This window comes from Hoyosella subflava DQS3-9A1 (assembly GCF_000214175.1).
GTDB lineage: Bacteria > Actinomycetota > Actinomycetes > Mycobacteriales > Mycobacteriaceae > Hoyosella > Hoyosella subflava.
Genome location: NC_015564.1, coordinates 3,667,528 through 3,897,743, shown reverse-complemented (window position 1 = coordinate 3,897,743; position 230,216 = coordinate 3,667,528). Strand labels below are relative to the sequence as shown.

Annotated in this window: 221 protein-coding genes, 3 tRNA genes, 1 other RNA gene and 3 pseudogenes (2 of these 228 only partly in view); 144 read left to right on the top strand and 84 right to left on the bottom strand. The window is 62.4% G+C overall.

Translation table 11 applies throughout. From position 1 onward, the window contains the following. The 8 genes from AS9A_RS18325 to AS9A_RS18290 all read left to right on the top strand — a co-directional run. Positions 1-1,106: the 3' portion of a 5-(carboxyamino)imidazole ribonucleotide synthase gene (locus tag AS9A_RS18325; protein WP_049793952.1), read on the top strand. The gene continues 139 nt to the left of window position 1, outside the view; the window shows 1,106 of its 1,245 coding nt (coding positions 140-1,245); its start codon lies beyond the left edge, outside the window; its stop codon occupies positions 1,104-1,106. 2 nt (positions 1,107-1,108) lie between these two features. Continuing rightward, complete coding sequence (gene purE, locus AS9A_RS18320) at positions 1,109-1,627, top strand: 5-(carboxyamino)imidazole ribonucleotide mutase (RefSeq protein WP_013808612.1); 519 nt, start codon at positions 1,109-1,111, stop codon at positions 1,625-1,627. A gap of 49 nt (positions 1,628-1,676) precedes the next feature. Then, positions 1,677-2,837: an acyl-CoA dehydrogenase gene (locus AS9A_RS18315; protein ID WP_013808611.1), complete on the top strand. Its 1,161-nt coding sequence runs from the start codon at positions 1,677-1,679 to the stop codon at positions 2,835-2,837. Positions 2,838-2,848: 11 nt separating this feature from the next. After that, complete coding sequence (locus AS9A_RS18310) at positions 2,849-4,066, top strand: sensor histidine kinase (protein WP_013808610.1); 1,218 nt, start codon at positions 2,849-2,851, stop codon at positions 4,064-4,066. Between the two features lie 13 nt (positions 4,067-4,079). Further along, positions 4,080-4,781: a response regulator gene (locus AS9A_RS18305; protein ID WP_013808609.1), complete on the top strand. Its 702-nt coding sequence runs from the start codon at positions 4,080-4,082 to the stop codon at positions 4,779-4,781. Positions 4,782-4,875: 94 nt separating this feature from the next. Beyond that, positions 4,876-5,745, top strand: a complete 870-nt coding sequence (gene trhO / locus AS9A_RS18300; protein WP_013808608.1) for an oxygen-dependent tRNA uridine(34) hydroxylase TrhO — start codon at positions 4,876-4,878, stop codon at positions 5,743-5,745. Beyond that, a complete protein-coding gene (locus tag AS9A_RS18295; RefSeq protein WP_041451203.1) occupies positions 5,738-6,640 on the top strand; it encodes a pseudouridine synthase in 903 nt (300 codons plus the stop codon). Before trhO ends, AS9A_RS18295 begins: the two co-directional genes overlap by 8 nt. Positions 6,641-6,650: 10 nt before the next feature. Further along, on the top strand, positions 6,651-7,034 hold the full coding sequence (locus AS9A_RS18290) for a hypothetical protein (RefSeq protein WP_013808606.1): 384 nt from the start codon (positions 6,651-6,653) through the stop codon (positions 7,032-7,034). Between the two features lie 3 nt (positions 7,035-7,037). Here the strand turns inward: AS9A_RS18290 and AS9A_RS18285 are convergent, their stop codons facing one another. Together AS9A_RS18285 and AS9A_RS18280 are read right to left on the bottom strand one after the other, a co-directional pair. Beyond that, entirely contained in the window at positions 7,038-7,754 is a 717-nt protein-coding gene (locus AS9A_RS18285) for a TIGR03089 family protein (protein ID WP_013808605.1), read from the bottom strand. A 15-nt stretch (positions 7,755-7,769) separates the two neighbouring features. Next, positions 7,770-9,248 (bottom strand): LCP family protein, encoded by a 1,479-nt coding sequence (locus AS9A_RS18280; RefSeq protein WP_013808604.1) that lies wholly within the window; start codon positions 9,246-9,248, stop codon positions 7,770-7,772. A 335-nt stretch (positions 9,249-9,583) separates the two neighbouring features. Between AS9A_RS18280 and rfbD the strand changes: the two genes are divergently transcribed. The 3 genes from rfbD to manB all read left to right on the top strand — a co-directional run bounded on the left by rfbD (position 9,584) and on the right by manB (position 12,535). Next, a complete protein-coding gene (gene rfbD / locus AS9A_RS18270) occupies positions 9,584-10,447 on the top strand; it encodes a dTDP-4-dehydrorhamnose reductase (RefSeq protein ID WP_013808602.1) in 864 nt (287 codons plus the stop codon). Between the two features lie 52 nt (positions 10,448-10,499). Continuing rightward, the gene (locus AS9A_RS18265; RefSeq protein ID WP_013808601.1) at positions 10,500-11,387 is read left to right on the top strand and encodes a glycosyltransferase family 2 protein; all 888 of its coding nucleotides are present in this window, start codon (positions 10,500-10,502) and stop codon (positions 11,385-11,387) included. A 68-nt stretch (positions 11,388-11,455) separates the two neighbouring features. Further along, positions 11,456-12,535 (top strand): mannose-1-phosphate guanylyltransferase, encoded by a 1,080-nt coding sequence (gene manB / locus AS9A_RS18260; RefSeq protein WP_041452187.1) that lies wholly within the window; start codon positions 11,456-11,458, stop codon positions 12,533-12,535. A gap of 6 nt (positions 12,536-12,541) precedes the next feature. On the opposite strand, the gene AS9A_RS18255 is transcribed toward manB, so the two are convergent. Genes AS9A_RS18255 through cofD form a run of 3 tightly spaced genes read right to left on the bottom strand, consistent with a single transcriptional unit; the run spans position 12,542 to position 15,440 of the window. Further along, a complete protein-coding gene (locus tag AS9A_RS18255; RefSeq protein WP_013808599.1) occupies positions 12,542-13,096 on the bottom strand; it encodes an NUDIX domain-containing protein in 555 nt (184 codons plus the stop codon). Next, positions 13,096-14,442: a coenzyme F420-0:L-glutamate ligase gene (locus tag AS9A_RS18250; protein ID WP_013808598.1), complete on the bottom strand. Its 1,347-nt coding sequence runs from the start codon at positions 14,440-14,442 to the stop codon at positions 13,096-13,098. Before AS9A_RS18250 ends, AS9A_RS18255 begins: the two co-directional genes overlap by 1 nt. Further along, entirely contained in the window at positions 14,439-15,440 is a 1,002-nt protein-coding gene (gene cofD, locus AS9A_RS18245; RefSeq protein ID WP_013808597.1) for a 2-phospho-L-lactate transferase, read from the bottom strand. Before cofD ends, AS9A_RS18250 begins: the two co-directional genes overlap by 4 nt. Positions 15,441-15,933: 493 nt before the next feature. Here cofD and AS9A_RS18240 point away from each other — a divergent pair, with 493 nt between their 5' ends. Continuing rightward, entirely contained in the window at positions 15,934-16,191 is a 258-nt protein-coding gene (locus AS9A_RS18240; protein WP_013808593.1) for a WhiB family transcriptional regulator, read from the top strand. Between the two features lie 275 nt (positions 16,192-16,466). Here AS9A_RS18240 and AS9A_RS18235 read toward each other — a convergent pair whose 3' ends face one another. Beyond that, on the bottom strand, positions 16,467-16,874 hold the full coding sequence (locus tag AS9A_RS18235) for a metallopeptidase family protein (RefSeq protein WP_013808592.1): 408 nt from the start codon (positions 16,872-16,874) through the stop codon (positions 16,467-16,469). A 235-nt stretch (positions 16,875-17,109) separates the two neighbouring features. On the opposite strand from AS9A_RS18235, the gene AS9A_RS23435 reads away from it, so the two are divergent. The 17 genes and pseudogenes from AS9A_RS23435 to secA form a co-directional block, all read left to right on the top strand. Then, on the top strand, positions 17,110-17,478 hold the full coding sequence (locus AS9A_RS23435; RefSeq protein WP_085930624.1) for a DUF3499 family protein: 369 nt from the start codon (positions 17,110-17,112) through the stop codon (positions 17,476-17,478). A gap of 84 nt (positions 17,479-17,562) precedes the next feature. Next, positions 17,563-18,930: a phosphomannomutase/phosphoglucomutase gene (locus tag AS9A_RS18225; protein WP_013808589.1), complete on the top strand. Its 1,368-nt coding sequence runs from the start codon at positions 17,563-17,565 to the stop codon at positions 18,928-18,930. Between the two features lie 102 nt (positions 18,931-19,032). Then, complete coding sequence (locus AS9A_RS18220) at positions 19,033-20,193, top strand: hypothetical protein (protein WP_041451201.1); 1,161 nt, start codon at positions 19,033-19,035, stop codon at positions 20,191-20,193. Continuing rightward, positions 20,193-21,437, top strand: coding sequence for a mannose-6-phosphate isomerase, class I (manA, locus tag AS9A_RS18215; protein ID WP_041451200.1), 1,245 nt, complete (start codon positions 20,193-20,195; stop codon positions 21,435-21,437). Before AS9A_RS18220 ends, manA begins: the two co-directional genes overlap by 1 nt. Positions 21,438-21,649: 212 nt before the next feature. Beyond that, positions 21,650-22,900 (top strand): alkane 1-monooxygenase, encoded by a 1,251-nt coding sequence (locus AS9A_RS18210; RefSeq protein WP_013808586.1) that lies wholly within the window; start codon positions 21,650-21,652, stop codon positions 22,898-22,900. 12 nt (positions 22,901-22,912) lie between these two features. Further along, entirely contained in the window at positions 22,913-23,083 is a 171-nt protein-coding gene (locus tag AS9A_RS18205) for a rubredoxin (RefSeq protein WP_013808585.1), read from the top strand. Between the two features lie 38 nt (positions 23,084-23,121). Further along, positions 23,122-23,307, top strand: a complete 186-nt coding sequence (locus AS9A_RS18200; protein WP_013808584.1) for a rubredoxin — start codon at positions 23,122-23,124, stop codon at positions 23,305-23,307. Continuing rightward, the gene (locus tag AS9A_RS18195; protein ID WP_013808583.1) at positions 23,304-24,584 is read left to right on the top strand and encodes an NAD(P)/FAD-dependent oxidoreductase; all 1,281 of its coding nucleotides are present in this window, start codon (positions 23,304-23,306) and stop codon (positions 24,582-24,584) included. The genes AS9A_RS18200 and AS9A_RS18195 overlap by 4 nt, the downstream gene beginning before the upstream one ends. A gap of 59 nt (positions 24,585-24,643) precedes the next feature. Then, a complete protein-coding gene (locus tag AS9A_RS18190) occupies positions 24,644-25,276 on the top strand; it encodes a TetR family transcriptional regulator (protein WP_013808582.1) in 633 nt (210 codons plus the stop codon). A 111-nt stretch (positions 25,277-25,387) separates the two neighbouring features. Next, on the top strand, positions 25,388-26,860 hold the full coding sequence (ahcY, locus tag AS9A_RS18185) for an adenosylhomocysteinase (protein ID WP_013808581.1): 1,473 nt from the start codon (positions 25,388-25,390) through the stop codon (positions 26,858-26,860). Continuing rightward, positions 26,860-27,495 carry a dTMP kinase gene (locus AS9A_RS18180; RefSeq protein ID WP_013808580.1) on the top strand — a complete coding sequence of 212 codons (636 nt, stop codon included), beginning with the start codon at positions 26,860-26,862 and terminating at the stop codon, positions 27,493-27,495. The genes ahcY and AS9A_RS18180 overlap by 1 nt, the downstream gene beginning before the upstream one ends. A 121-nt stretch (positions 27,496-27,616) precedes the next feature. Continuing rightward, positions 27,617-28,294 (top strand): MtrAB system response regulator MtrA, encoded by a 678-nt coding sequence (mtrA, locus tag AS9A_RS18175; RefSeq protein ID WP_041451199.1) that lies wholly within the window; start codon positions 27,617-27,619, stop codon positions 28,292-28,294. Then, positions 28,291-30,051, top strand: a complete 1,761-nt coding sequence (gene mtrB / locus AS9A_RS18170; protein ID WP_083826593.1) for an MtrAB system histidine kinase MtrB — start codon at positions 28,291-28,293, stop codon at positions 30,049-30,051. Before mtrA ends, mtrB begins: the two co-directional genes overlap by 4 nt. Beyond that, positions 30,048-31,895: an MtrAB system accessory lipoprotein LpqB gene (gene lpqB, locus AS9A_RS18165; RefSeq protein ID WP_013808577.1), complete on the top strand. Its 1,848-nt coding sequence runs from the start codon at positions 30,048-30,050 to the stop codon at positions 31,893-31,895. The genes mtrB and lpqB overlap by 4 nt, the downstream gene beginning before the upstream one ends. 92 nt (positions 31,896-31,987) lie before the next feature. Next, positions 31,988-32,668 (top strand): ComF family protein, encoded by a 681-nt coding sequence (locus tag AS9A_RS18160; protein WP_041451198.1) that lies wholly within the window; start codon positions 31,988-31,990, stop codon positions 32,666-32,668. 310 nt (positions 32,669-32,978) lie between these two features. Next, the gene (gene hpf, locus AS9A_RS18155) at positions 32,979-33,692 is read left to right on the top strand and encodes a ribosome hibernation-promoting factor, HPF/YfiA family (protein WP_041452181.1); all 714 of its coding nucleotides are present in this window, start codon (positions 32,979-32,981) and stop codon (positions 33,690-33,692) included. A gap of 160 nt (positions 33,693-33,852) precedes the next feature. Continuing rightward, a pseudogene (gene secA, locus AS9A_RS18150) lies at positions 33,853-36,553 on the top strand (preprotein translocase subunit SecA); the annotation flags it as partial. A gap of 177 nt (positions 36,554-36,730) precedes the next feature. Here the strand turns inward: secA and AS9A_RS25020 are convergent. Continuing rightward, entirely contained in the window at positions 36,731-37,312 is a 582-nt protein-coding gene (locus tag AS9A_RS25020; protein ID WP_407636552.1) for an Rv3235 family protein, read from the bottom strand. A 353-nt stretch (positions 37,313-37,665) separates the two neighbouring features. On the opposite strand from AS9A_RS25020, the gene AS9A_RS18140 reads away from it, so the two are divergent. From AS9A_RS18140 to AS9A_RS18125, 4 genes are all read left to right on the top strand, one after another. Continuing rightward, on the top strand, positions 37,666-39,057 hold the full coding sequence (locus tag AS9A_RS18140; protein WP_041451196.1) for a WS/DGAT/MGAT family O-acyltransferase: 1,392 nt from the start codon (positions 37,666-37,668) through the stop codon (positions 39,055-39,057). Positions 39,058-39,132: 75 nt separating this feature from the next. Beyond that, a complete protein-coding gene (locus AS9A_RS18135) occupies positions 39,133-39,648 on the top strand; it encodes a DUF6912 family protein (protein WP_013808571.1) in 516 nt (171 codons plus the stop codon). Between the two features lie 114 nt (positions 39,649-39,762). After that, the gene (locus AS9A_RS18130) at positions 39,763-40,884 is read left to right on the top strand and encodes a ferredoxin reductase (RefSeq protein WP_041451195.1); all 1,122 of its coding nucleotides are present in this window, start codon (positions 39,763-39,765) and stop codon (positions 40,882-40,884) included. Between the two features lie 95 nt (positions 40,885-40,979). Continuing rightward, positions 40,980-42,287 carry a fatty acid desaturase family protein gene (locus AS9A_RS18125; RefSeq protein ID WP_013808569.1) on the top strand — a complete coding sequence of 436 codons (1,308 nt, stop codon included), beginning with the start codon at positions 40,980-40,982 and terminating at the stop codon, positions 42,285-42,287. Positions 42,288-42,290: 3 nt separating this feature from the next. Here AS9A_RS18125 and rsgA read toward each other — a convergent pair whose 3' ends face one another. Then, positions 42,291-43,289, bottom strand: coding sequence for a ribosome small subunit-dependent GTPase A (gene rsgA / locus AS9A_RS18120; protein WP_192808199.1), 999 nt, complete (start codon positions 43,287-43,289; stop codon positions 42,291-42,293). After that, positions 43,286-44,572 (bottom strand): 3-phosphoshikimate 1-carboxyvinyltransferase, encoded by a 1,287-nt coding sequence (gene aroA / locus AS9A_RS18115; protein WP_041452178.1) that lies wholly within the window; start codon positions 44,570-44,572, stop codon positions 43,286-43,288. The genes rsgA and aroA overlap by 4 nt, the downstream gene beginning before the upstream one ends. A gap of 80 nt (positions 44,573-44,652) precedes the next feature. Between aroA and AS9A_RS18110 the strand changes: the two genes are divergently transcribed. The 3 genes from AS9A_RS18110 (at position 44,653) to rsrA (ending at position 46,628) form a co-directional block, all read left to right on the top strand. Further along, entirely contained in the window at positions 44,653-45,423 is a 771-nt protein-coding gene (locus AS9A_RS18110; RefSeq protein ID WP_041451194.1) for an SOS response-associated peptidase, read from the top strand. A gap of 240 nt (positions 45,424-45,663) precedes the next feature. After that, positions 45,664-46,320, top strand: a complete 657-nt coding sequence (locus AS9A_RS18105; protein WP_013808564.1) for a sigma-70 family RNA polymerase sigma factor — start codon at positions 45,664-45,666, stop codon at positions 46,318-46,320. Further along, positions 46,317-46,628, top strand: a complete 312-nt coding sequence (gene rsrA / locus AS9A_RS18100; protein ID WP_013808563.1) for a mycothiol system anti-sigma-R factor — start codon at positions 46,317-46,319, stop codon at positions 46,626-46,628. The genes AS9A_RS18105 and rsrA overlap by 4 nt, the downstream gene beginning before the upstream one ends. 49 nt (positions 46,629-46,677) lie before the next feature. Here rsrA and AS9A_RS25015 read toward each other — a convergent pair whose 3' ends face one another. Further along, entirely contained in the window at positions 46,678-46,752 is a 75-nt protein-coding gene (locus AS9A_RS25015; protein ID WP_407636578.1) for a 50S ribosomal protein bL37, read from the bottom strand. A 184-nt stretch (positions 46,753-46,936) separates the two neighbouring features. On the opposite strand from AS9A_RS25015, the gene AS9A_RS18095 reads away from it, so the two are divergent. Beyond that, positions 46,937-47,152 carry a biotin/lipoyl-binding carrier protein gene (locus AS9A_RS18095; protein ID WP_013808562.1) on the top strand — a complete coding sequence of 72 codons (216 nt, stop codon included), beginning with the start codon at positions 46,937-46,939 and terminating at the stop codon, positions 47,150-47,152. 12 nt (positions 47,153-47,164) lie between these two features. After that, entirely contained in the window at positions 47,165-48,721 is a 1,557-nt protein-coding gene (locus tag AS9A_RS18090) for a sensor histidine kinase (RefSeq protein WP_013808561.1), read from the top strand. A 94-nt stretch (positions 48,722-48,815) separates the two neighbouring features. On the opposite strand, the gene AS9A_RS18085 is transcribed toward AS9A_RS18090, so the two are convergent. Further along, positions 48,816-49,070, bottom strand: coding sequence for a WhiB family transcriptional regulator (locus AS9A_RS18085; protein ID WP_013808560.1), 255 nt, complete (start codon positions 49,068-49,070; stop codon positions 48,816-48,818). Between the two features lie 335 nt (positions 49,071-49,405). Beyond that, on the bottom strand, positions 49,406-50,392 hold the full coding sequence (locus tag AS9A_RS18080; protein WP_013808559.1) for a diacylglycerol/lipid kinase family protein: 987 nt from the start codon (positions 50,390-50,392) through the stop codon (positions 49,406-49,408). 65 nt (positions 50,393-50,457) lie between these two features. On the opposite strand from AS9A_RS18080, the gene AS9A_RS18075 reads away from it, so the two are divergent. Both AS9A_RS18075 and AS9A_RS18070 read left to right on the top strand, forming a co-directional pair. Then, complete coding sequence (locus tag AS9A_RS18075; protein WP_049793948.1) at positions 50,458-50,883, top strand: hypothetical protein; 426 nt, start codon at positions 50,458-50,460, stop codon at positions 50,881-50,883. A gap of 93 nt (positions 50,884-50,976) precedes the next feature. Further along, positions 50,977-51,771 carry a ParA family protein gene (locus AS9A_RS18070; protein WP_013808557.1) on the top strand — a complete coding sequence of 265 codons (795 nt, stop codon included), beginning with the start codon at positions 50,977-50,979 and terminating at the stop codon, positions 51,769-51,771. Positions 51,772-51,778: 7 nt separating this feature from the next. Here AS9A_RS18070 and AS9A_RS18065 read toward each other — a convergent pair whose 3' ends face one another. Continuing rightward, entirely contained in the window at positions 51,779-53,065 is a 1,287-nt protein-coding gene (locus tag AS9A_RS18065) for an Rv3212 family protein (RefSeq protein WP_013808556.1), read from the bottom strand. 30 nt (positions 53,066-53,095) lie between these two features. Continuing rightward, positions 53,096-54,700 (bottom strand): DEAD/DEAH box helicase, encoded by a 1,605-nt coding sequence (locus AS9A_RS18060; RefSeq protein ID WP_013808555.1) that lies wholly within the window; start codon positions 54,698-54,700, stop codon positions 53,096-53,098. 324 nt (positions 54,701-55,024) lie between these two features. Between AS9A_RS18060 and AS9A_RS18055 the strand changes: the two genes are divergently transcribed. Both AS9A_RS18055 and AS9A_RS18050 read left to right on the top strand, forming a co-directional pair. Continuing rightward, entirely contained in the window at positions 55,025-55,675 is a 651-nt protein-coding gene (locus tag AS9A_RS18055) for a ferritin-like fold-containing protein (protein ID WP_013808554.1), read from the top strand. A gap of 129 nt (positions 55,676-55,804) precedes the next feature. Then, positions 55,805-56,035 (top strand): DUF3107 domain-containing protein, encoded by a 231-nt coding sequence (locus tag AS9A_RS18050; RefSeq protein ID WP_013808553.1) that lies wholly within the window; start codon positions 55,805-55,807, stop codon positions 56,033-56,035. Positions 56,036-56,097: 62 nt separating this feature from the next. Here AS9A_RS18050 and AS9A_RS18045 read toward each other — a convergent pair whose 3' ends face one another. Then, on the bottom strand, positions 56,098-56,856 hold the full coding sequence (locus AS9A_RS18045; protein WP_013808552.1) for a TetR/AcrR family transcriptional regulator: 759 nt from the start codon (positions 56,854-56,856) through the stop codon (positions 56,098-56,100). Between the two features lie 323 nt (positions 56,857-57,179). Between AS9A_RS18045 and AS9A_RS18040 the strand changes: the two genes are divergently transcribed. The 3 genes from AS9A_RS18040 (at position 57,180) to AS9A_RS18030 (ending at position 60,338) form a co-directional block, all read left to right on the top strand. Next, a complete protein-coding gene (locus AS9A_RS18040) occupies positions 57,180-58,232 on the top strand; it encodes a DUF3152 domain-containing protein (RefSeq protein ID WP_237707837.1) in 1,053 nt (350 codons plus the stop codon). Between the two features lie 12 nt (positions 58,233-58,244). Next, a complete protein-coding gene (gene moeZ, locus AS9A_RS18035) occupies positions 58,245-59,411 on the top strand; it encodes an adenylyltransferase/sulfurtransferase MoeZ (protein WP_013808550.1) in 1,167 nt (388 codons plus the stop codon). Between the two features lie 72 nt (positions 59,412-59,483). Beyond that, positions 59,484-60,338: a TIGR02569 family protein gene (locus tag AS9A_RS18030; protein ID WP_013808549.1), complete on the top strand. Its 855-nt coding sequence runs from the start codon at positions 59,484-59,486 to the stop codon at positions 60,336-60,338. Positions 60,339-60,342: 4 nt separating this feature from the next. Here the strand turns inward: AS9A_RS18030 and AS9A_RS18025 are convergent, their stop codons facing one another. Beyond that, complete coding sequence (locus AS9A_RS18025; protein ID WP_013808548.1) at positions 60,343-61,017, bottom strand: FadR/GntR family transcriptional regulator; 675 nt, start codon at positions 61,015-61,017, stop codon at positions 60,343-60,345. 154 nt (positions 61,018-61,171) lie between these two features. On the opposite strand from AS9A_RS18025, the gene AS9A_RS18020 reads away from it, so the two are divergent. The 6 genes from AS9A_RS18020 (at position 61,172) to AS9A_RS17995 (ending at position 69,203) form a co-directional block, all read left to right on the top strand. Beyond that, positions 61,172-62,410 carry an MFS transporter gene (locus AS9A_RS18020; protein WP_148262626.1) on the top strand — a complete coding sequence of 413 codons (1,239 nt, stop codon included), beginning with the start codon at positions 61,172-61,174 and terminating at the stop codon, positions 62,408-62,410. Between the two features lie 142 nt (positions 62,411-62,552). Then, entirely contained in the window at positions 62,553-64,028 is a 1,476-nt protein-coding gene (locus AS9A_RS18015; protein WP_013808546.1) for an MFS transporter, read from the top strand. A 269-nt stretch (positions 64,029-64,297) separates the two neighbouring features. After that, the gene (nirB, locus tag AS9A_RS18010) at positions 64,298-66,832 is read left to right on the top strand and encodes a nitrite reductase large subunit NirB (RefSeq protein WP_041451193.1); all 2,535 of its coding nucleotides are present in this window, start codon (positions 64,298-64,300) and stop codon (positions 66,830-66,832) included. After that, positions 66,832-67,221, top strand: a complete 390-nt coding sequence (gene nirD / locus AS9A_RS18005; RefSeq protein ID WP_013808544.1) for a nitrite reductase small subunit NirD — start codon at positions 66,832-66,834, stop codon at positions 67,219-67,221. Before nirB ends, nirD begins: the two co-directional genes overlap by 1 nt. Before the next feature lie 96 nt (positions 67,222-67,317). Continuing rightward, positions 67,318-68,505, top strand: coding sequence for a uroporphyrinogen-III synthase (locus AS9A_RS18000; protein WP_049793781.1), 1,188 nt, complete (start codon positions 67,318-67,320; stop codon positions 68,503-68,505). Beyond that, entirely contained in the window at positions 68,505-69,203 is a 699-nt protein-coding gene (locus AS9A_RS17995) for a sirohydrochlorin chelatase (protein ID WP_013808542.1), read from the top strand. Before AS9A_RS18000 ends, AS9A_RS17995 begins: the two co-directional genes overlap by 1 nt. A gap of 14 nt (positions 69,204-69,217) precedes the next feature. Here AS9A_RS17995 and AS9A_RS17990 read toward each other — a convergent pair whose 3' ends face one another. Together AS9A_RS17990 and AS9A_RS17985 are read right to left on the bottom strand one after the other, a co-directional pair. Further along, positions 69,218-69,523, bottom strand: a complete 306-nt coding sequence (locus tag AS9A_RS17990) for an MGMT family protein (protein ID WP_013808541.1) — start codon at positions 69,521-69,523, stop codon at positions 69,218-69,220. Beyond that, positions 69,520-70,377 (bottom strand): alpha/beta fold hydrolase, encoded by an 858-nt coding sequence (locus AS9A_RS17985; protein ID WP_013808540.1) that lies wholly within the window; start codon positions 70,375-70,377, stop codon positions 69,520-69,522. The genes AS9A_RS17990 and AS9A_RS17985 overlap by 4 nt, the downstream gene beginning before the upstream one ends. A gap of 190 nt (positions 70,378-70,567) precedes the next feature. Between AS9A_RS17985 and AS9A_RS17980 the strand changes: the two genes are divergently transcribed. From AS9A_RS17980 to nudC, 7 genes are all read left to right on the top strand, one after another. Further along, on the top strand, positions 70,568-70,825 hold the full coding sequence (locus AS9A_RS17980; RefSeq protein WP_013808539.1) for a hypothetical protein: 258 nt from the start codon (positions 70,568-70,570) through the stop codon (positions 70,823-70,825). Positions 70,826-70,827: 2 nt separating this feature from the next. Then, entirely contained in the window at positions 70,828-72,618 is a 1,791-nt protein-coding gene (locus AS9A_RS17975; protein ID WP_013808538.1) for a condensation domain-containing protein, read from the top strand. A 23-nt stretch (positions 72,619-72,641) separates the two neighbouring features. Continuing rightward, positions 72,642-75,986 carry an ATP-dependent helicase gene (locus AS9A_RS17970; RefSeq protein WP_407636551.1) on the top strand — a complete coding sequence of 1,115 codons (3,345 nt, stop codon included), beginning with the start codon at positions 72,642-72,644 and terminating at the stop codon, positions 75,984-75,986. Between the two features lie 14 nt (positions 75,987-76,000). Continuing rightward, entirely contained in the window at positions 76,001-79,420 is a 3,420-nt protein-coding gene (locus AS9A_RS17965) for an ATP-dependent helicase (RefSeq protein ID WP_237707970.1), read from the top strand. 11 nt (positions 79,421-79,431) lie between these two features. Continuing rightward, complete coding sequence (locus AS9A_RS17960; RefSeq protein ID WP_013808535.1) at positions 79,432-80,577, top strand: saccharopine dehydrogenase family protein; 1,146 nt, start codon at positions 79,432-79,434, stop codon at positions 80,575-80,577. Positions 80,578-80,650: 73 nt separating this feature from the next. After that, positions 80,651-81,742 (top strand): potassium channel family protein, encoded by a 1,092-nt coding sequence (locus AS9A_RS17955; protein ID WP_013808534.1) that lies wholly within the window; start codon positions 80,651-80,653, stop codon positions 81,740-81,742. Then, entirely contained in the window at positions 81,742-82,692 is a 951-nt protein-coding gene (gene nudC / locus AS9A_RS17950; RefSeq protein WP_041452170.1) for an NAD(+) diphosphatase, read from the top strand. Before AS9A_RS17955 ends, nudC begins: the two co-directional genes overlap by 1 nt. Here the strand turns inward: nudC and AS9A_RS17945 are convergent. After that, a complete protein-coding gene (locus AS9A_RS17945) occupies positions 82,689-82,985 on the bottom strand; it encodes a mycoredoxin (RefSeq protein WP_083826590.1) in 297 nt (98 codons plus the stop codon). The genes nudC and AS9A_RS17945 overlap by 4 nt on opposite strands. Positions 82,986-83,047: 62 nt before the next feature. Between AS9A_RS17945 and AS9A_RS17940 the strand changes: the two genes are divergently transcribed. From AS9A_RS17940 to AS9A_RS17930, 3 genes are all read left to right on the top strand, one after another. Then, positions 83,048-85,138, top strand: coding sequence for an ATP-dependent helicase (locus AS9A_RS17940; RefSeq protein WP_013808531.1), 2,091 nt, complete (start codon positions 83,048-83,050; stop codon positions 85,136-85,138). Positions 85,139-85,317: 179 nt separating this feature from the next. After that, complete coding sequence (locus AS9A_RS17935) at positions 85,318-85,533, top strand: hypothetical protein (RefSeq protein WP_013808530.1); 216 nt, start codon at positions 85,318-85,320, stop codon at positions 85,531-85,533. Positions 85,534-85,755: 222 nt separating this feature from the next. Further along, positions 85,756-86,019, top strand: coding sequence for a WhiB family transcriptional regulator (locus AS9A_RS17930; RefSeq protein ID WP_041452167.1), 264 nt, complete (start codon positions 85,756-85,758; stop codon positions 86,017-86,019). Between the two features lie 33 nt (positions 86,020-86,052). Here the strand turns inward: AS9A_RS17930 and AS9A_RS17925 are convergent, their stop codons facing one another. Both AS9A_RS17925 and AS9A_RS17920 read right to left on the bottom strand, forming a co-directional pair. After that, a complete protein-coding gene (locus AS9A_RS17925; protein WP_013808528.1) occupies positions 86,053-87,366 on the bottom strand; it encodes an ABC1 kinase family protein in 1,314 nt (437 codons plus the stop codon). Positions 87,367-87,433: 67 nt separating this feature from the next. Further along, on the bottom strand, positions 87,434-88,375 hold the full coding sequence (locus AS9A_RS17920) for a hypothetical protein (RefSeq protein ID WP_049793780.1): 942 nt from the start codon (positions 88,373-88,375) through the stop codon (positions 87,434-87,436). A 150-nt stretch (positions 88,376-88,525) separates the two neighbouring features. On the opposite strand from AS9A_RS17920, the gene AS9A_RS17915 reads away from it, so the two are divergent. Next, positions 88,526-89,215 carry a M48 metallopeptidase family protein gene (locus AS9A_RS17915; RefSeq protein ID WP_083826712.1) on the top strand — a complete coding sequence of 230 codons (690 nt, stop codon included), beginning with the start codon at positions 88,526-88,528 and terminating at the stop codon, positions 89,213-89,215. 11 nt (positions 89,216-89,226) lie between these two features. Here AS9A_RS17915 and AS9A_RS17910 read toward each other — a convergent pair whose 3' ends face one another. After that, the gene (locus tag AS9A_RS17910; RefSeq protein ID WP_013808525.1) at positions 89,227-90,717 is read right to left on the bottom strand and encodes a zinc-dependent metalloprotease; all 1,491 of its coding nucleotides are present in this window, start codon (positions 90,715-90,717) and stop codon (positions 89,227-89,229) included. A gap of 106 nt (positions 90,718-90,823) precedes the next feature. Between AS9A_RS17910 and AS9A_RS17905 the strand changes: the two genes are divergently transcribed. The 3 genes from AS9A_RS17905 to AS9A_RS17895 all read left to right on the top strand — a co-directional run bounded on the left by AS9A_RS17905 (position 90,824) and on the right by AS9A_RS17895 (position 95,232). Further along, on the top strand, positions 90,824-91,846 hold the full coding sequence (locus tag AS9A_RS17905) for a YlbL family protein (RefSeq protein ID WP_013808524.1): 1,023 nt from the start codon (positions 90,824-90,826) through the stop codon (positions 91,844-91,846). A gap of 136 nt (positions 91,847-91,982) precedes the next feature. Then, the gene (locus AS9A_RS17900; RefSeq protein ID WP_083826589.1) at positions 91,983-94,985 is read left to right on the top strand and encodes a UPF0182 family protein; all 3,003 of its coding nucleotides are present in this window, start codon (positions 91,983-91,985) and stop codon (positions 94,983-94,985) included. Positions 94,986-95,158: 173 nt separating this feature from the next. Beyond that, a tRNA-Met gene (locus AS9A_RS17895) sits at positions 95,159-95,232 on the top strand. Between the two features lie 67 nt (positions 95,233-95,299). Here AS9A_RS17895 and AS9A_RS17890 read toward each other — a convergent pair. Continuing rightward, a complete protein-coding gene (locus AS9A_RS17890) occupies positions 95,300-95,896 on the bottom strand; it encodes a TetR/AcrR family transcriptional regulator (protein ID WP_202798175.1) in 597 nt (198 codons plus the stop codon). A 253-nt stretch (positions 95,897-96,149) separates the two neighbouring features. On the opposite strand from AS9A_RS17890, the gene AS9A_RS17885 reads away from it, so the two are divergent. Together AS9A_RS17885 and AS9A_RS17880 are read left to right on the top strand one after the other, a co-directional pair. Next, positions 96,150-97,028 (top strand): SDR family oxidoreductase, encoded by an 879-nt coding sequence (locus tag AS9A_RS17885; protein WP_013808520.1) that lies wholly within the window; start codon positions 96,150-96,152, stop codon positions 97,026-97,028. 282 nt (positions 97,029-97,310) lie between these two features. Further along, complete coding sequence (locus tag AS9A_RS17880) at positions 97,311-98,159, top strand: M23 family metallopeptidase (RefSeq protein WP_237707836.1); 849 nt, start codon at positions 97,311-97,313, stop codon at positions 98,157-98,159. Positions 98,160-98,341: 182 nt separating this feature from the next. Here AS9A_RS17880 and AS9A_RS17875 read toward each other — a convergent pair whose 3' ends face one another. The 3 genes from AS9A_RS17875 to AS9A_RS17865 all read right to left on the bottom strand — a co-directional run bounded on the left by AS9A_RS17875 (position 98,342) and on the right by AS9A_RS17865 (position 101,856). Next, positions 98,342-99,544, bottom strand: a complete 1,203-nt coding sequence (locus AS9A_RS17875; protein WP_013808517.1) for an acyl-CoA dehydrogenase family protein — start codon at positions 99,542-99,544, stop codon at positions 98,342-98,344. A 28-nt stretch (positions 99,545-99,572) separates the two neighbouring features. Then, a complete protein-coding gene (locus tag AS9A_RS17870) occupies positions 99,573-100,964 on the bottom strand; it encodes an acyl-CoA dehydrogenase family protein (RefSeq protein WP_013808516.1) in 1,392 nt (463 codons plus the stop codon). A gap of 109 nt (positions 100,965-101,073) precedes the next feature. After that, positions 101,074-101,856 carry an inositol monophosphatase family protein gene (locus tag AS9A_RS17865; RefSeq protein WP_013808515.1) on the bottom strand — a complete coding sequence of 261 codons (783 nt, stop codon included), beginning with the start codon at positions 101,854-101,856 and terminating at the stop codon, positions 101,074-101,076. A gap of 71 nt (positions 101,857-101,927) precedes the next feature. On the opposite strand from AS9A_RS17865, the gene AS9A_RS17860 reads away from it, so the two are divergent. The 20 genes and pseudogenes from AS9A_RS17860 to AS9A_RS17780 all read left to right on the top strand — a co-directional run bounded on the left by AS9A_RS17860 (position 101,928) and on the right by AS9A_RS17780 (position 117,892). Further along, the gene (locus AS9A_RS17860) at positions 101,928-103,094 is read left to right on the top strand and encodes a GTP-binding protein (RefSeq protein WP_013808514.1); all 1,167 of its coding nucleotides are present in this window, start codon (positions 101,928-101,930) and stop codon (positions 103,092-103,094) included. Positions 103,095-103,157: 63 nt separating this feature from the next. Further along, the gene (gene prfB, locus AS9A_RS17855; protein ID WP_013808513.1) at positions 103,158-104,270 is read left to right on the top strand and encodes a peptide chain release factor 2; all 1,113 of its coding nucleotides are present in this window, start codon (positions 103,158-103,160) and stop codon (positions 104,268-104,270) included. Between the two features lie 46 nt (positions 104,271-104,316). Further along, positions 104,317-105,006 carry a cell division ATP-binding protein FtsE gene (ftsE, locus tag AS9A_RS17850; RefSeq protein WP_013808512.1) on the top strand — a complete coding sequence of 230 codons (690 nt, stop codon included), beginning with the start codon at positions 104,317-104,319 and terminating at the stop codon, positions 105,004-105,006. Then, positions 105,006-105,908, top strand: coding sequence for a permease-like cell division protein FtsX (gene ftsX / locus AS9A_RS17845; RefSeq protein WP_013808511.1), 903 nt, complete (start codon positions 105,006-105,008; stop codon positions 105,906-105,908). The genes ftsE and ftsX overlap by 1 nt, the downstream gene beginning before the upstream one ends. 67 nt (positions 105,909-105,975) lie before the next feature. After that, entirely contained in the window at positions 105,976-106,452 is a 477-nt protein-coding gene (gene smpB / locus AS9A_RS17840; protein WP_041451192.1) for an SsrA-binding protein SmpB, read from the top strand. Between the two features lie 200 nt (positions 106,453-106,652). Beyond that, on the top strand, positions 106,653-107,261 hold the full coding sequence (locus AS9A_RS17835) for a hypothetical protein (protein ID WP_049793779.1): 609 nt from the start codon (positions 106,653-106,655) through the stop codon (positions 107,259-107,261). Further along, positions 107,242-107,445 carry a hypothetical protein gene (locus AS9A_RS22875; RefSeq protein ID WP_013808508.1) on the top strand — a complete coding sequence of 68 codons (204 nt, stop codon included), beginning with the start codon at positions 107,242-107,244 and terminating at the stop codon, positions 107,443-107,445. The genes AS9A_RS17835 and AS9A_RS22875 overlap by 20 nt, the downstream gene beginning before the upstream one ends. Positions 107,446-107,624: 179 nt before the next feature. Further along, positions 107,625-108,004: a transfer-messenger RNA gene (gene ssrA / locus AS9A_RS23430) on the top strand. Between the two features lie 142 nt (positions 108,005-108,146). Further along, positions 108,147-108,674 (top strand): annotated as a pseudogene (locus tag AS9A_RS25010) (Na+ dependent nucleoside transporter N-terminal domain-containing protein); the annotation flags it as partial. Between the two features lie 136 nt (positions 108,675-108,810). Continuing rightward, positions 108,811-109,353, top strand: a complete 543-nt coding sequence (locus AS9A_RS25005; protein WP_407636577.1) for a nucleoside transporter C-terminal domain-containing protein — start codon at positions 108,811-108,813, stop codon at positions 109,351-109,353. 58 nt (positions 109,354-109,411) lie between these two features. After that, entirely contained in the window at positions 109,412-110,146 is a 735-nt protein-coding gene (locus tag AS9A_RS17825) for a DsbA family protein (RefSeq protein ID WP_013808506.1), read from the top strand. A gap of 75 nt (positions 110,147-110,221) precedes the next feature. Beyond that, a tRNA-Ala gene (locus AS9A_RS17820) sits at positions 110,222-110,294 on the top strand. Positions 110,295-110,581: 287 nt separating this feature from the next. Next, on the top strand, positions 110,582-112,228 hold the full coding sequence (locus AS9A_RS17815; protein WP_237707835.1) for an alkaline phosphatase family protein: 1,647 nt from the start codon (positions 110,582-110,584) through the stop codon (positions 112,226-112,228). 97 nt (positions 112,229-112,325) lie between these two features. Further along, the gene (locus AS9A_RS17810; RefSeq protein ID WP_041452162.1) at positions 112,326-113,321 is read left to right on the top strand and encodes a zinc-dependent alcohol dehydrogenase; all 996 of its coding nucleotides are present in this window, start codon (positions 112,326-112,328) and stop codon (positions 113,319-113,321) included. Continuing rightward, positions 113,309-113,707 carry a 6-pyruvoyl trahydropterin synthase family protein gene (locus AS9A_RS17805; protein ID WP_013808502.1) on the top strand — a complete coding sequence of 133 codons (399 nt, stop codon included), beginning with the start codon at positions 113,309-113,311 and terminating at the stop codon, positions 113,705-113,707. The genes AS9A_RS17810 and AS9A_RS17805 overlap by 13 nt, the downstream gene beginning before the upstream one ends. Further along, positions 113,704-114,717, top strand: a complete 1,014-nt coding sequence (locus tag AS9A_RS17800; protein WP_041451191.1) for a glycosyltransferase family 4 protein — start codon at positions 113,704-113,706, stop codon at positions 114,715-114,717. Before AS9A_RS17805 ends, AS9A_RS17800 begins: the two co-directional genes overlap by 4 nt. Then, a complete protein-coding gene (locus AS9A_RS17795) occupies positions 114,714-115,583 on the top strand; it encodes a lysylphosphatidylglycerol synthase domain-containing protein (RefSeq protein ID WP_013808500.1) in 870 nt (289 codons plus the stop codon). The genes AS9A_RS17800 and AS9A_RS17795 overlap by 4 nt, the downstream gene beginning before the upstream one ends. Beyond that, a complete protein-coding gene (locus tag AS9A_RS17790; RefSeq protein ID WP_013808499.1) occupies positions 115,576-116,265 on the top strand; it encodes a RibD family protein in 690 nt (229 codons plus the stop codon). Before AS9A_RS17795 ends, AS9A_RS17790 begins: the two co-directional genes overlap by 8 nt. Beyond that, the gene (locus AS9A_RS17785) at positions 116,262-116,993 is read left to right on the top strand and encodes a class I SAM-dependent methyltransferase (protein ID WP_148262503.1); all 732 of its coding nucleotides are present in this window, start codon (positions 116,262-116,264) and stop codon (positions 116,991-116,993) included. The genes AS9A_RS17790 and AS9A_RS17785 overlap by 4 nt, the downstream gene beginning before the upstream one ends. Next, positions 116,990-117,892: a methyltransferase domain-containing protein gene (locus AS9A_RS17780; RefSeq protein WP_013808497.1), complete on the top strand. Its 903-nt coding sequence runs from the start codon at positions 116,990-116,992 to the stop codon at positions 117,890-117,892. The genes AS9A_RS17785 and AS9A_RS17780 overlap by 4 nt, the downstream gene beginning before the upstream one ends. Here the strand turns inward: AS9A_RS17780 and AS9A_RS17775 are convergent. Together AS9A_RS17775 and AS9A_RS17770 are read right to left on the bottom strand one after the other, a co-directional pair. Then, positions 117,847-118,548, bottom strand: coding sequence for a CDP-alcohol phosphatidyltransferase family protein (locus tag AS9A_RS17775; protein WP_041451190.1), 702 nt, complete (start codon positions 118,546-118,548; stop codon positions 117,847-117,849). The two genes, AS9A_RS17780 and AS9A_RS17775, sit on opposite strands and share 46 nt — an antisense overlap. A gap of 201 nt (positions 118,549-118,749) precedes the next feature. Further along, complete coding sequence (locus tag AS9A_RS17770) at positions 118,750-119,175, bottom strand: YdeI/OmpD-associated family protein (RefSeq protein ID WP_013808495.1); 426 nt, start codon at positions 119,173-119,175, stop codon at positions 118,750-118,752. 367 nt (positions 119,176-119,542) lie between these two features. Here AS9A_RS17770 and AS9A_RS17765 point away from each other — a divergent pair, with 367 nt between their 5' ends. From AS9A_RS17765 to AS9A_RS17755, 3 genes are all read left to right on the top strand, one after another. Further along, the gene (locus tag AS9A_RS17765; protein WP_013808494.1) at positions 119,543-120,382 is read left to right on the top strand and encodes a nitrile hydratase subunit beta; all 840 of its coding nucleotides are present in this window, start codon (positions 119,543-119,545) and stop codon (positions 120,380-120,382) included. Positions 120,383-120,436: 54 nt separating this feature from the next. Continuing rightward, the gene (gene scnC / locus AS9A_RS17760) at positions 120,437-121,144 is read left to right on the top strand and encodes a thiocyanate hydrolase subunit gamma (RefSeq protein WP_013808493.1); all 708 of its coding nucleotides are present in this window, start codon (positions 120,437-120,439) and stop codon (positions 121,142-121,144) included. Between the two features lie 104 nt (positions 121,145-121,248). After that, positions 121,249-121,530: a thiocyanate hydrolase gene (locus AS9A_RS17755; protein WP_237707969.1), complete on the top strand. Its 282-nt coding sequence runs from the start codon at positions 121,249-121,251 to the stop codon at positions 121,528-121,530. Positions 121,531-121,542: 12 nt separating this feature from the next. On the opposite strand, the gene AS9A_RS17750 is transcribed toward AS9A_RS17755, so the two are convergent. Continuing rightward, positions 121,543-122,232, bottom strand: coding sequence for a TetR/AcrR family transcriptional regulator (locus AS9A_RS17750; protein ID WP_049793778.1), 690 nt, complete (start codon positions 122,230-122,232; stop codon positions 121,543-121,545). An 80-nt stretch (positions 122,233-122,312) separates the two neighbouring features. On the opposite strand from AS9A_RS17750, the gene AS9A_RS17745 reads away from it, so the two are divergent. From AS9A_RS17745 to AS9A_RS22870, 5 genes are all read left to right on the top strand, one after another. Continuing rightward, positions 122,313-123,233, top strand: coding sequence for an oxygenase MpaB family protein (locus AS9A_RS17745; protein ID WP_013808490.1), 921 nt, complete (start codon positions 122,313-122,315; stop codon positions 123,231-123,233). Continuing rightward, positions 123,220-124,035: a thioesterase family protein gene (locus tag AS9A_RS17740; RefSeq protein WP_013808489.1), complete on the top strand. Its 816-nt coding sequence runs from the start codon at positions 123,220-123,222 to the stop codon at positions 124,033-124,035. Before AS9A_RS17745 ends, AS9A_RS17740 begins: the two co-directional genes overlap by 14 nt. 180 nt (positions 124,036-124,215) lie before the next feature. Continuing rightward, positions 124,216-125,958: a maltose alpha-D-glucosyltransferase gene (gene treS, locus AS9A_RS17735; RefSeq protein WP_202798227.1), complete on the top strand. Its 1,743-nt coding sequence runs from the start codon at positions 124,216-124,218 to the stop codon at positions 125,956-125,958. Further along, on the top strand, positions 125,955-127,322 hold the full coding sequence (locus AS9A_RS17730) for a maltokinase N-terminal cap-like domain-containing protein (RefSeq protein WP_013808487.1): 1,368 nt from the start codon (positions 125,955-125,957) through the stop codon (positions 127,320-127,322). The genes treS and AS9A_RS17730 overlap by 4 nt, the downstream gene beginning before the upstream one ends. 331 nt (positions 127,323-127,653) lie before the next feature. Then, complete coding sequence (locus AS9A_RS22870) at positions 127,654-128,181, top strand: hypothetical protein (protein WP_013808486.1); 528 nt, start codon at positions 127,654-127,656, stop codon at positions 128,179-128,181. Positions 128,182-128,209: 28 nt separating this feature from the next. Here the strand turns inward: AS9A_RS22870 and AS9A_RS17720 are convergent, their stop codons facing one another. Both AS9A_RS17720 and AS9A_RS17715 read right to left on the bottom strand, forming a co-directional pair. Continuing rightward, positions 128,210-128,695, bottom strand: coding sequence for an RDD family protein (locus AS9A_RS17720; protein ID WP_013808485.1), 486 nt, complete (start codon positions 128,693-128,695; stop codon positions 128,210-128,212). Between the two features lie 239 nt (positions 128,696-128,934). Then, on the bottom strand, positions 128,935-130,380 hold the full coding sequence (locus AS9A_RS17715) for a GNAT family N-acetyltransferase (RefSeq protein ID WP_013808484.1): 1,446 nt from the start codon (positions 130,378-130,380) through the stop codon (positions 128,935-128,937). A 213-nt stretch (positions 130,381-130,593) separates the two neighbouring features. Here AS9A_RS17715 and AS9A_RS17710 point away from each other — a divergent pair, with 213 nt between their 5' ends. The 4 genes from AS9A_RS17710 to AS9A_RS17700 all read left to right on the top strand — a co-directional run bounded on the left by AS9A_RS17710 (position 130,594) and on the right by AS9A_RS17700 (position 131,927). Next, positions 130,594-130,815 (top strand): hypothetical protein, encoded by a 222-nt coding sequence (locus AS9A_RS17710; RefSeq protein WP_013808483.1) that lies wholly within the window; start codon positions 130,594-130,596, stop codon positions 130,813-130,815. A gap of 108 nt (positions 130,816-130,923) precedes the next feature. Then, positions 130,924-131,034 (top strand): hypothetical protein, encoded by a 111-nt coding sequence (locus AS9A_RS25000; RefSeq protein WP_148262625.1) that lies wholly within the window; start codon positions 130,924-130,926, stop codon positions 131,032-131,034. Between the two features lie 4 nt (positions 131,035-131,038). Next, positions 131,039-131,470: a nitroreductase family deazaflavin-dependent oxidoreductase gene (locus tag AS9A_RS17705; RefSeq protein ID WP_013808482.1), complete on the top strand. Its 432-nt coding sequence runs from the start codon at positions 131,039-131,041 to the stop codon at positions 131,468-131,470. A 49-nt stretch (positions 131,471-131,519) separates the two neighbouring features. Then, complete coding sequence (locus AS9A_RS17700) at positions 131,520-131,927, top strand: VOC family protein (RefSeq protein ID WP_013808481.1); 408 nt, start codon at positions 131,520-131,522, stop codon at positions 131,925-131,927. On the opposite strand, the gene AS9A_RS17695 is transcribed toward AS9A_RS17700, so the two are convergent. From AS9A_RS17695 to zwf, 6 genes are all read right to left on the bottom strand, one after another. Continuing rightward, positions 131,908-132,588, bottom strand: a complete 681-nt coding sequence (locus AS9A_RS17695) for a helix-turn-helix transcriptional regulator (RefSeq protein WP_013808480.1) — start codon at positions 132,586-132,588, stop codon at positions 131,908-131,910. The two genes, AS9A_RS17700 and AS9A_RS17695, sit on opposite strands and share 20 nt — an antisense overlap. Before the next feature lie 12 nt (positions 132,589-132,600). Next, a complete protein-coding gene (locus AS9A_RS17690; RefSeq protein WP_192808159.1) occupies positions 132,601-133,512 on the bottom strand; it encodes an EamA family transporter in 912 nt (303 codons plus the stop codon). 131 nt (positions 133,513-133,643) lie between these two features. Continuing rightward, the gene (eda, locus tag AS9A_RS17685; RefSeq protein WP_013808478.1) at positions 133,644-134,309 is read right to left on the bottom strand and encodes a bifunctional 4-hydroxy-2-oxoglutarate aldolase/2-dehydro-3-deoxy-phosphogluconate aldolase; all 666 of its coding nucleotides are present in this window, start codon (positions 134,307-134,309) and stop codon (positions 133,644-133,646) included. Then, entirely contained in the window at positions 134,306-135,325 is a 1,020-nt protein-coding gene (gene glk, locus AS9A_RS17680; RefSeq protein WP_013808477.1) for a glucokinase, read from the bottom strand. Before glk ends, eda begins: the two co-directional genes overlap by 4 nt. Next, complete coding sequence (gene edd, locus AS9A_RS17675) at positions 135,322-137,175, bottom strand: phosphogluconate dehydratase (RefSeq protein ID WP_013808476.1); 1,854 nt, start codon at positions 137,173-137,175, stop codon at positions 135,322-135,324. The genes glk and edd overlap by 4 nt, the downstream gene beginning before the upstream one ends. Beyond that, positions 137,172-138,647 carry a glucose-6-phosphate dehydrogenase gene (gene zwf, locus AS9A_RS17670; protein WP_013808475.1) on the bottom strand — a complete coding sequence of 492 codons (1,476 nt, stop codon included), beginning with the start codon at positions 138,645-138,647 and terminating at the stop codon, positions 137,172-137,174. Before zwf ends, edd begins: the two co-directional genes overlap by 4 nt. Positions 138,648-138,877: 230 nt before the next feature. Between zwf and AS9A_RS17665 the strand changes: the two genes are divergently transcribed. Then, positions 138,878-140,059 carry an ROK family transcriptional regulator gene (locus tag AS9A_RS17665; protein WP_013808474.1) on the top strand — a complete coding sequence of 394 codons (1,182 nt, stop codon included), beginning with the start codon at positions 138,878-138,880 and terminating at the stop codon, positions 140,057-140,059. A gap of 77 nt (positions 140,060-140,136) precedes the next feature. On the opposite strand, the gene AS9A_RS17660 is transcribed toward AS9A_RS17665, so the two are convergent. Beyond that, positions 140,137-141,198 carry a LacI family DNA-binding transcriptional regulator gene (locus AS9A_RS17660; protein WP_049793776.1) on the bottom strand — a complete coding sequence of 354 codons (1,062 nt, stop codon included), beginning with the start codon at positions 141,196-141,198 and terminating at the stop codon, positions 140,137-140,139. Positions 141,199-141,331: 133 nt separating this feature from the next. On the opposite strand from AS9A_RS17660, the gene AS9A_RS17655 reads away from it, so the two are divergent. The 4 genes from AS9A_RS17655 to tdh all read left to right on the top strand — a co-directional run bounded on the left by AS9A_RS17655 (position 141,332) and on the right by tdh (position 145,838). Further along, entirely contained in the window at positions 141,332-142,969 is a 1,638-nt protein-coding gene (locus AS9A_RS17655; RefSeq protein ID WP_049793945.1) for a glycoside hydrolase family 13 protein, read from the top strand. Between the two features lie 79 nt (positions 142,970-143,048). After that, on the top strand, positions 143,049-144,128 hold the full coding sequence (locus tag AS9A_RS17650) for a class I SAM-dependent methyltransferase (protein ID WP_013808471.1): 1,080 nt from the start codon (positions 143,049-143,051) through the stop codon (positions 144,126-144,128). 27 nt (positions 144,129-144,155) lie between these two features. Next, positions 144,156-144,746 (top strand): hypothetical protein, encoded by a 591-nt coding sequence (locus AS9A_RS17645; RefSeq protein WP_148262502.1) that lies wholly within the window; start codon positions 144,156-144,158, stop codon positions 144,744-144,746. A 66-nt stretch (positions 144,747-144,812) separates the two neighbouring features. Beyond that, complete coding sequence (tdh, locus tag AS9A_RS17640; protein WP_013808469.1) at positions 144,813-145,838, top strand: L-threonine 3-dehydrogenase; 1,026 nt, start codon at positions 144,813-144,815, stop codon at positions 145,836-145,838. A 4-nt stretch (positions 145,839-145,842) separates the two neighbouring features. Here tdh and AS9A_RS17635 read toward each other — a convergent pair whose 3' ends face one another. The 5 genes from AS9A_RS17635 to AS9A_RS17615 all read right to left on the bottom strand — a co-directional run bounded on the left by AS9A_RS17635 (position 145,843) and on the right by AS9A_RS17615 (position 150,557). After that, complete coding sequence (locus AS9A_RS17635) at positions 145,843-146,904, bottom strand: PQQ-dependent sugar dehydrogenase (RefSeq protein WP_013808468.1); 1,062 nt, start codon at positions 146,902-146,904, stop codon at positions 145,843-145,845. Positions 146,905-146,917: 13 nt separating this feature from the next. Further along, complete coding sequence (locus AS9A_RS17630; RefSeq protein WP_013808467.1) at positions 146,918-147,283, bottom strand: hypothetical protein; 366 nt, start codon at positions 147,281-147,283, stop codon at positions 146,918-146,920. A gap of 38 nt (positions 147,284-147,321) precedes the next feature. Continuing rightward, positions 147,322-147,786 carry a very short patch repair endonuclease gene (locus AS9A_RS17625; RefSeq protein WP_049793775.1) on the bottom strand — a complete coding sequence of 155 codons (465 nt, stop codon included), beginning with the start codon at positions 147,784-147,786 and terminating at the stop codon, positions 147,322-147,324. A 63-nt stretch (positions 147,787-147,849) separates the two neighbouring features. Continuing rightward, positions 147,850-148,788, bottom strand: coding sequence for an alpha/beta fold hydrolase (locus AS9A_RS17620; RefSeq protein WP_237707832.1), 939 nt, complete (start codon positions 148,786-148,788; stop codon positions 147,850-147,852). A gap of 329 nt (positions 148,789-149,117) precedes the next feature. Next, the gene (locus AS9A_RS17615; protein ID WP_013808463.1) at positions 149,118-150,557 is read right to left on the bottom strand and encodes a threonine/serine exporter family protein; all 1,440 of its coding nucleotides are present in this window, start codon (positions 150,555-150,557) and stop codon (positions 149,118-149,120) included. 207 nt (positions 150,558-150,764) lie between these two features. On the opposite strand from AS9A_RS17615, the gene AS9A_RS17610 reads away from it, so the two are divergent. Continuing rightward, entirely contained in the window at positions 150,765-151,832 is a 1,068-nt protein-coding gene (locus AS9A_RS17610; RefSeq protein ID WP_049793774.1) for a DNA cytosine methyltransferase, read from the top strand. Here the strand turns inward: AS9A_RS17610 and AS9A_RS17605 are convergent. Continuing rightward, complete coding sequence (locus AS9A_RS17605; RefSeq protein WP_013808461.1) at positions 151,816-152,913, bottom strand: NaeI family type II restriction endonuclease; 1,098 nt, start codon at positions 152,911-152,913, stop codon at positions 151,816-151,818. The genes AS9A_RS17610 and AS9A_RS17605 overlap by 17 nt on opposite strands. A gap of 86 nt (positions 152,914-152,999) precedes the next feature. On the opposite strand from AS9A_RS17605, the gene AS9A_RS17600 reads away from it, so the two are divergent. After that, positions 153,000-153,752 (top strand): alpha/beta fold hydrolase, encoded by a 753-nt coding sequence (locus tag AS9A_RS17600; RefSeq protein ID WP_049793773.1) that lies wholly within the window; start codon positions 153,000-153,002, stop codon positions 153,750-153,752. Next, positions 153,745-154,209 (top strand): vitamin K epoxide reductase family protein, encoded by a 465-nt coding sequence (locus AS9A_RS17595; RefSeq protein ID WP_049793772.1) that lies wholly within the window; start codon positions 153,745-153,747, stop codon positions 154,207-154,209. Before AS9A_RS17600 ends, AS9A_RS17595 begins: the two co-directional genes overlap by 8 nt. Here the strand turns inward: AS9A_RS17595 and nadE are convergent. The 3 genes from nadE to AS9A_RS17580 all read right to left on the bottom strand — a co-directional run bounded on the left by nadE (position 154,181) and on the right by AS9A_RS17580 (position 156,257). Then, positions 154,181-155,020 (bottom strand): ammonia-dependent NAD(+) synthetase, encoded by an 840-nt coding sequence (nadE, locus tag AS9A_RS17590; RefSeq protein WP_013808458.1) that lies wholly within the window; start codon positions 155,018-155,020, stop codon positions 154,181-154,183. The two genes, AS9A_RS17595 and nadE, sit on opposite strands and share 29 nt — an antisense overlap. 51 nt (positions 155,021-155,071) lie before the next feature. Beyond that, positions 155,072-155,548 (bottom strand): MarR family winged helix-turn-helix transcriptional regulator, encoded by a 477-nt coding sequence (locus tag AS9A_RS17585; RefSeq protein ID WP_013808457.1) that lies wholly within the window; start codon positions 155,546-155,548, stop codon positions 155,072-155,074. Between the two features lie 85 nt (positions 155,549-155,633). After that, a complete protein-coding gene (locus AS9A_RS17580) occupies positions 155,634-156,257 on the bottom strand; it encodes a TetR/AcrR family transcriptional regulator (protein ID WP_041451189.1) in 624 nt (207 codons plus the stop codon). A 142-nt stretch (positions 156,258-156,399) separates the two neighbouring features. On the opposite strand from AS9A_RS17580, the gene AS9A_RS17575 reads away from it, so the two are divergent. The 3 genes from AS9A_RS17575 (at position 156,400) to AS9A_RS17565 (ending at position 157,974) form a co-directional block, all read left to right on the top strand. Beyond that, positions 156,400-156,981 carry an NADPH-dependent FMN reductase gene (locus AS9A_RS17575; protein ID WP_041451188.1) on the top strand — a complete coding sequence of 194 codons (582 nt, stop codon included), beginning with the start codon at positions 156,400-156,402 and terminating at the stop codon, positions 156,979-156,981. Between the two features lie 56 nt (positions 156,982-157,037). Then, the gene (ykgO, locus tag AS9A_RS17570) at positions 157,038-157,160 is read left to right on the top strand and encodes a type B 50S ribosomal protein L36 (protein WP_013808454.1); all 123 of its coding nucleotides are present in this window, start codon (positions 157,038-157,040) and stop codon (positions 157,158-157,160) included. 121 nt (positions 157,161-157,281) lie between these two features. Next, on the top strand, positions 157,282-157,974 hold the full coding sequence (locus AS9A_RS17565) for a hypothetical protein (protein WP_148262500.1): 693 nt from the start codon (positions 157,282-157,284) through the stop codon (positions 157,972-157,974). On the opposite strand, the gene AS9A_RS17560 is transcribed toward AS9A_RS17565, so the two are convergent. The 5 genes from AS9A_RS17560 to AS9A_RS17540 all read right to left on the bottom strand — a co-directional run bounded on the left by AS9A_RS17560 (position 157,971) and on the right by AS9A_RS17540 (position 162,170). Continuing rightward, positions 157,971-158,174, bottom strand: a complete 204-nt coding sequence (locus AS9A_RS17560; protein WP_013808452.1) for a hypothetical protein — start codon at positions 158,172-158,174, stop codon at positions 157,971-157,973. The two genes, AS9A_RS17565 and AS9A_RS17560, sit on opposite strands and share 4 nt — an antisense overlap. An 8-nt stretch (positions 158,175-158,182) precedes the next feature. Further along, on the bottom strand, positions 158,183-159,112 hold the full coding sequence (locus AS9A_RS17555; protein WP_013808451.1) for an SPFH domain-containing protein: 930 nt from the start codon (positions 159,110-159,112) through the stop codon (positions 158,183-158,185). Between the two features lie 67 nt (positions 159,113-159,179). Further along, the gene (locus AS9A_RS17550; RefSeq protein ID WP_013808450.1) at positions 159,180-160,733 is read right to left on the bottom strand and encodes a hypothetical protein; all 1,554 of its coding nucleotides are present in this window, start codon (positions 160,731-160,733) and stop codon (positions 159,180-159,182) included. Then, complete coding sequence (locus AS9A_RS17545; protein WP_013808449.1) at positions 160,718-161,476, bottom strand: ABC transporter ATP-binding protein; 759 nt, start codon at positions 161,474-161,476, stop codon at positions 160,718-160,720. The genes AS9A_RS17550 and AS9A_RS17545 overlap by 16 nt, the downstream gene beginning before the upstream one ends. A gap of 67 nt (positions 161,477-161,543) precedes the next feature. Further along, entirely contained in the window at positions 161,544-162,170 is a 627-nt protein-coding gene (locus tag AS9A_RS17540; protein WP_013808448.1) for a TetR/AcrR family transcriptional regulator, read from the bottom strand. A gap of 103 nt (positions 162,171-162,273) precedes the next feature. On the opposite strand from AS9A_RS17540, the gene AS9A_RS17535 reads away from it, so the two are divergent. The 4 genes from AS9A_RS17535 to nrdE all read left to right on the top strand — a co-directional run bounded on the left by AS9A_RS17535 (position 162,274) and on the right by nrdE (position 166,454). After that, complete coding sequence (locus AS9A_RS17535) at positions 162,274-163,224, top strand: hypothetical protein (protein WP_013808447.1); 951 nt, start codon at positions 162,274-162,276, stop codon at positions 163,222-163,224. Positions 163,225-163,595: 371 nt separating this feature from the next. After that, the gene (gene nrdH / locus AS9A_RS17530) at positions 163,596-163,829 is read left to right on the top strand and encodes a glutaredoxin-like protein NrdH (RefSeq protein ID WP_013808446.1); all 234 of its coding nucleotides are present in this window, start codon (positions 163,596-163,598) and stop codon (positions 163,827-163,829) included. Between the two features lie 64 nt (positions 163,830-163,893). Beyond that, entirely contained in the window at positions 163,894-164,304 is a 411-nt protein-coding gene (gene nrdI, locus AS9A_RS17525) for a class Ib ribonucleoside-diphosphate reductase assembly flavoprotein NrdI (RefSeq protein WP_013808445.1), read from the top strand. Continuing rightward, positions 164,289-166,454: a class 1b ribonucleoside-diphosphate reductase subunit alpha gene (gene nrdE, locus AS9A_RS17520; RefSeq protein ID WP_013808444.1), complete on the top strand. Its 2,166-nt coding sequence runs from the start codon at positions 164,289-164,291 to the stop codon at positions 166,452-166,454. The genes nrdI and nrdE overlap by 16 nt, the downstream gene beginning before the upstream one ends. An 83-nt stretch (positions 166,455-166,537) precedes the next feature. Here nrdE and AS9A_RS17515 read toward each other — a convergent pair whose 3' ends face one another. Both AS9A_RS17515 and AS9A_RS17510 read right to left on the bottom strand, forming a co-directional pair. Next, the gene (locus tag AS9A_RS17515) at positions 166,538-166,924 is read right to left on the bottom strand and encodes an RNA-binding S4 domain-containing protein (protein ID WP_041451187.1); all 387 of its coding nucleotides are present in this window, start codon (positions 166,922-166,924) and stop codon (positions 166,538-166,540) included. A 24-nt stretch (positions 166,925-166,948) separates the two neighbouring features. After that, on the bottom strand, positions 166,949-168,145 hold the full coding sequence (locus tag AS9A_RS17510) for an aminoglycoside phosphotransferase family protein (protein WP_013808442.1): 1,197 nt from the start codon (positions 168,143-168,145) through the stop codon (positions 166,949-166,951). A 60-nt stretch (positions 168,146-168,205) separates the two neighbouring features. Here AS9A_RS17510 and AS9A_RS22865 point away from each other — a divergent pair, with 60 nt between their 5' ends. Together AS9A_RS22865 and AS9A_RS17500 are read left to right on the top strand one after the other, a co-directional pair. Then, positions 168,206-168,673 carry a MarR family winged helix-turn-helix transcriptional regulator gene (locus AS9A_RS22865; RefSeq protein ID WP_049793771.1) on the top strand — a complete coding sequence of 156 codons (468 nt, stop codon included), beginning with the start codon at positions 168,206-168,208 and terminating at the stop codon, positions 168,671-168,673. A 9-nt stretch (positions 168,674-168,682) separates the two neighbouring features. Beyond that, positions 168,683-169,426, top strand: a complete 744-nt coding sequence (locus AS9A_RS17500; RefSeq protein ID WP_013808440.1) for a maleylpyruvate isomerase family mycothiol-dependent enzyme — start codon at positions 168,683-168,685, stop codon at positions 169,424-169,426. 16 nt (positions 169,427-169,442) lie between these two features. On the opposite strand, the gene adhP is transcribed toward AS9A_RS17500, so the two are convergent. Continuing rightward, complete coding sequence (adhP, locus tag AS9A_RS17495; protein ID WP_013808439.1) at positions 169,443-170,456, bottom strand: alcohol dehydrogenase AdhP; 1,014 nt, start codon at positions 170,454-170,456, stop codon at positions 169,443-169,445. A gap of 333 nt (positions 170,457-170,789) precedes the next feature. On the opposite strand from adhP, the gene nrdF reads away from it, so the two are divergent. After that, on the top strand, positions 170,790-171,797 hold the full coding sequence (nrdF, locus tag AS9A_RS17490; protein WP_013808438.1) for a class 1b ribonucleoside-diphosphate reductase subunit beta: 1,008 nt from the start codon (positions 170,790-170,792) through the stop codon (positions 171,795-171,797). 37 nt (positions 171,798-171,834) lie between these two features. Then, positions 171,835-172,629, top strand: coding sequence for a DUF1206 domain-containing protein (locus AS9A_RS17485; RefSeq protein WP_013808437.1), 795 nt, complete (start codon positions 171,835-171,837; stop codon positions 172,627-172,629). On the opposite strand, the gene AS9A_RS17480 is transcribed toward AS9A_RS17485, so the two are convergent. Next, a complete protein-coding gene (locus tag AS9A_RS17480; RefSeq protein ID WP_083826710.1) occupies positions 172,595-173,644 on the bottom strand; it encodes a YeiH family protein in 1,050 nt (349 codons plus the stop codon). The genes AS9A_RS17485 and AS9A_RS17480 overlap by 35 nt on opposite strands. A 128-nt stretch (positions 173,645-173,772) precedes the next feature. On the opposite strand from AS9A_RS17480, the gene AS9A_RS17475 reads away from it, so the two are divergent. Continuing rightward, the gene (locus AS9A_RS17475) at positions 173,773-174,678 is read left to right on the top strand and encodes a LysR substrate-binding domain-containing protein (RefSeq protein WP_013808435.1); all 906 of its coding nucleotides are present in this window, start codon (positions 173,773-173,775) and stop codon (positions 174,676-174,678) included. Positions 174,679-174,762: 84 nt separating this feature from the next. Here the strand turns inward: AS9A_RS17475 and AS9A_RS24205 are convergent, their stop codons facing one another. The 6 genes from AS9A_RS24205 to AS9A_RS17445 all read right to left on the bottom strand — a co-directional run bounded on the left by AS9A_RS24205 (position 174,763) and on the right by AS9A_RS17445 (position 179,518). Then, a complete protein-coding gene (locus AS9A_RS24205) occupies positions 174,763-174,951 on the bottom strand; it encodes a hypothetical protein (protein WP_041451186.1) in 189 nt (62 codons plus the stop codon). A 124-nt stretch (positions 174,952-175,075) separates the two neighbouring features. Then, positions 175,076-175,579, bottom strand: a complete 504-nt coding sequence (locus AS9A_RS17465) for an NUDIX hydrolase (protein WP_013808434.1) — start codon at positions 175,577-175,579, stop codon at positions 175,076-175,078. Positions 175,580-175,588: 9 nt separating this feature from the next. Next, on the bottom strand, positions 175,589-176,659 hold the full coding sequence (locus tag AS9A_RS17460; protein WP_013808433.1) for an AAA family ATPase: 1,071 nt from the start codon (positions 176,657-176,659) through the stop codon (positions 175,589-175,591). Positions 176,660-176,684: 25 nt separating this feature from the next. After that, positions 176,685-177,722: an aliphatic amidase gene (locus tag AS9A_RS17455; protein WP_013808432.1), complete on the bottom strand. Its 1,038-nt coding sequence runs from the start codon at positions 177,720-177,722 to the stop codon at positions 176,685-176,687. Positions 177,723-177,757: 35 nt separating this feature from the next. Next, entirely contained in the window at positions 177,758-178,390 is a 633-nt protein-coding gene (locus tag AS9A_RS17450; protein ID WP_013808431.1) for an AmiS/UreI family transporter, read from the bottom strand. Between the two features lie 102 nt (positions 178,391-178,492). Beyond that, positions 178,493-179,518, bottom strand: coding sequence for a substrate-binding domain-containing protein (locus AS9A_RS17445; RefSeq protein ID WP_041451185.1), 1,026 nt, complete (start codon positions 179,516-179,518; stop codon positions 178,493-178,495). Positions 179,519-179,719: 201 nt separating this feature from the next. Here AS9A_RS17445 and AS9A_RS17440 point away from each other — a divergent pair, with 201 nt between their 5' ends. From AS9A_RS17440 to AS9A_RS17430, 3 genes are read left to right on the top strand one after another with little or no spacing between them, the layout of a single operon-like run. Further along, on the top strand, positions 179,720-180,124 hold the full coding sequence (locus AS9A_RS17440) for a MarR family winged helix-turn-helix transcriptional regulator (protein WP_237707831.1): 405 nt from the start codon (positions 179,720-179,722) through the stop codon (positions 180,122-180,124). Then, the gene (locus tag AS9A_RS17435; RefSeq protein WP_013808428.1) at positions 180,121-180,939 is read left to right on the top strand and encodes a thymidylate synthase; all 819 of its coding nucleotides are present in this window, start codon (positions 180,121-180,123) and stop codon (positions 180,937-180,939) included. The genes AS9A_RS17440 and AS9A_RS17435 overlap by 4 nt, the downstream gene beginning before the upstream one ends. 9 nt (positions 180,940-180,948) lie before the next feature. Further along, entirely contained in the window at positions 180,949-181,437 is a 489-nt protein-coding gene (locus AS9A_RS17430; protein WP_041451183.1) for a dihydrofolate reductase, read from the top strand. Between the two features lie 30 nt (positions 181,438-181,467). Here the strand turns inward: AS9A_RS17430 and AS9A_RS17425 are convergent, their stop codons facing one another. Beyond that, entirely contained in the window at positions 181,468-182,472 is a 1,005-nt protein-coding gene (locus tag AS9A_RS17425) for an ABC transporter substrate-binding protein (protein WP_041451182.1), read from the bottom strand. 388 nt (positions 182,473-182,860) lie between these two features. On the opposite strand from AS9A_RS17425, the gene ctaD reads away from it, so the two are divergent. The 3 genes from ctaD (at position 182,861) to AS9A_RS17410 (ending at position 186,709) form a co-directional block, all read left to right on the top strand. Further along, positions 182,861-184,630 (top strand): aa3-type cytochrome oxidase subunit I, encoded by a 1,770-nt coding sequence (gene ctaD / locus AS9A_RS17420; RefSeq protein WP_013808424.1) that lies wholly within the window; start codon positions 182,861-182,863, stop codon positions 184,628-184,630. Positions 184,631-184,733: 103 nt separating this feature from the next. Further along, a complete protein-coding gene (gene serB / locus AS9A_RS17415) occupies positions 184,734-185,960 on the top strand; it encodes a phosphoserine phosphatase SerB (RefSeq protein WP_013808423.1) in 1,227 nt (408 codons plus the stop codon). A gap of 5 nt (positions 185,961-185,965) precedes the next feature. Beyond that, positions 185,966-186,709, top strand: coding sequence for an aminoacyl-tRNA hydrolase (locus AS9A_RS17410; protein WP_041452143.1), 744 nt, complete (start codon positions 185,966-185,968; stop codon positions 186,707-186,709). A 2-nt stretch (positions 186,710-186,711) separates the two neighbouring features. Here AS9A_RS17410 and AS9A_RS17405 read toward each other — a convergent pair whose 3' ends face one another. Genes AS9A_RS17405 through AS9A_RS17395 form a run of 3 tightly spaced genes read right to left on the bottom strand, consistent with a single transcriptional unit; the run spans position 186,712 to position 190,701 of the window. Then, positions 186,712-188,793, bottom strand: a complete 2,082-nt coding sequence (locus AS9A_RS17405) for an ATP-dependent DNA helicase (RefSeq protein ID WP_272942022.1) — start codon at positions 188,791-188,793, stop codon at positions 186,712-186,714. 9 nt (positions 188,794-188,802) lie between these two features. Next, positions 188,803-189,405 carry an isochorismatase family protein gene (locus AS9A_RS17400; RefSeq protein ID WP_013808420.1) on the bottom strand — a complete coding sequence of 201 codons (603 nt, stop codon included), beginning with the start codon at positions 189,403-189,405 and terminating at the stop codon, positions 188,803-188,805. Positions 189,406-189,441: 36 nt separating this feature from the next. Then, entirely contained in the window at positions 189,442-190,701 is a 1,260-nt protein-coding gene (locus AS9A_RS17395) for a nicotinate phosphoribosyltransferase (protein ID WP_237707967.1), read from the bottom strand. Positions 190,702-190,870: 169 nt separating this feature from the next. Between AS9A_RS17395 and clpS the strand changes: the two genes are divergently transcribed. From clpS to AS9A_RS17355, 8 genes are all read left to right on the top strand, one after another. Continuing rightward, positions 190,871-191,191, top strand: coding sequence for an ATP-dependent Clp protease adapter ClpS (gene clpS, locus AS9A_RS17390; RefSeq protein WP_148262499.1), 321 nt, complete (start codon positions 190,871-190,873; stop codon positions 191,189-191,191). A gap of 82 nt (positions 191,192-191,273) precedes the next feature. Further along, positions 191,274-191,855 carry an oxidative stress transcriptional regulator AosR gene (gene aosR / locus AS9A_RS17385; protein ID WP_041451181.1) on the top strand — a complete coding sequence of 194 codons (582 nt, stop codon included), beginning with the start codon at positions 191,274-191,276 and terminating at the stop codon, positions 191,853-191,855. An 11-nt stretch (positions 191,856-191,866) separates the two neighbouring features. Further along, on the top strand, positions 191,867-192,964 hold the full coding sequence (locus AS9A_RS17380; RefSeq protein ID WP_013808416.1) for a P1 family peptidase: 1,098 nt from the start codon (positions 191,867-191,869) through the stop codon (positions 192,962-192,964). A gap of 61 nt (positions 192,965-193,025) precedes the next feature. Continuing rightward, a complete protein-coding gene (locus AS9A_RS17375; RefSeq protein ID WP_013808415.1) occupies positions 193,026-193,742 on the top strand; it encodes a rhomboid family intramembrane serine protease in 717 nt (238 codons plus the stop codon). Between the two features lie 35 nt (positions 193,743-193,777). Continuing rightward, positions 193,778-194,584 (top strand): glutamate racemase, encoded by an 807-nt coding sequence (gene murI / locus AS9A_RS17370; RefSeq protein WP_013808414.1) that lies wholly within the window; start codon positions 193,778-193,780, stop codon positions 194,582-194,584. 155 nt (positions 194,585-194,739) lie between these two features. After that, positions 194,740-195,525 (top strand): cyclic nucleotide-degrading phosphodiesterase, encoded by a 786-nt coding sequence (locus tag AS9A_RS17365; protein WP_013808413.1) that lies wholly within the window; start codon positions 194,740-194,742, stop codon positions 195,523-195,525. Between the two features lie 67 nt (positions 195,526-195,592). Further along, the gene (rph, locus tag AS9A_RS17360; RefSeq protein ID WP_013808412.1) at positions 195,593-196,384 is read left to right on the top strand and encodes a ribonuclease PH; all 792 of its coding nucleotides are present in this window, start codon (positions 195,593-195,595) and stop codon (positions 196,382-196,384) included. Further along, positions 196,381-197,016 (top strand): non-canonical purine NTP pyrophosphatase, encoded by a 636-nt coding sequence (locus tag AS9A_RS17355; protein ID WP_013808411.1) that lies wholly within the window; start codon positions 196,381-196,383, stop codon positions 197,014-197,016. Before rph ends, AS9A_RS17355 begins: the two co-directional genes overlap by 4 nt. A 5-nt stretch (positions 197,017-197,021) precedes the next feature. Here AS9A_RS17355 and AS9A_RS17350 read toward each other — a convergent pair whose 3' ends face one another. The 4 genes from AS9A_RS17350 to AS9A_RS17335 all read right to left on the bottom strand — a co-directional run bounded on the left by AS9A_RS17350 (position 197,022) and on the right by AS9A_RS17335 (position 198,768). Next, positions 197,022-197,756 (bottom strand): LpqN/LpqT family lipoprotein, encoded by a 735-nt coding sequence (locus tag AS9A_RS17350; protein ID WP_013808410.1) that lies wholly within the window; start codon positions 197,754-197,756, stop codon positions 197,022-197,024. Positions 197,757-197,807: 51 nt separating this feature from the next. Continuing rightward, a complete protein-coding gene (locus tag AS9A_RS17345) occupies positions 197,808-198,191 on the bottom strand; it encodes a DUF3817 domain-containing protein (protein WP_013808409.1) in 384 nt (127 codons plus the stop codon). Continuing rightward, a complete protein-coding gene (locus AS9A_RS17340) occupies positions 198,188-198,565 on the bottom strand; it encodes a hypothetical protein (protein ID WP_013808408.1) in 378 nt (125 codons plus the stop codon). The genes AS9A_RS17345 and AS9A_RS17340 overlap by 4 nt, the downstream gene beginning before the upstream one ends. Before the next feature lie 121 nt (positions 198,566-198,686). Continuing rightward, a tRNA-Leu gene (locus AS9A_RS17335) sits at positions 198,687-198,768 on the bottom strand. A 478-nt stretch (positions 198,769-199,246) separates the two neighbouring features. Between AS9A_RS17335 and AS9A_RS17330 the strand changes: the two genes are divergently transcribed. Together AS9A_RS17330 and acpS are read left to right on the top strand one after the other, a co-directional pair. Further along, positions 199,247-208,411, top strand: a complete 9,165-nt coding sequence (locus tag AS9A_RS17330) for a fatty acid synthase subunit beta domain-containing protein (RefSeq protein ID WP_407636576.1) — start codon at positions 199,247-199,249, stop codon at positions 208,409-208,411. A 19-nt stretch (positions 208,412-208,430) separates the two neighbouring features. Further along, entirely contained in the window at positions 208,431-208,823 is a 393-nt protein-coding gene (acpS, locus tag AS9A_RS17325; RefSeq protein ID WP_041451180.1) for a holo-ACP synthase AcpS, read from the top strand. A gap of 48 nt (positions 208,824-208,871) precedes the next feature. On the opposite strand, the gene AS9A_RS17320 is transcribed toward acpS, so the two are convergent. The 3 genes from AS9A_RS17320 to bcp form a co-directional block, all read right to left on the bottom strand. Further along, entirely contained in the window at positions 208,872-209,549 is a 678-nt protein-coding gene (locus AS9A_RS17320) for a TetR/AcrR family transcriptional regulator (protein ID WP_148262622.1), read from the bottom strand. Between the two features lie 265 nt (positions 209,550-209,814). Beyond that, on the bottom strand, positions 209,815-210,738 hold the full coding sequence (locus AS9A_RS17315; protein WP_013808404.1) for a type IV toxin-antitoxin system AbiEi family antitoxin domain-containing protein: 924 nt from the start codon (positions 210,736-210,738) through the stop codon (positions 209,815-209,817). 133 nt (positions 210,739-210,871) lie between these two features. Next, a complete protein-coding gene (gene bcp / locus AS9A_RS17310; protein WP_013808403.1) occupies positions 210,872-211,345 on the bottom strand; it encodes a thioredoxin-dependent thiol peroxidase in 474 nt (157 codons plus the stop codon). Positions 211,346-211,513: 168 nt separating this feature from the next. Here bcp and AS9A_RS17305 point away from each other — a divergent pair, with 168 nt between their 5' ends. After that, on the top strand, positions 211,514-211,735 hold the full coding sequence (locus tag AS9A_RS17305) for a DUF3618 domain-containing protein (protein WP_013808402.1): 222 nt from the start codon (positions 211,514-211,516) through the stop codon (positions 211,733-211,735). A gap of 4 nt (positions 211,736-211,739) precedes the next feature. On the opposite strand, the gene AS9A_RS17300 is transcribed toward AS9A_RS17305, so the two are convergent. Further along, on the bottom strand, positions 211,740-212,360 hold the full coding sequence (locus tag AS9A_RS17300) for a TetR family transcriptional regulator (protein WP_041452140.1): 621 nt from the start codon (positions 212,358-212,360) through the stop codon (positions 211,740-211,742). A gap of 187 nt (positions 212,361-212,547) precedes the next feature. Here AS9A_RS17300 and AS9A_RS17295 point away from each other — a divergent pair, with 187 nt between their 5' ends. Next, the gene (locus AS9A_RS17295; RefSeq protein ID WP_013808400.1) at positions 212,548-213,741 is read left to right on the top strand and encodes a ferredoxin reductase; all 1,194 of its coding nucleotides are present in this window, start codon (positions 212,548-212,550) and stop codon (positions 213,739-213,741) included. 103 nt (positions 213,742-213,844) lie between these two features. Beyond that, positions 213,845-215,101 carry a fatty acid desaturase family protein gene (locus tag AS9A_RS17290; RefSeq protein WP_083826583.1) on the top strand — a complete coding sequence of 419 codons (1,257 nt, stop codon included), beginning with the start codon at positions 213,845-213,847 and terminating at the stop codon, positions 215,099-215,101. 69 nt (positions 215,102-215,170) lie between these two features. Here AS9A_RS17290 and gdhA read toward each other — a convergent pair whose 3' ends face one another. Together gdhA and AS9A_RS17280 are read right to left on the bottom strand one after the other, a co-directional pair. Then, complete coding sequence (gdhA, locus tag AS9A_RS17285) at positions 215,171-216,508, bottom strand: NADP-specific glutamate dehydrogenase (RefSeq protein WP_013808398.1); 1,338 nt, start codon at positions 216,506-216,508, stop codon at positions 215,171-215,173. Positions 216,509-216,526: 18 nt separating this feature from the next. Further along, positions 216,527-217,456, bottom strand: coding sequence for an ABC transporter substrate-binding protein (locus AS9A_RS17280; protein ID WP_013808397.1), 930 nt, complete (start codon positions 217,454-217,456; stop codon positions 216,527-216,529). Positions 217,457-217,725: 269 nt separating this feature from the next. On the opposite strand from AS9A_RS17280, the gene AS9A_RS17275 reads away from it, so the two are divergent. Together AS9A_RS17275 and AS9A_RS17270 are read left to right on the top strand one after the other, a co-directional pair. Continuing rightward, positions 217,726-218,970: a fatty acid desaturase family protein gene (locus AS9A_RS17275; protein ID WP_013808396.1), complete on the top strand. Its 1,245-nt coding sequence runs from the start codon at positions 217,726-217,728 to the stop codon at positions 218,968-218,970. Positions 218,971-218,978: 8 nt separating this feature from the next. Next, positions 218,979-219,248: a hypothetical protein gene (locus AS9A_RS17270; RefSeq protein ID WP_013808395.1), complete on the top strand. Its 270-nt coding sequence runs from the start codon at positions 218,979-218,981 to the stop codon at positions 219,246-219,248. 5 nt (positions 219,249-219,253) lie between these two features. Here the strand turns inward: AS9A_RS17270 and AS9A_RS17265 are convergent, their stop codons facing one another. Continuing rightward, positions 219,254-220,717, bottom strand: a complete 1,464-nt coding sequence (locus tag AS9A_RS17265; protein ID WP_013808394.1) for an NAD-dependent succinate-semialdehyde dehydrogenase — start codon at positions 220,715-220,717, stop codon at positions 219,254-219,256. Between the two features lie 81 nt (positions 220,718-220,798). Here AS9A_RS17265 and AS9A_RS17260 point away from each other — a divergent pair, with 81 nt between their 5' ends. Then, the gene (locus AS9A_RS17260) at positions 220,799-222,040 is read left to right on the top strand and encodes an aspartate aminotransferase family protein (protein ID WP_013808393.1); all 1,242 of its coding nucleotides are present in this window, start codon (positions 220,799-220,801) and stop codon (positions 222,038-222,040) included. A gap of 38 nt (positions 222,041-222,078) precedes the next feature. Next, positions 222,079-222,251, top strand: a pseudogene (locus tag AS9A_RS23425) (DUF3830 family protein); the annotation flags it as partial. 72 nt (positions 222,252-222,323) lie between these two features. On the opposite strand, the gene AS9A_RS17255 reads toward AS9A_RS23425, so the two are convergent. Genes AS9A_RS17255 through AS9A_RS17240 form a run of 4 tightly spaced genes read right to left on the bottom strand, consistent with a single transcriptional unit; the run spans position 222,324 to position 224,777 of the window. Then, positions 222,324-222,638, bottom strand: coding sequence for a hypothetical protein (locus AS9A_RS17255; protein ID WP_013808392.1), 315 nt, complete (start codon positions 222,636-222,638; stop codon positions 222,324-222,326). A 25-nt stretch (positions 222,639-222,663) separates the two neighbouring features. Continuing rightward, positions 222,664-223,302, bottom strand: a complete 639-nt coding sequence (locus AS9A_RS17250; RefSeq protein ID WP_013808391.1) for a TetR/AcrR family transcriptional regulator — start codon at positions 223,300-223,302, stop codon at positions 222,664-222,666. Between the two features lie 17 nt (positions 223,303-223,319). Next, on the bottom strand, positions 223,320-224,057 hold the full coding sequence (locus AS9A_RS17245) for an ABC transporter permease (RefSeq protein WP_013808390.1): 738 nt from the start codon (positions 224,055-224,057) through the stop codon (positions 223,320-223,322). 9 nt (positions 224,058-224,066) lie between these two features. Next, a complete protein-coding gene (locus tag AS9A_RS17240; protein ID WP_013808389.1) occupies positions 224,067-224,777 on the bottom strand; it encodes an ABC transporter ATP-binding protein in 711 nt (236 codons plus the stop codon). A 208-nt stretch (positions 224,778-224,985) separates the two neighbouring features. Here AS9A_RS17240 and AS9A_RS17235 point away from each other — a divergent pair, with 208 nt between their 5' ends. Then, the gene (locus AS9A_RS17235) at positions 224,986-226,827 is read left to right on the top strand and encodes an acyl-CoA dehydrogenase (protein ID WP_013808388.1); all 1,842 of its coding nucleotides are present in this window, start codon (positions 224,986-224,988) and stop codon (positions 226,825-226,827) included. 20 nt (positions 226,828-226,847) lie between these two features. Here AS9A_RS17235 and AS9A_RS17230 read toward each other — a convergent pair whose 3' ends face one another. From AS9A_RS17230 to AS9A_RS17220, 3 genes are read right to left on the bottom strand one after another with little or no spacing between them, the layout of a single operon-like run. After that, positions 226,848-227,315, bottom strand: a complete 468-nt coding sequence (locus AS9A_RS17230; protein WP_041451179.1) for an FABP family protein — start codon at positions 227,313-227,315, stop codon at positions 226,848-226,850. A gap of 14 nt (positions 227,316-227,329) precedes the next feature. After that, the gene (locus AS9A_RS17225; RefSeq protein ID WP_013808386.1) at positions 227,330-228,709 is read right to left on the bottom strand and encodes an amidase; all 1,380 of its coding nucleotides are present in this window, start codon (positions 228,707-228,709) and stop codon (positions 227,330-227,332) included. Positions 228,710-228,719: 10 nt separating this feature from the next. Continuing rightward, positions 228,720-229,712: a D-2-hydroxyacid dehydrogenase gene (locus AS9A_RS17220; RefSeq protein WP_013808385.1), complete on the bottom strand. Its 993-nt coding sequence runs from the start codon at positions 229,710-229,712 to the stop codon at positions 228,720-228,722. A gap of 65 nt (positions 229,713-229,777) precedes the next feature. Here AS9A_RS17220 and AS9A_RS17215 point away from each other — a divergent pair, with 65 nt between their 5' ends. Continuing rightward, positions 229,778-230,216 carry the 5' portion of a maleate cis-trans isomerase family protein gene (locus tag AS9A_RS17215; protein ID WP_013808384.1) on the top strand. 311 nt of this gene lie beyond the right edge of the window, so 439 of the gene's 750 nt are visible here — the first part of the coding sequence; it begins with the start codon at positions 229,778-229,780; its stop codon lies off the right edge, out of view.

Sequence of the window (230,216 nt, the reverse complement as noted above, 5' to 3'; positions counted from 1 at the left end):
CCGCACTCGTATGCCGTGACGTCGTCCTTGGCCGTCACGACGAGCTCGAAGCTCTGCGTAAAGCTGCAGATGGGGCGACCGTCCTGACGTTTGACCATGAACACGTGCCGCCGGGCCACCTGGTAACACTCATTGGTGAAGGGGTGAACGTCCAGCCCCCGCCATCCGCGCTGATCCACGCCCAGGACAAGCTGGTAATGCGGCAAAGACTAGCGAGTATCGGTGCTCCCGTACCGCCGTTTGCGGCGGTGGATTCGGTTGCGGACGTGACCGCGTTCGGTGCGGAACACGGGTTCCCCGTTGTCATCAAAGCCACACGCGGTGGTTACGACGGCAAGGGCGTCTGGATAGCCGAAACGGCGGAAGAAGCGGGAAAGGTCGTCTCAGATCAGCTCGCCGCCGGCGTGTCTCTGCTAGTCGAGGAAAAAGTGGACATGCGGCGCGAACTCTCCGCGATGGTCGCGCATTCGCCCTTCGGACAGGGCGCTACCTGGCCGGTTGTCGAAACGGTTCAGCGCAACGGTGTGTGCGCGGTGGTGATCGCCCCCGCACCTGAGCTGCCCACAGCCCGCGCGTCGGAAGCGCAGCAACTCGCCCTGAGAATTGCAGAAGAATTGGGTGTCACCGGATGCCTCGCCGTCGAACTTTTCGAGACGCGTGATGGCAGGATCCTCGTGAATGAACTTGCGATGCGCCCACACAATTCGGGCCACTGGACCATGGACGGGGCGCGAACCTCGCAGTTCGAGCAGCACCTCCGCGCTGTGCTCGACTATCCGCTCGGGGACACGAGTCCGACCGCGCCGGTGACCGTGATGGCGAATGTGCTCGGCGCCGCGGCGCCTCCAGCGATCAGCATGGATGAGCGCGTCCACCATCTGTGCGCGCGAATGCCAGACGCGAAGGTGCACCTCTACGGGAAGGGAGAGAGGGCGGGCCGGAAACTGGGCCATGTGAACGTTCTCGGTGCCCCCGGAGGGTCGCCCGACGATACTGAGTACGTCGAAACCGTCCGTAACCGCGCAGAACTCGCCGCGCACTGGCTTTCCCACGGTGTGTGGCACGACGGGTGGAATTCGCACACAGCTATTTTTGAGGAGCAATAACGGTGACGGCACAGCAGACAGTCCCAGGTCCGCAGGTGGGTCTGATCATGGGCAGCGATTCCGACTGGCCGGTGATGGAGGCCGCCGCGGAAACCCTCGCGGAGTTCGGGGTTCCGTTCGAAGTGGGGGTCGTTTCAGCGCACCGCACCCCGCAGCGGATGCTGGATTACGCGAAGACTGCGGCTGCACGTGGCATCAAGGTGATCATCGCGGGCGCGGGCGGGGCGGCACACCTCCCCGGCATGGTTGCGTCGGCAACGCCGCTGCCAGTAATTGGAGTTCCGGTACCTCTGAAGTATCTCGACGGCATGGATTCGCTGCTCTCGATTGTGCAAATGCCGGCGGGCGTTCCGGTCGCGACGGTGTCGATCGGCGGTGCGAAGAACGCGGGGCTGCTTGCCGTGCGAATCCTCGCTGCGGCAGACGCGCACTTGCAGGAAAAAATGACCAGCTTCCAGGATGGACTTGAAAAGATGGTGCTGGATAAGGATGACGCATTGCGGCGGAGGCTGCTGGGCTAGGATTCAGGCCAGACGGCCGTGATGTATCCAACCGCAAGGAGCTGCAGGAATGGCTGGTAACCCGGACTTCGATCTCTTTCAGCTCGCCGACGAGCATAACGAGTTGCGTGCGGCGATCAGAGCGCTGTGCGAAAAGGAGATAGCTCCTCACGCGGCCGATGTCGACGAGAACGAACGCTTTCCAACGGAGGCGCTTGCGGCACTGACAACATCCGGTTTCAACGCGGTTCATGTGCCGGAAGAGTACGACGGGCAGGGGGCTGACTCTGTCGCGACCTGCATCGTCATCGAGGAGGTTGCGCGCGTGTGTGCCTCGTCCTCGTTGATTCCGGCGGTCAACAAACTCGGCACTATGGGCCTGATCCTCAGCGGATCCGATGAACTGAAGCAGCAAGTCTTGCCGTCGCTCGCCTCGGGAGAAGCGATGGCGTCGTATGCGCTTTCTGAGCGCGAAGCAGGCTCTGATGCGGCTGCGATGCGTACGCGCGCAAAAGAAGACGGCGACGACTGGATCATCAACGGCAGCAAGTGCTGGATCACCAACGGGGGCCAGTCCACCTGGTACACCGTGATGGCGGTCACCGATGCGGACCTCGGTTCGAGTGGCATCTCCGCGTTCATGGTGCATAAGGATGATGAAGGCTTTGTTGTCGGTCCCAAGGAAAAGAAGCTGGGGATCAAGGGCAGCCCGACAGCGGAGCTCTACTTCGAGAACTGCCGCGTCCCTGGCGACCGCATCATCGGTGAGCCCGGCACTGGATTCAAAACAGCGTTGCAGACGCTCGATCACACACGACCCACGATCGGCGCGCAAGCGGTAGGGATTGCCCAGGGTGCGCTAGACGCGGCAGTCGCGTACGTCAAGGATCGCAAGCAGTTCGGATCAGCGGTCTCGTCGTTCCAGGGTGTGCAATTTATGCTCGCCGATATGGCGATGAAGCTCGAAGCCGCGCGTCTGATGGTTTACCACGCTGCAGCACGCGCTGAGCGTGGTGAGCACAACCTCGGATTCATCTCGAGCGCATCGAAATGCTTCGCCTCGGATGTGGCAATGGAAGTCACCACCGATGCGGTGCAGTTGTTCGGCGGTGCGGGATACACGCGTGATTTCCCAGTCGAGCGCATGATGCGCGACGCCAAGATCACTCAGATCTACGAGGGCACCAACCAGATTCAGCGCCTCGTTATGGCGCGCTCGCTTCTGCGCTGAGAGGACCACGCATGGCTGGGCCGTCGGTTCCGGCTGCTGAAAAGGCCGTCGACGGTTCTTTCGTGTCGCGCTGGTTCGCGTGGTCGCGGCGGAACGCAATGCGGATTGACATTGGTATCGCGGTCGCGGTGACACTCTTCGGGCTGTTGGGTGTGCTCACCGCCGCAGATTCGCTGCTGGGGCTGGTGCTCGCGCTCGGTATGACTGTGCCTCTCGCCTGGCGGCGCCGCAATCCCGAGCTCTCCGGCTTCACAGTCGCCGTATTTGCGTACGCCAGCCTCGCGCTGATCGGAGAACCGCAGCCCGCAGCTGTTGGCGTTCTTTTCGCAGCGTATGGGCTTGCTGCGTACGGCTCAACGCTGGCCGCCCGGGCTGGAATCGTGGCCGGTGCGTTAGGCATGGGCATCATGGGCGTGCTCAACACCTACGAGGGTGCGCCGTTGCAGGCGAGAATCGTGAACGTCGTATTCGCCGTCATCCTCATCACGGTGGTGTGGACGTTCGGACTGATCCGCCGTTTCCGCATCAATGAAGTAGCTGGACTCACCGAACGAGCGAGACTCCTCGAGCTCGAGCGGGAACAGGAAATGAAACTCGCCGCGGTTGAGGAGCGCACGCGGATTGCCCGAGAAATGCACGACATCGTGGCTCACTCGCTGGCGGTCGTGATCGCGCAAGCAGACGGTGGCCGGTATGCGGGAGCGACGAATCCGGACGCAGCGGTTGACGCTCTCAGCCAAATCTCGTCCACGGGACGACAAGCGTTGACCGACATGCGTGCCCTGCTCACTGTGCTGCGGGACGGAGATTCGCGAGATCTGACGAGCGCGCCAGGGATTGACGATATACCGCCGCTTCTAGAGCATTACCGCCGCAGCGGCGTATCGACGACCCTGCGGGTCACCGGCACTCCTCGGGAAATCTCCACGGGCGCGGCACTCACCGCATACCGAATCGTGCAGGAATCGCTCACAAACGTGCTCAAACACGTGGGCCCCATGGCGACGACTGAGGTGCGGTTGGCGTGGGGGGAGAGCGAACTGACAGTCACAATCACGGACGACGGGCGTGGTCTGGCCGGAATACTTCCGAAGCCGGAGGCGCCTGGGCAGGGTGTGCTCGGGATGAAGGAACGCGCCCAGCTATACGGCGGCTGGGTTTCGGCGGGCCCCGGTGAGGGTGGTGGCTACGAAGTGCGGGCCGCTCTGCCGTACCGCTTGGCCAGCTGAATTCTGTTACGTTATGGCCGTGCCCGGGGACCAGATTCGCGTTGCTCTCATTGACGACCAGCAGCTGGTCCGTGCGGGCTTCCGGATGGTCATCGATTCACAGCCTGACATGAGCGTGGTCATCGAAGCCTCAGATGGTGACCAGGGTGTGCGGGAAATAGCCAGGGTTGGCTGTGACATCGTTCTGATGGATGTTCAGATGCCGCGGCTCAATGGGATAGACGCCACTCGGCGCCTGACGGACATGGGGGACACGCCCAAGGTCGTCGTGCTGACGACCTTCGACAACGACGACTATGTCATGAACGCGATCAGTGCCGGAGCGAGTGGTTTTCTTCTGAAGGACGCAGATCCTGAGCAGCTCCTCGCCGCGATCCGGACCGTGCACCGTGGCGACGCTGTGATGGCGCCGAAGGCCACGCAGAAGCTGCTGCGTCACGTTGGGCCGCTGCTTCGTGACGGATCAGATCCGGGTAAAAAGCGGCCCTCCCTCCCTGCGGAGCTCACGCCTCGGGAGGTCGAAATTCTGACGGCAATGGGCCGGGGCCTTTCCAACAGTGAGATCGCCGAGACGTTCTTCGTGTCTGAAGCCACAGTGAAAACGCACGTGGGTCGCGTGCTTGCGAAGACGCAGTCCCGTGATCGCGTGCAGGCCGTGATCCTCGCTTTCCAGATTGGCCTTGTGCGGCCGGAAGACCTGCTGCGCGGAGTCTGACCTCACCTACGGGTGCCAGGATTTTCCGCCTTGGGCCTGAACCCGGCACAATAGGCGATGCGTTCGTGTCACCCCGCCCTCAAGGAATGTTGTCGTGTCGATCCCAAAAATCGTGCTCTTCTATGTGTTCGCGCCGCTGCCAGATCCGGAAGCGCTCCGGCTGTGGCAGCACACGCTGTGTGAGGCGAACGATCTAAAGGGACGTATCATCATCTCCCCGCACGGCATCAACGTCACGGTTGGCGGTGAACTAGCGCAGGTCAAGCGCTATGTGAGGGCGACGCGCGGCTACGCGCCGTTTCGCGATGCGGATGTCAAATGGTCAGATGGCTCCGGTAAGGACTTCCCTCGGCTCACTGTGAAAGTACGGCAAGAGATCGTGACATTTGGTGTTCCCGGAGAGATCAAAGTGGATACCAGCGGTGTGGTCGGGGGCGGCACTCGCTTGAGTCCGCAAGGGGTGCACGACCTTGTCGCACAGCGCGGGGACGAGGTGGTCTTCTTCGATGGCAGGAACGCGATGGAAGCGGAAGTTGGCCGATTTCGCGATGCGGTGGTGACCCGTGCGGAGTCTACGCGCGACTTCGTGGCAGAGATCGACAGCGGGCGCTATGACCACCTGAAAGACAAGCCAGTCGTGACGTACTGCACGGGCGGTGTTCGCTGCGAGGTACTTTCGGCGCTCATGCGCAACCGTGGTTTCAGCGAGGTCTACCAGCTAGACGGTGGAATCGTTCGGTATGGCGAGCAGTACCGTGATGCTGGCCTGTGGGAGGGCGCACTCTACGTGTTCGACGGGCGGATGACGACGACGTTCTCGCCACAGGCGAAAACACTTGGCCAATGCACGCTGTGCTCGTCACCCACCTCACGTTTCGAGAACTTCCCCGACCCGGAGGGTCGCGATCTCAAGCTGGTGTGCGAACGCTGCTCACCAGCCGGGACTCCGGCTGGTCATGCCTAAGCTTCCGCTGCCAGTCCGAAACGGTTTGGGTCCCGCACGCGTTCGTGTCGCGCCTGGATCACCAGCAGTGACGATGTTCGGCTACCTGGTCGAACGCTTCCCGGGCTCCGATGAATTCTGGACTGCACAATCACATCTTGGACTTGTCGTAGATCAGAACGGACGCACGATCACACCGGACACCGCCTATCAACCGGGACGCCTGATCTATTACTACCGGGAACCGATTCCGGAACGTCCCGTCCCCTTCAGCCTGACAGTGCTTCACCAGGACGAGCGGATCGTCGTAGTCGACAAGCCGCACTTTCTGGCGACAATTCCCCGTGGACAGCACGTGACCGAGACGGCGCTGGTTCGGGCACGCCGACAAACGGGAATCATGGATCTGACTCCGGCGCACCGGCTCGACCGGATGACCGCAGGGGTGCTCATACTTGTGGCGGACCCGCGCTTCCGGCAGCCTTACCAAGACCTTTTCGCGCGCCGGGAAGTCGTCAAAACCTATGAGGCAGTGGCCCGGTATGACGAGACGGTCAGCCTCCCCGCGACGGTGTACAGCCGGATCGTGAAGCAGTCAGGTGTGATGGTGGCCGAGGAATTGCCCGGCGAGCCAAATAGTGAAACCGTGGTGGAACTCGCCGAGATCGTAGGGGAGTACGCGCGATACCGACTGCGTCCGATAACGGGTAAGACACACCAGTTGCGGCTACATATGGCGTCGCTGGGCATCCCGATCTCGGGTGACAACTATTATCCGGAGTACAAGCCAGTTACCCGAGAGGACTTCTCCCGGCCGTTGCGGCTGCTCGCCCGCGAGATCGAATTCACCGACCCGCTCACCAACGAGCCTAGGCATTTCACCAGCCAGCAACACCTATCTATCCCGGCCAGTTAGGCTCACTTTCGTGAGTGACGAGCGGCCACTTTTCTCCGCGCTGCGCGCAGCCGCGCGAAGCAGCTGGCAGTCAACCGTGGTGACGGCGCTCGCGTTGCTCTACGCGCGGATGCTCGGCGCGAAGCCGCGGTTCGAGGGCCGCACCCGGTTGTTCATCGCCTCCGGCATGCGCGGGGGTTTCGCTAGGGCAGGAACGACGGTCGGCGGAGTGTTCCTTACGGGTAAAGATCCCTCAGCGCGCCTGATCCGCCATGAATCGGTGCATGCGGATCAGTGGGCGCGGTACGGGTTCACCTTTCCGGTCCGATACTGGATCGAGGAGTTGCGCAATCCGCGAGGGAAAAACCGGTTCGAGATCGAGGCGGGCCTCGAAGACGGTGGTTATGTGGGCTAGACGCTAGGCCTGGTTATCCAGCGTATGGGTCACCTTCTCGGTCGTTATCCTGCGCTCGAGGGCACGCGGATCCAGGTTTGCCACCTGGACGAGTGAAGCAGGCGCAGCCAGGATTGAGACGAAGCCGGTGATCATGTCTTCTGCGTTGCCCCAGTCGAGTGTCGACAGGATGCGGTCCGTCGCTACCCAGCCCCGTCCCGCCGCACCTGCCTGGGCGCGCGAGAGGACCTCCTGAGCGGTGAGGCCAGCGAGTACGGGGCCACTGGGGGTTTCGTAGGACCGGTACTGGTCGCCATGCACGCGGACTGACGAGGCGTAGTCGGTGGCCCCCGGAGGCAGGTCGGGAACGGGGCGACCGAATGGGTCGAGGGAAAGGACGACAAGTTCCCCGTCAGTGCCAGCAGTGTTAATCGTGTCGCTCGTAGCGAAAGTGAGGTCGGCATCCGCGTCCGGGGCAAGCACAACTTCACAGCCAGCCCACCAGGAACCCAGGAGTACAGCCGCTGTTTGCCAGTGCGCTGGAAGAAGCACCGCGACCTTGTCACCTGTGGAAAGCATGAACTCGTCGCGAAGGAAGTTGGCGGTTTTCGCGGCCCAGTTCGCGAGAGTCACGCCCGACAACTCGATGCGTTCACCGGTCGCATCGTCATAGAAGGTGATACGGGGAGCAGCAGGATCTGCGGTGAGGATCGGGCCGAGTAAATCGTCGGTGAGAGTCATTCCTCATTCCTACACCTAGTCGATGCACGGAGGTCCAGGGTTATCGGCAGTCATTGGCGGGGGCGGAGCGTCCCCTTCCCCCGCGACGAACTGCTCTGCTGCCTCTACGGAATCCGGAGGAGGTTCCGCGCCGGGGCCATCGTAGCGTGTGGTCAGAACCACTTGGATCTGGTTCTTTTCGAGGCTCGTATCCTGCTCGATCGCGAGACCGCCAAGGTGTTCAGCGATCGCCTGCGCGGCCTCGCTTGAGGCATCCGCCGTAATCACTTTGCTCTGCGGGGTGGGACGCCCGAGCCAATTGCCCACCTCACCCTCGCTGAACCCGACTCTATTGAGCTCGTCGGACACGCGCGTTGCGAGACCTTCGATGAAGCTCGCGTTCGCGACGCTGACGGTGACTTCGGACGCGTCGAATCCGAAGTCAGGGACCGCTTCTTCCTCCGGTTCAGGCTCCGTTGCGAGAACCTCAGCGATGCGCTCGCGGACCTGGTCAGGATCGATTTCGACCACACTCTGCATGCCATCTGTGCTCCAGGAATTCATGCTCACTACCGGGATGGTCTCGAATTGAACATCGCCGACCGCGAGACCCTGGAACTGTTTCGCAAAGCCAAGGATGTCCCACTCGGAATCGAGAACCACGGATCGCTGAATTGCCTGAGATAGGCGGTTGAGTGCAGTGGGATTCGTGAGTACCTGCGTGCTGAGCACACGCTGTGCGAGCGACGCCATGAATACCTGTTGGCGGTGAATACGGCCAATATCCATGCCCGGAAGACCTTCGCGCTGGCGGACGAAACTCAGCGCGTCCGCCCCATCGAGGGTTTGCCGCCCTGCCGGGAAGTTTGCGCCGGACTTCGGCTCGTTGACGGCGTTGTTAAGGCACACCTCGACACCGCCTACAGCATCGGTGAGGAGGATGAAGCCCAGCAGCCCGATCTCGGCGTAATGGTCGACGGTGATATCAGTCAGTTCTGCGACGGTGCTGACCAGAGCCTCGCGGCCCGCGGCGGTCGCACGTGGCTCCGCTTCCTCGTGGCTCATGCCTTCCCGCTCAACCAGGCGCACGAGTTCCTGGTGGCGGGTTGAGCCGAACACGCTATTGATCTTGACTTTCCGGTTTGATGGCCAGTCCTTGCCGGGCACGTCGTCGGGGATTTCGACATACGAGTCGCGGGGGATCGAGAAGGCTGCTGCTGAACCACCATCTTCCGGGATCCTTATCAGGATGATCGTGTCGGTGTTTGTCCCGTCTACGTCCCCGGCCCGGAGCTGCTCTAGTTCCTCGTCCGACAACTCATCGCCGTGCGCGTCGGTTCGGCTGTCAATACCCACTAGAAGAATGTCGATCGCCCCGTCCTCACCATTCCCCAGGCTGAGGCCGGCAGCAGTCGCGAGCCGGGATGAGAACGAGTCGAACTGCTTCCACGCGAAGCCCGTGATGAGAAGAACCGACACCGAGAGCAGCGCCACTGTGATCTGCAGATGGCGCACAAATGGTGGCTGCGGCCCTCCGCTTCCGGGAGCCCTGGACTTCGGCGATCGTGTGCCCTTCGGGTCACGAGAGCGCTCGCGTGACCCTAATCTGCCGTCACGTCCGTAAGTGCCATCGCGAGGAGGGTTTCCCCGGTTTGGTGACGGATCCCGTTCCGGCACAGCGAGAGTCCTTTCAGCTGGTGCAGGCCAAGTGAGAGCGTTAGTTGCGCTGGTTAAACGATGCGGAACTTGGGTTCACACACTATCGAGGACACCCCCTGTTTGGGTGGCGGCGCTCCGGGGCGGTGCGTGACGTGTAACACTGACAACGATCTGTGGAGGGAGCCACTCGCGTGCGAATCCTTGTGACCGGAGCCCGTGGCCAGGTAGGGCAGCAAATCGTGCGACGCGGTGCGGCGACCGGCTTGGAAGTCGTCGGGATGTCGTCGACCGAACTCGACATCACCGTTGAATCGTCGGTCCACAGCGCGCTCACCGAGGTGCGGCCGAACGTAGTGATCAACTGCGCCGCTTACACCGCGGTCGATAAGGCAGAGCTGGATTTCCAGCGCGCAGCCGATGTCAACGGCCGCGGAGCTAGGAATATCGCGACTGCGTGTCACACGACAGAGGCGCATCTCATCCACGTGTCGACCGATTACGTGTTTGGCGGAGACGCGTCGGAGCCGTACGAGATCGATGCGCCAAAAAACCCCAAAACTGTGTACGGACGCACCAAGCTGGATGGTGAAGGCGCGGTGCGCGCGGTCGCGCCGTCAGCTCAGATCGTTCGCACTGCCTGGGTTTTCACGGGCACAGGGAGTGACTTTGTCGCGACCATGCACCGGCTCGAGTCAGAACGCCAATTCATCGATGTGGTCGACGATCAGGTTGGCTCACCGACCTATGCTGCTGACCTCGCGGATGGTCTGCTCCGGCTTGCCAGCACGGCCCAGAGCAGAACAGTGACGACGCTGCATGCGGCGAACTCCGGCACAGCCACCTGGTATCAGCTCGCGCGAGCTGTGTTCGAAGAGATAGGAGCGGATCCGGACCGGATTCGGCCGTGCACCACCGAGGAGTTCCCGCGGCCTGCGCCGCGTCCTCGGTATTCGGTTCTGTCGGACCGGGCCTGGCGGGCGGCGGGACTCGAACCCCTGCGGCCGTGGCGTGACGCGCTGCACGCCGCACTCGCAGATCACAGTCCTCAGGCGTGACAGAGTTGCATGGATTACGGCGATCCTGGCCGATGCCCGCTACAGTGACCGCGTGACTTCCCGACTCGCCGTAGTGACCGTGACCTACTCGCCCGGTCCGCACCTCGACGCTTTTCTCTCGACGCTCGCAGTAGCGACGCGGGAAAGGCCTGAGGTCATTCTGGCTGACAATGGCTCCACTGATGGTGCGCCGGAAGCTGCCGCCGAGAAGTATTCGACGACGGTGCGGCTGCTGCGAACCGGTGCGAACATTGGCTATGGAGCTGCAGTCAACCGGGCGGTGGCGGAGGTCGACCCTGCGGTGGAGTTCATCGTTGTCGCCAATCCGGATATCAGATGGAGCATGGGAGCGATCGACGTGCTTCTGGCGGCCGCTGGGCGGTGGCCGCGTGCTGGTTCGCTGGGACCTCTGATCCGGAATACGGACGGGTCGGTATACCCCTCTGCTCGCCAGGTCCCCACCCTCTTCGCTGGCGGTGCGCACGCTGTTCTCGGGTCGGTGTGGCCCAGCAATCCGTGGACGCGCAAATACCGGCAGGAAAATGAGCGGATCACCGAACGTGCGGTGGGATGGCTGTCTGGATCATGCCTGCTCCTGCGTCGTGCCGCCTTTGACTCAGTGGGTGGATTCGATTCTCGCTACTTCATGTACATGGAGGATGTGGACCTTGGCGACCGGTTGGGGAAAGAGGGCTGGCTCAACGTTTACGTGCCCGGCGCTGAGATAACCCACGCAAAAGGGCACGCGGCTGGCCGGCATCCCGAGATAATGCTGCCAGCCCATCATGAAAGCGCGTACCGATTCCAGGCTGATCGGCATCCCCACTGGTGGCAGGCGCCGCTGCGGGCGGCACTGCGTGGCGGGCTGAAGGCGCGGTCCAAGGTTGTCGTCGCTGCCGCGCTGCGGAGCGAACGAGACAGTCGGAAGGAAGTGAGTTGAGAGTGGTCGGCCAGATTTTTCGGTTTGGTGCTGCTTCGACCGCCGCGAGCGAGAATCGGGAAACGGACCTGTCGTTAGCGGACGGTACCGATGCTGTGATCCTCGTTGGCGGCAAAGGCACGCGGCTGCGTCCGCTCACACTCTCGGCCCCGAAGCCGATGCTCCCGACGGCGGGCCTGCCGTTCCTTCAGCATCTGCTATCCCGCATCAAAGCCGCCGGCATCAAGCACGTCGTACTTGGGACGTCGTTCAAAGCTGAGGTGTTCGAGGAGTACTTCGGCGACGGATCCGCACTCGGTCTCGAGATCGATTACGTGATGGAGGATCAACCACTCGGTACCGGCGGAGGCATTCGGAATGTTTTGCCGAAGCTCCGGGGCGATACCGTTCTTGTTTTCAACGGCGACGTGCTCGGTGGCACTGATCCGCTCGCGGTGCTGCGGACGCACCGCGAGAAGAACGCTGACGTGACGATGCATCTCGTGCGAGTCGGGGATCCGCGTGCGTTCGGTTGCGTCCCCACGGACGAGGAGGGCCGTGTCACCGCGTTCCTCGAGAAGACGCAGGATCCGCCTACTGACCAGATTAATGCGGGCTGCTACGTATTCAGCCGTGAGATGGTCGAACAAATCCCGGCTGACCGGCCTGTCTCCGTAGAACGGGAAGTATTTCCGAAACTGCTGACGGATGGGGCGAAGGTCTACGGCCATGTCGACGCGGCTTACTGGCGTGACATGGGAACCCCGGAGGACTTCGTCCGTGGGTCGGCTGACCTGGTTCGGGGCATCGCGCCCTCGCCCGCGCTCAACGGGCAGAGTGGGGAGTTCCTCGTTCACGAGGGCGCAGGTGTCGCGCCGGGTGCGCTGCTGATGGGCGGCACAGTGGTCGGCCGCGGCGCTGAGATAGGCGCTGGTGCGCGCGTAGATGGTGCCGTGGTGTTCGACGGAGCTAAGGTCGACGCGGGTGCAGTTGTCGAACGGTCGATAATTGGGTTTGGCGTCCACGTGGGCCCACGAGCGCTGGTCCGGGACGCCGTTATTGGGGACGGAGCCCAGATCGGTGCTCGCTGCGAACTGGTGGGTGGCGCCCGCGTCTGGCCCGGCGTGATCATTCCCGACGGCGGGCTGCGGTTCTCCACTGACGTCTAGCAGCCGCTAAATGAGGCTCTCGTGTCCTTCGGCGAAGGTGATGAGCTGGTTGATCGTGTCGTGCTCGGCATTCGGTGGCAGCTCCGCGACCGGCCACCAGGCTAGGTCCACGGACTCTTCACTGCGTGTGATTTCCGCGCTGGCCGGCGCCCACACCAGAAAACGAACATCGAGGTGACGGGTGGGGACGCCGAGGGAGCACGTTATCGGGTGAGTATGTAGCCCAAGGACGCGGGGATCAAGCCGCAGCCCAGTAATTCCCGATTCTTCCTCCGCCTCGCGCAGTGCCGCCGCATGAATGGTCGCATCGGTCTCCTCGCAATGTCCGCCGAGTTGAATCCACCGGCCGACCTTCGGATGGAGTGTCAGCAGTACGCGCTTCCGATCCTCCGTCATCACCAGGCTTGACGCAGTGATATGTCCGGGCGCGTGTTTGCGGAGGCAGCCGTCCGGTGCTGAGTCCAGGAACGCGAGCATCGTGTGCCGCACGGAGTCTTGTTCGTTGGTGGGTGCGCGGAAATCGTGGAGAGCGGCACGGGCCGAGGCATGGAGCGAGGACATCACACTTCCCAAACGAGTTCCTCGGTTTCGCGCGGCGGCCGCACGGCCAGCGGGGAACTGGGGTGTCCGAGAGCGATCGCGCCGAGCGGTGTCCAGTCGTTCTGCAGGCCGAGTTCCGACCGTACGACGGTAGGCGCGAATATGGTTGATCCTACCCAGCAACTCCCGATTCCCCGGACCGCGAGAGCAACCAGCAGACCCTGGACCGCGGCACCCACAGCGACAGTAAACATGGTTGTCTCGGCGTATCGGCGTGCGGCGTCAGGATAGTCGTGGGCGCCTTCGGGAACGAGGAAGGGGATGACGACTTCTGGTGCGCGGTAGAGGATTTCACCGCGCGCGAGCCGCCGCTCGATCGCCTCCTCGGAGAGACCGTCCTTCACGAGGTCCTGACGCCACGCCGTGCGCATCGCATCGAGAAGTCGTAGGCGCGTCTCTAGCGTCCGCAGCCAGATGAAGCGAACCGGCCGCGTGTGGTGCGGGGCAGGAGCGGTGAGCGCCTCACCAAAGGCTTCGCGGATAACGTTCGCGTCGACCGGCGCACCGGTGAACTCACGGACAGAGCGGCGCACCAGAAGTGCTTCCCGGCGGCCTCGTTCGAGAGCTTCGCTGGTTCCGAGCCAGAAGAGGTCTTCCTCGCCACTACGGATCAGCTCCCGTGCAGTTGAACCGTCGTCGACGGTCGCGAATCCGCGAATGACTGCGGCCGGTGTCGCGGTGAGCTTTCCTTTGACGAGGTCAGCGGCGGCAGCGAGTTCATCCGCAACGGCGACGCTGGTAACGAGCAGATCGTTGCCGTAGTCGTCGTGCGCACCAGCATACGCATGGAGGACTCGCAGACCGCATGCCCCGATTGCGGCGTCGGTTTGTCCGAGGCGCCACGCGCGGCCCATCGTATCTGTGACGATGACTGCAACGTCTGCGCCGAGTACCTGTTTGATACGCGCGCGAATTTCTGCCGCACTTGCATCCGGATCTTCGGGCAGGAGTGCTAGTTCGTTTGTCGCGACGTTCGAACCGTCTACGCCAGATGCAGCTTGGACGATTCCAAGCTGGTTCTCGGTAATGAGCGTTCTCCCGAACCGGGCAAGAACCCGCACCGCCTCCTGCTCGACAAGGTTGCGGCGCAGCGCATCTCGTTCATCCGGATCGGATGGGGCCTGGACGATTCGGCCTTCGGCCTTCGACACCGCTTTGCTCGTAACGACGATGATGTCACCATCTTCGAGCCACGGTGCCGCGTCTGCGAGGATTTGCCCCAGGTCGGCACCGGACGTTATCTCGGGAATGCCCCGCAGCGGGATGATCCGCAGGTCGTCAGCAGACGCGTGGTCGAGCTGGGTCACGGGCGCACCCCTGCCACTTCCAGCGCCTCGCTGACAATGGCTGCCGTGGCCGCGGTGCTACTCATGAGAATCGGAGTGGTGCGGGACGTGACTCCTGGTACCTCGGCTCTATCACCGGGATGTATTAGCCATCCGTCGAGTATCCCTGTGTCCGTGCGTGCACCGTAGTACTCCGCAACGGCCTGTGCGGTGGGCTGGCTGCCGACCACTCGCAGGCAGGTATCCGCCATGCCCCGCAACGGGGCCCCGCCGATGATGGGGGAGATACCGATGATCGGAGCTGACGCGGTTCGCAGGGCCCCGCGCACGCCTGGAATGGCGAGAATCGAGGCGATGCTGACTACCGGGTTGGAGGGCGCGATCAGGATCACATCAGCTTCCGAGATGGCTTCTAGGACACCGGGAGCCGGGGAGGCCTCTTCGGCTCCGATGTAGACGAAGCTGTGGGTTTCGACCTGTGCTCGGTGGCGTACCCACCATTCCTGAAAATGGATCGCACGCTGGCTAGCGTCTTCTGGGTCGGTGATGACCGCGTAGGTCTCGCAGCGGTCGTCGCTGACCGGAAGCAGGTGCACGCCAGGGTTCCACCGCGTGCACAGGGCCTCGGTGATCGCAGACAGCCGGTAGCCGGCGCGGAGCATCTGGCTGCGTATGAGGTGCGTTGCCGCATCGCGGTCGCCGAGGCCGAACCAGTCCGGCTTCGCTCCGTAGGCTGCGAGCTCAGCTTTGAGATTCCACGTTTCGTGTGCGCGGCCCCAGCCGCGTTCTGCATCAATACCACCGCCGAGGGTGTACATGCAGCTGTCCAGATCGGGGCAGAGGCGCAGGTCGTGCATCCACGCGTCATCGCCGACGTTCACGATCGCAGTGATCTTGTGATCGCCTATTTCTGGTACGCTCGTATCATTCCTGGGGTCGAAACCGGGGCGCAGCACCTCTCGGGCGCCGACGAGGAATCGTGCACCGCCGACTCCACCGGCGAGGACTGTCAGCTTCACGGAGTGACAGCCTACGTGGTTTTCGGGGGTGCCGCCCGCTCTGGCGGCGGTGTACCGGAGGCTGCGGAACGGTATGAATTCGGCATACCTTCATTTGCCGTCCGTGTCGTCATTCGTGATAGGGGTGAGAAGTGGTAGGGAATCTTTTCCGTTTACTTGCGGAGTCCGCCGAAAAAGTGTCTAATCACACATGTGTCATTCACTCCATGACATGGGGCGAACACCGCACAGGGGCCGTGCGGAACTGGGATGGGGCTGTCCATCTGTGCGGCGCCGCGCGATAAGCCGTCCGGCACCGTGAACTTCATTGCTATCAGTGCGCGACAACAGGTTGGGGATACAGACTATGCCGCACTTTCAGGGATTCAGCGAACCATCCACATCGATGTTGACTCATTCATCCAGTGACGGAATTCCGGAAGCCAGGGAGGCTGCCGAATTCGCCGTTGATGCGGCGCGCGGGCGCGGAGAAGGGGGTCGGCCACACCTGAGTTTGGTCGAAGCAGAGTTTGACGATCTCTTTGAAGTCGTACATGAGGAGTGGCAGGATCGCGCCCTCTGTGCGCAGACGGACCCGGAGGCCTTCTTTCCGGAAAAGGGTGGGTCTACCAGGGAAGCTAAGCGCATCTGCCTCGGCTGCGAAGTTCGCGATGAGTGCCTGGAGTATGCGCTGGCGAACGACGAGCGGTTCGGTATCTGGGGCGGCCTGTCAGAGCGCGAGCGTCGTCGTCTCAAGCGCGGGATCGTCTGAGGGCTCGGCTCGATTGCTAGATGCACCGAGCTGGAAGCTGTGAGATTGCTGAGAGAAACGCAGTTTCCCCGAATTCGTTGCGATCGTCCTGTAATAGCCATTGCTACCTATTGCGCAATTGAGTCCTAGGGGTGCAGCGTATCGTCGCGTATCTCTGCTCAATCCGATAGACAAATTCCCGATGTATTTATGTAGGCGAGGTAATTACAAGCATTGTGCCTCGCTTTGCAAGAGGGCTTGAAATCGCCAAGATCGGTTCTGCCCGTAATGCCGGATTACGAATCCACCTCGTCAGGAGATAGTCCGAGGTACGTCGCCACCTGTTCGACGAGGATGTCGTGAACAAGCTGTGTGAGTTCTTCCGCAGTTTCCGCCCTTAGCTCGAGCGCGCGACGAAATAACACAATCCGGGCTCGCGTTGCCTGCCCCCGCTTGTCGATCCCTGCAGGAACAAGGCGAGACAGGGGTACCGGGCCGTCAGCGACGATCTCCGGTGGCCACGTCACAGACTCAGGGTTGAGCGCACGAATCATCGGCACCTCATCGACGGCGATGTCGAGTTCCCCGAGGCGTTTGTGCCATCGGACTTCGATCGGCTCGAACGCAGCGAGTGCAACAGCATCGAACTTTTGGGCGCGTGACTTCCACGTGGGTACGGACTGCTGAACGAGTCGCCCGCGCAATCCGCGGCCACGTCTTTCAATTGCTCGGGTGGACCGTCTGCGTGCCGCCGAGATCGGGGATGCGGCGCCGTGCGGGGTTCGTGCAGAGCTTCGCGGAGTGACGGCGCGCTTTCGGGTCATGGCGGCACTTTACCGCCCGCTGCCAGGACGCTAAGTCTCGACACCTCGACACGAGGTTGAGACTCGCCGCGTCAATCGCATGATTATTGGCTCTGGCGGGTTAGCCTCCAGTCTTGTGAGTATCGTGCGGCGCTGTTGTAAACCAGGGTGCAGAGGCCCCGCAGTGGCAACGCTGACTTATGTGTACGCAGAGTCTCTCGCCGTTGTTGAGCCCCTCACGGACAGCGATGGTCCGCACTCGTGGGATCTGTGTGAAGCTCATGCGCTGCGGATCACTGCGCCGCGCAACTGGGAGCTGATCCGGCATTGGTCACCCGTTGACGCGCTTCCGGCCGAGTCCGTTCCAGGGACAGGGGACTGCACTGTCCCGGGCGAAGTTGACCTAGACTCGCCAGGCGACGAGCCGTTCTACCGCGAAACGCAGTCCCGTCGCTCACATCTGCGGGCGCTTCCAGCGCCAGGCATCGAATCCCCCGTCTTCTGACGGCTCCTTATCGCACGCCTGTAGTTAGCTGCGGCTAGGCTGACTCAAAACCCGGGCTGTTCAGTGCTGACAGGAGTGTTCTAGATGAGTCGTTCGGCCGACGCCGTGAACTCGGTGATCAAGGCATACGACGTTCGTGGTGTCGTCGGAGAACAGATCGACGGAGCCTTTGTCCGCGACGTCGGCGGCGCCTTTTCCCGGCTGGTTCGTGACGAAGGCGCTCAGCGTGTCGTCGTCGGGCATGACATGCGGGAGTCGTCCCCGGGGCTGGTGGAAGCCTTCTCCGAGGGAGTGATGGCGCAGGGGCTCGACGTGGTGCATATCGGCCTCGCCTCTACGGATGCGCTTTACTTTGCATCCGGTCGTCTTGAGTGCCCGGGTGCGATGTTCACGGCTAGCCACAACCCTGCCCGGTACAACGGGATAAAGCTATGTCGTGCAGGGGCTAGGCCTGTAGGCCAGGACACAGGTCTTGCGCAAATCTCCGGCGAGGTCATTGAAGGTGTTCCGCAATTCGACGGCGCTCCTGGTCGCCTCACGAAGCGGGAAGTGCTTGAGGACTACGCTGCGTTCGTTCGCAGTCTCGTTGACTTGGAGCGGCTCCGGACGCTCACTGTCGCGGTCGATGCCGGCAACGGGATGGGCGGTTATACGGTTCCTGCGGTCTTCCGATCGCTCAACGTCGAGTTGAAGCCGCTCTACTTCGAACTTGACGGCTCTTTCCCCAATCACGAAGCGAACCCGCTTGATCCCGCCAATCTCGTCGATCTGCAGAACTACGTCAGGGAGACCGGTGCGGACATCGGGCTAGCGTTTGATGGCGATGCTGATCGGTGCTTCGTAGTCGATGAGCGCGGCGAACCCGTCTCTCCATCGGCAGTGACCGCACTTGTGGCGGATCGTGAGCTCGCGAAGGAGCCAGGCGGAACCATCATTCACAACTTGATCACGTCGCGTTCCGTCCCGGAACTTGTGGCAGAACGAGGCGGGCGGGCGGTGCGAACTCGGGTCGGTCACTCTTTCATCAAGCAAACGATGGCGGAGACCCGCGCGATCTTCGGCGGTGAGCATTCTGCGCACTACTACTTCCGGGACTTCTGGGGTGCTGACTCCGGCATGCTCGCTGCGCTGCACGTGCTGTCAGCGCTAGGCGAGCAGGAGCGTCCTCTCTCCGGCCTGATGGAAGAGTACGAACGGTACGCAGCCTCGGGAGAAATCAACTCGACTGTGCCAGATGCTCGGCAGCGGATGGACGAGGTCGCCAGCGAATTCAAGGATCGCGCGACGCAGGTCGACTGGCTTGATGGACTCACTATTGACCTCGAGAGCGGTGAGTGGTTCAATCTCCGCGCATCAAACACGGAGCCATTGTTGAGGCTCAATGTCGAAGCCCGGGACAGTGAGCGCGTCCGCGAGATCACAAATGAGGTTTTAGCGATCGTCCGCCGGTAATACACCAAGGGAAGAGGCGATAATAAGTAGTGAAGCAGCTCGAGCCCCTAGTTTGACGCTTTGTCCAGCTAGGCCGGAATGCACTGGAGAGGGGTGGCTTCGATGGACACACTACTGCCAGGCGTTGGGCTCGATGATGCGGATGGACTATTGGCAGCTGACCGCGAGGGACTGCTCCGCAGTGCTGCCCTGTCGGGCGCCCAGGTTCGGGCCGCGGCGGTCGCTGCCGATGAGGGCGCGCTGGCCGCGCTTTCCACCGCGCGGCCGCGAAGTCTCGTCCTCGTGGCCCGGCGCGGATCGGCGCTCAGCGCGGTCGAAACCGTATGCGCGGCGTTTTCGCGGCAGTTCGCTATGCCGGTGGTGGCAGCCGATCATGCGCCAACCTGGGTGGGTCCGCTCGACGTGGTCATCCTCGCCGGTGACGATGCGGGGGATCCAGTTCTCGTCGAATCGGTAGACCGGGCCGTACGCCACGGATGCGAAGTTGTCGTGGTGGCACCTGATGGCGGGCCGCTGCAGGCAGCTGGCTCGGGCAGGGCGATCACGCTGCCCCCGCGCGTTATCGTGCCAGATCCGTTCGCGATGGCTGGGTATATCGCGGCTATCGCGACAGTTCTCACGGCCATGGAAGGGGCCCTGCACGATGGCGTTCAGATGGACCTGATGGCGTGCGCCGATGCCCTCGACCATGAGGCGCTGCTGAATCATCCGCAGCGTGAAACCTACGAGAACCCAGCGAAATCGTTGGTCGAGAAGGTAACGAATCACCGTGTCGTGATTGCGGCGGATTCAGCAGCCAGCCGCGCGGTCGCTTCCCACGCGTCGGAGATATTCGTGCGGATCGGGGGTCACCTGGCTCCCGATGCGGATCTCGCGGGTGTGCTGAGTGGTCTGCCGGTGTTGGCGTCAGTTAGTGTTCCGCCAGGTTTCGATCCGCTCTTTCACGATCCGCAGCTCGATGGGCCGCCGCCCATAGCCCCGCTTCGTGTCCTGCTACTCGCGACCAGTCGCGATCGTGCAGAGGCTGAGCGCCGGAGTGCCCTCCTTCGGGGCAACGCGGTGCTAGTCGTGCCCGAGCATACGGCGGACGGAAAGCTGCCGGGCGTGGAACACCAACAGGTCCTGCCCCGGGATGGAAGTCGAGCGTTCAGTGCCGAAGGGCAGTCCGATAGAGGCAAGATGAAGGAACTGTGTGAACTGATGGTCCTTGCGTCGCGGCTCGAAATGGCCGCGGTGTATGTGCAGATGGTGGGGGCTCACTAGTGCGATTGCTCGACTGCCCTATCCGGAATTACGCATGGGGATCGAGGACCTCACTTGCCGAGTTGCGGGGGGTGCCAACGCCCGCCCCCCATCCTGAGGCGGAACTCTGGATGGGGGCACACCCGGCTGACCCAGCCTGGGTGGTCAGCGACGGTGACCGCGTCAGCCTCATCGAAATGATCGGCGCTGATCCGGGTAGCACGCTCGGAAAGCGGGTGGCCACGGACCACGGGGAAAAGCTTCCCTTCCTCCTGAAAGTTCTTGCGGCGGAAGAACCCTTATCGTTGCAGGCGCATCCGAGCCTCCAGCAGGCGAAGGAGGGTTTCGCCCGCGAAAACCGTGCCGGCATAGCCCTCAGCGCGGCACATCGCAACTACAAAGACGACAATCACAAACCGGAACTGATCGTCGCGCTGACGCCTTTTAAAGCGCTAGCCGGATTCCGCGATCCCGTGCGAACCGCCAAACTGCTGACCGAGTTGGCGGGGTCGGCAATGAAGCCGTACTGCGACATGCTTGCTGAACAACCAGACTCGGCGGGACTACGGGCCCTCTTCACGACCTGGATCACCCTGCCTCAACAGCCCCTGAGAACGTTGCTGGACGACCTGACCGATGGTTGTGTGCGGCACCTCAAGGGGGCAAAGAATGGCCGTTTCAGGCGAGAAGCGCAAATGCTACTCGAGTTGGCAGAGCATTACCCGGGTGACGCAGGCGTCCTGACCGCGTCTCTGCTCAACTATGCGGAGTTGGCTCCAGGCGAGGGTCTGTACGTTTCGGCGGGAAGCTTGCACGCCTATCTGCACGGCATGGGGGTGGAAGTGATGGCCACCTCTGACAATGTTCTACGCGGCGGTATGACGCCGAAGCATGTTGATGTAGCAGAACTTCTCCGCGTGCTCGACTTCTCTCCGTCGGATGCGCTTCCGGTGCCGGTTCACAATGCGAGCCCTGGCGGTACCGCTGAATACATCTATGACACGCCTGCGCCCGAATTCCGCCTGTCGCGGATTGAACTTGACGCAACGGGACTGCATCGCAGCGTGTCGCTTGGGCTGATAGACCCGGGCCCGCAGATCCTTGTTTGCACCCGGGGTGGCGTCACAGCGCGTTGCGGAGCTGACGAGATCGATGTCCCGCAAGGGGGCGCGCTCTGGGTTCCAGCGCGAGATCCGGAAGTCATTCTGCATGCCCACGCGGCTCGAACCCAGGTTTTCCGGGCTCTCGTGCCTGCAGTCGGGTAGCAAGCGGCAGCAGGGGCTCGTACGCTATTGCACTGGCGGTTTAGCTGCACACTGCACGCCATTCTGCTAGCTGCAGCTAGCGCCTGTACCGATTCAGTTAGACAAAGTAGGCGTCTGTGTCTAGCTAGCGAACGTTTCGGGGTCTATAGTCAAGAGAACGAGTTGCTACGACATCGGGGTCTAGCACGTAGACATAGTTAGGCATGATGTAAATGTCTGCACCGACCGAAGGCATTGTTGCCGAGTCCGGGGAGCGCGATTCTGCTGCGCTCGAGCGCTGGCGGGACCGGAAGCGCTACCTCTGGCTGCTCTCTCTCATACCCTCAGCCGCCACGTTCATCGCGTGGGGACTTGTTTCCGCGACCGGATGGGGCGGATTCTGGTGGGCCGGAATCGTCATTGTCTTCGTTTTGATCCCGCTGATCGACGTTCTTCTCGGTGACGACGGACAGAACCCGCCGGACGAGTTCATCGAGGAACTCGAGAATGACAAGTTCTACCGGTGGTGCACCTACCTTTATATTCCTCTTCAGTACGCCGGCCTGCTGGCCGCGGTGTACCTCTGGGCTTCGGGCACATTAAGCGTCGTCGAAAGCCTGGGTCTCGCGACCACCGTGGGTGTCACAGCGGGGATCGGAATCAACACCGCGCACGAACTCGGCCATAAGAAGGAAGAGAACGAGCGCTGGCTGTCCCGGATCGTTCTTGCGCAGACCTTTTACGGGCACTTCTTCATCGAGCACAACCGTGGGCACCACGTTCGAGTCGCAACGCCTGAAGACCCAGCGTCATCGCGCTTCGGTGAGTCCTTCTACCGATTCTGGCCACGGACCGTTCGTGGCAGCCTGACGTCAGCATGGGAGATCGAGAAGGCGCGCTTCGGCCGCCTCGGTACCTCACATTGGACGCTCAAGAACGACGTGCTTAACGCATGGCTGATGTCCGTCGCGCTATTTGGTTCGATTCTGATCGGATTGCAGGCACTCAGCTTTGCGGGCGTGCTGGACGGCTACAGCATCTGGAACGTGCTCCCTTACCTGGTTATCCAGGCCGTCTTCGGTTTCACCCTGCTAGAGGCGGTGAACTATCTGGAGCACTACGGCCTGCGCCGGAAGACGCTGCCAAGCGGCCGTTACGAGCGCTGCACGCCTGAGCACAGTTGGAACAGTGACCGCATCTGCACAAACGTGCTTCTTTACCACTTGCAGCGACACAGTGACCACCATGCGAACCCAACGCGCCGCTACCAGACGTTACGCAGCATGGACGGCGCCCCGCAGTTGCCGGCTGGTTACGCCACGATGATCGTCGTCGCCCTGGTTCCCCCGCTGTGGCGCAAGATTATGGACAAGCGAGTCCTTGCCCACTACGACGGGGATATCTCGCAAGCTAACATCGACCCGAGCAAGCGAGAAAAGGTTCTCGCGAAGTTTGCGGAATCAGCGCCAGCTACAAAGGTGTAGGAGGTTATGGCGATGAGCACCTATAAGTGCGAGGTATGTGACTACGAGTACGACGAGGCCAAGGGCGATTCGCGTGAGGGTTTCCCGCCCGGCACTCCCTGGGGTGACGTCCCAGACGACTGGCCTTGCCCCGACTGTGGCGTCCGGGAGAAGGTTGACTTCATTCCCCTCACCAACGCCTGATTGACACAGACAATGTCGTCGAAGATTGCGAGAAAATCATGAGCGTCGAGTACAAAGTCTATCGCTGTCTGCAGTGCGGCTTCGAATATGACGAAGCTGAAGGCTGGCCAGATGAAGGCATCGCTCCGGGGACTCGCTGGGACGATATTCCCGACGACTGGAGCTGCCCCGACTGCGGAGCGGCCAAGGCTGATTTCGAGATGGTTGAGGTTTCGCGCTCGTGAGTGATCAGATCGCCCCAGACGGCACCGTTGTCATTATCGGCAGTGGCGTCGCGGCGGCCACAGCTGCCGAGTCTCTCCGGAAGGAGGGCTTCGGCGGCCGCGTAATGATGATCAGCAACGACGCTGAGTACCCGTACCGTCGGCCACAGCTGTCGAAAGAACTCCTGCAAGGGGCGATCGCGTTCGAGCGGTCGCGTCTTCGCCCCCCGGATTTCTGGGAAGAGCAGAACGTCGAGATCGTCCGAGGCGCCACGGTCACCGATATCGATACCGCTGAGCGTGTGGTCCTCCTCGATAATGGTGAGCAGCAGCGGTACGACGCGCTATTGATCGCGACGGGAGGCCGACCGCGCGCTGTGCCAGGTTTCGCGCCCGAGGAACAGTCGAACGTTCACTATCTTCGCAGCGTCGCTGATGTCGAACCGCTGCGCAAGGCGATCGAAGAGCCTGGTGCGCTGCTCATCATCGGCGCCGGTCTCATCGGTTGTGAGGTCGCGGCAACTGCACGCGGCCTCGGCAGCGAGGTAATCCTGCTCGAAGCCGGAGATCGCCCCTTGGGCCGCGTACTTCCGGAACCGGTCGCTGAGATCTATTCGAAGATGCACCGGGACAACGGTGTGGATCTGTGGACGAACGTTGAACTCGACCAGTTGGACGTCAGGCCAGACGGCGTGACGGCGATCTCCCCTCGGGGTCAGGTCTGGTCTGGTTCGTCCGCGTTGATCTCCGTCGGCATGGCGCCCAACACGGATCTCGCCGACCGTGCGGGCATCTCGATCGACACGTCAGGGCGCGGCGGCATAATCGTCGACAAGTACTGCCGGACTTCTGATCCCCACGTCTACGCTGCCGGCGATGTTGCAATCTTCCCGAACCTGCTGCTTGGCGGCGTTCAGCGTGTCGAGCACTGGAACAATGCCCAGGAACAGGGTGCCCATGCGGCCCGCGCGATCCTCGGCATGCCAACGCCGTTCGCTGATGTGCCGTGGTGCTGGACTAAGCAATACGGCAAGAACCTGCAGATCGCTGGCTGGCCCTCACCTGACGATGAACTCATTGTTCACGGTTCGCTCGAGGACCATGACTTCACGGTGCTATGCCTTCGGAACGAGCGGCTCATCGGTGTTATCTCCATGGGACGCCCGAAGGAATTCCGCAGTGCCCGGGCGCTGATCAACGACGCGCCTTATATCCGTCGCAAGGTTCTCGAGGAGGGGATTCCCACGACCGCGCCGCTCGCGATCCCAGATCTCTCCTCAGCCTCCGCTCGCAAGTAGCAATCGCCCCCGTGTCAAGTTCGTTGACACGGGGGTGCTGTTTCCATAATGTCGACCTCATGCCCGGTGTACGAACTCGTGGGTCCTATCAAGAAGCGGCGCGGCAACTGCTCCGCACCTCCGTCCTCGATGCTGTTCGTTCTCTCCTTGATGAGAAGGAGTGGTCCGACATCACGATGGCCGAGGTCGCGCGCGCTGCCGGAGTCAGCCGTCAGACTCTGTACAACGAGTTCGACTCGCGGCAGGGCGTCGCGCAGCAGTACATCCTGCGCCTTGTCGACCAATTCCTCGACGAGGTGAAAGACGCAGTCGCGGCGCATCCGGACGACGCGCGCGGGACAATTATGAGCGCGTTCGAGCGCTTCATCAGCATTGCGACGAGTGACCCAGCTGTTCGGTGGGCGCTGCTTGGCCGCGCGAAATCCGAGCTGCTCAGCCTCATCACCACTGACGGGTGGCCGGTCCTGGAAAAAGCTGTGAACTCCCTGGCCGAGGTGTTCGAGGGAAGCTGGGTGCAACTCTCGCCGCGCGACGCCCGGATTGCGGCAAACCATGTCGGCCGGATCGCACTGAGTTTCATCGCCATCCCGGCGCGCTCGCCGGACACGATAATTGACGACTTCACCGACTTTGTCGTGCCCTTCTTCGAGCGCGCGTACGAGGATTCACTCGCGCGCCGGCCAGCGTCCTAGTTTGTCCGCACTGAGAACCTTCTGTCCCTGCCGCAAATCTGCGGAGCGTATAGCCTGACGTATCGGGGCGGGGACTTACCCGTGTCCCGCGAAAAGGAGTTGATGAGGAGCATGGCGGCACAGCCATCTGTGGAACAGCGGAACGGTCTCGACTACAAGGTCGCGGATCTCTCCCTCGCTGAGTTCGGACGAAAAGAAATTCGCCTGGCCGAGCATGAGATGCCCGGATTGATGACATTGCGTCGCGAATACGCTGAAGTGCAGCCTCTCAAAGGGGCAAGGATCACGGGATCGCTGCATATGACGGTCCAAACCGCGGTCCTGATTGAAACACTGACCGCGCTGGGTGCGTCTGTCCGGTGGGCGTCGTGCAACATCTTCTCGACCCAGGATCACGCGGCCGCCGCCATTGTCGTCGGCCCATACGGTACTCCGGAGGATCCGCAGGGGGTCCCCGTCTACGCGTGGAAAGGTGAAACCCTCGAGGAGTACTGGTGGTGCACTGAGAAGGCACTGACCTGGCCGGATGAGGCTGGGCCCGCCAACATGATTCTCGACGATGGCGGCGATGCGACGATGCTGGTTCTTCGTGGCGCTCAGTTCGAGGCCGCAGGGACAGTTCCTCCCATCGATCCAGACCAGCATTCAGCCGAATACCAGGTATTTCTGGGCCTGCTCCAGCGTTCACTCGAGGCAGACGGAAAGAAATGGACCCGGATCGCTGATTCGGTCCAGGGCGTCACCGAAGAGACAACGACCGGCGTGCATCGCTTGTACCAGTTCGCGGCGGCCGGTGAGCTCGTCTTTCCCGCGATCAATGTCAACGACTCCGTCACCAAGAGCAAGTTCGACAACAAGTACGGCACCAGGCACTCGCTGCTAGACGGGATCAACCGTGGCACCGATGTCCTGATCGGCGGCAAGTACGCTGTCGTCTGCGGTTACGGCGACGTCGGTAAGGGAAGTGCGGAAGCCCTGCGCGGCCAGGGTGCACGTGTGACGGTGACCGAGGTCGACCCGATCAACGCGCTACAGGCGATGATGGACGGATTCCATGTGGCCACCGTCGATGAGGTGATTTCGGCCGCTGACATCGTGATCACGGCGACGGGCAACATGAACGTAATCACTTTCGAGCATATGCAGCGCATGAAGCATCAGGCGATTCTCGGAAACATCGGACACTTCGACAACGAGATCGATATGGCTGGCCTCGAGAAGGCGCCGAATGTCCGGCGGGACACGATCAAGCCGCAGGTGGATGAATGGATGTTCGATGACGGACACTCGATCATCGTGCTGTCCGAAGGACGACTGCTGAACTTGGGTAACGCTACCGGGCATCCTTCTTTCGTCATGAGTAACAGCTTCTCGAACCAGGTCATCGCGCAGCTGGAACTCTGGACGAAGAAGGACGAGTACGACAACGAGGTTTATCGACTGCCTAAGCACCTCGATGAGAAGGTCGCGCGCATCCATGTCGAAGCTCTGGGGGGATCACTCACAAAGCTGACAAAGGAGCAGGCTGAGTACATCGGGGTCGATGTGGAAGGGCCGTACAAGCCGGATCACTACCGCTACTAATGGGCGAGCTTATCGCGCTGGAGGGTCTCGATGGAGCGGGAAAGAGGACTCTAACAGCGAAGCTTGTCGTTGAGCTCGAGGCGGCAGGTGCGAGGGTCGCGACGTTGGCGTTCCCTCGCTACGGCGAGTCAATTCATGCCGATATCGCGGCCGAGGCGCTCCGTGGCCAGCACGGCGACCTCGCCGCTTCGGTGCACGGAATGGCGATGCTCTTCGCCCTCGACAGGGCGGCGGCGAAGTCGCATCTGTCCAGGCTGTGCAGTGACAACGACGTCGTCATACTCGACCGGTATGTCGCCTCGAATGCGGCGTACGGAGCGGCACGCTTGCGGGAGAATTCCGATGGTCCATTTGTGCAATGGATCGAGAACCTCGAATTCGGAAGGTTCCGGCTTCCGCTTCCTGCCCGGCAAATGTTTCTCGGCGTGCCAGTTGAACTTGCCCAGCGGAGAGCGGCAGGGCGCGAAGGGACTGAGCCAGGGCGCGAGCGCGACATCTTTGAGCGCGATGGCGACCTTCAGCGTCGCACTGCCAACGTGTACTCGGCGCTCGCGGCCGCGGCCTGGGTGTCGCCTTGGCGTGTTCTCACTGCCACTGACCCTGGGGCGGAGTTGGCGCAGTGGATTCTCGGCTAGAACCCATCGGCGGTCGTTTCGGTACTCTCGACAGTGAGGGCATCGGCAATGCCAGACAACGTGCGGCGCGCCGGCCAGGTCAAAGCGCCTCTTCACACTATTGGAATGTCACGATATGAATATGAAGCCGAAGATTCTGGTTGTCGATGACGATGCGGCCCTCGCCGAGATGCTCACGATTGTGCTGCGGGGTGAGGGATTCGAGCCGTACGTGATCGGAGACGGCACTCAGGCTCTGAGCGCGGTCCGTGAGATTCGCCCTGACCTGGTACTGCTCGACCTGATGCTCCCAGGAATGAACGGGATCGATGTGTGCCGGGTTCTTCGTGCTGACTCGGGCGTTCCGATTGTGATGCTCACTGCGAAGACGGACACTGTCGACGTTGTGCTGGGACTCGAGTCAGGTGCAGACGACTATGTCATCAAGCCATTCAAGCCGAAGGAACTCGTGGCTCGTGTGCGCGCTCGGCTGCGCCGCCGCGACGATGAGCCCGCCGAGTTGCTCAGCATCGGCGACATCGAAATCGATGTTCCCGCACACAAAGTAACGCGGGAAGGCGAGCAGATCAGTCTCACGCCGCTGGAGTTCGACTTGCTGGTGGCGCTTGCCCGGAAGCCTCGGCAGGTCTTCACCCGTGAGGTCCTCCTCGAGCAGGTGTGGGGCTACCGCCACGCGGCAGACACCCGCCTGGTGAATGTGCACGTGCAGCGACTGCGTGCGAAGGTCGAGAACGATCCCGAGAAGCCCGAAGTTGTGCTCACTGTGCGAGGAGTTGGATACAAGGCCGGACCGCCGTGATCGGGCGCGCCCGAACGCGGCGCAAGATCAATGGTCGGACGACCAGATGGGTGCGCCGTATTCGCGCCACCGGTGCACTACTCGCACGATGGTGGCGACGCTCCCTGCAGCTTCGAGTTGTTACGTCAACGCTTGCGCTGTCACTGGTGGTTATTCTTGTGCTCGGGTTCACCCTGACGAACCAGCTCACCGAGCGGATGCTGGAAGCCAAGATTGCTGCGGCGGAGCAACAAATTGAATCCGCACGACAGACTGTTGAGCGTGAACTTGCCGGGGCGGGGGATACCACGTCCCGGCAAGGACGTCTTAATAGCGCGCGATCGGCACTGAGCTGGCAGGAAGAGACTGAGCAGACATCGGGCGGCGCGGGTCAGTTCAGCCCTGTTCTGATCGCTGACGCCGATGCTTCATCGCCTTTGATAACGAGCGGTCCAGCTGAACAAATCCCCACCTCTCTGCGTGATTATGTGCGGCAGGGCCAAGTAGCCCGGCAGTACTCGACGGTTCAAAATTCTGCGGGCGCTCAAGTCCCGGCGCTGATCATGGGCAGTCCTACTGCATCGGACATCCCGGCGCTCGAGCTCTACCTGGTGTTCCCACTCGAGAGTGAAGAGCGCAGTCTCGCGCTGATGCGCGGCACCATCGTCACCGGTGGCGCGGTGCTGCTGGTCCTGCTGGCTGCTATCTCCCTGCTTGTTGCGCGCCAGGTCGTGATGCCCGTCCGCTCTGCCGCTCGGGTGGCCGCCAGATTTGCCGAAGGCCGGCTCAAGGAACGGATGCCGGTACGTGGTGAGGATGACATGGCGCGGCTTGCGATGTCGTTCAACGAGATGGCGGAAAGCTTGTCGCGGCAGATCACGCAGCTAGAGGAGTTCGGGAATCTCCAGAAACGATTCACGTCAGACGTCAGCCATGAGCTGCGGACGCCGCTCACGACGGTGCGCATGGCCGCCGATGTCATCTACGACAGCCGGGATGACTTGGACCCCATGCTCCAGCGGTCAGCGGAACTCATGGTGCGCGAACTGGATCGGTTCGAAGGGTTGCTTGCGGATCTCCTAGAGATCAGTCGCCACGACGCGGGTGTCGCGGAACTGGCGGCAGAGCAAATTGACGTGAGGTCGTGCGTGCAGGCCGCGCTGGCGACCGTAAAACACCTCGCTGCGGATGCGCGAACCGAACTGATCGTGGACATGCCTGACCAGTCAGTTGTAGCGGAGGTAGACCCCCGGCGAGTCGAGCGTGTGGTGCGGAATCTCCTCGCGAACGCGATCGATCATGGTGAAGGCAATCCCGTTCTGCTGCGAATGCGGTCAGATGGCGAGGCATTCGCCGTCATGGTGCGTGACTGGGGTGTGGGCCTGAAGTCCGGTGAGGAAAAGCTGGTGTTCAACCGGTTCTGGCGATCGGATCCGTCGCGGGTGCGCCGGTCAGGCGGCACTGGGCTGGGTCTGGCGATCAGCGTCGAAGATGCGAGGCTACACAACGGCAGGCTTGAAGCGTGGGGTGAACCTGGCCATGGCTCATGTTTCCGGTTGACCCTACCCGTCGTGCGAGGGCGGCGGATCACCGGCAGTCCTCTCCCGTTGCGGCCTGAGCCGGGTGATATTGCGCTGCCTGATGTGCCCCGCAGTGAGTCGTCGGTGTCTCCCGCCTCCACGTCGCAGGACAGCGAACCACACAGTCCCGATGGCACGATGGACAGCGAAGCGATGATGAGCGGACCGCGCGGAGCGGGACGGGAGAGCAGTCAGTGAGTGACTCCAGCGCTGCGCACGACGAGCAGCTCAGGGCGTGGAGCCCGGCGGCCGAGTGTGCTGCGCCACGACACTCACGCACGGCTCGCATCATGGCCGCGCTCATCTCGGCCGGAGCTCTGCTGCTGAGTGGATGCACGGCGCTGCCGACACACTCGCAGCCGCAAGCGATCGGCGCTATTCAGCACAATCCTGCGGAGACTGAAGTCCCTGAACCCACACCCGGTATCGACGCGTTTCCGCTCGTCAGGGAATTCATCAAGGCCAGCGCACAACCGGCGGGCCGCCACGCGGCGGCGCGCCAGTTCCTCACTACGGAAGCTGAGAGTCGCTGGAACGACAGCGCAAGTACCACGATCGCGAATCGTGTCGATGTGCTCTCCGAGGGGCTGAGGTCGGACAACACAGCGACTTTCATCGTGCGTGCGGAGAAAGTGGGTCAACTGAGCCCAGACGGCGTGTTTACCGCGGAAGAAGGCACGGTAGAGACAAAGATCTCGGTGGTACGGGTCGAAGACGAGTGGCGGATCGACGACCTGCCCAGCGGAGTGATAATCGAGCGCCCGCATTTCCTGAGTCACTACGAGCGGCAGGCCATCTATTTCCTCGATCCCACCGGACGTCGCCTCGTTCCGGATCTTCGGTGGGTGGCGGTCAACCCCGAACAGATTGTGCCGCAGTTGATGGCGATGCTGATGGATGGGCCGTCCACAAACCTCGCGCCAGGAGTGACGAGCCAGTTCTCGGAAGAGGTGCGGCTTCGTGGACCGATCACTAAAGCTGACGGGCGCACGACGCAGGTAGGCGTGGGGCTCGGCGGAATCAAAATGGACCTTCAGGGGCTCGCCGCGTCGGGTGCTGACGAGCGCCGCAGACTGGCAGCCCAGATTATCTGGACGCTTGATCACGCCGACATACCTGGGCCTTACGTGATCGAGGCAGATGGTGCTCCGCTCGACGAATCGCTGCCGACTGGCTGGACACGGCAGGATGTTGCGTCGATGGATCCGAATGCTGCGGCGTCGGCTGATGTTGGCCTGCACGCGATCTTCAACGGCGCACTCGTATCTGTGACAGATTCTGCGGTCAGTCCTGTGCCTGGGACGGCTGGGGCGCTCGACTCACTGGACTCCGGTTCGATTTCGCACGACGGTAAACAAGTGGCGGTGATCACCCGCAACGAAGATTCTGATGGGAGCGCGTATCAGCTCTTGATCGGCGCTTACGGCGGCGCGCTGACGGTGGCTGCCGAAGGCAGTTCCATTACCAGGCCGAGTTGGTCTGCGAGCGACAACTCGCTGTGGGCGGTCATCGACGGTGACACGGTGATTCGTGTCGTCAGGGAACCGGCCACGGGAGAGCATTCAGCACTCGAGGTCGAATCGGGCGCAATTGCGGGACTGCAGGGCCAGATCACCAGCTTCCGGCTCGCGCCGGACGGTGTGCGTGCGGCTCTGATCGTTGGTGGCAAGGTCTATGTGGCGGCGGTCGCAGAGCCGCGTCAGGGGCTGCATACACTCCTCAATCCGAAGCCAGTAGCGCTGAACCTGACGGACACTGCAGTCGCGCTCGACTGGGGGAGTACTGATTCTCTGCTTGTTGTGCGCAACTCCTCCGAAGCGCCCGTGGCCAGGGTGACAGCGGATGGCTCCCGTGTCGAACAACTTCCACGTGGGAACCTGTCGCCGCCTGTGACCGCGGTCGATGCTTCACCCACGACGGAGTACGTCACAGACAGCAGAGGCGTGTTGCGCCTGGGGCAGGATGAGCCCGATGGGGAGCGTTTCTGGCGGGAAGTCTCTCGACTCATGGGTGTGGATGCGAAACCCATCCTGCCGGGCTGAGTATTTCCACAGGTGCGCCCGCAGACGACGGTTATCCACAGTTACGGAAGTGCCTGTTGTAGCACCCTATCGACAGCCGCGATTCTGGGAGCATGCGTGCATTACTAGACCTAATCCTGCCGACAGAGTGTGGCGGGTGCGGCGCCCCTGGGCTGGTGTGGTGCGGCCGGTGCGCTGCGGGCGCCTTCGGCCAGCCTCGCCTGTGCAACCCCAGATCCGACCCCGGCGTGCCTGTCTGGGCGCTCGGGCGCTATCGCGGGGCCGCGCGTGAACTGATAGTCAACCTAAAGGAGCGTGGCCGCTCGGATCTCGCAGCGGTTGCGGGTGCGGTCGTGGCGTGCGGGATTGAGACTCTGAGGCAGGAAGGCGAGCTTGATCCCGCCCTATTGGCTCGCCTCATTCTGGTGCCGGCGCCGAGCAGGTGGCTCGCCGCGCGCAGGCGCGGCGGCGACCCGGTTGCGTCAATAGCGGATCGAGCCATACGGGCATTGCCTGACGAGGCAGGTTCCGTGGTGAAGGCCCTTCGCTTCACGCGGGGAGTTAAGGACTCGGTCGGCCTCACCGCTTCGCAGCGCCACCTAAACGTGGCGGGACGCGTGCGCGTACGTCAGCTTGCCGTACCCCACATGGTGCCCAGTGGAGGCATTTCCGCGCCTGCGGTTCTGCTTGTCGATGACGTCGTCACGACGGGGTCGCTGTTGACGGAATCGGTGCGGATCCTGCGTCGTGCGGGTGTCCGGGTTAGCGGGGCGCTTACGTTGGCTAGCGCCTGAAGAGCCGTGAAAAGAGGGATCCGTGCGCATGGTGAGGCACTAGATCGGACGGGTCACATAAGTGAAACTGTTTCTAGGCAAATATCCCGTGACATTTCTGATGTAATGGTGGCAGAAAAGGAAACGGCGTACTACCGTCGCGAACACAACCCGTTGCACTGCATGTAGGGGAGGTGAGGAACATCGATCCCTCGTGCCGGGTGCTGATATGGGAGTCTCCCGGCACATTCGCAATGCAGGTCGATGCCGTGTAAGCGCGCATCGGCAGATTCTGGGAGGTACAGTGTCGACCGTTCCACAAGCGGATCTCGTGAGAGCCCGCAATGGCGAAACCGAACGTCTGTCCGAGCAATCTGATTCGCTCCATGCCGATATCGTGGTGAAGGGGCGCAACGTAGAGGTCCCCGACCACTTCCGAATTCACGTGGAGGAGAAGCTTTCTCGACTTGAGCGTTTCCATCCGAGCGTTTACCTCTTCGACGTTGAGCTCCACCACGAGAAGAATCGCCGCCAATCGAAGACATGCCAGCGGCTCGAGATCACAGCGCGCGGGAAAGGCCCGGTGATTCGAGCAGAAGCCTCTGCGGAGAGCTTCTATGCTGCTCTCGAAGTTGCGGTGGACAAGCTTGAGAGCCGCTTCCGGCGCTTCCGCGATCGGCGGAAGGTTCATCATGGCAGCCGCACACCGATCTCGGTTGCTGAGGCCACGGCCGCTCTCACTAACGCGCAGCCGCCGCTGCCGAATTTAACTAGTGAAACCAAAGGTGCTGAATCCGCCAGCGAGGGAGCTGAGGACGCCGCAACCCAAAACGGAGCCGAGTTCGCTGTGGACGAATACCCGGGCCCCGGGCACATAGTTCGTACCAAGGTGCACCCGTCGCAGCCGATGACTGTCGACGACGCGCTCTCCGAAATGGAACTTGTGGGGCACGACTTCTATCTCTTCCACGATGTCGAGACCGACAGTCCGTCGGTGGTCTACCGGCGTCACGCCTTCGACTACGGTTTGATTAGGCTGACGTGACGGGAAGGGACGGATTCGCGTCTGCGTCCTAACATGGAGTCCGGCTGGGTTTCGCCTAGCCGGACTTTCCATGGCGGGGCCAGTCCAGGCCGGGCCCGCCATGCGGGCGCTCCCCGACGAGGGTGGTGCCCGTTACAACGACGATTGAGGGAATCTGTACATGCTCTCGAAGCTGCTGCGAGTCGGCGAAGGCCGCCTGGTCAAGCGACTCAAGGTCATTGCCGACCATATCTCTACGCTCTCACCCGAGGTAGAGAAGCTGACCGATGAGGAGCTGCGCGCAAAGACTGACGAGTTCCGGCGCCGCCACGAGTCCGGCGAGTCGCTCGACGACCTGATGCCGGAAGCGTTCGCAGTCGCGCGCGAGGCGTCCTCGCGGGTGCTTTCGCAGCGGCATTTCGACGTCCAGGTCATGGGCGGCGCCGCACTCCACTTCGGCAACATCGCCGAAATGAAGACTGGTGAAGGCAAAACGCTGACCTGTGTACTTCCCGCCTACCTCAACGCGATATCCGGTAAGGGTGTCCACGTCGTCACGGTCAACGACTACCTCGCGAAACGTGACTCGGAGTGGATGGGCCGCGTTCACCGATTCCTGGGGCTCGAGGTTGGCGCGATCTTGTCGGGTATGACGCCCCAGCAGCGCCGCGATGCCTACCACGCAGACATCACCTACGGCACGAACAACGAGTTCGGCTTCGACTACCTGCGCGACAATATGGCTCATTCGCTGTCGGACCTCGTCCAGCGCGGACACAACTTCGCAGTCGTCGACGAGGTCGACTCGATCCTCATTGATGAGGCTCGGACGCCGCTCATCATCTCGGGCCCGGCGGATGCCTCGTCGAAGTGGTACGCGGAGTTCGCCCGTCTTGCTCCGCTGATGAAGAAGGACGTCCACTACGAGGTGGACATCAAGAAGCGGACGATCGGCGTTCACGAAGCGGGTGTGGAGTTCGTCGAAGATCAGCTGGGTATCGAGAACCTGTATGAGGCAGCGAACTCGCCGTTGGTGAGCTACCTCAACAACGCCATCAAGGCGAAGGAACTGTTTCAGCGCGACAAGGATTACATCGTCCGCGACGGCGACGTCATCATCGTTGACGAATTCACCGGACGTATCCTCACCGGACGCCGCTACAACGAGGGCATGCACCAGGCCATTGAGGCTAAAGAGAAAGTGGAGATCAAGGCAGAGAATCAGACTCTCGCCACGATCACTTTGCAGAACTACTTCCGCCTTTACGACAAGCTCTCCGGCATGACAGGTACGGCACAGACCGAGGCTGCCGAGTTACATCAGATCTACAAGCTCGGCGTGGTGCCGATACCGACGAACAAGCCGATGATCCGTGCGGATCAGCAGGATCTGATCTACAAGTCAGAGCGCGCGAAGTTCGAGGCGGTGGCGGACGATATTGCGGAGCGCCATGCCAAGGGACAGCCTGTCCTCGTCGGCACGACGAGTGTCGAGCGTTCTGAATACCTCTCCGAACAGCTTCGCAAGCGCAAGATCAAGCACAACGTACTCAATGCGAAGTTCCACGAGCAGGAAGCTCAGATCATCGCCGAAGCTGGTCGACTCGGTGCGGTGACTGTGGCAACCAACATGGCCGGCCGCGGAACAGACGTCGTGCTCGGCGGCAACCCGGAGATCATCCTGGACGTCGAACTGCGCAAGTTGGGACTCGACCCTGTCGAGTCACCCGAGGATTATCAGGCCAAGTGGGATGAGCGAATCGAGGAATCGCGGGCTGAAACCGCCGCCGAAGGGGACAAGATCCGTGAGGTAGGCGGGCTGTACGTACTCGGCACGGAACGGCACGAGTCACGTCGGATCGACAACCAGCTGCGCGGCCGTTCGGGCCGGCAGGGCGACCCCGGGGAATCACGTTTCTATCTGTCTCTCGGCGACGAGTTGATGCGCCGCTTCGGGGCGGTGGAAGTGATCATGTCGCGACTGAATCTGCCCGATGATGTTCCGATCGAGTCGAAGATGGTATCGCGGTCGATCAAGTCGGCCCAGACGCAGGTCGAGCAGCAGAACTTCGAGGTGCGCAAGAACGTCCTGAAGTACGACGAGGTCATGAACCAGCAGCGCACTGTCATCTACGAGGAGCGCAATCGCATTCTCCGCGGCGAGAACCTCGAGGGCCAGATCAGTCACATGATCACCGATGTGATCACCGCGTACGTCAACGGTGCGACCTCGGAGGGGTTTGCGGAGGACTGGGACCTCGAGCAGTTGTGGAGCGCACTGAAGACGCTGTACCCGATTTCAGTCAGCTGGCAGGACCTCGCAGGCGAGACGGAGATCGGTGATCGTTCCGACCTGACACGCGAGCAGTTGTTTGACGCCGTCCTCAAAGACGCGCACGCGTCGTACCAGAAGCGTGAGAAGGACATCGACGCGATCGCCGGAGAAGGCGGAATGCGGGAGCTGGAACGGCGCGTTCTCCTCCAGGCGCTGGACCGCAAATGGCGCGAGCACCTCTACGAGATGGACTATTTGAAGGAAGGCATCGGTCTGCGCGCGATGGCGCAGCGTGACCCCCTTGTCGAGTATCAGCGCGAAGGCTATGACATGTTCGCCGGAATGCTCGAAGGTCTCAAGGAAGAAGTTGTGGGCTTCCTGTTCAATGTCGCGATTGAACAGCCCGGCCAGCAACAAGCTGCCACACCGGCGGCAAGTCTGAGCGGCGCTGGCGCGAGTCCTCTCGCCCAGGCTGCTGCCGCTTCGCGCGCTCAAGGGGCGCCCGTGGCTGCCGGGGCGGGTGTGGGAGCGGCGTTGCGGGCTCGGGGGCTCGAGGATCAGCGTTCCCCGCAAGGTCTCACCTTCTCAGGACCGTCAGAACAGGGTGGAACCGAGGTACGGCGCGACGATGGCACAGACGCAGAGAGCGGCAACCGGAAGGACCGGCGCGCATCTCAGAAGGGCCGTAAGAAGGCCGGCCGGCACCGCCGCTAGCGATTGATGTCCGTGCGCGGAGCACGTGCACTCGTGGTGTGCACGTGCTCCGCGCACGTAGATGTGTGTTTCACCGGACTACCCGCAACGAGGTGCAGACCCACCGGGGTGGAACCCCAGGCGTCAATTCAATCTTTGCGGCGATCGCGAACACCCTGTCACCCCGTTCGCAGGTGCAGAACGCCTCCGTCGCCATCGAGCTGACCGGGCGTACATGCACACGGAGTAGTCGCGCGTTGCCGACAGTGCCGCGTGAGTCGCGCGAAATCGCGCCCACCTGATCGACTATTAGCCGTGTCGCGCACTGGGACAAGTGTGTGACTGGCCTCCGCCGGCCGAGGATCTCAAGTGTCATGCGAAACAATGCGCTGGCAGCGGCATGAGCGCCGCCGGGCGGCGATACACGGCGTGCGGGCGACAGGCCAGCGCGTCGCTGCCGCGACTGTGAGGACCCTGCGCATCGCTGGACTTCCTGAGTGGGTACTGCAGGGCTTGAGGCTGGGTTCTGCTCGGCTGAGGGTGGTTCAGCGGGGACGACTCGGCGGACGCTGAGACCTGTCGGGCATGGCCGACTCGATGGCTCCTGGCCTCGTGCGATGCTCGACTCCGCGACACTGGGGGAGTTGGTGTCGAGCGAAACGTGGCGGCTCAAGATAGATTCCTCTCCGTAGAAACATGCGTCTGCCTGCGGTGTCTCCGGGAGAGGACGGAGCGCGCAGCCAGTCTAGCGTGACCAGACCAGCCGTGCCGCTTTTGTACGTATTGAGCTCACTTCGAGTAATATTTCCGCAGGGAAAACAGTTTGCGCGAAACGCGGTAATCTGTGGTGCATCATCTTGACGAGAGCTCATGTGAAGGGGACAACAGCTTGGTGACGGTGTGGGTGCACCGACACGTCGGGGGCGTCACGAGTGAAGTGAGTGTGCTGAAGGCGGGGAGTGCTACGGCGGATGCGCCGCGTAAGTCGAGTATGCGCAGCCAACGTGGGGAGGTGGCGCGGTTGTGATGAAACTGTCCAACCTTGATTCCGCTTTCTACTATCTCGAGGACAGCACAACGCCGATGCATGTCGGTACGCTGGCAATTTTCCGCACTCCGCAGGAGGGGCTTGATTACGACAGCTTGCTGAACCTGGTGGAAGAGCGCATCGGACTGGTGCCTAGATACCGGCGGCGTGTCAAAGAGGTGGCGCGCGGGCTTGGCCGCCCGGTGTGGGTAGATGACTCTGACTTTGACATCACCTATCACGTCCGCCGCTCGGCGCTGCCGAGGCCAGGAGGTGACGATCAGCTCCATGACTTGATCGCGAGGCTCATTTCGCGGCCGCTCGACCGGACTCGCCCGCTGTGGGAGATGTACCTCGTAGAGGGGCTTTCAGAGGGGCGTGCAGCGCTCTTCATCAAGTCGCATGAGGCTCTCGTTGACGGCATCGAAAACATGGAGATCGGGCAGGTCATTTTTGACCGCAAACCACGTCCGCCGGAACTGGCGGATGACCTGTGGATGCCGGAGCGTGAGCCTAGTGATGCCCGTTTGCTCGCGGGTGCGGTGATGGACTTGGTGTCCCGGCCGCGTGAAGCTGCGGACACATTGCGGCTGGCGACGAAGGACGTATCGACGACGGTAGCGAAGGTAGCGCAAGGCGCCGGCAAGCTCGCGTCTATGGCGTGGTCTGCGGCTAGCAATGCTCCCACGAGTCCGCTGAACGTCACGATCTCGAGGAACCGCCGATACGCGGTAGCGGCGGTGATGCTCTCCGACTTCCGGCGGATCCGGGCGCGCTATGGGTGCACCGTCAACGACGTGGTTCTGTCGGTGCTCACCGGTGCCCTTCGGAACTGGCTGGTTTCGCGGGGCGAGCCCGTCTCAGCATCGACCACAGTCCGCGCGCTGGTGCCGATGGCGGTGTACCTCGAAGGTGCACCTGAAGGGCCCGACTCGCGGAAGAAGCTGTCGTCTTTCATGATTGACCTTCCGGTCGGCGAGGCGAATCCGATAGTCCGCTTGTCACAGGTGGCACATGCGACAGAGGTGCATTCCACATCAGGCCGCTCGGTCGACGCGGGAACGCTCGTGCAGCTAAGCGGGTTCGCGCCCGCCACCCTGCATGCGTTGAGCGCTCGTGTTGCCAGTTCTTTCTCACAGCGTGGGTTCAACTTGATCATCACCAACGCCCCAGGGCCGCAATCGCCGCTGTTCTCGGCCGGTGTCCAGATGACAGAAATGTATCCGGTGCCTCCGCTCGTCAAGAACCAGGCGCTGTCCATAGGCGTAACGTCCTACGACGGACGCATCTACTTCGGCTTCAATGCGGATCGTGCCGCTATGCCTGATGTTGATGTGTTCGCTGCGATGCTCGGAGAGTCTCTCGACGAGTTGCGCGAGGCATGTAGCTAGATGTCGAAGGGCCAGGCAGTGACAGAGTGGTTGCCAACTGGCGCACTGTGAGGCTGACACCGAAAAGGGCAGGTTATGCGCATCTATGTCCCAGTCACGCTGCATGGGGTGCAGCAACTAGTCGAGCAACGCGAGCTGTTTCCGCTCGCTGGGCGGGCATTTGCGGTGACACCCGCGCTACGGGAAGCGTATCGCTCTGGCGACGATGACGAACTCGCGGAGGTCGCAATGCGCGACGCCGCGCGGGCTTCTCTGCGACTGCTCGCAGCGGAGGCAGAGAGTGGCGCCCCGGCTGATGTTCGCTACCGACGGGCGGTAATTGCAGCCGACGTCGACGATGAACAGGTGACACTTAGGTCAGACCTTGACGACGCGGTCGTGTCGGTGAGTTCGGCTATCACGCTGGAGCAGGTTGCGTCAGCGCACATCGATCTCGCCGACGCAGAAGAGTCGGTTTCCCGGGCCGCGGCAATTATCGATGAAGCGGACTTTGGAGACAGTGAGGCCGAGTTTGTCCTCGGCGATGCCGAGGACCATGATCTGGCCTGGTACGCCACGCAAGAATTAGGTTTCCTCGTCGAGTTGCTATGACAAAGTGAATTAGGTCTCATCGCTTCGGCAATCTCGCGGCCCGGAACGTAACCTACGTAACCGTAACCTACGAGCGCTGGGGTCCGTAGGGTAGGGGATGGTGAAAGGGTGGCTATGAAGTTCAAGGATCTCGCGCGATGGCTTGAGGAGCCGATCGAGGGCGTTCCCGCTCTCGAAAACCGCAGGCTGAACGCGGTGCGGGGATTCTTTGCGCGCCTTACGACACCACTGATCCCAGATGATTATCTGCACCTGGTCAATCCACTGTGGTCGGCGAGGGAACTCCGCGGCCGAGTTGTCGAGGTACGGCCGGAGACTGCCGATTCGGCAACGCTGGTTATCAAGCCTGGTTGGGGTTTCCGGTTCGACTATCAGCCCGGTCAGTTTGTCGGAATCGGCCTGCATATCAACGGGCGGTGGCACTGGCGCTCGTACTCGCTCATTTCCCCGCCCGCGCGTGATGAGGGCGTGATTTCGATCGCGGTAAAAGCGATGCCGGAAGGCTTTCTGTCCACGCACCTTGTTGGCGGAGTGAAGCCGGGGACGATCGTCCGGCTTGCCGCTCCGCAGGGTGACTTCACGCTTACGGAGCCGCCGCCGGAGAAGATTCTCTTCGTCACCGCGGGCAGTGGCATCACCCCCGTAGTGGGGATGCTGCGAACACTCGCGAGGCGCGATGAGATTGCAGACATTGCCCATATTCACTCTGCTCGCAGGTCGGATGACATCATGTTCCGAGCCGAGTTGAGCGGGTACGAGGAACGTGCGGGTTACCAGCTCCATCTCCAGTTGACCACCGAGGATGGCAAGTTCATGCCGGAAATGCTGGACGAGCATTTCCCCGACTGGCGTGAGCGTGAGGTGTGGGCGTGCGGACCGCAAGCGCTGCTCGACAACCTTGAAGTCTATATGGAGGAGCAGGGACGCGCGGGCCACCTTCATGTCGAGCGCTTTACCATCAACCGCACCGCGAACGCGGGTGAAGGTGGAACGGTGAAATTCCGGCGTTCTGGCAAAGCTGTCGAGGTCGACGGTGCCACAACCGTGCTTGAAGCTGGTGAAAAAGTCGGTGTGCGAATGCCGTTCGGGTGCCGTATGGGCATCTGTCATACCTGTGTGGCGGAATTGAGCGAGGGATTTGTCCGCGACTTGCGCAGCGGCAGGGAATCCAACCCGGGTGAGCGCGTCAAGACGTGCGTGAATACGCCAGCCGGCAACTGTACATTCGAGCTATGAACTGCGCCACAAATACGATACCGTAACTTACGGTTTGGTAACCTACGTGGGCGTAGGTAAGGTTACTACCTCTGATTACGTTAGGACGGGCTCAGATGGCGATCACCGACATCAAAGAATACGCGCATCTCACCACAGAAGACGTCGAGGCGCTAGGGCGCGAGCTCGACCAGATTCGCGCGGAATTCGAGGAGTCGCTCGGTGAGAGTGATGCCCGATACATTCGCAACACCATTCGTTTTCAGCGTTCCCTGGAGTTCGGCAGCCGCGCAGTCCTTTTCGCTAGCTGGTTCCCTCCAGCGTGGGTCCTCGGCACCGTTGGCCTTGGGGTTGCCAAGATTGTCGAGAACATGGAGATCGGGCACAACGTCATCCACGGTCAATGGGACTGGATGAACGACCCCGAAATCCACAGTTCCACCTGGGAGTGGGACATCAGCGACCCTGCGGCCCACTGGAAGCAGACCCACAACCACATGCACCACAAGTACACGAACGTGGTGGGTCTCGACCCTGATGTGGGATACGGTCTGCTGCGCGTTACGCGTGATAACAGGTGGACGCCGTTCAACCTCGGCAACCCGATCTACAACTTTATCCTCGCGGCGCTCTTCGAGTACGGGGTTGCGATTCAGCACCTCGAACTGGGCAAGGTGGCAGCTGGAAAAAAGGATCGCGAAGAGTTCGAAGAGCTTCGCGCAGAGGTTCTCAAGAAGATCGCCAAGCAGATCGGTAAGGACTACGTTCTGTTCCCGGCGCTCACCGGCCCCGCGTTCCTGACGACGCTGGCAGCGAACTTCACTGCGAATGTCATTAGAAACTTCTGGTCGAACGCGATCATCTTCTGCGGGCACTTCCCAGACGGTGCTGAGAAGTTCACGAAAGAGCAGTACCGCAACGAAACTCCAGCCGAATGGTACTTGCGGCAGATGCTCGGTTCGGCGAATTTCAAGGCGGGCCCGATTATGCGTTTCATGAGTGGCAACCTCTGCTACCAGATCGAGCATCACCTCTTCCCCGACATGCCGAGTAACCGGCTCAAGGACATAGCTGCACGGGTGGAGGCCCTGGCCGATAAATACGACCTGCCCTACACCACGGGCTCTTTCCCGAAGATGTACCTGCAGACGTGGCGGACCATCGCGAAGCTTGCGCTTCCAGATCGCTACCTGACAGCCACGCGCGACGACGCGCCGGAAACCAACTCGGAGCTGAAGTTCCGCATTCGCGGCGGGCTCAAGGACACATTCGCAGGTATAGACCCGGTGACAGGTGCGCGTCGTGGTCTCCGCTCCGCGATGAATGCAACAAAGAAGCAGCGCGGGATTGTTCCCGCGATCCGCAAGCTGATCGGCCGGCCCGCCACACCGGCGGAGTCCGTTCGCGCGTTGCAGGCGGCCTGACGGTCACCACATATCGTTCGAACGGAGCGCTTCAAGCATCCGCCGAACGGCCATAGCTCGTGCATGGGATGCGCCTTCGAGAGAATCGAGGGCGCATTCTGGATCTTCAGGTGGCCCGAGATGGTTGCAGCCGCGTGAGCAGTCCTCCGCTGCCTCGGCTAAATCGGCGAAAGCTCCAAGCACATCGTTCACGTCGATGTGTGCGAGGCCGAAAGAGCGGACACCTGGCGTATCCACAACCCAGCTGGGCCCGGGGAGTTGATCCAGCCTCAAGGCCACCGATTGCGACGAGGTGTGTCGGCCTTTGCCGACACCGGTCACTTCGCCAGTTGCGCGGTAAGCATCCGGGACGAGCCTGTTCACCAGTGTCGACTTCCCGACACCCGAATGCCCCAGCAGCGCGGTAACAGAGCCTGCGAGAAGATCCGTCAAGGCTTCGAGCCCGTCATCGATACCGCAGCGCACAATCGGCAGGTCGAGCTTCTCAAAATGCACCGTGAACTCTGCGGGATCAGAGAGATCACCTTTCGTGATCCCCAGAATCGGTGCGATACCGCCGGCGTACGCCGCGATGAGTGCCCGCTCCACAAAACCAGTTCGCGGTGGAGGATCAGTGGCAGCGACGACGATGAGGAGCTTCTCCGCGTTAGCGACGACGATCCGTTCGAACGGGTCCGTATCGTCCGCGGTGCGCCGCAACACACTAGTCCGTGCTTCGAGCCGGACTATCCGCGCTAGCGAGCCAGGGTTTCCTGAAAGGTCTCCGACCAGCGAAACGCGGTCACCAACGACGATTGGGGTTCGGCCAAGCTCGCGGGCACGCATCGCCGTAACCGTGGTGCTATGGTCGCGTTCCAGTACGCAGCCCCAGCGGCCACGATCGACTGAGATCACCATCGCCATCTCGGCGTCGAGGTGCTCAGGCCGGGTCTTGGTGCGCGGGCGCGACCGTTTCCCCGGTCTGATGCGAACATCCGACTCGTCAAACTCGCGTTGTCTCAGAGCGAATTCCCTTCGTTGAGACCCTGATCAAGCATCGTTCCCCAGAGTTGGGCGAACCCGGGAAGTGTCTTCGCGGTCGTGTCGATGTCGTCGACGCTGACACCCTCGACACGTAGTCCAACGATCGCGCCAGCGGTCGCCATTCTGTGGTCGGCGTAGGCGTGCCAGGTGCCGCCGTGCAGCGGTGCAGGTACGATCCGCAAGCCGTCTTCGGTTTCCTCGCACTTTCCGCCGAGACCGTTGATCTCATGGCTCAGCGCGGCCAGCCGGTCAGTCTCGTGGCCGCGCAGGTGTGCGACTCCCCTTATCTGCGTTGGCGTGTCCGCGAAGACGGCAAGTGCAGCGACAGTCGGTGTGAGTTCACCGACGTCCCCAAGATCAACGTCGATCCCGCTGAGGTGGTCAGAACCCGAGACGGTCAGCGCGCCACCGTCGTAGGTGACCTGTGCACCCATTTCAGCGAGGATGCCACGAATGTGGTCGCCAGCTTGCGAAGTCCGGGCCGGCCACCGCGGCACCGTCACGGAACCCCCAGTCACTGCGGCGGCCGCAAGAAACGGTGTTGCGTTCGAGAGGTCCGGTTCGACATTCCAGTCGGTCGCACGGATCGGCCCAGGTTCGACTTTCCATTGTGAGGGCGTCGGCCGTGTGGTCAGGACTCCTGCTGCCGCGAGCATTTCGACCGTCATGTCGATATGGGGGGTTGACGGCACGCGAGCGCCGGTGTGCCGGATCTCGACCCCTCGTTCGAATCGCGCCCCCGACAGGAGCAGACCCGAAACAAACTGCGAGGAACCTGACGCATCGATGTCGACGATGCCCCCGCGCAGCGCACCCGTCCCGTGCACAGTGAAGGGCAGTCCGTCGCCGGTGACCGAGGCGCCGAGCGCGCGCAGAGCGTCGAGGGTGACGCGCTGCGGGCGCTTGCGGGCTTGCGAGTCACCGTCGAAGTGGACGTCTCCGGCTGCGAGCGCTGCAGCGGGCGGAAGGAACCGCATCACCGTTCCCGCGAGACCGCAATCGATCTCAGTGCCGTGCATCGACGCGGGGGAGAGGTGGAGCGTCGTCTCATCCAGGGTGTCCTCGGTGATGTCGATACCGAGCATTCGCAGCCCATCGATCATCAGATTCGTGTCGCGACTGCGAAGTGCACCGCGAATGACTGAGGGGCCGTCCGCGAGAGCAGCCAGAATGAGGGCACGGTTGGTCACCGACTTCGAACCTGGGATTTCCACCTTCGCGTGGATGGGCGACGGGTGGGTCGGTGCGGTCCACATGCTCATGTACCCATCTTCGCGCATAGCGGCAACACCGGGGCAGTGGACCCGTCTCCTTTTTGCGGTTCGTGCTTAGCATGGAACTTATGTGTGGCAGATACGCAACCACCGCCGATCCCGCAACGCTAGCGGCGGAACTCGATGCTCTCGACGAGACGCCCAATGCTGAGGGCGGCGGCTCACCGCGGGTGGGCTACAACATCGCGCCCACGACGACCGTCGCGGCCGTAGTCGACCGGCGTGACGACTCTGCTGATGCGGACTCCCCGCTGCGCCGGCGAATCCGGGCGATGCGGTGGGGACTCGTCCCGCACTGGTCGAAGGAGATCAAGAAGGGGCCTCTGCTGTTCAACGCGCGGGCTGAATCGGCGGCCGATAAGCCCGCGTTCAGAACGTCAATGAAGAGTAAGCGCTGTCTCATCCCGATGGATGGCTGGTACGAGTGGGTGCAGGCCGATGACCCCGTCACCGGGAAGCTCGTGAAGGTGCCATACTTCATGACCCCGCGCGATGGATCTAGGATTTATGTCGCTGGTGTGTGGTCCGCATGGCGGGACCCTTCCGCGCAAGAGGATGCTCCTCCGCTTCTCAGCTGTGCAGTTCTCACAACCGACGCGGTGGGTGTGCTGACCGAGATCCACGACCGCATGCCGCTCGTAGTGAGCCCTGACCGCTGGCAAGCGTGGCTTGCACCAGATCGTCCAGCGGCTGAGGACTTGCTTCAACCGCCCGCGGATTTCGACAGCACAATCGAGGTCCGCCGCGTCAGTACCAAGGTCAACCAGGTGCGTAACGAGGGATCTGACCTCATCGTGCCGGTCGGTGATGCCGACGAGCGCGAGCCGCAACTGTTCTGAGAACGTGCAGAGCGACACAGTTAGTTAGCCGGGAACAACCGTGCCTCTTCAGCTGTTGAATCGATGCGTACGGAATGTTCGTGTGCCAACTTGAAGAGGAGCGTGTACGTAACGATGGCGGCGCTGTGCCTAGACGACCCTCCCACTTCGCAGACGCAATATTTCCGGCGGGCACGCAGGTATCAGGACTTACCTCCTCGGGCGGTAGGCTTGGAACCTGCTATCAGCGAAGGGAAGCCTGTGCCGGAAAGTACTCAATCGGATGCACCGCGTGGCGAACCATCGCAGGGTGAAACGCCCGAGCAGATGATTGCGCGGTTCGAGCGTGATGCGATGCCGCTTATCGACCAGCTCTACGGCGCTGCGCTGCGGATGACGCGCAACCCTGCCGATGCGGAGGATCTGGTCCAGGAGACCTATTTGAAGGCGTACTCCGCTTTCAGTTCCTTCAAGGAAGGGACGAACCTGAAGGCGTGGCTGTACCGCATTCTCACGAACACCTACATCAACGGGTACCGCAAGCGGCAGCGGCAGCCAGCGCAGTATCCGACGGAGGAGATCACCGACTGGCAGATCGCGGCCGCGGCTGAACACAGCTCCACGGGCTTGCGCTCAGCGGAGGTGGAGGCGCTCGAAGCGCTCCCCGACGACGACATCAAGAATGCGCTCCAGTCGCTGCCAGACGAATTCCGCATGGCGGTCTATTACGCAGATGTTGAAGGTTTTCCGTACAAGGACATCGCGGAGATCATGGGGACGCCCATTGGCACTGTGATGTCGCGTTTGCACCGCGGACGCAAGCAGTTGCGTGGCATGCTGGCCGACGTCGCCCGGGATCGTGGATTCAACCGTTCGAACAGCGAGGCTTCCGCTGAAACTCAGGAGAGGGCGCAATGATGACCCCACCGGACAATTACGGCGAGGAGGGGTTCCTCGAAGCGGATAGCCATGTCGACTGCACTGCGGTCATGGCGGATGTATACCTATTGCTCGACCATGAGTGTGACGAGGTTATTCGTGAGCGGCTGCAAGCCCACCTAGACGAATGTGGGCCCTGCCTCGAGGCGTACGGCGTGGAGGAGAAGATCAAACGACTGCTGTCGCGAAAGTGCGGCGGTGAGCGCGCGCCCGAGTATCTCCGCGACCGCCTGACCATCGAGATCCGCAGGCAGGTCACAATTCACCGGATCGTCACCGATGAGTGAGGCCGCCTGAAACGACGAAAGTCCGGGTTAAACCCGGACTTTCGCGGTATCAGGCGTTGGGACGCTTTCCGTGATTCGCCTTGTTCTTACGGCGGGCGCTACGCTTGCGGCCACGCTTGCTCATGGTCACTCCTTATGCGGACGGGCAACCCCGGCCTTCTGCTCTCTTTATTGCCGGTCCAGTGTACTCGCCCTGCGGGGCATGGATTTGCACGCGTGGTTGGCGAATCGCGGTAGCCGCCCTGATGTCGCTACCCGTAATTGCGCTCGATTAGCCTAGAGACGCTAGCGAAACGGCGGAGGTCCCCATGGCGGAAGATGTGCGCGCGGAAATGGTCGCGCAGGTACTCGATGTTGTCGTCAACGTCGGTGACGCGGTCCGCGAAGGCGACACACTTGTGCTGCTCGAATCGATGAAGATGGAAATTCCTGTCCTCGCGGAACTCGACGGCACCGTCAGCGCAGTCAACGTCACAAAAGGTGATGTGATCCAGCAGGGCGACCTCATCGCGGTGATTTCATGATGGTGTTCGCATATGTCAACTCTTAGCGCCCTCCTCGCGGAGCACACCGACCTGCCGGGCGATGCCGTCAACCATCTGCAGCGGCTTGTGGGGGAGTGGCAGTTGGTTGCCGACCTCTCGTTCTCGGACGTCCTCATGTGGGTGGCTACTGGCGATCTGGACGACGCGGAGGGGCAAGATGATCTGGCTGGCGCGAAAGCGGTTTGTGTGGCCCAATGCCGCCCCACCACGTCTCCGACGGTGTACTCGCACGACAGGGTAGGAAGTTCCGTCGATTGGGCCGACCATCCCGAACTCGTCGCAGCGATGCTGCGGGGCGAAATCCTGCGCGAGGACACACCTCGCTGGTACGAGGGCACGCCGCTTGCGCGCGAGGCAATACCTGTCCGCAGCGGCGGGCAGATCATCGCGGTTCTCACCCGCGATACGTCACTTGCTCAGCTTCGGGTTCCGAGTGCGCTCGAGATGGCGTACATCGCGTGTTCGGCGGACTTGTGTCAGATGATTTGCGACGGGAGTTTCCCCTTACGGGAGGATCTGGTCGGCATCCAGTCGAGCCCGAGAGCCGGTGACGGGCTGATCCGCATCGATGTTGAGGGCACTGTTGCGTACGCCAGCCCGAATGCGCTGTCGGCATTCCACCGGATGGGGCTCAGCACCGAGATCGCGGGCCAGAACCTCTCGGCGGTGACACGGCCGCTGATTTCCGACCCATTCGACGCGCAGGAGTTCGGTGTCCGCCTGCAAGCCGTCACGGCCCGTGAGTCGAGCATGCGAATGGAAATAGACGCGCGGGGTGCGACCGTGCTCTTCCGGGCATTGCCGCTGTATCCGCAGCTCGAACCTGCTGGCGCGCTCGTGCTCGTGCGGGACATCACTGAAGTCAAGCGCCGCGACCGGGCATTGCTTTCCAAAGACGCGACGATTCGCGAAATCCACCACCGCGTCAAGAACAACCTGCAAACCGTGGCTGCACTGCTGCGCCTGCAAGTGCGACGAACAACGAATGAAGAAGCACGCCAGGCTCTCGCGGAATCGGTGCGCCGGGTAAGTTCAATCGCCCTTGTGCACGACACCCTGTCGATGTCAGTCGACGAGCAGGTCAACCTTGATGACGTGATCGATCGTCTGGTGCCGATGATGGTTGACGTCGCCACTGTGGGGATGCCGATCGCGGTCCGCAGAGAGGGCAGCCTCGGCGTTATGCCGGCGGATAAGGCGACACCGCTTGTCATGGTCCTGACTGAGCTTGTCCAGAATGCGATCGAGCACGCGTTCAACCTTGGAGTGCCGGAGGACCTCGAGTCAGTTGACTCGAGTGACCGGGATGTACCTGGAGAGATTGTCCTTAGGGCGGAACGTTCGGCGCGATGGCTCGATGTCGTCATTCACGACAATGGCAATGGCCTGCCCGAAGGGTTCAGCCTCGAACGCTCCGACCGTTTGGGCCTGCAGATCGTGCGCACACTCGTCGCCGCGGAGCTGGGAGGCTCGCTCGGACTGCACGAGAGCGAAGCGGGCGGCACTGACGCCGTGCTGCGGGTGCCACTCGGGCGCCGAAGGGCGTGAATTCAATACATTAATTGTGTGCTGTGGCAAAAGACAGAAAAATGGCCTGGATCCCGAAGAATCCAAGCCAAATACTGTTTGCGAATAGCTAACGTCAGACAGTGCTGCGAGCACGGGTCCGAGCTTTGCGCCGCTTCAGTGCGCGACGTTCATCTTCACTCATGCCACCCCACACGCCGGCGTCTTGGCCGGATTCGAGTGCCCACGTGAGGCATTCGGGGGTGACGGGGCATCTGCTGCAGACAAGTTTTGCCTGCGCGATCTGCGCAAGCGCCGGGCCACTGTTTCCAACGGGGAAGAACAGTTCCGGATCCTCATCGCGACAGACCGCCCTGTGGCGCCAGTCCATGATCGGTACTCCTCACTGGGTGTGCTGCGCACGAGGAACCGAAGTGCGTCACACCATTGTTGTCAACAATTAATTCACGCGTAGCCGTTGTGTTTCCACGCCGTTAACTAGAAATGCTGTCACGAACTCACTCGAAGCTCAATACTCCCGAGTAGGTCGTAACGAACATCACTAAGCCGCCGTCCGATGCGGTCTGCACCAGGCGTGCGGGTCTAGACCAAGTGTGTGGATACCCATCTATTTGTACGCTCGGATGTTCCAGTCTGTGTCAAATCGGGCAGAATCTCTAGATGAAATTTGACATTGACGCGTAGATGTGCGTGATCTCACATGCTTTACGGAGTCTGTTGGGTGGGATTTCTTGGTGCAACGACGTCGAGCATGTTAGGTGTGGCACGGAACGTGACGTCCTCACGTAACCCGACAAAATCGCCGTCAAGCTGCAGGCCGATAGGCCGACTGCTGCTAATCCGGATTTCGTTCACGTCATCGGCGCGCAGGAGATCCGGATGACGGGGCCCGCCGCGCCGCGGGAACACCAACTGCCTGGCTATGCGCAGTGTGGAGACCCAGCCCGCAGTTTTGAGCGCGAAGACACCAAGGCCCGAGTCGTAGTCGGCACCGGGGTTCGTGTAGACAGGACGGTCCTCGAGATAGGTCCACGGACTCGCGTTCGACACGAATGCGTAGTACACACCCTCTTCTTTCGCTCCACCCGGAGTCTCAACGGTCAGCGCGGGGGCAAGTTTGCGTTCGCGAATGAACGTGCGGACCGTCGCGCGGACGTATCGCCCCGAGGTTGCAGCTTTACCGCCCGCGCGGCTCGCTTCAACGGACTCGACGACGTGCGCATCAAGACCCATTCCCGCGTTGAACAAGAACCAGCGCCCATCGCAATGTCCAAGACCAATACGGCGATGGTGACGCAACTGTACGAGGCTGATGAGCTGATTGGCGGCGTCGAGTGGATCATTCTTGATGCCAAGCGACCGTGCGAAGACATTCGCCGACCCGCCTGGCACTACCGCAATCGTCGGTAATGCGGTCGCGGCGATCGAAGCCATCGAGCCGCCCTCGCCTCCCAGAACATCGCCCCCGAGCACACCATTCACGACTTCGTTGATGGTGCCGTCACCGCCATGGACGATTATCAGTGGGTAGCCATCGGACGTGGCCTCCGCAGCGAGTTCCGCAGCATGACCGCGATAGGCGGTGTGGGCGACCCTCAGCTTGAGAGCGCTCGATAGTGCGAGCGCAATCAGGTCGCGACCCGCTGGTGTAGTCGAGGTCGCGTGTGGATTCACTATCAGCAGCGCGCGCACGATGAGTGAGCCTAGCCTGTCGATGCGTTGCGACCGTGACCGGCGCGGTGGAATACCCTATCGAGGTGGCCACCCACTCATCGTCTCCGGAAGACTCGCGCAAGCCCGCAGAACCGCCGGTGCCCCCTGGGATCAGGGCGGCAGGAGTGATCGTCTCGCTTCAGGGTCTCGTCCTGCTCGGGCTCGGGGCCTGGCTGCTCGTGCGCGCGGTCACCGGTACCGGGGGCACCGAAGTCAGCGGCTACGCGACAGCTGGGTGGTTCGTCTTCCTGGGTGCGCCGGTGCTCGGCGGAGGCATCGCCCTCGCACTGGGGAAGCGTTGGGGACGTGCCATCGCAGTGGTGATCCAGTTGCTGCTGCTTCCCGTCGTCTTTTCGCTCATTTCAGGTTCGCAGCAGTACCTGTGGGGATTCGCCCTCGGCGGGGTGGTTGTCCTGACGCTTGTGCTCCTGATGAGCGGGCGCTCAAGTGAGTGGATGTCCGCAGACTGACGACCGCCCGTTTGTCAAATCCGCAGCCAAAACACCCGGCAAAACGCCGCGCATGTCCTCGCATCTGCCGAAGTAATCGGGGAGTATGGCGGTGTGACCAGAGTTCTCGCGATAGCGAACCAGAAAGGCGGGGTCGCCAAGACCACGACGGTGGCGTCGCTCGGCGCCGCACTGTCGGCGCTTAGCCAACGGGTGCTCGTGGTTGACCTCGATCCACAAGCGTGCCTGACCTTCTCGCTCGGGCATGATCCGGACAAACTTGAGATGTCGGTGCATGATGTTCTGATCGGCGAGCAGAAGATCGGTAATGTTCTTCTCGATACCGCCGATGGGGTGACGCTGCTTCCAGCGAACATCGACCTTGCTGGGGCGGAGGCGCTCCTGCTGATGCGGCCCGGTCGCGAGTTCACCTTGCGCCGCGCGCTCGATCCGGCGTCGTCTGATTTCGATGTCATTCTCATCGATTGCCCGCCGTCGCTCGGCGTCCTCACGCTCAACGGCCTGACCGCGGCGGACTCGGTGATCGTGCCGCTCCAATGCGAGACGCTCGCCCATCGAGGTGTTGGTCAGTTGCTGCGCACAGTGACCGAAGTGCAGCAGATCACGAATCCGGATCTGGCGCTGCTCGGGGCGTTGCCGACGCTTTACGATGCGAGAACGACGCATAGTCGGGACGTGCTCGCGGATGTGTCCGACCGCTACGGACTGCCCGTGCTGGCGCCGCCGATTCCGCGGACAGTGCGTTTCGCGGAAGCGTCCGCATCGGGTGCGTCGATTCTGGCGGGACGGAAGAACAAAGGCGCAGTCGCTTATCGCGAGCTCGCTGCGAACCTGCTGAAGACCTGGACAGAGGGCGGGGAGCTCAACACTTTCGCGTCCTACGAATAGGGTGCAGTTAGCTGGGGCCTAGTACGACGACAGTCCCAGTGCTGCCGTTTCGTTGCTCGAGAATGAAGTCACCCAGGACTGCAAGGCCCGTCACGTCCTCGCCGTTGCGATCGAGGGCAATGGTGCGCTCCAGTGCTCCCGTGCGCGCATTGTGGACGCTGATTCCGGCAGCGGTGGGAACAAGCAGCTGGCCAGCCATCACGGCCGGGGGCCCCGCGGCGGGGACGCGCCATAACGGACGAAAGTCCCGTCCAGACAGGCTGACCACATCGGTGCCGGTGAACCAGTACGCCAAGTCCGTGGGAGCGCTGACGGTGCCAGTGGACCTTCGCTCCGGAATGAACCCGATTGGGGGGTCATCATCGGAGATGCCAGGAGCGGCGGGTACATCCGCGAGCGACCACCGATGGATCGCTGTGCCCTCCTGGCCATAAACAGCGACCTCGTCTGTGTCTCCCGGGACGAAGATCGCAGTCAGCTGCGCAGAAATCGCGGCCAGTGACGTGCCCTCAGCTCCCGGAATCTCACCCAGGCCGGCATCGTTAGTAGTGATGAGCGCACTTCCGTGCTCTTCGGGCTCGTTGTTCCGCTCGGGAGTGCTGTCCAGCAGGACGAGTCGTTCACCCGCTTCTTCCGGGCACTGCAGAACCGCCGCTACACGGGACCGGGTGATGTGTGCGTCGAGAATGTCGCAGCCACCGCGCTGCTGGCGGTCCGGATTCACGGGCGCGGCAACCCTGCCGAACTCGAGCGTCCGGACCAAGTCGGAGCGCCATACCTCGAGCCGTTGCGGCCCTTGCGACATAATGTGGGGTCCGTCGGCGGTCAGGGTCACGGAAGTATCAGCGTCGCTCGTTCGCTGCTCCCCACGTACACCCGTCGCGCTTTCGAGGGCAGTCACCTGCGTGCAGCCGCGCGGGGTCCTGTACACGGCGACCACCTGGTGCTCTTGTCCTGTCACCGCGCACAGTTCGCGCTGGCGTTCATACCGCCAGCGCAGGGTGCCCGTGGCGACGTCATGACCAGCAACCTCGCCGGCGCGCGTGCTCACGACCGTGCCGCCGGACGTTATGGGAACGGTCGATGCTTCACTGGGCGCGCGCCACACCTCGCGTACGGAGGTGGGTGTTGCTAGTGCCCCGGTGACTGCTTCGATGGGCCGCTCGGCGGGGGCGGATTGTGTTTGCCGGTAGTCGCTGCGCCACCAGATCGTGAACGTCGCAACGACGACAAGCATGATGATCGCAACGGTGGCGACCACATCTGCCCGGCTCCGGCGCTCAGGTGCGATCACGACCGCTCCCCGCACCCTGTGCGCGGTTGCTCATTCTGCTGAGGCGTTTTCCGGGGCGCCCTTCTTCGCATCTGACGGTGCACCGTCAGATGCGCTTTCCATAGCGGGTTTGCGTCCGCGCGTGCGCGTGCGCCGCCGCTTCGGGCCATCAGGGGAGGATGGGGTGCCTGGAGATTCAGGAGAGGTAGAGGCCGCATCTCCCGGCGCGTTCGTCCCACCCTGCGTATCGGTATCGCGCCGCGCTCCCCGTGTACGTCGCCGCCGGGACGTCGTGCGCTTTTTCTCGTCGCTTGCCGTGACGTCTTCGGATTGCGGCGAAGCGTCGCGCGCCGGCACAGAGATACGTCCGCTTGCGTCGTCCGGGATATCAAGGTCCTTGAAGAGATGGTCGGACGTGGAGTAAGTCTCGACCGGCGCATCGATCTTCAGGTCTAGAGTCTGGCTAATGTGCTTCCAGCGCTCGAGATCTTCCCAATCCACAAGGGTGACGGCTATTCCGGTGCGTCCAGCGCGACCGGTACGCCCCACGCGGTGAACGTACGTGTTCTCGTCGTCGGGACAGTGGAAGTTGACCACATGCGTGACGTCGTCGATGTCAATGCCGCGGGCAGCGACATCGGTTGCAACCAGCACATTGGCTTTTCCTGACCGGAACGAGCGCAATGCCTTTTCCCGAGCGCCCTGGCCGAGGTCACCGTGGATGGCGCACACCGCGAAGCCGCGCTGCTCGAGGTCTCGGGAAAGCTGGTCGGCCTGCCGCTTGGTCCGGGTGAAGACCATGGCAGCGCCACGTTCGCGGGCCTGGAGAACCTTGCTGACGAGTTCCAGTTTGTCGAGCGCGTGTGCGCGGTAGACGAACTGGCGAGTGCGGTCATGAACCGCTGATGAGTCGGTTTCCTCTGCGCGGACGTGCGTGGGCTGAGTCAAGAATGTTCGCGCGAGCGTGATGATCGGGCCAGGCATCGTTGCGGAGAACAACATCGTCTGCCGCACATCAGGCACGCGGCTGAGAATCTTTTCGATGTCGGGAAGGAAGCCCAGATCGAGCATCTCGTCGGCCTCGTCGAGCACGACGATCGAAATCCCGTCGAGCTTCAGATACTTCTGATTAGCCAAGTCCAGCAACCGGCCGGGGGTGCCGACAACAACGTCGACCCCAGCGCTGAGCGCCGACGTCTGCTCCTCGTAAGGCCGACCGCCATAAATCGCGGACACGCTGAGCTTGCGGGAACTCCCGTTGGCCCCGGCGCTGAGGTACCGCCCAGCAGCCGTCAGATCCTTGGTCACCTGAATGCACAGCTCGCGCGTTGGGACCACAACGAGGGCACGCGGAGTGCCGTCGAGTGGGGCACTGCCAGTAACGATGCGGTGCAGAAGCGGGACACCGAAACCGAAGGTCTTGCCCATGCCGGTGCGAGCTTGTCCAATCAGATCTTCGCCGGCGAGCGCGAGCGGAAGCGTGAGTTCCTGGATCGCGAACGTCCGCTCGATGCCCTGTTCATTCAGGGCGCGAACGATGTTGTCGTTGACGCCCAACTCCGCGAAGCTCGGTGATTCATGGGGTTCGGTGAGGGCGCGAGCGTCCGCAAGTACGGTCTTCTCCGTAGCGGACGCATTTCCAGGCGGCCCTGCCATACCCGTGTCTTTCGTGAACTTGCTCAGGATGTGCCTTTCTGTTGTTCGCCGCGGCTTCGTAAGCGCGGCGCGAGTTCAAAAGCCGGCGCGGTGTCGTCGAAATCCGCTGCGGACTGACCACCCAAACGAAAGGTGAGCAACCGCTCGTTGCCAAGGGCTTGCAGCCATGGTACCGGCCACCGCGCGTCGAAGAGGAAAATCGCATGTCAGCGGCAGGCATGTCGGCTCGCCTCTGATCGGGGCACGAGAAAACCCGTGTCGGGATAAGCAACTGATTGACGGTAGGCGCGCGGGTGATCCGATCGGTGGAATAGGCTCTCCACTATGGGATCTGTGAGTAGCGATCACCCAGGAATCATCGAACTGTATGGCGCGCTGGCGTGCGGCGAGATCACGGCGTTTTACCGACTAGCTGACGAGGCGAAATTCGCTCCGCATCTGTACGGCCGGGTCGCGATCGCGCGCATGGCCGGTTCCGAGATGCGTCATTACGAACTATTGCATTCAGCCATCAAGGAACAGGGCAGGGATCCGTTCGAAGTGATGGCACCCTTCATCGACGTCCTGGATGCTTATCACCGCTCGACCACACCGAGTACATGGCCGGAAACCTTGGTCAAGGCATACATCGGCGACGGGATCGCGGCGGACTTCTATCTCGAAATCTCGAGCGCATTCCCCCCTGACGTCGCCGCGGTGGTCCAAGGTGTGCTCGCTGAGACACACCATTCCGAGTTCGTGAAGGATGAGGTGCGCTCGATCGTCGACGGCGACACCATCGCTGCGGACCGGCTGCGCCTGTGGGCACGGCGTCTGTTTGGTGAGGCGCTCACGCAAGCACAATTTGTGCTGGGGCAGCGTGACGACCTTGCAGAACTTGTCCTCTCAGCCAGCGGGGACCTCAACCACATCGCCACGCTGTTCGACAGCATGCAGGCAAAACACGACGAGCGGATGAAGCTCCTCGGTCTGTAGGGGGTCTGGGGCCGTTCGCTTACAGCGCAGGGTAACGGCGGCCCCCTGGCCCGCCGTTTCGATAGCCTGACATCAGGATGACTGGATCGTGTTCAGCAGCACGCCATTTTATGTGGATCGGAGGACAGCGTGGAGGTCAAGATCGGGATCGCCGACAGCAGTCGGGAGCTGATCGTTAATAGCACCCAGTCCGTTGAGGAGGTAGAGGAGCAGGCTCGCTCTGCCTTCGAGAAGGGCAATAGTGCGACGTTCACATTGACGGACGAGAAGGGCCGGAAGTATCTGATTCAGTCCAGCAAGATCACTTACGTGGAGATCGGTCCGGCCGATTCACGCAAGGTTGGGTTCGCACCCAGCTGATTGAGCACAAATTTGGGCGCGGCAGCGGAAGGCTGCCGCGCCCAATGTTTGTCTAACTCAGACTATGCGGGGCTCGCGTCCGTGGACGTGGATGCGCGCGTAGACGGCGCCTCGGCCTCTCGCTCATCGGACGACCGCTGGTAAGGGACGTGCGACAACCCACCCCAGGCGAGTGTGACAGTTGTTTCGACAGCGTCACTCTTGCTGATCGGGCGGTTCGCTTCGAGCCAGTAACGCGCGTTCACCTGGCTGACTCCGACAAGGCCCACAGCCAGCATGCGTGCCCGGTACGGATCAAGGCCGGAATCGTGGCTGACCAGATCGAATACGGCGTCGATGCAGTCTTCGCTGGCTTGCTCGACGCGCTCCTGCACAGAGGGGTCGCTCAGCGCGTCGGACTGAAAAATCAGCCGATAACCCTGAGTGTCATTGTCGACAAAATCGAAGAAAGCCATGACAGCGGCGTAGAGACGCTGCTTGTTGTGGGTGGTGGAGCGCAGCGCTTGACGTACGCCTGAGATCAGCTTCTCGACGTGAGCTTGCAGCACCGCGAGGTAAAGATCGAGCTTGCTCGGGAAGTGCTGGTACAACACCGGTTTGCTCACCCCGGCCCGCTCCGCGATCTCATCCATCCCGGCGGCGTGGTACCCCTGGCTGGCGAAGACGTCGCTGGCAGCGTGGAGAAGCTGAGCTCGTCGTGCGCCGCGCGGCAGCCGGGTGTTCTTCCGCGCCGGCGTGCGGGGCTGCTCAGTGCCTCGCACTCCACCGTTGCGTTCCTCAGAGGATGAGTGTGGAGTGCTGATCCGTTCCGTCAATGCCATCACCGTTCGTTTACAGCTGGTGTCGTTGCTGGTTACCAGTGCATTGACACTACCCTGTAGAGGCCTAAATTCCGATCTCGCGCCGGCTGTCGCGGTCGGCGCGACGGCGGCTGGTTCGGGTAGGCTCGCGGTGGAATTGTCCGCCTGCGTGACCGTTGTGCCGCGCGGCGCGGCGTAGTTTGTGCCCGGTCGAATTGTGAGAGTGTGGGAGGGTGACGATTCGCGGAGCACGTCACCAAGAAGATGGTAGGCGGCGGCCTCGGGACGAGGCGCGTAGCGTCCGTGGACGACGGACGCGGGCACCGTCACGCTCACGCTCGTCTGTGCGGCAGAGCCCGCGGAACCAGCCGCTCGAGGCGCAGTGGGATCCGATCGGGCACGCGCATGGCGCGGCAGACTTCCGCGGCGAGCCTGAACCGCCTCCTTATGTGCGTCGTCGGCCGTCGAGGGGCGCCAGACGGGTCCGGAAACGGGCGAAGCGCTCACCACGAGCGAACCGGGTGCTCGTCTTTTTGCGCGCGCACGGGTGGCGCGCGTACGCGGTGCCGACGGTGGCGCTCCTGATTGTGGCAGTCACGGTGTTTTCCGCCAACGGTGCTGACGATCGGTTTTCGTCGGATCAGACCGTGGCAGGCAGCCAGAATCTGCCGATGCTCGATGGCGGCACCAGTCAGAATGAGGAGCTCGCGCCGCCTCCTGCGGACGGTTCTTTCCCCGATCTGCCCACCGGTGAACTTCCTGCGGGCGGGCCGTATACGGAGCACGGTACGGGCGAATGGCGCATTGTTCCGGGCCACACCGGCGAGGTGGGTGCCGGGGAGAACCGCGTGTTCACGTACACGGTCGAGATCGAGGAAGGGATCGACACAACCAGTTACGGCGGCGATGAAGCGGTCACGCGGATGGTTGATGAGACGCTCGCCAACCCGAAGAGCTGGATCGCGGACCCGCAATTCGGTTTCCGGAGGGTCTCGGCGCCGGAAGACGGACCCCCCGACTTCCGGGTTTCGCTCACTTCGGTGATGACAGTCCGCCAATTCTGCGGTTACACGATCCAGCTTGAAGTCTCGTGTTTCTCGCCGCGCAGTGGCCGAGTGATCATCAACGACGCCCGGTGGGTCCGGGGAGCGCTGGCATTCCAGGGTGACATCGGGTCATATCGCCAGTACCTCGTCAATCATGAGGTGGGCCATGCGATTGGCTACCCTGAACACGTGCCGTGCGAATCCGATGGGGGGCTCGCGAACGTCATGATGCAGCAGACGCTGAGTACCTCGAACAATGAGATTGCGCAGCTCGACCCGGGTGGTGTGGTCCCGCCGGATGGGTTCGTGTGTAGCTATAACCCCTGGCCGTACCCGCGAGCTGGGCAGTAGGTCAGTGTCGGCATGAGTCCTTTACCTCCGCTGGTAGCCCCGGCTGGCGAACTCACCCGCGATGACATAGCCCGGTACTCGCGGCATCTTCTCATCCCTGGGATTGGTGTCGAGGGTCAGCGCAGGCTGAAAAACGCGCGCGTACTGGTGATCGGAGCAGGCGGGCTGGGATCACCGGTCCTGATGTATCTAGCAGCTGCGGGCGCGGGCACGATCGGCATCGTTGAGTTCGACTGCGTTGAGATGTCGAATCTGCAGCGCCAGGTTATTCATGGTGAGTCCGATCTGGGGCGGCCGAAGGGGGAGAGCGCCCGCGATTCGATCCGGAATATCAATCCGCACGTCGAGGTGCGCTGGCATAACCTGCGCCTCGAGAACCGCAACGCGGTGAACATCTTCAAGCAGTACGACCTGATCGTCGATGGAACAGACAACTTTGCAACCCGGTACCTGGTGAATGATGCGGCTGCGCTCGCCGGAAAGCCCTACGTATGGGGGTCGATCTTCCGGTTCGAAGGGCAAGTCTCAGTCTTCTGGGAAGACGCTCCGGATGGGCGCGGTGTGACCTACCGCGACCTGTTTCCCGATCCACCCGCACCGGGCACAGTGCCCTCTTGTGCCGAAGGGGGAGTGTTCGGTGCGCTCTGCGCGACGATCGGCTCTTTGATGGCGACAGAGGCGATCAAGCTCATTACCGGGACCGGTGATCCGCTGCTCGGGCGCGTCCTCGTCTATGACGCGCTCGCGATGTCGTTCCGCTCACTCGGACTGCGCCGTGCAGCAGACGCGCCGAGGATAACGGAACTGACGGATTACGAGGAGTTCTGCGGAACTGCGGTCGCGCCTCCAACGGGGGACAGCTCGATCGCTCCCGCTGAGCTCGCGGATTTGCTCTCGTCAGCAGCTCCGCCGGCTCTCATCGATGTCCGGGAGCGCACCGAATGGGAGATCGTCCGCATCGAAGGAGCAACCTTGGTGCCGCACTCTGAGTTCGACTCAGGCGCGGCGCTGAGTCAGCTGCCGCAAGACCGGCAAGTCGTGCTCTATTGCAAGACTGGTGTGAGGTCCGCCGAGGCCCTCGAAGCGCTGCATAGGGCTGGGCTGAAGAATGCGCTACACCTTCGTGGAGGTCTGGCCGCGTGGGTGAAGCAGGTGGATCGTTCGCTGCCGATGTACTGATGTGCGGCAGCGAGAGCCGACACGGCCGTGGTCCTACCGGGTATCCACTGTTCAGAGGAGTAGGTTACGGTCGTGAGTTCCGCCCCGCCTCCAGACCATGTGCGCTCGACTTTCGGCTTGCGAGAAAAAGAACCCGTGTCATTGGGTGCGGACTGGGACGGTGGCTGGCGTTTCGGCGACGTTGTGTTGTCCCCGGTCGGAGATCATGCGCGCGCAGCGTGGTCCGCGAAAGTTCGCGAGACCTTGATGGTCGACGGCGCGCGCGTAGCCAAGCCTGTGCGCGCCACAGATGGGCGATACGTGGTCTCGGGATGGCGCGCGGATACCTTCATCGAAGGTTCTCCCGAACCTCGGCATGACGAAGTGGTGTCGCTCTCAGTTCGGTTGCATGCAGCGACGTCGCGGCTTGAAAAGCCCCGATTCCTGACCCAGCCTCCAGTAGCACCCTTCTCAGATATCGACGTTTTTGTTGCCGCAGACCGTGCTGCGTGGGAGCCGGTGCCGTTACGTGATCCGCGGCGTACGGGCCTGCTCGACATGTCGAAAGAAGGCGTGGAGGGGAGCCTTGCACTGCTGAAGCATTTAGCTGAGCAGCGCAAACCGGTCGAGCTGCCGACTCAGCTGGTTCACGGTGACTTGTTCGGGACGGTGCTGTTCGCTGAGACCGAGGCCCCGGGAATCACGGATATCACCCCGTACTGGCGGCCGATTTCGTGGGCAGCTGCGGTTGTCGTGGTTGACGCCTTGTCCTGGGGTGGTGCGGACGAAGGTCTTGTCGAACGGTGGGATGCGATGCAGGAGTGGCCCCAGATGCTGCTTCGCGCACTGATGTTCCGAGTCGCCGTCCACGCGCTGCACCCGAGGTCGACGCCGCCAGCGCTCGCCGCGATAGAACGGACCGCCGAGCAGATCCTCGGAACCCTCTAGTTCGCTACCCGATGTTCTTCAGCACACTGGCGAGGAACTGCTGAGCCTCCCGGCTCGCCTCTGCCGGATCGCCCGCGATGATTGCCCGGACCAGCCGGACATGTTCCTGGTCGTAATGGGTCTCGGCCAGACCGTGGTACTCGAGGTGATAGTGAATCGACGACTTGATAATCGGGACGAGTGAGTCGTAAAACTCCAGGTAGAGGGCGTTATGGCTGGCGGCCACGATCGCGCGGTGCAGATCGACGTCGACCTCGATCGCGCGATCGAAGTCGCCCGCGGCGTTAAGTCGTGTGCGCTCGTCTAATAACCGCTGCAAAGTAGCGATGTCGTGGTCATCCCGGCGTATCGCGGCGAGGGCCGCGGCGGTCACGTCCAGGGCCTGCCGCAACTCGAGGACGTCGCGTTCCGCCGCGTCCGCTAGGTGTTTCGACAGTGCGCCAGTCATATCGGAAGCGGAGAGAACGTAGGTCCCCGAGCCCTGCCGTCGCTGCAGCATCCCCGCATGGACAAGCGCCTGTACAGCTTCACGAACCGTGTTCCGCCCAGTTCCGGTCAGTTCAGACAGTTCGGGTTCAGTAGGGATGCGCCTGCCGACCGGCCACGCCCCGGAGGTGATCTGCTCGCGGAGCATGTCGGTTACTTGCGAAATCAGGCTTTGTCGCTGCACGTGTCGCACCGGTGCCTCCTGACGGTGTGCTGTGTGGCTCAGAATACGTTGCCGATGTTCGTAGGGTCATCCTATGATTTGATGAACCCATCTTCGTGTCTTGAAGGAGAGATCTGTGCCTCCGTTCGTTCCGGCTGAAGCAGTTGCGAGCGACGCTTCCCGCATTGAGGTTGCCGACGCGGCGATCGTGCGTGGAGTGCGCGAGCATCTGTGGCGTGGACGACTGCTGGTATTCGCTGGTCTCCTACTCGCGGCTTTCACCCTCCGCCTAGCAGTGACGTCACTGACGCCCTTGCTCGCCGATATCGGATCGGCAGTGGGTTTTGGCGCGGTGATGGCCGGGGTGTTCGGAATGATGCCACCCGCCATGTTCGCGGTAGCGGGTCTACTGACCCCAGCGGTGATGGTGCGGATCGGTCTCGAGCGGACAGCCCTGCTTTCAGTGGTGCTCTCCACGCTGGGGCTCGCTGTCCGGCCCCTCGCCGGGCATGTCACCCCGATGCTCTTACTGACAGCGATAGCGCTGATGGGGATGGGTATCGGTAATGTCGTCCTGCCGCCGTTGGTGAAGCGCTACTTCTCCGATCGCATCGCGCTCATGTCCACGCTTTACATCAGTTTTGTGCAACTTGGCACAGTCATTCCGGCGATCATGGCGATCCCAATCGCGGATGCGGTCGGCTGGCGGTTCTCGCTGGGCATGTGGGCTGTGGTGGCCGCGGCTGCAGTTTTTCCCTGGATCGGCCTCACGCGCCGCACGCGGGCTCACCGCGCGGCTGCCACACAGGCCGCGAGCGCGGACGGCCAGGTCTGGCGGTCGCCGCTCGGGTGGGGCCTCGCCGTCATGTTCGGAATGACGGCGCTCATGACGTACACCTTCCTGACCTGGCTTCCGACGATGCTCATGGATTTCGGAATCAGCCGGGGTAACGCGGGAACGCTCTTTGGCATCTTCATCCTCTCCGGACTAGTTGGTGTGTTGGTCATGCCGGGCCTGACGACACGGATGACCAATCCGTATCCATTGGTCGCTGGATGCATGAGCGTCATCGTTGTGGGAATGGCGGGGCTCCACTTCGCGCCACTGCACGGCACAATTGTCTGGATCGTGCTGCTCGGGCTGGGGCCTTCCACGTTCCCCATGTCACTGACGCTGATCAACCTGCGGTCCCGAACAGACGCGGGTGCAGCCAAGCTGTCCGGATTTGCGCAGGGGTTTGGTTACGCGCTGGCGTGCACCGGACCATTCGGTGTCGGAGTTCTGCACGAACTGACCGGGGGATGGGCGGTACCCTTCGCAGTGCTCGCGGGGATTGTTGTGATCACTCTCATAGCTGCGCGTCACGTGTGCCCACCACGCGTGATCGAAGACACATGGAAACGCCCGAACTTCACCCACTGACACAGCGGCGAAACACGGAAGAAACCCTCACGGGGCACGATTTGTCCAGGTGAGGAGATTTTGACGGTGCAGTCATGTAGGGCAGCACAGTCGCAACACCCAATTCCTACATTGAGGTCTCCACACTAGAAAGGGGACCGCGATGACGCTCGTGAGCGAACGACCCGCACCAGAGCCAGGAGCGGAAGACACCGCCGCAGCGGCTCACCGCAAAGGACGCTGGATCGACCACTGGGAGCCGGAGAATCCCGATTTCTGGGAGAAGAAAGGCAAAAAGGTTGCCAAGCGCAACCTGATGTTCTCGGTCTTCGCCGAGCACCTCGGCTTCAACGTGTGGGTGCTGTACAGCATCCTTGTCACGCAGATGGGCAGTGCAGGGTTCGCATTTATGCAGGGCGACGCGGCTGTCAACAATGCCCTCATCCTGATCTCGGTCCCGGTCATTGTTGGCGCGATTCTCCGAATCCCATATACCTTCGCTGTTTCGAGGTTTGGTGGGCGTGGTTTCACGACCTTCAGTGCAGGCATGCTGCTCGTTCCGACGATTGGCCTGGCTATCGCGTTCAGCCAGCCATCGACCCCCATGTGGGTGTTCGTGGTCCTCGCCGCTCTCACCGGTTTCGGTGGCGGCAACTTCTCGTCGTCGATGGCCAACATCTCCTTCTTTTTCCCGGAGAGTAAGAAGGGCGCCGCTCTAGGCATCAATGCCGCCGGTGGCAACCTTGGTGTTGCTGTTACGCAGCTTGCAATGCCGCTTGTGATCGCAGGGGCGCTCCTTTTCACCGCGCAAGACGAGGCCGGCTACCGGTTCGCCCTCACAGTCGCTGCGCTTTTCTGGGTGCCATTCATTCTCATCGCCGCATTTGGTGCGTGGACTCGCATGGACAGCATCAGCGGTGCAAAGCCGGACGGTGACTCATACCCCCGGGCGATGAAGAACAAGCACACCTGGATCATGGCCTTCCTCTACATCGGGACTTTCGGCTCGTTCGTTGGCTTCTCCTTCGCATTCCCAACTCTGCTCCGTGCCTACTTCCCCGAACTGCAGAACGTGGGATGGATGGTCGCACTAGGCAATCTCGCCTTTATCGGTGCGCTGGTCGGGTCATTCGCGCGTCCAGCAGGCGGCTGGTTCGCTGACAAAGTGGGTGGCGCGAAGCTTACCTTCTTCGTTTTCGTGGGACTCTCTGCGAGCATCGCGGCCGTGATGGGATCACTCGCCCTGGAGAGCTTCCCGCTGTACCTCATCTCTTTCATCGGGCTCTTCATCATCACCGGCGTTGGCAACGGTTCGACCTACCGGATGATTCCCATGATCTTCAGCGCAAGCGTGCGGCATCGTGCGGAATCAGAGGGCATCAGCATGGAGAAGGCGCTCGCATCAGCAAAGCGCCAGGCTGGGGCAGCAATCGGCGTCATTGGAGCTGTTGGCGCTTTCGGTGGGTTCGTACTGCAGCAGGCGCTTCGCTTGTCCAATGTGCACCTCGGGACGATGGCTCCGGCCTTCTGGATCTACGCGGTGGTGTTCCTGGTCATGGCCAGCGTGACGTGGTGGTACTACCTGCGCACGTCGTTCGCAATTTCGCGGGCTCCGAGCCTGGCTCACGCCAACGTCTAACTCGGCGTCGCGCAACTCCCTATCGGTATGAGGATCCGGTATCTGGGCGCAGCGTGGGAGTGGCTCCTCGCGCTCTCGTGCACCCAGATGCCGGATTTGGAGGTGCAGCCCATGACGATTCCCGCAACGAGATCAGTTCCCGTGAGACGCCGGCTCCCTGCGGTGTCGTACAGCCCGTGCGGATGGCTTAAAAAGGGCGACCCGGACGCGAAACAGGGAGGTAACGAAGCGTCCATACCGTTAAAACATCAGCACCAAGAAGGAGCGGCATGATGCAGAAGAAGGTCGTTGTTGTCGGCCATGGAATGGTCGGACACCGATTCGTCGAGGCGCTCCGGGCACGTGATGATCGGGGCGAGTGGGCAGTCACGGTTCTCTGTGAAGAGAAGGAAGCGGCGTATGACCGTGTAGCGCTGTCGTCCTATGTGAACACCTGGGATCCGAAGGAACTCGCTCTCGCCGGTAATGACTATCCGGACGATGTGAACGTCGATGTGCGTCTCAGCGCAACTGGCGTCAAGATCGACCGCACCGCACGTACGGTGACCACGAGCACGGGCGAAACCCTCAGCTACGACAAGCTCGTCCTCGCAACCGGGTCCTACGCCTTCGTTCCCCCGGTACCGGGCAAGGACTCGCGAAACTGCTTCGTGTACCGCACGCTCGACGACCTGGACAAGATCAAGGCAGCCGCGGAGACAGCTGCTGCCGGCAATGGTGTTGGTGTCGTCGTCGGTGGTGGCCTGCTCGGTCTCGAAGCGGCGAACGCACTCAAACTGCTCGGACTCACGCCACACGTCGTCGAACTTGCGCCCAGGCTGATGCCGCTTCAGGTCGACGAGGGTGGCGGCGCGCTGCTGAAGAATCTGGTAACGGATCTGGGCCTCACAATTCACACCGGGGTATCCACCGCTGCCATCAACGAGAAAGAAGACGGCTCCCTCACGGTCGAGTTGTCCAACGGTGAAACAATCGACGCAGCACTGCTGGTGTTCTCGGCCGGTGTGCGCCCCCGCGACGAACTGGCCCGCACCGCAGGGCTTGACGTCGGTGAACGCGGCGGCGTGATCACCGGGCTTGAGTGCCAAACATCGGATCCGGATGTGTACGCGATCGGCGAGGTCGCGGCGATTGAGGGCCGCTGCTACGGGCTTGTCGGCCCCGGTTACGCGTCCGCAGAGGTTGTTGCCGACCGATTGCTCGGTGGGGAGGCGGAATTCCCCGGCGCGGACCTCTCGACGAAACTCAAACTGCTGGGCGTCGATGTGGCGAGTTTCGGCGACGCCTTCGCTCAGACGCCGGGTGCTCTCGAGGTTGTTTTCAGCAACCCTGCTGCCGGAACCTACGCGAAAATCGTCGTCTCAGATGACGCGAAAACGCTTCTTGGCGGCATTCTTGTCGGTGACGCGAGCTCCTACGCCACTCTCCGTCCGATGGTCGGCCGCGAACTGCCAGGTGACCCTGCGGCAATGATCGCGCCAGCCGGTGGCAGTGTAGAGATCGGCGCGGGCGCGCTTCCCGATGACGCCCAGATCTGCTCGTGCAACGCCGTCACTAAAGGCGACATCTGCGGTGCCATCGCGGACGGCGCGTGCGACATCGCGGCTGTGAAAGGCTGCACCAACGCGGGCACCTCATGCGGAGGCTGTCTCCCGCTCGTCAAAAAGCTGCTTGCTGACTCCGGAGTGGAGCTGTCGAAGGCGTTGTGTGAGTGTTTCGCGCATTCACGTGCTGAGTTGTTCCAGATCGTGCAGAGCACTGGAATCCGCACGTTCTCGAAGCTCATCGACAAGCACGGCGACGGCAGCAGAGGCTGTGACATCTGCAAGCCGACTGTGGCCTCGATCCTGGCCTCCACCAGCAGCGATCATATCCTTGAGGGGGAGCAAGCCTCACTTCAGGACACCAACGATCACTTCCTCGCGAACCTGCAGAAGAACGGTACGTACTCCGTAGTCCCGCGCATGCCAGGCGGAGAGGTGACGGCAGACCAGCTGATCGTCATCGGGCAGGTAGCGAAGGAATTTGACCTCTATGTCAAGGTCACTGGTGGTCAGCGGATCGATATGTTCGGTGCTCGCGTTGAGCAGTTGCCCGCGATCTGGAAGCGCCTCGTGGAAGCAGGCATGGAATCCGGCCACGCCTACGGGAAGTCGCTGCGCACGGTAAAGAGTTGCGTGGGTTCCTCGTGGTGCCGATATGGTCAGCAGGACTCCGTGAAAATGGCCGTTGACCTCGAGAAGCGCTACCGCGGTCTGCGCTCTCCGCACAAATTGAAGCTAGCGGTCTCCGGCTGCGCGCGTGAGTGCGCCGAAGCCCGCGGCAAGGATGTGGGAGTGATCGCAACGGAGAAGGGGTGGAATCTCTACGTAGGCGGCAACGGCGGTCAAACGCCGAGGCACGCCGAACTGCTGGCAGGGGACCTCGACGACGCCACGCTGGTGAGATACATCGATCGGTACCTGATGTTCTATATCCGCACCGCCGATCGTTTGCAGCGCACGGCGCCCTGGCAGGAGAGTCTCGAGGGCGGATTGGATTACCTCAAGAAGGTCATCTGCGAGGACAGCCTCGGTATTGCCGACGAACTCGAAGCGGCGATGGAGAGGCACGTGGCTGGTTACAAGGACGAGTGGGCCGGCGTACTGGAAGACCCGCAGAAACTCTCGCGCTTCGTATCGTTCGTCAACGCGCCAGCTGAGCCAGATCCCCTGGTTCAGTTCGCCGAGTCTGATGGACGCAAGATTCCCGTGACTTTGGGGATGCCAGCAATGCCCGAAACTGCGACAACAGGGGTGAAATGATGACGGCACTCGATGTCCGTGAGGCCAGTGAGGCCCCAGAGTTGAACGGCTCCGATGGCTGGACGACTGCGTGCGCCTACGATTTTCTGCTGCCGAATCGTGGTGTTGCGGTCCTGCTGCCTGGTAATGACCAGGCAGCGCTGTTCCGCCTCGATGATGGATCGCTGCGTGCAGTGGGCAACATCGACCCGTTCGCTCACGCGGCGGTCATGTCACGCGGGATCGTCGGGGACCGTAAAGGGGAGCCCACTGTGGCGTCGCCGCTGCTGAAGCAGGTGTTCTCGCTGGAAAGCGGCATATGCCTCGATGACGCAGGCCACTCGCTGCCCGTGTATCAAACTCGGGTTGTCGAGGGTCTTGTTCAGGTACGCGCCGCAGCCGGGGAGTGACCGACACGACAGGTGCCAGGAGCAGTTATCAAGCGAACTACGACCGCACACCGTGCGCGACACATCAGTACATGGGAAGCCAGTAGCGTGAACACTATGGGAGCGAAGGAGAGGACTGTGCCGGTAAGGTCCGACGAGGACAGTCCAGCGGCGCTCGCCGGCTTCACGATTGGTATCACCGCTGCGCGCCGGGCTGAGGAGTTCGCCACCCTCCTGAGCAGGCGGGGAGCAACTCTAGTGCATGCACCAGCCATCCGGATCATCTCGCTCGTCGACGACACGGAGTTACGCAAGGCGACCGAGTCGGTGATCGCGTCCCCACCAGATATCGCCGTGGCAACGACGGGAATCGGATTCCGGGGCTGGGTCGAAGCTGCCGACAACTGGGGTCTCGCGGAGCCACTTCTCAACGCGCTGACTTCGTCCAGACTGCTCGCTCGCGGGCCGAAAGCCAAGGGTGCGATGCGCGCCGCGGGCCTGCGGGAGGAATGGTCTCCCGACTCGGAATCCTCTGCCGAGGTACTGGATCACCTTCTCGAGGAAGGGGTCGAAGGTAAGCGGATCGCCGTGCAGCTTCACGGCGCAACCACAGAGTGGGAGCCGATTCCCGACTTTTGTGAGGTCATGCGCAGCGCTGGAGCGGAGGTAGTACCGGTTCCCGTCTACCGCTGGGTCCCGCCGGACGATCGTTCTCAGCTCGACCGAATGATCGAAATGTCAATCAACGGAGAACTCGACGCCATCACCTTCACCAGTGCGCCGGCCGTCGCGTCGCTGCTTGGCCGAGCGAAAGAGACACGTGTGCTCGAGTCTCTGCTCAATGCGCTGCGCGGGCGTGTTGTCCCGTTCAGCGTGGGGCCGGTGACCGCCGCCCCGCTAGAAGCGCTCGGTGTTGCGACGACGCAACCGCATCGCGCACGACTGGGTGCCCTTGCTCGCCATATCGCGGAAGAGTTGCCTCGCAGGGCGAACCACCTGCAAGCTGGTGGGAGCCATTTAAGTATCAGGGGCAGCTGCATCGTCGTGGATCGGGAAGTGAAGCAGGTGCCGCCCGCCTCACTTTCGATCATGCGCGCGCTGGCGAGGCGTCCCGGCGCGGTTGTATCGCGGGAAGATTTGCTGGCGGTTCTGCCAGGTGCGGGTGGTGACACCCATGCGGTGGAAACTGCGGTGGCCCGCTTGCGGGCGGCCCTTGGCGCACCAAAGGTGGTGCAAACAGTGGTGAAGCGCGGCTACAGGCTGGCGCTCGACCCCGTCGAGTCGGATCCGAAGGGAGACCGGTGATGGAGACACGCGGGCAAGTGCTCGTTGCGCACGGCACGCGGAACCCCCGGGGCGTGTCCATGATCGCTGCTGTCGCGGATGCGGTGTCCGAGCAGGCCGGCCCAACCCGAGTCGCTTTCGTTGATGTCTTGGGCCCCTCTCCGTCCGAAGTATTAGCGCAGATGCCGGGACCGGCGACGCTGGTGCCAGCGTTCCTCGCGTCGGGTTATCACGTACGGACCGATATTCCCCGGGAGGTCGAGGCGTCAGGGCACAGTCGAGTCCGTATAACGCAAGCGATAGGTCCTGACCCGGCGCTCGCCGCCATCCTCGCCGATCGGCTGGTCGAGGCGGGGTGGGCTCCCGGAGATGCAGTCGTTCTCGCGGCGGCGGGATCATCGGACACACGTGCTTTGCGAGATGTGCGTCGTTCAGCGGTGCTGCTCGCTGACCGTATGCGGACGCCGGTGGACGTGGGTTACATCGCGACTGCCGTGCCCCGGATCGGTGACGTGGTAAGCGAGGTGCGGCGTAAGACGGGGAAACGCGTTTTCATCGCCTCCTACCTGCTGGCTCACGGTCTCTTCCACAACCGGCTCCATGAACTCGGGGCCGATGGCGTCGCCGCGCCGATCGGCGTGCATCCCGACCTCGTGGGCCTGATCAGTTCGAGGTTCGCGGCCGCCCGCTGCTGGCCCGCGCCGACGTTGCGCCGCTGAATCGAGTTCGTGCGTCACCTACTGAAATCGTGTCTGTACGTAGCGACGCGAACCCGTCCATCAACGATGTGAACTCCCTCGCTGGTGAGCAACCCAGCCTGTTTGTCAGCGAGGTGGCCAGGGAGAATACCGTCAGCGCGTACAACACGATGCCAGGGGATATCGGCTCCGTCTGTCTTCAGAATCCAGCCGACAATGCGTGCAGAAGGAAGCCCAGCTGCCGTCGCAATGTCGCCGTAGGTGGCGACACATCCGGGCGCAATGCCGGACACGAGTTCACGCACGTGCTCCACCGTCTCGTCTGAGATCGCCGGCGTCACTGCTCAGTTCCCGTGACACCGCGATCGCTGGCGCTGTCCCTTGCGTTGATGAGGGCATCTCGAACGATTGCGCCCACGAGGCCGGGGTCTTCTTGTGCCACCATATGGTCAGTTTCGGCCTCGACCACCGTGAGCGCGGGGCCGAGATGGTTTTCGAGCATGGCGCGGAACTCAGCGGTAACGAACGGTGGGCTCGACCTTCTCGCCACCACGAGGACGGTTGGGGTGTTTCGTGGCGGCAGCGCCGCTGGGCGAGCAAGTTCGCTGAAAGTGGTGATCACTCCCGGCATTGAGATGCGCCAATTGACGCGGCCGTTGGGCAGAACAACAAGGTGTTCGGTGAGTTCCCGCTCGAGTACATCAGGGTCGACGTCACGCCAGGCCCCATTGACTTTGTCACTGCGCGCTTCCTCCCTGTCGGTGTAGTCCGGTGACGCCGTGGTGGCATCGGCGAGGCGAAGCATCCATGCCGGGTCGAGTTGGGCGGCAGGGTCAAGTAGTACCAGCGCGGCGACGCGATCAGGCATTGCGCGAGCCAGATGGATCGCTAAGTTCCCGCCAAACGAGTGGCCGACAACGACCGCACGATCGAGTTGGCCAAGAATCTGCTGAAGATCGTCCACGTGTTTCTCGATCGTCCACGGTGGTTCCCACGGTGACCTGCCGTGGCCGCGTAGATCCGGGGCGAAAACCTGAAACTCGGGGAAGTGCCTGCGTGCGAGGTCCTCCCAGCGCTGCCCATGGCCGGTAAGTCCGTGCAGCGCGAGGAGCACAGGATCGCGCGGGCGAATATCTGCGGATGGTACGGAGCATCCGAACCTGTGAACGTGCAGTTCTCTACTTAAATTCACCATAGTGATCTCGGCCTGTTAGCAGGTACAGTTAGCCCCACTGAGGGATGCAGCGACGGGGGTGCCGCGACTCTTTTCCTTCGGGCATGGGGAATTAACCCGGTTGAAATAGCAGGGACTGTACGCTGATCACACGTGGGTCACGCAATGCTAACCTTCGAGATTACGAAGGTTCGAGTGGAGTAGTTAAGCAATGGGTCACAACGCCGGAATGAACGCGCGCCCGGTCTGCGGCGCGACGCAGCGGCGCGAGCACTGGCTGCTCGACGGTGCGGCATCGCGCGCGGCCCCAGCATCACTTATCGCGGCCACGTCGATGGCTTTTAATCCTGCCATGGTGACGTCATCGGTGCGTGCCACCGTGTCGTTACACGATCACGGGCTCACTGTGATCGAGAACCCAGCTAGCTGCATCACTGGCAGCAGCGGACACAATGCAAGGAGCGCCTGAATATGAGCGACGCACCAGATACCGTTGCCTCCGTGCCCGTACGCAGCCAGGAAAATGAGCATCCGAAGGCTCCCGGAAATGCCGGTCAGCGTCCCGCGCTGTCGGGACGCGAGCGACCGGAGCGCATTCCTCTGTCACTCGGTGAGCAGCGACTGTGGCTCATCAATCGATTCGATCCTTACTCGCCCGTTCACAACGTCCCGATCTCTGTCGAATTGATGGGCGACCTCGATGGTGCCTCGCTCACCGCAGCGGTCCAGGATCTCATCGAGCGGCACGAGGTCCTGCGGACGATTTTCCCCGCATCCGCGGATGGGCCATACCAGACGATTGTGCCCGCGAGTGAGATCACCGTTGACATGACGCCCGCGGACCTAGATTTTGGTGATGCTGAAGATCCGGCAGGGGCCATACTCGCGTTCGCGCGGGAAGGCTTCGACCTAACCAGCGAGGTCCCTTTCCGTGCGCGCCTGTTCCGGATGGCGGACAGCGAATACATTCTGACTCTCGTGGTGCATCACATCGCGGCGGATCGGGCATCTCTGCGTCACCTCTTGAGGGATCTCTTTCAGGCGTATGAGTCCCGTTGTTCAGGTGCCGCTCCAGACTGGTCGGCGCTCCCTCTGCAGTACGCGGACTACGCGCTGTGGCAGCGTGAACTTCTCGGTGAGGAATCCGACCCGGAGAGTGTGATCGCACGTGAGATCGAGTTCTGGCGGGCCGAACTCGACGGCCTGCCCGATGTGCTCAATCTTCCGCTGGATCGGCCTCGCCCAGCTTTCCAGTCGCTGTGCGGGAAGGCTGTGGACTTCTACCTCGGCCCGCAGGTCCACTCGAGCCTGAAGAGCATTGCAGAGCGATACAGCGTGCCAGCGTTCACGGTCCTTGAATCTGCCTTCGCCGTACTGCTCTTCAAGCTGTGCGGCTCCGATGACATTGTGCTTGGTACACCAGTGGATAAGCGGGCTGATGACTCGCTCGATCCGATCGTCGGAATGTTCGGCAACACGCTGGCGCTGCGGCATCGCGTCATCGAGTCGGAGCGTTTCTGCGACCTGCTCACGCGGTCACGCGAGCGCAGTGTCGAAGCCTTCAGTCACGCAGAGACGCCATTCGAGCGTCTCGTGGAAGTCCTCGGAATTCCGCGCTCGCCGTCCTTCCATCCGGTATTCCAGGTAATGATCTCGCTGCACGACGAGGAGCAGCAGATGACCTCTATCGCTGGCCTCGATGTGGCGATCGGTGGCCTGGAAGCCAAAGCCGCCGACTGTGACCTCGAGCTTGTCCTGACCGAGAGTTTCGGCCATGACGGTGAGCCCGCCGGAATCACCGGGTCGATGGTGTATGCGGTGGAATTGTTCGACGAGGCGACGATTATCGGAATTGTGCAGCGGTTCCAGCGTCTGCTGACCGCGATCGCGGCGCACCCGGAGTTACCGGTCAGCGACATCGATGTGCTGACAGATCGGGAGCGGGGGCTGTTGCTGCCGCATCGCAAATCGCGCAGCTCACTCGATCGCCTCGTTGGCTATGCAGCGAGTCACGGGACGGCACTCTTGCCAGGGACCGAGGGCGGTTACGCTGAACTCGCGGGACGTGTCGGTCAGGTCGCCTCACGCGCGACCGGTTCGACGCTCGGGGCCGGCAGCGACCTGGCTCTAGCCTTGCTCACATATGCGGCCGGAAAGATGGACGTCACAGCGGCGCAACGGCTCGCGGACACCGTGCTGCCAACGCTCGACAAAGGCGCCCAGAATCGGCCTCCCCGCGACACCCGGGAGTTGAGCGCGTAAATCTGTCACACCTCCGTGATGTCATGTATCGCATGACGGCACGGCGGGGGCTGACGGATGACGTCAGAGTCAGGTTAGTTGGCGCGGTAGCGCCTCAGCAGCATGTCCGGACGTGGTCCGGTGCGGCGGCGGCACTCCTTCACCGTGTTGCGGGCGGGGACGTTTCGCGCTCGGCATCGTCCAATCCGGCTCCGTCCGGGTGGGCCCCTGTGCAGCTTCTCGGTGGCCCCGGCACCGGAAAGACCGCTTACCTCGCCGACCTGGCCGTGGCAATGATGGCGGCGGGGGTGGATCCCGAGTCGATTCTTGTGCTTACTCACTCACGTGCAGCCTCCACGTCCATGCGTGAAGTCATCACCTCTGCGCTGCTGGCCGAGGGAGGCAGCGCGCCGCAAGCAACACGTGAGCCACTGGTGCGGACGGTGCACTCCTACGCGTTTGCTGTTCTGCGGCTGCAAGCCGCGCAGTACGGCAACCCGCCGCCCCGCCTCATCACCAGTTCCGAACAGGATGCTGTGTTCAGGGAGATGCTCCACGGCGACATCGAAGACGGTGCCGACTACTGGCCCACCGAGTTACGTCCCGCATTGGGCCTGGCTGGGTTCGCCTCCGAACTTAGGGGCCTCCTTCGGCGCTCCGCCGAGCGGGGGCTAGGGCCGGAGGATCTTGTGAAGCTAGGCCGGAAACACCGCAAGGCGGAGTGGGTCGCTGCGGGCCGGTTCGCCGCGGTGTACGAACAAAGCACGCTTCTTCGAGGGTCCGTTGGCATGGAGGTCCCGCAGGCCACTGCACCCGCCCTCGATGCGGCTGAGCTTGTGAGTTCGGCAGTGACCGCGCTGTCAATCGATCCAGATCTGCTTCAGCGTGAACGCCAGCGCGTACGTTATCTACTCGTTGACGATGCTCAGCATCTCGACCCTCAAGCTGCCTGGCTGATCGAGCTGCTGGGAACAGGGACAGAGCTCACTGTGATAGCCGGGGACAGCGACCAGTCAGTTTTCCGTTTCCGGGGTGCTGAGCCGGCATTCCTCGAGCGCCTTGCGGACAATGAAACGGCCGCACGGATTGTTTTCGCGGAGAATCATCGGAGTGCCCCCGAGATCGTTGCGGCCGTGGCGCGGGTGGCCGCGAAGCTCCCAGGCATGCAGCCGCAGCGGAAGGTCTTCACTGTCAGCCCAGCAAAGGAGACTGGCCGGGCGATGGTGCGTGTGCTCAGCACGCCGGCACGCGAAGCGGCGGCCGTCGCCGACACACTTCGCCGCGCCCACCTCCATGACGAAGTCCCGTGGTCGAGGATGGCGGTGATTGTCCGCTCGGTTCCGCAGCTTTCAGCGCCGCTGCGGCGCGCCCTGCTGGCTGCGGGAGTGCCAGTCAACACCCCGGTCCCGGAACTGCCGCTCGGGAGACAAAGGGCGTCGAGGTCTCTGCTGCTTGTTCTGAAAGCGGTGGCGGGGCCACCTGGCCAAGAGTCGAGTCTGACAGCGGAGGAGGTACTAGAACTTCTAGCCGGCCCGATCGGTGGTGCAGACCCACTGACACTGCGTCGTATGCGCCGCGGAATCCGGCGCGCTGAGGTGGCCCGCGGCGGTGACAGGGATTCGGCAGTTGTTTTGACGCGGCTGATCTGTTCGCCCGAAACATCCGCTGACTCCGGAATCCTGGGTGCGCTGACACCTGTGGAAGCCGCGCCAGTCGAGCGGCTAAGGAAGGTACTCCGCCGCGCCCGAAAGGTCCGTGAACGACATCGCGGCCTCGAAGCGGTGCTCTGGGAGGTGTGGCGCGCAGCGGGACGCGAACGTCAGTGGGTGCGGCAGGCGCTGCGTGGTGGACCCGCTGGCGCGCAAGCAGACCGTGATCTCGATGCGGTGGTGGCATTGTTTGACGCCGCAGCCAACTATGTGGACCGGCTGCCCGCGGCGTCGATCGCCGGGTTCGCCGACTATATCGCCCATCAAGAGCTCCCCGCTGAGCCAGTGGTCCGCAACGTAACACGCGCGGATTCGGTCACTTTGCTGAGTGCGCACGCGGCGGCGGGTAACGAGTGGGATGTCGTCGCTGTCGCCGGTGTTCAGGAAGGCGTGTGGCCATCTCTGCGGGGGCGGGGAAGTGTGCTTAACGCCGGCGACATCGATGATGTGATGCGACGGGACATGACAGGGGAGTCGGCGACACCTGTTTCCCGGCTCGCGCCGCTGCTCGCGGACGAGCGCAAGCTATTTCTTGTCGCATGTTCGCGCGCACGCCGGCAACTCCTCGTGACCGCCGCGCAGTCGGTATCTGGCCAATCAGATCTCGTACCCTCACGCTTCATCGACGAACTCGGTCTCGGGGCCAGCGCGGGCCAGGAAGAGGCGCCGCGATCTGAGCGCAGTGAGGAGCCCGAAACAGTGCTCGCGCTGCCAGCGCTCGTCGCGAAGCTCCGCGCTGTGGTGTGTTCCCCGTGCGAGTCCGAAGGGCGGAAGTCTGACGCTGCGGTCCAGCTTGGCCGGCTGGCGGAAGCGGGTGTTCCGGGCGCGCATCCTCAAGAGTGGTATGGGTTGCGCTCCATCACCACTGATCGCGCGATGTGGACCGCCGAAGACGGCCCAGTGCGCATGTCACCCTCGACAGTGGATCAGCTTTCGAAATGTCCGCTTAGGTGGCTTCTGGAACGTCACGGGGGCTCGGATGGCAACGACGCAAGTGCGGTCAAAGGAGTGCTCGTTCACACGCTCACGCAGGCAATTGCGGGAAACATCTCCGATGCGCAGGTCCGCGAGGCGCTCGTTCAGGCCTGGGACAAAGTGGATCTAGGGTCCCCGTGGTACGCGCGGCATGAGCGTGCACGGATCGAGAACATGCTCTCGCACTTCGACGAGTGGCTGCGACGTTCGCGCACCGAGCTGACCGAGGCGGGCGTCGAGGTCGCCGTCGATGGCGTGCTGGCCGACCCGACCGGGGAAGGCCCTGACGTTCGGTTGCGCGGCCGGATTGATCGGCTCGAACATGACACTGAGGGGCGGCCCGTGATCGTGGACGTGAAGACGGCACGCACGCCAGTGAGTGCAACCTCCGCGCTCGACCACGCTCAGTTAGCTACGTATCAAGTTGCCGCGGCATCCGGCTTGATCGACGGGGAGCCCGCGGCCGAGCCCGGCGGCGCGCGGCTCGTGTTCGTCGCCAAACCGCACAAGAATACGGGTGCGGCGGAGCGGAGTCAGCCAGCATTGACCGCGGAGCAGGTTCAGCAATGGATCAGCCTGATTCGTGACGCCGCGAAGGCGACACGGGGACCGGCCTTCGAGGCGCGGATCAATGACGGCTGCAGCCACTGCCCTGTTCGCTCCAGTTGCCCTGCCCAGGATGTGGGAAGGCAGGTGACCCAGTAGTGAGTACGAATTCGGTGCGCAGCGGACGCCGCAGGAAGTCTTCGGGCCCTGATTTCTCCCGGCCCCGTTTTACACCCTCCCAACTGGCTCAGGCGCTCGGACAGCCGCAGCCCACTCCTGAACAGCAGGCCGTCATCACAGCTCCCGCCGGTCCGCTGCTCGTTGTGGCGGGTGCTGGCGCGGGTAAAACGGAAACGATGGCCGCCCGAGTCGTGTGGCTGGTAGCCAACGCCTTCGTCCACCCAGAGAATGTTCTGGGCCTTACGTTCACACGCAAGGCCGCGCATCAGCTCACGACTCGTATCCGCAGCAGGCTGGCGCGGCTCGCAGGAACTCAGCTTCTGCACAGTGCTGATCCTTCAGGAGAACTTTGTGCCCGCCTGAGTATGAGTGAGCCGGAGGTCAGCACATATCACGCCTACGCTGGAAAGTTGCTGGCCGAACATGCACTGCGGCTGCCGATAGAGCCCTCCGCGACGCTCCTCAGCGAAACCGAGCTGTGGCAGATCGCCCATCGTGTGGTCAGCGCCTGGGACGGTGACCTCGACCTCGAACGGACACCCGCGTCGGTGACGAGCGCGGTGCTGGCGCTCTCCGCAGCGCTCGATGAGCACATGATCGATATCGACGACCTCTCCTCCGCGCACCTCGAACTGGAGAAGCTGGTGCATTACCTGCCTCCCGGCTCGCGGCAGCGGCAGGAGCCCAACCAGCGCCTGTTGTCATTGCTCGCGACCCAGCATCAGCGGTTGCAGTTGCTCCCGCTCGTGCAGCAGTTACGGACAGTGCTGCGAGAAGAAGGTGCACTCGATTACGGCAGCCAGATGTCGCTCGCTGCCCGGCTGGCGGCTAATCACCCTGAAGCGGGGCAGGGCGAGCGGGAGCGCTACCGTGTGGTGCTGCTCGACGAGTACCAGGACACGGGGCACGCGCAGCGAATCCTCCTCGCCGGGCTTTTCGGCAACGGCACTGATCCAGCGCTCGCGGTCACCGCGGTGGGTGATCCCATCCAGTCGATCTATGGGTGGCGCGGCGCGTCCGCGGCCAACCTTCCACGGTTCGCGATGGACTTCCCATGCGGTGACGGTAGCCCTGCGCCGCGCCTCGAATTGCTGACGAGCTGGCGCAATCCAGTGACGGCACTTTCGATCGCGAACAAGGTTTCGGAGCCGTTGCGGTGTCGTGGCGTACCCGTTAGCACCCTCAAACCGCGGCCCGAAGCAGCCGAAGGCGAGGTTCAGCTCGCGTTATGCGGAGATGTCGCGGCTGAGCGCAGATGGGTGGCGCAGCAGATGTTCCTGGAGTACGACGCGGCGCGTGAGCGGGGGGAGCCGCCACCTACTGCGGCCGTTCTGGTGCGGCGCAACCGTGACGCCGCACCGCTCGCAGAGGCTATGCACGAATTAGGCATACCGGTGGAGGTGGTGGGGCTCGGCGGGCTGCTGGAGACACCGGAAGTGCAGGATCTGGTGGCAATGCTCCGCCTGATCGCCGACCCCATGGCGGGCACGGCAGCCGTGCGCGTGCTCACAGGAGCCCGCTGGAGGCTCGGGGCGGCAGACCTTGCTTCGCTGTGGCAGCGTGCGCGGGAGCTCGCAATCGCCAGTGGCCAGAACCAATCAGCGGTGTCCACCCGTGAGGAACTCGATAATGCGCTCGATGAGGCGATACCGGGCGAAGCTGCCGAACAGCCTGGCATCTCTGATGCACTTGCCGATCCGGGCGCGGCGGACCGGTACTCATCGGCGGGTTTCGCGCGAATCACTGAACTGGGTCGTGAACTGGCGGCACTTCGTGAGCGATTGGGCCAGCCGCTCACTGAACTCGTCGCTGACGTGGAACGCACCGTCGCGCTGGGCATCGAAACTGAGGCGCGCGGTTTCTTCCTCGCCGAGAACGCACCTGGGGCCGGACGCGAGCACCTTGACGCATTCGCCGATGTCGTCGCTGGTTACGCGCGCCACCCCGCAGCATCGCTGACGGGGCTGCTTGCCTTCCTCGACGCTGCCGCAGTGATTGAGAATGGCCTCGCGCCGGGTGAAACACAGGTTGCACCGGACCGAGTGCAGATCCTCACCGTGCACTCAGCCAAAGGCCTCGAATGGGAAGTCGTCGCAATCCCGCACCTGGTCGAAGGAGTCTTCCCCTCGTCCACCTCAGCAGAGACTTGGCTGACGTCCATTGGGCAGATTCCGTCAGCGCTGCGGGGCGATCGCCAAGACGGGTCCGATGGGGAAGGCTCAGACGGTGTGCCGGTGCTGAAACTCGAGAACCTGAACGACCGCAAGCAACTCGAGGAAGTGATAACCCGGCACCAGGATGCCTTCAAAGCTCGCGGGCTCGATGAAGAACGCCGTTTGCTCTACGTTGCGCTGACCAGGACAGAACGCGTGCTGTGCATCTCGGGCCACCAGTGGGGCGAGACGGGTGACAAGCCAAAAGGCCCTTCGCTATTCCTTGAGGAGCTTCGTGACCTCGGCGAATCCGGCGGCATCTCGATCTGTGAATGGGCACAAACTCCAGGCCCAGGCGATGTCAACCCACTTGCCACCGCCACACGAATCGTCCAATGGCCCATCGATCCGCTGGGGCAACGGCGCGCAGACATCGAAGCTGGAGCGTCACTGGTGTTCACCGCGCTCAAGCGTCGTAAGAGTAGCTCCGCGCACGAGGATGACGATCAGGCAGAAACCTGTGACGGCCTAGCGTGGGCAGCCGATGTCGATGTCCTGCTCGCGGAGCGAGAGCGCCGGCGTACCAGCGAAGTGCTCGTAGAGATGCCCCAGCACCTTTCGGTGAGCAACCTTGTCGCCCTCGCGGGCGACCCTATGGAACTTGCGTTGCGTTTGCGTCGGCCGCTGCCTTTCCCGCCGAATCCGCTCGCGAGGCGCGGAACCGCTTTCCACGCCTGGCTGGAGCGCAGATATGGCGCAACGCGTCTGCTCGACCTCGATGAGCTCCCCGGAGCCGCTGATACTGGCGCGAGCCCAGACGCTGATCTCGAGCAGCTACAAGAAGCATTTCTCGCGTCCGAATGGGCGCTCCGAAGTCCAGCAGAAGTTGAGGTGCCGTTCGAGACGACAATCGGCGGCACAGTTCTGCGCGGGCGGATCGATGCTGTTTTCCGGGACGATGACGGCGGCTACAGCGTCGTTGACTGGAAAACGGGCGCTGAACCGGGGCCGCGTGATCGCGCCGCTGTGAGTATGCAGCTAGCCGCGTACAGGATCGCGTGGGCTGACCTCATGGCAGCGCGAGGGACTCCAGTCTCACTGGAAAAAGTGCGCGCGGCATTCCACTACGTCCGGTCTGGGAGAACCATTGCGCCGCAGGACCTTCCAGACAAGGATGGTCTTCGCACGCTCCTGGCGAACCCGGGTGACACGCACCATACCGACGGTGCCGGATCGAGCGAGCAGACGCGAGGCGATTAGGCTCGGACAATATGACGAGAAGAATCCTGCTCTTTGGCGCAACCGGATACACCGGGGGACTGGTCGCGCGAGCGCTTCTTGAACGCGGCGAAGTCCCTGTCCTCGTGGGACGCGACCGCGCGGCGCTCGACAGGCGTGCCGCGGAGATTCGCCCCTCGGACCCGCCGTACACGATGGTTCTCGACGTGCACGACGTCGGGACACTGCGCCGCACCATCTCGGCGGATGATGTCATCGTCACCACCGTCGGGCCATTCCACAGCCACGGTCGCACGGTGGCGGAAGCTGCCGCTGAAGCGGGTGCCTCCTACATCGACTCAGCGGGTGAGCCTCCGTTTATCCGGTGGACGTTCGAGAAGCTCGGCACCCGCGCGGCGAACCGGGGTGCGCGCATCCTGCCAGGTTTCGGCAACGAATATGTGACAGGACAGCTCGCCGGAGCTTGGGCGCTAGAGCGGGCGGCCGAGATGGGGGTGCCGCATCGTTTGGAGATCGGGTACTTCAGCACTGGCGGGTCGTTGTGTTCGCTGAGTCGCGGAACTATCGCATCTCTCGCCGGATCGAGTCTTGAACGCTCGTACACGTACCGGAACGGAATCCGTGCGGAACGGCCCGGTGCGCGAAGCAGTTCATTCCGGATTGGTGGCCGCAAGTACTCGGGATTCAGTATTGGGACAACTGAACACCTGACGCTTCCGGAAGTGTCGCCGAGCCTGCAGGAACTCGATGTGTACCTCGGCTGGTTCGGTAAGGCATCTCCGCTGCTCGCGACCGCGAGCCTCGCGGGCCCACTGATCCGTCGACTGCCCGGAGCGAAACGCGTCGTCTCGACCGTTGGGGCGCGTTTAGGCGGTTTTGGCAAGGACGGACCGGAATCACATGAGCGCGACCGCTCAGGAGTGCTTGTTTCTGCGCGGGTCTTCTCGAAGTCGAAACACAAGCTCAGCGAAATAACGCTCGCCGGGCCGAACGGGTACGAACTCACGGCTTCGTTGATGGCGTGGGCTGCCACTGTGGAGTCGCACGCCAGCACACGTTCGGTGCACCGCCGTACCGGGGTACTTGGCGCAATTCAGGCCTACGGCCTAGGTGTTGTGCGCGATACGTGTCTGCATCTTGACGTGCGTGAAGTGGAGTCGGCCGTCGTGTCGGCCTAGCCACTGCACCGCCACTTGTTACGGCTCGGGCTCGGTAGCCCTGACTCGTCAGCACAACCCGGGTGCTGGCGATATGCTTCCGCGGGTGCGAAGTCTTGTGCGGAAGGGCGGGGAGCCCGCAGAACCGCTGACGGAGCGGCCACTCTACGCGCTGGTCGGCGTAGTCACGATGCCGAAGCTCAAGCGGAGTCCCGTCCAAGCGATAACGAGGCGCATCGTCGGGGCGATCGTGGCGCTAGTTCTGACGTCTACGCTGGTGTATTTCGACCGAGACGGTTACAGCAACTCGACCGATGCACCGTTGACCTATCTGGACTGCTTGTACTACGCCACGGTCAGCCTGTCCACGACGGGCTATGGAGATATCGCTCCGCTGACGCCGTTCGCGCGAGCTACCAACATTTTCATCATCACGCCGCTCCGGGTGATGTTCTTCATCTTGCTTATCGGCACGACGCTAGAGGTCCTCACGGAGACTTCCAGGCAGGCCTGGAGAATTCAGCGCTGGAGGCAGCAGGTGCGCAATCACACCATAGTTGTGGGTTACGGAACCAAAGGCCGCACCGCAGTTGACGCAATGATCGGAGACGGCGTGCGGCCGTCCGAGATCGTCGTGGTCGACACGGAACAATCTGTGCTCGACCACGCACAAACGCGTGGGCTCGTTACGGTTCACGGCTCTGCGACACGGTCGGATGTGCTGAAACTGGCCGGGGCCCCGCACGCGGCAGCGATTGTGGTCGCGACCAATCGAGATGACTCAGCCGTGCTGGCAACCCTGACGGCCCGCGAACTCGCGCCGCGCGCGAAGATCGTCGCATCGATCAGAGAAGCGGAGAATACGCACCTGCTCAAGCAGTCAGGAGCTGACTCAGTCGTCGTGTCGTCAGAAACTGCGGGACGTCTACTCGGGATCGCGACAACAACCCCGAACGTCGTCGAAATGATTGAGGATCTGCTCACGCCCGAAGTGGGTTTCGCGATCGCGGAACGGCCAGTCGCCAGGGATGAGGTCGGCGGTTCGCCTCGTCAACTCCGCGATATCGTGCTGGGCGTGGTGCGGGAGGGGCGCTTGACTCGAGTGGATGACCCATCCGTGGGTACTGTCGAAAAGAACGATCGGCTTCTCTATATCCGCCGTGCACACGATGACAGACGACAGTGATTAATGCATTTGAGCTCGCGAACACCCCGGCGCTCTCTAGATCCGCGCTAGAACGCGCAGCCGAGCTCCGGGACGCTCCAGATGTCCTAGAAGCAGGCTGGAAGCACGCAAAGTTGCTCCTGCTCAACGAGCAGAATCATGCGTTCGGTACGGCCACCCGGCTGCACCTTCTCGCGGGGCCGGACGTAGCGAAGGCGCCGCCATCGAACGCGATTCTGATCGCCATTGAAGGGGAAGAAGAATCCGGGCGTCACGTCTGGGCGGTGCGCGGGTCGCTGCCACCAGGGCCGGTCACGACGCTGCGTGAGGCGGGCTCACTTCTCAGCCCTCGTGATGCTGGTCTCTTCACCACGGCTCAGGCCGTCCTGAACTGGCATGACGCGGCCCGCTACTGCGCTGTGTGTGGCGGCCCGACAGCCGCCATCTCGGCGGGATGGGCGCGCCGATGCCAGTCGTGTGGCCGTGAGGACTATCCCCGAACCGACCCTGCGGTCATTTGCCTTGTGCACGACGGGGGAGACCGCGTTCTGCTCGCTCGACAGCCATCTTGGCCGTCGGGCCGGTACTCGCTGCTCGCGGGCTTCGTCGAGGCAGGAGAATCCGCTGAGGCGTGCGTGCATCGTGAAGTCGGAGAAGAAGTGGGAGTTGCAGTGCGCGACATCCGCTACCTGGGCAGCCAGCCGTGGCCTTTCCCTCGGTCACTGATGCTCGGCTACCACGCGCTCGCAGATCCGGCCCAACCCATCATTCCTGAACCCGGGGAAATTGAGGAAGCGCGATGGTTCAGTCTCACCGAGGTCGAATCCGCGGTGGCCACCATGGCTGCCGCCGCACGCACAACCCGTAGCCGGACTCTGACCGCGGCTGCCACATTCACCCCGCCAGGGGCTGTTTCTATCGCCCACGGCATTCTGACGGCCTGGGTACAGGCCCGGCGCGCGCGATCTTAGTTCGCCAGAATCTGCTTGACCTGCGCGAGGGACGGGTTCGTGGCGGTCGCACCGTTGGGGAACTTCACAGTGGGCACCACGTGATTGCCGTTGTTCACTCTGCCAACGAAATCAGCGGCATGCTGGTCGAATTCAATATCGACCTCCTCGTACGCAATCCCCGCTGCACTGAGCTGCTTCTTGAGGCGAATGCAATATCCGCACCATGTCGTGGAATACACCGTGATCGGGCTGTTCTGAGAAATCGCTACATCTGTCACGCTGAGAGTGAACCACTCGTCAAGCCCGGACATTCCGGATGATGGCCGGGGTGTGGGATTCTTCACTGTCGTACCCACCTGCCATGATGGGACCCATGTCCCGACCTTCCGCGACCAAAACCCTTATCTCCGCTACGGACTTGCTGGACGGTCTCGACCCGGAACAGCGCGCTGCTGTCCTCGCGCCTCGTGGTCCTGTGTGTGTGTTAGCGGGAGCGGGCACCGGAAAGACACGGACCGTCACGCGCCGAATCGCGCATCTGGTCTCCTCCGGCCACGTGGCGGCGGGGCAGGTCCTTGCCGTCACGTTCACGACGAGGGCTGCGGGGGAAATGCGGACGCGGTTGCGCGAGCTTGCCGCCACTGGGGCCGCGGATCCGTCATGCGGAACCGTGCAGGCCAGGACCTTTCACGCTGCAGCAATGCGCCAGCTCAGATACTTCTGGCCGCGCGTCATTGGCGACACATCGTGGCAGCTGATGGATCGGAAGTTCCCCGCTGTTCGGCAGGCGGCCCAGGCTGCTCGCGCATCGACGGATCCGGACAGCGTACGTGACCTCACTGCAGAGATTGAATGGGCGAAGTCGCGCCTGATCGCGCCGGACGATTACGCCGCCGCGGTCGTGGAAGAGGGCCGTGACTCACCTGCTCCGCCTGAGATTTTTACCCGTGTCTACCAGAACTACGAGCAGCTCAAAGTCTCCGGTGACACGATGATGCTCGACTTTGACGACCTTCTGATGTTCACCGCCGCCGCACTGGAGGAGAATGCGGTCGTCGCCGATGAGTTTCGCGATCGCTACCGCTCGTTCCTCGTCGACGAGTACCAGGATGTGACTCCGCTACAGCAGCGCGTACTCGATGCGTGGCTCGGTGAACGGGACGATCTGACGGTCGTCGGTGATGCGAACCAGACCATTTACTCCTTCACAGGCGCAACGCCTGCGTACCTATTGAACTTCTCCCGCCGCTTCCCCGAAGCTACCGTGGTCCGTCTCGTCCGCGACTATCGTTCGACCCCGCAGGTGGTAGGGCTGGCGAATGATGTGATCGGTGCCGCTCGTGGCCGGATCGCGGGTATGCGGCTCGAACTTGTTGGACAGCGAGCGAACGGGCCCGACCCGGAGTTCACTCAGTTCGATGATGAAGCGACTGAAGCCGCGGGGATCGCTGCGCGCATCAAGAAGCTTCAGAAGCGCGGGGTTCCTGCGTCTGAAATGGCTATCTTGTTTCGGATCAATGCCCAGTCAGAGGTGTATGAGCAGGCACTGACGGAAGCGAAGATCCCTTTTCAGGTGCGAGGTGGTGAAGGGTTTTTCTCACGGACAGAGGTGAAACAGGCAATGGGGGCGCTGCGCGCAGCGGCGGAACGGACTGATTTGCCTGAGGACGTGCCGATGGACCGATTGGTGCGAGCAGTGCTGGTGCCGCATGGCCTTGGTGATGCTGCGCCCCCGGGACAGCAGGCACGGGAACGGTGGGAGTCGCTCGTCGCGCTGGAGCGACTAGCCGCGGACCTGGTCGCGATGCAGCCGACTCTGACGATTAAGGAACTTGTCAGTGAATTGCAGGAGAGAGCCGCGTCTCGCCAGCCACCAGTGGTGGATGGTGTGACCCTCGCTTCGCTTCATGCTGCAAAGGGCCTCGAATGGGATGCCGTTTTCCTCGCTGGCCTGACCGACGGGACGTTGCCCATTTCGCATGCTCTCGGTGACCGTGATGGGACGGGCGCGGAGACCGCGATCGAAGAGGAACGCCGTCTCTTCTATGTCGGCGTGACGCGTGCGCGTGAACATCTGACGCTTACCTGGGCGCTTGCGCGCGGAGAAGGCGGCCGCAAGACGCGCAAGCCCTCGCGTTTCCTCGCTCCGTTTCTGCCAGCGGGTTCTTCCGCCCAGCGCGCCGCTAGTGGATCGGCAGGTAAGCGGTCTAAAGCCACGCGGAACCCTCTCGATCCGGCGGGGGAGGAACTCTTCGAACGTTTGAAGACGTGGCGCCTCGCAACCGCACGTGACCTTGATGTCCCCGCGTTCGTGGTGTTCACCGACGCAACGCTCACTGCAATTGCTGAGAAACAGCCAGCCGACGGGGCAGCACTCGTGAAGATCCCCGGTATAGGCGCCGCGAAGCTCGAGCGGTTCGGCGCGGATGTTCTCGCGGTCGTCAACGGCGCGGGAGGGCGCTGAGAATGGGTACACCGGAATGTGTTTGTGCAGCTAGAAAATAGGTTGTGCCTTCTGTAGGTCACGGATTACTCTGAAAACACCCGACACGCGAGGGGCCGGCTACTGCTGGCGTCGCGCGTGTCACAACTCGGGCAGGGCTCACTCTTAGGTGCCTCCCGATCTGACTGAGGAGGAGCGAGGTGGACAACGCAATCGTAGGTGCGATCCATGGCATTGGTGTCAATGCATGGGGCGCGACGGCTGCTGCCCCCGCTTTCCTCGCTACTGCAGGCGACGTAGCGACTGCGCGCCGCCGCGACACGGCAACCGCCGTAGAACTAGCGGCCATGCAGCCCATCAGCCAGATCGCACCAGGGTCCGTTCAAGGTCTCACAGCGAATCCCAGAACGGCGTAGCCGAGGGATTACCGCCGCACGAGGCCACGGACCGCCAGTCGGATCCGTGGCTTCGGCATCTCGTCGCATGACAGCCCAAAACATCTGTCACGACGCTCAATTAGCTGAGGCCCCGGTCCGCTGGTCAAGGAATGCACTAAGTCAAACCTTCACCTGAGCCCGAGGAGCACTACCGTGACTATCGACATTGGACACAGAACCGGTGTCGCGCTATCCCCATCCGTGGTCCACGTTCTGCCGGACCGTCTTCGCGCACTCCCGTGCCGACGTGAGGACCCTGACCTGTGGTTCGCTGATAGTCCCGCCGACCTGGAATACGCGAAAACACTGTGCGCAGCGTGCCCGGTCCGTGCGAGGTGCCTCGAACTTGCGCTCGACCGGCAAGAACCCTGGGGCGTGTGGGGTGGCGAGATTCTTGATCACGGCGCGATCGTCGCGCGAAAAAGACCGCGCGGTCGCCCGCCGAAAGCATCACCGGCCGCATGAGGAGCCGGCCCGCTGTGCCGGGGGTTTGTTGGGCTAGTCTGCAACAGCCTCAGGCACCCACTGGCGAACTATCTGGCCAAAAGGTACGTGCGCGTCGAGCTGGCACAGCACGGCCACGGTGCTGAGCAGCACCCGATGCAGCATCATGTACTGCGCGGGCATCGTGAAGGTTCGCGCAGTCCGGAACTCGTTACCCCGCCAGTCCGAGTATTGAGCGGCGACGCGCTGCATCCATTCCCTGGAGAAAGTAAACGATTCAGTCCGAAGTGGTTCAAGCAGCGGATGCAAAAACTCCGCTAGGTCCTCGGTCTCCGGGGAGCGTTCCGCGACTAGATAGCCCGCTTCCAGCATGTGATCGAGCAATTCGCCGTAGTGTTCCCCAACAGCAAGCCGAATCATTTTCGTCAGTTCCGGCGGGAAGCCGCCGCTCAGCGAAACGATCGCGCCGAAGTCGATGACGCCGAGCCGTCCATCATCGAGGATCATGAAGTTCCCCGGATGCGCGTCCGTGTGAACCATCGACGTGAGCGCTGGTGACGACAGAGCGAATTCTGTGAGCATTTGCGCTGCGTGACTGCGCTGCACCGCGCTGCCGCCGGCGATCACACGGGACAGCGGCAGACCCTCGATCCACTCGGTCACGATGACTTTCGGCGCGCTTGCCACCACCTTCGGGACTCGGATGTACGGACTATCCGCATACGCCTCAGCGAAAGTGCGCTGGTTGTCAGCCTCGAGCCGATAGTCCAGTTCCTCGACAGACCTCGCGGTGAGTTCGTCAACGAGGGCGCGGATATCAGTCCCTGGTGCCAGCGGCTTGAACAGGGGAGCGAGCCGTCCGATCTGGCGCAGGTCCGAACGCAGCGCCTCATCCGCCCCTGGATACTGGATCTTGACAGCAACCTCTCGGCCGTCTGCCCATCTTGCTTTGTGTACCTGACCGATGCTCGCCGCGGCTGCCGGTACTTCATTGAACTCGGAGACGTGATCCCGCCAGGAGGTGCCGAGTTGTTGATCGAGAACCCTATGGACTTGCTGCGGGCGCATCGGCGGAGCGTCCCGCTGCAGCTTAGTCAGCGCCTCCCTGTACGGCGCGGATAGATGCTCTGGCACGGCAGCTTCGAAAACGCTCATCGCCTGGCCGAGCTTCATGGCGCCGCCCTTGAGTTCACCAAGGACGTTGAAGAGCTGCTCCGCGGCTCGTGCAGCCATTTCGGCGCTTACTTCTTCGCTGCTCTGCCCCGCGATCCGGCGGCCTAGTCCCGCCGCCGCCCGGCCAGCGTAGCCAAGCGGCAGTCTGGCGAGTTTTGCGGTGCGGGCAGCGCGGCCTCGTGGGATAGCAGTCACCCCAACATCATTACTGAAATTGCTGGCTGTGCCCAACTCCCCTGACAGTCGTGTCTGAAACCGTACATCAGGCAGCCGAATTTCCGGCACCGTCAGGCGAGCCAGTCCAGCACGCACAAAGGGGATGACGCGGCCAGTCCCGTGTCGTCATGGTGACCATCAACGGGTCGATCTCCACAGTTGCTCCCAGCGTCGCGGGCGGTCCGGGTGGGCCCGTATTGTTCGGCCTCCGTGCCGCAGCGAGAACAAGTTCGACCTGGCTGAGGGCATATCCCGCCGCCGCGTGGACCGTCGCTGGTGACGCATGGGGGACACTGCCGGTGAGCTGCGCGGCGATATGCGGCCACTCAGGGTCGCGATCGGCCCGGTACAGGTCCGCACACCTGAGACAACTGGTCGCACCGGGGAGGACAAGCGGACCGACTAGTCCGCGCCCGTCACGCACACGTACGGCGAGATGGGGAAGTTGCTCGCGGATGAGGAAGTCATTGAGGACAGGGCTGACAAGCGCAGAATCTGTGAGTACGACGAGGAGCGGGCGCGTCCGCGCGATACACCCTTGCGACCGTTGCTGGTTCGGTGTAGTGAACTGTGTTAACCGCACTCCGAGGTCAGGGAGCGCGCCTGCGAGGACATCCGCCAGAGGACCCCGTCCCGCCAGCGCAACGGCGGGCATTCCCTGTGTGGACGCCTGCCCGGCCCCTGTAAGCACGCCAGCGTCCCGCAGGTGACTAAGGAGCGTCAGGAAAGACGTCCGGGTCGCGCCCGCGCGCTCACCGGCCCGCAGTGCCGCGTCGATAGAGACAGTGCCGTCCAGAGAACGGAGTATCCGGGCGAGAGCGTCCGCACTGCACCCCCGTGGCGGTGAGATGAGTAGAGCGGTCTCAGGGTCCCAGCCGATCTGGACATCACCACACGGGCGCACCAGTACAGGCCTGTTCCGGTCGACAAGCGGATTCTGTCGGCCATTGCGGTCAGCCGTCCACGGGGGCTGGATCTCGTGCGTCACCGTCCCAGCTTTGCATGAAGCACGGGTGGCCCGCCGAAGTTATCCACAGGGCGCAAGCAAGGTGTGGTAAATCGCGATTTATCCACAGACGGACGCGCGGAAGTGACGCTGGGGCGGACGGCTAGCCGGTACATCGCTATCCTTCTCATCATGAGCGACGGATCGCGGCGGGGCCGCAAGGCCGCCCCATCTCCCGTCAATGCGGGGATTCTTGAACAATCAGTGAGTCGGACATCGCGTCCGGAACCAGCCACAGAGGATTCACTCAGCAAGGTTGAGATTCGCCGAAGTCCGCGGCGGCGAAAAACGATCAGTGCCCGGCGCGAGGGCGATCGCATTGTTGTCCTTGTTCCAAGTGGTCTGTCTGAATCCACCGAGGCTGAACTGGTGGAGCGTATGGTGACGAAAATCCGAAAGGCGGATCAGCGACGCGATGCGGAGCGCGGGGGAGACAACGAGCGGCTCGAAGAACGAGCGCGCCAGCTTTCGTGGCGGTGGCTCGACGGCGCGGCGGAGCCGAAGTCCGTGCGTTGGGTGCCAGCGATGCGTACTCGGTGGGCGTCCTGCACCCCCGAGGATGGGACGATCCGCGTCAGTACGCTTCTCCGCGCAGTGCCCGACTATGTGCTCGACTACGTCCTCGTCCACGAACTTGTCCACCTCATCGTTCCGGGCGGGCACCCACCGGAATTCTGGGAACATGTCTACAGGTTCCCTCGGACCGAACGCGCGGTCGGCTTTCTTGAGGCGTACTCACGGATGAGCACGGTCAATCCCGATGGCAACAATGAGATCGGCGAGTGCCGCGACGATGATCGCGCGGTGGCGGCGGAGCGCTAGAGGGAACCGGGTCAGGAACCCGCAGTGCCCCCAGGACGTTCGTCGTCCTCGCCCTGCTCGGCGTCGTCTCCGCGTCCCGCTGCAGAACGTTCCTGTTCTTCAGTCCTGCGCAACTGTGCGATGGGGTCGTCCTCGAAGGCCGAGGTATCACCGCCTACGACGCGGTCAACAAACGCGGCCGGGTTGTCGAGGTCCGACGAGTCAGGCAGCAAGTCAGGATGCGCCCACACATTGTCCCGCTGTTCGACTCCGCCGAAAGCGACGATCTGGGACCACATTTGCGTCGCCTCGCGGATGCGCCGTGGCCGAAGTTCGAGACCAATCAGGTTCGCGAACGTCTGCTCGGCCGGTCCCCCAGACGCACGGCGGCGACGCAGGTTCTCCGTAAGTGCGGAGGCCGAGGGGATACGGTCGGCGAGCGCCTGCGACACCACGCACTCGACCCAGCCTTCAATAAGGGCCAGCATCGTTTCGAGGCGCTCGAGCGCGGCCTTCTGTTCGGGGGTGTTCTGCGGCTCGAAAGCGCCCTGCTGGAGCAGCTTCTCCAGCTCAGCGGGATTCGCGAGCGCCATCGGGTCCATCCCCCGTGCCGCTTCCTCGATCGAACTGAAATCAATATGGATGCCCCGCGCGTACTCTTCGACGGCGGCGAGGATCCTGCTGCGCAGCCAGGGCACGTGACTGAAAAGTCGCTGATGTGCCGCCTCACGCGCGGCGAGGAAGACGAGAACCTCGCGGTGCGGGAGATCCAGGCCCTCCGCAAACTTGCTGATGGCCTCCGGCAGGAGGGCAGCGGTACCGGCCGGTCCGAGCGGCAGTCCGATATCAGTGGACGTCAGTAATTCCTTCGCGAGGTGTCCAAGGCCCTGCCCTAGTTGCGAGCCAAAGGCCGCGCCACCCATTTGTCTAATTATCCCCATCATGGGACCCGCGATTTCACGCGCTTCCTCTGGCAGGCCTTTGATCCACATGCCCGACATCTGCTCGGCCACGGGGTCACAGAGTTGAGGCCACGTGCCGATCGTATTTTCGAGCCAGTCGTTTGGTGTCCAGGCAGCCGTGCGGTTCGCGCCCGAGGGGAGGGTAGTCACGCCGTCGATCCACACATCCACGAGGTGGATCGCGTCATTGACGGCAGTGCGCTGGCTTTCGCTCACGGGGCTGAACGAGCCAATGTGCTGCCGTGCGATGTTTTTTGCCAGCTGGTAGTTGACGGGACTCTGGCCTTGCTGCCCCTGCTGACCCATCGACGAACCCATGCCAGAAAGCATCTGGCCAAATTGGCTCAGCATCTTGCCAAGAGCCGCGGGGTCGAAGCCACCCGAACTGAAGCCGAACTGCCCCGGGCCAAACTGCCCACCCTCGTGGGGCGGCTGTCCGCCAGGCCCGGAACCTTGTCCACCCGAGCTGCTGCCCTGGCCACCGCCCTCGCCCCCCTCGTCCTTCTTGCGGCGATCGGGGTCGTCGTCGGAATGGGAAAAACCAAAGGGCGAATCGCTCATGACTCAACGGTACAAGGCCGCCCTTGTGAGATGGCGGGCAGTCGTGACGCCCTGGGCGAACAAACCCTCCGGGAACTCGCCCAGAGAACCATCTACTCTGGGCGGAGTGAATCGCCGGATCGTGACGCTAATAGCGGCTCTTGTGCCGATAGTGATCTTTGGATCACTGGGCGCGAACATGAAGGTTCCGTATGCGGCGGTCGGTCCCGGACCGACCTACAACACCCTCGGAACACTGTCTGGCCGCGACATCATCGAGATTTCCGGCATTGAGCCTGAGGACTTCGGCGGGAACCTCAACATGACGACTGTTGCTGTCCGCAGTGAACTTTCACTCTTCGACGCCCTCGGGTTCTGGATCGGCGGGCGCAACGGACTCGTCCCCCTGGATGAGGTGATTCCACCGGGCAGAACCAATGAAGAGGTGCGGGAACTGAACCGGCTCGATTTCGAGCAGTCGGAGCGGCAGGCCGAACGCGCCGCGCTGCGGCACCTTGAATTCCCGTTGGTGGTTGAGGTCGCGGAGGTCAGCGAAACGAGCCCGTCTGCCCGCTTCCTCGAGCCGGGCGATGTGATCACCCGCGTCGACGATGTGGAAGTCTTCTCCGCCGCCGACGTCCCCGCGCAGCTCGACGGTCTTCGTCCAGGGGACAGTGTCGAGGTGACCTTCACCCGTGACGGTGAAGCCGGCACGGTGACGATCGTGCTCGGCTCCCACCCGGACGACGAAGACCGCGGCATACTGGGCATCGCCGTTGTCGATGAGCCTCAGAAGGACTTCCAGGTCGATTTCAATGTTGAGCAGGTTGGCGGGCCTTCGGCTGGCCTCATGCTCGCCCTGGCGCTGATCGACAAGCTCACCCCCGGGGAACTGACCGGCGGAAGGTTCATTGCGGGAACCGGGACCATTGATGCCGAGGGTGCGGTCGGACCTATTGGCGGTATTCGCTACAAACTGGTTGCTGCCCAGGAAGAAGGCGCGAGTGAGTTCCTGGTTCCCGGCGGAAATTGCCGCGAAGCTCTGACCTTTGCTCCGGACGGCTTGACGCTGGTGCGTGTCGACACCCTAGACGATGCGGTGAGCGCCCTAACCAGCATCACGACGGGTGAAGAGGCGCCGACATGCTGAGGCCGTTCACTCTCAGCCGAAGCGGTGGCGGTAGTGGTTTCGTGCAAAGCGTCCGGATTTCCGTAGAGTTGAGAGTGAACACTGAATTGATCGCAGCGGTGCGAGAGTGCCGCCAGGAACGTATGGAGAGGCCCTCGTGGGCATAAGGCCCCCCGCTGGAGTACCAACCCTGTCCCGTCGCAGCCGGATTCTTATCGTGCTCGCCGCTGTCGGCGGCATTTTGCTGGCCGTGGGTCCACGGCTGATCGATACGTATATCGACTGGCTGTGGTTCGGTGAAGTCGGCTTCCGGAATGTATTCACCACCGTCATCTTTACGCGGCTTGCACTGTTTGTTGCGGTCGGCTTGATCGTCGGACTGATCATCTTCGGCGCACTTGTCCTTGCGTACCGAAGCCGTCCAATCTTTGCGCCCACGTCGCCGAATGATCCTGTTGCGCGTTATCGCATAGCGGTGACGAGCCGACTCAAAGTCTTCGCGATCGGTGTCCCGGTCGTCATCGGCGTCCTGGCCGGTCTCGTTGGCCAGGGCAACTGGCAGACAGTGCAGCTATTCCTCAACCGGCAGGAATTCGGAGTAAACGACCCACAGTTCGGTCTCGACGTGGGCTTCTACGCATTCGCGCTGCCGTTCTACGAACTCGTATTGAACTGGCTGTTCGTCGCCGTTGTGCTTGCTTTCATCCTGAACTTGATCACGCACTACATCTTCGGCGGTATCCGTCTCGACAACCGTGACCGCGCGCTGACCAATTCTGCTCGGATCCAGCTCGCTGTTTTAGCCGGAACGTTCATCTTGCTGAAGGCTGTCGCATATTGGTTCGACCGTTATGGCCTCCTGACGAGCAGCCGCAAGGAACCGACGTTCACCGGTGCGGGTTTCACCGATATCAACGCGGTTCTTCCGGCAAAGCTCATCCTGCTCGCGATTGCGGTCATCTGTGCCGTGGCCTTCTTCGCCGCGATTGTCCTGCGTGACATGCGTATACCTGCACTGTCAGCAGGGTTGCTCTTGCTGTCGTCGATTCTTGTCGGCGCAGTATGGCCCATGCTGATGGAGCAGTTCTCGGTACGCCCCAACCCTGTTGACCGCGAGGGCCAGTACATCGAACGGAACATCGCCGCGACGCGCGCCGCATACGGCATCGAGCCGGAGCGGATCAACTACGAAAGTTGGGCGGGCGTGGGCAGCCGCTCACCGGCCGATGATCCTGCGGATATCACGACGATTCAGAATATCCGCTTGCTGGACCCCGCGATTCTCTCGCGAACCTTCACTCAGCAACAGCAGCTGAAGAACTTCTACGGCTTCCCAGAAGAGCTCAACATTGACCGGTATTCGATCAATGGAACCTTGCAGGACTACATCGTGTCTGTCCGCGAGCTCAACCCGCGTGGGCTTGCGGCCAATCAGCAGGATTGGCTGAACAAGCACACGGTGTACACCCATGGCAACGGCTTCGTTGCGGCACCGGCGAACCGCGTCAACGCGGCGGTCGGCGACGTTGATGGTGCTGACGCGTCAGATAGCGGGTACCCGATCTACGCCGTCAGTGACCTGTTCAACGAGAGTGACATCATTCCCGTTGACCAGCCCCGGATCTACTTCGGCGAACTCATCGCGCAGATGAATCCGGACTACGCGATCGTTGGAGAGACGGAGCAGGCTGGCGCTCGCGAGTACGACACCGACCTCGAGCAGTACACCTACACCGGTGCTGGTGGTGTAGCCATCGGCAGCTGGGCGAACAGGCTGGCGTTCTTCGCGAAATACTCCGAGCGGAACATTCTGTTTTCCGATGCTGTCGGGCCTGACTCGAAGATCCTTTTCAAGCGTGATCCGCGTGACCGTGTCGAGGCTGTCGCCCCGTGGCTGATCCCTGACAGCAACACGTATCCCGCCGTCGTCAACGGCCGCGTTGTCTGGATCGTTGACGCATACACCACGCTGGACAACTATCCCTACGCGCAGCGCTCGACTCTCGACAGTCTCGTCGCCGACAGCACGGAGTCACTCCGTCCGCTGCCGCCCGAAGAGGTTTCCTACATCCGTAACTCCGTGAAGGCGACAGTCGACGCCTACGACGGAACTGTCAATCTCTACGAGTGGGATGAGGAAGACCCTGTCCTCAAGGCGTGGATGGGCGTGTTCCCGAATACTGTTGAGCCGAAGGACTCTATCGACGACGATCTCCGGGCGCATTTCAGGTATCCCGAGGATCTGTTCAAGGTCCAGCGTGAAATGCTGTCGCGCTACCACGTCAACGATCCACGTGAGTTCTTCACGACGAACGCTTTCTGGTCCGTGCCGAAGGACCCGACGGTCGAGAACAATCCGCCGGATCAGCCGCCGTACTACATGCTGATGGGCGACCCCGAGACCGGTGACCCCACATTCCAGCTCACCAGCCCTATGGTGGTGTTCAACCGCGAGTTCCTCGCCTCGCATATCTCGGTGAATTCTGACCCAGAGAACTACGGCCAGTTCACGATCCGGAGATTGCCAACCGACACTCAGACACCGGGTCCGCAGCTCGCTCAGAACTCGATGGTCACCGACACTCGCGTGGCGACCGATATCACCCTTCTCGAGCGCGCAAACCGGCTGCACTTCGGTAACGTGCTGACGCTCCCTGTCGGCGAGGGCGGAATTCTCTACGTCGAACCGATCTACACCGAGCGTCGTGGTGCGGCAGACAGTGCCTTCCCGCAGCTCGCTCGCGTAGTCGTGAGCTACCGAGGCGAAGACGGCCGAGTGCGCATCGGCTACCACGCGACGCTGGCTGGCGCACTTCGCCAGGTCTTCGATACACGGACAGCTGGCCTGGCAACCGCCCCTGGCGGGGATGCGGTCGAGGCTGAAACCGCCGAAGAAGCCGGCGTCGACATCGAAACGGAACTGCCGATCGACGAACAGGCAGCGGGCGTCACTGATGGTGTCGAGGAGGAGACGGTTACTCCGCCTCCCGCTCCGTCACCACCAGTGGACGGTGCTTCCGACGACGTCGTTGCTGAACTTGATGCGGCCCTTACCGCGCTTCGAGACGCTCAGCGCAACGGCAACTTCGCTGACTACGGCGCCGCACTCGACCGCCTCGAGCGAGCAGTTCAGGCGTACGAGCAGACCGGGGGGAACTAGCACCCAGGTGTGACTCAGGCGCACGCGCGTGAGGGTTCGAGTCAGCATCAGCCGAGAGGCGCCGCAGTCCTGCTGCGGCGCCTCTTGTTTTGTCCGCGAAATTGCCTGTGGCCTGGCCATATTCGGTCGATTTGCAATCGCGGAACGCGTGCCTGTAACCTTGGGTTCACCAACGCGGGGTGGAGCAGCTCGGTAGCTCGCTGGGCTCATAACCCAGAGGTCGCAGGTTCGAATCCTGTCCCCGCTACTACCAAAAACCCCCTTCTAGTCTCACGACTTGGAGGGGGTTTTTCTTTGTATCCAGCCGCTGCTCGTCAGGATGCTGGCGACATTTTCCGGACCAGCATTGCGCGAATGGTGTCGGTCAAGATCTGCGCCGACACAGTGGGATCGATAGCGCGCTGTAAGCCGAGCCCAATTCCGAGGCTCAGGAGTGCGGTCGCCACATCTTCAGCGGGCATGTCGAGGTCGAGGTTGTAGGACTCCACGGCTGCGGCGACGAGTTGAGTGATCACTCTGCGGATCTCGGCAGCGTCGCTGCTGAGTTGCTGTCGCAAGAGTTCGTCCGCGCTGGCTCGAACGGCGAACTCTGCTTCCAGGGTCGACCACTTCTGGTCGCCAATGGTGCGTTCCGACCAGGCAGCGAATGAGTCCAGAAGCTCCTGAAACGATGTGGCCGAAGAGACTTCCGTGACCAGCGCTGCGGCATGATCTGCCCGAATGTGGCGGAGGACCTCACGGCACAACGCATCCTTATTCTTGAAGTTCGAGTAGACAGCGCCTTTTGAGAAACCGGCTTCGTCGGCAATGGCCTCAAGTGAGGTTGCGGCATAACCTTGGGCCAGCAGCATGCGTTGAGCGGTTCTGATCAGGTGCTTTCGGGTTTGCGCCTGACTTTCTGCGCGGCTCATGCGGACCATATTCGACTCCTCGACCAGCAACCCCCGCCTACTAAGCTACTGGGGGAATTCAGATACTGCTAGTATTTAACCTAGTTGGGTGTCGCTCGTGGCGCCGCTTCGTTAGACGCTGTTCACAGGCAACGGTAGCGTCGAGACTGCGGGCAGACGCACAAGGGACACATAAGCGCCGGACAGTTGAGACCGGACGATGCTTCATGCCGCCCGGTCCCATCGGTGATGCGGCACGTAAGGAGTTGGACCTATGAGGAGGCGTTACCCGCAGATCCCACTCGATAGCTCGGTAGTGGTCATCACAGGCGGAGCGCGGGGGATTGGACGTGCTACGGCTGAACTTCTCCACGACATCGGAGCGATCGTCTGGATCGGCGATATTGACTTCGAGCAGGCCCAGGCGACGGCAGACTGTCTTGGTCCGGGAGCGTTCGCTTTCCCACTTGACGTGACATCCAGACAGTCATGGGCGGAGTTCAGAGAAACGATCATCGAGCGGCACGACTATATCGACGTGCTGATCAACAACGCGGGAATCATGCCAGCCGGGGGCTTTCTTGACGAGCCGGATGACGATAGTTTCGCGACGCTCGATATCAACACAATGGGGCTCGTGCTCGGAATGCGGGCAGTCCTGCCGACGATGATCGAGCATGGCCGTGGCCATGTGATCAATGTTGCGTCCATGGCGGGGAAGGTGCCGATCCCCGGTCTTGCCGTGTACAACGCGAGCAAATACGCAGCCGTGGGGCTCTCAGCAGCCGTTCGTGCGGAGTTCGCGGGCACCGGCGTCAGCATCAGTACGGTGCTGCCATGCGCGGTCAGAACCGGGCTGAGTTCAGGTATCCCACTCGGTCAGGGGCTGCCCACCGTTAATCCTGAGGATGTCGCGGCCGCTATCGTGCGCAACTGTGCGACTCGTAAGGCAGAAGTGGCGGTCCCGGGGTATGCAATCGTGTGGGACGCCCTCCGTGCAGTTGTTCCGGAGCCACTGCTGCGCACCGCGATGCGGCTCCTCCGTGCAGATCGCGTCCTCACCGCTGTCGATGATGGACAGCGTGCCGAGTACCGGTCCCGCATGCGGCAGCACGTCGGAGCAGTCACGCGCGGTGGCCGGATTACGAGCTAGCTGTGGCAACGGAACGTCGTTGGCTCCATTGCCTGCGGGATCTGCCTCGCCGAGGCACGGTCAAATTCGGGCATATCACCACCTGACTCGGTCTGGTATTTTCCGATGCCGTATCGTGACAGAGCACACAGTAGCGCGGCGCGATACGCATCTAGCTGAGCTACATCGGGGGTCTCACAAACTGCGAGGTGGCTCATCGTCACCACGGGTTTTTGGGAATTGGATGCGTAACACGGCCGGGTTCGTTATCGTGCCGTTATAGATAGCTTAAGGGGGCGGTTCTTGGCCGGGAAGTCCACCGACGGATCCACAGTGGTCGCGGCAGCTGAAAGTGGCAGCACAAGCCAGCGACCAGCGAAGTCGGGTAAGTTCGCTGCGGTAGCGCGGACGTTCGGCAAGGCGCGAGCGCGCATCCCTGATAGTGCGTTGACAGTTTTGGTGGCCGTCGCGTCGACCATCGTTGCGGGGACTCTCGCCGCACAGGTGAGCGCAGGTAGTTCGACTGACGCCACAGAAGCGCGTGCTGCCGTAGCTGAAGTGCCGCGCCACGACGTCAGCACCGCGGGCGCTCAGTCGCCGCTTCAGCAAGCCGCGGTGCCGCCGGAGCTACCAGAGCAGCAGGCCAGCGGCACAGTCGAGGAACCGGTCGCAGAAGCGGCGCCTACGCCCAATGAACCCGCTGATGTTCCTGCGGCCGAGCCGTTGGGGAGTATCGCCCTGCCAGAGAGTGTCGCGCGTCCTTTCGCGATTGGGCCCACGTACGGCGGGATAGTGACATCTGACTTCGGTCCACGTTGGGGGCAGTTCCACTACGGACTGGACATTGCCGCGCCGCTCGGCGCTGCTGTTCTGGCCGTAACTGACGGCGTCGTGCTCGAATCGGGTCCTGCGCAGGGATTCGGGCTGTGGGTGCGAGTGACTCAGGATGACGGCACGATCGGTGTGTACGGTCACGTCGACCGGTCGCTGGTAACGGCCGGGCAGCACGTTAAGGCAGGCGAGATGATCGCCACTGTCGGCAGCCGGGGCCACTCAACGGGCCCGCACCTGCACTATGAGGTGCGAAAGACAGACGGGACGCCCATGAGCCCGCGTCATTGGCTTGCGCTGCGCGGGGTCTGGCTGAACTGACATCACCGCCCGTCTTCACCACCTTTTTAGGTTGCTCCCACTGGCTATGGCCGGTGGGAGCGACTATTTGGTGGTGTGAACAGCGAGCGGGCGGTGGGAACTTCGCTCATTCGGATTGAAAAGCACTGTGGCCCTGAGGAACGGAGAGGTTCCCCAGGGCCACGGCGACGGTATGCTCTGGCCTACTTCAGTTCTGCTGAGGACTTGTTCAGCAGGCGGCGAGCCACGATGAGCTGCTGGATCTGCTGGGTGCCTTCGAAGATGTCGAGGATCTTTGAGTCGCGCGCCCACTTCTCGAGCAGCGGCCGCTCCGAGTAGCCGAGGGAGCCAGCGAGTTCGACGGCGCGAAGTGTGATTGCCGTGCCAACCCGGCCGGCCTTCGCCTTCGACATAGAAGCTTCGAGTGAGTTGGGCTTCTTGTTGTCCGCCATCCAGGTGGCACGCATAGCCAGTTGGTATGCCGATTCCCAGTCCGCCTCAAGTTCGAGGTAGGCGGCAGCCGCGGCATGCTGTGTCAACGCAGGCGCGTTGTAATCGATCTCGACACCGGCTTCGCTGAGGATCTTGCGCAATTCCTCGAGCGCGGCACGTGCGACACCGATGGCCATGCCGGCGACGAGTGGCCGAGTGTTGTCGAAGGTGGCCATAACACCGCCGAAGCCCTTTTTGACGTCAACCTCAGGTGAGCCAAGGATGTGGTCTTTCGGGATCCGGCAATTGTCGAGAACGATCGTTGCGGTGTCGGATGCGCGGATACCCAGCTTGTGCTCGAGACGCGCAACGGTGATGCCGGGCGCATCTTTAGGCACAACGAAGGACTTGATTGCGGCACGCCCGGCGGACTTATCCACCGACGCCCACACCACGACGTGCGTGGAGCGGTCACCCGCCGTCACGAAGATCTTTTCACCGTTGAGCACCCACTCTTCACCGTCGAGGACAGCGGTGGCAGTCACGGCAGCGGAGTCGGATCCGAAGCTGGGCTCGGTGATTGCCATGGAGGCCCACACCTTGCCGAAGCGCTCGAGTTGTTCATCGGTGGCGACGGCGGCGATAGCCGAGTTGCCCAAACCCTGGAAAGGGATCGCCAAGGTCAGGCCCACGTCACCCCAGCACGTCTCGATGACGTTGAGTAGGGCGGACATGTTGCCACCGTTGATGTTGCCTTCGCGTGCTTTGTCACCGCGGCCCAGCGTTGCACCGGACGCGGCCTGCCCAGCATCGGCCATGCCTTCGACGAGGCTTGCCATGGTGTCGAGCTCAACGGGACGCTCGTGCTCGAGCAGGTCGTATTTGCGTGAGATTGGGCGGAAAATCTCCGCGGCGGCTTGGTGTGCCTGATTCGACGCGGCCACCAGCCTCTTGGGGAGTTCGAGATTGATCATGAAAATCTCCAGGCTTGAGGAGGGAGGACTAGATGACGACGACGCCTTCAGCGATACCAACGGCCCGAAGGTCGCGGTACCAGCGTTCGACGGGGTGTTCCTTGGTGAAACCGTGGCCACCGAGAAGCTGGACACCGTCGAGGCCGATCTGCATGCCCTTTTCGGACGTGAGTCGGCGAGCAAGGGCAGCTTCACGGGCGAACGAGACGCCCTGCTCAGCGCGGGACGCGCCGCGCCAGGTCACTAGCCGCATGCCATCAAGTTCGATGCCGATATTCGCAACCATGAACGCGACGCCCTGCCGGTGGCTGATTGGCTCGCCAAACGCCTCACGCTCGTTGACGTAAGGAATCACGTAGTCAAGCACGGCCTTGCTGGTGCCGCACGCGAGTGATGACCAGCCGAGGCGTGAGAGCTGAATGATGTCCTCATAGTCCTTGGCGCGGCTCGCGGGGTCACCATCACCTAGCAGCGCGGATTCCGGAACCACGACGTTATCGAGGTTCAGGCGCCCGATACCAGCGGCGCGCAGCCCCATGCTCGGGTCAGCTTCGACAACCAGCCCGGTCGCATCGGATTCCACGATGAAGAATGCGGGCTTGCCGCCGAGTTCGGCAGCGACGAGGAAGAGTTCGGCGGACGACGCGATGGGCACCAGGCTCTTCACACCCTGCAGGGTGTAACCGCCCGCAGCGCGGTTTGCCTTCGTCTCGAGTGCGAACGGGTTGAACAGCGCTCGTGGCTCGTTCACGGCGACGACTGCCCCGGGGACGTTCTCACCGGCGAATGCCGGCAGGTAAGTCTGCTGCTGCGCATCGTTGCCGTACTGAGTGAGCGCCACGGCAAAACCGCTCGGCGCGAGAATCGGCAGGGCAAGCCCCATGTCGCCATGCGCAAGCGCCTCGGCGACCAGTGCGTTCGTGATCGCCCCGCGCTCAGATGCAGCACCTTCGAAGTCTTCGGGCACGTTGATCAGCGTGATCCCGAGTTCGGCCGAACGCTTGATGAGATCGGCTGGTGCTTCCGAAGCGCTGTCCGCGTCGGACGCGGCGGGGCGAAGGATTTCCTCCGCGAACTCGGAAACCGTCTCGACGATCATCTGTTGTTCGTCGCTGAAGGTCAGGTCGTAGAGACCCTTCTTCTTCGCCTCGGAATCGGGGAGGCGCTTCGGCTTGCCGCCGCCCGAGACCTTCTTGAAGGTGCGAGTTGCGGTGCCGAGGGTGCGGAAGCCGGTCTTTGTGGCTTCGTATGCGACCCGATCGATTGGTTTGCGGAGGTTGTACTTTTCTGCCAGCTCTGAACCGGTGAGCGAGGTCAGGACACGCATTGCGGTGCCGATCGCGTCGCGCTTCACCGGGTTCAGGCCCACAGCGGAGGTGGAGCGCCTTGACGCGCCGCCTGAGGAGTTCTTCTTACTCATGATCTCCAGCTATTCCTGAGAGAAGGGTCATTGTGTGGTCGCTATCTTACCCGCCGGTAAGGTCGAAGTGCGCGGGGCCGGCGATTTTGTTGCGCGTGTGTTGCGAGGGTCACCCCAGGGCGCTCAATGTGATGTCCTGGAGCAGGCCATTTGTTGCGACGGCGCTGCCTCCATGCGGCCCTGGGACGCCCTCAAGAGAGGTGAAGTGGCCGCCCGCTTCGCGAACGAGGATGTCGAGTGGCGCCAGATCCCACAGCGACACCTCGGGCTCGGCCGCGATGTCGACCGCTCCTTCGGCGACGAGGCAATAAGAGAAGAAGTCTCCGTAGCCGCGCAGGCGCCACACCTGATCGGTGAAAGTGATGAGCTTGTCGCGAATGCCCCGCTCCTGCCAGCCAGAGAGGCTGGAGATGCTGAGGCTCGCGGCGGAGGGGTCGCCGACCTTCGACACTGAGATACGTTCCGGCTGCGCGCTGTGCAGTTGCCGGAAGCTTCCCTGGCGGGCGGCCGCCCACCAGCGGCGACTGAGTGCGGGCGCGCTCACCACGCCGACAACGGGGATGCCGTCATCGAGAAGCGAAATCAGCGTGGCCCAGATCGGCACTCCGCGCACGAAGTTCTTTGTACCGTCGATCGGGTCGATGACCCATTGGCGCCCCTCTAAGGTCGCGTCACCGCCGAACTCTTCCCCGAGCACAAGGTCGCCGGGCCGCTGGCGGGCGAGGTATTCACGCGCCATCTTCTCGACGGCGATGTCAGCGTCGGAGACGGGCGTCAGGTCGGGTTTGTCGTCGACAGCCAGGTCAAGCGCACCAAAGCGAGCGAGCGTGATGGCGTCAGCGCGATCGGCGATATCGCGGGCGACAGCGAGGTCCGCGGTGAAGTCGGTCATGAGGGAAACGCTACTCGTGCGCTTCACGGGAGTGCGTGGATGCCCTTATTGAAAACGGTTACTATTAATAAATGACTTCAGTTGCTGAACGGGACCTGATCCCTGTCACCGTCCTGTCTGGTTTCCTCGGCGCCGGCAAGACGACGCTGCTCAACCATGTCCTCGCGAATCGCGAGGGCCGGCGCGTCGCTGTCATCGTCAATGACATGAGCGAGGTGAACATCGACGCCCGCCTCGTCAGCGGCGCGTTCGGGAAAGAGCCGCACCTCGATAGGACGGAAGAAAAGCTGGTCGAGCTCACCAATGGCTGCATCTGCTGCACTCTTCGGGAAGACCTCGTCGAGTCGGTCGGTACGCTCGCGCGAGAAGGCAGATTCGACCAGATCCTCATCGAGTCCACGGGCATCTCCGAACCCATGCCCGTGGCTGCGACCTTCGAGTGGGAATTCGAAGGGGGGTTCCGGCTCGGCACGCTGGCGCGGCTCGACACGATGGTCACAGTTGTCGACTCGTCGACGTTTCTGGCAGAACTCGCCCGCGGTGAACATCTCGCGCAGCGAGATCTCGAAGCAGGGGACGGAGATTCCCGGACTATCTCTGATCTGCTCGTTGACCAAGTGGAGTTCGCGGATGTCATCCTGCTGAACAAGACCGATCTGGTCACGGAGGCAGTGACGGGTGTAGTCGAGGCCACAGTACGGCGACTCAATCCACACGCCCGGATCCTCCGGACCTCGCATGGAATGGTGGCGCTTGACGAGGTACTCGCCACTGGACTCTTCGACCGCGAGCAAGCATGGGAGGCCCCCGGATGGGCAGAAGAACTCGCAGCGGGTCACACTCCAGAAACCGAAGAATACGGAATCAGCAGCGTGACCTTTCGCAGCGATCGGCCGTTCCACCCGGAACGCTTGGCGGAGGCAATCCAGGGCTTCACAGGCCTGCTGCGCAGTAAAGGGTTCTGCTGGCTCGCAAGTCGCCACCCCTACGCCGCGGTGTGGTCGCAGGCGGGGCCGCATCTCACGATCGATCCAGCCCAGCGCTGGAGGGACGTCGATGTGCAGCCTGGCCAGGAGATCGTCCTCATCGGTCTTAAGCTTGACCAGTCAAAACCGCAGCTCGCGCTCGCACGGGCGCTGCTGACCGATCGTGAACTCAAGGCCGGACCCGCACAGTGGCGGAGTTACGCTGACCCGTTCCCCCAGTGGGAGGTTGCGCAGCTTGTCCACCAGCACTGAGCTGCCGCCAAGCGTCCCGGGGCTGGCGTCGTCGTGGTGGGGAAGCGGGTAGGCTAGAGGATTGTGCATCCTGATGTTTCCGCAGATATCGCCGACCTCGACAACACTCTGAAGTCTGTCGAGGCGGTAGTTGACATCGACGAGTTGCGCCGGCGGATCCGCGAACTCGAAGACCAGGCGGCATCACCCGATCTCTGGGACGACCAGGAGCATGCGCAGCAGGTCACCAGCCAGCTCTCGTATGCGCAAGGCGAACTGCGGCGCTTGGAGGAACTGCGTCAGCGCGTCGACGACCTCCCCGTGATGTACGAACTCGCCGAAGCCGAGGAGGGCGTTGCCGCGCAGGAAGCTACGACTGAAGCTGACGATGAGCGTACGGCGCTCCGAGCAGAAATCGAGCTCCTCGAGGTCCGCACCCTCCTGTCCGGTGAATACGACCAGCGCGAAGCACTCGTCACGATTCGGTCCGGCGCGGGTGGCATCGATGCTGCCGACTGGGCGGAAATGCTGATGCGCATGTACATCCGCTGGGCCGAGAAACACAAGTACTCGGTCGAGGTCTACGACACGTCATACGCCGAAGAGGCGGGCATCAAGAGCGCGACCTTCGCCGTCAAAGCGCCCTACATGTACGGCACGCTCTCCGTCGAGCAGGGGACCCACCGGCTCGTGCGGATCAGTCCGTTCGACAATCAGGCGCGCCGCCAGACGTCCTTCGCTGAGGTGGAGGTCCTTCCTGTGGTCGAGACGACCGATAGCATTGATATCCCCGAAACTGAGCTGCGAGTGGACGTCTTCCGTTCCTCAGGACCTGGCGGACAGTCCGTTAACACGACCGACTCCGCGGTACGCATCACGCACCTCCCGACCGGCATCGTGGTGTCCTGCCAGAACGAGAAGTCGCAGCTGCAGAACAAGGCCGCCGCGATGCGCGTCCTGCAGGCCAAGCTTCTCGAGCGCAAGCGCCACGAAGAGCGCGCGGAGATGGACGCGCTGAAGAGCGAAAGCGGCAGCTCATGGGGCAACCAGATGCGCTCGTACGTTCTGCATCCTTACCAAATGGTCAAGGACCTTCGGACTGAAGTCGAGGTGAACAACCCCTCCACAGTGCTCGACGGAGAGATCGATCGTTTCATCGAAGCAGGCATTCGATGGCGCAAGAGCGAAACGGTCTAGGACGCGAAAATGCTAGCTGTCGGTGTAGCGCTATACACTCGGCGGCGTGATCAGCCTCGAGAACGTGACGAAGTCGTACAAGACCTCGACACGCCCCGCGCTGGACAACGTGTCCGTCTCGATCAAATCCGGTGAGTTCGCTTTTCTCATTGGGCCGTCGGGATCGGGAAAGTCCACGCTCCTGCGCCTTCTGCTCCGCGACGATGTGCCGACTTCGGGCGACATCCACGTCGCGGACTTTCATGTAAACAAGCTTCCGGCGCGCAAAGTGCCGAAGCTGCGCCAAAGCGTCGGCTGCGTCTTCCAGGATTTCCGGCTGCTGCCTAAGAAGACGGTCCAGGAGAACGTGGCTTTCGCGCTCCAGGTGATAGGGAAGTCGCGCAGTGAGATTCGCGAGACGCTGCCTGAGGTGCTGCAGCTGGTGGGCCTCGAGGGTAAAGCCAATCGATTGCCGGACGAGCTTTCGGGCGGTGAACAGCAGCGCGTAGCGATGGCACGCGCATTCGTCAACAAACCGAAGGTGCTGCTCGCGGACGAGCCGACAGGCAACCTGGATCCGGATACCAGCAACGACATCATGCTCCTGCTTGAACGCATCAATCGGACCGGTACGACGGTTCTGATGGCGACGCACGACAACCACATCGTCGATGCGATGCGTAAGCGCGTCGTCGAACTCAGTCATGGTGCAGTCGTCCGTGATGAGAAGAGCGGTATCTATGGAGTAGGGCGGTAATGCGACTCACCCTTATCATCCGCGAGGTCTTCGCGGGGCTCACCCGCAACATCACGATGACTCTCGCCATGATCATCACGACCGCGATATCGCTCGGCCTCTTCGGAGGAGGGCTGCTCGTCGTCGACATGACGAACAAGACGGAGCAGCTTTATCTCGACAACGTTGAAGTCGAGATTTTCCTGACGGACGACATCAGTACCGCCGACCCGGGATGTGAGACAGACATCTGTTCGACGCTCCGGGAAGATCTCGGCGAGTTCCCTGGTGTCACAGACGTGCGCTATGTCAGTCGTGAGGAAGCGCTCGAGATTTATCGGGAGACGTTCGAGAACAACCCGGAGATCCTCGACCTGGTTCGCCCTGAGGCGCTGCCCGCGTCGTTCCGGGTCCGGCTCGACGACCCCGATCAGTTCGTCGCTATCTATGAGCACTTCAACCTGTACCCGGGAGTCGAATCCGTCCGGAACCAGGAAGAACTAGTGCAGCGGTTGTTCTCCGTTCTGGACGGCCTTCGCAACGGCGCGTTCGCGATTGCGATCTTCCAGGCGTTCGCGGCGCTCATGCTCATCGCGAATATGGTTCAGATCGCTGCCTTCACCCGCCGTACGGAAGTCAGCATCATGCGGCTCGTCGGTGCCACACGCTGGTACACACAGCTGCCTTTCCTGCTCGAAGCGGTGGTCGCCGCACTTGCCGGTGCGCTCGTTGCGGTGGGTGGTCTCTTCGTTACGAAGAATGTATTCCTCGACGACGTCCTCAGTGAGGTCTACCAATCGAACATTGTCGCGCCGATAACGAACGCCGCGATCGCCTCGGTCTCACCATGGCTCGTGGGAGCGGCGGCCGTGCTGTCCGCAATCACGGGATACTTGACGTTGCGGTGGTACGTGCGCGAGTGAAAACCAGTTGCGTGTGCCCGTATCGTTGGAAGGTCATGATCAGAAGGAATCCAGAAAGGGCCCTGACGTGAAAGAGAAGGGCCGCAAGGTCATCGCGAGCAACAAGAAGGCGCGCCACAACTACGCGATCATCGACGTCTACGAAGCGGGCGTCGTGCTGCTCGGCACCGAAGTGAAGACCCTGCGGGAAGGTAAGGCATCGCTGGTAGACGCGTATGCCACGGTCGACGACGGCGAAATCTGGCTGCGCGGCCTGCACATCCCCGAATATGGGCAAGGCAGTTGGACGAATCACGAACCGCGGCGGACACGGAAGTTGCTGCTCCATAAACGCGAAATTGAGCACCTCGTGGGAAAGACCCGTGAAGGACAACTGACGCTCGTCCCGCTCTCCATGTACTTCTCCGATGGCAAAGTGAAAGTGGAACTCGCGCTCGCGCGAGGCAAACAGTTGCACGACAAACGCCAGGACCTCGCTCGCCGTACCGCGGAACGCGAAGCCACACGCGAACTCGGCCGTCGTATCAAGGGAATGAGCGGATAGGAAGTTATCCACAGGGATGTGGATAGATTTCTCGTGGCTCGCTGGATTTGCGGCACACTCTCCGCGTGACGATTGAGAGATATGCGGCCTGCCGAAAGCTGCTGCTGACGGATCTGCCGCCCAGGTAACGTCGACGGGGTGGGTCGGAGCTGCTTAAGTTGCGCCGCGATTGCTATGTCCGCAGCCGAGAGTGGGCAGCAATGTCTACTGAACAGCGCCACCTCCTCCGCGTCGCAGCAGTTTCGGCCGCGCGACGGCATGGCGATGCTGTATTGAGCCACTCATCGGCCGCGGTCATGCATGGCCTGCCGACATGGGGTCTGGACCAGAAACGGGTGCATGTCACGCGTGGTCACCGCTCCGCGGGGCGGGTAACTGGTGACATGCACGTGCACTCCGGTTCGGCTTCTGGTTCGGGACTGGTCGCAGGTCTGCCCGTCACGACGCCCGCGCGAACGGTCGTCGATATCGCCCGGACGGTGCCATTCGAGCAGGCCGTCGTGATTGGTGACGCTGCGCTCCAGCGAGGTCTGGCTACCAGAGACCAGTTGAGCAGCGAGTTAGATGAAGCGCGCCACTGCACGGGTATCCGGGAGGCAGAAAAGGCAATCGCTTTCCTCGACGAGCGAAGCGAGAGCCCAGGTGAATCACGCAGCAGGGTGTTCATGCATCGATACGGACTTCAGATGCCGTGCCTCCAGGCGTCTATCCGGGACAAGCGCGGCAAGGTGATTTGCGCGCGTGGACTTCCTCTTTCCGTGCGGCGTGGTCGGAGAGTTCGATGGGCGCATGAAGTACAGCCGGGATGATGACGTCTTTCGCGAGAAACAGCGCGAAGACGCGCTGCGAAGGCTGGGCTGGCTGGTGGTGCGCTGGGTGTGGGCCGACCTTGAGCGACCTGATGAACTTTTCCACCGCATCTCGGAAGCACTTGCTGAGGCGAAGCACCGGCCAGCGCCATCCGGGGAATGGTCTGAGCGGCCACGGTGTTAATCTCCTCAGGAACCGCAGATTGCCTAAAGATACTGTGGATTTCCTCGGGACGTTTCCCGAGTAGATCTGCAGTATGTTGCGCGAATGTGCGGTGCACGAGGAAATTGACAACAGATAACGGGAATGACAGGGCCGCCGGGAGGCGTTAGAGTAGGTAGTCCTGTAGAACCCAGGCGCGAGGGGCTGATCGGTTTCGACTCTGTTCGTCGCGATGGGGGAAGCGTGCCGGTGCAGGCAAGAGACCACCGTTAAGCGTCGTTGCAAACCAATAAGCGCCGACAATGCTCAGCGCAGCCAGTCTGACTTCGCTCTCGCAGCTTAGTTAGGCAGATGGCTCGTCAGACCGGGAAGGCCCTCGGCCCGGACCCTGGCGTCGACTAGAGGGACAAACCGTTTACCCCGGTCACGGGGGTAGATGGGACATCAAACAGTGACTGGGATCGTCATCACAGCTCGTCCGTGAGACTGTGAGATCCGAGTAGAGACACAACGGACTGCGCACGGAGAAGCCCCATCAACACTGCGGAGGACCCGGGTTCAATTCCCGGCAGCTCCACCAGAAGCGGCCCGGACCGACAAGGTCCGGGCCGTTTTGTTATCTCCGTTCACCCTCGTTCGAGTTGCGGGCTGCCCCACCATTGGCGAAAGTGATCTTTTCGCGGTGTCACCACCGCGAGGCAGCACAAACCTCAAGGGGTCGTATGCACTACGCCGTAGGGATAGCTGGTCTCGCCGTTTTCATGACGCTGGCCTGGGCTGCCAGCTATGACCGGAAGCTGGCGCTCAAACGGCTCAAATACGTGGCCATCATGCTTGCGATCCAGGTGGTTCTCGGTTTCTTCCTTATCCGAACCGCAGTTGGCCAGACCGTCGTCGACGGGATAGCCAGTGGCTTCAGCCGGCTCCTCGAGTTCGCGTTCGAGGGAACGTCATTTGTGTTCGGTGGCCTCGCTGGTGATCCAGACGCGACGAACGGCCTCAGCCCAGCGTTCTTCATGGCAGTGCTCATGCCGATCGTGTTCATCTCGGCGATTATCGGCATCCTCGAATGGTCGAGGCTCTTGCATGTCGTGATCCGGTATCTGGGTCTCGCTGTCGGAAAGATCAACGGCCTTGGCAAGCTCGAATCATTCGGCGCATCGGCGTCCTTGCTTCTAGGCCAGTCTGAGGTCTTCATTGCGCTGAAGAACCAGCTGCACCACCTCAATGAACGACGGCTTTACACGCTGGCGGCCGCGGCAATGTCGACGGTCTCCGCCTCGATCATGGGCTCGTACATGGTGCTCCTCGACCCGCAATATGTGGTCACGGCGATCGCGCTGAACTTCTTCGGCATCTTCATCGTGGTGACGCTGATCAATCCGTATGACCTCGAACCCTCCGAGGACGTGGCCGTCTTCTCCGACGCGCGGCACCGGTCGTTCTTCGAGATGCTCACCGAATACATCTGGGACGGTTTCCGCGTGGCGATTCACCGTTGCTGCGATGCTGATCGGCTTCGTCGCGCTGATCGCGATGGTGAACGGTGTCTTCAACGGAATCTTCGGTGTGACATTCCAGCAGGTGATGGGCTACGTGTTCGCGCCGCTGGCGTTCCTGACGGGGGTTCCGCCATCGGAGATAGTGGACGCAGGGAGTTTGATGGCAACGAAACTCGTGACGAACGAGTTCGTGGCGATGACACAAATCGCGGCGGGGGAATACGAGTTGTCGGACCGCGCCTACGCGATCGTGGCAGTGTTCCTGGTTTCGTTCGCGAACTTCGCGTCCATCGGAATCATCGCGGGAGCGGTCAAAGGGCTCGCGCTGGCGCAGGGCGACACGATCGCAAGATTCGGTCTCCGGCTGCTGTACGGTGCAACGCTCGTGAGCTTCATCAGCGCAACGATGGTCGGGCTCCTCATCTGATTGTCAGTGCGCTATGGCACGCTAGTACCGCCCCTCAACGAACAGCGGAAGGACGACAGTGAGCGCGAGGAAGACGCCGAGCAAGAGCGCCTACACTCCCGAGAAACCTTCCAACTCAGCGACGTACATCCTCGGTGCGATCGCTGTCGTCATTGCCGCAATCGCTGTAGTCGGGATGGTGCTGTGGCAGCAGCGCACAAGTGAACCCGTAGACGAGGGGTATGGAACAGTCCGTGAAGCGCCCGTGGCGATCGCCGACGACGGTGTCATCGTGCTCGGCTTCCCGGACGCGCCCCGCTCGATCGCCATATTCGAAGACCATATGTGTGAAGGGTGCCAGTCCTTCGAGCGGCTGTTCGGCCAGCACATCGCGCGGGTGGTCGACGAGGGCGAAATCTTGGTCGAGTACAACACGATGAACTTCCTCGACCCCGCATCGGGCAGCGGCACGTATTCCACTCGCGCCGCGGCGGCAGCTGAATGTGTGGCCGAAACGGGCAATGGTGCAGCGTTCAGCGCGTTCCACGCTGCGCTCTATGAGGCGAAGCCGCGAAGCGGAGAGGACCGCACGAATGCGGAACTCGCGGACGTCGCGCGCGAGGCGGGCGCCGACGATGCCGCAGTTGACTGCATTACGACGGGGGCGCGGGAAGACGCCGCCCGCGAGCACGCCGACCTAGCTCGCGCGGCCATGGAGGCCGCGGGCGGCCAGGGAACGCCGACCGTGGTCGCGGACGGCGAAATCGTCGACTGGAACAACCGGCACTGGCTGAACAACCTGATAGGCGAGTGACCCCAGCAGATTTGCCGGAACTGCTCGACGTGGTGTAATTTCGGTCGAGCACCGGCCCGATAGGCTGATGTGAACGGGGCTATGGCGCAGCTGGTAGCGCACCACACTGGCAGTGTGGGGGTCAGGGGTTCGAGTCCCCTTAGCTCCACTTTCGATAACCGCTGAGTCCGAATGGCACTCAGCGGTTTTTTCGTGCTCGATTGCCTTCTCGACGCTCGCGAGCGCCGGTGACGCATTGCCGACAATGCTCGTGAAGTCGCCGTAGTCCTCGGCAATTCCCTTGTGTCGAGCCCGAGTTGTGGGGGACGCTGACCGAAGGTGACGAAGTGGAGCTCGTCGTCGGCAGAACTCTCGGCTGGGTTCGCAGCGCGAGGATCATCAGGCCGTCGCGTTTTAGAGCCGCGCAGTAATTGTCCGTTCGGGGTCAGGGTGCACATGGATCGATCGCAGACAGTGCGGCACGCGGGGGAGCGAACCACGCGCCGTCGTGTCCCCGAATGGCTCCTCACCACCCTCGCTGCCCTGCTGGTCTTCCTCGCACTCATCGCACCTCCCGACATCCAGCACCTAACCCCCCTGGCGATACTGCGGATCCCCGTGGAGGGACTGCTCGCTGCCGCGCTTCTGCTCGTTCTGCCAGCACGCCCACGCCGGATTGTGGCTCTCGCCCTAGGCTCCCTGCTCGGCTTGCTGACCCTGCTGCGCATCATCCAGATGGCCTTTTCCGGTATCCGGGGCAGGCAGTTCGATCCGGTCTTCGACTGGCCTCAGCTCGGCAACGGAGTGTCCCTGCTCGAAAGGGAGATCGGCTTGCTCGGTGCGTTCGCCGTCGCGGGCGGGGCCGCCGTCCTCGCAATTGCCGTGGTCCTGGTCCTGGCGCTGTCTGTCGGGCGGCTTGCGCGCGTCGCCACCAATCACCGGCGCACGACGGGACGCACGGTCGCCGGACTGGCCGTCATCTGGCTGGTGTGCCTCACATTCTCCGTGCAGCTCGCGCCATCGTTGCCGGTGGCGTCGCGGAGCGTCGTGGAGCTCGCCTACCAGGCCGGCCACCAGGTGCGGACGAGCGCTGAGAATCAGCGACAATTCGACGCTGAGTTGAGCGCCGCTGACGACACTTCGGTCGTGGGTCCGCTCGCCGCGCTACGCGGGAAGGACGTCGTCTTCGCCTTTGTGGAGAGCTACGGGCGGATCGCGCTCGAGGACCCGGAGTTCGCGCCAACGGTCAAGGCGGTGCTCGACGATGGAACCCGCCAGCTCGATGCGGCCGGATTCGGCTCGCGCAGTGGATACCTCACCTCGCCGGTATCCGGCGGCGACAGTTGGCTGGCGCACGCAACGTTGCAGTCCGGGCTGCGGGTGGCAAACCAGTACAGCTTCGACAAGCTCGTCGAAAGCGACCGGCTCACGCTCACGAGCGCCTTCAACACCGATTGGCGGACCGTCGCGGTCATGCCGGCCAACCGAGGCCCGTGGCCGGCGGGAGACTACTACGGCTTCGACCAGATCTACGACGAGGAGAGCCTCGACATCCGATCCCGAACCTACTTCGGCTTTCAAGCCCCAGACCAGTACACGCTGTCCTTCTTCCAACGCACCGAACGCGAGCGCGCGGGCCGGGAGCCGGTGATGGCGGAGATCGCACTCGTGACCAGTCACTGGCCGTGGCATATGATTCCCTACCTGCGCGACTGGAACGACGTCGGCGACGGCGCCGTCTTCGACGAGCCCGACGCCGGGCAAAGCGCTTCCGCGCAGGTGGTCATGCTCGATAACGCCCGTATGCGCGACGGTTACCGCCGAGCCATCGAATACTCGCTGTCCACGCTGGTCTCCTATGTGCAGACCTACGGCGACGACGACCTGGTGCTCTTTCTCCTCGGTGACCACCAGCCGCCCACCTACCTCATTGGCGAGAACAAGGGCTTGGACGTCCCGATCACGATCGTCACCCGCGACCAGGCCGTGCTGGACCAGATCGCGGACTGGGGTTGGGAGACCGGGCTGCGGCCGAGCCCACACGCTCCGGTCTGGCCGATGGAGTCCTTCCGCGACCGGTTCCTGACCGCTTTTAGCAAGTAGGGCCGCTCGCTCAGTCGAAGCAATGCCCACGTTTCGGCCCTACCGACGTGGTATACACGGTGCACGGGCCATGGAACGAAAGCTATTCGGAGGGCCGATGTCTGAGGGTGACGCACGTGCTTACTGGGTGCGTGCCCCGGGGCTGGGCGAGCTCCGCGACGTTCGGCTGCCACCCGTGAATCCCGACGAGGTGTTGGTCCGAACTCTGTTCAGCGGGATCAGCCGCGGTACCGAGATGCTGGTGTTTCGCGGCGGCGTCCCGGCCGACCAGCATCAGGCGATGCGGGCACCATTTCAGGACGGGGACTTCCCAGGGCCGGTGAAGTACGGCTACCTCAATGTCGGGGAAGTCGAGGAGGGGCCGGCGGAACTGGTAGGTCGCACGGTGTTCTGCCTCTACCCACACCAGACCCGCTACGTTGTCCCCGCCGACGCCGTGGTCGTCGTGCCGGACGACGTGCCGCCCGCGCGGGCGGCACTCACCGGCGCAGTGGAGACGGCGGTGAACGTGCTCTGGGACGCGCCGCCGCTCATCGGTGATCGGGTCACGGTCGTGGGTGCCGGGATGATCGGCTGCTGCGTGGCCCGGCTGCTCGCCAAGTTTCCCGAAGTTTCGGTCAGGCTCGTCGATGTGGACACCTCACGTGCCGAGGTCGCGGCAGCGCTGGGTGTCGAGTTCGCGGAGGCCGGCGACGCCCCTCGGGAACAGGATCGCGTCATCCACGCCACTGCGACGGCCGAAGGTTTGCGGTTGGCTTTGCAGCTGCTGGCCACCGAGGGGGAAGTGATCGAAGTGAGCTGGTACGGCGATACCGACGTCCAGGTCCCGTTTGGCGGAGCGTTCCATTCGCGGCGGCTGGCAATCCGTTCCAGCCAAGTCGGCCTGGTCGCTCCGGTTCGGAGGACGAGCCGAACGAACACGGACCGGCGCAAACTTGCCCTGGAACTTCTCCGAGACCCGGCCTTTGACGCATTGCTGAGCAGCACGTCGCCGTTTGATCAGTTGCCCGAAACGATGGCAAAGCTCGGTTCGCTGCCAGGCCTGTGCCACGTGATCACCTACGAAGGGAGTGAAAAGCCGTGTTCAGTGTGACGGTGCGTGAGCACATGATGATCGCGCACAGCCTGCGTGGCGAGGTGTTCGGGCCCGCACAGAGGTTGCATGGCGCCACGTACGTCGTCGATGCGACGTTCCGCCGGACCGAACTCGACCCGAACGGCATCGTCGTCGATATCGGCGCTGCGACTACTGCATTGCACTCGGTGCTCTCGGACCTGAACTATCGGAACCTCGACGACGATCCGTCCCTGGCGGGCACGAACACCACCACCGAGGTGCTCGCGAAGCTCGTAGCTGACCGGCTGGTGGACCGCATTCATGCTGGCGAGCTCGGCGAAAGTGCTTCCGGGCTTGCCGGGATCATGGTGACGCTTCGTGAGTCGCATGTGGCGTGGGCGTCGTACGAACGAACACCATGACCGTTCATCTCCTGGTGCCCGAGGGCTTCGACGATCCAGCCCGTCCGAGCGGCGGCAATTACTACGACCGTCGGATCGCGGAGGGGCTCACCCGGCTGGGGTGGCAGGTATGCGTCCAGCCGGTCGCGGGCTGCTGGCCGCGGCCCGAGGGTGTTGAAGTCACCGAGGTGACGGCCGAGATTCCGGACGACTCGGTGGTGCTCGTCGACGGCATCATCGTCTCTGCCATGCCGCAGGTTCTTGTGTCGGCGGCCAGACGCCTTCGGCTGGTTGTGCTGGTGCACATGCTCCCCGAGAACCAGCTTGAGCGCGAAGTGCTTTGGGTAGCCGACTCAATCGTCACTACCAGCCGCTGGACGCGGGAGAAGCTGCTGGCCGAGTACGGTCTGGAGCCCGGTTGCGTGCACGTGGCCCATCCCGGCGTGGACTCCGCTGAACTCGCATGTGGAAGTCCGGAGGGGCGACAGCTGTTGTGCGTGGCGACAGTCGCCGAACACAAGGGTCACGACCTTCTGCTCGACGCGCTGGACCGCATCGCCGAACTGTCATGGCATTGCACCCTCGCCGGTCCGCTGGATCGTGAACCCGTCTTCGTCGATCGTCTGCGGCAGCAGTTGCACACCTCGCGGATCGCCGGTCGGGTCACCTTCACCGGGGCTCTCGACACAGATGCCGTTTCGAAGAAGTACGCCACTGCCGATCTACTCGTGCTGGCATCGCGGAGCGAGACGTACGGAATGGTGATCTGCGAGGCGCTTGCCCGGGGCGTTCCCGTGGTGGCGTCCGAGGTGGGCGGCATCCCCGAGGCCGTCGGTACCGCCGCTGACGGTACTTCGCCTGGCCTGTTTGTACCGCTGGGTGACGCCGGCGCACTGGCCGCAGAATTGGCTCGCTGGTTGCAGGATTCTCAGCTCCGTCACCGGCTCCGCAGCGCGGCACGGGACCGCAGGAGGTCGCTGCCCACATGGCAGGCAACCACCGAGCGAGTTGCCGAGGTACTCGCCGGATGAAAGTGCGCGTTTTCCTACAGGTCGCGGTCGCTGTCGCGATCCTCGTCCTACTGGTGGTTCAGTTCGGTACCGGACCGTTTGTGGCGGGCTTTCAGGCGGTCAGCATTCCGTCGATCGCCATCGCGGCGACAATCGCCCTCGCCACCACGGTGTGTTCAGCGTGGCGGTGGCGGCTCGTGGCAGACGGCCTCGCCCTCAAACTTCCCATGCGGGATGCCGTTGCCGCCTACTACAAGTCGCAGTTCCTCAATATCGCGCTCCCCGGCGGTGTACTCGGCGACGTTCACCGCGCCGTGCGGCATGGTTTGGATGTCGGCACTGTGCCGCGTGCGGGACGAGCGGTCGTGGAGGAACGCGTCGCCGGTCAACTCGTGTTGATTTCGCTGACCGTCGTGGCGCTTGCCGTTCTGCCGTCCCCGGTGCCTGTGGCGGTGCTTGCCATAGTCTCTGTTGTCCTCGTCGGGCTGATTGCGGTGGTGTGGCGGTTCGGCCTCGTACCGCGCGCGTGGCCGGGAATCGTGCTTGCTTCAATAGCCGTCGTGGTGGGTCACGCCGCGACCTTCGTCCTCGCCGCCCACACCGTTGGAGTTGACGTCTCGATGGCGCACCTTCTGCCCCTGACCTTGCTGGTGTTGGTGGTGGCGGCACTTCCGGTCAATGTCGGCGGCTGGGGACCGCGCGAGGGCGCGGCCGTGTGGGCGTTCGGAGCGGCCGGGCTGGGCGGCGCGCAAGGGCTTGCCGTCTCCACCGCATTTGGCGTATTCACCATCGCAGCAGCACTTCCCGGTGCGATCATGTTGTTGGTCCCACATCGACGGCTGCAGAGATCTGGTGAACTCCTCGAAGGGTCGTCCGCGAATGGCTGAACGTCCCTACACACTGCTCAGTTGCAGCATGTCGCTCGACGGCTACCTCGACACCGCAACAGCTCCACGCCTTCTGCTGTCCAATGACGCCGACTTCGACCGGGTCGACGATGTTCGGGCATCCTGCGATGCGATCCTCGTCGGCGCGAACACCATCCGCAACGACAACCCCAGGCTGCTGGTCCGATCAGCCGAACGTCGGGAACAGCGAGTCGCAAGAGGGTTGTCGCCATCGCCGATCAAGGTCACGGTAACCCGGCGCGGTCTCCTAGACGCCGCCGCGAACTTCTTCACTTGCGGTCCCGCCGACAAGATCGTCTACTGCGCGAAGGCCAGCGCAACAGAGGCGGCCCGACGGCTCGAATCGGTGGCCACGGTCGTCGATGCGGGTGACGGCGTTGACATGCAGTGGCTGATCAGCGATTTGGGCGACCGAGGGGTTCGCCGGTTGATGGTCGAGGGCGGACGAACGATCCTCACTCAGTTCCTCACGGCTGGTCTGGCGGATGAGCTGCAACTAGTCGTGGCGCCGTTCTTCGTCGGTGATTCACGAGGCTGCCGCCTCGTCGGCGACGGACAGTTCCCGTGGAATCCGGACCACCGCGCCACGCTTGCCGAAACGCGTCAGATCGGCGACGTCGTCCTGTTGCGCTATGCGCTCTCAGCGCGCTTCGCCACGTGAGCGCGCTGGAACGGGCGCGGGCGTCTGCCTTCCCCGCGGCCGAGTATGTGGGCCAGGAGAGCTTTGTGTCGGCGGGCGAGGTCCGGCAGCTGGCTCGCCAGGCCCGGGTCGGTCTCGGCGTCTCAGTGCTCGATCTGTGCTGCGGGGTCGCTGGCCCCGGCCGGATGATCAGCGCGGAGTTCGGGTGCAACTACTTGGGCATCGATCGCTCCGCTAGCTCACTGTCCACCGCACGGGAGCGGGCCGAAGACCTACCGTGCCGTTTCGAGCAGATCGACATCCCGCCGCTGCCCGATGGCAACTTCGAGGTGGTTTTTCTGCTGGAGACGATGCTCGCTTTCCGCGACAAAGACGCCCTCGTTCGTGAAGTGGTGCGCGTGCTGGAGCCGGGTGGACGTTTCGCCTTCACGGTCGAGGAAGGCCGCCCGCTGACCCACCAGGAGCGCGAGCGGATGCCCGCCGCCGATACGGTCTGGCCTATCGAGCTTCCGGAACTGACGGCCGTGCTGGGCAACGCTGGGCTGACCGTGACCTGGCAGCAGGACTGCACCGCCTCCCATCACGCGATGGCGACCGCGCTGTTTCTCAGTTATCGAGCGCATCGCAGTGAGATCGCCGCTGAGATCGGGACACAGGCTACCGCCGATCTGATCACGTCCCATGAGCTGTGGAGTGACTGGCTGGGCAGCGGGCGGGTGCGCAAGTTCGCGATGGTGGCCGAGAAATGACCTTTGACTATGGCCGCTATCTGGCGGCGAAGACGACCGTCGACGACCGGGCGCTCAACCGGCACGTCCTGGACGAGTTGCGGCGGCTGATGCCCGCGGATGCGCCGCGAGTGCTGGAGGTCGGCGCTGGGCTGGGGACGATGGTGGCCCGCCTGATGGACTGGGGAGTGGTCAGCGTCGGCGAGTACATTTTGTTGGACACGGATCGGGAGTTGCTGGATTCTTCTCGCCAATGGTTGTCCGATTGGGCGGCCGCTCGCGGTCTGCGCAGCGAATTACTGCCTGATGGGCTTCAGGTGGGCGATCTTCGGGTGCGCCTCGTGCAGGCCGAGCTCGGGAGTTACGTGGAGGCCGCTCACGAGGTGCGGGCGGATGTGCTGATCGCCAACGCCGTCCTCGACTTGGTGGACGTGCCGACGGTCCTGCCCGGCTTGCTGCAGCTTCTCGTCCCCGGCGGCGTCTACTGGTTCACGATCAACTACGACGGTGAAAGCATCTTCGAGCCCTCTCACTCCGCCGACGACCAGGTCCTGCGGGCGTATCACCGCGACATGGACGAGCGAGTCCGCTACGGACGTCCGGCGGGGGAAAGCCGCACGGGTCGACGGCTGTTTCACTACCTGCGGGACGCGGGGGCGCCCGCGCTGGCAGCAGGGTCGTCGGACTGGGTTGTGTGCCCGGGCCCGGACGGGAGCTATCCGGCCGAAGAGGCCTACTTCGTGCGCATCATCCTCGACACGATCCGGGACGCTTTACGGGTTCGCCAGGATTGGGTGGGAGCCGCGGAGCTTGCCGATTGGCTGGCCGAGCGCCGTCGGCAACTGGCCGCGGGGGAGTTGGTCTACATCGCGCATCAGCTCGATTTCGTGGGTCGCTTCCGCCAAAGCCAGAATATGTAGCGACCGAACGACTCACACAACAGCGCCAGCGCAACGCCGACGATGATGATGTTGGCGACCGGCGGCAGCACATCCGCGACCGCGATGATCAGCGCGATGCCTTGCACCGCCGCCACCACCTTGCCCCAGTAGCGTGGCGGTACCGGTTTTCGTAGCCATGGCCACAGCCGCTCGGCGGCCCAGAGCGCATAGCGGGCCACTCCGATCACCAACACCCAGGCGCCGAGCGTTCTGCTGACTTGGATGCTCAGGACGAGTATCAGGAATGCGTCGACTTCCTGGTCGAAGAGAGCGCCCGTCGCCGACACCGACCGGGTGCGCCGTGCGACCCAGCCGTCCACTCCGTCGAGGATCAGGGCGGGCACAGTGAGGCCTACGAGCAGGGCGGGCGGGATGTCAGTGCTGAATCCGCTGACCACCAGCGCGGCGACGCCGCCGACCAGGATGGCCCTCGCGAGCGTGACCTGGTTCGCCGGCCCGAGAATAGTAAGACCCTCCCGGTCAAGACCCTTCGCGACCACTATGTTGACCACGGCACTGAATGCGAGTCCGACCAACCATCCCAGCGCGCTCACGTGGACGAAGCCGGCAAGGACAGCCAGCACCACCAGCTGCGCGGCGAAGCCGGTCAGCACCCACGGTCGAAGCAATGCCACGCTTCCTCTCTACATGGTCGCTCGGTCCGCGCCGACGAGGTCGATTTCGGGGCATCAAGTTGGTCACGCGCCTGCGAGCTTGCCACTTTTCGACAATTCCGGGTCGGTGCATGACGAGAGATCGAAACAGCACGGGCGTCGTTTGCCAGAGCGCAGTTTCGAGATGCTGACCGCGACGCGACGCGCGCGCGTCTGCGGGTTCTACGTGGCGTTGATCCAACGCACCCATTCCCAGCGCGCCATCGACGTGATGGTGCGCCATTCCTCTGCGATATCTGGAGCCTCGAGTAGAGCGGCCCGGAAGTCGTCGGGCAGTTCGGGCTCTGGCCAGTCTTTGGTCGGTTCGACTTCGAGCGTCACCGGATCGTTGGCATCGAGAGCGAGAAGGTCGATCAGCGAATTCTCGACCGGAAGCCAATGGCCCCGCATGCCATCAGGTTCGACAACCGTTGCAAAGGCGTGCCCATTCAACACGGCCTTTACCGCGACCTGGCCACGCGACGGCAGTTGTGCGCTCGTCTTGTCGGGAAACCGCAGAATTGCCCGGTCACCGACTTTCTGCACGCGCCCGTTGAAGACGATTGCCGACGAAGCGGATGTGTTTTCGACAGGCCGTTCCTTGGTCATTGCACTGCTCCTGGAGGTTCCGTTTATGTCAGCGTAAGCGCTTTTCGCAGGCCGGACGCTCGCGGAATACCCCGGTTCCCAAGCCGGGAATTAGCGGACGCTGGCCGGCTGTCCGGCGATGCCGGGATGAGACTGCTAACCAGTCCCTCATTCTGCCTCGAACCGTTTGTTGAGAAACCTATACGCCAGCAGCTCATGAGGCATAAATTTGTCTTTGTGAAACGTTGTAGCGAAGCTACTTCGTCGCCAGCCGTGCATGGCGGCCATCGGCCTGCCCAGGGTGATGCGACAGCACCCGGGTGTCTTCTAAGACCCTCATCAGATCTCCAGTAGTCATCACCTTTCCCTCGCAGCGATGGGAGCCTTCATGAGTACAGCGGCGGAACGTGCAGCCCGTCTTGATTTGGTGGCCCGGCTCAAATCCTCCTATCCGGAAATTCCGGAGGCACCGACTCCGGATCTCCTCGACCACGAGCGGTTCAACGCGTACATGAAGACGGTTCACGACGTGGGCGGGGAACCGGATGCGCCGATGAAGTACGAGAACAAGCAGTACGAGGTGTGGGAGCACAACACCTATGTGATCTGTGAGGTGCTCGCCTGGCGCGGGATCTGGTTGTCGGAAGAGCGGCGCCGGATGGGCAATGTCGACGTGGGGCGCGCGGTCTACCTGGGGATTCCGTACTACGGTCGCTGGCTGTTGGCGGTCGCTCGCGTGCTTGTCGAAAAACACCACATTGGCCTCGGCGAGCTGAGCGAACGGATGGCCGAGGTTGCTGCCCGGTACGAGGGCGGTCTCGACGGCAAGGCGATCGCGGCGCAACCCAAGTTCGAGGGTGACGGTTCCCAGGTCAAACGCAACAAGCACCACTTGCATGCGGTCGGCAAGGGTGATCCGCAAGTGTATGCCGGCCAGGCCGGTGAACCGAAGTTCCAGGTCGGCGATCCAGTGGTGGTGCGCGAACTGCCCGCCCTGCTGTATACCCGCACCCCTGAATACGTGCGCGGCGCCAAAGGGGAGATCGCTTCCGTTGCGTACGAGAGCCCAGCCGCAGAGGACGAGACCTGGGACCGGCCCGATGCGAAGGCGGAGTGGTTCTACGTCGTCCGGTTCAACATGGCGGAGTTGTGGCATGGCTACACAGGCACGACGGACGACAGCCTGCAAACGGAGTTACCCGAGCGCTGGCTGAAAGCAGCACCCTAGGCGACGGTCCCTTCCGTTTCCGATGATCCGGCACCCTCGTCAGAAAGGGATCCCATGAGCGGCCACGATCATGATCACGATCACGAGCGCACTGTTGCGCCAATGGTGGACGAAATAACCGACTTCGAAGTCCTGGAGATCGCCCTGCGCGAACTGTGCATTGAGAAGGGCATTTTCACCGCCGAGGAGCATCGTCGGTTCACCGAGTTCGCCGAGCAGATCGGCCCCACGCCGGCCGCGAACCTGGTTGCCCGGGCGTGGCTGGACCCCGACTTCAAAACGCTCGCGCTCACCGACCCGATGGCCGCCAGTAAAGAAGTCGGTGTGGACTGGATGGAACCCACCGGCTTCGGCACGCCGAGCGACTTCACCGCGTTTGAGATCCTCGAGGACACACCAACACTGCACAATGTGATCGTCTGCGCACTGTGCTCGTGCTACCCGCGACCGATTCTTGGCAATTCACCCGAGTGGTATCGCACACCTAACTATCGGCGGCGTCTGGTTCGCTGGCCGCGCCAGGTGCTCGCCGAGTTCGGACTGTATCTGCCCGATGATATTGCGATCCGCGTGCAGGACTCCAACCAGAAGCACCGATTTATGGTGATGCCGCTCCGTCCGGAGGGGACCGACGGATGGGACGAAGACCAGCTCGCGGAAATTGTCACACGCGACTGCCTGATCGGGGTTGCGCTGCCCAAGCCTGGCGTAACGACGAACGTCATCACCGACACCCGTCCAGCTATCCACCCAGCCAACTGACGGAGCAGTCACACGTGAGTACGCCGAACGAACCGCGCTCAATCAGCGATGTCGATATCGCGCCACTGAAAAGCATCGTGGAACGGAATCAGGTCTGGCCGCGCATGGCCGCTAAGTATGGCGTCACTAATCCTGTGCCGCCGTGGAAGACCAGCCTCGACGGCATGTGCGACGCTCTCGACCACGCCGCGTGCGATACGAGCGTCCCCAATTTCAAAGAACGACGCGATGAGGAAGATGCCCTATCCGAATCGTCGTATTCCAGCCTGCCGTATCCCGAGAATCAGCTCGTCGCGTTAGCGCATTCCCTCGTGGTGCGCGGCCTCATCAGTGAGGCGGAACTTCAGGAAAGACTGGCGAGCATCCGGGCCAGACTGGAGGCGTAACAACGCGGCACGTCACGTTCGTCCCGCGTCAGCGGTCGCGGGGGCGGAACCTGATTGGCCGCGCTGGTGTCGCACAATTCGCGCAAAAGCATCTCCTGTGCCCAGCAGGAGTTCGGTGAGCTCATCGACAAGTTGCGCACGGTCGACGTCGGCGCCAGCTTCGAGCACCCATGCAAGAGTTTCGGCATATCCGCCGACGGCGAAATGTGAGGTTGTGAGCACTGTCGATTCGTAGTGTGCGAGCCCCTGCCAGACTGTTCGTGAGTGGTGGGCAAGGAGACCAGAGAACCGGGTGACTTCTGCGAGGCGACGAGTAGCTAGCACCGGCGTGGTGATCGCCTCTGTGAGCAGGATGCGGCCTTTCCGCGGATCTGTGAGTAGCAGATCGGTTATGGCGGCGAGTACCGCTCGGATCCGGCTGCGGGCATTGCGCGGCGCGCTTGCGAGCGCGGCGAGGGCTAGCTGCTCCACCTCGGCAATCACTGCGTCAAATACGGCGACCTGCAACTCGTCGACGCTGGTGAAGTGCTCATAGAAGTACTTCGGCGAGACACCGGATTGGCTGATAACTCCCCGGACGGTCGTCGCTGCCACACCTTGGGATCCCATGAGTTCCAGTCCAGCCTCGATGAGCTGTGTGCGTCGTTGCTGGGAGCGATCGGCGCCGGGGACTCCGGCGTAGGTTCGCTTTTGGATGGCCACACCCCAATGGTGACACATGCGTTTCCAGAAGTGTTATTCTCTTCTGGAAACGAGCGTTACCACTAATGAGGGGACTGTCAATGTTGTCAGTGCTGAAGCGGCCGGTGCGGAAGCCTTCGACGACGATCGCAGAGGAACTCGCTACCGACTGGCGGTTCCTTTTGCTCGTTGGAACGGGGCTACTGCTACAGGTCTGCCATCCGGTGATTGGTGCAGGTGTAGGGCAGTACTCGACCTACAGGACTGACCCGTGGGGAAGATTCCGTCGCTCAGTGTGGCCTGTGCTCAGCATGGTCGTCATGGGCGAACAGGCGGGGGAGTACAGCCGCAACCTGCGAGCACTGCATCGCGGCATTCAGGGCGTCGACCATACTGGCCGGCGCTACCACGCGTGGGACCCCGAAGCCTCCTGGCTGGTGCTGGCTTCCGCCGTTTACGCCAGTGAGACGGCGGCGGACCTATTTGGGGAACCGCTGACCGATTCGCAGCGTGAAGAGGTCTTCCGTTCCTGGAAACGCGCAGGAATTGCCTTCGGCATTCCGGAGCGCGCACTGCCTGCAAACCATGCAGCGCATGTCGCCTGGCTCGACGAAGTAGCGATGCGCCGACTCGTCAATCACCCCACGGCCCGGGAACTGCTCGGCGTGCTACGCCACCCGCCCGCTCCGCCGCGAGTCCCCGGCTGGTTGTGGGCCCCGATCGGTTACTGCGTAGTCGGTCCGCTTGCAACCTTCGTTACCGTGGGTACTTTGCCACCCGCACTTCGGGAGACTCTCGGCGCGGACTGGACTCACGCTGACGAGGTCCGGTTGCGAGCTTTCGCCAGCATTGTGCGTCGCGTTGACCGCTTGATGCCCCGGCAACTGCGCTCCGTATCAGGGACGATCGTCAGACGTAATTGGGCGTCGAATCAGGAATACGCGGCGCACGGTGCGGCGATCGGGATCGCCCCATCGATCAGCAACCACTACGTCGAAGAACAGATCGATGTTGCCCAGTGACCCGTGCGCGGTTTTCGAACTCGACGGCACGCTTCTCCGGCCCACGCTGCTGGCCCGCGGCCCGTGGGACGGCGGGAGCATCCACGGCAGCGCACTCGAAGCTGTCCTTGTTCGTGCCTTAGAACGTCTGCCGCACCCAGTTCCAATGCTGTGGACCCGGATCACTATCGAGTTGCTTCGTCCGGCTCCAATGGCAGTTGTCGAGGTCGCAGCGAAGGTGACCCGTCCGGGTGCCCGCATCCAAGCCTGCGCCGCCACGGCAATCGTGGACGGTGAGGTCGTAGCACGCGCAAGCGCGCTGCGAATGCGACGTAGCCAGTCTGCCGACCCGGTTGCCGGCGCTATGCCGGCTCCGGCCGAGACACCACTTCCACCGCCCGGCGACTGCCCGATCTCCGCTATGCCAAGTTTTCTTGACCCGCGCGCGTTCACGGGTGCTGTGGAGCTCAGGTTCGTCCACGGGGACTGGAATCTTGGCCCCTCGACTGCGTGGCTCACGATGACCCGGCCGCTGGTGGCTGGTGAAGACCCAACGCCACTGCAAACACTTACGGCCCTCGCCGACTGGGCGCACGGCATCAGCCAGAAAGTTTCCTACGAGACACATGTTTTCATGAACTCCGACCTCACGATCAGTCTTGAACGTGAACCCGTCGGCAGTTGGGTTGCGCTGGAAGCCACCACCACGCTTGGCGGTCAGGGGACGGGGGTTGCGCACTCGCGAATCCACGACATAGCCGGTCCGGTCGCTCGAGGGAGCCAATCGCTGTTCGTGGACGAACGTGCGCGGGCACGAGCGTAGGTATCAGTGCGAATCCGGCATGTTTCACAAGATGCTTGCGGTGCGTGCGATTGGGTAGCAACGTAGGGGGAGACCGCGAAACGATCAAGGGAAGTCGGTGCCGCGATGGCAATCCCAACGCACGAACGACGCCCCGATGCGGCCCTGGGACTCGAGGGTGTTCCGCATACCGGCGAGGAAATGACTGACGACGGCCATCTGGTTGAGCCGCAGGCCAACGAGTTCGCACATGCGAGAGAGGCGAAACGCGAACCCGAGTGGTACAAAACCGCGGTCTTCTACGAGGTACTGGTCCGCGCGTTCCACGATTCCAACAACGATGGCACCGGCGACATGCGGGGCCTGGTCGACAAGCTTGACTACCTGCAATGGCTAGGCGTCGACTGCTTGTGGCTGCCGCCCTTCTACGCATCGCCCCTGCGTGATGGTGGCTACGACATTTCCGATTTCCGTGCCGTGCTCCCCGAGTTCGGCACCGTCGATGACTTCGTCTACCTCCTTGAGCATGCGCATCGGCGCAATATCCGGATCATCACTGACCTCGTGCTCAACCACACCTCGGACGCTCACCCCTGGTTTCAGGAATCGCGCAATCATCCGGACGGTCCGTACGGCGACTTTTACGTGTGGTCCGACACTGACACGGGGTATCCCGACGCGCGGATAATCTTCGTCGACACGGAGTCGTCGAACTGGACATACGATCCCGTTCGCGGTCAGTTCTACTGGCACCGGTTCTTCTCGCATCAGCCCGACCTCAACTATGAGAACCCCGAGGTCGGTGAGGCGATGATCGATGTCCTGAGGTTTTGGCTTGACCTCGGCATCGACGGTTTCCGGCTGGATGCGGTCCCGTATCTGTTCGAAGAGGAGGGGACGAATTGCGAGAATCTGCCGCGCACGCATGAGTTCCTCAAGCACTGCCGGAAGGTGGTCGACGACGAATTCCCGGGAAGGGTGCTGCTTGCGGAGGCCAACCAGTGGCCGTCCGACGTTGTCGCGTACTTCGGCGACCCCGCCGTGGGCGGCGACGAGTGCCACATGGCGTTCCACTTCCCACTCATGCCGCGCATCTTCATGGCCGTCCGCCGGGAATCGCGCTATCCGATTTCGGAGATCCTGGCACAGACGCCGCCCATTCCTGCTGGGGCGCAGTGGGGGATCTTTCTGCGCAACCACGACGAGCTGACGCTGGAGATGGTCACCGACGACGAGCGTGACTATATGTACTCCGAGTACGCCACAGACCCGCGGATGAAGGCCAACATCGGCATCCGCAGGCGGCTTGCGCCGCTGCTCGACAACGACATCAATCAGATGGAGTTGTTCACCGCGATGTTGTTGTCGCTGCCAGGATCTCCGGTTCTGTACTACGGCGACGAGATCGGCATGGGTGACAACATCTGGCTCGGGGACCGGGATGCGGTCCGCACGCCCATGCAGTGGACTCCGGATCGCAATGCCGGTTTCTCGACTTGCAACCCTGGGCGCATGTATCTCCCGCCTATCGCGGACCCCGTCTATGGCTACCAGAGCGTCAACGTCGAGGCGCAGCTGAACAATGCGTCCTCCCTGCTGTACTGGACGCGCCGCATGCTTGAGATTCGGCGCCAGCACCACGCTTTCGGATTGGGTGAGTTCATCGAGCTTGGCTCCTCGAACCCAAGCGTCCTCGCGTACTTGCGTCACTACAACGATCCGGCCGACGGGGACGATCTGGTGTTGTGCGTGAACAACCTGTCACGGTTCCCTCAGCCCGTAGAACTGGACCTTTCCAGATACGCGGGTCGGCAGCCCACTGAACTCACCGGTGGCGTGCGATTCCCCGTGATCGGGGAGCTTCCGTACCTGTTGACCCTTCCGGGCCACGGCTTCTACTGGTTCCAGGTCACTGATGCAGTCGAGGGTGGCGACGCGCAGTGAAAGCCGATGAGATCGTGACCTCACTGGCGGAGCCGTTGCGCGAATGGCTGCCACGGCAGCGCTGGTTCGCCAGCAAACACCGCTCGATCGATGCCGTCGAACCCCAGACTTCAGTGTGGCTGGAAGACGGCGATCCCGGAGTGGTACACGCTTTGGTGACCGTACGGCAACAGGATATCGCCGAGACTTATCAACTACTGATCGGCCTGGCGAGCGAGCCTGCAGAGCATATCGAGGTGATCGGCAACGTCGGTGACCTCGCTGCATTCGATGCCTCCGCGGACCCAACGCTCCTGGCGCCGCTGCTGGACTTCTTCGCTGCCCGGGCGGACCGCCACGGCGTGGTCTTCGCCCCCGAGCCTGGTACCGGGCCGAACACGGGGCTGAAGACCGGGTTGCGCCCCAGGAGTGTCGGCGCGGAGCAAAGCAATACGTCGCTGATATTCGGCGACGCGTACATTCTCAAGCTGTACCGTCGGCCGCGTCCTGGCATGCAACGCGATCTTCAGCTGCACCGACTGCTGCATGCCGCGGGCAGCCGCCATATTGCCGCGCCGCTGGGCAGCATTCAGTCGCGAGACACGGTTCTCGGTTTCCTGCAGCAGTATTTGCCCGACGCTACAGAGGGCTGGGCTGCGGCGAGCGCGAGCGTGCGGGACTTGATGGCTGAGGGAGATTTACATGCTTCGGAAGTCGGCGGTGATTTCGCTGGTGAATCGCGCCGCCTGGGCGCTGCCGTAGCGGCAGTGCACGCCGATCTTGCACGTGCCGGGGGGAGTAGCGCCGCGAGTCCCGAACAGGTCGCGAATATGGTGGCGTCGATGCACGCCCGCCTCGATAAGGTGCTCGAGCAGGTGCCGAAGATCGCCGAGCACGAAACCACGGTGCGTGCGGCGTTCGATGAACTAAACGCAACCCCGCTGATTCTGCAGCAAATCCACGGTGATCTGCACTTGGGGCAGGTTCTGCGCACCACGTCCGGGTGGGTGCTCATCGACTTCGAAGGAGAGCCCGCAGCGACCCTTGCGGACCGGTCGGCACTGGGGAGCCCGCTTCGCGATGTTGCGGGGATGCTGCGTTCCTTCGACTACGCGGCCCACCACCTTCATGTTGGTGAGGGCGGTGCGCGCGGTGAGCACCAGCGCGAAGTCCGGGCCGAGGAGTGGGTGGAACGCAACTGCGGGGCGTTCTGTGAGGGCTACACAGCCGCGGGTGGCGATACACGCGACCTGCGCGAGCGTCCCCCCGAACTGCGTGCATTTGAACTGGACAAGGTCGTCTACGAGGTGGGGTATGAGCAGCAGAACCGGCCAAGCTGGCTGCCGATCCCGCTGAGCGCACTCGCCAGACTGACTGCGAACTGACCGATTCCTGCCGCTGCTGAGGCGGATTATTCACGTCCCTATGCGTGGCGCAAGCGGGCGCCCAATTGCGAGGATATCGAACCGTTATAGGTGATCCTCGTCGCATAGCAGGACGCTCCAATCGTGCTTGTCATTAGCAGGAAAAAGCTGGTCAGCACCTAATTATATCGAGTGCCGCCCGAAATTCACCAACAAAGATCAACTTTGCATTTCCCTCAAGCAGTACGTATGTTCTGGAAGCGATTTGGCCTCGAAAGGACATGACGTGGAAATGCACCGGCTCCCTTTAGCAAGGATGCGCGGACAAGTAGCGGTAGCCCTGGGAATTGTTTTGGCATCGACCAATGTGGCAGTCGCTGAAGCTCCCGCACCCATGTCCAGCGAACGTGCCACGGTCGGCATACTCGCCCTCGAGGCTGCACAGACTTTCGTGCCGAGGACGATAGCGCCTCCGGTGCTTCCGGAGGTTCTTCCGCCCCCGCCGCCGCCACCGTCCCCAGTCGATATCGCCCTGCGGGAATGCCCTTTCGGCTCGGCAGAGAGTCTGGGTCTGACCGCGAACGCGGCGATGGTCTACCGTGCGGTGTGCGCGCTGTTTCCTCAAGTAACTGCGTTCGGTGGCTTGCGGCCAGGCGACGGGGGTGATCACGGTCACGGCCGTGCTGTCGACTTCATGATCAGTAGCGACGTGGGTGACGCGATCGCCGATTATGCGCTCGCGCACGCTGGGCAGTTTGGGGTCTCGTACGTAATTTGGCGTCAGCGCATTCGTTACCCAGGTGGCGAGTGGCAGCAGATGGAAGACCGTGGTTCAGCGACTGAGAATCATTTCGACCACGTGCACGTCAGCTTCCACTGAACCCGCCTGCCCAATTTCTTGACGACCCCTATTTCTTGACGACCTGTGTGCCGCCGGCGATGCGGTCGTGGAAGCCTTGTTTCGCGGAGCTCGTGCTGATTGTGAAACCGATCGCCACCACGGCGATAAGCCACAGCAGCGAGCCGACGAAGGAAATGAGATTCAGCAGCATGTAGGCGTTGCGGACCGCGGATTCTTTCAGGCTGGGTTTCGAGCGGCCGCCGGAACCCATGACGTGCAGTCCAAGGATTTTCTTGCCGGGTGTCGAGCCTGTCGTCACTTCGAACACCAAGAAATAGAGAAACCCGAATCCAGCGCCGGGGAGAAGTGCCGCCCAGGCCGGGACTTCGCCGCCTTGGCGGAGGAGCCAGAAGACTATGGCGCCGAGGATCCCCGCTATCACCCAGTCGATGAGGCGCGCGATACCGCGAGGCGCGACTCCGGCTGGTTTGGTCCCGAATCCAGAGCCAGTGAACTGCGGGTTGGTTTCCGGATCGTATCCGCCAGTACTCACGGTGATTCACCTTGCCTCAGTTGTGTGTTATTGGTCTCGTTCAATGTTGGGGCATTTGCGAGTGCCTCTCGCTGAGAGTAGTACCAGACGACGGCATGACGCCACAAGAATGGCCCGCTACCGCAAATAGCACTTGGTGTCGTTCATTCCTATTATGCGAGGCTAGGGTTTGAATTGCTCGATCGGAATCCGCAATGTTTTCCTTATTCCACAAATTGGGAAAGGTGCCCTACCGGAACTCATACCAGTCCACCCCGGCGGACACGGCGCCACTCCGAGACAGCGAAATCGAATATTCGCTGGCCTTCCTCGCGTGCGCAACGAACGTGTTCGACGTCAACTGGGTGGCTGCCGATGCGCTGCAGGCGAAGGACATCGCCACTGGGGGCGAAGTCAGGAAGCCACGCTGCGAAGGAGAAACCCAGGCGCTCGAGTTCTGTCGCTAGCGCGCCAGCGGCGGCATCGGTCAGCGGGAGGTCAAGGTAGGTGACCGCGAGATCAAAAGCGTTGAGCCCGTCCAGTTCCTCCGCGATTCGACTGCCGGCGTCTGGACCGACCTGCGCTACCCGAATATAGGCGGTGGCAGTGCTGGGGACGGCCATTACGCGAACTTTCGTCCGCCCGGCACGTCCAGTCGGCAGTGACGAGCTGCTGTCGACGCTGCGTTCGAGTTGAGCCGAGGTGGTGAGCTCGGTGATCAGGTCACCAAGCTGGTCGGGAGGATGCAGAATACGGGCACGCGAATGGAGTGGGGTGTACATCGCGATCAGAGTCCGGCGTCCCTGATTGATGTTCTCTAAGTCGGCCATGGTCACCGTGGCGGGTGACGCGCCAATGAGAACACCCACCTCGAGGCCGCCGAGATGGATGACTTCCTTCTGGCTGCCGGGGTGATTTGTCACCGCTTGAGCCCACACGCCGGGGAGGGCCTCTTCACGGGCGATGTCGAGCCGGAGCGCTGCCATTCGTTCGGCTAAGTGGCGGCCGCGGTAGCGCGGGTCAACGACAAGCTTGCCGGACTCTGGCACCGGGTCGCCTTCGCGCTGGACGAACAGCGCCGCGTGGCCGACGATGCCCCGCTCGGGGCTCGCGGCGACTACTGAGTGCATCAGTCCGCGTCGCAGCAGGTGCGTGATGTGTCGTGGCTCGTAAAGGGTGGTGTCCTTATACGTGTAGCCGTAGCAGCGGTAGATGCATTGGACGAGTCCCTCGGCGTCTGCGGGCGTCATGCGGCGGATGACGATCGATTCCGCTTCCTCATCCGATACCCGCTGCGACGTATCATCGAGGACTGCCCCGCTGTAGCGCATATTCGCGGTGGCGACACGGATCGAGCAGGAGGCCACGTTTCCTTCGTGCCCGTGGCTTGCGATGTGGAGTTCGTCAACGAACCCCAGCGCCGCTAGTCGGCGCGAGGGTGCTGCGCGCGCCTGTGCGCCGGTCATGGGCAGGCCCTGATCTGTGACCGTCACGGTGAGTGTGCCGGATTCCGCAAGCACCGCGACCTGGACATCCGGTTGATCGGTTTCACATTCACGGGTCAGCGCTTCGCGGACTAGTTCCTCAACGACTACACGAAAGCGCGTTGCGTAGTCCTCGCGCAGACCTGCGGTAGTGGCCATTGCGCGGACCGCTGCACCAACAGCGGTGAGTGAGCCGTCAGTCCCATCGATGTGAATCTTCATCTACGGTCATGACCCGTTTGTCGCCATAGACGTGAAGGTACTCGTTTAGGCATCGAAACGCCTGAGGTTCTGCGGATTCAGGCAGGGCCCTGAAACTAGGGGATTGTGCGCCACGTCACCCGGCAGGTCTAATGGAGGGTGTCAGGCCGTTTCTGAATGGTCCGCGACGTGAGGGGTCATCCGGCTTGGTTCGTACTTGCGCGAGGAGGAGCGATGAAACGCAGGGCAACGGTGCTGGCCGCGTCCGTGTTGATGGCAGCCGGGATCTCGTTGGCGGCTGCACCGACCGCTTCGGCGCATCCAGGTGTGGGATTTCACGTGTACCCAACCCAAGGTGAATGCCTGATGGGCATGCACGAGCACCTCATGGCGGGGCAGTGGCGATTGAACTGTCTCGGTTTCCTTAATTCGCCTTATATCCTCTTCCACTACTGAGGGTTGCTAGGCGAGGTCGCCCGTCCGGGTTGTGCGACTGGTCACTGACTGTGGCGCCCCGCGCTCCGGCGCGCCCAAAGTCAGCCTGCCTGAAGACCGGGTTACTCACTGACGGAGCTTGGCCACACTCTCGTTACGCTCGTTCAGATGCTCGACGACTGGGGAGCGAATTACCTGGCGGGAGCATCCCAGAGTCAGAGCCGGAGCCGGATACGCTGAGCACATGACCGAGCACGGTGGAGTCTTCAAGTTGGTTATGCGCGTGGGGGCCAAAGTTGAAACGTGGCGTTTCCGCAGGTCGGGTGGAACATCGAAGTTCATGGGGAATGAGCAGCTCCTCCTCACCACGGTGGGGCGCAAGTCAGGTAAAGAGCGAACAACGCCCCTCTTCTTCGGGCGAGACGGTGACCGGCTTATCGTCATCGCATCATTCGGCGGGAGTGACACCCATCCGGCGTGGTACCTGAATCTTCGGGACAGAGGTGAGGGCTGGGTCGAGCTGGGTAAGGACAAGTTCCGAGTGACGCCGCAATTGCTCGAAGGTGAAGAACGTGAGCGCAATTGGCGTGCGATGTCAGAGTTCTGGCCCGACTACGATAAATACACAACCAAGACGTCGCGCACGATCCCGGTTGTCGCGTTAGTTCGGAACTGACGTCCGAAACATTCAAGACGCATCCCCTACGCGGTCATACGGTGGGTTCATGAAACCGCGTTTGAATGTGATTGCCCTTGTCGTATCGGACATGAGCCGCTCCCTGGCGTTCTATCGGCAACTGGGCCTGGACATCCCTGCAGATGCAGACTCTCAGCCACATGTGGAGTTTGAACTCGCGGGCGGCATTCGTCTCGCGTGGGATGACATCGCCACCATTCGTACTTTCGACCCAGGCTGGGAGCCGCCCGGGCATGGTCAGGTAGGTCTCGCGTTCGAATGTGCAAGCCCCAGCGACGTCGATTCCGCCTATCAGGATCTCGTTGACGCTGGCTACAAGAGCCACATGGCGCCCTGGGACGCATTCTGGGGGCAGCGCTATGCCGTCATCAACGACCCTGACGGCAACGGCGTGGATCTCTACGCGCCGCTTCCCGCTATTTCAGCAGAGACGTGACGGTCTGGCCGGTCAGCGAGCGGGCGTCGCGCGCAAAGTGGGCTTGGTCCGCGTAGCCGGATCTTGCTGCGGCCACGCTGGGCGGCATCCCGGCGCGGGCGAGGTCCAGCGCGCGATTCAGCCGAAGGATTCGGCCAAGGGTCTTCGGTCCATAACCAAAAGAATCGATACTTCGCCGGTGCAGCTGGCGCGAACTGAGACCAGTGTGATGGGCTACGTCCGCGACCGGCCAACCCCGAGACAGCATGGTGTACATGCGCTCCGCGAGCCCGTCCGAGTGTGGCGCGACAGAGAGTCGCTCCGCAGTGATCTTTTCCAGTGCAACTCCGGGGTCGGTGGCTTCGGCGACCCGTTCGCTGAGTTGCCTGGCCTCGGCCGCGGGCAGGAGTGCGTCGATCGTGATGCGTGTATCGCGGAGCTCAGCAGCCGGTATTCCGGCGACCAGCCGTCCCTGGCCGCAGGCGAACCGGATGCCAACCCACTCCGAGGCAGTCCAGGTGGTGGCATAGGCGTGGGTATCTGGTCCGGCGAAGAACAATTGATCGTCGTGCCACAGCAGGTCCATGCAGCCGTCCGGCAGCACCAGCTGGTCTTCACTTTCGGGTGATGACGCCGACCACACCACCGCATGGCGAATGGTCGACCGGCGCTCTGTATACACGCCTACAGGATCTCACGTGCGGCGAGATGCCTGCGGCGTGATCTGGGACGTCACCATGGCGGCGAGTGCGATGACGAAACCAAGCGTTTGCCATGACGTGAGCGTCTGGCCCAGAAGAAAGAGCCCCGCGAGTGTGGCGGTCATCGGGTTGGCCAATCCGAGGAACACAACCGACGTTGACGGAAGCCGTTCGATGCCCCTGAACCAGAACACGTATGCGAGGGCGCCACCGACAAGCGTGAGATAGGTGTACCCGAGCACGTTCGCACCGCTGAGTGAGGAGGGGAGGCCTTCGAAGACCAGTGCCACGGGAATGAGCATCACGCCCCCGATCGTCATCTGCCAGCCAGCTATCGACAGCATGGACGTTCCCGCGGGCCGGCCCCATCTCTTGGCAAGCACGATCGCGGTGCCCATCATGGTGATTCCGGTGATCTGCGCGATGATGCCCAGTGGATCGAGCGTCGCCGAAGCGGTGAGTACCAGTAGTCCTACGCCAACGACGCCCGCTAGCGCAGCACCCAGCGCCCATCCTGACGGCCGGGCCCTGAGTACGAAGTAAGCGACTGCGAGGACCACGAGCGGCTGCACCGCGGCGATCGTCGCCGCAACCCCACCGGGAAGCCGGTACGCGGCAAAGAACAACAAGGGGAAGAACGCGCCAAAATTGAGGGTCCCCAGTACGGCGGCTTTCCACCACCAGTCACCGCGCGGCAGCTCTCGGGTAATGGCCAGCAGCAGCACGCCCGCTGGCAGGGCACGGAGCAGCGACGCGAGCAGGGGGCGATCTGGTGGCAGTAGCTCAGTCGTAACGACGTACGTCGTACCCCAGGTGACCGGGGCGATGAGCGTCAGCAGAATATCCGTCGCACGCGCGCGGCTGTGCTTTGGTGGTGCGACCGGGGTCGCCCGGGCAGAGGCCATCACAGAGGTATACCTTCCCGTTTAACTCAACGCCATGCACCGCACTCGCCGGTGAGCCCAGACAGAAGTCGGGTGCATGACGCTACTGCGTCATGCACCCGATTCCTGGCTAGTCGGGAAAAGCCAGGTTCTCAGCCAGCCATGCTCGACGCCTGTGCTGCGAGTTCGGTGATCCTTGCCCAATCACCATTCGCGACGGCGTTCTTCGGAGCCAGCCACGTACCGCCGACACACCCCACGTTCGGCAAAGCCAGGTAGTCACGGGCGGTGAGCGGCGTGATTCCGCCGGTCGGGCAGAAGCGAACCTGAGACAGTGGCCCCGCCACGGAACTCAGATAAGCGTGCCCGCCTGCGGCTTTCGCCGGGAAGAACTTCATCTCCGTGATGCCACGGTCAAGCAGCGTCATCATCTCGGACAGCGTCGAAACGCCAGGCAGGTGCGGCACACCACTGTCACTCATCGCGGCGAGCAGCCGAGATGTGCTACCGGGGCTGACAAGGAACTGGGACCCTGCATTGACGGCGTTGCGGACGTCTGCCGGGTTGAGAATGGTGCCCGCACCGACGAGCATCTCAGGCACCTCCGCTGCGATGCGCTCAATCCCTGGTAGCGCGGCCTCCGAACGGAGTGTCACCTCAATCGTTCCGATACCGCCGTCGATGAGGGCTCGCGAGAGCGGCACCGCCTCGTCCGGATGGTTGAGGACAACCACCGGGATGACGGGGGAGATATCGAGCAAGCTCACGGCGGGGGGTGTCCCCAGGGAGGGCATCGTGGGTGTCGATGGCACGGTCATACCAGGGCTCCTTCAGAGGTGGTGGGGGTCAGTTCCTGAGCCAGCCACTGGGTTATCCACTGGGCTGCGCCAAGTAGTGCAGGTGAGTCCGCGATGATCAGCTCGGTGGAGATCGCGGACACGTATCCCGTCATGGGGGCTTTGTTTTCAAATCGCGCACGGAACTCGCTGTGCTGGAGAACGTCACGCATCCTCGGGAGAATCCCGCCGCCGATCAGTACCCCGCCGCGCGCACCCACGGTGAGTGCGACGTTGCCAGCAAAGTTTCCCAGCATTGCGCAGAATACCTGGAGTGTCTCCACACAGATAGGGTCTGCGCCCGATCTGCCGCGTGCGCACACGTCCGCAGGCGAGATGATGACCGACTCTGCACCCCTGATCGCTGCGATGCAGTGGTACAGCCGGGTCAGGCCGACACCGCACAGCACGGTTTCAGCGCTGACGCGGCCGAACCGGCGTCGAAGCAGTGCGGCGATCTGTGCCTCGAGGTCCGTCTCGACCGGGAGGGTCACGTGGCCACCTTCGGTGGCGAGGGGAATCCACATGCCCTGATGCGGCACGATGCCCGAGACACCGAGACCTGTCCCGGGGCCGATCACAGCGACGGGGAGGTCCGTGTTGCGTTCGCCTCCACCGAGCGGGACGACCGCGTTGTGATCGAGATACGGCACCGCGAGAGCGAGCGCGCTGAAGTCATTGATCAGCGCGAGGTGCCTAAAACTCAGCGCTTGTTTCGTCGCGTTCACAGAGAAATCCCACGATGCGTTCGTCAGCCGGAAACGGTCACCGCTGACGGGACCCGCGACTGCCACGCCGCCCACTGTAGGGCGGCCTACGCCGCTAGTGGTAGCCATGTACGTCTCGATCGCGGAGGCGAGGTCCGGGTAGTCCGCCCCAGTGAGGCTTTTGACCTGGTGGGGACGACCGCCGGGCTCAGTGACGACACCGAACCGCGCGTTGGTCCCGCCGATATCGGCGACGAGCCAGGGGGATTCGATTGAAGGGATCGAAGTCATAGGGCTGCTCCAAAAACACTAGCTCCACGATCAGCTGTTCCCACTGCACCTCGAAGGGCGGCGAAGAGTTCTCGCCCGGTGCCGAAGGTCGTGCTGTCGGCCAATTCGGCGGGCACGCGCTGATCAAAATCTTCTGTGAGGACGGTGATCGTCCCGGCTTCCGCATCGAGTTCGACAACATCTCCGTCGAGCACTCGTGCAAGTGGACCACCCGCTGCAGCTTCAGGTGTGACGTGAATTGCTGCGGGGATCTTTCCCGAAGCTCCGGACATGCGTCCGTCGGTGACGAGCGCGACCGCGAATCCACGGTCCTGCAGAACGCCGAGCGTCGGCGTGAGCTTGTGGAGTTCCGGCATGCCGTTTGCCTGCGGCCCCTGGAATCGGATCACTGCTATGAAGTCTTTCTCGAGTTCGCCCGCCTTGAACGCCGTGAGGAAATCGTCCTGATCGTCGAACACGACAGCGGGCGCCTTCACTACCCGGTGCTCCGCTTTAACGGCCGACACCTTGATGACGCTCTTGCCCAGGTTGCCGGTGAGCATTCGCAAACCGCCGTCAGGCGAGAATGGGTCACCTGCACTTCTAAGGACCTGCTTGTCGAGACTGTCCCGCGGGCCCTCCCGCCATGTCAGCGTTCCTTCTTCGAGTGTGGGTTCACTGCGGTAACGCGCTTCAAGCCCGCCACCGGCGACGGTCTTGACGTCCGCATGGAGCAGACCTGCGTCAAGCAGCTCACCAATCAGGTACGGCATGCCGCCCGCAGCGTGGAAATGGTTCACGTCCGCGCTGCCGTTGGGGTAAATCCGGGAGAGCAGCGGAACCACATCGGACAATGCGCTGAAATCGTCCCAGCGCAGATCGATCCCAGCAGCAGCGGCCATCGCGACAAGATGCATCGTGTGATTGGTGGAGCCGCCCGTAGCGAGGAGCGCGACCACACCATTGACGACGGCGCGCTCGTCGACGACCTCGCCGATCGGTGTGAACTCGTCACCACCCGCGGTCAGTTTGACAACCCGTTTCGCGGCCGCCTCGGTCAGCGCGTCGCGCAGCGGGGTGCCCGGGTTCACGAAGCTCGCACCAGGCAGGTGCAGGCCCATGACCTCCATCAGCAGCTGGTTCGAGTTTGCGGTGCCGAAGAACGTGCAGGTGCCTTCACCGTGATACGACTGGGCCTCGGCTTCGAGCAGCGCCTCGCGGCCGACCTTGCCTTCCGCGTAAAGCTGCCGCACACGTGCTTTCTCCGTGTTCGGAAGGCCAGACGTCATTGGTCCGGCGGGCACGAAGATCGTCGGCAGATGGCCGAAGGAGAGCGCCCCGATCACGAGGCCGGGCACGATCTTGTCGCAGACGCCGAGCATCAGCGCACCGTCGAACATGTCATGTGACAACGCGATCGCGGTGGACATAGCGATGACGTCGCGGCTGAAGAGGGACAACTCCATGCCTGCGCGTCCCTGGGTGACGCCGTCGCACATCGCAGGCACGCCACCCGCGAACTGGGCGATGCCGCCACCATCGATCACGGCTTCTTTGATCCGCCGCGGGTACGACTCGAAAGGTTTATGTGCCGACAGCATGTCGTTGTACGAGGACACGATGGCGATGTTCGGCTTGAAGCTACGCCGAAGCAGGTCCTTGCCGACTGGCTCAACCGCGGCGAAACCATGGGCGAGGTTGGTGCACGAGAGCTTCCCGCGCGCAGGCCCTTGTGAGGCGGCGGCGCGGATACGCTCAAGATATGCGGCTCGGGTCTCCCGGCTGCGCTCAGCGATGCGTTCGGTAACAGCGGTAACTGTCGGGTTAATGGGTGTGTTGCTGATCGGGGTGGTGTCAACAGTCAAGGTCATTCCTCGTCGTTCCAGGTACGGCCGTCCCGCTCGATCAGAGCGGTGGCGGCAGCCGGGCCGTGGCTGCCGGAGGCGTAGCGCTTGGGCAGGTGCTGTGATTCTTGCCAGGCGGTGAGGATGGGCTCTGCCCATTCCCATGCCGCTTCCACCTCGTCGCGGCGCATGAAGAGCATGGGGTTACCACGCACAACATCCATGAGCAGGCGTTCGTACGCGTCGGGCAGCCGCTCGTCGAAGGTTTCAGCGAAGCTCAGATTCAGAGGTACTTCGCGCAGCCGCAATCCACCTGGGCCAGGAGCTTTGGTGACAAGGTGCAGGCGGACGGCTTCATCCGGCTGCAGTCGGATGACCAGGCGGTTCGGTGGGATCATCTCGTCATCAATGGCGGGGAAGATCGAATGCGGTACCGATTTGAACTGCACGACGATTTCGGAGGCGCGACGGTCAAGGCGTTTCCCGGTGCGAAGATAGAACGGCACGCCCGCCCAGCGCCAGCTGTTGACCTCGGCTTTCAGGGCGACATATGTTTCCGTGTTGCTGGCCTGCCCTTCGAGTTCCTCGGAGTAGCCGGGGACGGACTGGCCGTCGATGCTGCCGGGGGCGTACTGCCCGCGCACTGTATTGCGGTGAACATTGTGCCCGGTCAGAGGCTTGAGCGCCTGTAGGACCTTCAGCTTTTCGTCGCGTACAGAGTCACGGTCATAGTGGTTCGGCGGTTCCATCGCAACTAGGCAGAGTAGCTGCAGCATGTGGTTCTGCACCATGTCGCGAAGCGCGCCGGAACCGTCGTAGTAGCCGATGCGGTTCCCCACGCCAACTGTTTCGCTCACGGTGATCTGAACGTGGTCGATTGCGGCCGAGCGCCACATTGGTTCGAGCAGGGTGTTCGCGAACCTCAGAACCAGCAGGTTCTGGACGGTTTCCTTACCCAGGTAGTGGTCGATGCGGAAGATCTGCTCTTCCGAGAAAACGGCACCCACCTCGTCGTTGATCTGCTGAGCCGAGGCGAGGTCTGTGCCGATGGGCTTTTCGAGCACGACCCGGGACTGGGGGCTGACCAGTCCGTTGTCTTGCAGCCGGTGGCAGATGCCACCGAAGAGTTTTGGGGCACTCGCGAGGTAGTACACGCGGACGCGGTCCTCTACTGCGGTGAGGAGAGCGGCGAGCTCTTCCCACGGCTCCGCGGACGTGACGTCGAGTGTGACGTGATGAAGCCGCGTCAGGAAGGCGTCGACGGTCTCGCTGTCGTAGGTGTCTTTCGGCAGGAAGTGCGGCAGCTCAGCGGCAACCTTGTCCCGGTATCCCGGGCCGTCAAGACCCGCGCGGGACACGGCGATGATTCGTGAGTCGCTGGTGAGCTGGCCATCGCGATCGCGCTGGTAGAGCGACGGGATGAGCTTGCGCATCGCCAGGTCACCGGTGCCGCCGAATACGACGATGTCGCACGTGTCGACCTGTTGCGTGGTGAGCATGTTGGGGCTCCTCAATTGCCACTGATTGTGAGGGGGCGCACATCACGTTACAGGACTTAGGTATGATGTGGCTAGTACTTATGTATTTCTTGTACATTACTAGGTGAGTCGGGGCCTCTACCGCCCGTCGTGTCGCGCAGCAGGCCGGAATTCAGTTCCGCCCATCGGCGACCGCGACACGGCTGCTGAGCGGGAAACGGTTAACGTAGTGACGACGAAGGGAGCTGGAGGTGAAGGAGCTGCTGTCCGTAGTGCCGGGCGCGACCGCGGGCGAGATCCTGGCGCTTCTGCGCAGACGTGGCCCCCTGACGCGCAGCGATATCGGCCGCCTCACCGGGCACTCCCGGACCGCCGTGACTGCGAGGGTTGATCAGTTGCTCGCCAGCGGGCTCGTTGTCGAGCGCGCGGACGGAGCCTCCACTGGCGGGCGTCCGCCGGTACGCCTTGAACTTAACGCTGACGGCGGCGTCGTCCTCGCAGGTGCGCTCGGTGCCAGCCGCACGATCGTCGCGGTTTGCGACCTCGGAGGGAAGCCCCTCGCGGAAGCTGAACTCATGGTGGACCTCACCGACGGTCCCGATGCGGTTCTTGGTGCAGCGGTCGCCCGATTCGAACGGTTACTGACCGACAACGGGTTCAGTAGAGAAAACGTACGGGGAATCGGGCTGAGCGTGCCCGGCGCGATCGACGTGGTCACCGGCCGGAGCGTGAGCCCGCCCGTCCAGCAAGGGTGGGGCGACGTGCCCTTCCCAGATTACTTCACGGCCAAATTCCCGGTGCCGATCACTGTCGACAACGATGTCAACGCTTTGGCGCTCGAGCAGCGGCGCCGCCACCCTGAGGTCGACGATCTGATCATCATCAAAGCCTCCACGGGCATCGGTGCGGGCCTGATTTGCCGTGGGTCACTCATTCGAGGTGCGGTGGGCGCGGCGGGCGAAATCGGCCACATCAAGGTCAGCAATGGCGGTGGAGCGCTCTGTCGATGCGGAGGCATCGACTGTCTCGAAGCGGTCGCGTCCGGGTGGGCGCTCGCACCGAGAATGGCAGCTGCGGGGCTTCCGGTGACTCGCACCCTTGATATCGCGGACCTCGCGCGTGCGGGGGACCCGACGGCGGTGCGAATGATCCGTGAGGCAGGCCGTCATATCGGTGAGGTCGCTGCAGGTCTGATCAATCTCCTCAATCCAGAACTGCTCTTCGTTGACGGGGACCTTGCGTATGCGGCCGAGCCCCTAATCGCGGGCATGCGCGAAGTCATTTACCAGCGTGCGACCGCGATGGCCACGCGGAAACTGCGCATCGAGGCAAGCGATCTGCACGGTCAGGGTTCCGTGGCGGCATGCGCGACGATGATCCTCGACGACATTTTCTCACCGCGTGCGGTCGATTCGCTGCTAGCCGCCGCGTAGGTGCGGTGCTATCGGGGCCGGGCAAACGCACGAGTAACAGGACAGCCTCAGCGGAAATGACGCACGCGTCTGTCCCGTTACTCCTGAATCTGGCCGGCTGAAGTCACCGTCGCTATTGAATCTCCCTCATGCAGCGGCATGGGGACGAGAACGTCGTTGCTCTCGCCGCCCTTCCCGGCGGGCGCATCGAGGAGCGTAGTGACCGCTATCCTTCCGAGTTCGTAGTGGGGCAGGGCGACACTTGTCAGGCTGGGCCGAAGCCATGAAGCGAGGTCTGACGCATCAAACGACACGACGGAAACATCATCAGGCACACGCATGCCGCGCTCTCCGAGTGCCTGGTAGGCGCCAAAGGCGAGGCGGTCATTCAGGCATAGGAGTGCTCGCGGCCGATGGCCGTCGCTGAGAAGTTCGATTGTGGCCTGGTAACCAAACGCGGGTTCGTACTCGCATTCATACGACAGAGCGACTTCGGTGCCGTACGTGCGTAGTTCGTCTTCCACGCCGCGCATACGATTCACGCCTGCGTAGAGGCCACCGGGGGTCTTAGGGATGTCGTGCCGCCCACCGATGACGTATATGCCGTGCAGGTGGCCGGCATTGGTCAGAGCCCGCGCTGCAGTGCGGCCTCCTTGATATTCGTCCGGGACTATTCGGGGGGAGCTGGACGTCGGATCCAGGCAGTTGATGAGGACCGATTGCACCTTCGACAGCACTGCGGGCGCCTTCTGGTAGCGCGTGAACATCGTCGCGTAAATAATCCCGTCTACTTGCCGATCGAGCATTTCCGAGATCAGGTCGGCTTCCACTGCCTCGTTACCAGCGGTTTCTGCGACGAAGAGCAGATGGCCGTGCGCGAGTGCCGCATCAAGCGCGCCATGAATGACTTCACCAGCGAAGGGAGTGGTGGCGATGGTGTCCGAGATCAGACCGATGGTGTGCGTTTTGTTCGTGCGGAGGCTGCGTGCGGTGAGGTTCGGGCGGTACCCGAGATCGGCGGCGGCCTCGAGGACTTTTCGTTGTGCTGCCTCTGAGATTCGCATGTCGGCCGCGCGCCCGGTCATCACGAACGACGCCGTGGAGCGTGAAACCCCAGCTCTGAGGGCGACGTCAGCGAGTGTCACTCGGGGTGCGTTCATATCTGTCTGACAGCTTTCGACAAAGGGGTTGACAGTGATCCGTCATGAGAAAGATACTCGAGCTAACTCGATTTAGCTACGCTTCATCCAACCATGCAATCCTTGATCAGGAGGACAGGTGTCCGACCCCGCTATGACCGATCCCAATTGGTGGCGTCAAGCCGCCGTATATCAGATCTACCCGCGCAGTTTCGCTGACTCTGACGGCGACGGCCTGGGCGACATCAAGGGCATCACTTCACGGGTGCCCTACCTGAAAAATCTCGGTGTCGATGCGGTGTGGCTGAGCCCGTTTTACCCGTCGGAGCTTGCCGACGGTGGATATGACGTAGCGGACTATCGCAATGTCGATCCGCGCCTCGGTTCCCTAGAGGACTTCGACGAGATGGTCGCGGCGCTCCATAGTGCGGGAATCAAGATCATTGTCGACATTGTCCCTAACCACACCTCTGACCAGCACGAGTGGTTCCAGGAAGCATTGCAGGCGCCCGCAGGCTCGGCCGCGCGCGATCGCTACATTTTCCGTGATGGGGAAGGTCCGGACGGATCCCTGCCGCCCACGGATTGGCAGTCGGTTTTCGGCGGGCCGGCGTGGCACCAGACGCCCGACGGGCAGTGGTACCTCCACCTGTTCGCACCCGAGCAGCCAGACTTGAACTGGGACAATCCCGAAGTGCGTGAGGACTTCATCAAGACTCTCCGCTTCTGGTCCGATCGCGGTGTTGATGGCTTCCGGATCGACGTGGCCCACGCGCTCACGAAGGACCTTTCGGAGCCGCTGCCGACGTGGGACGAACTCCGTCATCTGATGCATGAACACCTTCCGCTAGACGGCACACATCCGTTCTGGGACCGCGACGAGGTCCACGAGATCTATGCGGAATGGCGCAAGGTTTTCAACGAGTATGAACCGCCCCGGACCGCGGTCGCGGAAGCGTGGGTGCCTAGGCCGCGCCGCCCGCGCTATGCCAGTGCGGAGGGGCTTGGTCAGGCATTCAACTTCGACCTGCTTGAAGCAGCGTGGGACGCAGAAGAGTTCCGGGACGTCATTGACGACAACTTGAAGCTGTCCGCCGAGTCCGGCGCATCGTCAACGTGGGTCCTGTCGAACCACGATGTAGTTCGCCACGCCACCAGGTATGGGCTACCGCAGGACAGTGAAACGAAGAACGGTAAGTCGTGGCTCATGACCGACGGTCAGGAGCCGGAACTCGACAGTGAACTCGGTGTGCGCCGGGCTCGCGCGGCAGCGTTGCTTCTGCTCGCACTACCCGGGTCGACCTACATGTACCAGGGCGAGGAACTCGGCCTCCATGAGGTCGGCGACCTTCCCGAAGAGGTCATGCAGGACCCCGCGTTCTTCCGTAACCGCGGCATCGAGAAGGGCCGCGACGGATGCCGCGTGCCGCTGCCCTGGACACCTGACGGCCCGTCCTACGGTTTCGGACCGGGACATGCGCATCTTCCCCAGCCGGAGTGGTTCGCTGATGCGGCCGCGTCGGTCCAGGAAGCGGACCCGAGTTCCACCCTTGCTCTCTATCGGTCCGCGCTCGAAGCGCGGCACAAAATGCAGACCGACGAATCGCTCGACTGGGTAGCCACAGACAAACCCGCCGTGCTGCACTTCACCCGCCCTGGCGGGTGGCACAGCATCACGAACTTCAGCTCTGAAGCAGTACCGCTTCCGGAGGGCACGGTTGTGGTGGCGAGTGCGCCGACAAACGGCGGGCTGCCGCCGAACGCGACGGCGTGGGTCCAAGAATCTGAGTGAACCGAATGAACGTGGCCTCCGTGTAGATGGTGAGCGGGTACACCACCGCTTTGCACCGACACACACGGAGGCCACATTCATGACAACTTCAGCAGCGGTAACCGAGGCGTTTACGGAACGCGTTTTCCGCTCAGTGCTCGGAGCCGCGGAGACGCAAGCCATCTACCTCGGAATGTCACTTGGCTACTACACAGCGCTGAGTGACGGTGAATCGCTCACCGCCGCAGAGCTGGCTCGCCGCACCGAGACGGCGCCCCGCTACGCGAGGGAGTGGCTAGAACACCAGGCGGTGTGCGGCTACGTACACGTTGACGACGTCAGCGCGGACCAAGAGGAACGCCGGTTCACGCTTCCGCCGGAGCACGCGGAGGTCCTCGCGCGTGAAAGTTCGCTGAACTACATCGCGCCCTTCAGCCAGCTTTTCGCAGCTACCAGTCAGCGGCTCGAAGACCTGGTCCACGCCTACCGCACCGGAACTGGTGTGAGTTGGGAACAGTTCGGAACGGACGCACGCGAGGGCCAGGCGGCCGCCAACAGGCCCCTGTTCCTCGGCCCATTGGGTAAGGAATACTTGCCGTCGATTCCCAGCATCGAACAGGCGCTCCGTGCAGGCGGGACCGTCGCCGACATCGGGTGCGGGTACGGATGGTCCTCCATTGGAATCGCAAAAGCCTACCCAGATGCCACTGTCGACGGCATTGACACCGATATTGCGTCGATAGTGAAAGCCCGTGCCGTCGCGGAGTCCTACGGAGTCTCGGACAGGGTGTCGTTCTCCGCGACGATGCCGGGCCCTGACCGCAGCGCCCAGTACGACCTCGTATGCGCGTTCGAATGCATCCACGACATGTCCGACCCAGTTTCAGTGCTGCGGGAGATGCGGCGTCTTGTGCGTCCAGACGGGACAGTGCTGGTCATGGACGAGCGCGTGGCGCACGAATTCACCGCACCGGGAGACGAAGTCGAGCAGTTGATGTACGGATACAGTCTGCTGTGCTGTCTTCCAGACGGGCTTTCCCATGAGCACTCGGTTGGTACGGGAACCGTGATGCGTCCGGCCACGCTGGACAAGTACGCACGTCAGGCGGGGTTCAGTGGGATAGAGATCTACGACATCGAGAATGACTTCTTCCGGTTCTACCGACTCGTTCAGTCGTGACCGAACACGCGGAGTATGTTCAACAATGTGAGTGCTGACCATGATGCGCAGCGTGGTGCGCCCAAGACTGAATACTTCACCTACGCAGATTTCGGCCTGGCGTTCTTCGACCGCGCCATCTCGAAGAAGCGAATACTGTCGGCCGTTTCCGGCATCACTGGAGCGCCGATCGAATTCGGGCCGATCGGTGCTGGTCCTGGGCGTATCGCGAAGGTCACCGCGCACGGAATTGTCAATGATCCCACTGTCACGCGAGTGTCCGAGGACGAGCCGCTCCGCTTCAACCTGCATATCCCGGTCGATCTGAAATTCGTTGTCCGGTTGACTGGCACGGTGCACCGCTTTCGGGCCGATGTCGCTGTCGATCTGAAACTGACGGCGCGCGCCGCGAAACCGTTGCGCGCCGTGATCGAAGTTGAGCCACCAGACAAGAGCGACGTCGCGGTAGAGATCCGCGCAGAGGGTCTCGCCTCCAGCGTCCTCCAAATCGTGTCGGGCATGGAATCGGAGGTGAAGCGATTCGTCGCAAAGTACATCAAGGAGGAAGTGAACAAACCACATATCCAGAAAGCGCGCGACGTGGACCTCGGGCCGATGATCGATGCGGCGGAGTACTAGACGCACTCAGACGGTTATGTCCGAATATCTGCATTCAGGCTTGGTCGAATGTGAGATGCTAGCGCAATGAGGGCCCTGGTCAAGCACCCGGACGAGCACGGTCTTCGCCTCGAAGACGTACCAATCCCTGTGCCAGGTCCAGATGACGTCCTCATCCGGGTTCATACGACCGGCATCTGCGGGACTGACTTGCACATTTACCGGTGGGATCCGTGGGCGCAGCGCACGATCCCCGCGCCCATGACGATAGGGCATGAATTCGCGGGTCATATCGCGGCATTGGGCTCCAACGTATCGGGCTTCGTCGAGGGCGAACTTGTCAGCGCCGAAGGTCACGTGGTGTGCGGCTGTTGCCGAAACTGTCTTGCGGGCAAGCGGCGGCGGTGCAGGGCACCGAGAGGGCTGGGGGTGAACTTTCCCGGCGCTTTCGCGGATTATGTCTTAATTCCCAAGTCGAATGTGTGGCGACATACTGGTCGCGTCGACCCTGAGATCGCAGCGTTGTTCGATCCGTTCGGCAACGCAGTCCACACCGCCCTCAAATTCCCGATGGTGGGGGAGGACGTTTTGATCACGGGGGCGGGACCGATTGGTTTGATGGCGACCGCTGTCGCCAGACACGCCGGTGCCCGAAAGATCGTGGTTACCGACCTCAACCCGCTGCGTCTTCAGCTTGCGCTTCGGATGGGTGCAACCCGCGTGGTCGATGTGCGGTCGGAAAAATTGAGCGATGTCAAGGCTGACCTCGGTATGCGGGAAGGTTTTGATGTTGCGCTGGAGTTCTCTGGGAGCCCGAAAGCTCTGGAGCAGATCCTTGCTCACACCATCCACGGGGCAAACATCGCGATCCTCGGCTTGCCGTCCGAACCGTTTGCCATCGACTGGAGCGTGGTTGTTGTCAACATGCTCAATCTCAAAGGAATCTACGGGCGTGAGATCTTTGAGACCTGGTACAAAATGGGCGTTCTCATTGAAGCGGGGATCGACATCTCTCCGATCATTACCCACCGCTTCTCTGCCGATCGCTATCGTGACGCCTTCGCTTCTCTTGAGGAGGCGGGAGCGGCCAAGGCTATGATGACCTGGACCTAGTGAGCTAGGGAACTTCGACCCTCAGAATCTGGTCGTCGTCCGGGCGTGGCTGCCCGCGCCCGTCACGGTTGCTCGTCGTTACCCACAGGCTGCCATCGGGTGCAGCGACCGCAGCCCGCAAGCGTCCGAATTCCCCGAGCGACGCTCGGGCGTCACCAGTCGCGCCGTTATCGATCGGGAGCTCCCATAGCCGATTGCCGCGCAGGGCAGCCATGTACACGACGTCATCGATGATGGCCAGGCCTGCCGGGGATGCCTCGGCCGGCCGCCACACTTCGACGGGGTCGATGAAGCGGTCATCGCCACCGATGCCTTCGATCTCAGGCCATCCGTAGTTCCCAGCGGGGACGATCAGGTTGAGTTCATCCCAGCTAGAAGCACCGAATTCTGACGCCCACAACTGATCACGGGAGTCGAACGCCAGACCCTGAATGTTCCGGTGCCCGTAACTGAGGACCGCCGAATCGGGGAACGGATTGTCGGGTGCCGGTCGCCCGTCTGTGGTGAGTCGCAGGATTTTGCCGCCGAGTGAATCGACGTCTTGCGCGAGTTGCTGTCGCCCAGCATCTCCGGTCGCCGCGTAAAGGTAGCCCTCAGGGCCGAAGGCAAGCGCACCTCCGTTGTGGATGGTGCCCGACGGAATGCCTGTCAGGATCGGCTGGGGGTCCGTGAGAGCGTCGTCGCTGAACGTGAAACGCACAATGCGGTTCTCCGCCTCAGTGGTGTAGTAAATGAAAACCTGCGCGGTGTCGGCGAACTCGGGGGATACGGCTATTCCCATGAGGCCACCTTCACCCCGATTTTCGACGCCGTCGAGCTGAAGTACCTCGGTGGGAGTGCCCGAGTCGTCGATGAGAAGCACACGTCCGCTGTCGCGTTCAGTCACCAGCGCATCACCGTTGGGCAGAAATGCGACATCCCAGGGGACCTGTAGCTCTGCCGCCACGATGGAGACCGCAGAGGCGTTATTGTCAACTGGAACAGACCTCGAGGGCGACGGGTCTTGCGCGCAACCGGCCAGGACAGCTGCGGACACCGCTGCCGCAGCCCAGCGAATCACGCGCACGCCACGGCAGCCTTTACGTCTGGGTGTCGTAGCTGAGCCCGATCTGAGGCGACTCTGGTCCGCCTTCGGACAGTTCGTCCCAGTGCTTCGCCATGTACGCGGCAAGCCCCGCGAGTCCGATCGCGCTCGTCACCCAGATCGTTCCGCGCATTACCTTGACCTTCTTGGAACGCTGCTTCTTCGATGTCTCTGCCGCTTTGCGCCCCGAGCGGAGTCGCTGGGCCGCAAGAAGGCCGATTCCGACCGGGCCGCGGGCGACTGTCAGCCCGACAAGAGCCGCCTTGCCCAGGCGCTTCGCCAGCGGAGACGACGTATCGCCTGCTCTCTTTTCGGCATTAGCGATTGCATCATCCAGGGCCGTGTCCTGGCTTGCGTCCATGCTCACACCTCTCTGAAGACACTGGTACATCAAGCCTGTCACGATCTTTCGCCCGATGGTGCCGGATTGGTCCGTGTTCCCTCGCAGCGAAGCGCTGACACTACTGAAGCACATGCTTCTTCGACAGAGCAGTGCTCCCAGATGCGGAGAACGGTCCAGCCGGCGGTTTCAAGCGCCTGTTTCTGTCGGCGATCGCGCTCCGCGTTGCGCGCGAGCTTCGGGTTCCAGTATGCGGAGTTGGTGCGTGGCTTCGTGCCGTGTTCGGGGCAGCAGTGCCAGAAACAGCCGTCAATGAAGACCGCGACATGTGCTTTAGTGAAGACGATGTCCGGTCTAATCAGCATGCCGTCTGCCCGGATGGGAAGGTCCTTGCGGAAGCGGTAGCCCATTCTGTGTAGCGCCGAACGGACGAGCCGTTCCGGTTGCGTTCCGGCACGCTTGATAGCCGCCATATTCCGCGACCTGCCCGGAGTCGGCGCTATCAGCCCGTCCACAGGGTCCATAGGGCCACACTGCCATTCCAGCGGTCGTCCGACGAACCCCGGCCGATGCTATCGGGCATCGCGTCACTCACCTGAGTAGCTGACGCGTCCTTCTGCAAGTTCTGTGGATGGGTCTGATCCACTGAGCATGTCGATGAACTCGACTGTTGCCCGGACCAGGTCGTCTGGGTTCGAGATCGGGGACCAGTGACCAGAATCGATTGTCCGGCGCCACAGCTGTGACGCGAACTTCCCGTAGTCGTCGTACCCGCCGGGCCGCACCGCACGGTCCCGCGCGTTGATGACTACTTGCACTGGCACCGTCGTTGGCTTCGGCTGTGAACGAATTAGGCGCCGCGCGATATTGGCGCGGTACCGGTTGACGCCGTTCGCCATATCCTCGGCAATCGTGGCGGCCGACTTAACCCGGGCCGGGTCCAGCCCATCAAAGAGGCCAAGGAAGCGGGCCCAGTTTCCGGCCATGACACGGCGCAGGACCAGTTCTGGCAACCACGGTAGCTGGAAAAGGTAGGTGTAGTAGGAGGCGACGCCTTGCTCGAGCGGTCCCGCGAGGTTACTGAGAGTCGGCCGCCTGAGCCGGTCACGCACCCAGTACATGAGAATGTCGAGGTTGGGTCCGGACGTCACTGTGAACGAGGCGACGCGGCTCGCGGCGTCCTCAGTTGCGAGCGCTTCCCACACCTCTACGCCGCCCCAGTCGTGTGCAAGGACGTGGACCGGAGCGTCCGGGCTCACGGCATCGATTACAGCGTAGAAGTCGGCGGCGAGCGCAGCGAGTTCGTAGTCGGACACACGAGCGGGAACCGTGCTTTCACCGGCGCCACGGGTGTCGTACGAGATAACGCGGAAGCGGTGGGAAAGCTGCGGCACCACGTACTGCCATAGCTCATGCGTGTCTGGCCAGCCATGCACGAGGACAATGGGCTCACCTTCCGGGTTGCCGGTTTCGAAGACCGCAAGGGAAACGTCACCATTGGTGACAGTTCGTCGTTGAACGTCCACAGCGCTGATCATAGAGGTCTTCTCCACAGGTCTCTGGTGGCCCCACCCGCCGCGCAGACTTCGGCAAGACCCCTCGACGTCCGTAGTGGACGAACTCGCCGTCGTTGTTGCGCGGTTCTCGCGGACCACTTATCGGGGCATCGTTGGCCGACAATCTCCTCGATACTATAGAACAACATTTACTGTGACAATAGTCGTTGTCATTGTTTGGGTGTGACACGTGCTGGGTTCGCACGCCCACCTTGCAGCGACAACTGGTCGATGTTCGAGGTGGTTGTCGCTATTCGGTGGGCAAGTGGCACCACTGCGGGGCGCGCAAGTTAACCAGATCAGCTTCTGCGTGGGCGCGCCCATGGGCGCGGCAGGAACCGGGTAGACACGACGTCGGGCCGGAAAGGCATCTGCGGCCGGCGCAACGTCCGCGCCATCCACTCACCGAGAACGACACCCGCGGCGAGCGCAACACCAATCGCCATTGCGTTGGCAAGGTTTGAGATGCCTTCGAACCGATCGTCCGCAACGAGCCCGTACAACCCGCGGTATATCGCGAGGCCGGGTAGCAGTGGAGTGATGCCGGCGACAGCCACGACAAGCGGAGGAACGAGAGCGCGGCGCGCGACAAGGCCACCTGCGAACCCAACGAGGATCGCCGCGGTGCCTGCCGCTGCGACGGTCCCGGCCTCAGCGTTTACCGTGGTGAGGAAGGTGGCCATTCCGGCTGCTCCGCCGAGCGCCGCAGCTGTGAGGGCCCTGCGTTCGGCGTAACTTGCGAGCGCGAAACACATGGCGGCGACGGCGCCCGCGAGGATCTGGACCGGCATTCGTGTGAAGCCCTGGACGAGGGTCGTTCCGATCATCGGCAGGTCTATTCCGAGCTGCTGGGTGATCTGCAGGGTAAGGGTGACGCCGGTGATGATTCCCGCGGTCATCATCACGACTTCCAGCAGTCGCGCTGACGCGGTGATAGGCGCACCCGTAATGGCGTCCTGGACAGAGCCGACCAGTGACAAGCCAGCAAGCAGCACGACGATCCCGGTGGCGACGATTTGGGAGGGGTGCACGGTAATCCCCAGCGGCCCACTGAGGAGATACATGATCGGCGCGGGAATCGTGGCGATGATTCCGCCAACCACCTGCTGGTAGAACAGCGGGAGCCCGAGCTGGTTCAGCGCAAGATTCGTGCGGTAGATGGCGATCGTCGTGAGAAAGGCAACTAGCGCGATTACCGGCCCGGCGCCGAGCAGGACCGCGACCGATGCGGCGAGCCCCGCCCACCCCGATGTCGCGACCCAGCGCGGGTAAGGGTGCGGGGCTGAAACGATGGTGTCGAGAATGCGATGCGCCTGAGCCGGTGTCAGTGCGCGGTGGCGCATCCGCCGAATCAGCTGATCGACTGCCGAGAGCCGTGTGAAGTCCAGCGATCGATGGTGGACGACACGCATCGTGGTCGCAGGTGGGAGAGACGCGCCCCGATGCGCCGTGATGACGATCGAGTTGTACGTGACGTCTACCTCACACTGTTCGAGTCCGTAGGTGGAGGCGACGAACTGAATCTGGGTCTGGGTATCGATCGCGCCGGTTCCTGCGTCGAGCAGTACCGAGCCCACGCGGACCGCGAGGTCAAGGGTCTCGGTCACCGCACTGTCGTCGCTGAGGTCGATTGGCCGCAGCGGCAGGATCGCGGGGATCGCAGCAGTGTCGATGGTGGCAGGTTGTGCGCTGGGTGGCCCAAAAAGCGCCGTCATCAGGCGCTGCGACCATCCACTCATGCTGATGACCCTCCCTCTAGTATCCGGCGCACCGCGATTTCGATGACCGACCTCCATCCATGATGGCGAGTGCGCCTCGACAATGCGATGTGGGGGTCGTCGCTTTCATGAACGGATGATGTGCTGGGCGTAATTAGCCTCTGAGACATGCCGCGGCTGTGTGCCCGCAGAAACCTGTCAGACCGATACCGTACGGTGCGAGGCGAAATGAAGCGCCCTGTTTTTCTGGGCATTGCTGGCGTGGCAGGAGGAACGGTGACGGAGGAGCTGACGTGCTTGGAGATCTGCGCGGGGGCAGGTGGGCAGTCGCTCGGACTGGAGATCGCTGGGTTCCGTCACGAACTCGCTGTGGAGATCGAGCCAGAACCTTGTGCGACCCTTCGGCTGAACCGCCCCTCCTGGAAGGTACATGAAGGTGATGTCCGGGAGGTGCGCGGCAGGGATTTTCGCGGCGTTGATTTGATAGCGGGAGGCGTCCCGTGCCCGCCGTTCTCGATCGCGGGACATCAGCTCGGTGCTGACGACGAGCGAGACTTGTTCCCCGAGGCACTGCGTCTCGTCGCGCAGGCGCGCCCCGCAGCCGTGATGCTCGAGAATGTGCGCGGCCTCTCGACAGCCCGATTCGCGCCTTATCGGCAGTCCATTCTCGACCGCCTCGATTCCCTCGGATACAACGCCGACTGGCAGGTGCTCAACGCCTCCGAGTTCGGCGTGCCTCAATTGCGTCCTCGATTCATCTTGGTCGCGGCGAAACGACGTTTCATGCGACGTTTCGAGTGGCCTGGCGCGAAGGGAACGCCGCCGACCGTGGGGGAAACGCTATATCGTTTCATGGCTCAGGATGGCTGGCCGGGGGCTGGCCACTGGGCAGCAGGCGCGGAGGGAATCGGCCCGACGATCGTGGGTGGTTCCCGTAAGCATGGTGGTCCAGATCTAGGCCCGACCCGCGCTCGCGCGGCGTGGCTGGCGCTCGGGGTAGACGGGAGGGGCATCGCTGACGCGGCGCCCGGAACGGAGACACCGATGGATTTCACTCCGCGACTGACTCTGGAAATGGTCGCCGCGCTGCAGGGCTTCCCGCCCGAGTGGCAGTTCTCGGGACGCAAAACGGCGGCATACCGGCAGATCGGGAATGCCTTCCCTCCGCCGGTCGCCACCGCAATCGGTGGTTCCATCCGGCGGATGCTGGCAGGGGGCGCCGCGACCAATCGCCGATCTCGTGCGGCCGCGGTGCGGAAAGACCGGCTTTTGCAGCCTGTCAGAGCAGTCGGCTGACGGAGTCATCGACACTGACTTTGAGTGAGCCGCGGCGCGAGGCAGGGATGGTAGGTGCGGCCGCGGTCGCGGACTCTCCCGGGCGCGCGCAGCGCCACAGGGTGCCTTCAATCTCGGCGACAGGGCCGTGGTCTCCACGAGCGGCAGGCACCACACGGATGCTGACGAACTCGCCAGGCTGCGGAACCGCCGCACCGAGTTCGTGTGCCACTGCCCTGTGTGCGACGTAGTCGCCGCCGGCGATCAGAATTCCTTCTGCCTGCAACGTCGAGCGGGCCCCGCCGTTCGCGCGCACCCGCTTCATGTAGTCGTCTTGCTCCGCGACCGTCGCCACGGTATTGCGGCCAATGCGATGGTTGGTGACACGGCGGAAAAGTTCATTGACGCGCTGCTGGCCAGTTGGAAGCGAGAAGATGCGAGCCACCACAACTGGATCCACTTTCAACAGCACATTGGGTGGGAGTTCGGCATCCTTGTGCAGCCACACGACCTCAGCTATACCTTTCGGGCTCAGCGCGGTCTTCCCGTCGCGATTCACGCTGAGCCGACAGATTTCCGGTCGCGCGCGCACCACTCCGACGCTCCACGTCCCGGCCTGGTCGCTTGCGGTGCACGCAAGAATGACGTGGCCTAACGCCTCCGGCGGAAGCATCCACCCGCCAGACCGCTGCGAAAACTTGCAGTCCACGTCATAGCCGTTGATCTTGTAGTCGAGAAGTTCACCGTCTCGCAGCACATCTCCGAACGCGCGGCGCAGGTTGATTTCGATGAGCGTCCCAAAGTGGGTCTTTTCGGTTTTGTAGAGCTGATCCCAGCAGTAGCGGCCGGTGTGCTGCCCGTCGTAGAGCTGGTCGAACGTGGCGCGGAAAACGGCAGCGAAACGTTCACCTTGTGGGTCCGCATGTCGCAGCGACGAGACGATCTCCTGCACTACCCGGTCACCAATCTCAAGCGGCGCAGCGGAGGCGCCCGCCGGGGCGAGTTCGAACAGCGCCTCAGTGTGCCAGTCCGATCCCTTAGTGGCCGGTGCTGCGGCGCGCGTGAAGGCGTCCAGAGGCAGGAAGCTAGAGTCGTCGTGCACTCCGCCACTGTAATGTGCTGTAACGCCCGCTGATCGATACGACCGGCCGTGCAGTTGACGTGCGGGCTGTTGATCATAAGGAGGCTGTGACGTTGGCGGGAACAGACCGGGAGCCATTATCGGCGGGCCATGTTCGAACCGAAACGGCGCACATTCACTTCGAGACGTACGGCGACAGCGCTCTCGCCCCGCTCGTCGTGCTGCATGGAAATGGCGAGGATCTGCATACCCTGGATACTCAGATCCGGGCCTTCGCAGCCCACCACTGGGTGGTGGCGATTGATACTCGCGGTCACGGCCGGTCCAGCGGTGGGACCGAGTCGTGGGACTTCCCGCTTTTCTCGCGTGATGTACTTGCGGTTCTCGACGAACTGAACATCCGTTCCGCACATGTTTTCGGTTACAGCGATGGCGGCAACATCGCGCTGCAACTCGTGTCGGACCACCCGCAGCGGGTCCGATCCGTGTCGGTGGTGGGTGCGAATCTGGACCCAACCGGCCTGCATCCGTGGACCCGCGCGGTGCTGATTGTGCAGCGGGCCGCGCTATCGATTGCGGCACGCCGATCGCGCCGGGCAGCAGCAGCGCTGGCAAAGATCGTGCTGATGACTGATCATCCGCACATTGATCCGGTACGGCTCCGCCGTGCGCATATCCCGGCGCTGGTCATCGCTGGCCAGCGCGATGTTGTCCGCTCCGGTCACACCGAGCTGATTGCCCGGTCGTTGCCAGGAGCGGAGTTACACATTCTGCGGGGCGCGAAACACGAAATCCCCGCCGAGAACGCGGAACAGTGCAATGCGCTGGTGCTGGATTTTCTGCGGACAGTGGATGCTTGACCAGCGAGGTGCGGGGTGGATGCTGATCGGGGGAGGGGCTGCCGGATTTGTTGCTGCCGTCCTGCTTACCGTCGAACGGACACGAATGCTCGCCTTGCCGGGCTACCTGCCGCTGTGCGACGTCAATGAGCGATTGACGTGTGGAGCTGTACTGACGTCCTGGCAGGCGGAGGCGTTGGGTTTCCCCAACACGTATCTGGGCCTAGCGGGCTTTCCGCTCGTCACCGCGGTGGGGGTGCTCGCTTTGGGAAACGTGCGAATGCCCCGGTGGTTCGTGCTCACCCACCTTGGCGGGGTGATCGCAGCGTCCATCTTCGTGCTGTGGCTCGTGTATCAGAGCGTTGCGGTCATTCGGGTGCTGTGCCCGTACTGCCTCGTGGTGTGGGCGGTGACGCCGCTGGTCCTCATCGCGGCGATCAGATTGGCGGTCAGCGCCACCAGTCGTCAAACGGCGTAACGGGCACCGTGCGCTTGTGCCGCGTTGCCAGGTAGACACGTTCAATACGTGCTGCGGTCTCCTCGCTGACGGAGCCACCCTCGAGGTAGCTGTCGATCTCCTCGTACGTCATCCCCAGCGCGGCTTCGTCGGGGAGTGCGGGCCGACCGTCCTCGAGGTCAGCGGTGGGGACCTTTTTCCAGATGGTCTCGGGCGATCCGAGTTCTCGAAGAAGTTGTTTACCCTGCCGCTTCGTCAGACCGGCCAAAGGTGTGAGGTCGACGCCGCCGTCACCGTACTTTGTGAAGAACCCGGTGACTGCTTCCGCTGCATGGTCGGTTCCCACGACGAGCATTCCGAGCTGGCCGGCGATGGCATATTGCGCGACCATGCGCTCACGCGCTTTGACGTTGCCCCGCACAAAGTCGCTGATGCCCTCGTTCCCGCCTTCGAGGTGGGAGATCGCATGCGAAATTTCCGTTGCGGCTGCGGCGGTGCTTGCTTTGATGTTCACGGTCGTCAGATCGTCGGGTTCGATGAACTCGAGCGCTGCGTTCGCGTCGGACTCGTCGGACTGCACGCCATGCGGCAGGCGTACCGCGACAAAACGCGCAGCGGTGCCTTCAGAGCGGAGTTCGGTAGCAGCCATCTGGCAGAGCTTGCCAGCGAGTGCGCTGTCCTGACCACCGCTGATGCCGAGTACGAAGCCCGAGGCCCGTGTAGCTGCTGCGTACTGTTTCAGAAACTCGACGCGCTTCCGGATCTCTGTTGCAGGGTCAATCTGGGGTGTGACGCACAGTTCACGCTGAATCTCTTCACGCAGGCCGCTCATGCGTATCTACCTTAGCGGGGCCCGCGGGACACCGCAGGCCAGCCGGGCACCCTAGCGTGCGCCGCGTTCGGCTTCCGGTCGCAGATGGTCCCGAATCGCGCGGAGCGCCTCGAAGAACGGCGCCCGCGCTTCGGCAGGCACCCCGTCGAGGAAGGCGTCCTGAACGATGCTGAGATGGCCGGGCAGGACCTCCGTGACCTTCCGGAGCCCGTCCTCTGTGATGACGGCGGTGGTGCCACGGCGATCGTCAGGGCTAGTTTCTCGTGTGACGAGGCCGCGGGACTCCAGACGATCGACTAAACGGGTCGCACCACTGTTGGTCAGCGCTGCCTGCGCGGCAAGGTCGGACATGCGAAGACTCCGCTCCGCGCTTCTGCTCAGCCGAAGCAACGCTTCGAACTCGGCTGGGGCCAGGTCGTGTTCGCTGATCTGGCTAGCGGTTCTGCTGGTCAGTGCCCCGTAAGCTTCGACGAAAAGACCCATCAGGGTGATTCTGGGGTCGTCGAAGAGGGTGCGATCGTCGGCCATAACGAAAATGCTAAGCCTTCACGATCGTGTAGTACTTGCCTATGCAAACTCTAGTGGTGGCCGCCACACGAGTCGTGTTGGGGAGTCAGTCTGCTCGCGGCACTGTGGCGCGCACCAAGTGCTCCCAGGTCATGACAAGATCGTCGAGGGAAAACTGTTGAGTGCGAAGCTGATACAGCACAAGCCCGGCGGTGAGTGAAGCAAGCAATGAATCGGCGAGTAAACGTGGGTTGATCGTCACTCGCGCTTGGATCAAGAGATTCATCACATGGGTGTGTTCGACGGCGTGCGGCGGCGACCTGTATGCGCTCATAGGCTGCCGCTCGGCTTGCAATTGCAGTTCACCGTGTTCGTCGAGGAAAGTCAGGCGCGCGCGTCCGTACGCGAGCAGTCGGTCTACGGGTGCAGCGCCTGGACCTAGCGGAGGGGGGCCGAACAGGTAAGCATGCTGAAGTTGCTGCTCAGCCTCGTCGAGGAGCGCGAACATCAGCCCTGATCGGCTGCCGAATCGCCGGAAGACCGTGCCCTTGCCAACGCCTGCGCTGTGTGCGAGGCGTTCCATGGTCAGCGCTTCCGCGCCCTCGGTGCGCACAATCTGCCGCGCGCTGCAGAGCAGTCGTTCGCGGTTCCTTACAGCGTCTGCGCGCTCCGATTCTGGTGCACCGATGAGCGGAAGCCGGCGCGCGGGGTCACTTCCGGAGGCTGTCACTTAAAGGATGGTAGTCGGCAGGGGCAATCTGTGACCTCAATCACACGCCAACCGCATCGGGATGAAACCGGACCGCGGTCCGGTTGTACGCGGTATCGAGCGGCGACCGCTGCGAAAACAATCGGACATCCTGGAGGGCATCATGGCAACGAAGAACGGCACCTCGAACGGCGTGAAAGTCGCAGTGCTGGTGGGGAGCCTCCGTGCGGGCTCGCTGAATAGAGAGCTCGCCGAAATCGCGGTCACCAACGCCCCCGATGGGATCGACGTCTCGATCGTGGATGGGCTGGGCACCGTGCCGTTCTATTCGGAAGATGTCGACAGCCGCACTGGCGTTCCCGTGCCTGCTGAAGAGCTCCGTGCCGCCGTCGAGGCTGCGGACGCGCTGCTGCTTGTCACGCCCGAATATAACGGGACCCTTCCGGCAGTACTCAAGAACGCCATTGACTGGCTGTCGCGCCCGTTCGGTGAAGGTGCAATCAAAGACAAGCCGGTCGCTGTGGTGGGAATCGCGGCAGGCCAGTACGGCGGAACCTGGGCCCATGATGATGCTCGCAGGTCGGTGGGAGTCGCGGGTGGCCGCGTGGTCGAGGAGGTCTCCGTCTCGATTGGCGGCGCATACCAGCGTTTCGCCGAGAATCGCCCGGCCGACGACGCTGAGGCAGTGACACAGGTGCGGGAAGCAGTGGTGTCGCTCGCCGGTAGTGTTGCCCTCGTCGCCTAGGGAAACCCGCCCCTCTTAGCTATAGTGAAAATCATTATCGGATAAGAGGAGGGCGGATGAAGGTCCGTAAGTCATTGCGGTCACTGAAGAACAAGCCAGGCGCGCAGGTCGTCCGGCGCCGGGGCAAAGTTTTCGTGATCAACAAGAAGGAGCCACGTTTCAAAGCTCGGCAGGGATGACCGCCGGGCGCGTGGATATAGTGTGACTGAACTTCGCGCGGATGCCGCCGCGGTGCGGTAGACAGTGAGCAGCAACGCTGTCACGACCTACCGCGCAGCGGCGAGCGGCGAGGAGTCACGGGTGACCACATCAAAGGCAACAAAGTCCCACTTCCCTGGGTTCGTCGCGAGTTCGCCGACGGCGCAGCATTGCCTTACGGTTCTGATTCGGGGTGGGGAATTCCGCAGCGCGAACTTCGTTGTTCCGATCTCGGACGGTGGCCTGAAGATCAGTGGCGGAGTTGAGAACGGAACGTTCGTGGCTCCCTCGGATGGGAGCCACGGTATCTATGGAAAGTCGCTCGCTGTACCTGGCGGCGTCACCGGAGTTGGTGCCGTGTCCCGCGCGCTTGGCTCGATGGGCAATGTGACAGCACAGGTCCAGGCAGTCAAGCCACTGTTGCTCAACGATTTGCTTGCCTTCGATCTCACCTTGTTCCTCCGCATACATGTGCAGAACCCGCTCGTCGGGGGTGAGTGCTACATCGGCACACCGAGCGAGCCGCTCACTGTCCGGATGCAGCGAATCGAGGGTGACGATCACATTCCCAAGCTGACCCGCGACGGCATTCCATCCGGAGTGATTGCGATCGGAAACATCAACGTCGCCGCCTCGAACTTCAAGGTGCCCGCGGTGACCGGTGCGGGGCCGATGGGTGCGTTCAACACCGTCGTCAATGTGCGGGCAAGCTTGCCCAACTCTGGTGTTTCCACCTCCCTGAGTATTCGCGCGGACGCTTACATGGCACAAAATCCGGACTACAGCGGAGATTAGCTGTCAGATTTAGGCGGCCGGCCCTGACGCCTGACAGGCCGTGCCGCATCGGGCATCCTCCGCGCTTCTGTCAGAGCCTTGCGCAGCAGGAACTCGATTTGCGCGTTGGTGCTGCGCAACTCGTCCGCCGCCCACTTCGCCAGTGAATCATGGACGGCGGGGTCGAGCCGCAACAAGATTTTCTTCCGCTCGGTCGCCATTGCCTGGCCTACTGGTAGAGCGTTCCTGTGTTGACCACGGGCTGTGCGTCGCGGTCAGCGCACAGTACGACGAGCAGGTTGGAGACCATCGCTGCTTTTCGCTCTTCATCCAGTTCGATAACACCGTCGCTATCTAGGCGATCCAGCGCTTGCTGGACGATCGTGACAGCACCCTCGACGATGCGTTGGCGTGCCGCGATCACGGCGCCCGCCTGTTGACGCCGCAGCATGGCTTGTGCGATTTCGGGCGCGTATGCCAGTCGGGTGATCCGGGATTCGATGACGCGGACACCTGCAGCGTTGACACGGACCGCGATTTCTTCGGCAAGCTTCGCGTTGATGTCGTCCGCGTTTTCACGCAGCGATAGCCTGTCGGACGCGTCGTATGGGTACGACCCAGCGATGTGACGGACCGCCGCTTCCGTTTGAAATTCGACAAATTCGACAAAGTCATCCACCGCGAACACAGCTCGCGCGGTGTCCTCGACCTGCCACACGACAACAGCGGAGATCTCGATGGGGTTGCCGTCAACGTCGTTGACCTTCGCGCGACCGGTTTCGTGGTTGCGGATGCGGACGGAGACGCGTTTACGAAGCGTCAGGGGATTGACCCAGCGAAATCCTGGTGTGCGCAACGTCCCGCTGTAATTTCCGCCCAGGACCTGCAAGACCCGCGATTCGTTTGGTGCCACGAGGGTGAGCCCTGCGCCGACGATGAGGGCGGCGAGGATGAGCACTACCCCGACCCCGACTGCTGTCCAGCCGGCTGGCGATTGGGCTATCACCCCCATAACGATGAGTGCAGGTGCCGCCAGAAAAGCGACTAGCACCGCTCCAGCTACCGGCCACCCGTTGGTGTTCGGTGCGGCACGTTCACTGATTTTAGGTGCGGGAATCAGTGGGACCTGTGATTTCTGGGGCGCGGGTGCGGTTGTCATTGCCAGAAACCTCCTCTCTGAGGCTGGTTGCTAGCAATATGATATCAGTTTCTGTGATGGAGTGGTTCTAGGGTTCTTTGCGCACTACCGCGAGAATCTCCGGCCCCCGCGACTCCAGTGCACGGGACGAAATCCGACCGCCGAGGATCCAAGCGCCGTATCCCACACCAGCGCCGACGGGCACCGCGAGCCACGCGATCCAGCCGCCGGATGCGGTCAGGAGCGCGAACACAGTGAAGACCGCAGCAAGGGCTGCGATGGTCAAAAAGAGTGACGCAAGCGAAGCGCTATTGAACGAGCCACGCGTCGAGAACGGGTTGCCCTGTTTCGCGGAAGGCACCGGATAGGGCGCGAGAACCGACGACAGTCCGACCGCTGCTGCACCCACCCCCAGCGCCGCGAAGTAACTCGAGAGATCGTAGGCGAGGGCGTCGAGCCCACGGTCGTACAGGACGTAGCGGCCGACCAGCACAAGCATCAGGATTGGGGCCGCGAGTGTCACCCAGGCGAACTGCTTGCCGCGCAGGTCGTGACGGGCACCGTCTGGCGTCACGAGAACCTGCCAGACCGCGGGTCCATCGAACCCGTATAGGTTGAGGAAGCCGGAGAGCAACGCGATCGTCATGATGACGAGGGCACCGGCGAGGTACGCGTCAAATCCCTCCATGATCGAAGGGCCTACGAATACCAGCGCAAGGAACATCGGCACTACCAGCAGCGCAGCTTTGCGGCGCGGGTCACGCCACAGAAGTGCGAACTCTTTGCCCACGGAAGCGCTCAGCGGTCCCTGTGCGCGGCTGCTGGTGCGTCGTGATTTCTCAGCCGCACCCGATTCGCCTCCAGGCCAGAGCATTTGACGCGTTACCACGGGCGTCCACGCCCAGGATATGACGGCAATGAGGCTTGCGAGCGCAAGCAGCATGCCCAGCGCGGAAATCCATGATCCTGCAATGGCAAGGTCGGTGGCGTGCGCTGCCCAGCCGAACGGGACCGCGCGCAGTAACGTGTTCAGCCAGGGTGCATCGGCGTTGATGACTGCGGGGACGATCAGCTGCATTGCCATGTACACAAGCCACAGCCCGGCACCGAGAACTACGGCAGCCAGCATCGCCAGGTCGCGGCCTTTGCGCGTACTTGCAAGTGCTGTCAGCCAAATCCCTACAAGGCGGGCAAGTCCGACGACGAAGATAGTTTGCAACACCACCGCCGGGACAGCGACAAAGACAGCCTCGGGCGCGGTCCGGAGCGCGTACAGAACAGGTCCCCCGAGGCCCAACAGGGTAAACGCGACCGGTGCGGTCGCGAACGACGTCAGGAGGAAGGCCACCGCGAATTGGCGCGGTGGTAGCGGAAGTAGTGCGAACTGCGTGGGCCGAAGCGCACCGCCTACTGTCCCGGCGACAAAAGGCGTGAAAATCCAGACAACACCCCAGGTGGCAGCTACGAGCGCAATCAGGTCCGCTTCCGCGCCTGGCCGGTCAAACTGGGCCAGCCCGACAAGGAGGGATCCGATGCCTGCGAGAAGCCCGAGCACCCCAAGCAGGATGTACAGCGCCAGGCGGCCACCCGTGTGATTGTTTCGGGTAATCGCCCACCGCAAACGCATCAGGAGCGCAACCACGACAGCTCCTCTCCGCCATCGGTGTGGCCGCCGACGAGGCGCACGAATACATCCTCGAGCGGCTCGCTCCCGCGTACCTCCTCGATCGTTCCGCTTGCGGCGATCGCGCCCTCGGACATGACCGCGACATGCGAGCACAGCTGTTCGACGGTGGCCATGACGTGGCTCGAGAGAATGATGGAACCGCCTCCCGCGACGAACCGCTGCAGGATTTTCCGGATGGTTGCGGACGACACGGGATCGACGGCTTCGAAGGGTTCGTCCAGTAGCAGCAGCCGCGGGGCGTGGAGCATCGCGCAGGCGAGGCCAATCTTCTTGGTCATACCCGCCGAGTAGTCGGCGACGAGTTTGTCTCCTGCATCGCTCAGTCCAAGGACGTTCAGCAGTTCAGTGCTGCGCTGGTCGACAGTCGACTTGTCCATACTGCGTAGAAGGCCCTGAAATGTCAGCAACTCGCGCCCAGTAAGGCGGTCGATCAAGGTGAGGCCGTCGGGGAGAACACCGAACAGTGTTTTTGCAGTGACCGGGTCTGCCCAGACGTCGTGGCCGAACACTTGAGCCCGCCCGATGTCCGGGCGCAGCAGGCCGGTGGCCATTGCGAGCGTGGTTGTTTTTCCGGCTCCGTTGGGTCCCACGAGACCGTAGAACGACCCTCGCGGAACAGTCAGTGACACGGAGCGGACGGCTGGATTCTGTCCGAATGATTTCGACAGTCCCTCGAGGGCGAGCGCGGGCTCAGACATGTGCAAGCCTCCTGAATTGGTTAGTGACAGCCTGCCGCAAAAAGGGCCTGATCGGAGTGCCGGGCAATCAATCCGTGTCGGAACTCACCGGCGCCGCGGAACTGTGAATCAGCGCATCGAGGCCCGAAACGTATTGTTCCACCGTAAGGTCGCCCAGCAGATTTCGCTGGACGATGAAGCCGACCATCGCGCTGTACATCACTTTGGCAACATCGCGTACCTCGGCGGTTTGTGCGATATGGCCAGCGTCCTTCCAGCGCGAGGCGGTATTCATCCACCGTGCAAGAACCGCCGTACCGACCGTTTTGACTTGATCGCTGATCTCCTTTTCGCGAAGTGCCTCCGACCACACATGCATGGCGACGCGCGTCAGGTCTTCGGTCTGCGACGCGATGTATTGCAGCATCGTGGATGCAAAGAACCCGAATGCTTCCGCGGGAGGCGGTACTGGCTCAACGGCGTCGAGCGTGTCGAACGCAGCAGTGAGACCGTAGGAGACCCGTTCTGCAGTGGCTTTGATCAGGTCGAGCTTGCCCGGAAAGTAGCGGTACACGGCACCTGCGGAGAGGTCTGCTTCGGAAAGAATGTCCTGCATCGACGTCATGTGGAAGCCGTTGCGTGCGAAACAGCGCCACGCTGCCGAAAGAATCTGTTCCCGCCGGGCGCTGAGGTGCTCTTCAGAGACGCGTGGCATGTGATGAACCCTATCCGTTCTCTCCAGCGAAGCCGCGCTCTTGTTTGAGCGGTGGCGCTCTGCCATTATAAGAGAACGGTCGTTCGTTTTATAGGAGGATGTCATGGATGCCACCTCAACCGCGTCCCCGTGGCCGAAGGCGATCGGGATTGCCTGCGCGCTGTCCCTCGTTGTCGGTCTGCTACTCGCTGCCTTCGCCTGGCCTGCGGCGCGTTCGGCTCCCGCGGATCTTCCAATCGCAGTAGCAGGCCCACCGGCCGCTGTCGCAGAGTTCTCGGCCCAACTGAACGACAGGGCCCCCGGGGTGTTCGCGATTACCGAAGCGAATGACGCGTCGGTGGCCGAGGCGCTCGTCACAGATCGCGAGGTCTACGGAGCGTTCGTACTGAGTCCAGGCTCGCCGCCAGCCTTGCTGACCGCCTCGGCCGCAAGCCCTGTGGTGGCCCACCTGCTGACGGGGGTCGCTAGCGGCCCGGCGATGTCGGACGTGAACGATCTCGTGCCGTTTACGGCGGATGACCCGCGCGGCGCGGGGTTTGCGGCAGCTGCGCTTCCGATGGTTATGGGCGGACTGCTGATCGGCGTCGCTTCCTCGCTGGCTCTCGCGGGAGCGGCGCGCAGGATGGTTGCTGTGCTGCTTGGTGCGGCTCTGTCCGGACTCGTTGCGGGCTTTGTCGCACAGGGATGGCTTGGGGTGCTGGCTGGAAGCTACTGGATCAATAGTGCTGCCATCGCGCTGACAATCGGGGCGATTGGCATCACACTCGTGGGCCTGCATTCGGTGCTGGGCCACGCGGGTATCGCGCTCGGTGCCGTCACTGTGTTTCTGATCGGGAACCCGCTCTCGGGTGTCGCGGTGGCGCCGGAAATGCTCCCCGGAAGCTGGGGGACCGTCGGCCAGTTCCTGCCGCCCGGTGCGGGCGCGGATTTGTTGCGATCGGTGTCTTTCTTCGACGGTATGGGGTCCGCTCAGCCGACTCTCGTGCTTGCATTTTGGGGACTGGCGGGGCTCTTGCTGATCCTCGCGGGCGTCCTGCGTGGGCGACGCGACTGAGGTGCGTGTTTGCTGCAGCTTACTTACAGCGATGTAGTTCGCAGCCTTTCCACAGGCCTGTGGACGACACGCCAGAGGCTAGTTCGACACGCCACGGATGCCTGGTCACACGGGTTACAACCTGCGAATTCCAAAAATGTCATTACTAGATATGCGATTCGCTTGCGGTGTCAGACACTAGGTGTAGTGTTTAGAGCAGAGCAGCACCCACAGGGTCGGCGGTCGGAGGGGAAGCCAGCCGATGGCTCGTGAAGGGTGAAGTTCGACCACATTCATCAATGATGACGGGTAGTCCGCGCGGCGATGAGTGTTTTCAGATGCAAGCACCACAAGGTTCTGGTGCGCCCTTCACCATGAGAGGTCGGTAGCAGATGAGCATCACCGTCTACACCAAGCCAGCATGCGTTCAGTGCAATGCGACCTACCGCGCCCTCGACAAGGCGGGGCTGGCGTATGACGTCGTCGATATCACCGAGGACGCTGAGGCACGCGACTTTGTCATGGCGCTGGGCTACCTGCAGGCTCCCGTGGTGGTGGCCGGGGAGAGCCACTGGGCGGGCTTCCGCCCCGACCAGATCAAGTCGCTGGCGACTGCCGCCGCCTGATCTCCTGCACCCAGGGAAAGTGGGCCACCAGAACCGCCCTCGATGAGATGTGAGTGGAGCGGAAATGCTGGTCTACTTTTCCAGTGTCTCGGAGAACACGCACAGGTTCGTCCGTAAACTCGACTTGCCCGCCGTTCGCATACCCGTCCATGGCCAGAACGGCGATATTGAGGTCAATCAGCCGTTCGTGCTGGTGGTCCCGACGTACGCGGGCGGGAAAGATTCGCAGGGCAGGCACGTCGGTGCCGTGCCGAAACAAGTGATCCGGTTCTTGAACAACCCGCACAACCGTTCGCTGATTCGCGGAGTGATCGCGGCGGGAAACACGAATTTTGGCGACGCTTTTGGCGTTGCAGGAGACATCATCTCGAAGAAGTGCAAAGTGCCGTACTTGTACCGATTCGAGCTAATGGGGACATCTGAGGACGTCGAGCGCGTCCGCGAGGGATTGGAACAGTTTTGGCACCGACAGTGACTGCACCGGAATCGGCCGCACCGGCCCGCGGAGCGGAGAGCGAACTCGATTACCACGCGCTCAACGCGATGCTGAACCTCTACAGCCCGGACGGCAAAATCCAGCTGGACAAGGACCGCGAAGCCGCCCGGCAGTACTTCCTGCAGCACGTGAACCAGAACACGGTGTTCTTCCACGACCTCGATGAAAAGCTCGACTACCTCATCGAGCACGACTACTACGAGACCGAGGTGCTCGACCAGTACGACCGTGAGTTCGTGAAGGCACTGTTCCAGCGCGCCTACAAGAAGAAGTTCCGGTTCCCGACCTTCGTGGGCGCGTTCAAGTACTACACGTCGTACACACTGAAAACGTTCGATGGGAAGCGCTACCTCGAGCGGTTCGAGGACCGCGTATGCATGGTTGCGCTCACCCTTGCCGCCGGCGAGCGTCCCCTCGCGGAACGGCTTGTCGACGAAATGATCTCCGGCCGATTCCAGCCAGCAACGCCGACTTTCCTCAACTCAGGCAAGAAGCAGCGCGGCGAGCCAGTTAGTTGCTTTTTGTTGAGAATCGAAGACAACATGGAGTCAATTGGCCGTGCCATCAACTCTGCGCTGCAGCTGTCCAAGCGCGGCGGAGGCGTGGCGCTCCTGCTGTCCAACATTCGTGAACATGGCGCGCCGATCAAGAAGATCGAGAACCAGTCGTCGGGCGTCATCCCGGTGATGAAGCTCCTCGAAGACTCGTTCTCCTACGCGAACCAGCTCGGAGCCAGGCAAGGCGCGGGCGCGGTCTACCTGCACGCACACCACCCAGACATCTACCGGTTCCTCGACACCAAGCGTGAGAACGCCGACGAGAAGATCCGCATCAAGACGCTCTCCCTCGGTGTGGTGATCCCCGACATCACCTTCCACCTGGCGAAGAAGAACGAGGACATGTACCTCTTCTCGCCCTATGACGTGGAGCGGGTCTACGGGGTGCCGTTCGCGGACATTAACGTCACCGAGAAGTATTACGAAATGGTCGATGACAAGCGCATCCGCAAAACCAAGATCAAGGCGCGCGAGTTCTTTCAGACCATCGCTGAGCTGCAGTTCGAGTCGGGCTATCCGTACATCATGTTCGAGGACACGGTGAACCGCGCGAACCCGATCAAGGGGAAGATCACCCACTCGAACCTGTGCTCAGAGATCCTGCAGGTCTCAACTCCGAGCCTGTACAACGATGACCTGTCGTACAGCGAAATCGGCAAGGACATCTCGTGCAACCTCGGCAGCCTCAACATCGCGAAGACGATGGATTCGCCGAACTTCGGTGAAACCGTCGAAGTCGCGATCCGGGCGCTCACCGCAGTATCGGATCAGACGCACATCACCTCAGTGCCGTCAATCGAGAAGGGCAACAACGATTCCCACGCGATCGGTCTGGGGCAGATGAACCTCCACGGTTATCTCGCGCGGGAGTACATCCAGTACGGCTCTGACGAGGGTGTCGACTTCACGAACATCTACTTCTACTCCGTGCTGTTCCACGCCTTGCGGGCGTCCAACAACCTTGCGATCGAGCGTGGGACGTACTTCAAGGGCTTCCCCGATTCGAAATACGCCAGCGGTGAGTTCTTCGACAAGTACACCGAGCGGGAGTGGAAGCCACGGACCCCCCGAGTCCAGAAACTGTTCGACGACGCGGGCATCCACATCCCGACGCAGGAGGACTGGCTCGAGCTGAAGGCGTCCGTTCAGGAACACGGCATCTACAACCAGAACCTGCAGGCTGTGCCGCCGACCGGTTCGATCAGCTACATCAACCACTCGACGTCCTCGATCCATCCGATCGCATCAAAGATCGAGATCCGTAAGGAAGGCAAGATCGGTCGGGTCTATTACCCGGCGCCTTACATGACGAACGACAACCTGGAGTACTTCCAGGATGCGTATGAGATCGGGTACGAGAAAATCATCGACACGTACGCGGCAGCGACCCAGCATGTCGACCAAGGACTTTCGCTGACACTGTTCTTCAAGGACACGGTGACCACGCGTGACCTGAACAGGGCTCAGATTTACGCGTGGCGCAAAGGCATCAAGACGCTGTACTACATCCGTCTGCGCCAGATGGCACTCGAAGGGACTGAAGTCGAGGGCTGCGTCAGCTGCATGCTGTGATCGAAACACCGCCCGGTCGTGCGCAAATTTGAGTAACTTGCGCGCACGATGCGTGCAAGTATCTGCACACGACCGGCGGTGTGCTATTCGAAGGACTTCAATCGATCGAGCTGACGACGTTCGCGCTTGGTAGGGCGGCCAGCGCCGCGATCACGGCGGGGGATCGAGGCGAGAACTTCCTTCGGGGGTGGCGGCGGACTGCGGTCGATCAGGGCCAGCGCGGCCGCCGGTGCTCCGACACGCTTCTTCAGCGGATCCACGACTTCGACAATTCGCAGGACTCCGTGTGACCACAGACGAACCTCGTCTCCCGGCCCGATCGCCTGGGACGGTTTAGCTGGGGCGCCGTTGACCCGGACGTGACCGCCGCGGCACGCGCTCGCTGCGGTCGAGCGAGTTTTCACCAGTCGCACAGACCACAGCCAGACGTCCACCCGCACTCGGCTGGATTGTTCGGCTGGTTGAGGCATGTCACCAGGATAGAAGGCGAGCGTTCAGCCGAGGTCTTTCGCCAGCTCCACCAAATATCGAGTGAGCAGCAAGCGGTCAACGACCAACTCTTGATTGTCGTCGGTCAGTGGCTGGTCCAACAGCTCCGTTGGGATTGATGTCAGTGCCGATCGCGCTACGAGTGAGCCGAGAAAGCCCTGGCGTACATCCCGCTCGGCACACGGGTAGTGATCTGCAGCAAGGCCTTCGACGTACGCTGGAACAATCACGGACTGAATGTTCTCGAGCTCCGCAGGTGCCATCTCGCCCGCGTGGACAAGGCCCACAAGTAGTTGGCCGAGGTCGAAGCCGATGGGCAGGAGTGTCCCGAACCCCCAGTCGATGACGATTCGTTCGTCGCGGTCCGCGCGTGGGATAAGGAGGTTCTGCGGGCTGGCATCGCCGTGCGCAAAGGTGTGTGGCAGTCGATCGAGCTGATCGAGTATCGCGTGCAGGCGGTCTGCCAGCCGCGCGAGGTCCCCAGGCAGCTCCGGGTCGTCGACCAAGGCGAGGGCGTGTGCCAGCAGCGGGGTCTGCCATGTTGAGCGTTCTCGCAGAATCGGCAGTTGGACTTGCTGGACCCGCGTCGTCACGAAGTAGCGCAGCGCGCCTCCGAATCTTCGCTGATGACAGATGGCGGGGAGCCGAGCATTAACTGCTGCGCCCGGGCGTCTCTTTGCTGCGAGGCGGCCGAGCAGATAGGCAGTTCGCGCGAAATCATCAGCGCGCCAGGGCTCAGGGGACACGTCCACGCATTCCCACCACAGTGCCAGCCAGTCGTCTCGCGTGTGTTCCGCGTGGTGCAAGATCGGCATTCGCATGCCAGGCGGCAGCGCTTCGGCGATGCCGCTCTCATGTACTTCATACTCGAACTTCCAGGGCAGGTAGTCCAGAAATTCTCGACGGATAGCTTCGGGGAGGAGGCTCAGTTGTGGCCACAGCCGGGGATTCCGGAGAAGTTTCACAAAGAATGCGTGATCACCGTTGCGCTGCGACGATGTCGCATAACTGACGACGACCTTCCAGAGGCCCGCGGTCGAAACCGACCCCCACTGGTAGGGGAACGCCGAATGCCGCACTGCCTGCACGTGGACGGGCTCACCCACAGCCTGTGTCGTGACACTGTGCATCGTTCGCGTATTGAGTTCCGCGAGCCGGTACAGGTCCTCATCGGTTTCGGTGTGCGTGGATCGGGCGGACATAGCGCCCTCCCGTTGTGAGTAAGGCTACCTTACTATTAATAATAAGGTAACCTTACTACTATGCGCAAGGGTCGATTGTCGGCAGCGTCCCATCTTCCTGACCACGTTCTTGTCTTGGTTGAGGGGGTGAACCGCAGAATGCACCGTGAGCTGCTTGAGGCGGGGGATCCGCCCCATCCGCGCGGCGGATTCATGCGCTTGCTCCAGATGATCCCCGAGCGCGGGATCCGGATTACTGATCTCGCGGCGCTTTCCGGGATGACCAAGCAATCACTTGGCGAATTCGTCAATGCGATGGAAGAAGACGGACTTGTCGTGAGCGAGAAACTGCCGTCCGACAGGCGCGTGAGGGTGGTTGTCCGAACAGCCGACGGCGAGCGGGTCGCTCGCGAGGTGTCAGCCCGAATCGCGGCAGTTGAGCGAGCGTGGCGAAAAGAGGCCGGACCGGAGCGTTACGACACCATGAAAGCTGTGCTGTACGACCTTGGGATGGAGAGCTTCGGGACGCGCACCGAGCCGAAGGCGTAGTTTATATCCGTGCATCCCGACGACTACCGTGCCGCGATTGTTCGTGAGGGCGAGCTGATGGCGGCCCAGCCCTCTGACTCACTTGATGTGCCCGTGCCCACGTGTCCGGGCTGGAACCTCGAGCGCCTGGTGGGTCATCTCGGGCGTGTGCACCGGTGGGCCGCAGCGTACCTAGCTGACGGGACCGAAGCGGCAGCCGGTCTGTCGAGCGGCAACCGGCCGCCGCGAGGGGCTGACGTCCTGCCATGGTACAAGGAGTCGCTCGAGATCCTCGTTGAGGAGCTGGCCCGTACGGATCCGGACACTCCAGCAGATACCTTTGCGGGACCAGGGACGGCAGCATTCTGGTTCCGCAGACAGGCGCACGAGACTGCCGTGCATCGCTGGGACGCGGAGAACGCGGTCTCTCCCGGCCAGGCGGGACGCATCGATGCGACGCTTGCAGCCGACGGCAGCGAAGAATGGCTCACCGTATTCGTGCCGAGAATTCTGAGTGCGCGGGCTGATGGGCGCGGTTCAGGAAGCTCATTACGCCTCGAATGCTCCGAAACGGAGTCAGCCCGGTGGACCCTCACTCTCGGCGACGCCGGTCCGAGTGTCCGGCGTGGCCGGGGCGGCGAGGCGCAGGCCGTGCTCAGGGGGCCAGCCTCCGATTTGCTCCTTACGGTATGGCGACGGACACCGCTCGACAGTGTCGAGCTAACCGGTGACCGCGCATGCGCCGCGCAGATTCTTGATCTGATTCAGGTGTAGTCGCGGACCTTTCGGTTCACGACATGTCGAACACCAGACGGGCATCGATCTTGCCTTGCTCGACGTCGCGAATCGCGTCGTTGACTTCGTCGAGCTTGCGCGTGTGGTAACGAACCGACGTCTTACCTGCCGCGTGGAGCTCGAATACTTCTTGCAGGTCAGCGCGTGTGCCCACGATCGAGCCGACAACGGTGATGCCGTTGAGGACGGTCTCGAAGATCGGTAGGTTCATCTGGTTTTCAGCTGGCAAACCGACAAGCACCAGAGTGCCGCCCCGCTTGAGCGAGCCGTACGCCTGCTCGAAAGATTTGGGATTCACGGCGAGGGCTATCGCCGCGTCCGCGCCACCCAGGCTTTTGATGTACTCGACGGGATCGGTTTCGCGTGCGTTGACGGTATAGGTTGCGCCAAGTTCCCGCGCCATCTCCAACTTTTCATCGACGAGATCGACTGCGACAACGCGGGCACCCGCGATCTGGGCATATTGGAGCGCGAGGTGCCCGAGGCCGCCGATCCCGAAAATCGCGACGAGGTCCGAGGAACGCGCACCCGAAACCTTCACCGCTTTGTAGGTGGTAACGCCCGCGCACGTCAGCGGTGCCGCCTCGAAGGGGTCAACGCCCTCTGGGACTTTCACAACGTATCTGCCATCAGCGACGACATAGTCCGCCCACCCGCCGTCGATGGAGTAGCCGGTGTTCTGCTGCTTCTCGCATAGCGTTTCCCACCCCGTGATGCAGTATTCGCATTCGCCGCACGCCGTGCCGAGCCACGGCACGGCAACACGATCACCGACTGCCACCCGCGTGATGTTCGCGCCAGCGCGCTCAATGATTCCTACACCCTCGTGGCCGGGAATGAAAGGCGGTGTGGGCTTTACTGGCCAGTCTCCGTTCGCTGCGTGGATATCGGTGTGGCAGAGGCCCGAGGCCTCGACGCGCACGAGGACTTCGTGGGGGCCCACGTCGGGAATCGGCCGATCCTCGATGCTGACAGGTGTGTGGAAGCCGTGGACAACTGCTGCTTTCATCTTTTCTCTCCGCTTGTGACGCGCATGGCTGGGCTGGTACTCCAACCTTGTCGCGGCAGAGCGCAAATAACAGGTGCCGAACGGCCCCCAATCGGGTGACGTTGGATAGCTTGAGGGAGGATCATGGTCGTACGGGAGGATGCCGCGCGACACGCCACAGGACGCGCCGCACCGGTGAATTTCATCAATGTAACTACTACATCTACGCTTTGGGTTAGAGTGTTGCCACTAAGTGTTGTGGTTAGCGACACTCAGTTTCCCTGGGCTTCAGGATGGCCATCGAAAATTTGAGAGACTTGTATTGAGTCAGCCTTCGACAGGAAAGAAGCACCCATGACCCTCACCTCTGCTGCGCACAGCCCCGCCGAAGGGGGAAAGGTAAAGCTGGTCAGTCGAGTCTCGGCGATCAACTGGAACCGCGTGCCCGACGAGAAGGACGCGGAGGTGTGGGATCGCCTGACCGGCAATTTCTGGCTGCCCGAAAAGGTTCCGGTGTCGAACGACATCCCGTCGTGGGGGACGCTCACCGACTACGAGAAGCAATTGACCATGCGAGTCTTCACCGGCCTGACGTTGCTGGACACGATCCAGGGCACCGTCGGAGCAGTCAGCCTGATTCCCGATGCACTCACCCCGCATGAGGAAGCTGTCCTGACGAACATTGCATTCATGGAATCGGTCCACGCGAAGAGCTACTCACAGATTTTCTCCACGCTGTGCTCGACCCGGGACATCGATGACGCGTTCCGCTGGTCGGAGGAGAACGAGAACCTGCAGCGCAAGGCCGAGATCGTCATGGAGTATTACCGCGGTGACGATCCGCTGAAGCGCAAAGTCGCCTCGACGCTGCTCGAGTCATTCCTCTTCTACTCAGGCTTCTATTTGCCGATGTACTGGTCATCGCGCGCTAAGCTCACGAACACCGCAGACATGATCCGGCTGATCATTCGTGACGAAGCAGTGCATGGCTACTACATCGGGTACAAATACCAGCGCGGGCTCGAACTCGTCAGCCCCGAAAAGCGGCAAGAATTGAAGGACTACACCTTCGAGTTGCTCTTTGAGTTGTACGACAACGAAGTGGAGTACACACAAGACTTGTACGACGGTGTCGGGCTTGCGGAGGACGTCAAGAAGTTCCTTCGCTACAACGCCAACAAGGCGCTGATGAACCTGGGGTATGAGCCGCTGTTCCCGAAGGACGAAACCGACGTCAACCCGGCCATCCTTTCCGCACTTTCGCCGAATGCGGACGAGAACCACGACTTCTTCTCTGGTTCGGGTTCGTCATACGTGATCGGCAAGGCCGTGAACACAGAAGACGAAGACTGGGACTTCTAGCCGAGCCTTCCTTCCGAGTGGCCCGTGAAGGCGGCACATGAACAGCGCGTTTCGGCACCCGGCGCAGCACAGCGCGTTCGAGGTGGCCGCACGCAGTGGGTACATTGTCTCTGGCCTGCTGCATATTGCGATCGGCTACCTGGCGATTCAGCTCGTGATAGGCGGGCAGGAAAGTGCGGACCCCGACCCGACCGGGGCATTTGCGGAAATTGCGCGCGAGCCCGGCGGCAGGATCGGACTGTGGATGGCCACCGCGTGCTTTACCGCGATGGCGTTGTGGCGGCTAGTGGAAACCGTCATGGGGAGGGCATCGGACGGCTCGCCTCACACCATGAGTTTGTTCGACAGGATCAGCGCGCTTTCGGTTGGCGCCGTACAGGCAGCACTGGGATATCTCGCGTTCAGGTTCGCTTCCGGTCAGGCGCCCGATGATGCTGAGGCTGTGGCATTCACTGGACAGCTGATGCAAACCGGAGCGGGCAGCGCCGTCCTTGTCGTGGCCGGTTTAGTCGTTGTTTTCGTAGGTGGTGCGCACGTCTACAAGGGCGGGAACCGCAAGTTCCTCGGTGAATTGGTGGGCCGTTCGGGTGTACCGCTCATGGGGCTGGGCATTGCCGGGTACATCGGCAAGGGGCTCGTAATCGCGACGGTAGGGGTGCTCATCATCATTGCCACCTTCCGTTCTCAGCCAGACGAAGCCGCCGGGCTCGATGCGGCGTTGCGCACTCTGGCGGCGCAACCATACGGGTACGTCTTCCTCGGGCTGGTCGCGCTCGCGATGGTGACGTTCGGGATATTCAGCCTGGCACAGTCAGGGCGGGCCAAAATGTAAGTAGCGCTAGGCTTACCCCGCCCGCGAGGATGCCGAGGAGCCCACCGAAAGCGAGTGGCCGCACACCCGCCGCAGTCAGTTGAGCCGGCCGCAGCAACACGCCAATCGCCGCGAGCGCAGCAGTAACGAGGAAGGTACTAGCGAGCCCTGCTCCCTCTTGAGCTGCGGCAGGCAGGATGCCAGCGGCAGGCAGGAATGTCGCACCCACGAATAGGAAAACAAAGATCGGGACAGATCGAAGGACACCCTTCACAGGCGTGCCGCGTCGGTGCGACCGCACCGCCACCCAGGCTTGAACGGCCAGGCAGAGAGGCACAATCAGCAGACTGCGGGCAAGCTTCACCACCACTGCGTACGTGCCTGCCGCGGCGCCGAAGGCGTAGGCAGCCGCCACGACCGTTGAGGTGTCATTGATCGCAGTACCCGCCCAGATGCCGAACATTTCGTCGCTCAATCCAGCAAGTGACCCCAGCACTGGAAAGATCAGCGCGCCAGTAACACTGAAGGTGAGCACTGTCCCCAGCGCGATCGCGATCCGGTCCTTCGCCGGGTGAAGTACCGCTGCGATCGCGGCGATAGCCGAGGCACCACAGATGGCGGTGCCCGCGCCGATGAGAATGCGCAATTCGGGGTCGAGTTTCATCAGGCGACCCAGCAACAGGGCGCCGGACAGCGTCACGGCGAACGTCGCGAGCATGATCGGAGCGATAGCGGCGCCGATATCCACAAGGGACGTGAAAGGCAGACCTACGCCAAGAATGACGATCCCGGCCTGGAGAAGGTAGGTCGAGGCCACGCGCGCCCCCGAGCCCGCGGCTGCGTGAAATGGATAGCACCAACGGCGCAGGAGCACACCCGCCAGAACACCAAGCAGGATGCCACATACCGGCGCGCCGAAGACAGGCACCGCGGTGCCCAGCGCGGTGGCGGCCGCTGCTAACAGCAGGGCGAAACCGAGCCCGGGGAGTGTCCGGAGCAAACGGCTGCGTCTGGAAACTTTCTGCGGGCTGTCCATCGCGGGGGGACCCGTGCGTACATGGTGCACTGCGCCTCACCTCCTCCTACCGCGCGCACCATTCACCCTGTCTTTCGTGTACGGGTCGCGGTAGACGTCAGTTCGCTATGACGCCATAAGCTGTACTTATGAGATTGCCGCCGCAGACACCGCGCCTCGACGTGCTTGATCTCCTGGTTTCAGTCGCGGAACTGGGCAGTCTAGGCCTGGCCGCGCGGGAACGCGGAATCAGTCAGCCCGCTGCGAGCATGCGGATCCGCGCGCTCGAGGCGCAGTTGCGGCTGGTGCTTCTGGAAAGGAGTCCCACTGGCTCAAAACTGACACCCGCGGGCGCGGCGGTAGTCGAGTGGGCCATTCCTGTCCTGGACGCAGCCCGTGCGCTGGTTGCGGGCGCCTCTGCGCTCCATGGCCACCAGCGCACATCGTTGCGAATTGCCGCCTCGATGACGATCGCGGATCATCGCATCCCTAGTTGGCTCCTTGCGCTGCACAGGGAACTCCCGGACACCAGCGTGGCGCTGCGAGTGGGCAATTCGCACCAGGTGATGGAACTTGTCCACAATCGCGACGTGGATCTCGGCTTCGTCGAAGGGCCGAGCGTGGCCGACGGACTCGAGGCACGGGTGGTGGGTGAAGACGAACTCATCGCTGTTGTCGCGCCTGGCCACGCATGGGCCGTGCGATCGGGTCCGCTGGACATTCAGGAGGTTGCGGCTACTCCGCTGCTCCTTCGGGAAAAGGGTTCCGGTACGAGGGAAGCAGTATGGGACGTGTTGAGGCGAGTTGGTGACCCGCCAGCTCCCGCGGCGGAGCTCGGGTCGACGGCCGCGATCAAGGCTGCTGCACGGGCCGGTGTGGCACCAGCCGTGCTGAGTCGACTGAGCGTCGAAGAGGAACTGAAAGATGGCAGTCTGGTATCGGTAGCGCTATCTGATTCTTCGGTGCTTCGTCGCGAATTCCGTGCGATCTGGCGGCGCGGGGCTAGACCGACAGGAGTGAACGCAGCGCTGATGAACATTGCAGTACGGAGCTGAGGAGAGCCAGCAAGCCTGCCAAGAGAAGCGCAATAGCGATCTTCTCAGCAGGCTTGCTGTGCCTGTCATAGGTCTAGGAGCGGCCTACGCGGCGGTTTCGTCCCCAGTCTCGTCACCGTTTTCGTCGCCGTTCTCATCTCCAGCGTCGTCACCCTCGTCATCGCACAGTTCGATCGATCCGATGACATCAGCGTCGCAGAGGAACTCGAGGAAAATGGAGTGTTTCCGTATTTCTTGCTCCGGCCCAGCTCGATGCTTATATTGCCTTCTCATCCGTTCAAGATCAAGACGTTCGGCAGTAATGAATGTGATCGAAAATCAAACTAACAACGTGTAATTCTCCCAAAAGTCACATGCAAAACCAGCAGTCCGGTGTCAAATCAGCTGCGGAAGGCTACTAACTGTAAAACCAGGGAATCACATCTTTACTCTCACGCGGCTGCGCACCGGCAAGCGCAGCCACAGCGCGACGTATCCGGAGCCGTGACGATTCGCTCAGACCCTCCGGCAGATCGTGCGGTGAAAACCACGCGACAGCCGTGTTCTCATCATCCGCCGGATGTGGGGTGCCTGCGACGAAACGAGCTGTGAAACAAAGGTCTAAGTACTGACACTGGTCGCCGTTGGCGTGGACGATCTCGGGGCTGACGTCGACGCTCGCGAGGTGCAACAGGTCGACTTCGATGCCCGCTTCCTCACTGATCTCCCGCTTGATTGCCGGGGCGGGGTGCTCGCCGGGTTCCAGAATTCCTGATATCACTGCCCAGCGGCCGTTGTCGGTACGCTTGGCGAGCAGCACGTTCGCGGCATCATCGAAAATCACGGCACTCACGCTCGGTAGCCAGAGCATGTCGTGGCCGATGTGCTGGCGAAGTTTGAGGACGAAATCGGGGACTGCCACAACGCGAGGCTAGCTGACCTGCACATGCAGCGCCTTGCCTGTGGCGTTGACGGCGGCCGTCACCGGCTTGGTTCCCACTGGACGTACCCGCACTAGTTCGCGCGCGAGTGGAGCGCTCACCAGCTCCCGAATGGCCCGGCGCAACCCCCGTGCTCCGTAAACGGGGTCGAAGCCCCGGTCGGCAAGGGTGCTCACAGCTGCCGGACTCGTGGTGAGCACGACGGACCGCCGTGCGAGCCGCTGCGATAGGAGGTCAAGCTCGAGCCGTGTCACCCTCATTGCGGTCTCGTGAGTGAACTCCCTAAGAATCACGGTCTCATCTATCCGGTTGAAGAACTCGGGGTCAAAGAAGCGCTCGAGTTCTCGCCGCACGACTGTGGCGCCGTCTCGTGCAAGCCCGAATCTAGAAGCGATTCGCCGTCTGGACTGGGAAATCGAACGTGAACCAAGATTCGAGGTCATGAAGATGTAGCTATTGCGGAACGATATCGTGCGCTCTCCATTGGCGAGGTGTAATACGCCACTGTCCAGAATTTGCAGCAGCGCCCGAAGGACTGTTCGGTCTGCTTTCTCAATCTCGTCAAATAGGACTATTCCGGGAGTGTAAGGATCTCCTTCAATGCTTCCTTTGTCGAATAGGGTGAAGGATTCTTTGCTGCCCGCATATCCGGGTGGTGCCCCCGAGAAAGAAGCCGCATAGTGCTCTTGTGCGAGCGCGTTCATATCGATACGGCACAGATCATCCGGCCCGCTGCGCAGTTCGGCCGCGACACGTCGCACCAGTTCGGTTTTGCCGACGCCAGTGGGGCCAACGAGCAGGATGTTCGCGAGTGGTCGCGCAGGATCACACAGTCCGCACTGCGCTAGCGTAACGGCCCTGACCACAGCTGCTATCGCAGCATCTTGCCCGATGATGCGCTCACCGAGTCTGGCGGTCAGCACGTCCGGGCTGAAGCCCCCATTATTGATTCCGCGCGAGGGGTGGGATGCGGGGACATCAGCGCGGGGGCCGGATCCGCCCGCCGAGTCGGTCGGGTGGTTCTTGTTGTTCTCGTGGAACATGTCGGTCAGAAACGGCATGGCGGATCCTTACTGCCCCTGGGTCTTAGGCTTCTCGCGTTTGTTCTATGGGCAGGTTTCCAACACGGCACTCTGCGACGCCGACTGTCTCGCGGGTGATTGCTTCCACCTTCTCCTGAGCCTTCTGCGCGTCGGTAACCCAGAGCTTGTAGAACTCAAAGGGGCAGTCGGCGACGCCTTTGTCGCCGTCGCCAGCAGCGTGCACACCGGAGTAGCCGCGGTGCAGCAGTTTGAACAGGTGGTTCTGGGATTGGTCGTGGGTTCGAGCGTCGCGGATGGCGGAGAGCGAGAGTTGCGCGTACTGGATTCCGTATTCCTCCTCACCGGTCTCGCCGAGGGTGCGTCCGTCGAAACCGATGATTGAGGAGTGGCCGAAGTACGAGTACACGCCGTCGAATCCCGCGGCGTTCGCCACTGCGACGTAACAGTTGTTCGCCCAGGCCATCGCTTTGGCCATCAGTACCTGTTGGTCCTTCGAGGGGTACATGTAGCCCTGGCAGCGGACGATGAGTTCGGCCCCCTTCATCGCGCAGTCCCGCCAGATCTCTGGGTAGTTGCCGTCGTCGCACACGATGAGGGAAATCTTCATGCCCTTTGGGCCCGCCGTGACGTAGGTGGTGTCGCCCGGATACCACCCTTCGACGGGGCACCACGGGAGAATTTTCCGGTACTTCTGAACGATCTCGCCTTGGTCGTTGATGAGGACGAGAGTGTTGTAGGGGGGCTTGTGCGGGTGATCTTCGTGCTGTTCGCCGGTGATGGAGAAGACCCCCCACGTGCGCGCCTGGCGGCAGGCTTTGGCGAAGATCGAGGTTTCGTCACCGGGGATCGTCGCTGCGGTCTCGTACATCTCGGACTCGTCGTACATGATGCCCTGCGTCGAGTACTCCGGGAAGATGACGAGATCCATGCCCGGAAGGCCGGATTTCATCCCGACGATCATGTCGGAGATCTTCTGCGCGTTCTCGAGTACCTCGGCTCTGGTATGCAGGCGCGGCATCTTGTAGTTGACGACCGCGACGCCGACTGTGTCTGGACTGGATGAAATATCGCCGTGACGCATGAGGGATCCCTCCTTGTTGTGGTGTACCTGAGTGGTTATGCGTGGATGGCTCGGGATGAGGCGCCCACGTGACTGGTTGCTGGTTCGTGGCGGGCTATCGCCGCGGCGAGCGCGATAAGGGTGAGGAACGCCGCAGCGGTGCCCCAGGCGGCGGGTGCCGTAGGTGTGTAATTGCCGGTGAGCCCCAGGAATGCGGGAATCGTGCAGGTCGGCTGACTCAGCAGCACGACTGCCCATCCGGTGAACCGGGTGAATTCAGTCCGGCGCAGTCCGAGTACCAGGAAGAAGAGGGACCACAGGAGTGCCCACGCGAGCCAGATGACGCCGAAGACAGGATCGGCGCTCAGTGTGAACGAGAGGGCCGAGTAGATCACTGCGGCGGCGGCCACGAAAAGGGAAAACCAGCCGAGCCCCTGGGTGTCGAGACCCGCAAGAGTGGTTATTCCCACGTAGAGGTAGGTGAAACCGAAAAGGTACAGGCCAGAGGCGGCCAGAATAGCGGTGGTGTCACCTGCGGCCTGAATGAGCAGAACGGTGGGCAGGACGCACTGGAGAGCGCCGACGAACAAGTTGAGCACTGCCGCTGAGCGCTGGGGGACTGCTCCCAGCAGCATCAAGCCGTTGACGAACAGGACAGCTCCCACGTATAGCAAGCCCACGTTGCCCATCGGATCCTCCATGTAATTTCAAATGAAAAGATTTCAAATGAATCTAAGTGGTGGCCGTCACATAGTCAAGGGCTGAGCGAAGGCTGGCTAGAACGATCTGGGCTAGAGCGTCGTAATGACGTCGAAGTCCACGCCATTCGCTACGGCGAGATGAACCCGCTGGCTTCCTTGCGAGCCGCGAAACTCGACGGGGCCGCGTGGCCCGTCGTAGCCAGCACCATCCACAACTGCGTCGAGCCGGCTGATCTCAAGTGACCCAGCACGTTCCACCAGCGTGGCGAGGGTCTGGATGCCCTCGTAACACGATTCGGCCGCGTTGTTGAGCGCTGGAGCATGGACGCCGTGCAGAGATGTGTATCGGCTGACCAGTTCAAGAGAATTGGCGCCAATCATCGACCGGAAATACGCGGCGGCGACGAAGAGGCCGATGGTGGCGTCTGTTCCGCTGGCCATCAGCATGTTCTCTTCCATCAGCGGACTGAAGCGCACGATCGAATCGTGCAGACCGGCTCGTGCGAAGGCTCGATTGAACTCGACGGCATCCTGCCCCACAAGCAACATCAGCACACCCTCGGGCTGCAAGGCGGCCACGCGTGCGATCAACTCGCGCATGTCACTGCGTCCGAGGTGAACGAACGTTTCATTGAGAATGGTCAGCCCGAGATCGTGGGCGTAGTGATGGACTGCCGAGGCCGACAAATGGGGCCAGACATAATCATCGCCGACGATCATCCACCTGCGCGTGCCCAGGTTGTCCCGCAGCCACTCAAGCGCGGGGCCGATCTGTTCGCGCGGTGTCTCGCCGCAACAGTAGATTCCAGTTCGGTGCTCCCCGCCCTCGTAGAGGGAGGTGTACGCATAGGGGATGCGCCCTGCCAGTACTGGCGCGAGCGCATGGCGGACCGATGAGATGTGCCATCCACTCACCGCATCGATGACCCCTTCGTCAGCAAGTCTCCGGACGTGGTCCGCCACATCGGCTGGCCGCCCACCACCGTCGATGATCTCGAGCTCGACCTCGCGACCGAGCAGCCCGCCCCGAGCGTTGAGCTCATGCGCGCCGAGGGCCGACAGAGCTTCGCACGACGGGCCAAACAGCCCAGCCGGGCCCTGAAGGGGCACGACCATACCGATGCGCAACGCAGCGCTTCCCTGGGGCCGGAGGAGTCTTCCCGAAGGCACTGTCATTTCTTCCCCGCTGCGGGCTACACTCATTTCAATTGAAAGTATTAGCGTTGGTCACATCGAGCGCAAGTAGGTGAAGCCGTCATTTCTGGGAAGGCGCTGAGCGGACAAGGCAGGCAAGGGCGAGCGCCCTCGCTGGCATATGTGCTCCACCGACTGGCGAAGGTACGCGCGAAAGCGGCGGAAGCACTTATGCAATCGGAATCGCTCAGCTTCGATCAATGGCTCGTCATCGAGGCGCTGGCGCTAGCGGGAAGCAGGTCCGCCGAAGGGCGGACGATGGCCGAGGTTCAGCATGCGACACAGGTGTCGGGTCCGACACTTACGCGCGTGGTAGACAAGCTCGTCATGCGCGCTTTTCTGTATCGCGAAGTCGACCCCGCGGACCGCCGGAAGGTGCGCGTACATCTCAGTGACAGGGGAGCGGACCTCTATGCGCGCCTCGCGGACCTGCTGGCGGCGGACGAGAGTGAATGGCTGGGCTCGGAAGCACTTGACCGAGAGTCTCGAGAGAACATTGCCCGCATAACCGATACGGTAGAGGCGTGACTGGTCCCTTCGCTGCCATCCCCACCCCTTACGAGGACCTGCTGCGTGACGTGCTCGAAAGCGGCGAACCCAAGCCCGATCGCACCGGCACCGGAACGCGCAGTGTCTTTGGCCGTCAGCTTCGATATGACCTAACTCAGGGCTTCCCGCTGATCACGACCAAGCGTGTACACCTCAAATCGGTTGTCTACGAACTCTTATGGTTCTTGCGCGGGGAATCGAACGTGCGCTGGCTCCAGGAGCATGGCGTCACAATCTGGGATGAGTGGGCACGGGAGGATGGTGAGCTGGGCCCGGTTTATGGCGTCCAGTGGCGTTCCTGGCCGACCCCGGATGGTCGCCATATTGATCAAATATCTCAGGTTGTCGAGTCGATCCGTGACGCGCCACATTCACGGCGGCACCTCGTCTCGGCATGGAATGTCGGCGAGATCGAGAACATGGCGTTGCCGCCCTGTCACGCGTTCTTTCAGTTTTACGTCGCCGGCGGGAAGCTCTCATGCCAGCTGTATCAGCGCAGCGCGGACCTATTTCTTGGCGTGCCGTTCAATATCGCGAGTTACGCGTTGCTCACCGAGATGGTGGCTCAGCAGACCGGCTACCAGCCCGGGGAATTCATCTGGACGGGCGGCGACTGTCATATCTATGACAACCACGTAGAGCAGGTGACGAGGCAACTTGAGCGTGACCCATATCCGTACCCGGCGCTGAAGTTTGCCCGGAAGCCGACGACGCTCTTCGATTACGACTATGACGACATCATCGTCGAGAACTATCGGCACCACCCGCCGATCAAGGCGCCGGTAGCAGTCTAGGGGGCATGGATGAGGATGATCTGGGCCCAGTCGCGCGGCCGGGTTATCGGCAACCAGGGAGCGATACCGTGGCATATTCCGGAGGATATGGCCCATTTCCGGGACACCACCCAGGGCTGTCCCGTGATCATGGGGCGGTCGACGTGGGACTCGCTCAAGCCCAAGTTCCGGCCCCTCCCGGGCCGCGACAACATCGTCGTCACGAGACAGTCGGACTGGGCAGCTGAGGGCGCCATCGTGGCGCACTCGTTGCCGGAGGCTTTCGAGGAAGCGAACCGCAAAGCCTGGGTGATGGGCGGCTCGCAAATTTACGCGGAGGCGTTGCCGTACGCGAGCCTGGCTGTCGTCACCGAAGTCGATATCGACGTACCGGGTGACGCGTTCGCCCCGGAGCTCGACGATTCGTGGACGCTCGAATCGGCCGATCCAGCGAAGGGCTGGCATACCTCAACGAACGGCCACCGGTACCGCTACCTCCGCTACGTCAGACCGGTCTGAGGGGCCCGCGATGTCACGGACCCCTCGCTGCTACGGGGTCTGCGGGTCGACGTCGAACATCTCCGCGAGGTTATCCAGGATTGCGTGCGCACCCTGAATGCTCACCGGTGTCATCCAGATGTCGTCGCGGACATCCACCTTTCGGCCGTTGAGGGTTTCCCAAAGCGGGTTGTTGATGAACTGAGCAGCTGCTTCGCGCACTTCGTCGGCTTCTGAATCAGTCCCAGGGTTCCAGGTTGAGACGACAATCACGTCAGCCTCGGCGAGGTGCAGGTTCTCCGGGCTGATCGAGTTCATGATGTTTGTCGGATCGTCAGGGTCTTCGAGCTGTGAGGCAGGGCGCGCGAGCCCTGCATCCTCGAGCACGATTCCGCTGAACGAGGTACTCCGGTAAAGGCGCGCGGTGGGTTCACCCGCGAAGCGGACGATCGAAACCACGGGATCACCGTGTTTCTCGTTGATCGCTTCGCCGATCCTGCGTGCTCGCTCTTCGTACTCACGGATCTTCTCGTCCGCGACGTCCTCCTTGCCGAGTGCCTCGGCCAGGAGCCGGATATTTTCCTTCCACGTCGGCCCGGTGGTCTGTGAAAACACGGTAGGAGCGATCGCGGAAAACTGGTCGTAGAGGTCCTCGTGACGGACGGCCGCGGAAACGATGAGGTCAGGCTCGAGCGCGGCCAGTTTTTCGACGCTGGGGGAGTTGAGCTCGCCGATCGACTCGGCCGTGGTCCCGAATTTCTCGCGGTCTTCGCCAAGGTATTCCGGCAATCCGGGCTGTCGATAGTCAGTGTACGCGACGAGTTCGGATTCGAGCAGCAGCACAGCGTCCGCGTAGCTGGAGTCGAGGCCGGCAATACGAAGAGGTTCCGCGGATATTTCCGTTTCGCCCATGTAGTGCTCAACAGTGCGGGGGAACTGCCCGTCAGACGACTGCGCGGTGGGCGCGGCTTCAGGCGAGGTGCCGCATCCGGTGAGCAACGCTGTCGCCGCGAGCGCGCTGATGACAGCGCGGCAGGTGCGACTGTTCGAAAGCATGTGAGAGGTCACGTGGATCCCGATCTCGAATGAATGATTAGGTGTGGCAAACCTATCTACCAGATCGCAGCACACTTTGGGAAGCCTCACCTTGGTTCTGAAGGTGCGATACCTCCACGGCACGCCGAAGCGTGACCGGGCATGCGAGAGCACACCAGCGACTGGATCGCGGCAAGATTCGTCCTCCTGCCCAATGTCCGATCGTGACGCAAAACCGCAGCTCGTGGTGACTGAACCGCGTTGCTTCCAGCAGTGTTTATCGCTCAGTTACGACAAACCGTAGGACCGGTGCACACGCACTCACGGCGAGGGTTTAGGATTTGGCTCAGCGACAGCAAACAGTCTGCGCTCACTAGTTGTGGGCACAGGCGCGCAGTCAGGAGGATCAGTGACCGCCGTAGCGCCCAAGCCGGATCTGGATCGGCCGTACCCGCCCAGGCATAAGCCGAAGGGTTCCCTGATCTATGACATGATGACGACAACCGATCACAAGCTGATCGGGATGATGTACCTGACTACATCATTCTTCTTCTTCTTGGTCGGCGGCGTTATGGCGCTGCTTATGCGTGCCGAGCTTGCTGTGCCGGGCCTGCAGTTCCTTTCGAACGAGCAGTTCAACCAGCTTTTCACCATGCACGGCACCGTTATGCTGCTGCTCTACGCAACGCCCATTGTGTTCGGCTTCGCGAACGTGATCCTCCCGCTGCAGATCGGCTCGCCCGACGTCGCGTTCCCGCGTCTGAACGCATTCAGCTACTGGCTGTACCTCCTCGGCGCGCTGATCGCCGTGAGCGGTTTCGTCACTCCTGGCGGCGCGGCTGACTTCGGCTGGACTGCGTACACCCCCCTGTCGACCGCGATCCACTCACCTGGCCCAGGCGGTGACCTGTGGATCATGGGTCTGGCTGTCGGTGGTCTGGGCACCATCCTGGGTGCCGTCAACATGATCACCACGGTCGTGTGCCTCCGCTGCCCGGGTATGACGATGTTCCGGATGCCCATTTTCACGTGGAACATCCTGGTCACCAGCGTGCTGGTCCTTCTCGCGTTCCCGCTTCTCACCGCCGCACTGCTCGGGCTCTTCGCTGATCGCCAGCTAGGAGCGAATATCTACGATCCGGCGAACGGTGGAGTGCTGCTCTGGCAACACTTATTCTGGTTCTTCGGTCACCCGGAGGTCTACATCATCGCGCTGCCGTTCTTCGGCATCGTGTCTGAGATCTTCCCGGTGTTCTCCCGCAAGCCGATCTTCGGCTATACCGGTCTGGTCTACGCAACCCTCGCGATCGCGGCGCTGTCCATCGCGGTCTGGGCGCACCACATGTACGCAACGGGTGCGGTACTGCTGCCGTTCTTCAGCTTCATGACATTCCTCATCGCGGTGCCTACCGGTGTGAAGTTCTTCAACTGGATTGGCACGATGTGGAAGGGTCATTTGACCTTCGAAACGCCGATGATCTTCAGTCTCGGCTTCCTCGTCACCTTCCTCTTCGGTGGTCTCTCCGGCGTCCTCCTCGCGAGCCCGCCGCTCGACTTCCACGTCACGGACTCGTACTTCGTTGTCGCGCACTTCCACTACGTGCTGTTCGGCACCATCGTGTTCGCGACGTTCGCCGGCATTTACTTCTGGTTCCCGAAGATGACGGGCCGTATGCTCGACGAGCGCCTCGGCAAGTGGCACTTCTGGACAACCTTCATTGGCTTCCACACCACCTTCCTCGTGCAGCACTGGGTTGGTAACGAAGGCATGCCGCGGCGCTACGCGGACTACCTTCCGGGCGATGGCTTCACCACCCTGAACACAATCTCCACGATTGGTGCCTTCATCCTCGGAGCCTCGACGATCCCGTTCATCTGGAACGTCTTCAAGAGCATTCGCTTCGGCGAGGTTGTGTCGGTGGATGACCCGTGGGGTTACGGCAACTCCCTGGAATGGGCGACCAGCTGCCCGCCGCCGCGGCACAACTTCTACGAGCTTCCCCGCATCCGGTCCGAGCGTCCTGCGTTCGAACTGCACTACCCGCACATGATCGAGCGGATGCGTGACGAAGCCCATGTGGGCCCCGGCCACGGCCACAAGTCCAATGAACTTGTCGAAGCTGACCGCCACGCTCCGCCGCCATACCGACCGGTAGCGAAGCCTGAGGAAGAAAAGTAGCCTCAATCCGATCGCGACGGCCCTGCCTGCACCCGCTGGCAGGGCCGTTTCAGTGAGCAGCGGATAATCTCTTCTAGAATTTGGACGCCGAAAGGGGAGCGCGGTGAGCACACCGGAAACCACGGTTCTGATCACGGTGACGGGCCGGGACAAACCTGGTGTTACGTCCGTCCTGTTCGGTGCGCTTTCGCGGCACGAAACGAACCTGCTTGATGTCGAGCAGGTGGTGATTCGCGGACGCCTCACGCTCGGGGTCCTGCTCACAACTCCGCATGACGCGGAGGCACTCCAGGACGAAGTCGAGCAGGCGATGGCCTCCATAGGATTCAATGTCGATGTGGAGATCGGGGCGGACCCCGTTGGCGGACGCTCATTGTCCACCCACGCCATTGTGGTCCTCGGCAGGCCAGTAACCGCTCGGACATTCAAAGTCATTGCCCGTGAGTTAGCCCGGCAGGGCGTCAACATCGACACGATCCGTGGCGTTGCTGACTATCCGGTAACCGGCCTTGAACTCCAGGTGAGCACACCACACGGCACCCACGATGACGACCTCAACCTTCGCCAGGGGCTCGCGGAACTCTCCGTTTCTGAAGGCGTCGACATCGCTGTCGAGCGCGGCGGTCTCGCCCGGCGCGCGAAACGCCTGATCGTTTTCGACGTGGACTCGACCCTGATTCAGGGTGAAGTCATCGAGATGCTCGCCGCTCACGCCGGCCGTGAGGCAGAGGTCCGGCACGTGACGGAGGCAGCAATGCGCGGTGAGATCGATTTCACCGAATCGCTGCATCAGCGAGTCGCCGCGTTGAACGGCCTCGATGCGGCAGTCATCGATGAGGTTGCGTCGAAGCTTGAGTTGACGCCCGGTGCACGGACGACAATCCGGACGCTGAGGCGACTCGGTTTCCGGTGCGGGGTGGTCTCCGGCGGTTTCCGCCAGGTCATTCAGTCCCTCGCAGACGAACTTGAACTGGATTTCATCGAAGCGAACACGCTCGAGATCGTGGACGGAAAACTCACCGGGCGCGTGCTCGGACATGTCGTGGATCGGGCCGCGAAGGCTGTAGCGCTGCAAACTTTCGCCGATCAGCGAGGAGTTCCGATCGAGCAGACCGTCGCCGTCGGAGACGGCGCCAACGACATCGACATGATCCAGGCAGCCGGCCTTGGAATCGCTTTCAATGCGAAACCGGCGCTGCAGGAAGTCGCGGATGCCTCGCTCACTCACCCGTACCTCGACGCGATCCTGTTCATTCTCGGGATTACGCGGGACGAAGTGGAGCACGCCGATGCGGCTGAAGGTCTCATGCGGCGTGTCCCCATCTTGTGATCACGATGGATCATCCCGTTATTGATGAGGGCTTCGCGGCTCGACACGCACGCCTAGCCGCGCTTTGCAGCCCGCAGGCGCGGATGGGCGCACGTGCAGACCCGGATGACCCCGCCGCAGTGCTGGCCATGCAGATTGTTCTGCACATTCCGAAGCGAGTGCCACCGGCTCGCAGCGGCTTGCTCGCCGCAGCCGCCGCGGCCTCGGTCGCTGTGTGTCTTGATGAGCGTGTGAGCGAAGGCGGCGCGTGGGACGAGCCCGTCGCTGCCTGGATGTCCTCGCGGATCCGTAAGGTCGCGCGGCGCGCACGGGGTGCGCAGTGGGCGGCAGTTCAGGAACTCGACGGGGTGACCAGCACCGTGAACGGAGCTCAAGCGCGTGCGTTCGTCCCGGGCCCAGTGGGTGCCCTCGATTCGCGCCTGAAGCGTTTACAGATATCGGGCACCGATCTTGAGAATGACACTCCCGGCGCGGACCAGGACGATTTGCCGGTGTTGTGGGTGAACTCGTCCCTCGGCATGACCGTGGGCAAGGAAGCCGCGCAAGTGGGGCACGCTTCGATGCTGCTGGCCGCGGCGCTGAGCACCGCGCGTGTGGCGAAGTGGGCGAGCAACGATTACGCCTGCACGGTACGCGAAGCCGACCCTGGGAGGTGGGCACAACTGCTCGCCGCTGGTGGTGTTGTCGTCCGAGACGCGGGCTTCACCGAGATCGCTCCTGGCTCGCCTACCGTAATCGCTTGCTGGTGACGTCAGAGCTCACGGCGTGCGCGAATGCGCTGAAGTGCACCGAGGGCGACATCGCGGTCAGTTGTCTGCCAGAACGGCGGCAGTGACGCACGGAGGTAGTTGCCATAGCGAGCCGTGGCGAGTCTGGGGTCGAGAATAGCGACGACACCGATATCGTCGACGCTCCTCAGAAGTCGTCCCGCTCCCTGCGCGAGCAGGAGCGCAGCATGGGAGGCCGCGACCGTCATGAAGCCGTTACCCCCGCTAGCCTCGACAGCGCGCTGACGGGCGCGCAACAACGGATCGTCGGGCCGTGGGAAAGGAATGCGGTCCACGATGACAAGGGATAGTGACGGCCCCGGCACATCGACGCCCTGCCACAGCGAAAGCGTGCCGAACAGCGAGGTCGCTTCGTCTGCGCCGAACTGTCGCACAAGTTGGCCGGTCGAGTTGTCGCCCTGACACAGGATGGGGGTGCTGATGCGGTCCTGAAGAGCGTCAGCGGCCGCGCGTGCGGCGCGCATGGAGGAAAACAAGCCCAGCGTCCGGCCGCCCACCGCGTCGACGAGCGCCGCAATTTCGTCGAGGCATGCGGGCGCGAGTCCATCCCGGCCGGGTGGGGGAAGGTGGCGGGCAGTGTAGAGGATGCCTGCGCGGGGATGGTCGAAGGGCGAACCTGCATCCAGACTGGTCCACCGCAGCGCTGACGAGTCGGACGGGGTTTCTTTGCCTGACGCGAGTGCAGGGTCGGGGCCCGGCTCGCTGGAGCCGGACTGCGTCGGCAGGCCCCAGTTGCGTGCCAGCGCGTCGAATGTTCCGCCGATCGCGAGAGTTGCCGACGTGAGGATGACGGTCGCTTCCGCGAACAACCGTGATCGCAACAAACCCGCGACGGAGAGCGGAGCGACGCGCACGACATCGCCGCGCCGGTCGTCCCGGTTGAGCCACACCACGTCGCGTCGTCGCGCCGGATCCGGCTCCCCGTACGCTTCGAGCACACGCACCGCGGTGTCGTGCAACTCGTCGAGCAGCGCCAACGCATTGGTACGCGCGGCGGCTGCCTCCGGCTCGGCGGTGGCCATGCCTTGCCGGATCGGGCCGATCGCCGTGCGCGCGGTCCATGCGGCGTCGCGCAGGCCGGATAAGACGAGCGCTGCTGTGGGGGATAGCGTTTCCCACAGTCCCTCCGGCGCATTTTCCAGGAGCCCGTCCAGGTCGTCCGCCACTGCGTGGAGCGCGTCCGATTCGGCGTCTTCAATCAGCCGCACACATTTGCGGGCCGCCGCGATCACGGACGCTGACGTGAGTTCAGCAGTCGCGGCACCGGTCACGCGATCAACGAGTTCGTGTGCCTCGTCAATGATGACGACGTCATGGTCGGGGAGGATGCTGGCTTCGGAAAGGGCGCCGATCGCGAGGAGCGCATGATTGGTGACGACGACGTCAGCATGCGACGCGGAGACGCGGGCCCGTTCAGCGAAACACTGTTCTCCGATTGGGCAACGGCTGACACCAAGACACTCGCGGGAGGTCACGCTGATCTGTCGCCAGGCCTGGTCGCTGACGCCTGGGATAACTTCCTCACGATCGCCGGACTCTGTTTCTTCCGCCCATTCGTGCAGACGCCGGATGTCCCGCCCGAGCCGGGAGGCCGCAAAGGGGTCGAAAAGACCGTCACCGCCGCCCTCATCGGGATCTTCGGGTGTGTTGTGGAGCTTATTCAGGCACAGGTAGTTGTTGCGACCCTTGAGTATCGCGAATTCTGGTGCGCGGCCCAACGCCGGTTTGAGAGCTTCGGCGAGACGGGGCAGATCCCGATCGATGAGCTGCTTCTGAAGCGCGATAGTCGCTGTGGACACCACAACTGTGCTACCACTTTGCACCGCATGCGCTATCCCGGGAACGAGGTATGCGAGTGACTTGCCGGTACCCGTGCCAGCTTGCACGGCGAGGTGCTCACCAGTGTCGATGGCGTGGGCGACCGCGGACGTCATCGTCAACTGCCCGGACCGTTCTTTTCCGCCTAGCGCTTCCACCGCGCGCCGGAGCAGCGATTGTGTGCGCAGCACGGCGGGAGAGCCAGCAGCGACGGGTGGGGAAGTCACGAGACGAGACTACTTCAGCGAGCCACCAACGGACCCGGCTGTGGTTACACCGTTGTCGCGGAGTTCGGTCAGGGCACGATCGATTGTTTCCGGGCTGACCCCGACGGTGTAGTCGAGCAGGACACGTGCGGCGAACCCTTCGCGCGCCGCGTCGAGCGCGGTGGCTCGCACGCAGTGATCTGTCGCAATGCCGACGATGTCGACAGCTTCCACGCCGTGCTGACGTAACCAGTCGGCTAACGACTTGCCGTCAGCTGTCGCCCCTTCGAAGCCTGAGTAGGCAGCCGTGTACGCGCCCTTCGAGAAGACTGCTTCGACATGCTGCAGGTCAAGATCCGGGTGGAATTCTGCTCCCTCGGTGCCGACCTTGCAGTGCACCGGCCAGCTGTCGACAAAATCCGGGTTGTCAGAGAAGTGGTCGCCAGGGTCGATGTGATAGTCGCGGGTAGCGACGATGGTGTCGTAGCCAATTTCGGTCTCGAGGGTGTCGGTGACGAGGGACGAGATCTCGCCCGCGATCGCCGCCCCGCCAGCCACGGCGAGCGAGCCGCCCTCACAGAAGTCATTCTGGACGTCGACGACGATGAGCGCCTTCTTCGTTTCGCGAGTCATTCCGTAGCCTCCTCAGTGCGGTGCGCGTGCGGTCACCTATTCGGTGACGAAGCGTGTGGGGATGGCTGGTTCCCCGTGCGACAAGGCCAAGCCTTCCCAGGGAAGGCTCTTCAGGCCTGCTGCCACAAGCTGCCGTCCTTCCTCCAGTGTGGGCGCTTCGGCGTCCGGTTCGCCACCGCTGAGCAGACTGACCGTCACCTCCCGTGACGTCAGACTCGTGGGCGCAGGTGGCGGTTCTGCGGTCGCGAGGCAGATGACTTCTTCGACAACGATTCCTGTGTCGCGTGCGAAGCGGACGGCTCTTTTCGATCCGCCCCGCGTTTCTTTGCTGGAACTCCTTTTCGCGACGGGGCGGCCATCGACTTCGGTGAGCTTGTAGACCATGCCCGCGGTGGGAGCGCCCGAGCCAGTGACGAGCGACGTGCCCACCCCGTAGCTGTCTACCGGTTCAGAGCGGAGAGCGGCGATCGAGTACTCATCGAGATCACCCGACACGACGATCTTTGTTCGGGTTGCTCCGAGGTCATCGAGTTGCTGGCGCACCTGGCGTGCGAGCACGCCTAGGTCGCCGGAGTCGATCCGGACCGCGCCAAGATCAGGTCCCGCGACTTCGACCGCTGCGCGGACGCCCTCAGTGATGTCGTAGGTGTCGACGAGGAGTGTGGTTCCAGCTCCTAGCGTGGCTATCTGCGACCGGAACGCGGCTGCCTCGTCGGGGCCGTCTGATCCTGTGTGCAGGAGTGTGAAAGCGTGGGCGCTCGTGCCTGCGCTGGGAACCCCATACTGGCGGGCCGCTTCGAGGTTGGACGTCGCGGTGAAGCCGGCGAGGTACGCGGCCCGCGCTGAGGCTACTGCCGCGCTTTCGTGAGTACGCCGTGAACCCATTTCGATCAGTGCACGGCCGTCGGCTGCGGTGACCATCCGGGCGGCTGTCGACGCGATCGCTGTGTCATGGTTGAGAATAGAAAGCACGACAGTCTCGAGGATCACGCACTCAGCGAAGGTCCCCGTAACAGACAAGACTGGTGACCCAGGGAAGTAGAATTCCCCTTCGCGATACCCGGTGACGTTGCCCTGGAAGCGGAACTTCTCAAGCCAGCGCAGCGTCTCTTTGTCCAGGACGCGGCTCAGCGAGCGCAAGTCATCGTCGGTAAACCGGAACCGTGCTATTGCATCGAGCACCCTCGCGGTACCTGCGACGATGCCGTACCGGCGACCGTAGGGCAGTTTTCTGGCGAACACTTCGAAGGTGCACCGGCGCTGGGCAGTGCCGTCTTTCAGTGCCGCCGCGAGCATCGTGTATTCATACTGATCCGTCAGCAGTGCCGTGGATTGAGCAGTCACAACGACAACGGTACGGCCATGATCGACTGTGTGGTGGAGAGTCGAATGGCTGATTGGTGGATTTGGGCGAGTTTCGCGGAGCGCTAAGTGTGACCCGAGCCGAAGGTCGTACCCTGGTTGTATGCCTGTTCCGATGGAAACCGACCCCCAGACTTCGCCTGGAGTGACGCCGGGTGGTCTGTCTGTCGCCGACGAGGATGAGGCCAGCCAGCGGCCCTGGGTGACGATCGTGTGGGATGACCCGGTCAATCTCATGCAGTACGTAACGTACGTTCTTCAGAAGATTTTCGGATACAGCCGCCAGAAGGCGACTGAACTGATGCTGAAGGTACACAACGATGGCAAGGCTGTCGTGTCGTCCGGGACGCGCGAGAAGGTCGAGATCGACGTCCGTAAACTTCATGCTGCGGGCCTGTGGGCGACGATGCAGCACGAATCGTGATTGGCCGGGTGACGGCTCTGCGCTCGCGCCCCTACAAGGTTCCCGTGCAAAGTTGCCGATTTGGGGAAGGGCGCGATTACCGGTGCATGCCTGGAGCAGGAAGAACACCTTAGGCGGACCGAGGTTTCGCTCGCAGATCGATGCGCACGAGGCCAAGGTACTGCGCTCTGTGGTGCAGTCCGTTGTCACGATGCTCGACGAGCGTGAGAATGTTTCGCCGCACGACGAGCTCGAGGAGCTAACGGGCATGCGGACGGGAAGTGCCAGCCCTCCCGAAAACTCGGTCTTGGGACGCCTGCTGCCGGACTTCCACCGGGTGGACGCGGAGGGAGTTGAAGAGAAATCTGATGAGACCGCGGGCCTCAACAGCGCGCTACGGAGCCTCAACGAGCCACACATCATCGAAGCAAAGCGTGGCGTGGCTTCCGTCCTGCTCGAGACACTGCCGCCTGAAGGCGGGAAGGTCTCGCTCAGTCCAGAACAGGCTGACGCGTGGGTAACGGCCGTCAACGACGCCCGGCTTGCACTCGGAACAATGCTCGAAATTTCAGACGAAACCCCCGAGGAAATCGACCCCAATGATCCACGGGCGCCCCAACTGGGCGTCTATCACTGGCTCACGTGGATGCAGGACTCCCTGGTCACTGCGGTAATGGGAGACTGAGGAGCTAGCCTATGGCCGGAGCAGCGGGTACTGACCGGAAGGCGGGGGCGGGCAACGCCCTCACTGACGTGTCTGGATTGCTGGTGGGCCACTGGAGTCGACTAGATTCTGACGCGTCGCTCGGTTCGGGCTGGGCAACGGGCTGCACGGTTGTCCTGGCGCCTGAAGGAGCGGTTGCGAGTGCTGATGTTCGTGGCGGCGGGCCTGGAACGCGGGAAACCGACCTGCTCCGGCCAGAGAACACTGTGCAGCATGTGCACGGTGTGCTGCTTTCTGGCGGCAGTGCCTATGGGCTTTCGGCTGCCGAGGGTGTCATGCGGTGGCTTGAGGAGCGCGGGCATGGCCTCGCGATTGGCGGGGAGGGGCTCGTCGTCCCCATCGTGGCTGGCGCGGTGATATTCGATCTTCCTGTGGGAGCTTGGGGGAATCGGCCGGATGCGGAATCCGGCTATTCCGCTGCCGGTGCGGCCAGTCGGCATTTCGCCACTGGCTCGGCTGGCGCGGGCACGGCTGCACGGGCTGGTGCGATCAAGGGCGGTGTCGGAACAGCGAGCGTGGTGCTGAGTGCTGGCCCAGCGGCGGGAGCGACCATCGGCGCACTCCTAGTGGTGAACCCGGTCGGCTCGGTGTACTCACCGAAAACCGGTCTTCCTTGGGGCGCGGAAAGCGAAATCGGGAACGAATTCGATTTGCCACAGCCCTCGGAAGAGCAAATCGCGACCGCGGCGGCGCTCGCAGCAAAGGGGACAGTGGTCAACACAACAATCGGGGTGGTCGCGACTGATGTGCCGCTGGATAAGGCGGGCTGCAAGCGACTTGCGATAGCGGGACAAACCGGCTTGACGAGGGCAATCCGGCCCGCGCACTCGCCTCTCGACGGCGACACCATATTTGCGCTCTCCACCGGAAAAGGTGGCGTGCCAGATCCCGAGACGGACTCCAGCGTGACACCGGCGCCCCCACACGGTATACCGGCAGAGACAGGGGTGCTTGACGCCCTGTGCGCGGCAGCGGCCGATTGCGTTGAACGGGCGATTGTTCACGCTGTCCTCGATGCTGCGCCGGTCGCGGGAATTCCGGGATACCGTGACCTGTTCCACGCCAAGTGAGCAGCGATAGCACCCGGGCACGACGCGACGATGCACGCGGTCGCATGCGACAGGAGGCGAGATGACGTTCGGCTCAGGCGGGTCCGGCGGACCGGGTGGATTCGGTCCGCCGCCGTTGGGTGGAGGTCCTGGCGGCATTGGCCCCGCTGGACGTCCAAAGCGCAAAGGGCCTGTTCCGCGGTGGCAGCAAGGAATCGTCGCCACGGTCTCGTTCGTGGGCATTCTGTACTTGATCGAGTTGCTCGATGTGCTGACTGCACATCCCTTTGCGCTCTCAGGGATTGCGCCCCGCACGACAGACGGACTGAGCGGCGTGTTGTTTGCGCCGCTCATCCACGCGGACTGGGCGCACCTGATGGCGAATTCGGTGCCGCTGCTTGTCCTCGGTTTTCTCGTCTTTTTGTCGTCGCTGACGCGTGCTTTGATGGCCACTGCGATCATCTGGGTGATCGGCGGCATGGGAACCTGGCTGACCGGCGGTGAGAACACCGTGCACATAGGCGCTTCGATCATCGTGTTCGGATGGCTTGCATTCCTCGTGACGCAAGGGATTTTCACGCGCAGTGGGGTGCAGTTGCTCATTGGCGGAGTTGTTCTGTTCTTCTATGGCACGCTTCTTTGGGGTGTTTTGCCGGGGCAGCAGGGCGTCTCGTGGCAGGGGCATCTCTTCGGCGCTCTGGCCGGGGTGGTAGCGGCGTGGGTCTTGTCCGGTGACGAGCGTGCGAGACGGCGTGCCGCGCGACAACAGTTGCCTCCCCACGGTGGGGTGTGGCAGTGACTGAATCTACTGTGGCCGGCGCGCCTGGGCCGCCCGTGTTCCGCGAACCAGATGCGAACGCGCCTATCGGAATTTTCGATTCCGGGGTGGGTGGTCTTACGGTTGCCCGCGCAATTATCGATCAATTGCCCGACGAGGATGTGATCTACGTCGGTGACACCGCCAACGGGCCCTATGGGCCGCTCACCATTCCGGAAGTTCGTGCACATGCGCTCGCAATCGGAGATGATCTTGTTCATCGAGGCGCTAAAGTGCTCGTTATCGCCTGTAATACGGCTTCAGCCGCCTATTTGAGGGATGCTCGCGAACGATATCCGGTCCCTGTTGTTGAAGTAATCCTGCCTGCGGTACGGCGCGCAGTGAAAACGACACGGAACGGGCGAATCGGAGTAATTGGCACGCAGGCGACGATTGCTTCCCGGGCATACGAGGACAGTTTCGCAGCGGCCCGCGATGTTGATGTCGTCTCTGCTGCCTGTCCTCATTTCGTCGACTTCGTGGAGCGTGGGATTACCAGCGGCAGGCAGGTCATGCAGCTTGCGCAGGGTTATCTTGATCCGCTGCAGCGCGCTGGGGTCGACACGGTCATCCTCGGCTGCACCCACTATCCATTGCTGTCTGGCGTCATTCAGTTGGCGATGGGTGAAGACGTCACACTCGTTTCGAGCGCTGAAGAGACAGCCAAGGATGTTGTGCGTGTACTAACCGAACGGGATTTGCTGCACGAGCACACCGACCGCATCGCGAATCGCGAGTTCCTGGCGACGGGGGAGCCGGAGTTGTTCCGGAAACTCGCCGCGCGTTTCCTTGGTCCCTCGGTTCCTGTTGTTGGGCACGTGTGACGCCGCTTACTCGGCTCCGAATTGCAAAGGTGATATGTCACAAAAGGATTCGGGTTGGACGCAGGTTGCATCACGGTCAGGTGTAAATCTCGCACATTTTAGGGATTTGGGGGAGAAGTTGAATGTGAATTGACGGGACGTGGCAGCATTAGCGTATGCGTGTAACCGTCCTGGGCTGTTCCGGAAGCGTCACCGGTCCGGATTCGCCAGCGTCGGGATATCTGATCAGTGCAGAGAACTCCCCGCCGCTGGTTCTTGATTTCGGTGGTGGCGTCCTCGGTGCGCTCCAGCGGTACCTCGATCCTGGTGACGCGACGCTTCTGTTATCGCATCTGCATGCTGATCATTGCCTCGACATTCCAGGTCTCCTCGTCTGGCGGCGCTATCACCCCAACCCGCCTGAAGGAAAAGCGCTCGCCTACGGCCCTACCGACACCGCCATGCGTATTGGCGCCGCGTCGTCGGAAGTGGGAGGGCACATCGATGACATCTCGGACGTTCTCGACGTGCACGTGTGGAAAGACGGACGTGCCGTCACCTTCGGTGATGTAACAGTGCTGCCCCGGCGCGTCTTCCATCCGCCCGAGTCCTACGGTTTCCGGTTCACGGACGGCACTGGCGCAGTGTTTGCCTCCAGCGGTGACACCGGCATGTGTGAGGCGGTCTTCGATCTCGCGAAGAATGCCGATGTGTTCCTTTGCGAAGCCTCATGGACCCATTCCCCGGACCGCCCGATAGGAGTCCACCTATCTGGCACAGAGGCCGGTCAGATCGCCCGCGAAGCCGGTGTGGGGCAACTGTTGCTGACCCACGTACCGCCGTGGACCTCCAGAGAAGCGATATTCAAGGAAGCGCAGGCCGAGTTCGACGGCCCCGTGCATGTCGTGCAGCCGGATGACCAGTTCCAGGTAGTCCAGGTTGCCCCAGCCGACTTGGGCTGACTGGGAATCGCGCACGTTGTCAGGGCGTCCGCGGCGGGTTGTCGGACGGAACAGTTAGGCTCGTTGTGTGACGAGACGTGATGATGGCAGAGAAGACAACGAACTCCGTCCCGTTCGGATTACCCGGGGGTTCACAAACTACCCGGCTGGGTCCGTGCTCGTGGAATTCGGGCAGACGCGAGTTTTGTGTACCGCCTCAATTGACGAGGGCGTGCCGCGATGGCGAGAGGGTACTGGGCAAGGCTGGCTGACCGCCGAATACGCGATGCTGCCTTCGGCAACGCACACCCGGAGTGGCCGCGAATCGGTCCGCGGCAAACTCGGTGGCCGGACGCAGGAGATCAGTCGACTGGTTGGCCGATCGCTGCGTGCGTGCATTGACCTCGGCGCTATCGGCAGTCGCACCGTCACGGTCGACTGTGACGTTATCCAGGCTGACGGCGGAACGCGCACGGCAGCTATCACCGGGGCCTACGTCGCGCTCCACGATGCGATGACCTACCTCGGCGCGGCCGACGCGCTAGTGGATCCCAAACCTCTTTCGTGCGCTATTGCGGCTGTGAGTGTCGGAGTTGTCGACGGGCGGGTCAGGCTCGACCTTCCGTACGAGGAAGATTCTCGCGCTGAGGTGGATCTCAATGTCGTTGCAACCGACGTGGGTACCCTCGTCGAAGTCCAAGGGACGGGTGAGGGCGCGACGTTCCCGCGGTCGACTCTCGACAAACTGATCGACCTGGCGCTCGAGGGCTGCGAACAGCTGTTCGTCGTGCAGAACGAAGCGCTGGCTGCGCCCTACCCGGGTGAACTTCCGAAGCCCGATCCCAGCGCTCCCAAGCGGAAGTCGTTCGGATCCAAATGAGTAAGACTCTGCTCGTCGCGAGCCGTAACCAGAAGAAGCTTGCTGAGCTGCGCCGAATCCTCGATGTTGCGGGCATCGCCGGCATCACACTTGTGGGGCTCGGAGACGTTGAACCGTACACGGAATCTCCTGAAACCGGCGAGACCTTCGAGCAGAACGCCCTCGCGAAAGCCCGAGACGGTGCGCAGGCGACTGGTCTCGCGTGCGTGGCCGACGACTCAGGGCTGGAAGTGGCTGCGCTGCATGGGATGCCGGGAGTTCTCTCTGCGCGCTGGTCTGGCGAGCATGGCGACGATGATGCGAACAACCGTCTCTTGCTCGGTCAGTTGCGGGACGTAACTGGAGAGCGGCGGTCCGGCGCGTTCGTGTCCGCGTGTGCGCTTGTTGTTCCAGACGGGGTCGAAACCGTTGTGCGGGGGACGTGGAAGGGCAGGATCGCCACGCAGGCGTACGGCGAGGGGGGCTTCGGTTACGACCCTATTTTCATCCCAAATGAAGCGCTCCCTGTCGAAGAGGGTGGAACGCCACGCACTGCGGCACAGATGACAGCCGATGAGAAGGACGCTGTCTCGCACCGTGGGCAGGCGTTGCGCAAACTGGTGCCGGCACTGGCGCATTGGGCGAGCAGCTAAGTTCTTTACTCCTCGGTGCGCGGAGTGACGGTGAGACTTCCGTCTATCTCCTGGACCGAGTCCGTCACCGCCTCGGCGTCGTGCGATCGTGCCGTGACGCGCAGCTGGATGACATATGAGGCGTCGTCGTCCTCCGCGATGACGGTACGCTCGACGATGGCGATGTACCCCGCCTCATCATCGAGGTATTCACCCGAAAGAGCGTACGATGGCAACCCGCTGATCTCTGAGTCAGGGTCGTCCACAGCGATTTCGAAGCCGGGAAGATTGGCGACAGCTCCGCCGGCATGTTCCAGTAAGTCTTCGGGGTCGACGATCCGATCGAGGCGAAGCACCGTCAGGACGGCCGCGGGCAGTGGTCCGGGGTCATGCTCAGACTCCCACTGAGTGCCGACCGCAGCGACGTATGACTGTGGGAACATTCCGGGCGCTGCGAGTTCCCAGCCGCTTGGCAGATCGAACTCGACAGCCGGTCCAGTCTCAGTTCCGGCAGCAAGGGGAGTCCGGCCAATGCCGTTCTCCGCAAGGTAGTCGGCGATCGAGTAGGCGGGTTCCGGCTCTACTGTATCGGCAGCCTCCGTAGTAGTTGCTGCCGCCGCCGGAGGTACTGAAACCGCCACTGTCGTAGGCGGAGCGGGAGGTGAGCCGTCAGGCGTGTCCCCGTTGTCGGCAGCGCATCCGCCAAGAATGATGGCGGCTGCAGCGATTCCGGAAATCCGAACCAGGGGACGGTTTGTCATGCATGTTACATATCCCGGGAGGCTACCCATGTCAAAGTCCCGCCGGGCGATTCACAAACGCTGCCCGGCTCTGACCTTCTGTGTCACGCGATGCTCGACATAGAAGGAGAGGAAGGGCACCGTGCCCGCGAGTAATACACCGATCGTCGGGAAAGGTCGCCATCTCGCTTTCACTGCGAGATCTGTCGCCATGATCAGGTACACGAAGTACACCCAGCCGTGAACTATGGGGATGATGCGCGCCCACTCGGGGAGATCCATATTCATCGGGTACTTCATGATCATCTCGACGGTGAGGACGAGTAGCCAGATGCCGGTGGTGATGGCAAGAACGCGGTATCGCGTGAGCGCCGAACTGACCCGGGCCGGAAGCTGCCCGCTCGTTCCGGACGCGGATACCGTGCTCGACGCGCTCGCGGCACGCTCAGATGTCACGAAGTACTCCTATCGCGGTCATGTTGAGAGAGTTCTGCGAGATACGCGTTGTACGCGGTGATTTCGGGATCCTCGTCTGCGTGTCCCGCGGGCGCCGGGCGTGGAGGCAGGACGTCTTCGGGCACCTCGCGAGGAGGGCCCTGTACTGGTTCGCCTTTCTCCTCTTCTTTCTCGAGGCGCACGAACCGGTAGTAGGCGTACACGAGGAATCCGGCGAAGAGTGGCCATTGCAGCGCATAACCGAGGTTTTGTGCTGATCCTGCGGCGGATTCGTAGCGCTGCAGTTGCCACCAGCCGAGCACGAGGCACGCAGTAGCGCCGACGATCACAAAGATGATCAGCGCTAGCCTCGGCGATCTGCTTGGTTCGGCCACGTATTAAAAGGTACCTGCAGAAGTGATGTGAGCGCGCACACGGACTGGTGAACTGGCGCAGTGATTACCCCGTTGGATCTAGGCATCATGGCACGAATGCCAGACCATGCCTGAAAGCTTGTGCGCGAGGGGGGACTTGAACCCCCACGTCCTAAGACACTGGAACCTAAATCCAGCGCGTCTGCCAATTCCGCCACTCGCGCGCACTCGCGGCCTGACCAAAGGCCACAGGTTGACGGGCTAAAGATTACGTCTTCGGGTTGCCATTTGCCAGTAGGGCTCAAAAAGTACCGTTGAACTGGGATTTCTCTCATTGCGAGATAGTGCCTGTGGCCTAGATTACAGTCAATGTAACGATTTGATAACGTTGACATAGGCCGTTTTGATGTCAAACGGCGCTGAAAACCCTTTCTGAACGGCCAAAATGGCGAAACTTGAGGGAATCCTCATGATCGCTCGCGAAGCTACTCGCAAGTAGAAAAAGTCGTCCGGCTAGAACATGAGGAAATCCTCACGAATGTGTGCCACTCTGGGTTCAGCGCGTGAACGGACGCACATCGCCCATCGCAGTGTCGAGCGTGTGACGTCACGTCGCCTCCTGAACCCCTAACACCCCGCCTGGGTAGTGATCCTCACCCGGGTCCATCCAGGCACGTCTACAACCAGGAGCGAACAGTGACCCTGAGCGATCATCCGACCTTTTCATCCCGCAGTTCACAAACAGCTAATAACACTCTTGCGCTAGCAGCCCAATTCCGCAGTGGCACTTCGTACACCATCAGCTTCGGAGGACAGGGCGCCGAGTGGCTGCCCGCGATCCGCGAACTCATTCATGACGGCGGCTTTGCCCCCGAACTCACCGATCTCGTTTCCGAGGCCAACGCGATGCTCGCGCCGGTGGAGGCTGAACTCCAGATCGTGCGCTCCGAGTTCTCGCCACTTCAATGGGCCGAGGAGCCAGAGGCGGGGATCGACACTCAGACAGCGGCGATTTCCCTTCCAGGCGTCTTCCTCGCGCAGCTTGCGGCCCTGCGACTGCTCGAACTTGAAGGCCTTGACACCGTAGAGGTCGCGCCCGCGGGCGCTGCGGGCCACTCACAGGGTGTGCTGGGTGTTGAGGTTCTGCGCCAGGGCGGCACCCGCAACGCAGAGCTCCTCGCCATCGCTCAGCTGATGGGTGCAGCTGCATCACTGACCGGCCGCCGCCGCGGGTTGCGGTCCGTAGGCTCGCACTCGGCTATGGTCTCCGTCTCCAAGGTAGACCCGCAGCGCATCGCCGATATTGTCGCTGAGGCCACGAGCGGGATGCACCCAGACCTCGCACCCGTCGTCGCTATCCGCAACGGCCGTCGCCGCGTGGTCATCTCCGGCCGCCCTGAGCAGATCGAGCGTATCCGTCTGCGCTGCGCCGAGATCGCTGCGAAGGAGAAGGAAGAGCGTGCCGAGCGTACGCGCGGCGGCGAAATCTTCGCGCCTGTCTTCGACCCCATCGCAGCAGAGGTCGCCTTCCACCACCCCTCCATGTCCGCGGCCGTCGAACTCGCCGTGGAATGGGCGGAAGAATGCGGCATCGACACTGACCTCACCCGTAGTCTCGCGACAAGCGCGCTCGTCGATCCTGTCGACTGGGTCGCTGAAGTCGAGCGCCTCGCCGACACCGGCGCAAAATGGCTCCTCGATGTGGGTCCCGGCGACGTTTTCGCGCGTCTGACCGCCTCATCTGTGCGCGGACTGGGCATCGCGGTAGTTCCTGCCGGAACGCGCGGCGGACACCGTAACCTCTTCACCCCCGGTGCAGCCCCCGAGGCGCCAAGCCCGTGGACCCGGTTCGCGCCGCGGGTCGTTCAGCTTCCTGACGGCACCAAGGTTGCGGAAACCCGCTTCTCCCGGCTCACCGGTCGGTCGCCGATCGTCCTTGCCGGTATGACCCCCACCACCGTAGACGCGAAGATTGTCGCAGCGGCCGCGAACGCTGGCTACTGGTCAGAGCTCGCAGGCGGCGGCCAAGTAACCGAGTCGATCTTCAACAACCGTGTCGAGGATCTGAAGAAGATACTCGACCCGGGCCGTTCCGTTCAGCTCAACGCGATGTTCCTCGATCCGTACCTCTGGAAGCTGCACGTGGGCGGTAAGCGCCTGCTGCAGAAGGCGCGCGTCGCTGGCGCCCCATTTGACGGCGTGACCATCACCGCAGGCATTCCCGAACTCGATGACGCGCTGTCGATCATCGAGGACCTGAACAACGCTGGCCTGTCCTACATCGCGTTCAAACCGGGCACCGTCACCCAGATCCGCTCGGTCATCCGGATCGCAGCGGAGGTTCCGCACCAGACCGTCATCGTCCAGATCGAAGGCGGCAAGGCTGGTGGCCACCACTCCTGGGAAGATCTTGATGATCTCCTCCTTGAGACCTACGCCGAACTCCGCTCTCGCCCGAACGTCGTAATCGCCGCCGGCGGCGGAATCGGAACCCCCGAGCGTGCTGCCGACTACCTGACCGGACGCTGGTCTGTTGCACACGGCTTCCCCGCCATGCCAGTGGACTCGATCCTCATCGGCACGGCGGCGATGGCAGCGCTCGAAGCCACCACTTCGCCTGAGGTCAAAAAGCTGCTCGTCGAGACGCAGGGCACGCCGGACTGGATTCCCGCCGGCGGCGCGGAGAACGGCATGTCCTCCGGGCGCAGCCAGCTCGGCGCAGACATTCACGAGGTCGACAACACCGCTTCGAAGACCGGCCGCCTGCTGGACGAGGTTGCGGGCGACGCAGCGGCGGTCAAGCGCCGCCGCGATGAAATCGTCGCCGCGCTCAATGGCACAGCGAAGCCGTACTTCGGTGATGTCGCAGAAATGACCTACAAAGAATGGCTCGAGCGCTACGTCGAACTGACCGTGGGCGCGGCCGAGCATGCGTTCGACATCGGGGGTGACTTCTCGGACGCGGAGGACACTGTCAAGTCCGTATGGATTGACGAGACCTGGCGTGAGCGCTTCGCATCGATGATCCGCCGCGCTGAGGCACGGCTGAACCCAGCGGACCGCGGACGTATCGCCTCGCTGTTCTCCGACCCCGTGCACCTGGAGCGGCCACACGCCGCCATCGCTGAGCTTGCGGTCGCCTACCCGGAGGCTGCAACCACCGTGCTGCACCCCGGCGACGTTCCATTCTTCATGTCGCTCTGCCGCACACCCGGCAAGCCAGTCAACTTCGTTCCCGTCATCGACGCCGAAGTACGCCGCTGGTGGCGGTCAGATTCACTGTGGCAGGCCCACGATCCGCGCTACAGCGCCGATCAGGTATGTGTCATCCCCGGCACCGTATCCGTCGCAGGAATCACCAAGGCAGACGAGCCAGTCGCTGACATTCTCAAGCGTTTCGAGGATGCGACCGTCGAGGCTGTCGACAATGGGGCCACGGTTAAGGCCGTCGGCGCTGAGCCCGTTCAGGTGACGAGCCGCCGCCGCGCGGACGCCGATGGCGCTCTCGGCATTCTCCTCGCCGCGCCCGACGCCATTTGGGGAACCCGCCTCACCAAGAACCCCGTGTTCCGCATCGGTCCGCCGTCAAGCTGGGAAATCGTCTCGGACGACCTTGCTCGGCACGCCGCTACTGGTGCCGTCCTGCGTGCTAGCGGGCAGAACGTCGCTCACCTCGAGTGCCCGGTACCAGGTGGCAAGGTCTCGCTGCGCCTTACCGTTCCCGCGTCGTGCGCCACAGGTGGTGCTCCGATCGTCACCGCTGAGGACACAAGCGCCGCGATGAGCGCGCTGCTCGAGATCGCTGCAGGCGGCGGTGAACTGCCCGCGGTCGTCGACGGAGTCGCCGAGTTCACCACGACCTACCAGCCAGAATTGGTCGCCGACCACGCTGCCGTCACAGCGACCGGAATCGGGTCCGACATGATGCCCGGCACGGTACCGGACGTTCTCGTCGGCACTTGCTGGCCAGCGGTGTTCGCAGCTATCGGTGCTGCTGAGGCTGCCGATGGATCACCATGCGTCGAGGGTCTGCTCGATCTCGTCCACCTCGATCACAACGCGTCGCTGCTCAGCAGCTTGCCCACGGAAGCTGTCATGCTGGACGTGCGTGCGAAGCTCGGCCGCGTTGTTGACGCCGAGGTTGGCCGCGTCATCGAGGTTGAGGTTGAAATCCGCACCGCCGGTGATGTGATCGCTACGCTCACCGAGCGTTTTGCGATTCGCAACCGCACCGGCAGCGCATCGCTCACCGACCCGGTTTCGGTCGCCAGCAAGAGCGCGGAAAGCACGCCACGCAAGATGATCCGCAAGGTCAGCTTCAAGGCCCCGACCGCAATGCGTGCGTTCGCCCGCATCTCAGGCGATCACAACCCGATCCACACCAGCGACGGTGCAGCTGCACTTGCTGGGCTGCCCGGCCCGATCGTGCACGGCATGTGGCTCTCAGCAGCTGCCCAGCACGTCCTCTCGGGGCGCGACATCAGCAGCGATGAGCGCAAGTTCCCCGCCATCGAGGCGTGGACAACCCGTTTCCTCTCCCCGGTGCTGCCCGGCGACACCATCGACGTCCGGGTTGAGCGCATCAGCATCGATTCCGGCCGCGAGATCGTCGAGGTGACCTGCAAGGTCGGCGACACTCCCGTCATGATCGGCACCGCTCGTATGGCGCCGCCGCGGGTCGTCTACGCCTTCCCTGGCCAGGGCATCCAGCACAAGGGCATGGGACTCGACGCGATGAGCCGCTCCAAGGCGGCTCGGGCAGTGTGGGAGCGTGCCGACGCGCATACCCGTGAGGTTCTCGGCTTCTCGATCCTCGCGATCGTTCGAGACAACCCGACCGAGGTCAAAGCGCGCGGCGTGAAGCACTACCACCCGGACGGCGTGCTCTTCCTGACCCAGTTCACACAGGTCGCGATGGCCACCCTCGGTCTCGCGCAGATCGCTGAACTGAAGGAATCCGGCGCGTTCATCGAAGGCGCGTACTACTGCGGCCACTCCGTCGGTGAGTACAACGCGCTCGCCGCGGTTGCCGAGGTGCTGCCGCTCGAGGCCGTGCTAGAACTCGTGTTCCGCCGCGGCTCCGCGATGCACACGCTTGTTCCGCGCGACGCTAAGGGACGCAGTGACTACCGTCTCGGCGCGATCCGCCCGTCGCAGGCCGGTATCGCAGATTCCGACGTCACCGCGTACATCGACGGCATCGCCGAAGAGACCGGTGAGTTCCTGCAGGTCGTCAACTACAACCTGCGCGGCTCACAGTATGCAATTGCCGGTACCGTCAAGGGTCTCGAGGTGCTCGAGTCCGACATCGACGCACGCCGCACCGCTCTCGGCGGTAAGCGCGCGTTCATCCTGGTCCCTGGTATCGACGTGCCGTTCCACTCCTCGGTTCTGCTCGGCGGTGTGCCAGAGTTCCGGGAGAAGCTGCGCGAACTCGTTCCGCATGACATCGACCCGCAGATCCTCGTCGGGCGCTACATCCCGAACCTCGTGCCACGGCTGTTCAACCTCGGCCGGGACTTCGTTCAGGAGATCGCCGACCTCGTTGACTCAGACCCGATGAAGGCAGTTCTCGCTGACTTCGACAGCTGGACCGCCAAGCCTGTCGCGTTGTGCCGCGAGATCCTGATCGAGCTGCTGGCCTGGCAGTTCGCGAGTCCCGTCCGGTGGATCGAGACTCAAGACCTGCTGTTCACCGATGAACTCGAAGGTGGCGTCGCGGTTGAGCGATTCGTGGAGATCGGCACCGGAAGTGCGCCGACCCTCGCGAACCTCGCGAAGTCCACGCTGGCCCTGCCCGGATTCGTCGCGAAGCCTGAGGTCTTCAACGTCGAGCGTGACGCGCTCGCGGTGAAGAGCCAGGATGAGAGCCAGGACTTCGACGACGACATCGAGGATGAGCCAGCCGAGGCAACTGCTCCTGAGGCAGCCGCCGCACCAGCACCGGAAGCGGCTCCCGCTCCAGCAGCACCTACTGCACCTGCTGGTGGTCCACGTCCGGACGACCTGCCCTTCAGTGCCGCAGACGCCACACGCGCGCTCATTGCGTCGCTGACGAAGCTGCGGCCGGAGCAGATCGGTTCCGCTGACACCATCGAGGCGCTGTGCGACGGTGTCTCCTCACGCCGCAACCAGGTGCTTCTCGACCTCGGTTCCGAACTGGGGCTCGGTGCGATCGATGGTGCCGCAGAAGCGGACATCCCGACCCTGTCGCAGACGGTCAACAAGCTCGCCCGCACCTACAAGCCGTTCGGCCCGGTGCTCACCGACACGTTCGGTGACCAGCTCCGTAAGGTCTTCGGCCCGACGGGCAAGCGCCCCGCGTACATCGGCGACGTTGTCACCGACGTGTGGGAACTGGGCCCAGGCTGGGTGAAGCACGTCACCGCGGAGCTGGCGCTCGCAACCCGCGAGGGCACAAGCTCGCGCGGTGGTGAACTCGGCAGCATCAGCGGCAGCACGGCTGACGACCTGATCGACGCGGCCGTGCAGTCCGTCGCAACACGCAACGGTGTCACGGTGGGCAAGCCTTCCGCAGCTGGCGCCGGCGGCGGGACCGTCGACTCGGCCACGGTCTCGGCTCTCACCGAGTCGATCACCGGACCGGATGGCGTCCTCGCGTCGACCGCACGCCACCTTCTCGAAGAGCTGGGCCTTTCCGCACCGAAGTCCCTCGCCGACTCCGACGACGCATCCGCTGAGCTTGCTGAGCTGGTCGCGCAGGAACTCGGCAGCGACTGGGCACGCCAGGTCGCGCCAGGATTCGATGCACGTAAGGCAGTCGTGTTCGACGACCGCTGGGCGAGCGCTCGCGAAGACCTCGCGAAGCTCTGGATCGGCGACAACGCTGACTCAGCTGGCACGTTCACCGGCACTGGTCAGATCATCGCCACCCAGGCGCGCTGGTGGGCCCGGAAGGCAGAGGAAGCTGGACGTCCCGGTCTTGTTGAGACCTACTCGCGTCTGGCTGCTGAAGCCGAGGACACCTCGACCGGAAAGTGGGCCTCAGAGGTCGCGATCATCACAGGTGCAAGCGAAGGTTCCATCGCCGCGGCAGTGGCCGGGGACCTGCTGAACGGCGGCGCAACGGTTATCGCAACCACCTCCCGCCTGAACTCGGATCGGGTCGGCTTCTACAAGGAGCTGTACCGGGCGAATGCCCGCGCTGGAGCCACCCTGTGGGTCGTCCCGGCCAACATGGCAGCGTTCAGCGACGTCGATGCACTCGTCGACTGGATTGGCAGCGAGTACGCGATCAGTGCAGGCCCGGAGACCAAGGTGCTTAAAAAGGCACTCACCCCGACGATGCTGGTTCCGTTCGCGGCGCCACGCGTCAGCGGTGACCTCGCCGATGCGGGCGCCAAGGCGGAACTGCAGATGCGCGTTCTGCTGTGGTCGGTGGAGAAGATGATCGGCGGCCTGTCAGCTATCGGCAAGGACAACGACATCGACAACCGGCTGCACGTCCTGCTGCCAGGTTCACCGAACCGCGGCATCTTCGGTGGCGACGGTGCTTACGGCGAGTCCAAGGCCGCGTTCGACGCGATCATCGCCAAGTGGAAGTCCGAGTCGAGCTGGGCGCAGCGTGTCACCTTCACGCACGCACTGATCGGCTGGGTCCGGGGCACCGGACTCATGGGCGGCAATGACCCGCTGGTTCGCTTCGTCGAGGCTGCGGGCGTCACGACCTGGTCCACCGCAGACATGGCCCAGGAGCTGCTCAAGGGCTGCACTGCGGACGCCCGCAGCTATGCGGAGTCCGAGCCAGTTGTCCTGAACCTCACCGGCGGACTCGACACCGCTGACCTCGACCTTTCTGCGCTGGCCGGCAAGGCACAGGCGGCAGCCGAGGAAGAGGCAGAGGAAGAGAGCGAAGCGGAGGCCGACAACCTCGTCGGCGCATTGCCACCGGCACCTGCAGCTGACCCGGTACGCCGTCTCGGCTGGAGCAAGGTCGCGGCGGACCCCGCCGACATGGTCGTCATCGTCGGCGCCGGGGAACTCGGACCGTACGGCTCGGCGCGTACCCGCTTCGAGATGGAGGTCTCCGAAGAACTGTCGGCGGCCGGTGTCCTGGAACTCGCCTGGACCACGGGTCTCATCACCTGGCACAACGATCCGAAGCCAGCGTGGTACGATGCCGAATCCGGTGACGAGGTCGCTGAAGAGGACATCTGGGAGCTCTACCACGACCGCGTCGTCGAGCAGTGCGGCATCCGGCCGTACGAGAACGATGGGGCACTGCAGGACGGCACCCAGCCGCTGCTCAGCTCCGTCTTCCTCGACAAGGACCTGACCTTCACGGTCAGCGGCGAGGCAGAAGCGCGTGCATTCGTCTCCGCAGCACCAGACTCCACGGTCATCGAATCACTGGAGTCCGGTGAATGGCAGGTCACCCGTAAGGCTGGCACCGAGATCCGCGTCCCGCGGCGTGTCGAAATGACTCGCACCGTCGGCGCCCAGATCCCGCTGAACTTCGACGCAACCCGTTGGGGCATCCCAGCTGAGCTGGCTGACTCCATCGACCGGGTCGCACTGTGGAACCTGGTCACCACGGTGGACGCGTTCCTCAGCTCCGGATTCACGCCATCCGAACTGCTCCGCTGGGTCCACCCGGCAGAGGTCGCCAACACGCAGGGCGTCGGCATCGGCGGCATGAAGTCGATGCGTTCGCTCTACATCGACGCGATCCTCGGCGAGAACCGGCCGAACGACATCCTGCAGGAAGCCCTGCCGAACGTCATCGCGGCTCACGTCGTCCAGTCCTACGTCGGCAGCTACGGCGACATGCTCCACCCAGTGGCGGCATGCGCGACCGCAGCAGTGTCGGTCTCGGAGGGCTTCGACAAGATCAAGCTCGGACGGGCCCAGTTCGTGGTCGCCGGTGGCTTCGATGACCTTGGAGTCGAAGGCATCACCGGCTTCGGTGACATGAACGCGACCGCCCACACCCAGGCGATGCTGGACAAGGGCATCGATCCGCGGCGCTTCTCACGCGCCAACGATCGACGCCGCGGCGGATTCGTCGAGGCCAACGGTGGCGGCACCATCCTGCTGGCGCGCGGTGACGTCGCGTTCGAACTGGGACTGCCGGTGCTCGGTGTGGTCGGCTGGACCGGAACCTTCGGTGACGGTGCACACACGTCCATCCCGGCACCCGGTATCGGTGCGCTCGGTGCTGGCCGTGGCGGCCAGGCTTCCAAGCTCGCTCGCGAACTCGGCAAGCTCGGCGTCACCGCGGACGACATCTCGGTGATCTCCAAGCACGACACGTCAACCGGCGCGAACGACCCGAACGAGTCCGAACTGCACGAGCGCGTTGCCAGCGCTCTCGGACGGTCGGATGGCGCACCACTGTTCGTGGTCTCCCAGAAGTCCCTCACCGGTCACTCGAAGGGCGGTGCGGCAGCGTTCCAGATGATCGGTCTCTGCCAGGTCCTCGCCCAGGGCGTGGTTCCGCCGAACCGCAGCCTCGACTGCGTCGACGACGTCCTCGCTGAGCATCCCCACCTGGTGTGGGTGCGTGAGGCACTGAAACTGGGTGACAAGCTGCCGCTGAAGGTCGGTCTGGTGACCAGCCTCGGGTTCGGGCACGTGTCCGCGTTCGTCGCGATCGTTCACCAGGAGGCGTTCCTCCAGGCACTCGGTGAAGAGCGGGCCGCTGACTACCTGGCCCGGGCAGGCAAGCGCGTCGCCGACGGCCGCCGCCGTATCGCGGCTGCCATGGTCGGTGGGCCGGCACTGTACGAGCGCCCTGAGAACCGCAGGTTCGAGTCTCAGGTCCGCGAGTCTGAGGCCGCGCTGCTCCTCGATCCGGAGGCCCGCCTCGGTGAGTCCGGCACGTACCCGGTAGCTCCATCCCGGTAACTGGCGTGCCGTGACCGGAATGGCCGTACGAGGTATCGGGATTGACCTGGTGTGTGTGAGTGAGTTCGCAGAACAGCTCACACACCCAGGCACCACGATGCTGCAGAACTTCACCGTGGGCGAGCGGCGATACTGCTCGAGCGTCGCCGACGATCCAGCACGCCACTACGCCGCACGGTGGGCCGCGAAAGAGGCCCTGATCAAGGCCTGGTCAGGGTCCCGGTTCGCCCGGCCACCAGTGATGTCGAATGTTCGCTTCAGCGAGATCGAAGTGCTCACCGACAACTGGGGCCGGCCGAGCCTCGTGGTGAAAGGTGACATCGCCGGGTACATCGGCGACGCCACCATCCATGTCTCCCTCACCCACGACGGGGACATGGCAGGAGCCTTCGTCATCATCGAAGATCCATAACCGAAAAGATGAAGCCCCGAGCGCCGCATCCAGTGCTCGGGGCTTTTACTATGTGCGCTTGCGGCGAAGGTCCCGCTCAGTCTGCAAGAGGTAGGCACTGAGCAGGCGTTTGAGTTCACCCACCGCCTCCGGGTGGTTCTGCCCGTCACGCACCGCGAAATTGAACATCGAGTACGCGATATGAACAAGTACCTCGGCGATCTTCTGCCGGAAAGCCGTGTCCGCGGAGGGGAAGAGGGGCTGGATAAGCTCTGAGACCTGCTGAGCGAGCGCACGCTCGTAGATCGCAGCGGTGGCCCTTGTCGCTGGTGTTGATTGCACAGCGAGCCACACAGCGCGCCTAGAAGGGTCATTCAGCCAGAGGTCCGCGAGGTGGTCGAGGAACCTGTTCAGAATGACCGGCCACTGCATGGTCGGGACCATGCTCTGGAAGGCAGCGAGCTCACGCTGCACACCCACAAGATCGTGGCGGTCGAGTTCACAGACGATCACATACTTATTGGCGAAAAACTGGTAGAGCGTCCCGATCGGCACACCGGCCCGGTTTGCCACTTCCTCGCAGGTGAAGGATTCGAAGCCCTCTTCGACCAGCAGCTCACGCGCCGCACTCAGGATTGCCTCGAACTTCCGCCGGCTTCGCTCCTGCGCAGGGCGGCGTCGAGGCAGCAACTCCTCCGGGGTGCCGGAGGGCGCGGGGAATGACAATCCTTCACTGCTCCTGGTGATGGCGTCCGATTCGTTCGGGTTCACATCATCGGCATCGGCTGCGGGGGAACTCACTGCACCCCTCGGGCGGCTCTCCGTCGACGACTCCACGCCCGAAGGATATCCGTACCCGCCAGTTTTTGCCCGAACCGGGCAGAACCAGTGCCCTCGGCGGCTCCCTCGGCCGGCTCCCTTCGGCCATACACCGCGAGTACCGACCAGGACCCCTCTGCAGTCGGTGTGTGGCCGGGAGAGCGGGTGTGTGGCCGGGGAGTGGGTGTATGGACTAGAACCTGCGGCCGGCTCGCTCCGCCGCGCGGAGAATTTTCGCGTAGATGACCTCTGGCGTGCTTAGTTCACGCCAGATCCACCGAGCGAATTGCCAGTCGAGATCGCGAGCCTTGTCTTCGCGCTGCTTTTCCTTCCACAGCACCTCTTCAGGTGGCTGACCGGGATTAAGTGCACGCCCGTACTTGATTCGCCCGTCGAACTCGCCGAGGACGCGAAGCGAAGGAACCGCAAAGTCGGCCCGGGCGACAAGAATGCCATTCTCATCGCGGACGGGGTACTGCACCTCGATGGGCGGCAGCGGAAACTGATCCAGGGCCACCCGGCTGCGCGATTCGCCGACACTTTCACTGCGTCCGTCGAGAAAGCCGACCACTTTGCGGGCCACCGGCAGTCCCTTCCACCTGCGCATCGACGCAAGGACGGAGCGCAACTCGTCTCGCGATGTGCCGCGGCGCAGGGCTGCGTCTCCGACGACAACGGCGGCCTCGAAACCAGCTGTCCTCGCGATGTCGACCACTGTGCGGGCGATCGTTGTCGCGAGGTGCCCGTCCACGTAGGTCAGGTGTTCAGGCGGCAAAGGGGAAATGTGCAGCACTCGATGTTTGCTGACTTTGCCCCCGCTGGCTGCGTCGGCGGTCAGGTGGACTCGATCGAGTGGGACACCCCAGACCGGGAGCCCGTGTATTAGGGCAGCGGAGCTGTGGCTGAGCACAGCGCCCTCGCGGGCATCGGAGAGAACCTGACGTGCGGCAACCACGTGCCGCGCAGCTGGGCTCATAGAGTTGTGCACTGACGCTGGAACGTAGAGACCGCGGTGCAGTCTCGTGAGTTGTCCGCTGCGGCACCGAGCGGTCAGCTCGTCATCGGTGATTCCGCGGGCGTGAGCTGACTTCCTGGTGAGATGCTGATCGGGTGTCACGTTTCCATGACACCCGATTCTGTGACCACCTATCCACACTGATTGTTGAATTGTGGATAACTCGCATCTTGTGGATAACGCGTTGCTGATGGGATGGTTGTCCGGTCAGCCGGACCGGGGGCTCATCGCACGGTCATACGGCCAGGTCTCGCCGGAGTTTGGCGACATGTCCCGTGGCTTTGACGTTGTACTGCGCCACCTCGATTTTCCCGTGTTCGTCGACGAGAAATGTGGACCGGATGACACCCTGAACAGTTTTTCCGTACAATTTTTTCTCGCCGAACGCGCCCCATTCCGCGAGGGTGGACTTTTCGGGATCAGATAATAGCGGAAATGAAATGTCTTCTGTGTCACGAAACTTCGCGAGCTTCTCCGGTTTGTCCGGTGAGATGCCGAGGACCGTGAGACCGGCTCCGTTGAGGTCGCTGAGGTTATCCCGGAAGTCACATGCCTGCTTCGTGCACCCAGGGGTGCCAGCGGCAGGGTAGAAGTACACGATGACCTTCTGGCCTGTGTAGTCTGCGAGCGACACGGGCTTGCCGTCGGCGTCGGGGAGGGTGAAGGCGGGGGCGTTATCGCCAGGGCTGAGACGGTTGTTTTCTGTCACAGTCGCAAGCGTAGGGGACCTTGGTGTCGCGTGGAACGAAGCTGTGGATAACCCGTGCAAACCAGACTGCCTGTGGATAACTAGGCGTTTTCGGGGTTGCTGCGGCATCGCGCACGATCTCTCTACTACGGTAGGAGCGAACATAGTTTCGCCGACGATGGAGGACACGTGTCGAGGGACACTGAAAGCATTGAACGCGACATCGAGCGTGCCCGGGAGCAACTTGCGAGCACGCTAGACGAACTGACGGTTCGTGCGAATCCGCGTCGGGTGCTCGATAACGCAAAAGAGAAGGCGATCGCCAAGTCGGAGGAACCGGAAGTACGCATCGCGGTCGTGGGCGTGGGTGTCCTTTTCGTCTTCGTCGTTCTCTGGCGGATCTTCCGGTAGGGAATTAGCCCTTCAGCTTCCACTGAGCAACGCCCAGTGCGATCACGCGAAGCTGGTTCGTGCCCCGGCTGATTGCGGCACGCTCTTCAGCTGGGTTTCGCGGGTCTGCGCGCAACAAATCGTCAACGATGGCGATGATTGCGGTGACCCCTAGGTCTGCTACCCATTCGATATCGTCGTATTCCCAATCGCGCATGGCGGGGATTCGCGCCAGCTCAGCCGCCAGTTCCCGCGAGAACAAGCGCAGTTCGGTGGCGATCGCTCGTCTGATTTCGGCGACGCCTCCATAACGTTCCTGTGTAATAAAGCGGAATTCCCGCTCATGCTCCCGTACCTCCCGGGCGATGATGGAGAGGAAGTCCCGGATCGTCGGGTTGGTGTTGCGGCGTGCCTCACGGAGGATCTGGCGAAGCGCGCGCGTACTCATCTCCACGAGATTGACGCCGAGGTGCTCCATGGAGTCGAAATGCCGGTAGAACGCCGTAGGCACAATCCCAACTGCGCGAGTCACCTCGCGCAGGGAGACGCTGACGAAGCTGCGGTCATCGAGCAGTTCGAGCGTCCCATCAAGGAGTGCCTGGCGCGTACGTTCCTTGCGCTCAGATCTGCTACCGGGCCCTGTCACATCAATCAGTTTAGGGGGCAACGGGCCGGTGAACGCGCACACACTGTCATGCGGATCACGGAAGGGGTTGTTGACATGAGGGTTGAGGAGTCGGCACACTCTTTGGTGTACACACGTTCACTGAAAGTTCGAGCGTCGGTCTGAGAGGCCGTGCCGGAGGTTCAGCACACACGATGAGGAGACAACGATGACGACATCGATCTCGCCGCGGACGCTGCCGACCGCACCTAACCCGCCTCGGTTCGCGAGCGCCAAGACCGCCAAAAAGGTCCAGAAGGTCGCTCGAGTTTCCGCTCTCAAGGCCCGGTTCTCGCTGGTAAGCCTAGTGGAGAAGCTTGCAACGCCGCACGCTGTCGACCGCTACCTCGAACTCGTCAACCCCATGATCACCGTCCGCGATTTGCGCGCAAAGGTGACCCGGGTTGAGCGTTACACCAAGGATACGGTCACGCTCGAACTCGAGCCCACACGTCAGTGGAAGGGCTTTGAGGCCGGTCAGTTCGTCCAGATCGGTGTTGTGATCAACGGTGTACGCCACACCCGCTGTTTCTCTCCGGCGAACTCGGCGCACAGCAAGGACGGCAGGATCGAGCTCACGATCAAGGCGCATCCTGACGGCTTTGTATCCCGCTACCTGCGTGATGAGGCGAAACCCGGCCTAGTCGTCGAGCTTTCACAGGCTGCTGGCATATTCCATCTCCCGCAGGAACGCCCGGACAAGCTGCTGCTGCTCAGCGGTGGCAGCGGAATTACACCCGTACTCTCGATGCTCCGCACGCTGGTCGACGAGGGATACACCGGAGATATCACGTTCCTCCACTACTGCGACACGGTTGCTGATGTACCGCACGCTGACGTGTTGCGGGACATCGCCTCGAAATACCCGAATGTGACTCTTCTGATTGCGTCTACCGCGCCAGGTGGTGGCGGTGACCTCGAAGGATTCTTCGGATCCGAGCATGTGAACACCGCAGCGCCGTGGTTCGGCGAGGCGCAGACGTTCCTCTGCGGGCCACCTCCGATGATGAAGGCTATCCGCGAGTTCTACGACGATCTGGGCCTGAGTGAACGCCTGCACACTGAAGAGTTTCAGACTGCCCCGGCAGTCGCGGATGACACCGAAGAAGCTACCGGCACAATTCGATTCAGTGGAAGCAGTGTCGATCGGGAGAACTCCGGATCCTCGTTGCTCGAGGAGGCTGAGGACGCTGGTCTGACACCCGAATACGGCTGCCGCATGGGTATTTGCTTCACCTGTACGGCTGTCAAGAAGACGGGATGCACCAAGAGCCTCCTGACAGGCGAGATCAACGATCTGCCTGACGAGCCGATCCAGCTGTGCGTTTCCCGCGCTGTGGGTGACGTCGAGATCGACATCTAATCAACTAAGTCCAAAAGTCCCAGTTCACTACCCGTGACGGTATCCCCATAGCAAAAACAGGGGATGGATGCCGCCAACGGAAGCATCCTAAGGAGACATCATCATGGCTGTATTGACACTCCCAGTGTCCGCACCCACCCTCCCGTCCCTACCCGGTAAGGAACTCCGTCGACGCGTGACGAAGGTGGCCACCACCCCTATTTCGAAGGCATCGAAGGCGCTGGGCGGCAGCTCGAACAGCAAGGAGCCCGTCCACCTCACCCACGAGCAGGTCGAAGAGTTTGGCCGCGAACTCGAGGAACTGCGTGCCCGCATTGTCGCGGATCTGGGTGACAAGGACCGCGACTACATCTACAAGATCATCAAGGCGCAGCGGGCACTCGAAGTCGCGGGTCGCGGCCTCATGTACGTCCTGCCGGCTTGGCCGCTGGCCGTGACCTCCCTTGGTCTCGCGAAGATTCTCGACAACATGGAGATCGGCCACAACGTCATGCACGGCCAGTATGACTGGATGAAGGAGAAGGGCCTCAACTCCCGCGTCTTCGAGTGGGACAACGTGTGTCCCGCCGATCAGTGGCGCCACTCACACAACTACATGCACCACACGTTCACCAACATCCTTGATATGGACCGCGACATCGGTTACGGCATCCTGCGGATGGACAAGGACCAGAAGTGGCACCCGTACTACCTGGGTAACCCGCTGTACGCGTTCGCGCTGATGATGGCCTTTGAGTGGGGCGTCATGCTCCATGACATGCACGCTGAAGAGGTCGTGCAGGGCAAGCGCGACATGAACGAGGTCAAGGAACTCGCCAAGGGCTGGGTGCGCAAGGCAGGCCCCCAGGCGCTGAAGGACTATGTGATGTTCCCAGCGCTGACCGGGCCCCTGTTCCCGACCACTCTGGCCGGCAACTTCGCTGCCAACCTGATCCGCAACGTGTGGGCCTACAGCATCATCTTCTGTGGTCACTTCCCAACCGGTGTCCAGGTGTTCACCAAGGAAGAGACCGCGAACGAAACCCGCGCTGAGTGGTACCTGCGTCAGATGCTGGGTTCCGCAAACATCACCGGTGGCAAGTTGTTCCACATCATGTCGGGCAACCTGTCGCACCAGATCGAGCACCACTTGTTCCCGGATATCCCGGCCTTCCGCTACCCGGAGATGGCTCCTGAGGTTGAGCGGATCGCCACGAAGTACGGCCTCCCGTACAACAAGGGACCGTTCTTCAAGCAGATCGGCTCAGTGTGGGGCAAGATCTTCAAGCTTGCGGTTCCTGATGCGCTCGTGAAGATGGACGAGCCAGCAGGCGTCATCATCGAGCGTGCCGCTGACGTCGAGAAAGACCCAGCCGCGTAAGTAACCGTGCGATCAATCGGCCCGGACAGGCATCGCCTGTCCGGGCCGTTGTCGGTTCGGCCGGTTCGGCTACACCACGCCGAGCGCGCACATCGAATCGGCGACCTTCGTGAAGCCGGCGATATTCGCACCGAGAACGTAGTCGTGTGGCGTGCCGTATTCTGCGGCGGTGTCGCGGCAGCGTCCGAAGATGTCGGACATGATTTGCTCGAGCCGCCGGTCCGTGTAATCGAAATGCCACGAATCTCGGGAAGCGTTCTGCTGCATCTCGAGCGCTGAGGTAGCGACTCCCCCCGCATTAGCTGCTTTACCCGGGCCGAACCGGACGTCTGCATCTCTAAACGCCGCGACGCCCTTCGGTGTGACCGGCATGTTGGCGCCCTCGGCAACGATTCGCACCCCACCCCGAATCAGCGATTTGGCAGCAGATTCGTCGAGTTCATTCTGGGTGGCGCACGGTAGCGCCACGTCACACGGGACGTCCCAGATCGAGCCGCCGCTGATGAACCGGGCAGAGTCGCGTTCGTCCGCGTAGAGGTGGATCCTGCCGCGACGACGCTCTTTGACGTCCTTGAGAAGGTCGAGCTCGATACCCTTCTCATCGACGACGAATCCGCTCGAATCGGAGCATGCGACGACGGTCCCACCTTGCTCCTGGACCTTCTGGATCGCGTAGATCGCCACGTTGCCGGAACCGGACACCGTTACGCGCTTGCCGTCAAGCGAGTCGTTGTCCTCGGCGAGCATGTTCGCGACAAAGTAGGCGACTCCAAAGCCAGTCGCTTCTTTGCGGACGAGCGAGCCGCCCCAAGCGGTTCCCTTGCCGGTGATCACGCCGGATTCGTGTGCGTTGCGCAGGCGCATGTACTGACCGAAGAGGAAGCCGATCTCCCGTTGGCCGACTCCGATGTCACCGGCAGGTACATCGGTGTGCTCACCGATATGACGCTGCAGTTCCGTCATGAACGACTGACAGAACCGCATCATTTCGTTGGCGCTTCTCCCTTTGGGGTCGAAGTCGGCTCCGCCTTTCGCGCCGCCGATAGGTAAGCCGGTGAGCGCGTTCTTGAAGATCTGCTCGAAACCCAGGAATTTGATGATCCCGACGTTGACCGAGGGATGAAAACGCAGCCCGCCCTTGTATGGACCTAGGACGCTGCTGTACTGCACACGATACCCGCGGTTGACGTGCACTTTTCCGGTGTCGTCGACCCAGGGCACGCGGAAGATGATCTGCCGTTCGGGCTCGCACATTCTGTCGATGAGGGCGTTTTCCGTGTATTCGGGATGCCGTTTGACGACGACCGCGAGAGACGTGAACAGGCTTTCTACAGCCTGCTGAAACTCTGGTTCGCCGGGATTGCGGCGGATCACACTGTCGTAGATTTCGCGTAGGCGGTCATCCATGGCCCCACGGTACCTGCGCTATCGCAGCACGCGGACTTCGTCCTGACCGGACAGCCATTCGTCGGCGAGGTTTTCGAGTACTCCCTCGTGGTGCAGATTCTCGAGCGCGATCGTCGCGCATTCGGTGAATGCGCTTCCCTTTTCGAGTACGAGTCCAAAAAACTCTGTGACTTCGTTCGGCGCTGGGAACCGCCCCACGACGACGCCATTGGGGGAGAGACGCTCGTCGGCGATCTGTACCGCAGTCGGCAGATCTGCGATGAGCGCATCGATCTCGCCGTTCTCCAGCGCTTCGATTGCGCCCTCCGTCGTCGGATAGACGCGTGGCTCGTCCTGTGGGTGGATGCTGTGCGCGGCGGCATAGAGTGCCGTCGAGCCTTCGTGCGCGCCTAGCTGTAGCTCTTCGAGGTCGGCGAGGGCAGTGGCACCGGCGGCTGCGTTGTCTTCGAGTGTCACCACCGCTTGCGCAACGGCATAGTAAGGCGCTGAGAAGTCGACGTTCTCTCTGCGCTGACCAAGGATGCTGAACTGACTGATCGCGAAATCGAAGTCTTTCGGTCCTGCCTCCAGGGCTTCGTTGAAAGCCACACGGACAAACGAGGTGAGGTCCGGCGCGTATCCCAGGCCTTCAGCCACCGCGCGCGCCACCGCACCTTCGAAGCCTTGCCCGTTTGCGGGATCGTTTTCGGTGAACCAGGGCTCATAGGCAGGATCATCGGTGGCGATTGTGAGGATGCCAGGTTCGACTGTCCGGCCGCCTCCCGGTGCGCAGCGTGGCGGGACACCAGGAGGTGCAGCATCGGGCAACTGCAGCGAGCCCTGCGGCGGAAAGAACTCGTCGAGCTGGTTTTCCGCGGGCTCAGAGCTGCTAGGGCTGCAGGCGCTTGCGAACACAGCGAGTACAGCCGCCGCTGCTGAGGCACGGAGCGTCCCGGGAGTTCGAGGCATGAGTCTCAATCTTCTCGTCACGTGAACATGGGCGTGGACGCCAGTATGACGTAGGGAGTCCGCAGACAGTGGCCCACGACACAGCTGTGTGCGGCGCGGCGCGCCTAGGTATACGGGTAATCTCCATGCGATAGCAAAATGGCGACAATCTGTTCGAATAACGTGATGTTCTTCATATCGCGATGCTTGTACGCACGCGGTTCAAGTAATCTCTATCGAGATCAGTGACGATCTTGTGCAGTATGCAGTTCATGTGGGAGGGCGTGCGTATGGTGGCTCTACCGCTTATTGGCTTCTTCGGGGAAGATGCCGGGCGGCCTGGCTCAGCACCGGTTCGCACACTCAAAGGAATCCCATTAATTCGGAATGCCTCTTTTGTTCGGGGCGCTGAGGCACAGCATTCGGAGCCGGTGCGGCTGACGGCTGAGCAGGTGGAGGAGTTCGGGCGCGCTCTCGACGCTATTCGCGAACGGGTGCTGGCGGACCTGGGTGAGCGTGATCGGGATTACATTTACAAAGTCATTCGTGCTCAGCGGGCATTCGAAGCCGCGGGCCGCGGACTTTTCTTCCTCGGATTCATTCCGCCGGTGTGGATCGCCGCAGTCGCTTCGCTGAGTATGTCGAAGATTCTCGATAATCTAGAAATCGGCCACAACCTGATGCATGGCCAGTACGACTTTATGCGCGAGCGGGGCCTGAATTCTCGGGTATACGAGTGGGACATTGTCGTACAAGCCGATTTGTGGCGTTACAGTCATAACTACCGTCACCACACATTTACGAACGTAGTGGGTCAGGATCGCGATATCGGCTTCGGCGTGATGCGGCTTGACGAAGATCAGCCATGGCACCCGTTCTTCCTGCTCAACCCTGTCATTGCGGCCGCGATTGTCACTCTGTTCGAATGGCTGGCTGCCCTGCATGTCCTTGAACTAGATCATTCAGTGTTGCCCGGGGACCGCTGGACGAACCTGAAGAAGGTGTCCCGGCACTGGTGGGAGAAGATCGCACCCCAGGCCGCGAAGGATTATGTCTTCTTCCCCGCGCTGACGGGCCCGCTGTTTCCCCTGACAATCGCGGGCAATGCGGTGGCAAATATCGTCCGGAACCTGTGGGTCGGCAACCTGATCTACTGCGGGCATTTCCCGGCGGGCGCTCAGACTTTCACGGAGGAAGAGATCGCCGGGGAGGGGCGCGGCGAGTGGTATCTGCGGCAACTGCTTGGCTCGGCGAACTTCACCGGGTCCCGGTTGCTTCATATTCTTTCCGGCAGTACGGGTTTTCAGATCGAGCACCATCTCTTTCCGGACATCCCGTCATGCCGCCTTCCTGACATCTCACGCGAGGTGCAAGAACTCTGCGCCCAGTTTGGTGTGCCCTACAACACGGGTCCGCTGCCGAAGCAGATGTTCTCGGCGTGGAAGAAGATTTGCAAGCTGGCGTTGCCCCCGTCACTCGTGAAGCCCGAGAAGGTGCGCACTGTTATGGTTGAGCGCAAATCTTCCCAGGCTTAGGAGGGGATATGGTCGGGAAGCTGGAGCGCGGCAAAGACGTCACCCAGCAGCTGGTTGAATCGGCTGCGACGCACGTCGGCCGCATCACAGTGATCATCACCGGTGCTGTCGCCGGTGTCGCACGCGAGATCGGTGATTGGGTCACCGACGGCTTCGAGATGGTTGAGGCAGCGAAGCGCGCTGAGCAGGACAAGCCGCGTGAACTGCGACAGCGCGAGGATTATGCCGAGTACGAGGATGAAGACGCGGACTACGACGCGGACGATGCCGAACGCTAGTCGTCCTACATCTGCACGCCCACGTACTTGACCTCAAGGAACTCATCGATCCCGGTGAATCCGCCCTCACGGCCGAGCCCGGATTCCTTGACACCACCAAACGGTGCCGCCGGATTCGAGACGACTCCCTGGTTCAGCCCCACCATGCCCGATTCGAGGGCTTCGCAGACACGGAGTCCTCGTCGGAGATTTTCTGTATAGACGTACGCCACTAGCCCGAACGGCGTGTTGTTCGCGCGACTGACGACCTCTTCCTCTGTATCGAACACGCTTACGGCCGCGACGGGGCCGAAGATTTCTGTGTTCGCCATCTCAGCGTCGTCGGGCACGCCGGTCAGAAGAGTAGCGGGGTAGAAGTAGCCTGGCCGTTCGGGGCGCTCGCCGCCGAGGACGATATTGGCGCCGCGGTCAGTTGCGTCAGCCACGAGCTGAGTCACTTTGTCGATCGCCGCCTGCTCGATGAGTGGCCCGACTACAACACCGTCTTCTGTGCCGCGCCCCATCTCCAGCGCTCCCATGCGCTCGCTGAGTTTGCTGACGAACTCGTCGGCGACAGCGCGCTGTACGTAGATGCGGTTGGCGGCGGTGCACGCCTGCCCAATATTGCGCATCTTTGCCGCCATCGCGCCGTTCACGGCTTCGTCGATGTCTGCGTCCTCGAAGACGATGAAGGGCGCGTTGCCCCCAAGTTCCATGGATGTACGCATCACTGTCTTCGAGCACTGCTCAAGGAGGATCTTGCCGACCTCGGTGGATCCGGTGAAGGACAGCTTGCGGCTGCGTGGGTCGTAAATGAGCGGCGGCATCACCTTGCTGGGGTTCGTTGTGGTGACAACGTTGACTACGCCGTCGGGAAGTCCGGCACGTTGCAGAATTTCAGCGAGAGCAAGCATGGAGAGCGGCGTGAATTCGGCGGGCTTGATGATAGAGGTGCAGCCGGCGGCAATCGCCGGGCCGATCTTGCGCGTGCCCATGGCCATCGGGAAGTTCCACGGTGTGATCAGAATGCTGGGTCCGACAGGCTGGCGTGTCACGAGGAAGCGTGCGTTACCGGCTGGCGAAGGCATGAACCCTCCGTCAATGCGCACAGCCTCTTCCGCAAACCATCGGAAGAACTCGGCGGCATAGCCGATTTCGCCGCGTGCCTCCGCAAGCGGCTTGCCCATCTCGAGCGTCATGATGAGAGCGAGTCGTTCTTTCTCATCGATCAGGAGTTGGTGGGCGCGGCTGAGGATCTCGCTGCGTTCTCTAGCGGGAGTGGCGGCCCAGCCAGCCTGGGCTTTGGCGGCTGCATCGAGCGCAGCCATCGCTTCGTCAGGATTCGCGTCCGCGACGTCACACAGCGTTTCGCCGGTCGAGGGGTCGGTAACCGCGAAAGTTTTCTCGGTCTCGCGCCATTGCCCGCCGACAAACAGACCGGTAGGGACCGACGCGATCGCTTCGCGCTCTTCCTGAGCGGTGGGGGGCATCGCAACTCCTTCTTCGCCATTGCCTCACTGTCGAGGCCATGGTATGCCTATTGTTGACAATCCGACAATGGGAGGGTGTCAGTGACACGGATATCTCCACTCCTCAAGCAAGCGACCCCGGTCACCGTCGATCACGGCGAGGGCTGCTACCTATACGGCACCGACGGACGGCGATACCTCGACTTCACCGCGGGTATCGGAGTCACGAGTACCGGACACTGCCACCCACGCGTCGTCGAGGCCGCGCGCGCCCAGGTCGGATCGCTGATCCACGGGCAATATACGACCGTCATGCACAAGCCCATGCTGGAGCTAGTCGAAAAGCTCGGCGAGGTGCTTCCTGAGGGGCTCGATTCGCTGTTCTTCTCGAACTCGGGAAGTGAAGCTGTCGAAGCGGCGCTGCGGCTCGCCCGGCAAGCAACGGGACGGCCCAACGTCATCGTTTTCCACGGCGGCTTCCACGGACGCACGGTTGCAGCAGCCTCGATGACGACGTCTGGAACCCGGTTTAGTGCGGGCTTCAGCCCGCTGATGGCGGGAGTGCATGTTGCGCCGTTCCCTACGGCATTCCGCTGGGGCTGGAGCGAGGAGGAGGCAACTGACTTCGCTCTGCGCGAGCTCGACTACCTCTTCGCGACGATCAGCTCACCGAAGGAGACGGCAGCGTTCATCGTCGAGCCGGTATTGGGTGAGGGCGGGTATGTGCCCGGAAACACGCGGTTTTTCCAGGGCCTCCGCGAGCGCGCCGATCAGCATGGGATCGTGCTGATCCTCGATGAGATCCAGACGGGCTTCGGCCGCACCGGCAAGTTCTTCGGCCATCAGCACTTCGATATCAAGCCCGACGTCATCACGATTGCCAAGGGACTGGCCAGCGGGTTCCCGCTCTCCGGGATTGCCGCACCGGAAGCGTTGATGGCCAAAGCCTGGCCTGGCTCGCAGGGTGGCACGTACGGCGGAAACGCGGTTGCTTGTGCCGCTGCCGTCGCGACGATCGATGTCATCCGTGACGAAGGGCTGGTAGACAATGCCGCCCAGCGCGGGACGCAACTCTTGCACGGTGCGGCGAATCTGGCCACCAAAGCTATCGGTGACACCCGTGGCCTCGGCCTGCTCGTGGGCAGTGAGTTCGTCGACGAGAACGGCAAGCCCGACGGCACGAAAGCCGCAGCAGCTCAACAACTTGCCGGGAAGAAGGGGTTGTTGCTGCTGATGTGCGGCGCGTACATGAACACCGTGCGCATGATTCCGCCGCTGATCGTGACAAGCGAGCAGATTGACGAAGGTTTGAGCATCTGGGAGGAAGTGCTCGCCGAGATCTGACAGCGACTACACCGGAGGGGAATGGAGTGGCCTGATACATCTCGATCACGCTCGCGAAGCACGACGTCACCTGCCGCGCACGGCTTCTGGATCGTGGGGCCCAGCCACGTCTGAAGCTGTCTGGAATGCGCTCCCGCAAACGGGAGACGCCTACCACGCGAAATATGCGCGCAACGAGGTTTATACGTTGGTCCCGAGGATCGCTGCAGCCTGCAACGACCTGTGGATCAATGGATTCGCAGGTGAAGAGATGGTATTCGCTCGAGCCTGAGACGGGCTCGAATTACGCCATCGATCCTTGCTCAGCGTTGCTCGCGTGGCCGGCGACGTCGAAGATCGTGAGGCGGGGTTCGACACCGACGCTGCGGAATAAGAGAATCCCGCCCGGCGTATCGACGGACCTGCGGTACTCCTCGAGAGCCTCACGGCTGTGCCAATACGTGAGAATCCGCCAGGAGGACAGGTTGGTAGTGCCGTGGACCAGATAAGTCTCGATCATCTCTGGGGGCAATTTCGCCGAAGTCACGGCCTTGTAGTTGGCGGTGAATTCGTCCCACTTGTCAATGGGAACAATTCCCTCAAGAACGGTGACGACCATGACGAACCTCCTCCGGGTGAGGGTTCTATTCCGGCTGGACAATTCCAGGTCCCAACTCAATGGTAGCCACTGCGCTGCCGGTGAGATAGCCCTGCAGTACAGGGCCGATGCTGCCAACTACTGCCTCCGGCGATGCTGAGGCGAGCGGTTCAATCCGGAGGATGTAGCGAGTGACAGCGAGGCCGATGAGCTGTGACGCGACGAGACTTGCCCGGACCCTTTTCTCAGGGGCCGGCGCATCGAGCGCTGAGGCAATCGCGGGCAGAATCTGGTGTGTCACAAACTCGCGCATCGCGACTGTCATGCCGTCCTGAGCGAGGGCTCCGCGCATCGCCTGTGCGAGACCGGAACCAGCGGGTGAATCCCAAACGCTGACAAATGTTTCAGCGATCCGGAACCCCAGTTTGTCCGGCCCTTCCGCCGCGAGCCGCTGAACGACCTCTACTGGGTTCACGGGTGCCCGCATCGCCGCAACAAAGAGCTTCTGCTTACTCCCGAAGTGGTGATTGATGAGTGCTGGGTCAACACCAGCTTCAGCAGCGATCTTCCGCACGCTTGCCTTGTCGAACCCGTGCTTCGCGAACATTGCCCGCGCGGCTGACACGATCGTTTCCCTGGTCTCGCTCGGATCGCCTGGCCTGCGGCCGCGGGGAGCGTTGGCCACTATCGGTTCCCGTCTCGTTAGGGGGTTCTCCGGCGCAGTGTCGCAGCCGCAAGAGCGAGGGAGAGTGCGGAGACAGCGGCGACGAGACCGGCGTTGCTCCAGATTGTGGTGTACGACGGTGTCGCGCTGGCAATCTCCTGCAATGCCTCGACGCCGTAGGTCAACGGCAGAGCGTCACTGATTCCTTGCAGGACGACAGCCATCTGGTCGCGGGGAACGAATAGTCCACAAAGAAGTATCTGCGGCATGGCAACGAGGGGCATGAACTGCACCGCTTGGAACTCGGTTCGGGCGAATGCGCTGGTGAACAGTCCGAGGGCAACTCCGAGTGCGGCGTTTACCAGTGCGATGACGACCACGAGAAACACTCCGGCGGTCGGTCTGACGTCGAAAGCCCAATAGACAACGGTGATGGTGACTAGCGCCTGGCCAGCAGCAGCGAGCCCGAAAGCGACACCATAGCCGAAGAGTAAATCGAGTTTGTTGAGCGGTGACGCCATCAGTCGCTCGAGCGTGCCGCTCGTCCTTTCGCGCAGCATGGCGATGCTGGTGATGAGGAACATGACGACGAACGGCAAGATGCCCAGCATGATCGTCGCAATGCTCTGAAACAGTAGGGGATTGTCGCGATACATGTAGTACAAGATCGTCAGCAGGAAGCTGGGAAGGAAAAGGATCATCGCCACTGTCCGGTGGTCCCGGCTGAGTTGGCGCAGGGTGCGAGCGGCGGTGGCGAGCAGAATCTGGCGGTTCATGGCGGTCCCTCACGTGTGGGAGGCGAGCGCGAGGAATGCGTCCTCGAGGTCATCTTGGCCTGTGCGGGTGCGGATATCGGCTGGCGTGTCATCGGCAATAAGGCGGCCGTCCCGCATGAAGAGCAAGCGGTCACACCGGCGGGCCTCGTCCATCACGTGACTCGAAATGAGAATGCTGGTCCCATCATCGGCGATGCGATGGAACATTCGCCACAGGTCCTCGCGCAGTACAGGATCGAGGCCGACCGTGGGCTCATCGAGGACCAGAACCTCAGGTGCACCTACCAGTGCGCATGCGAGGGTGACGCGGGTCCGCTGTCCGCCTGAGAGGTCCCGGACGAGTTGCTTGCGGGGGAGTGTGTCGAGGTGCACTGCGGCGATCGCTCGCTCAGCTTCGGGTTTGGTGCATCCGTAGAGGGTGGCGAAGTACCCCACGTTCTCCGCGATGGTGAGATCGCTGTAGATGCTCGGTTCCTGCGTGACGTAGCGGACCCTGCTCCGGAGAGAGGGTGATCCGGCGGGCTCACCCAGGACTTCTACCGAGCCCGACTTGGTGATCTGGACGCCGACGACGCTGCGTATGAGCGTCGTCTTGCCGCTTCCGCTGGGACCGAGGAGTCCGGTGACGGTGCCGGCTTCCACCGTGAAGGTCAGGGAATCAAATATGGGGCGCCCGCCGCGATGCACGGTGAGGGCCCGGACAGTGATTGCAGTTGCCATAGCGACTCCTAATTCAACACTGTTGAAATAAGGATACGCCGAGCCTCCCAGCCGGGCCAAGATATGTTGCGATGTACTTTTGAGAACGGTTGGGACTCGATTCTTCGACACCCCTGGTGGCTACGGTTGCGTAACTGATCATCAGTCGCCCACTGTGATCACATCGTTCACAGTAGTAAATCTCCTCACTGGTTAAGGGAACACTGTCATGGGCCACTACATCAGCAATACACGCGACCTCGAGTTCAACCTTTTTGAGTCGCTGAATCTCGATGAGGTGCTGTCCACAGGTGAGTTCGGCGATCTGGATGGCGAAACCGTCCGGATAATTCTCACCGAGGCGCGCCGGCTGGCTGAGGGCCCGGTCGCTGAGCCGTTCGCCGAAGCTGACAGAAATCCGCCCGAGTTCGATCCTGAAGCCCACACCGTGCGGCTTTCAGAATCACTCAAAAAAGCCGTGCGAGTGTGGGCAGAAGCGGGCTACTACCGGTTGGGGCTCGACGAAGCCGTTGGGGGAGAGCCCGCCCCTCTGATGCTTTCCTGGGCCATCCGGGAACTGATCCTGGGTGCTCAGCCGGTCGCCTACATGTATCACTCGGGACCGAAAGCTGCGGAAATCCTGTACGGCATCGGCAACGAACAACAGAAACGCTGGGCGCAGCTCGCCGCGGAGCGCGGCTGGAGCGCGACGATGGTTCTTACCGAACCAGACGCAGGTTCTGATGTTGGGGCGGGACGAGCGAAAGCGACCGAGCAGGCGGATGGCACCTGGCACATCGAAGGTGTGAAGCGGTTCATCACCTCGGCTGACGTCGACGACCTCGCTGAAAACATCATGCATCTCGTTCTGGCACGGCCGACGGGTGCGGGCCCCGGCACAAAGGGTCTCAGCCTATTCTTCGTGCCGAAGTTCTTGTTCGACGCGGAAACTGGCGAGCCGGGAGAGCGGAACGGTGTGTTCGTTACGAACGTCGAACACAAAATGGGAATCAAAGCATCTGCGACGTGTGAGCTGACTTTCGGTGGCCATGGGGTCCCAGCTCGAGGCTGGCTCGTCGGAGATGTCCACAACGGCATCGCCCAGATGTTCCGCGTGATCGAAGAGGCACGAATGATGGTGGGCACTAAAGCCATCGCGACGCTTTCGACGGGGTACCTGAATGCCCTGTCCTATGCGAAGCAGCGTGTGCAGGGCGCGGATATGGTGGAAATGACAAACAAGGACGCGCCACGTGTCTCCACGATGCGGCATCCCGACGTGCGCCGGTCGCTCATGATGCAGAAGGCCTATGCCGAGGGCTTGCGGGCCGTCTACCTCTACACAGCTGCGCACCAGGACACCGCTGTAGCGCGGATCGTGTCAGGTGCCGAGCCGGAAATGGCCGCACGGGTGAACGACCTGCTCCTTCCCATTGTGAAGGGCGTGGGATCAGAGCGCGCCTACCAGCTGCTCACCGACTCGCTTCAGACGCTCGGTGGTTCCGGCTTCCTGCAGGACTACCCGATTGAGCAGTACATTCGTGACTCGAAGATCGACTCCCTTTATGAAGGGACCACGGCTATCCAGTCGCTCGATTTCTTCTTCCGGAAAATTGCCCGCGACCAGGGCGGTGCGCTCGGCCACCTAGCTGGTGAGATCACGAAATTCCTGGAGAAGCCAGAGGCGGACGAGCGCCTCGCCGAAGGCAGGGCGCTGCTGAAATCAGCTCTCGAAGATGTCCAGGCCGTCCTCGCCACCTTGTTTGGGCACCTTATGGGCGCCCAGAAGGAGCCTGCCGAGCTGTACAAGATCGGGCTGGGCTCCGTGCGACTCCTGCTGGCCGTCGGTGACCTGATTATTGGCTGGCAGTTGCTTCGTCACGCGGAAATTGCGCTGGGTAAGCTCAGTGCAATTGCTGACGGCGGCAGCTCGGACATTGCTTTCTACCAGGGCAAGGTTGCTAGCGCGTTGTTCTTCGCTCGCAACGTGCTCCCGGGCATCTCCGCGACTCGCGCAGCACTCACGAACATCGACGCTTCCATCATGGAACTGGACGAAGCAGCTTTCTGAACGGCGCCTGTCGGCTACTTCTAGCTTGCGGTGGCGCGCCGAAGTTCGGCGTGAAGGTGGTGGGTGAGCGGCGTCTCCGCGTGCGCCATCCACATGTCATAAGTGAGAAGATCACCGCGCCGGACAACCCTGCGGCGGATCTCGTGCACTGGTTTCGCCTCCGGCGAGCGTGTCGGCGTTGCCGTCTCGAAGTCGAGGCTGCCGTCCTCGAGGCGAGCGCGATAGATTTCGCCCAGTCCGATCGGCTGGCTGACGAGCAACTCAGTGAAGCCACTTGCCGTCTGACGGAGGTAACCGCACTCAGTGTGCATCGGTTGCCCGGTGACCGCGTTCCACGTGCGTGACCGATAGGCGAGGAAGGGCTTCCCGCTGGGGCTGAACTCGATTTCTTCGCGATAGCTGAAGCTGTCGATCGTGGGGTAGTGGCCTTCACCTACTCCAACCCAGCGGCCAGCGAATTCAGCGAGGTCTCCAAGCGGTGCAAGCATGTCCGTCACGACGGTCAGCTCAACACATGCTCCGCGTATCTCGCAACAGCAAGCACAAGGTCATCGGAGTGTCGTGGACCCACGATTTGAAGGCCAACCGGCATGCCTGCCCTCGTGGTGCCGACAGGGATGCTGATCGCGGGTTGTTGCGTCATGTTGAAGGGATAGCTGAACTGTGTCCATTGCGGCCAGCTCTGCAGTCCGCTTTCTGGTGGGACATCGTGGCCCGCTTCGAAGGCGGTGATCGGCATCGTTGGGGTCAGCAGCAAGTTGTGCACGGTGTGGAATTTGCCCATGGTGATCCCCAGCTGCGCCGCAACCGCACGCGCTTCGAGATACTCGACAGCTGAGTGGGAATCGCCTTTCTCCCAGACCTGGCGAAGCCCAGCTTCGACCTTCTCGCGCGAACCTTCGGGGAAGCCGGCGAGCAAGGCGGCCGCCCCTGTGGCCCAAAGCAGTTCGAACGCTTCGAGTGGGTCGCTGAAACCTGGGTCGGCCTCGGTGACTGGAACGCCGGCCTCATCGATTTTGCGGACAGCACGGTCCACTATCTCTCCGACCTCAGGGTCGACCTGCACATACCCCAAGTTTTTCGAATAAGCGACGCCGAGGCCGCGTACATCGCGGTTCATCTGCCCGCGGTACGTCGTGAAGATCGGGCCGAGGGATGTGGGATCGCGGTAGTCGGGCAACGACATGATGTCGAGCAGCAGTGCAGTGTCTTCGACTGTGCGTGCCATGGGACCGCCGTGCGCGAGAGGGCCGAATGGGCTGGCCGGGAACATTGGGACACGGCCGTGGGTCGGCTTGAAGCCCACGATGCCGCAGAAGGAGGCCGGGATCCGGATGCTGCCCCCGCCATCGGTTCCGACCGAGCACGGACCGAGCCCCGCTGCTACAGCAGCTGCGCTGCCTCCTGATGACCCGCCAGCGGTTTTCGTCGTGTCGACCGGGTTGCGGGTGATGCCCGTCAGCGGACTGTCAGTTGTCGCCTTCCAGGCGATCTCTGGAGTTGTGGTTTTTCCGACAAAGATCATCCCGTCTTCGCGCAGACGAGCGCTAATGGGGCTGTCAACGGTCCACTCCTGATTCGGGTCAATGCACTGCGACCCGCGCAGCGTCGGCCAGCCTTTGGTCAGGAAAATGTCCTTGATCGAGATGGGGACACCATCGAGCAGGCCTTTGACATGTCCGTTTTGATAGCGCTTCTGGGATAGGCGGGCTTGCGCGAGGGCACGCTCCGGGTCGACGAGGCAGAACGCGTTGATATCACCGTCCCGGGTGTCAATCGCATCGAGGACAGCCTGGGTCGCTTCCACAGGGGAAAGCGCCCCAGAGGTGTAGCCAGTGACGAGATCGACCGCCGTCATCGAAGTGATCTCGGTGGGATTCATCGTGTGCTCCTTAACCCGGGACGTAGCCACGCTCTTTGTCGACGATGTTCAGCAACGTTTTTCCCGCCATCCACCGCTGGAAGTTCCGGGCGAAAAGGTGAGTGAGATCGTCACGCCAGCCTGTCACGTCGCCGGCGTGATGGGGGGTGATCAGCACATTGGGTGCGCGCCATAGCGGGTGATCTGCGGGGAGAGGCTCCGGATCAGTGACGTCGAGTGCGGCCCCAGCTATGGTGCCCGACTCGAGCGCGGACACGAGGTCGTCGGTGACAGTCAGGTCGCCCCGGGCAACGTTGATGAACCGGGCAGTGGACTTCATCGCACGGAAGGCGGCTGCGTCGAACATGTGGTGGGTTTGCGGTGTGCTGGGGGCGATGGCGACGACGAAGTCTGCCGCACTGAGTGCATCGTGCAGATCTTCTTGCGCGGTGACCGTGCCGAAGTCGGGGTCGTTCTCTCGGGCGCGGCGGCCGGACCCGGTGACTTGCATGCCCGCTGCGGTGAGAAGCCGCGCGACAGCCCTGCCGATCGGCCCAGTTCCGACAACAAGGGCCGTACGACCGCCGACGCGCTGAGAATCGCGGTGCTTCCACTCTCGCTGCTGCTGCAAACGCCAGGATCCTGGAAAGTCCTTCGCGAATGAAATTACTTGGCCAAGTACGTATTCGGCGATCGTGCTGTCGAACACGCCACGCGAATTGGTGACGACGACTTCGCTGTCCCGGAGTTCGGGAAATATGAAGCGTTCCACACCGGCCGAAGCGATGTGAATCCACTCGAGTGAGTCGGCTGCCAACCAGTTATCGGGCAGCGCGTGACTGAAAAAATCGTACGCGAACAGCACGTTTGTGCCTGGTAGAGCGTCTGAAAGATCCGACTCATCTGCGAAACGGAGAGTAGCGTGCTCGGAGACGGGGGCGAGGAGGTCCTCGTCCGGTTTGGCGTCGCCGTGGAGGACCGTAACAACTAGGTTCTCGGTCACGTTGACACCGTAGGAGCCCATCGTATGATTGTCAACAATCTGATTAGTCGCTTGGCATAGCCACCGAGTGAAGGCGAGGGCCGGCCTTGGAACTCAATATCCCGGAATTTGATGGCCCCATCGCGCAGCGGGGCATCGGGATCATCGCTCCGTTCGACCTTGCCCTCGAACGGGAACTCTGGCGCTGGCTGCCGATGGAAGTGAGCCTGCATCTCGCGAGGACTCCCTATGAGCCGGTGGAGGTGAGCGCCGAGATGGCTGAGCTGGTGTCAGACCGCCGAAGCGTCATGCTGGCCACACGCGATGTGCTGCACGTCGAACCTGAGGTCATTGCGTATCTCTGCACTTCCGGCAGCTTCATCAAAGGGCTGTCTCATGAACGCGCGCTCGTCGACGCCATGCTCGAGGCGGGCGCACCCGACGCTCTGACCACCAGTGGCGCGCTCGTTGAGGCTGTACGGCACCTCAACCTCAGCAAGGTCTCCGTCATCACGCCGTACGACTCGATTCTCACCGAAAAGCTGA

Excerpts from the sequence above, each read along its gene's own strand:
- AS9A_RS18315 (WP_013808611.1), top strand. The coding sequence starts at position 1,677 with ATGGCTGGTAACCCGGACTTCGATCTCTTTCAGCTCGCCGACGAGCAT.
- AS9A_RS18310 (WP_013808610.1), top strand. The coding sequence starts at position 2,849 with ATGGCTGGGCCGTCGGTTCCGGCTGCTGAAAAGGCCGTCGACGGTTCT.
- AS9A_RS18305 (WP_013808609.1), top strand. The coding sequence starts at position 4,080 with ATGGCCGTGCCCGGGGACCAGATTCGCGTTGCTCTCATTGACGACCAG.
- AS9A_RS18295 (WP_041451203.1), top strand. The coding sequence starts at position 5,738 with ATGCCTAAGCTTCCGCTGCCAGTCCGAAACGGTTTGGGTCCCGCACGC.
- AS9A_RS18285 (WP_013808605.1), bottom strand. The coding sequence starts at position 7,754 with ATGACTCTCACCGACGATTTACTCGGCCCGATCCTCACCGCAGATCCT.
- AS9A_RS18255 (WP_013808599.1), bottom strand. The coding sequence starts at position 13,096 with ATGTCCTCGCTCCATGCCTCGGCCCGTGCCGCTCTCCACGATTTCCGC.
- AS9A_RS18225 (WP_013808589.1), top strand. The coding sequence starts at position 17,563 with ATGAGTCGTTCGGCCGACGCCGTGAACTCGGTGATCAAGGCATACGAC.
- AS9A_RS18220 (WP_041451201.1), top strand. The coding sequence starts at position 19,033 with ATGGACACACTACTGCCAGGCGTTGGGCTCGATGATGCGGATGGACTA.
- AS9A_RS18210 (WP_013808586.1), top strand. The coding sequence starts at position 21,650 with ATGTCTGCACCGACCGAAGGCATTGTTGCCGAGTCCGGGGAGCGCGAT.
- AS9A_RS18205 (WP_013808585.1), top strand. The coding sequence starts at position 22,913 with ATGAGCACCTATAAGTGCGAGGTATGTGACTACGAGTACGACGAGGCC.
- AS9A_RS18200 (WP_013808584.1), top strand. The coding sequence starts at position 23,122 with ATGAGCGTCGAGTACAAAGTCTATCGCTGTCTGCAGTGCGGCTTCGAA.
- AS9A_RS18190 (WP_013808582.1), top strand. The coding sequence starts at position 24,644 with ATGCCCGGTGTACGAACTCGTGGGTCCTATCAAGAAGCGGCGCGGCAA.
- ahcY (WP_013808581.1), top strand. The coding sequence starts at position 25,388 with ATGGCGGCACAGCCATCTGTGGAACAGCGGAACGGTCTCGACTACAAG.
- AS9A_RS18180 (WP_013808580.1), top strand. The coding sequence starts at position 26,860 with ATGGGCGAGCTTATCGCGCTGGAGGGTCTCGATGGAGCGGGAAAGAGG.
- mtrA (WP_041451199.1), top strand. The coding sequence starts at position 27,617 with ATGAAGCCGAAGATTCTGGTTGTCGATGACGATGCGGCCCTCGCCGAG.
- AS9A_RS18160 (WP_041451198.1), top strand. The coding sequence starts at position 31,988 with ATGCGTGCATTACTAGACCTAATCCTGCCGACAGAGTGTGGCGGGTGC.
- AS9A_RS18140 (WP_041451196.1), top strand. The coding sequence starts at position 37,666 with ATGAAACTGTCCAACCTTGATTCCGCTTTCTACTATCTCGAGGACAGC.
- AS9A_RS18135 (WP_013808571.1), top strand. The coding sequence starts at position 39,133 with ATGCGCATCTATGTCCCAGTCACGCTGCATGGGGTGCAGCAACTAGTC.
- AS9A_RS18130 (WP_041451195.1), top strand. The coding sequence starts at position 39,763 with ATGAAGTTCAAGGATCTCGCGCGATGGCTTGAGGAGCCGATCGAGGGC.
- AS9A_RS18125 (WP_013808569.1), top strand. The coding sequence starts at position 40,980 with ATGGCGATCACCGACATCAAAGAATACGCGCATCTCACCACAGAAGAC.
- aroA (WP_041452178.1), bottom strand. The coding sequence starts at position 44,572 with ATGAGCATGTGGACCGCACCGACCCACCCGTCGCCCATCCACGCGAAG.
- AS9A_RS18110 (WP_041451194.1), top strand. The coding sequence starts at position 44,653 with ATGTGTGGCAGATACGCAACCACCGCCGATCCCGCAACGCTAGCGGCG.
- rsrA (WP_013808563.1), top strand. The coding sequence starts at position 46,317 with ATGATGACCCCACCGGACAATTACGGCGAGGAGGGGTTCCTCGAAGCG.
- AS9A_RS18095 (WP_013808562.1), top strand. The coding sequence starts at position 46,937 with ATGGCGGAAGATGTGCGCGCGGAAATGGTCGCGCAGGTACTCGATGTT.
- AS9A_RS18090 (WP_013808561.1), top strand. The coding sequence starts at position 47,165 with ATGTCAACTCTTAGCGCCCTCCTCGCGGAGCACACCGACCTGCCGGGC.
- AS9A_RS18085 (WP_013808560.1), bottom strand. The coding sequence starts at position 49,070 with ATGGACTGGCGCCACAGGGCGGTCTGTCGCGATGAGGATCCGGAACTG.
- AS9A_RS18060 (WP_013808555.1), bottom strand. The coding sequence starts at position 54,700 with ATGGCAGGGCCGCCTGGAAATGCGTCCGCTACGGAGAAGACCGTACTT.
- AS9A_RS18055 (WP_013808554.1), top strand. The coding sequence starts at position 55,025 with ATGGGATCTGTGAGTAGCGATCACCCAGGAATCATCGAACTGTATGGC.
- AS9A_RS18045 (WP_013808552.1), bottom strand. The coding sequence starts at position 56,856 with ATGGCATTGACGGAACGGATCAGCACTCCACACTCATCCTCTGAGGAA.
- moeZ (WP_013808550.1), top strand. The coding sequence starts at position 58,245 with ATGAGTCCTTTACCTCCGCTGGTAGCCCCGGCTGGCGAACTCACCCGC.
- AS9A_RS18015 (WP_013808546.1), top strand. The coding sequence starts at position 62,553 with ATGACGCTCGTGAGCGAACGACCCGCACCAGAGCCAGGAGCGGAAGAC.
- nirB (WP_041451193.1), top strand. The coding sequence starts at position 64,298 with ATGATGCAGAAGAAGGTCGTTGTTGTCGGCCATGGAATGGTCGGACAC.
- nirD (WP_013808544.1), top strand. The coding sequence starts at position 66,832 with ATGACGGCACTCGATGTCCGTGAGGCCAGTGAGGCCCCAGAGTTGAAC.
- AS9A_RS18000 (WP_049793781.1), top strand. The coding sequence starts at position 67,318 with ATGGGAGCGAAGGAGAGGACTGTGCCGGTAAGGTCCGACGAGGACAGT.
- AS9A_RS17995 (WP_013808542.1), top strand. The coding sequence starts at position 68,505 with ATGGAGACACGCGGGCAAGTGCTCGTTGCGCACGGCACGCGGAACCCC.
- AS9A_RS17985 (WP_013808540.1), bottom strand. The coding sequence starts at position 70,377 with ATGGTGAATTTAAGTAGAGAACTGCACGTTCACAGGTTCGGATGCTCC.
- AS9A_RS17980 (WP_013808539.1), top strand. The coding sequence starts at position 70,568 with ATGGGTCACAACGCCGGAATGAACGCGCGCCCGGTCTGCGGCGCGACG.
- AS9A_RS17975 (WP_013808538.1), top strand. The coding sequence starts at position 70,828 with ATGAGCGACGCACCAGATACCGTTGCCTCCGTGCCCGTACGCAGCCAG.
- AS9A_RS17970 (WP_407636551.1), top strand. The coding sequence starts at position 72,642 with ATGTATCGCATGACGGCACGGCGGGGGCTGACGGATGACGTCAGAGTC.
- AS9A_RS17960 (WP_013808535.1), top strand. The coding sequence starts at position 79,432 with ATGACGAGAAGAATCCTGCTCTTTGGCGCAACCGGATACACCGGGGGA.
- AS9A_RS17955 (WP_013808534.1), top strand. The coding sequence starts at position 80,651 with ATGCTTCCGCGGGTGCGAAGTCTTGTGCGGAAGGGCGGGGAGCCCGCA.
- AS9A_RS17945 (WP_083826590.1), bottom strand. The coding sequence starts at position 82,985 with ATGTCCGGGCTTGACGAGTGGTTCACTCTCAGCGTGACAGATGTAGCG.
- AS9A_RS17940 (WP_013808531.1), top strand. The coding sequence starts at position 83,048 with ATGTCCCGACCTTCCGCGACCAAAACCCTTATCTCCGCTACGGACTTG.
- AS9A_RS17915 (WP_083826712.1), top strand. The coding sequence starts at position 88,526 with ATGAGCGACGGATCGCGGCGGGGCCGCAAGGCCGCCCCATCTCCCGTC.
- AS9A_RS17910 (WP_013808525.1), bottom strand. The coding sequence starts at position 90,717 with ATGAGCGATTCGCCCTTTGGTTTTTCCCATTCCGACGACGACCCCGAT.
- AS9A_RS17890 (WP_202798175.1), bottom strand. The coding sequence starts at position 95,896 with ATGAGCCGCGCAGAAAGTCAGGCGCAAACCCGAAAGCACCTGATCAGA.
- AS9A_RS17885 (WP_013808520.1), top strand. The coding sequence starts at position 96,150 with ATGAGGAGGCGTTACCCGCAGATCCCACTCGATAGCTCGGTAGTGGTC.
- AS9A_RS17875 (WP_013808517.1), bottom strand. The coding sequence starts at position 99,544 with ATGATCAATCTCGAACTCCCCAAGAGGCTGGTGGCCGCGTCGAATCAG.
- AS9A_RS17870 (WP_013808516.1), bottom strand. The coding sequence starts at position 100,964 with ATGAGTAAGAAGAACTCCTCAGGCGGCGCGTCAAGGCGCTCCACCTCC.
- AS9A_RS17865 (WP_013808515.1), bottom strand. The coding sequence starts at position 101,856 with ATGACCGACTTCACCGCGGACCTCGCTGTCGCCCGCGATATCGCCGAT.
- AS9A_RS17860 (WP_013808514.1), top strand. The coding sequence starts at position 101,928 with ATGACTTCAGTTGCTGAACGGGACCTGATCCCTGTCACCGTCCTGTCT.
- ftsX (WP_013808511.1), top strand. The coding sequence starts at position 105,006 with ATGCGACTCACCCTTATCATCCGCGAGGTCTTCGCGGGGCTCACCCGC.
- AS9A_RS17835 (WP_049793779.1), top strand. The coding sequence starts at position 106,653 with ATGTCTACTGAACAGCGCCACCTCCTCCGCGTCGCAGCAGTTTCGGCC.
- AS9A_RS22875 (WP_013808508.1), top strand. The coding sequence starts at position 107,242 with ATGAAGTACAGCCGGGATGATGACGTCTTTCGCGAGAAACAGCGCGAA.
- AS9A_RS25005 (WP_407636577.1), top strand. The coding sequence starts at position 108,811 with ATGACCTCGAACCCTCCGAGGACGTGGCCGTCTTCTCCGACGCGCGGC.
- AS9A_RS17815 (WP_237707835.1), top strand. The coding sequence starts at position 110,582 with ATGGATCGATCGCAGACAGTGCGGCACGCGGGGGAGCGAACCACGCGC.
- AS9A_RS17810 (WP_041452162.1), top strand. The coding sequence starts at position 112,326 with ATGTCTGAGGGTGACGCACGTGCTTACTGGGTGCGTGCCCCGGGGCTG.
- AS9A_RS17800 (WP_041451191.1), top strand. The coding sequence starts at position 113,704 with ATGACCGTTCATCTCCTGGTGCCCGAGGGCTTCGACGATCCAGCCCGT.
- AS9A_RS17795 (WP_013808500.1), top strand. The coding sequence starts at position 114,714 with ATGAAAGTGCGCGTTTTCCTACAGGTCGCGGTCGCTGTCGCGATCCTC.
- AS9A_RS17790 (WP_013808499.1), top strand. The coding sequence starts at position 115,576 with ATGGCTGAACGTCCCTACACACTGCTCAGTTGCAGCATGTCGCTCGAC.
- AS9A_RS17780 (WP_013808497.1), top strand. The coding sequence starts at position 116,990 with ATGACCTTTGACTATGGCCGCTATCTGGCGGCGAAGACGACCGTCGAC.
- AS9A_RS17770 (WP_013808495.1), bottom strand. The coding sequence starts at position 119,175 with ATGACCAAGGAACGGCCTGTCGAAAACACATCCGCTTCGTCGGCAATC.
- AS9A_RS17765 (WP_013808494.1), top strand. The coding sequence starts at position 119,543 with ATGAGTACAGCGGCGGAACGTGCAGCCCGTCTTGATTTGGTGGCCCGG.
- scnC (WP_013808493.1), top strand. The coding sequence starts at position 120,437 with ATGAGCGGCCACGATCATGATCACGATCACGAGCGCACTGTTGCGCCA.
- AS9A_RS17755 (WP_237707969.1), top strand. The coding sequence starts at position 121,249 with ATGGCCGCTAAGTATGGCGTCACTAATCCTGTGCCGCCGTGGAAGACC.
- AS9A_RS17745 (WP_013808490.1), top strand. The coding sequence starts at position 122,313 with ATGTTGTCAGTGCTGAAGCGGCCGGTGCGGAAGCCTTCGACGACGATC.
- AS9A_RS17740 (WP_013808489.1), top strand. The coding sequence starts at position 123,220 with ATGTTGCCCAGTGACCCGTGCGCGGTTTTCGAACTCGACGGCACGCTT.
- treS (WP_202798227.1), top strand. The coding sequence starts at position 124,216 with ATGACTGACGACGGCCATCTGGTTGAGCCGCAGGCCAACGAGTTCGCA.
- AS9A_RS17715 (WP_013808484.1), bottom strand. The coding sequence starts at position 130,380 with ATGAAGATTCACATCGATGGGACTGACGGCTCACTCACCGCTGTTGGT.
- AS9A_RS17710 (WP_013808483.1), top strand. The coding sequence starts at position 130,594 with ATGAAACGCAGGGCAACGGTGCTGGCCGCGTCCGTGTTGATGGCAGCC.
- AS9A_RS17705 (WP_013808482.1), top strand. The coding sequence starts at position 131,039 with ATGACCGAGCACGGTGGAGTCTTCAAGTTGGTTATGCGCGTGGGGGCC.
- AS9A_RS17700 (WP_013808481.1), top strand. The coding sequence starts at position 131,520 with ATGAAACCGCGTTTGAATGTGATTGCCCTTGTCGTATCGGACATGAGC.
- AS9A_RS17690 (WP_192808159.1), bottom strand. The coding sequence starts at position 133,512 with ATGGCCTCTGCCCGGGCGACCCCGGTCGCACCACCAAAGCACAGCCGC.
- eda (WP_013808478.1), bottom strand. The coding sequence starts at position 134,309 with ATGACCGTGCCATCGACACCCACGATGCCCTCCCTGGGGACACCCCCC.
- glk (WP_013808477.1), bottom strand. The coding sequence starts at position 135,325 with ATGACTTCGATCCCTTCAATCGAATCCCCCTGGCTCGTCGCCGATATC.
- edd (WP_013808476.1), bottom strand. The coding sequence starts at position 137,175 with ATGACCTTGACTGTTGACACCACCCCGATCAGCAACACACCCATTAAC.
- zwf (WP_013808475.1), bottom strand. The coding sequence starts at position 138,647 with ATGCTCACCACGCAACAGGTCGACACGTGCGACATCGTCGTATTCGGC.
- AS9A_RS17660 (WP_049793776.1), bottom strand. The coding sequence starts at position 141,198 with ATGAACGCACCCCGAGTGACACTCGCTGACGTCGCCCTCAGAGCTGGG.
- AS9A_RS17655 (WP_049793945.1), top strand. The coding sequence starts at position 141,332 with ATGACCGATCCCAATTGGTGGCGTCAAGCCGCCGTATATCAGATCTAC.
- AS9A_RS17650 (WP_013808471.1), top strand. The coding sequence starts at position 143,049 with ATGACAACTTCAGCAGCGGTAACCGAGGCGTTTACGGAACGCGTTTTC.
- tdh (WP_013808469.1), top strand. The coding sequence starts at position 144,813 with ATGAGGGCCCTGGTCAAGCACCCGGACGAGCACGGTCTTCGCCTCGAA.
- AS9A_RS17630 (WP_013808467.1), bottom strand. The coding sequence starts at position 147,283 with ATGGACGCAAGCCAGGACACGGCCCTGGATGATGCAATCGCTAATGCC.
- AS9A_RS17625 (WP_049793775.1), bottom strand. The coding sequence starts at position 147,786 with ATGGACCCTGTGGACGGGCTGATAGCGCCGACTCCGGGCAGGTCGCGG.
- AS9A_RS17615 (WP_013808463.1), bottom strand. The coding sequence starts at position 150,557 with ATGAGTGGATGGTCGCAGCGCCTGATGACGGCGCTTTTTGGGCCACCC.
- AS9A_RS17610 (WP_049793774.1), top strand. The coding sequence starts at position 150,765 with ATGAAGCGCCCTGTTTTTCTGGGCATTGCTGGCGTGGCAGGAGGAACG.
- AS9A_RS17595 (WP_049793772.1), top strand. The coding sequence starts at position 153,745 with ATGCTTGACCAGCGAGGTGCGGGGTGGATGCTGATCGGGGGAGGGGCT.
- nadE (WP_013808458.1), bottom strand. The coding sequence starts at position 155,020 with ATGAGCGGCCTGCGTGAAGAGATTCAGCGTGAACTGTGCGTCACACCC.
- AS9A_RS17585 (WP_013808457.1), bottom strand. The coding sequence starts at position 155,548 with ATGGCCGACGATCGCACCCTCTTCGACGACCCCAGAATCACCCTGATG.
- AS9A_RS17575 (WP_041451188.1), top strand. The coding sequence starts at position 156,400 with ATGGCAACGAAGAACGGCACCTCGAACGGCGTGAAAGTCGCAGTGCTG.
- ykgO (WP_013808454.1), top strand. The coding sequence starts at position 157,038 with ATGAAGGTCCGTAAGTCATTGCGGTCACTGAAGAACAAGCCAGGCGCG.
- AS9A_RS17560 (WP_013808452.1), bottom strand. The coding sequence starts at position 158,174 with ATGGCGACCGAGCGGAAGAAAATCTTGTTGCGGCTCGACCCCGCCGTC.
- AS9A_RS17555 (WP_013808451.1), bottom strand. The coding sequence starts at position 159,112 with ATGACAACCGCACCCGCGCCCCAGAAATCACAGGTCCCACTGATTCCC.
- AS9A_RS17545 (WP_013808449.1), bottom strand. The coding sequence starts at position 161,476 with ATGTCTGAGCCCGCGCTCGCCCTCGAGGGACTGTCGAAATCATTCGGA.
- AS9A_RS17540 (WP_013808448.1), bottom strand. The coding sequence starts at position 162,170 with ATGCCACGCGTCTCTGAAGAGCACCTCAGCGCCCGGCGGGAACAGATT.
- AS9A_RS17535 (WP_013808447.1), top strand. The coding sequence starts at position 162,274 with ATGGATGCCACCTCAACCGCGTCCCCGTGGCCGAAGGCGATCGGGATT.
- nrdH (WP_013808446.1), top strand. The coding sequence starts at position 163,596 with ATGAGCATCACCGTCTACACCAAGCCAGCATGCGTTCAGTGCAATGCG.
- nrdI (WP_013808445.1), top strand. The coding sequence starts at position 163,894 with ATGCTGGTCTACTTTTCCAGTGTCTCGGAGAACACGCACAGGTTCGTC.
- AS9A_RS17515 (WP_041451187.1), bottom strand. The coding sequence starts at position 166,924 with ATGCCTCAACCAGCCGAACAATCCAGCCGAGTGCGGGTGGACGTCTGG.
- AS9A_RS17510 (WP_013808442.1), bottom strand. The coding sequence starts at position 168,145 with ATGTCCGCCCGATCCACGCACACCGAAACCGATGAGGACCTGTACCGG.
- AS9A_RS22865 (WP_049793771.1), top strand. The coding sequence starts at position 168,206 with ATGCGCAAGGGTCGATTGTCGGCAGCGTCCCATCTTCCTGACCACGTT.
- adhP (WP_013808439.1), bottom strand. The coding sequence starts at position 170,456 with ATGAAAGCAGCAGTTGTCCACGGCTTCCACACACCTGTCAGCATCGAG.
- nrdF (WP_013808438.1), top strand. The coding sequence starts at position 170,790 with ATGACCCTCACCTCTGCTGCGCACAGCCCCGCCGAAGGGGGAAAGGTA.
- AS9A_RS17485 (WP_013808437.1), top strand. The coding sequence starts at position 171,835 with ATGAACAGCGCGTTTCGGCACCCGGCGCAGCACAGCGCGTTCGAGGTG.
- AS9A_RS17480 (WP_083826710.1), bottom strand. The coding sequence starts at position 173,644 with ATGGACAGCCCGCAGAAAGTTTCCAGACGCAGCCGTTTGCTCCGGACA.
- AS9A_RS17475 (WP_013808435.1), top strand. The coding sequence starts at position 173,773 with ATGAGATTGCCGCCGCAGACACCGCGCCTCGACGTGCTTGATCTCCTG.
- AS9A_RS24205 (WP_041451186.1), bottom strand. The coding sequence starts at position 174,951 with ATGAGAAGGCAATATAAGCATCGAGCTGGGCCGGAGCAAGAAATACGG.
- AS9A_RS17460 (WP_013808433.1), bottom strand. The coding sequence starts at position 176,659 with ATGCCGTTTCTGACCGACATGTTCCACGAGAACAACAAGAACCACCCG.
- AS9A_RS17455 (WP_013808432.1), bottom strand. The coding sequence starts at position 177,722 with ATGCGTCACGGCGATATTTCATCCAGTCCAGACACAGTCGGCGTCGCG.
- AS9A_RS17450 (WP_013808431.1), bottom strand. The coding sequence starts at position 178,390 with ATGGGCAACGTGGGCTTGCTATACGTGGGAGCTGTCCTGTTCGTCAAC.
- AS9A_RS17445 (WP_041451185.1), bottom strand. The coding sequence starts at position 179,518 with ATGGTCGTGCCCCTTCAGGGCCCGGCTGGGCTGTTTGGCCCGTCGTGC.
- AS9A_RS17430 (WP_041451183.1), top strand. The coding sequence starts at position 180,949 with ATGAGGATGATCTGGGCCCAGTCGCGCGGCCGGGTTATCGGCAACCAG.
- AS9A_RS17425 (WP_041451182.1), bottom strand. The coding sequence starts at position 182,472 with ATGCTTTCGAACAGTCGCACCTGCCGCGCTGTCATCAGCGCGCTCGCG.
- AS9A_RS17410 (WP_041452143.1), top strand. The coding sequence starts at position 185,966 with ATGGATCATCCCGTTATTGATGAGGGCTTCGCGGCTCGACACGCACGC.
- AS9A_RS17400 (WP_013808420.1), bottom strand. The coding sequence starts at position 189,405 with ATGACTCGCGAAACGAAGAAGGCGCTCATCGTCGTCGACGTCCAGAAT.
- AS9A_RS17395 (WP_237707967.1), bottom strand. The coding sequence starts at position 190,701 with ATGCTCGCGGCGGCACTGAAAGACGGCACTGCCCAGCGCCGGTGCACC.
- clpS (WP_148262499.1), top strand. The coding sequence starts at position 190,871 with ATGCCTGTTCCGATGGAAACCGACCCCCAGACTTCGCCTGGAGTGACG.
- AS9A_RS17380 (WP_013808416.1), top strand. The coding sequence starts at position 191,867 with ATGGCCGGAGCAGCGGGTACTGACCGGAAGGCGGGGGCGGGCAACGCC.
- AS9A_RS17375 (WP_013808415.1), top strand. The coding sequence starts at position 193,026 with ATGACGTTCGGCTCAGGCGGGTCCGGCGGACCGGGTGGATTCGGTCCG.
- AS9A_RS17365 (WP_013808413.1), top strand. The coding sequence starts at position 194,740 with ATGCGTGTAACCGTCCTGGGCTGTTCCGGAAGCGTCACCGGTCCGGAT.
- AS9A_RS17355 (WP_013808411.1), top strand. The coding sequence starts at position 196,381 with ATGAGTAAGACTCTGCTCGTCGCGAGCCGTAACCAGAAGAAGCTTGCT.
- AS9A_RS17350 (WP_013808410.1), bottom strand. The coding sequence starts at position 197,756 with ATGACAAACCGTCCCCTGGTTCGGATTTCCGGAATCGCTGCAGCCGCC.
- acpS (WP_041451180.1), top strand. The coding sequence starts at position 208,431 with ATGGCCGTACGAGGTATCGGGATTGACCTGGTGTGTGTGAGTGAGTTC.
- AS9A_RS17295 (WP_013808400.1), top strand. The coding sequence starts at position 212,548 with ATGACGACATCGATCTCGCCGCGGACGCTGCCGACCGCACCTAACCCG.
- AS9A_RS17290 (WP_083826583.1), top strand. The coding sequence starts at position 213,845 with ATGGCTGTATTGACACTCCCAGTGTCCGCACCCACCCTCCCGTCCCTA.
- gdhA (WP_013808398.1), bottom strand. The coding sequence starts at position 216,508 with ATGGATGACCGCCTACGCGAAATCTACGACAGTGTGATCCGCCGCAAT.
- AS9A_RS17280 (WP_013808397.1), bottom strand. The coding sequence starts at position 217,456 with ATGCCTCGAACTCCCGGGACGCTCCGTGCCTCAGCAGCGGCGGCTGTA.
- AS9A_RS17275 (WP_013808396.1), top strand. The coding sequence starts at position 217,726 with ATGGTGGCTCTACCGCTTATTGGCTTCTTCGGGGAAGATGCCGGGCGG.
- AS9A_RS17270 (WP_013808395.1), top strand. The coding sequence starts at position 218,979 with ATGGTCGGGAAGCTGGAGCGCGGCAAAGACGTCACCCAGCAGCTGGTT.
- AS9A_RS17265 (WP_013808394.1), bottom strand. The coding sequence starts at position 220,717 with ATGCCCCCCACCGCTCAGGAAGAGCGCGAAGCGATCGCGTCGGTCCCT.
- AS9A_RS17255 (WP_013808392.1), bottom strand. The coding sequence starts at position 222,638 with ATGGTCGTCACCGTTCTTGAGGGAATTGTTCCCATTGACAAGTGGGAC.
- AS9A_RS17245 (WP_013808390.1), bottom strand. The coding sequence starts at position 224,057 with ATGAACCGCCAGATTCTGCTCGCCACCGCCGCTCGCACCCTGCGCCAA.
- AS9A_RS17240 (WP_013808389.1), bottom strand. The coding sequence starts at position 224,777 with ATGGCAACTGCAATCACTGTCCGGGCCCTCACCGTGCATCGCGGCGGG.
- AS9A_RS17235 (WP_013808388.1), top strand. The coding sequence starts at position 224,986 with ATGGGCCACTACATCAGCAATACACGCGACCTCGAGTTCAACCTTTTT.
- AS9A_RS17230 (WP_041451179.1), bottom strand. The coding sequence starts at position 227,315 with ATGCTTGCACCGCTTGGAGACCTCGCTGAATTCGCTGGCCGCTGGGTT.
- AS9A_RS17225 (WP_013808386.1), bottom strand. The coding sequence starts at position 228,709 with ATGAATCCCACCGAGATCACTTCGATGACGGCGGTCGATCTCGTCACT.
- AS9A_RS17220 (WP_013808385.1), bottom strand. The coding sequence starts at position 229,712 with ATGGGCTCCTACGGTGTCAACGTGACCGAGAACCTAGTTGTTACGGTC.